This is a genomic window from Bradyrhizobium sp. USDA 3240 (genome assembly GCF_054063295.1).
On the sequence record NZ_JBSSGD010000002.1, the window covers coordinates 5,721,276 to 5,951,961 of the forward strand.

A 230,686-nucleotide genomic window follows, 5' to 3' on the forward strand; every position below is an offset into this window, starting at 1 on the left:
CACATTTTGACTGAAGCATAACCGGCGTTTGCGAAGCAGTTCGCGCATTCGCGAGGCTGGATGTCCTGAACGAGGTGACCGATTTGGCGCCAAGTGTCTTCGACGGTGCGCCTCTGAGCCTGCCGCATCCAGTGTTTGATCTTGGAGAAGGCCTGTTCGATCGGGTTGAGGTCGGGCGAGTATCGCGGCAGGTACCAGGGCCTGGCGCCAGCAGCCTGGATCATCTGCCTGACAGCTTTCGACTTGTGGCTTCCGAGCTTGTCGAGAATGACGATGTCGCCTTCGCGCAGGGTTGGCAGGAGAAGGTGCTTCACATAGGCGCAGAAGCATTCGCCGTTGACCGGGCCGTCGAAGACGCAGGGTGCCGTGAGTTGGTCATGGCGGAGCGCGCCGAGGAATGTGAGGGTACGCCAGTGACCGTGCGGGGCGAAGCCGCGCAGGCGTGCGCCCTTGGGGCCCTAGCCCCGCAAAGGGGCCATGTTGGTCTTGATCCAAGTCTCATCGATGAAGACGAGCCGGCCCGGATCAAGTCCGGCCTAGCTGTGAAGCACCACTTGATGGAAGAGCCGTCGATACGTCTGGCTCCTCGCAACGTCAGCTGGTCACTGATCTTTCCGAGAGCCGGCGTGTCCGGATCGGCCGTTCGGCGTAAGCGCTGCCGATCACGATAAAACGGAGTGCTCTCGACTCGGCGATCCCGGCAATGAATCTGGTAGTTGCATACGTTCATCTCTAATCGAAATGGACGGCGAGACAGAACCTCACGTGGCCCTTGTGCTCCTTAGGCTCGCGATGTTCGTCGCCCGAGATCGATAGGGGCCCCGCAGGATCATACTGGATTCCAGATCGCGAAACATAGTGTAATTTCCGCGGATCCACTGATGTAGTTCGGTAGACCAGTCCTTCTCGTTGCGCAGATACCCGGTGAATGAGAAGCTAAGTCGGTCGATATATCTCTTGAGAAACGGCGGCAGCGCGGCAATCCGAAGTACCCGCTCGCCATCCATCGCTCCAGGTAATTCTCCGCGGAGCACAAATTCATTGTGCACAGTGACTAGCGCCGGCGTCGGAATCCTTTGCCGCAGCATTTCATAACTTCGCATGGAGATGCGGTCAGTGCCAGCGACGAACAAGATGATAGGGGCGACATAGCAGCGCGCCGTCTCTTTGATGAAGCCAATCTCCTCGCACATCTTGAAGAACTCGTCGAAGGCATGAAAGCCGAGGTCGATCACCTTGGCTACCCGATCGTGGATGATCAGTGGGTCCATCAGCTGCATCTTGCCGTAAGTATCAATCACATCTGCGGTCTCCGTGATGTTGGGAAGGTAATCGAGCAATGACGGCTCCTTCAGATTGACATCAAACGACAACGCGGTGCCATGTTTCAGCAGCAAGAACTCGCTTACGAGGCGAGCGATGAGGGTTTTGCCGACCTGCGGGCTAGGAGAGCAGATGATGTAGAGTGGGGTCGCTAACATAGCCAGCAGATCAATGTTGTTTGGTACGTGGCTCAACCCGGAGCGCGCCGAGAATCGAATTACTTCTCGCCAGCCTGGGTGGCTGACCTGGCGCCGGCCAGCTCCGTCAAGTTGATACGGTCAAATTCCCTCCAGACATTTGCCAGCCAGTGCCGGACATAACCGCGCAGCACGAAGGAGTTGTTCGCTGGCTCATCGTTCCGCCCCTTGTTTGCGACGAAGTCCACGAATGGGACGGAAGCGACTTCGACCTGCTCATAGGCCATCTCGTTGAGTTTCGGTATGGTCAACTCGGTCGCATGCTTGATGCGGTGAAAATAGGAGTTGTAGGTCGATTGGTCCCACTGAAAGAACTGAGTGTCGTTGATGAAGTTCTTGACCAGATAGTACTTTGCGCCGCTCATGAAGGTCGCGGTCTCAGCGATCTCGTCCAGAGAAGCGATGGATGATCCCAAGATATGGAATACGGCAAAGGTGATCTGGCCGGACCGCGCCGAATCCAAAAAGCCGATGTCGCGCAAGGAGGCCAGTGCTGAGGACAATAAGCCGGCGCGAGCATCGATGACGGTGACGGATAGCCCTGCATTTAGGGTATCGAAAATCTTCATCTGGTCCGCGGTGGTCGTCATATCGACGATCTCGGTGATCTCGGGATAGAAGCGCTTCAGCGTTCCCCGCGGCGACTCCGTGTCGAATGCGCGTGTTTGCACCTTATTGACGCTGAAGTAGTCCAGAAGCGTTCGTGATACGGTCGTCTTTCCGACTCCTCCCTTGTCCGCACCCACCACGATCACAACTGGCTTCACCATGAAAATCTCCTGAGACACTCGCTGTTGCCGCGCGCGAAGTACGCGCTCGGCGAGCCTCTGCTTTGGACGCGAACATGGCAGAAAGAAGGGGCAATGGCATCTTTGATGCGGGAGCCGCGCAACTGATGAATATTCTGCAACAGCGAGCGGCAGAGGCCACTTGATTGCAGTGAGAATGTAGGTCGAGAACAGCAACTAATCACTCGTGATCGTACTCCACGAGAGGTTTGCGAGTAGCTGAAGGGAAGTTCTCGAGGAAACAACTGTGCGCGGGTGGTGATCATCGCGATTACCATTAGCTACTTGATGCTGCCGATTCTCGATCAGCATGAAATGACGGGAATCGCACGTGGCGTCAGATTCAAGCGTTGATCGAACTGATCGAGGCGGTGCTATGAGGTGGGCTTGCGTCGAGGCTGCGGAGCAGGACCGAACGCTGCCCAGAAAACTTTGATGAAAGTCGTCCTCTGTCTGCAGCTCGGCAGATTGGCAGTCGTTGCAAGGTGTGCCGTTCCGCAATTCGCAGGACTTCCCTAAGACGCGCCTTGTGGTTTTTCCTCATCCACCAAGTTGACAGGAACATGTCGCGATGCAGAGTAGGGCTAGGTCAGACGCATCCGCCGAACAGGCCGGCGCCGCCGCCTGCCGCAGCTTCAGCGATGACTGTTTCGGCGGATGTTATCCGGTCGGTGCCAGCCTTTCTTCGCGGGCCTGGACAGGAGGGCATCGGCCGAGCCACCTCAGCCGGGCTGGTCCGCAAGCCGCTGCTTGGGGGCTCGGCCCATTCCCCTGTGGGCTTCTCGGCCCAGTTGCCGTTCGTTAGCAGAGCTGGCGTCGCCGGCACGATGTGCGCAGCTCGACCCAGATGAATATTTGTCAGTGAGAGGCTTCATGGAGCTCAGCATCAAGCTGACTTTGGATTGTATGGTGTGCAGAGCCGCTCAGGCGGTGCGCGCCATCGAGTGGAGGGCACCAGGAGCGGCGCCTCGCACCTCGGTCGCCACGGAGCTCCATACTCAATGGCGATCGCCTTTCGTTACATCGGGGCCAAGTTCCGTCGCGCCAAGGAAGCCGACAAAGCGGGAGCCGCACACCGTTCGCAAGCAGCCGAGCAAAGCTGGACCGATTGCTCGACGGCTCTCGATGGGCGCACTGCGTGGTCAAGTGACTGCAAAACAAAACGCGGAGTTTACCTTCTTGGCAGCGCGCTCAACCGTGAGAACGTCACGAACACGACATTGCAGGTGAAATGGACGTGAACTCGGCAGCAACTGAGCAAGCATGGCGACTTGCGGCGCACGGCGGATCGCAGGGCAATGAGAGCGACGGTTTAGCTTTTCAGGCTCGCTGTGAGATTGATTTGGATGCGGATCTGTGCAAAGAGCCTATGAGGCTGCGCCGTCCAATAAAGCTGTCCGGCTCAGGCCGTCGTGCACGGCTGCTCGATTGCTGCGCGGTGCCATGGGTCGTGGCCGATGGCTCCATCCACCTCTCTCTACACCGCGATTGGCTTGGCAACGTTGCTCATCACAGCGAGACGGGAGCTGGCAAACATCGCTCTATCGTACACTCCGCCGAAATAATCCAGGACGAAGGTTCTAGAATGATTCAGATTGTCGGTAACGCGCCTGATGAGGTTGTCGAGAATTGCGGCGACTTCGCCAATGCGGTCGCTGTATGAGCGCGAATAACGTCAACGGCGTTCATTGAGTGAACCGCCTCGTCGGCAATCACTTTCTCTGAGCCAATAATGGAACGTGTCGTTTCCAAGTCCATCATAGAACGACTTTTCGGCAGCATAGGCGGGGCAAGTGCACATCTCATCAAATGCGATCATAACCATCAAGGAGAATTCGTCATTCAGGTGTGCACCGATCGGATCAAAATCATGCGATCGAGTGTCTCGATAGCGCGCGTAGCGCGTTTTCGGATCCGTTAGCGACAAGTTCAATGATGCGGATGAACCCATCGGTGTGACGTTCTTCGTCGGCGCCCAACTTGAAAAAACGCCTCAGCGTCATCTAATGTCCAGATTTCGGACCTGTAATTCTTGCCTCTGATGCGTGGCGTCATATTCTGTGTACAGATCAGGCCACAATTTGTTCCAACGTGCGCGTACAACCGATGGTTCGGCGGTGAGCATTGTAGACCATGGAACAATTCGTCTGGATTCCAGTTTCGGCGAACCGGCATGATCATCCGAGTGCTCCTGTCGTGGGCGGTGCGAGCGTCCCGGCGTACGCATGGTCTATAGTCCGAAAACCCGCAAAGCCTACTTACTACACGCAGAATGCGGGCGTCGCCTCCTTGTTCTGGCGGGGTGCAACGTCAGGCTGCGGATCTTCGCAACTTGAGCAGTGTGGAGGTGCCTTCAGTGAAGCGTCAGGCCGCGGCGTCAAATGGCATGCCGTTCCTGGTGTGGTTTGAACTCCATGCCGCCACCGGGTCCATTCCCGCGCGGGATGCTTGGTGTCAGTGATCAAAGAGTACCACGCGTTGTCGCCTTTGAAGAGCTCGCTCATGAGGCCTCCGGGCTCGGTTCGAAGAAGTCCAACGCTTTTGTTGCCCAGCTGATAGCTGAAATATCGCGCCTGTTCCGATCCGGCTTTCCTGCCGAAGCGAAACGCGATATCCGCCGTGCGTTGGGCTTTTTGGGAGATTGGATCTGAGTACCGCTGCGGATGCGTAGCGATATGCCCGATATCGTCCCGTACTTTCTCGGTTCCGAGCCCCGGTGGTTGAGATCTCAAAGTCCACCTTCGAGAACGAGCTAGTTAGAGGAGTTTTATGGCGACCAGGCAGCATCGGCGCTTCGCTGCTGTTCGCCAACTCATCTCGAGCGGGCCAACGCCTGCCGGCCGTCCGTTAGCGGCCGTGGGTCTGTGTTCCCGCTCTCCGTCTTGCTTTCAAGTGCGAGCGAGATTTTGAGGTTGTTACGCAACATCGCATTTGCGGGAGCTGTTTCAAGAGCTTGGCGGTATAGCGCTTGTGCCTCGCGATGGCGGCCCTCGTGGTCGAGCACAACACCCTTGGCATTCAGCGCGCGCAGGTCGCCAGGTACGACCAGTAAGAGCGCGTCGAGCACCTCAAGCGCATCATCTGGGGATCTGCGTCCCAGCAGGGCCCGAGCAAGAGGAATCGCCGCATCGACGTTGTCCGGTTGTTGCCTCAACGTGTCGCGTAAAGTCTGCTCGTCAGCATTCCGATCGATGGCGCGAACAATGCGCTCACGCATGGCAGGATCAATCTCCACGGCGCCTGCTGGATCTGATGTGGATGTCTGCTGCGGGGAGAGCGCCGACCGCTCCGAGCCGGCACAAGCTGATAGCAGCAATATGGCGAGAAGAGCTGGGCACGAGCCCGGACCAAAGGAGCACAAGCGCCGCCCGACGCTGATCGCATATGGAGTCATGGGCCATCTCGGGATAAGCGGCTGCGTTCTGTTAAGTCGGCGCGGTAAGAAGCCCGCCACGCTCCGAGCAAGCGGCCTTATCCTTGGCAGCCGGAAGCTTGACGGACCCAATCGGCTGGACGGTGAAATCTGAAGCGAGGTCCTGATAGGACAGAACGGGCAAATCGATTCCGTTGCGGGTGAGAAAGCCTCGTACAAAACGACGGATATCCATCGAACCGAGAATAATGGGTTGGCTCTGACTTCGAGCGATGGTCGAATGGATCTGACGGAATTGTGCAAGCAGCTTCTCGCTCTGCCAATCGTCCAAAACGAGGTATGGACCGACAGCGGTTTCGCGCACCGCGCCGCGGACAATATCCTCGGTCTCGCGCTCGATGATAAAGGCGGCCACAACCCGATGGGCATTGGCATAGCGAAAACAGATCTGCCGTTTCAAGGTGGCACGAACATATTCGGTGAGCAGGACCGCATTTTGCTCGCGTTCACTCCATTCTGCCAGGGCTTCCAGCAGTAGGCGGGTGTTGCGAATTGGAATGCCCTCATCGAGTAGGCGGCGCAGGACCTCGGCGATCCGAGGAACGGTGGTCGTACGCAGCACTTCCTTGACCAGATCAGCGTATTCCTGCTCCATTCGGCCAAGCAATTGGCGGGTTTCTTGAATGCCTACCAAGCGCTGTGCATAGCGTGTCAATGTGAAGTGGAGACGCAAGGCAAGAATTTCGCTCGGACGATGATATCCGATTCCCGCGGCTTTGAGGGCGGCCGCATGACCTTCTTCGATCCAGACCCGATTCGTCTCCGGCTCTTGTCGAAAGGGGATGCCGCTCAATTCGATGTTCGCCACATCGTCGTTGAGCGCGAGTTGCGTCGGATCGATTACATCCCGTTCCACCGGCACGCTGTCGACATCTACCCTGAACTGCGACTTGGACAGATGCTGATCGACCTGAGCCGGGATACGCGGGACCGTTATGCCAAGATCCGCCGATACCAGCGTCGAAACGCGCGCGATGCACTGTTCCAGCTCGTTCTTGTCGATTAAATACGTCAGGTCCGGCGCGAGGAATAGCGCGATCGGAAGTGCCTCCGCATGAACAGCTTGTTCCTGGGTCTGTGCTAGAGCCCGAGCGGAAGCGGCGGCATCTGCACTTGTCTTACCTGCCGTCTTGTCGCTTTTCGCCCCAACCCTGACATAGCTCGCTGCAGCGAAGAGCCCAGCTAGAATGACGAACGGCGGCAAAGGGAAGCCGGGAACGAGTCCCATCAAGAGCAAGACGCAAGCGGCTAAGCGAAGGGCTTGTGTGCTTGCCGTGAGTTGGTTGACAATATCGGCACCAAGTCTGAGCTTGGAAGGCCCGTTCACACGCGTGACGATGGTTGCGGCCGTGATCGACAGCAGCAGCGCCGGGATCTGCGAGATGAGCGCATCCCCTATTGTCAGCAGCGTATATTGGTGCAGCGCCTCATCGAGCGACATACCCTTGGACAGCAGGCCGATACTGATCCCACCCAGCATGTTGATGCAGATGACGATCAGGCCAGCGATCGCGTCGCCCTTGACAAACTTCATGGCACCATCCATGGCGCCATGAAGTTGGCTCTCTTGCTCCAGTGCCGCGCGCCGGCGACGCGCTTCGTGTTGATCGATATGGTTATTGCGCAGCTCCGCGTCTATCGCCATCTGTTTGCCCGGCAGCGCGTCGAGCGTGAAGCGCGCAGAAACCTCTGCGACGCGCTCGGCGCCTTTCGCAAGAACCATGAACTGCACCATGGTCACGATCAGGAATATGACGACTCCGACAGCGATATTCCCTGATATTACGAAGTCGCCAAAGGTGTGGATAATGCTGCCTGCGTCACCCTCCGCAAGAATAAGCCGCGTGGTTGCGATGGTCAGCGAGAGACGAAATACCGTCGAGATAAGGATGACGCCCGGCAACGAGGAAAAATCAAGCGCTGTGCTGAGATAGAGGGCAACCATCAGCAGCAATATGGCAAAGCCAAGATTGAAGCCGATCAGCATGTCAATCACGATGATCGGGATCGGCATGATCATCATGCCGATCGCCAGGAGCAGCATCAACGCGACCATAAAATCCGGATGAGCCGGCGCGCGCAGGATGAATTTACGCAAGGCGTTGGCCATGAAGGTCCCTATTTCTGTTTGATGAGAGCGGTGCTGCCGCGCAATGACACATAGCGTCGGAAGACATCGCGGGCCTCGGTCATGCGGCCTGCCTCCCGCAGCGCTTGACTGCGCAGGAGCGTCAAAGGCACGCGTGAAGACGGGTGAGCATCAACGGCGTCCAGCTGATCGAGCACCTCAAGTGCTTCGTCACCAAGGCCCTCCGAGATGAGGGTGTAGGCCAGAATTCGGAGCAGATCGACATCCTGGGAATGTTCGCGGGCTGCGATTCGTAGCAGGGCCAGACTTTGTGCGCTCTGCCCGCACGCGAGGTGGACATAGGAGAGGGCGCAGAGCAGGTCACGCTCCGGCCCGGAGATCAGCAGGATATCGCCGGACTTGGAAACGTCCGGGGCCGAGGTGCGCGCATCCTGCACTCGATCCGATTCGATCATGGCTAGCCCTTGATCAAGCTGTTCTGATTTTGCCGGAGCAGAAGGAACCGCCGCAGTTCTTGCTGCAGGATCGCCAAGCATTCGCCGGCCGTCTTGTCGTCTGGCGTTGATTCCAGCGTTTGCGTTAAGCGCTCCAGAAGAGCACCATGCCTGTCTGCGCGCAGCACGTCCGGATGACGCAGGCGTGGAATGACGAAGGAGAGCAGGCCTTGTGACAGATTGTGGCCATAAAGTGACGCAAGTACAGCGCGGGGGTCGATTTCATTTGCGCCAGCAGCCCTCTCGAAGAGAGTGACGCGCGAGATTGCATCGATCGGGCCGACCTCGAGCGCGGCTTCGCTCGCAGGATCAATTGTCAGATCCTGAGCGGATGCGTCTCGCCACGACGCCTGTTTCGTGGCGCCATCTGCATGAGCGCCCTCGACTTCGATGTGGTCGGCTTTCGGGGGGGGCGGGCCGTTGACCGATGCATGCTCCCCCGCGTCATACCCCTGCGACAAGGGGCCGGACCCTACAGGGTGCTGGGGCAGTCGGGCCATAGGCTTCTCCTTTCTTCCTGCAGGGCGAAAACATTAATAGGGAAGTGCAGCGAAGCGGCCGTTCCGACTGAGCAGCACTCGTCCATCCTCGATTCGATCGACGGTCCATCCATTGCTCAGCAGCGCTCCCACGAAATACTTCTGGCCGCCGATAAGAAGATAACGTTCGCTTCCGCGCCAAACCGCTTGGACCGAGATTGAGGGCGGCGCCTTTTCGTCCTTGACGGTGACCGCGTTCACAAGGGCAGGAGTTCCGTTGGTTTGATGATCAAACCATTGCTGGATTTCCTGCCATTTTGCGCCAAGGGCTGGGGTCACGGTTCCTTCCGCGGTCACGACGCCGTGCCCCGAACCGACCTTGATATTAAGAAGGCCTCCTCGTTCAACCTCCTGCCGCAGCAATTCGGCAGTTGCATCAGCGGCCCTTCGCATCCAGACGATTGATGGCTGGTTTGGCGGCAATGTCGGCCACAGGCGATGCGTCTGTGCTCGGCGGCACTGCGTTATCGTCAGGGGCGAATATGGGCGAGACGGCGCCGATCGCCATGGAGCTGAGCAAGACGAGGCTGAGCACTACGATCCAGATAAAAGAGCGGCTGCTTGAGCCACCTTGCGGCAAATCTTGCGTCGACCAGCGAATGGACATGGCGCCGACATGAACGACGGCAGGAAGAGGAACACTAACGCGCTCGCCTGGGGGCATATTCTCGCGGCCGTCCAGTCTGATATTGGCTGCAAGGGCCTCGATCTCGATCGAATTGGTATGCGGGGTGATGCGAAGGTGGCGCGGTTCGAGCCCTTGTTCAAAGAAGATCAGATCGGCATCGAGGCCGCTGCCGATGAGGCTGGCCCCAATAGCGGTTTTGCCCCTAAGCCCGGCATAGAGTCCCGATAAGACCTCAAACTCGAGAGAAATCGATTCGCTCACGGATCATCTCCTGAATAACGAGACAAGCCGTACGGCAGTTCGCCGTACGGCTCTTGCAGAGTTCGTCATTCACTGCGCGGACACGGTAGCGACTCGGTGAGCCAACCGCCTTGCAGATTTACTGGACGCGTTCGTCGGCGACCTTCTTCTCGGAAGAGAGCTCGGTCGTAATTCTGCGCATCGCCACGGCCTGGGCCTGAACTTTTTGGCTAACACGCTCGAACTCAGCCATCTGGTTCTGGAAACCGGCATCCTGGGTCTGCTGAGTAGCAGGAGCGGCACCGTTACCGCCAACACTATTAACCGCCATGTCTATTCACCTTTCTTTGTCGTGTGTCGTAGTTGTGGCCTGCTACGTCGGGCGGGCCGACGATACGATGGCAGGAATAGAAAGAAAGACGTGCTCGCCCCCCAGACTGCTCAGGCCCAGCTCTGCGTTCTTGCCGAGACCATCGGTCTTGGGCTGTACGTTGCTCGTTTCAGCGTTCTTGTTGTCGGCAGCTTTGTCGGGGTGACTATCTTCGGACCCCAGCTTGTGGATCACCTTTCCAAAGGCGTGATCAAGGGCCCCGCCCACGGCGGAACCAATCGCAGCTCCGGCAGGTCCGCCCAACCGTCCGCCGGCAGCGCTTCCGATCATTTCTCCAATCATCGACTTCTCCTATGCTCGTCTTGTTACGCTCAATAGGCGACTCCTCGCCTACAGTTCAGCGGCCTCATGCTAGGAGCGCTACCTTTCGAGAAGCTGACGAGTCTCGCGTTCCAGAACATTGGGGCGGCACTTTGCAGAAGCTCATCACCTGCTGACAGCTTGCAAGCTTCATTTGCCTCCCTGGCCGCGCGTATGATCAGCCTGACGCCGAGCCGATATCGGCGCGGCGAACGTCCCTGCGCGTCAGGCGCAATTCGTTGGTCTGGTGAAGCTTGCAGCGAAGCTCTGACGGGTGTGCGTGGTCCGGCGATCAGGCCCGGTCGCTGGGCCTACGGCCGGGTTGTTGCGTTTGTCGGTGAGAGCTGCTGCGGAGACTGGTGGTGTGATCGCCGGCACTTAGAGATTGCATCGATAGCGCCCAACGGGGGGGGGGGGGGGGGGGGGGGGGCTGGTCCGACGGGGCGACTGGCGGCTTCGCGGTGAGACCTCGTCGCTTATTGAGGCCTCGCAAGGAGCAGGGCCTACTCAGTGTAGCTGACATCGGACAGTCGATCGTCGGGTGCGAGACTGCATGTTACCGGTGATCGGCGAGCGTGGATATTCCCTAAAGGTGGTCTGTCGTGGAAGGCGGCTGCGAGCAATCATGCGATCCCCAGCCCGTGTCTGCTGACGAGGGCTGTGATGTTCAGTCGATGGTTTGTTGTCGTCAGCTTTTCGACAGGTACTGCTGGTACAGTCTTGGAACTTGGATGCGTGCGACATGCTCGTGCCAAACCGACGAGAGGAGGGGGGGGGCTCATCAGGGTTGCCGGCGCCGGCAGCGAGAAGCATCCATTCGCTCCCCATCGGGCAGGAGTGCGTTCTAAAATGGTTCCTAGTTGATTGAGCGCAACGCTCGCAATTTTACCGCTTTCTTCGATGCAACAGGAGTGAACTAAATGGCGTATCTTCCCGTGGCCGGTCTCCCCGTGGTCGGCGCACTCGATTCGACGGTGAATGGAGTGGGGTCTGACGGGGTGGTTGCCAGCCCCGCTTTCGGCGCGCTGTTGGGGCAGTATGCCCCAACAGGTGCCTACCAGTACCTGCCGGCAGGTGCTGCCGTCGTTGTCGCTCCGGTGGTCGTCACTCCAGTTGTGGCTGCTCCCATGTACATGATGGCGCCGCCGCCTCCTCCTTCCATGCTGTTGAGCCAGCAAAGTTCGGGTTTAGAGCCTTCCGTCGATCCGGTATGGACGCATGAGGTCAAGGATGGTAAGGCCACGATCAACCTCGGCGACAAATATACGATCACGGCCGATGAGAAGGATGGCACCTGGACCGTTCGCAACAACCAGACAGGCCATGTCACGAAGATCCATGGAGATCCCCATGTTGACGCGGACGGGGATGGCAAGGATGACTTCGACTTCAAGAAAGATATGACCTTCCAGCTCGACGATGGGACCAAGATTACCGTCAATAATGTCGACTACGGTAATGGTGAGACCATCTCCTCAAAGTTGACCATTACGAATGGTCACAACGCGATGGTTGTGGAGGGGCTCGGCGACGACAAGGATGGCAAAAACAATCTGAGGGTGACCCAGTCCAATGCCGGCATGACTCTTGATGAGCTGACACCCGATGGTGCCCAGGCGATCCATGAGAGCGGCCAAGGCTGGGTCGATGGCGCCGGCGGCGTGGTGAATCAGGCGAGTATCGATGCCGGCGAACAGGGTCGCGCGCCGGGCAGCTACCAGTCTGCAAGCGCAGCGCCTGCCACTGCAACACCCGTGTTCTTCGTTCCTCCTCCACCGCCACCTCTTGCGATGGTTCCGCTTGCCGTCGCTCAGGCGCCAGCGCCGTCATCTCAGCCAGCGCCGTCATCTCAGCCAGCGCCAGTGTGGTCGCACGAGGTCAAGGACGGCAAGGCGACGATCAACCTTGGTGATAAGTATACGATCACAGCCGATGAGAAGGACGGCACCTGGACCGTTAGAAACAACCAGACCGGCCATGTCTCGAGGATCCACGGCGATCCTCACGTCGATGCTAATGGCGACGGCAAGGACGATTTCGACTTCAAGAAAGGTATGACCTTCCAGCTCGACGACGGCACGAAGATCACGGTGGACACGGTCGATTATGGCAAAGGAAAAACCATCTCCTCGAAGCTCACCATCACCAACGGCGACAATGCCATGGTTGTGGAGGGGCTCGGTGACGACAAGGATGGGAAGAACAATCTGAAGGTCACGCAGTCTAATGCTGGGCGGACGCTTGATCAGCTGACGTCCGATGGCGCTCAGACAATCCATGAGACAACTCAGGGGTGGGTTGACAACTCCGGACGCAAGGTGACGCAGGCGGTGATCAACCACAATGAGAACCCGGATGCGCCACCGGATTTCAAGACGATGATGCGCGAGAGCATGTTCCAGCGCATTTTCCATCGCCATGCACAGCCGGCATGAGGCCCGATCCCGGGGCGTGTCGGAAACTCGTGGAAGCGGGCGCTAGCGCCCGCCTTTCATTTTCGCCAAACGGCCGCGAGAAGGGCAGCTTGGCGATCTATCGATTCAGGATCGACGGTAACAGTCAGATTGTCTCGGCAATCGCAGCCTTCGCCCCGACAAACGGGCGGAGGGCCTCCAGGCCCGGCTACGCGGCCAGAATTGCTGTGGCGCGTTCCCGCCCGTTGTCGGCGATGGAGGCGCTGCACAGGAACGGTGCTCTCAGGTTTGTCTGCATGTCAAAGTCATGCCGACGCAAGCGTCGCAGTGAAAATCCCGTCAAGATCGCAAATTGGATTGAGGGCTGCCTCGACGGCGCGATCTACCGTCGGCTCAAAAGCACAAGCCCTGCCTCGCGTTGAGCTCTGCCTGTCTTTAGCCTCCGAAGCCGGGCGTGAACCCTTGCGCCCCCCGAACATCCATCAGCTTCTCAGGAAGCCGGAGGCGCTATGGGCTTTGAGCATCGCCATTCCCGTCAAAGTAAGCTGCTAGGGACGTTAAAAGGAAATCGCAGCAGCCCGCCGCCAAAAAGATCCCGGTGCATTCGGATTCGCGGGACCCGCTCGCAGCTCGGATCTGAGATCATTGAATGCGCATCTAACTGGTGGCACGTGCCAAGTTTCACTTGGTACGTCTTCGATTCGATCACTACGCGTGATCTGCTGCCGGTTTGATGGACACCCGGTTAAGCTAATCCCACCTTGCGCTCGAACTTAAGCGGGCTGAGATCGCCGATGGTCGAGTGCCTGCGGGTCGTGTTGTAAAATCGTTCGATGTAGTCGAACACATCGGCGCGTGCCTCATCTCTGGTTCGATAAATCTTGTTGGCCGTACGCTCGGTCTTGAGCGAGGAGAAGAAGCTCTCCAGCTCATGCTGCAAACGATGCCGTGGTCGGCCATCAGGCGCTGGAACTGCTCGCTGGTGTACTGGCTGCCCTGGTCGGAGTGATGCAACAGTGCATCCGGCTTGCCGCGCCGCCAGACGGCCATCAACAATGCGTCCGTCACGAGCTGTGCCGTCATGGCGGCACTCATCGACCAGCCCACCACGCGGCGTGAGAACAGGTCGATCACCGCTGCGACATAGAGCCAGCCTTCGGCCGTCCAGAGATAGGTGAAGTCGGCGATCCACTTCTGGTTCGGCCGCTCGGCGGCGAACTGCCGGTCAAGGAGGTTCGCCGGTACGGTCTCGAGCTGTCGATCGCCGCTGTCCTTCGGCAAGCGCCGACGTCGCGGCCGCGCCCGCAAGCCTTGCAGGCGCATCAGCCGCTCAATCCGGTGCAGGCCCCAATCCGCCCCGTCGGCGAGCAGGTCACGCCACACCCGGCGTGCGTCATAGGTGCGGTCGCTGGCGGCGAAGCTGGCCTTGACCTTGCCGCCGAGCTCCTCGTCGCTGCGGGATCTGGTGCTGGGAGAGCGATTCAGCCAGGCATGGAAGCCCGACCGCGACACTCCCAGCGCATCGCATAGCCATGCCACCGGCCAGATCGTCCGGTGCTTCGCGACGAAGGCGAACTTCATGTCGCTTCCTTCGCGAAGTAGGCTGCGGCCTTTTTTAGGATATCCCACTCGGCCTTCAGCTTGGCGACCTCACGGCGCAGCCGCTCGATCTCCTGCTGCTCCGGCTTCATCTGCCCGTAGCCGGGAAAGGCTTGCGCCGGGTCGGAGCCCAACTCCTTCACCCATTTGCGGAGAACATTCTCATGAACATCCAGGTCACGGCCGGCTTGCGCCACCGACACCCCACGGTCCCGCACCAGCTTGACCGCCTCGACCTTGAACTCGCGGCTGAACTTCCGTCTTTTCATCGCCACCTCCGGCTTCATGAAACACCTAATCTCGGTGTCCATCAAACCGGCAGCAGCTCAGCGGGCTGTATCTCTATGTGGCGCCGAGCATCGGCTCACCCATCATCAAGCTCGCTCATGGCCTCATCCATATCCGACTGGGAATCGCTTATGACTTGCGTGGCGACGGAAACGAGAGCCTTTTCGAATGCTCGGCGCAGTAGCGCTGCACGCGTGTCATCGCCGCCGCTCTCGGCGGTGTCGGAGGGGGCGCCAACCTGCGGCGCTGTTGCATTAATATCGGCTGCGTTCATGTCGTAACACCCGGATAGCGGCGTCGCCGCGAGATGACCTATCCGCTTCATGCTAGCAGGGACAGCTTGCGAAAAGCTGACTAAGATCGAGCCTCCTTGGCGGCTTCATCCATGACCACGCAAGTGAGGACAACCGTTGTGCCGGCACGGTCATTACTGCGATCGGAGCTCTGGTAAATCATGGCGCCAAAACACTTGGCCACGTCAGCAAGCGCGACGGCGACTGTTGCGCGTTGAAGGCTCAGTGGTACCACAAGCATTTGTGGAGCTATCGCGCTCGATCTGGCGCGCGCGGCAAGCCACCGAGATCGCACGATCATGGCAGGGACGCACCTCACGCCAGTTCCACAAGAAGAGCAACACCTTGCTGGCGCAGCTCGATCGCATTCTCGACCGCTTTGAATTGCAAGCCAAACGTCGCGCGTCACGAGATTATCCCTCGCCAGCATCGCCCAGAACCTTCGCCGAACGGATTCCTATCCAACGCGGACTCGCATAGGCACCCGTCATCGCGACGGAGCATCGAAATCAAAATGCTGCCACTCTTTTCACGGAATGGGCCGAAGCAGGGGGGGCATTTGCTCGAACACAGCGTTGCGGGCCCGGACCCGGAGCGGACGTGGCGTCCTGCGTCTCGACTCCCCTGCCACAAGCCTTGACGAATCTCGACGCGCGGCGTCTGTATGTAGATCTGCCACGGTCTTCCATTCTGCATCTAGTAGGGTGGAAGCTAAGAGAGAACCCGGTGCGCCGGTAACGGCTATTCCGGGGCTGCCCCCGCAACTGTAAGCGGCGAGCGGTTGTCATAATGGTCACTGGCCGCGACAGCACCGGGAAGGCCGACAGCCGCAGCGACCCGCGAGCCAGGAGACCTGCCGCGACAGAATAGAACGTCCTCGGGCGGGGTGCCCCGTGCGTCGCTTGCAGCCTGGGACGTTTGACCCGTCTCCTCGCAAGTCGTGCGCGTGGCTTCACCCCCTAACATCGCGGGGTTGCCGATGTCGCCGTCTTACGATTTCAATCAGCATGGTCATCTAATTGAGTGGCCGAGTGTGCGGCCGTGGCCGGCGCGGCCAAAGTCTGCCGCGCCTCAGCGGTGTGTTGTGCCGCCGCCGTCATCGCCTCCGCTGCCGCGGCCTCTCGCGCCATTGCCAAAGCCGTCCGATCTCACGCTCGATCGATCGCGCGACGGCCTGCTGACCGCGTTCGGCAAGCTAACGCTGACCGATCGTTATCTGCTCGTCGGCGAAAGCGTCCAGGACATGTTCGCGCGGGTGTCCTGTGCCTTCGCGGACGATGTTGCGCACGCCCAACGTCTCTATGACGCGATGTCTCGGCTGTGGTTCATGCCAGCCACGCCGGTGCTGTCCAATGGCGGCACCACGCGCGGCCTGCAAATCTCGTGCTTCCTTAACTCGGTGTCGGACGCGCTCGAAGGCATCGTTGGCACCTGGGACGAAAACGTGTGGCTTGCCTCCAACGGGGGCGGTATCGGTACGTACTGGGGCAATGTTCGCTCGATCGGAGAGAAGGTGAAGGGCGGCGTCAGCTCAGGCGTCATCCCGTTCATCCACGTCATGGACGGCCTGACGCTGGCGATCAAGCCAGGGCTCGTTGCGGCGCGGCTCGGCGGCGGTCTATCTCGATATCCAGCATCCCGAGATCGAGGAGTTTCTCGAGATCCGCAAGGCGTCCGGCGACTTCAACCGCAAGAGCCTCAACCTGCATCACGGCATCAACCTCACCGACGAGTTCATGCGTGCCGTGGGCGCCGGCACCGCGTTCGCTCTGCGCAGCCCGAAGACGAACGAGGTCGTCCGCGAGATCGACGCGCGACAGCTATGGCAACGCATTCTTGAGAACCGGTTGCAGACAGGCGAGCCTTATCTCTTGTTCATCGACACTGTGAATCGCGCGTTTCCCAAGCACCAGCGCGAGCTCGGTCTCAAGGTCTCGACCTCCAACCTGTGCAGCGAGAGACCGGCATCGACCATCGCGGCGAGGAGCGCACCGCGGTGTGCTGTCTGTCATCGCTCAACCTCGAGACTTGGGACCAATGGAATGAGGAACCCGGCTTCATCGAGGACGTCATGCGCTTCCTCGACAACGTGCTCACCCACTTCATCACGACGGCGCCGGAGGGTATGAAGCGGGCCCGCTACGCCGCCCTGCGCGAGCGGTCGGTCGGACTTGGCGTCATGGGCTTCCACTCGTTCCTCCAGGCGAATGGCATTCCAATGGTGAGTGGCTTGGCGAAATCATTCAATCTAAAGATGTTTCGGAAGATCCGGGGTGATGCCGACGCGGCATCCGTCGCCCTTGCTCGCGAGCGTGGCCCGTGCCCGGACGCCCTGGAACGTGGCGTGATGGAGCGCTTCAGCCAGAAGATCGCGATCGCGCCGACTGCTTCGATCAGCATCATCTGCGGCGGCACCAGCGCATGCATCGAGCCGATCCCGGCCAACATCTACACCCACAAGACGTTGTCTGGTGCCATCTCGGTACGTAATCCTCATCTGACCAGGGTACTGATCGCCAAGGGCGCCGACACCCCGGTGACCTGGCAGTCGATCATTGCGCAGGAGGGTTCGGTCGCCCATCTCGACATTCTGTCGGAACACGAGAAAGCGGTGTTTCGCACCGCCTTCGAGGTCGACCAGCGCTGGATCGTCGAGCTTGCAGGCGACCGGGCCGCATTCATCTGCCAGAGTCAGTCAATCAACCTCTATCTGCCGGCCGAGGTCGATAAGTGGGATCTCCACATGCTGCACTGGACGGCGTGGAAGCGTGGGGTGAAGAGCCTTTAGTACTGCCGTTCAAAATCGATCTCGCGCGCGGCGTTCGCCGGCAAGATCGTCGACGATGACGAGGCCGCGCCGCGGCAGCCGCCTGCGCAGCGCACCGATTATGAGGAGTGCCTCGCATGTCAATGATCGATCTCTCGTCTGTCGATCCGCGCACGCTGATCGGCAAGGGACGCGTTGGTCTCCTTGACTCGATGGGCAGCTATGACGTTGATCGCTACGCTTGGGCCTACGAGTTCTGGAAGCGTCAGCAGCAGACGCATTGGATGGCCGAGGAGGTGCCGCTCGGCAACGACCTCAAGGACTGGGCGTCGTACCGCGTCACCGCCAGCGAGCGCGCGCTGCTCACCCAGATCTTTCGCTTCTTTACTCAGTCGGACATCGAGGTCGGTGACAATTATCTCAAGCGATACATCCCGATTTTCCAGCCGCTCACCGTCCAGATGATGATGGCGGCCTTCACGAACATGGAGACGGTCCACATCGACGCCTATGCGCTGCTGCTCAAGACGCTCGGCTTGCCCAAGACCGAGTTCGAGGCATTTCGCAGCTATGCGCAAATGCGCGCCAAGGCGGACTACATGCACGAGTTCGGCGTTGACACCGTGGCCGATGTCGCGCGCACCCTGGCTATGTTCGGCGCCTTTACCGAAGGCATGGCGTTGTTCGCGAGCTTCGCTATGCTGCTCAATTTTCCGCGCCACAACAAGATGAACGGCATGGGACAGATCGTAAGCTGGTCGGTGCGCGACGAGAGTCTCCACTGCGAGGGCGTCATCAAGCTGTTTCACGAATGGCACCGCGAGACCGGCGCCGTGACGCGCTCGGTCCGTGACGACATCGTCGATGTCGCCAGAACGATGGTAAAGCTGGAGGAGAACTTCGTCGATCTCGCCTTTGGCCTGGGCAAGATCGAGGGCATGCGCCCTGAGCAGATCCACGCCTACGTCCGTTTTGTCGCCGACTGGCGACTGACCCAACTCCGGATTGCCCCGGTTTTCGGCTTCTTCAAGGCCGAGGAGGATGGGTTCACGCAGCTCAAACCGCATCCGCTGCCTTGGCTCGTCGAGATTCTCAATGGCGTCGAGCACGCCAATTTCTTCGAGCAGCGCGCCACGGAGTACTCCAAGGCGGCGAGCCGAGGCAGCTGGGACGGCGAGGACGGGGTGTGGGCGGCTTTCGGCCGTATGTAGGCAGCCGGAACAGCATGCGTCCGTTCATACATCTTGGAGGTTCGCGGAAGTCCTCTGCTGCGGCTTCCGGCGGCACAGCGGACCTCAAGCGGCATCATCCACGCCGCTCGAAAATCATAATGGGGAACACCCGCCCACGGGGCTGATGTACGAAAGTGAAGTCTGATCTTGTGCTGAGTTGCTTCGGTGCGGCAGACTTCGAAAAGGCGATCACAATCGTTGCAATTTGCAGATTGGCGAGACGTCCGTCCCGCATACGGAACTCGGAAAGGTCTGGCGGTACAACTTCGGAAGGCCCAGCCTGAGATGGTCCGGCGTGCGAAGGCCGGATGCGCCTCGATCGCCTGAGCGATCGTCTGCTGCGAGAGGTGATGCGGGGACGGTTCTGGTGCTGGATCTGCACCGAGCGCAGCCGGCGCATGCGAATCATCCTCCAAACGCAAGCCTGGCGAATAGGGTTGCGCTATATCCAGGTATGGCGAATAAGGGTGCCGAGCATCCAAGTACGGCGAATAGTGACGGCCTGCGTCCAGATATGGCGAATAGGGCTCCCCCGGCAGCGCGGGCGAGGCGGTACGATGTGGCGCAGCACCACCCTGAGCGCCGTTGAGCTGCTGCTCAAAGCCGGTAGCGTCCGTGGGCGGTAGCGGTGAATTGGTGTCCGGGCTCGTGTTCGATGGTTCGAATTCGTTGAAATCCATCTGTCATTCCCGCATGATGGAGCAGCTCGAGCAATGCGAAGGCTCCTGTCCTGCGAGACCGAAGCAGCTGTTTCGGAGGTTCGCGTTGATCTTCAAGCTCTCCTGGATGCACACGTCTGGCGCGGTCGATGCGAGGCGCCGCCATCCAGACAGGCTCATCCTGGGTAAGGCGGCTTTCGAAAAGCTGACGATCAGAGGATTTAAGCGAATGCAGTTCGGATCCTCGGCTCGAGCTCTCTCGTATTGTTAAGTCACTTCTGGCCTGCAGCTTCGCGCGCGATGCCGTCCTGATGCTGCGCTTCTGAGGAATAGTGGCTTTCAGGTCGTCCGTCGCGAATGACCGTGCTCGAGGAGCCACGAAACAACATCAAAACCGACCCCAGTGGCGGCTTTTCGGCAGCGGTTGGATTCCGCCGCGCCTGCGCCTCCGCCACAAGGCCCTTGAGCGTTTGGTCCACGAGCGCGATGAAGCGTGGCGGGCCCGAAGCCAGGACGAGGCCATCTCCTGGAGCCGGCTTCACGATATAGCGCTCATCGGAGATGTTGAGCACATCGAGCGCGGTCCTGAACGCATCGAAGCTGATCGGGTTCAACACAATGAGACGGCTTTGCGCCTCTTGAGCCGCGGATATGTAAAGCACGAGACCGTCGTAATACCATTGAAGATTGTACAGATTGGTCAAGCGCTCGAGGAACTCTCGCGGTGGCTGGTCCGGCATTCGCCCACGAATCCGGCCCTTTACCTCGGCGCTGACATTGACCCTGATATTGTGATTGTTGCCGAACTCCTGCAGCGCGGCGGAAAGGTCCTGATCCAGAACCGTGTAGCTGTAAGGAGCCGACGGCAGTGAGAGGGATGCGCCGAGCGCGCTTACCGATCCCAGATAGACAAAAACTCCGACATGGAGAACTCTCCTCAAAATGTTAACCGTTGTGGATCGGATGAGCATTCCCGAAGGCCTTCCGCCTGAAAAAAAACCTAGAATTTCATTCCAACGTGAAGGCCAAACGTGATCTTTAGATGACGTAACCAGCGGCATCTTCGTCAGGTTTTCGTCAGCTCGCCAATCTACGCTCATGATCCGTTCGTCGTTCAACCATGCCTGATCTCATCACACGAGCACAATGACTCCTTATATTATGATGGTAGGCGCGACGCCGATCTCTCCCCATTCAGCTGACTGTGTTTCCAGTGCCTGCTCGCCGGCCGCCACTGGCGAGCAGGCCCACTTTGAGCAGTCCCTTGCGCAAGCGTCTTCCAATGAGGTCGTTGCCTCGTCAGTCTCAGCTAGGGCGGCAGTCGCTCCGCCGGTATCAGAGGTTCAGCGTGCGAGTGCGCTCGCAAGTCCGCCGGGCGATCGCGTCCTTCATGCGCTTTCCACTATGTACCGGAGTTGTGCCGTTTCTCCCGCAGTCAGCGGCACGCCTGCTCCGAGTGGCGTGCAAGGGGGGTCGGCTGCGCAGCTGCTTGTGCAGGTGGATGATGTCGGCGCACATGCGGCGGTTAAGCCGATAGGTTCGGATTTCGATTCGATGATGGTTGGTCTGCGCGATGTCTACAGAGACGTCGTTCAGGTTTCACTTGTCTCCAAGAGCACCAGCGCCGTCAGTTCGTCGCTGAACAAGCTGCTATCGGCCGGCTGAGCGAGGATGATGACTGACGTGGTCCAGAGGCGTGGCGGTGGCGGCCATCGATCGTGGCGGCGGCTTCGCATTTGTCTTGCCCTGCCGCTCCTTCTTGCTTTGATTGGCTGTAAGACCGATCTCTATACCAAGATTCAGGAGCGTGAGGCTAATGAGATGCTCGCGCTTCTTCTTGGTAAGGGTGTCGATGCGGTCCGTGTTGTCGCCAAGGATGGAACCAGCGCAATCCAGGTCGAGGAAAAGCAGCTTGCGTATTCGATTGACTTGCTGAATGTCGAGGGGTTGCCTCGCCAATCCTTTAAGAATCTTGGCGAGGTGTTCAAGGGGGCGGGACTGGTTGCCTCACCGATCGAGGAGCGCGCTCGTTACATCTATGCGCTAAGCGAAGAATTATCCCGCACGATCAGTAACATCGATGGTGTCCTTTCAGCGCGTGTTCATGTCGTTCTGCCGAAGAACGATCTGTTGCGGCAGGATGCGACCCCATCCTCGGCGTCGGTCTTCATTCGACATGGCTCTAACGCGAAGCTCTCGGCGCTCTTACCGCAGATCAAGATGTTGGTCGCCAACAGCATCGAGGGGCTCTCCTACGACAAGGTGGCGGTCGTCTTTGTGCCGGTTGAGCGGGCGCCGCTTGAGTCGTCACGGGCAGCCAGTTCCCCTCAACCAGCAAAATTTGCTTCAACGCCGTTGCTTGCGCTCGGGGTGGGCGGTGCCGGCGCCGCATTCGGCATCGCCTCTTACGTGTTGTTGGGCGCGCGTATTCGTCAATTCGGGCAATCGTCGCGTAAGCTGACCATGTTTGGCGGAGGTTCGAGCGTGCCGGCCGTCCGGGCTGCTGACAAGAAGACCACTTCTGATGCGACGTAGTCAGGACGCTTATGTCGGCATCGATGTCATTCACCGAATCCAATCGTTCGTCCATGTTGGCTTCCGATCGGCTGCACGAGCTTGTTGCCTCCATTCATCCGAGCCACTTTGCTGCGCGCCTTGATCCGCTGCTGTCGCCTCCCACGTTGCTGCGGCTACAGCAGAGTTCCAGACTGCAGCCAAAACTGGCCGGGCTGCTGCTTGGCAGCGAAGTCGAGGTGAGCGGAGCCAACTGGAACGAAGACCTGCTGCTCGGGCATGATCCGCGTCGAGCTGCCCTGCTCGCAGGTAGTATCTGGCATGCGCGCTCGGTCCTGAAGCTGGTTTCAAGGCACGATCTATCAATTTTGGTCGAACTGATCGGTGCCGAAGCGCATGCTTTTGGGATCCGGCATTTATCAAGCGCGGTCGCAACGACGCCCATTGCCGACCCGGAGCAACTATCGCGACAGATTGAACACGATGGGCACGTCTGTCTCGGCACCTGGCTCGACGAGGCTCCAGCGCTTGAGCGTATCCGCGTGCTTCTACGCTTGCCCGTTGGGACCGCCGCGGACAATCCGGCCGCCGACTACCGTGGTGCCGCAGGCCCGCTGCTTTCCTTGGTCATGGCTCATTTGAGGACGGAGGTTGCCAGGGGATGACCGCCGATGTCCCAGCATTGCCGGTGGCGCCGCGGATTCGCCCGCTCGGGCCCCTGATACGGGCAGCCGAACTCAAGGTTTGGCACGATGCCGTGCAAGCGCTCGCCGCTGCCGAGCGACATCTGCAGCGCGTTCGTAGCTGGGGACGCAAAGCTTTTGAGCTGGAACGGATGCGCGGCCATGCCGAGGGCAAAAAGACGGGAGCGGAGGAAATGACACGGCTGATCGCGCAGGCTGTTTGCGAACTGGCGCAGCGAAAGGCCGCTCTGGATCAGGAATTGCCGCAGTTGGTCATTGAGATCGTGAGCAATTTGCTGGGTGCCTTTGAGCCGAGCGAGATGCTGGTGCGGGCCGTTCGTCACGCCATCGAGCAAAAGTATAAGAACACGGAAGTGTGCCTTCACGTATCGCCCCTGAAAGCCGATCTGCTGGCCAGTGAGTTCGCGGCCTACGATGGACTTGACGACCGACCTAAGGTCAGGATTGAGCCGGATCCTGCGCTGACGGCGGACCAGTGCGTTTTGTGGAGCGAGTTTGGCAATGTCGACCTTGGACTTGCCGCGCAGGTCCGCGCGCTTCGTCTTGGCCTTGGTTTGTCCTCGCAGGAGAGCGAGCCGTGACCATGCAACGACCAGCCCATGAGGCTGCGGCAGGGGAAGGGAATGTTCACGCCGCGCTCTCGTCCTTAAGATCTTCCGCAAAGCATATCGACACCCGCGCCGTTCGTGGTCGGGTCACGCGGGCAATAGGCACGCTGCTCCACGCCGTTCTGCCGGAGGCCCGTGTTGGGGAACTGTGCCTCCTGCAAGATCCTCGCAGCGGGTGGTCACTAGAGGCCGAGGTGATCGGTCTATTGCCGGACGGGGTGTTACTCACCCCGATCGGCGACATGGTCGGATTGTCCAGCCGTGCAGAAGTGGTCACGACCGGGCGAATGCAGGAAGTGCCAGTCGGTCCCAATTTGCTCGGCCGCGTAATCGACAGCTTCGGCCGTCCACTCGATGGCGGGGGCCCGATAAAGACTGGCGAAGTTCGTCCGCTGCGCGGCAGGGCGCCCAACCCCATGAAGCGACGCGGCATCGAACAGCCTTTTCCGCTTGGCGTTCGCGTCCTGGACGGGCTTCTGACATGTGGAGAAGGCCAGCGGATCGGAATCTATGGTGACGCTGGTTGCGGCAAGTCGACGCTGATGTCGCAGATCGTCAAAGGCGCGGCCGCCGATGTCACCATCGTCGCGCTGATCGGCGAACGTGGCCGGGAGGTGCGTGAATTCATCGAGCGCCATCTTTGCGAGGCCATGCACCGTTCGGTCGTCGTCGTTGAAACCTCCGACAGTTCGGCCATGGAGCGGGCGCAATGCGCCCATATGGCAACCGCGCTGGCCGAATATTTTCGTGATCAAGGATTGCGCGTCGTTCTGATGATGGATTCATTGACGCGCTTTAGCCGCGCCATGCGTGAAATCGGCCTTGCCGCAGGAGAGCCTCCGACTCGACGCGGATTTCCGCCCTCGGTTTTCGCGCTGTTGCCAGGCCTATTGGAGCGTGCTGGCATGGGCGAGCACGGTTCAATCACGGCTTTCTACACCGTGCTCGTCGAAGGTGACGGCACGGGCGATCCCATCGCCGAAGAATCGCGCGGCATTCTTGACGGCCATATCATTCTCTCACGCGCGCTTGCCTCGCGAGAGCAGTTTCCGGCCATCGACGTGTTGTCGAGCCGAAGCCGCGTCATGGACGCAATCGTGTCTGTGCCGCATCGCAAGTCGGCATCCTTCTTCCGTGATCTGCTCTCGCGTTACGCCGAGGCGGAGTTTTTGATCAAGGTCGGCGAATACAAGCAAGGCTCCGATCCGTTGACGGACCGGGCGATCGCCTCGATTGATGAGTTGCGGGCATTTTTGCGCCAGGGTCAGGACCAGGCATGCAGTTTTGAGGAGACGGTGGCATGGATGTCACGTCTGACCGCCTGAATGGCGTTCATGCGTCTAAACTGCGGCTCGTCAAGGACATGAGGGAGCGAAGCGCCCTTCGTGAACTGTCCAACATGGAAACCAGGCGCCACATCGCGGTTGATGCCGTCGAACAGGCTTCCACGCATCTTGCAAATGCCGAACGACGCCGCGCAAGGGTTGAAGCCGAGCTTTATCGGGAAATGTTGTCGGCCGATGCGATATCGGTCGCCGACCTCGAGCGGCGCCACCATCTCATCATTGGGCGGCTCACAGAGGAGATCGCAGCGACGCAACGGGCGTTTGATGAGGCACGTTCCGCTCAAGACCAGGCCGAGGCTGCCGTTCTTGAGGCGCGGACCCTCTGGGCCAAACGTTCAACGGCGAGCCAAAAATGGCAAGAGATCGAGCGCGACGTTCAGCGCATGACCGACGCGCATTGCGAAGCTGCGGCCGAAATTGAAGCCGATGATGAGGTCGTGCTTCGGTACCGGAGGGGATCAGATCGCCAAGTGGGAGGCGAGCCGACCTGATGGCCACTTCTCCAACGCCAGGACGCCCTGATGTGGAAGGGAGGGTTGCGTCGCGATCGTCGGGGGAACCCGCACCGTTCAGACCAGCGCTGATCCTCTCTCATGCTGTGGTCTCATGGCTCAATGAAATCGCAGCGTTCCGCGTCGCTCTGCAAAGCCATCTAGGAGATAAACCGCTGTCGCTGGATCATAACCGGCTGGTCTGGCAGGCCGAGCCGGCTGCGGCATCGATGCTTGACTGCGTCTTTGACGCCGGCGGCGAAACGGTCGTCTTGTCCTTGCCTGGTTCGCTTGTGGAAGCGTTGATTGCGAACGTGCAGAGTGGTTTAACCTTACCTTCCGAGCCAAGTCGTTCGCTGATCCTTGAACTCGCGCTTGAACAATTGCTCGCTCCACTGGAGAGATTGATCCGACGGCCGTTGCAGCTTATCCGCACCCATAAAGCAGTGATGTCGGGTCCATATATTGAGTTCGACGTCTCCTATGGTCCGCTTACAGCGAAGGCTCGCCTGCTTCTATTCCCGTCTCTCGACGGTCCCGTTCCACCTGCGTTCAGCGCCCTCGGCGAACTGCTTGGCCGATTGCCGCGACAGCGGCCCAAGCTTCGTTCTGAGCTGCCTGTCATCGTTGCAGGCCAGATTGGCTCGCTCCGCGTCACGATTGGGCTTGTTCGTCAAGCACAGCAAGGTGACGCGCTGCTGCCGGACGCAATTCCCCTCGCTTGCGGCCAGATCATCCTTGCCGCTGACCAATTATGGGCTCCTGCCGAGATTGCCCACGACAGGCTGGTCCTGCGGGGGCCATTCCGCTTGCAATCCCACCCCCTGAAGAGTGGACATATGACGACACAACCAGAAGCGCAGCAGCTTCCCTCTGAAGCCGACATCGACAGCCTTGAGATCACACTTGTATTTGAATGCGGCCGCTGGCCGCTGCCGCTGGGAACCTTGCGAACTATCAACGAAGGTCATGTGTTCGAACTTGGCCGGCCGCTTGATGGTCCGGTCGATATCCTTGCCAACGGCCAACGCATTGGACGCGGCGACCTCGTGCGGATTGGCGAGAAACTTGCCGTCAGGTTACGCGGCAGGTTGGCGGTCAATGACTGAGATTCAACCCAGCATCCTCGCGCTTCTGGCGGTGACAGTCGGCCTCGGCCTGCTCGCGTTCGCCGTCGTCACAACCACCGCCTTCATAAAGGTCTCCGTTGTTCTCTTCCTGGTTCGCAATGCGCTCGGGACCCAATCGATACCGCCGAACATTGTCCTGTACGGCGCGGCACTGATTCTGACCGTCTTCATCAGCGCTCCGGTCTTTGAGCAGACCTACAACCGATTGACTGATCCCCAACTTCGCTACCAAACCTTCGATGACTGGATGACCGCCGCCAAGGAAGGACAGGAGCCGCTGCGCGCCCATCTGAAGAAATTCACCAATGAAGAGCAGCGCCGGTTTTTCTTGTCCTCGACTGAACATGTCTGGTCGGAAGAGATGCGCGGCAGCGCTACGGCCGATGATTTTGTGATTCTGGTTCCGTCCTTCCTGATCTCCGAACTCAAGCGTGGTTTCGAGATCGGGTTTCTTCTTTATCTTCCCTTTATTACCATCGACCTGATCGTCACGACGATTCTGATGGCCATGGGCATGTCGATGGTGTCCCCGACGGTGATATCTGTTCCCTTCAAGCTCTTTCTGTTCGTCACCATCGATGGCTGGTCACGTCTCATGCACGGGCTGGTATTGAGCTACACAACGCCGGGAGGCGGACAATGAATGAAGCCGGTATCCTTACGCATCTGAGCGAATCGCTCGTCCTGTTCATGATCTGGGTTCTGCCACCGCTCCTCGCAGCCTTGGTCTCCGGATTGATTATCGGCCTCATCCAGGCGGCGACGCAGCTCCAGGATCAAACCTTGCCCCTGACGGTGAAGCTTCTGGTCGTCGTCGCCGTCCTCGCTGGGTTTTCTCCGGTGCTCAGCGCTCCCCTCATCGAGCAGGCCGAGCGCATCTTCAGCGACTTTCCCGCACTCACCGGCAGATACTAGCAGAGCCTGGATGGCTGGACTGTCCCCCACAGATGCGCAAGCTCTGGTCCAGGGCGCGATCGAACTTGTCGCCGCAACGGGTCTTAGCGCGGCCCGTGCCTTGGGAATCATGCTGGTCCTTCCCGTCTTTACGAGGCCACGTATAAGTGGCTTGGTTCGAGGAAGCATGACGATTGCGATCGGACTGCCGTGTCTGGCGCAGATCAAGCTCGGCTTGGAGGCGCTGGATCCAAACACGCGACTGGTCAGCGTCACCATGCTCGGTCTGAAAGAGGTGTTCGTCGGCCTTCTGCTCGGAATCCTGCTCAGTATCCCATTATGGAGTATCCAGGCGGTCGGCGACATCATCGATACTCAACGGGGAATTTCGAGCCAGGTGGCGGCGGAGGATCCCGCAACGCATAGCCAAGCGTCGGGAACCGGGCTTTTTCTCGGCATCACGGCGGTCACGATTTTCGTTCTGGTGGGCGGCCTGCAGACCATGGTGAGAAGCCTTTATGGCAGCTACCGGATCTGGCCCGTGTATCAGCTTCTGCCCGCGGTGACGGCGCAAGGGGCAATGCAATGTCTGAGCCTACTCGATCACATTATGCTGACGACGCTTCTGGTCGCCGGGCCGGTGCTGGTCCTGCTGCTGCTGATCGATATATCGGTCATGATGCTGGGGCGCTTTGCATCGCAGCTCAAGTTGAACGATCTCTCTCCGACGATCAAGAATGTCGCCTTCGGTCTCATCATGGTCAGCTACACCGTCTATCTTCTTGAATACGCGGGAGCTGAGATCCTCACGTCGGACAACGTGCTGGAATATCTGAAGAAGCTCTTGAAATGAGCGGCTCGAGCGAGGAGAAAAAGCTACCTCCAACTCCCAAGAAGCTGCGCGATGCGCGCAAGAAGGGGCAGAGCGCGCGCAGCTCCGATTTGGTGAGCGGTGTCAGCGCATGCGCCGGTTTCGGCTGTCTGTGGTGGAGAGCCGGGCCGATCGAAGACAAGTGGCACGAAACGGTCCGGCTGATCGACAAAGTGCAGGAGCAGCCGTTCACGAGCGCGGTCCCGCAAGCGCTCAGTGGCTTGCTGGAGCTTTCGCTGGCAGCCGTCGCGCCATTGCTCGCCTGTGCCGTGGCAGCGGCCCTGTTGGCGAATATCCTGGCCAATGGCGGCTTTATGTTTGCCTCGGAGCCGCTCAAGCCGAAGCTGGAGAAATTGGATCCCGTCAAGGGCCTGAAGCGGATCGCATCGAAACGTTCGTTGATCGAACTTGGCAAGACGCTGGTCAAGGTGGTGGTCCTCGGGACGAGTTTGTTCCTCACCGTGATGGCAAGCTGGAAGACGCTGGTGTACCTGCCGGTCTGCGGCATGGGCTGTCTTGGCTTCGTCTTCACCGAGGTCAAACTGCTAACCGGAATTGCCGCTGCGGCTTTTCTGGTCGGCGGATTGGCCGACCTTCTGATCCAGCGCTGGTTGTTTCTGCAGGACATGCGCATGACGGAAACCGAGGCCAAGCGCGAGAACAAGGAACAGCAAGGCAATCCGCAGATAAAGCGTGAGCACCGCCGTCTGCGGCAGGAGGCGGCGAACGAGGCTCCGCTCGGCGTCCATCGCGCCACTTTGATATTGAGGGGAGCGGCAACCTTGATTGGGTTGCGCTATGTTCGCGGCGAAACCGGCGTGCCGATCCTGGTCTGCCGTGGCGAAGGCGACGCTGCGTCACAGCTGCTTCATGAGGCGCGCGCGCTCTGCCTCCGTATTGTAGATGACGACATCCTGGCGCACCAGCTCCTCGGCAAAGCAAGGCTGGGCAATCCGGTTCCTACAGAGTATTTCGAGCCGGTCGCAAAAGCGCTTTACGCTGCCGGACTGGTCTAGATCGTTTTGACCGGGGGCTGCGATTGCGAAAGGCCGTCATCGAGGCGGCTGTATGTCCCTCGTTCCGCCCGCTGGGGCTTCCGGCGCTGCCCTGTTGGCTCCATCGTCGCCATTGCTCTTGTTGCGCGCGGTAAATGTCCCGTAGTTCGCAACGGGACCGGCGGCACGATCGCCATTGCTTGGCATAACCGATCGATTGTCCAGCAAGTCGAGCGGATCGTTGACCATGGCTGCCAGATTGCTTCTGGTCGAGCAGCCGAGCGTCGGGTCAAACGAATTATCGTCAACTGCAGGCCCGACGATGGAAAGCGACGGACAGACAGGAGGATGGACTTGATAGGTGATTGCCTCGATCCTCACCCCGAAACGGGCAGGCAGATCGAGCGGGGAGGCCGACAGGCGGATGTTGTAAGGGGCAACGCCCATGGCACGGGCTTCGTGCGTCACCTGGGCGATGAGACGGGGCGAGCCGGTGACCTCGATATGAAGTGCATCCCGCCGGCCGCCACTCGCAGCTGCAATGAAACTGTGCAGCCGGCGCCTTTCGGAGCCGCGAAGGCTCTGCAGGACCAACACGCTGTTCTTCTGCTCCACCTCAATCGCTTGTTGAGCCGATCCAGAATGGGTCGAAGCATTGTTTGCGCATCCGCCTAATGCTGCCGCAACAGCGATCAAATGGCACAAATGTCGTAGGGGCATTTGACGATCCTCACTCGATGATAAAGCCGGCACTGCCAGTCAACCCTGGTGCGCTCGTGCGGTGCCCATCGCGATCTCGGGACGGCCGTGCCAGCGTGTTCGTCAGAACGCGGCCCGCATCTGAGGGCGGCGCGATGCGATCGTTCGGCGCACTCATCCGAGTCGGGTTCGATCCCGGCCGAACGATGTAGGGTGTGACGACAATGACGAGCTCGGTTTCGCGCTTTTGAAACGATGAGGAGCGAAAAAGCGCGCCAAGAATCGGCACGTCGCCGAGCCAAGGAAACTCGCCGATGTCAGTGTTGAAGTTGCGCCGGATGAGCCCCCCGATTGCAAAGCTCTGACCGCTGGCGAGCTCGACAACGGTGCTAGCACGCCGCGTCGAGAGGGCGGGCACGGCCATGCCATTGATTTTGACTTCACCTTCTGTGGACAATTCACTGACTTCGGGCTTCACGCGTACGTTGATCTGGTTGTTGCTGAGGACCGTGGGGACAAACTCCAGGCTCACGCCGAACTGGCGGAATTGGACCGAAACCTGCCGGTTATCCTGCATGACCGGAATGGGAAATTCGCCGCCGGCCAGGAAGCTCGCAGCTTCCCCGGACATCGCCGTCAAGTTGGGCTCAGCCAGGATTGAAGCGAGGTGCTCGCTGGCGAGCGCGTCGAGAACAGCGCTCAGGTTGATACTGCCGGCGCTAAATCCGATACCGACCGTGCCGCCGCCGCCCGCAGCGCCGGAACCTGCACTTTTTCCGGTGACAATGAAGGCGCCATTTTGGCCCGAGGCGGAGAGGTTGATATTGAGATCCTTGACGGCGCTGCGGGAGACTTCCGCCACGCGGACGCTGAGATTCACCTGCAAAGAGCCGGCGACCTGGATCTTGTTAACGACCAGCGCACCCGCACCGAGAAACTGCTCGGTCACCTTCTTGGCGGTCTCGACGACGTCTGCATTGGGCGCGGTCCCGCCAAGGATCGCTCCGCGCGGGGTATAGCTGACCTGAATCGGATAGTCGCCGACCTCGGCTCTCAGCGTGGCACGCAGATCCTCAATCGGCTGCGTGACCACAACACGCATCTCGGCGAGGGCCTCGCCGGCGTCGTTCAAGGCAAACAGGCTGGTCCGCCCAGGCTTTTTACCAAACACGAAGATCGTCGTGTTTGAGGGGGCCTGATAATCGGCGATCGCCGGATCTGCAACAAAGATGCTGGCCGCAGGAGCGGTCAGATGAACTGTCTTGCCCTGTGAGGAGGACAGGTTGAGGGTGCCGGTCGCGCTGCCAGGCGCAGCTCGCGGTGGTTCTCCTTTGCCGTCCCGCTTTGTCTGAGCCGCGGCAGCAAATGGAAATAGCACTGCGAGCGCGCAGAGGGCGTAGCAGAGAAGCGGCAGACCGGCAAAGAGCGGCGCCGTGGAAACCATCGGCGACTTGTCAGCGCCGGCAGCATTGTTAATGACCTTCAAGGGATTGTGCTTTCAAGTTCGATCGATTAGGCGGCCGATGCCGCACTAACGAGCTCAAGGGTGTAACCAACGCCGCGCGCGGTCTTGATTCTTAAGGTTGCACCCGCCTGGCTCAAATGCGCGCGCAAGCGATAGATCCCAACTTCCAGCGCGTTGGTGGAGACCTCGTCGTCGAAGGCATACAGGCTATCCTCCAGTGACGACCGAGGCACGGTGCGGCCGGCGCGGCTCAGCAGATGCTCAAGAATGCACACTTCCCGGCGCGCAATCCTCAGTACTCGGCCGCTGACGGAGACTTGTCTTCCGATCGGGTCGAAATGCAGGTTGCCGAATGTCACGACCGGCGCCGTCATCTGCGTTGACCGTCGCAGTATAGCGCGCATGCGAGCGATGAGTTCGTCGATTGAGACGGGCTTGGCCAGGAAATCATCCGCACCCGCATTAAAGATCGCGATCCGCCGGGCGAGATCGTTCAAGTTGCTCATCATCATCGTAGGCATTGAACATCCGTCGCGCCGCAATTGCTTCAGCCAGTTCAAGCCGTCTCCATCCGGTAAAGCCGATTCGAGCAAGAGAATGTGGTAGCTGGCGCAATCCAGCGCTGCCGCCGCTTCATCCAGGGTGCGTGTCACGTCAACCGCGAACCCGCAACCGAGGAGCGCTTCCTTCACAGCGCGGGCAAAGTCCGCGTGATGATCAACCAAGAGAATTCGCATGTCATCGCCTCTCGTTCATCCACGCCGAGACCTGCGTACGTTACGGGTGACCAAGAGCGTCGGCCAAACTCACAGAGGCGCACTTTGAAAAAGCCCGAAAGCGACGAAGCAGATCGTGGCGGCGCGCGAGCAAGTCGAGCCATTCACTTGTCACCGAACACAAAAAAGCGGCGGTCTGCCGTGGACTGGGAAGATCTCCAAAATCATTCACGAGGCCCAAAATAGAAGCAGCAGGCGGATGCCTAGGTGCGCTGATCGCGGCCAGGCGTGCACGCGCTGGGCCGCCTCGTTCGATATCGTTAGCGCCAGACGGCGCGATCGATACGCAAGCGCAGGAGACAGCTGGATCTGAACCGTCTAGCAAAATCGACATTTGGAAACTCCGCCACCTTGCTCAAGTCCTGCGGTCGGCACTGCTATGCTTGCGCCTATGGCGTCGCCAGGTCATGACAAAGCACGCTTTTCCGCTTGAAGAAGTTTACGCCCCGCAACCGACCGATGCTTCAGAAGCCGCGGCGCGTAACGATGCTATCGATGCTCCTACCGGCTAGCGACAGAGCCGTTCGGTAGCCGGTGATAGACATGCAGACGCCAGCGATCCCGACTTTGAATCGCGTCCGATGTCCCGGACGCGGCATCCCCTCGACAGCAGTGCACGAGGCCGAAAAGGCGCGGCACGCGCAACGAGGCATCATCGGATTGAAGTCGTTACGCCAGCTGTCTCTCATCGCTTGGGATGAACGACGGCTGAATGACCGATGCCCGACCTTAAAGTGCCTTTGTGTCGGCACGGAGCGAGATAAGCGGGGGCCGCATTCTACGCGCCTGCTACAGTCGGCTCCGGCTAAGGCTGTGCTGATTCGTCCGTCCTGCAGGTAGGCGGCGTTGAAAAGTCGCCTTCGAAAGGAGTGGTCGACCCGCGTGACGGGGCGGAGTGGGGCTGCATTAAGCTTTAAAGATGTTCGCAATTCTTGCTACCTATCAGGAAGTGTTCGCCCGAGTGGGGTTCTTTGTGGTGAGGCTGTCGGAAATCCTACAATCTCACGTACGGTGCGATTCAAGTGTCTTTAACGTTTGGTTTAGCGGAGTCCCGTCAAATGTGCGGGCGCCCTGGAGCGGCGTCGACACAGACGCGGCCATCTACATGCGAATCATGGTCGCTTTCACCTTCTTCAAGGTCGTATGCATTACCTTATGATGTCCAGCGTGAGCCGTAGCCGATGGCAGTGTGTTATGAGGCAGTCGTTCTCACTACGCGTCACCGCTGTCCACAGCGTCTGACCGGGCGGCTGGCTGATCGCCTCAGATGTGGCAATCAGCCAGACAAACTATGGCTAGTCGTGGGATGCTTGGACCTGCCGCGTCATTTACATCCTGGGTGCAAACGCGCGATTGCCCAAGTCGAGTTGACCGGCAGGGGACTGAGAAAGATTGTCACACTACGTTGTAGAATGCGGCCTCCCAAGATTGCTCCGCCGACTATGGGGTCTTCGCGTAAGATCGGCAAAATCGATTGTTTCGATGGAACGCATTCAGAAGACGAATGGACTCTGTCGCGATGCACCGCATGCGCGGTTGATGCCGCTTTACTGCGCTTGGTGGTGCGATCGGTCTGACCGTCCCTTGATCGAACGCGCGTCCAGAATCAGGCTGAGACGGCCGTGAACAGAAGCCGGGCTTTCAGCGCTTCACGTCACCGGGCTCGATGACGAATGTGACCGCTAGCCATCGGATCGATGCGGGGATGCCAGATGCGCTTGGGGCGCCGCGCCAAGAACGCGTTAAAGAGCCATTCGGGCGGCTCCAGATGCCTGACCCGTTCGCAGGGCCCGCTCGAAGGCCGCATGCGGAGGCTGCTCGATACGTTGTTTGTAAAGCCTGCGCTCATGGCACATCCTCCGTTTCTTCCTTGGGGGACGTGCCTAGCGTTTCAGCATGAAGGCACTTACCGCCAAAGGGCGCGCAGGAGGCCGTCTAATCATTGCCATCGCGCTTGTACGGATTTGGGTCGCCGGGTACGGTAGTCGTCGAGATTGCCGCCCGGAAAAAGGCGCTCGGTCTCTGGGGTTGGCGTTCTGCCCAGCGCGCACATGAAGTGCACATCCGCATCGATGTTGTGCTGATCCTCAACATTCATTCCGAGCCCAATGCTGCTCAGCACGTCGTCGGGCGTCCGGACCGCGGACCTCGGTACGGTGTAGGTGTGCAGCGCGTTCGTACTTTGGGCGATCGCTCGTGCCCAGTGATCGCGCGAATCGACGAGTTTGGATGGATCCTCAACCAGCGACACGAAGGGGAATGCTGTTCGACCGCGCATATGCCATCCGGCTTGGCGCGCCCGGTCCATGGGATATCGCTCCAGAGGATCTCCCATGGAAGAATGATCCCGCGCCGTGTTGCGCACATGCGATATTGCGCTCGTGTTGTCTTCCACGCGCGGCCTGCAATCGCTGTCCTGGTGCTGGAAGCGCCGCAGCGTGACATATGACGATCCTACCACGTCATCGAAAACGCGCTCCCGATCGACACCGCCGTCGAAAGCGGCGGTCGATGGCGACCACCGTGCCAATTGCTGCACAGCCAATTCGATCTCATTTCTGAGCGCATCAAGGGGGGCGCCTGTCAGCGTTGCGGCAAGCTGAGCGCGCGCGCCCACAAATGATGCGGCTGGATAGCGAACGGTTTGCCGGGCCTCGTTCGGCCCAGTCGAGGACGTGGAAGTTGCGGAATTTGTTGCGGTAGGAACTGAATCCGACGTTGGGGGAGTCGGATGCAGGGCTCCAGATGCTGCTCGAAGCTTGCTTGATCAGCGGACGGTTCTGCCCTTGAGCTGGTCTGTGCGTTCGACTCATCGAGCTGCCGGGGCACCCGGTGCGGCTGCGGGAGGACATCGTGAACGCCAACCGGAGTTTCTGCAGCATTCCGCGGATCAATATTTATTGGATGCCTTTCAAGTACTGCTCGTTCGTGTACATTTTCGTAGATGTAGCATTCAGGAAGCTGACGGACGGGGAAATAAGCGATATCCGCTGAGGGTTGCCGGATGGATGAATTCAGTCCAGTAAGGCGAGCGGCCAGCCGAACGGAAGCCGCGCAAAGCGGTGGAGCAAAGTCGGCGCTGTTTTTCGCCGTCTGGCATTCCTGTTTGTTAAGGCCGAGATCAGACGCCCTGACTGGGCAAGGCTTATTCACGCCGCTGCGTTGGGCGCTTGTCGTCGTCGTCATTGTGGACGTATTGTTTAGGTGGCAGAGAGCCATGCAGGTATCACCGTAGACAACCTGGCAAGTTGCGCCCTGGTCGAACTGTTGACCGGAAACCGCGCGCTTACACACATGTAAAAGCTCATCCGCTCAATCATGTCGACCTCCGTCGGAGGAGCTTTGCCGCTCGTGATTTCCAAGTGGCCGCGTCTTTGATGAAGTCGGTCCGGCGATGTCGCCCGAGGAGAAGCGACTTCAGCAAACCTGACCTACGAGGTTGTGACGTCGGAATAGCCGCCACAACCACTTACGCCTGTTTACTACAGGTTGGTTTGTCGCAAAGCGCAACCGCGCGTGATGCTCGAACTCGCCAAACGGCCTTGCGAGCACGAGATCCTGCAACGTTGCGCTTCTGCGATCTGTGGTTCTCACCGAGGAAAAACCTATGAAGTTTATTGGCAAAGGCCTGTCGATCCCACTGTCCTTGCTTTCGATCGCCTGCGTGAGCGCGATGGCCCGGGCCGATGAGCCCTCGCCGAAATACGTCGAGGTGCCGCCTTGCAGACGGGCGAGAGTGTGAAGCTTATACTGGATATGAGCCGCTGTACCGCCGCCGAGGGTGGAAAGGCCGGGTCGGCGACGCAGGCCGGTTTGGTCATCAATGCCTTCAGGGTGACCACCCGGAACGGCATCAGCTTCGCCAATGCGGACCAAACCGTGGACAGCTCCGGGCATGCCGTGACCGAATACATTCGTCATAGCCTCAGCCGCGAAGGTAAACTCACGGCGCGGGCCTCGCCTATCATCGGGACGACCGAACTCGTGAACCAGGGCGAGTTTGTCTGCGAACTGCCTGATGGCGCGAAGTTCATCTGGTGATCGAAGCGGCGACTGCGCCGCGGCGGGGAAGCGGCGTGGCTACCTTATTCTACGGAGGTTCTTCGTATCCTGACACGATAGCTCCGTGCCGACGGCCAGAATCAGTTCTGGCCGTCTTTTGCTCCCCTCTGGCCGAGTTGCACGAATTTGCGTCAGTTCGCCCAAGCCATCGTAACGGGGGGGCGCCGGTGTTCAGCAGACCTCAATAATTCGGGCGCGAAAGGCGACGCTTCGCTCCTGTCATTTCGTCGCTTACAACTCATGGCGTTGGCATTTGCTGGCCTGCTCCTCAAAAGGCGTGACCGGCACCGGTCATGCCTCCCGACGATTGCGGCTTGGCATATTCACATCTCCTGCAAAGCAGAAAGCCGTCCATTCCGTTCATGCGATCGATGATTTCGCGAAATATCGGTGTTTCGAAGAGATCCTCGGATTCGTCTCGCAGAAAATTGCCCAGGACATGATGCCGCTCAAAATCCATGCCGCACAGACTAATGTCGCCGTTCGGGAGGAGGACATTTCGATTTTGCCGTTCGCCAATGCAAGTTGGAGTGCCGACGAGAGGCCGCCGTGGTTTGATGATACTCGGATCAGTACGTCCTCGCCTGCTCGTCAGCGGCCGTAAGCGGGTTAACTGTTTGGCGGGAATGATGTCGGCGAGTTTGGGATGGACTTTGCCAAGAACGATGTATCGAATTGAGGGAATGTTCGCCTCGACCAGTCTCCGCAGGACATTGAGATAGGTCTTTCCGACAAGGCGGCTGTTCATGTAAGTGCCGTCATCGAGGACGTGCACGACGAAGCTCTTGAACTGCAGCATTTGCAAGCGTCGAATGTCACTCCTATTCATTCCGACAAGGGTCGTGAAAATGCGGATGCCATGGCCGCGTTTGTAAGCATACTCAACCATCGTCGTGCACTCCGGATGGAGCCAAGGCTCCGAGTAACCCGCAAAGCCGATATCGATAGCCGCTGGTAGGCGTGCCAGACATCGCTTGAGATCCTGAAGACCAAGGTGCTTCGCTTGGGACACGGGGCGTTGGCGTTCTGCGAACTTATCCTCGGACAATAGGAACATCGGACGTTGCACCCTGCCGTCGTCGTAATCTGTAGTTCCCGGCGGCTGGGATTTAGCAGGTTGTTGAAGAAGTCTTTGAACGGCGCGCGATGAATGGAATGTTGTCGCCGTTGAGGAGGCAGATCTCCCCTTCGAGAGAGCCGTCCTCCTGCAGTTCGGCCCAGCCGTCGCCCTCGGCTGGCTCCATTTCGTCGTTTCCCTGCCAGCCGAACTCGACGGCATCGCCGTTGCAGGCTCCAGGAATGGAGCCCGTAAGGGAAGGCGAATTCGCCGCCGACCTCATTGAACAGGATGTAGGCGCTCGCCAAGGCCATGTCGTAGCCCGGTCTCTCGACGATCCGTCACCTATAACGCGACAATCAGGATGGGAGCGGCGCGTCAATCAAGATGAGACGAGGCGGCCGAGTCAGGCGATAATTGACGCTGGCCGCCGTCGAGTTCGTTGGGGGTAGTGTGAACAGGCGGCCGGCCTGGACCGCGTCTGCGATCGAGGGCAACTTTTCGACGGTAACTTTCGACGTTCATCTCGAGGATCATGGCGTGGTGGACCAAACGATCGATGGCAGCCAACGTCATTGCCTGGTCCGGGAAGATGCGCCCCCATTCGCCAAATGGCTGATTGGCCGTGATCAGCAGCGAGCGTCGTTCGTAGCGGGCGGCGATCAACTCGAACAGCACACTGGTTTCCGGCTGATCCTTGCTCACATATGTGATGTCGTCGAGGATCAGGAGGTCATAGCGATCGAGTTTGGCGATCGCGGACTCCAGCGCCAGCTCGCGCCGCGCGAGCTGCAGCCGTTGCACCAGATCGGTGGTGCGCGCGAAGAGAACGCGCCAACCATTCTCGACGAGAGCCAGGCCGATCGCCGTGCCGAGATGGGTCTTGCCGCCGCCAGGCGGGCCAGCGTCATAATGCCGGGTGTCTGGGATCTGAGGTTGAGATCCTCTACCCATTTCATCCGCGATGTGGAGCGTTAGTCGTCGTTGTCGCCCGCAAGCGGCTCGGGAGTGAGACGCATTTTGTTATCAGACAACCTGATGCGACGTTAACGCTTCTGCCGGCATGGATGACGGCCCCCGCCGCCGCTTCCTTCCGACTGACGGCTGATCCGCGGCTTCCGGTGGATCGTCTGCTGGAGGCGCGCGTTCTTGCCGACGCGGTCTTAGCCTCCTCTCCCAGGGAATCGTCCCAATCGCGAGGAGGCGGTCATGGCGGACGCATCACGTCGTCAGGGGGATCTTTTCGGGAGCCCTCCAAAATACAGCAGCATTCCAATCGAAGCCCACCAGCAAATGTTGGAGCTGTTGAAGGAGCTTCTGACCGAAGCACTCACCGACAGCGCGGTCGACGCAAACGACGTGAACCGGGAGGACAGCGGTGAGCAAGATCACGCCTGAGCACCTTGCTCGCCAGGCCGTCGTGTACGTTCGTCAGTCGACGGCCGACCAGGTTATCAACAACCGAGAGAGCCAGCGCCGCCAGTACGGCTTGGCCGACCGTGCGCGGCAGCTGGGCTGGAGCGAGGTGGTCGTGATCGACGATGATCTCGGTCGCTCTGGTGGCGGCACCACGCGTCCCGGGTTCGAGAAGCTGCTTGCCGCCATTTGCGAAGGGCGAGTTGGCGCTGTGGTCTCGATTGAGGCCTCTCGGCTGGCCCGCAACGGCAGGGATTGGCATACGCTCCTGGAGTTCTGCGGGCTCGTCGGAACACTGATCGCCGATGAGGACGGCGTCTATGATCCGCGCCACCCCAATGATCGCCTTCTGCTCGGCATGAAGGGCACAATGAGCGAGAAGGAGCTGTCTATCTTTCGGCAGCGCTCGCTTGAAGCCTTGAAGCAGAAGGCCCGCAGGGGGGAGCTCTTCCTCAACGTTGCAATCGGTTATCTCAAAGTCTCCCACGATCGGATCGAGAAGGACCCTGATCGGCGCATTCAGGAGGCGCTCGCACTCGTGTTCACCAGGTTTGCTGAGATGCAGACACTTCGCCAGGTCCACCTGTGGTTACGGCAAGAACGAATCACTTTGCCCGCGGTCAGCCATGGCCCCGAGGGTCGCCACGTCGAGTGGAAGTTACCAGTCTACAATACGATCTATCACATCCTTACCAATCCCATCTATGCTGGCGCCTACGCCTTCGGGCGCTCGGGCAGTCGGGTGACGATCGAGGCCGGCCGCAAGAGGATCGTGCGGGGCTTCCGGCGGGAGCGCAGCGACTGGGAAGTTTTGATCAAGGATCACCATGAGGGCTACATTACGTGGGCGGAGTTCGAGAGGAATCAGCGCTTGATCACCGATAACGCCAATGGGAAGAGCTTCATGAGTCGTGGCTCGGTCCGCTGCGGCGAGGCCCTTCTTGCAGGGCTCCTTCGTTGCGGTCACTGCGGTCGCAAACTTCACGTTGCCTACAGTGGCACGCACGGCACTGTTGGGCGTTATCATTGCCGCGGTAGCCAGATCAACCATGGCGGAGATCCGTGCATCTCATTCGGCGGCCTGCGCGTGGATCGCGCAATCAGCGCGGAAGTCATCGCACGTTTGCAGCCGCTCGGTGTCAAGGCTGCGCTGGCTGCCATGGAGGCTCGCGGCCGTGAGCACGCCGAGAAGCTGCGCCAACTTGAACTGGCTCTGGAGCAAGCGCGCTATGAGGCCACTCGTGCTCGTCGGCACTATGAGGCCGTCGATCCCGACCATCGCTTGGTAGCTGGCGAGTTGGAGCGGCGTTGGAATGAACGCCTGCTGGCTGTCCGCGCGCTCGAGGATGAGCGCGGGGCGTTTTTAGCCAAGCCGGAGACGACTCTGAGCGAGGCGGATCGCGAGCGGTTACTCGCGCTTGGCTCCGATTTGGAGTGAGCCTGGAACAGCCCTGGGGCGACGCCTGCGACGCGCAAGCGGATCATCCGAACTGTGATCCGCGAGATCGTTGTGCGCGTCCACGATGAGGCGATCGAGCTTGTCATCCACTGGCAGGGCGGCGATCATACAGCACTGAAGACCAGGAAGAACCGTACGGGTCAACACCGCTGGAGGACGTCCGCGGATGCCATCGATCTCGTGCGTGTTCTGGCACGGCAGATGCCCGACAACACGATCGCGGCAGTCCTCAACCGGGCCGGCAAGTCGACGGGGCGGGGTAACAATTGGACCCGCGCCCGCGTTTGCCACTTGCGCAACCAGCAGGCTATCGCGCCCTACCGAGAGGGCGAACGCAAGGAGAGAGGAGAAATCACTCTGGATGAAGCCGCCGCAGCCTTGCAGGTCAGCCCATCGACGGTTCACCGTCTGATCGCGGAGCAGAGCTTACCTGCGCACCAGCTGTGCAAAGGCGCACCTTGGGTGATCAAAGCGCTTGATCTGGAGCAACCCGAGGTCAAGAAGGCCGCGCAGGCGCGACGCTTCCGGCGGCCGCCGTCCGACGATCTGCGCCAAAGAGAGCTTGAACTATAACGGCATAGCGAGGTGAGCAGTATGAATCGGACTCGGGTGGACCGAACAAGAGCAAATTGGCGCCGGCCTTCAACCAGGCGTCGCCAGCGGCGAGCGCCATCGCCTGTGCCTTTGATAGCATCGGCACGCTTTCGAAGTCGAAGGTGGCGAGCGTCTTGCCGGCGGGCAAACGCGCTTCCACCATGTGTCGCTCGATCCGACGGCGGGTGCGATCGGCCGCCTCGTGCTCGGCAAGGGCGGCGAGGAAGCGGGCGGCAGGCCACCCTTCCTTGTCCGACTGTGCGGCGAGCTTCGGCCAGATCGCCTTGACGCCCGGCAGGCGGAGCTCATTGAGAAGCAGCTCGACACGGGCGGCATCGACGGAGGTAGCGATACCGGTCATGCTGCCTCTCCCAGGTTCGAGCGGCCCAACATGACGCTGACGGAGGCGAGTTCACCGTAGACGTCGAGCGGCACCAGCTGGACGGCGACACGGCGACACGTGGGATCGAGGCCGCCTCGGGTCGGAAGCGGCCGCGCAGCGCGGCAAGATCGCGTCCAGATCCATCGCGATCACCTCGGCGAGTTCTGCTTCGCAGGCGCGCTCGTGAGCCAGCGCCAGAAGCTCGACCGTCACCTTGCAGGCGCGCCGGTCATCACCATGCTCCCGCAAGGTCTCGAACAGACGTTTGTAAGCTGCACGCGGGAAGAGTTGGTCGCGATAAACGAGATTGAGGAGCGCCATCGGCTTGCGCCGCAGGGCATGGATGACGTGCCGGTAATCCACGACATGACCGCCCTGGCTCTCGGACATAGGCCGACCGCGCCGCTGCGTCACGACCGGCGTGACGCCAAGGAAGCATTCGAGCCGGTCGTCGAAGATGCGCACGCGCAGGCGATGGCCGATCAATCTTGAAGGCACGGTGTAGAACACGCGCCGCAGGATGAAGCCGCCTGACTACGTCACCGGGATGACAGGCATCGCCTTGACAGGCTCGATCCACTGCAACTCGCGGACGTGCATAGGGCTATCGGTTACCGATGATCGGCAGGCGGTAAAGCCGGCTCTGATCGTTGTCCTGGCGCGAACAAGCGCAATTTCCGTCCGACACGTACAAAGCCTCGAGGCTGTTCATCATCATGCTTAGCTGCGACTAGCTCGTCGGGGGCGTCGATCAACTTGGCTCAACCCCGACGTTCCAGCGAAATAGACATCTGCTGACAGTTCGTAGTCAGCGGCAAACCGCAGTTCCGAAGTGGCCGGACGCACCGGATCGCTTCTTGATACAAATCGTGCGTTTTGTACGCAGCGAGATCCATCTCGCTGTCGAACTCACCGTACACCACGACGTCGACTTCATTGCCGAGTTGATCGCTCTTGCGGTTGCGCGCAATCCCGAGCCGGCGTGCATACGGGATTGCGGTGAGAACTGACAGACCTTCGACGATCTGGTCGATACCGGCTTGATCGTTGGCTGTGAAGAAGGCGATGTGACGAATCACGGTGGCCGCAATCGTGACGCTGCAACGTGGCGTTCTTATATCGGCATCAAGCCCAACGCAATGCTGTACGGAAGCTGGCAGCACTCGGCGCGAATTTCTGGAAACCGATCCAGGTTGGCCTCGAAGCGGGACCGACGCTGTGCGTGTCGCCCGCCTTTGCCGTCTTCCATCCGGTCGCATCGTGCCCGAGCGTTATCGCCTGCAAGCGGGCGACCCCATATTCGCCGGAGATTGACGAGGTTCGCATCGACCCGGAACCGCCCGACGTCACGGCGACCAACATGGGCATCTCTAGAATCCATTTGTGCGCCGGTCCATCTTGGCCCCGGGGGCGCGTCGCAAGTCTCGCGCGGCTCATGCCAGCGTAAGGCGCCGACAAACCTTGGTATAGGTTTGGCAACCCATTCTATATCGCGCGCTTGCCTTTGTAGAGTTGAGTCACTCGTCGAGTTGTTTGTACTTTCGACGTCGCCGCTGGATCATTCGATAGTGGCGTGGAAGCCGTTAGTGCCGACTGATCCGCTTGCTGCAAGGCGTTGCTTGAGGCGTGAGGATGAAGCGGAATGGAAATGCGTGAGCCCGCTTCCGTATTCTGAGTCGGACCTCGGGCCGATTGCGCACAGAATGACATGGGTCTTTATCCTGAAGAGGTGTGTCCATACTTGCGATCAGCGATGAAAAGGGCAAAGATTCATCCAAGGAATGGTGATGAAGAAGTGGAGGATCGAATCCTCTGCCAAGGAACTAGCTAGCCGTTAGAGCAGCCGATTCCGCTTCCTTCTCGGGTCTTTGCCACTGTCAGCCGCGCTGATGACCGTAGCTGGAGCGCGACTTGCCAGTGCCAGCGAATTTGCGTCACCCTCCTGAATGCGAGAGCCTCGATGGCATTTGCCGATCTTTTCCTCAAACGTCCCGTGTTATCAGTCGTCATCAGTCTGCTGATCCTATTGATCGGCCTTCGCGCGGCGGCCGTTCTGCCGATCCGGCAGTATCCGAAGCTGTCAAACACGGTCGTCAATATCACAACCTCCTACCCGGGTGCCTCCGCCGACATGATCCAGGGGTTCATCACGGCCCCCCTGGAGCAGGCAGTGGCGTCCGCCGAGGGCGTCGACTACATCACGTCCTCATCGGTGCTCGGTAGCTCGACGATCCAAGTCTACATCAAGCTCAATTTCGATCCCAACGAGGCGCTTACCGAAGTGCTCTCCAAGGTCAACTCGGTCAAGTCTCAAATTCCGAAGGAATCAAACGATCCGGTCGTCACCAAGTCAGCCGGTCAGAGCACGGCTGTCATGTATATCGCTTTCTCCAGCGAGGAACTGACGGCCAGCGCGATCTCCGACTATCTTTCACGCGTGGTGCAGCCGGTTATGTCGACTGTAGAGGGGGTCGCAGCGGCGGACATCCTGGGCGGCCAGAGTTTTGCGATGCGGCTATGGCTCGATCCTGTGAAAATGACGGGGCATGGCGTGTCGCCGGCGGACGCTTCGGCTGCAATTGCCGCCAACAACTTCCAGGCCGCGGCCGGTCAGGTCAAGGGCTATCTCACCATCTCCGACATCACGGCCAACACTGATCTGCGCGGTGTCGATGACTTCAAGCGCATGATCGTCAAGGCCAATGACGGCGGATTTGTGCGCATGGAGGACATTGCGACGGTCGAGCTTGCCGCGCAGACCGCAGACGCCAGTGTCTCCATGAACGGCGAGCACGCGGTCTTCATCGGCGTGCAGGCGAGCCCTCAAGGCAATCCACTGAACATCGTACGAGGCGTACGGACGCTATTTCCAGACATGGAGCGCAACTTGCCGCCTTCGCTGAAGATGAAAGTGGCCTACGACTCCACGAAGTTCATTCAATCATCGATCGATGAGGTGGGGAAGACGCTGGTCGAGGCCGTCTTGATCGTGGTGGTCGTGATCTTCCTGTTTCTGGCTTCGTTTCGGTCGGTCATCATTCCCGTAGTTACCATTCCGCTGTCGCTTGTTGGCGTCTGCAGCATGATGCTGGCGCTGGGGTTTTCATTCAATCTTCTGACCCTTCTCGCGATGGTGCTTGCGATTGGTCTCGTGGTCGACGATGCAATCGTCGTCGTGGAGAATATTCATCGCCATCTGGAACAAGGCGCGCCGCCCGCGCTGGCCGCGACCCAGGGGGCGCGCGAAATCGTCGGTCCCGTCGTCTCCATGACGATCACGCTGGCCGCCGTGTACGCGCCAATCGCCTTTATCGGCGGCCTCACTGGCGCGCTGTTCCGCGAATTTGCGTTCACGCTGGCGGGCTCGGTCATCGTTTCGGGCGCAATTGCGTTGACGCTGTCGCCGATGATGTGTTCGGTCTTCCTGAAGAACTCTGAGGAGGGGCGGTTTGCAAGGGTTGTGAACCGCGCGTTCGGCGCCACGACCCGCTGGTACGGTCGCAACCTCGACCGCTCGCTCGACTATGGTCCGATTACCGGGCTGTTTGCGCTGACCATGCTGGGCCTTGCGGGCTTCCTCTACATGCATACGTCCAAGGAACTTGCACCTGAGGAGGATCAGGGCATCATATTCGCGCTGACTAAAGCGCCGAAATACGCCAATATCGATTACTTCGATTATTACGGCGCCAAGCTCGACAAAGCGTTCCAGAAGTTTCCCGAGACCGATTTGCGCTTCGTGCTCAACGGCAGCAGCGGGCCGCAGGGCGGCATGGCCGGCATGTTGCTGAAGCCTTGGGACGAGCGTAAGAGATCATCGATCGCGCTCAAGTGGTCCGTTCAGGCCGAGCTGTCCAAAATCGAAGGCATCAACGCATTTGCCTTTGGTTTGCCGCCTCTTCCGGGCGGTTCGGGCGGCCTGCCGGTGCAAATGGTGATCAGTTCCACCCTAGGTTTCCAGTCCGTCTATGAGCAGATGTCGAAGCTGAAGGATGCCGCTCGCAAGAGCGGTCTGTTCGCGGTCAGTGACTCTGACCTTGAGTTCAATCAGCCCGTGGTGCAAATCAAGGTGGATCGATCCAAGGCAAGCGATCTCGGCATCACCATGGAGAACGTCGGTGGCGCGCTTGCGACCCTGCTCGGCGGCAACTACGTGAACCGCTTCAACTTGCAGGGGCGCTCCTACCAGGTGATCCCGCAACTGGCGCGCGAAAACCGCCTGACGCCGGAATCACTTGGAAGCTATTATGTGAAGACTGCGAGAGGCTCGATGCTGCCGCTGTCGACCGTGGTTTCCATCGAGACTGCGACCGATCCGAACACGCTCACCCACTACAACCAGCTCAACTCCGCGACCTTCCAGGCTGTACCGATGCCTGGTGTCACGATCGGTCAGGCTGTGGACTACCTGGACGAGGAGGCAAAGATGCTGCCCGCAGGCTTTAGCCACGACTTCCTTGCCGACGCTCGCCAATATGTGCGCGAGGGTAATCAACTCGCCATCACCTTTGCGTTTGCACTCATCATCATTTTTCTGGTGCTTGCGGCGCAGTTCGAAAGCCTGCGCGATCCCCTCATCGTCATGATCAGCGTTCCGATGGCGGTCGTCGGGGCCTTGATCCCGCTATTCTTTGGCTTGTCGACGATGAACATCTACACTCAGGTTGGGCTGTTGACACTGGTCGGGCTGATTTCCAAGCACGGTATCTTAATGGTTGAGTTTGCCAATGAGCTGCAGCTCAAGGAGAGGCTCGACCGCCGCTCGGCTATCGAGATGGCGGCGCGCGTTCGACTTCGTCCGATCTTGATGACCACGGCGGCGATGGTCACTGGTCTCTTACCTTTGTTGACCGCAACGGGCGCTGGCGCCGCGAGCCGCTTCTCGATTGGGCTCGTGCTCGTCGCGGGCATGTCCATCGGAACGTTGTTCACGCTCTTCGTGCTACCGGCGCTCTATGTCGCGATTGCGTCCGATCACCGCGCCGGTGCGAATGCTGTCCACGTCAAGAACACCGCTGAGTTGGAACACGCCGGGGCTGTTGATGCCCACTTGGCCAAGTGATGACGCTCACAATCAATTGAGCTTCGCTGAATTGGTGCTAAAGCAGGGGGCGCTGATCGCCGACCGCGGTGACTTGATCGCGCTGGTTGGCTACAATTGGTGGCGCGGTCCGCGTCATTCTCTGCTCCGACAGGCTCGGTATTGTTGCCGACCGATCAGAAAGGGGCGGTAGCTATTGGCCTCTGCCAGGGTGAATTGCCGGACATCCACGGCAGCGCAACTCGCATGCTTGCCTGTCTGGGAGAATTCATGCACTCCCGATGACGAACAGTGGTGGTGCCGCCTTGTTTCATCGGCTCTGGAAGGGAGTGATTTGCTCGGGCTTGTCTTGCCGGCAGAACAGACGAGCGCTGGTTTGCTGCAGTCTGCGTCCCGTAGGCGAGCGGGTCGGAACTGGCTGGGCGTCTGAAGCCTATCTCATTAACATAGCTATGGATTCGATACTGGTCGGGCACAGGCAGCCTATTCTGGCTAGCAAGGGGCCTCTAGCGCTGCGCAGCAAGAAACCCGCCGTGTTGCAGCGATCATCACGCGGATTGCCCATCGCTTGTTCCAATGCCGATGACCATCCAGTAGGAAAAAGCGAAAAACTCGAAAGCCTACCCGACCCCAACAAGAAGGCGCGGCCCCAACACCGGCCCCTCCTGCAAAAATCGAATGGTTCATCAAGACAATTCCTATCTCTCGGGCCGATCTACTTTCTTCCCCAAAGATTTGACGGGGAGCGCGATATGAGCGGAAGGGACCCGTGATCACGTTGTCCAGCGCTACGACGGGCTTCGCTTATGCGCAGCGCTCTGAATTCTCGGCGGTGCCGTCTCGGGCATCATCAGCATGGCACAGAATCCGGCCGCGCTAGCGACAAGCATGTACCAGGCGGGAGCCAGTGCGTTCCCGGTAACGTGGATCAACCAGGTGACGATGAGTTGAGCTGTGCCACCGAAGATCGCTATCGCAAAAGCGTAAATCGTCGCGAAGGCGCCGCCGCGGATGTTCTTGGGTAAACCTTCGGCCATGCTCACATAGAAGGCGCTATACGGGACCGTTCCGATGAAGGTGAGCGCGCCGAGGCCTCCGAGAAGTGCGATGGCACTGCGGCTCTCTACGATCCACCAGAATACCGGATAGGTCATCAGCAGCGCGGTGACCTGCGGCCATATCATGATGTGCCGGCGTCCGGCACGATCCGCAAGCCAACCGCCCAGCAGTGCGGCGCCAATTCCTACTGCATTGCTGACGAGCGTGGTGGCGAAGGCGAGAGGCGCAGAAACTTGCAAGGTATTCAGCGCATAGGTGGTCATATATTCCGTGATGTAGGTAAAAATTGTGCAACTGGCCAAAATGACGAGTCCCAAGCTCACCATACGGCGGACGGCACGCAATCTCTTCGCACTCTCGACGACGGGAGCCGAAGCTTCCGGGCGGTGTAATGTCTCCGGCAGGGCGCTCCGCAGCCAAAGTCCGAACGGCAGCGTGCCGGCGCCGAGCAAGAACGCGATCCGCCAACCGTACGCGTCCAGTGCCTCACTTGTCATCGCGAGGGAGAGTATTTCTCCAACCAGCGCTCCGGCGGTTGCAGCTATCTGTTGGCTGGCAGGCTGAAACGAGACAGCAAGACCGCGGGCCCCGGCCGGGGCCGCTTCCATCAAATAGGCAGTAGTCGGACCGACCTCACCTCCCAGAGCGAAGCCCTGCACCAAACGTGCGAAAATGGCCAGCAACGGAGCGCCAATTCCTATCGTCTCGTACGATGGCGTAACAGCTAACGCGAGGATCGCGGCGCTCATCATGGCAAAGCTGGCAGTCATCGCGGGCCGGCGCCCGACCCGATCCGAGTACGAGCCGAGCGCGATGGCCCCTATCGGTCTGGTTACAAAACCCGCGCCAAACGTCCCGAGCGACAGCATGAGGCTGGCAAACGGGTCGCTCGCCGGGAAGAACGCCTGACCTATCTGGATTGCGAAAAAGGTATAGGTCCCGAAGTCGTAAAATTCGAGAATATTGCCGATCGTTGCGCCCAACACGACGCTGCCGGTCAGGCTTTCGTCCGGCGCAACGAGAATCGGCTTTCGATGCTCCGGAGCGAATTGACTGGCCATCCCCGATCCATCTCGGTCGCGATCTGTCCGAAGGCTTCGGCCAGCCAGGTTGCGCGCGCTGCTCTCCATCTAACCTACACGCCGTCTATCTTGAGGCGGCCGGGTCGCGCGCCGATTCCCCAGATGTGGATGTAGCATGTCACGACGAAGCCCATCGTAACGCCTGCAATAAAGATGCCTGCTTCGTGCAGCCCGATTCAAGCCTTGCATTGATCGCGGCAATCGCCCGCAAAAATGAATAAAGGAAACCGGTGCAGCCATCGGGCGCGGGCAGTCGTTGTGGTCCTGCGCGATGGCGAGTTTGCGACAACATTGGCAGCCACCGAACAGGAGGCCTGCTTTCACACAGAAGGGCCGCCATGCGTGCATGCTGCGTTCAGCTGGCTGCGCGTGCGCGGAAGTGTCAGGCGATTGGCCCGGCTCTTTGCTCCACCACGTGGTAGTTGCGCGAAACTGCATGCTTTGTCGAGATTGTTCCCTGCAGAATAAGATCTTCGTGCGATCAAACGTAATGGGAGCTTGCATTGTTGATGGCACCTTGAAAACGGCCGACATCGCGCCGGCCGCCGCAGGCATCAGGCGGTGATATCCGGTCATGGCGAGCTGCAGCTCAGCTGGCCGCAAATGACAAGCGTGATGCGCCAGAATTGAGCCCCGAAAAGTGGAGTCAAAGGCATCAGCGATGGCGACGCGCCTCTGTGGGTGGATTGGATTCATCAATGTCGTCCTAGGATTATAGCCTTCCTTTCATATTGCGACGCTGCCGTCAGGTTATGGCCGCAAAGGCGTGCGGCCTCTGTAACCAATAGCGGTCGCGTTCCGCTCACGCATCTGCGTGCGCACGCTCGAAGCTCGATGGCAAAGCACGCCTGCAATCAAAAGTCGGTTCGCTGAAATGGACCCCGATTTTTGGACCAGAGGTTAGTTGGAAAAGGGCCGCTCCGTTTGATAGACGGAGGGCATGATGACGACGAAGACGAGACGCAAGATCGACGCGGCACTGAAGGCAAAGATTGCGCTGGAAGCCGTGCGGGAGCAGGCGACGGTGGCCGATCTGGCCCAGCGCTATGGGGTTCACCCGAACCAGATCTATGCCTGGAAGAAGCAACCGCTGGACCAGGCGGCGCGGGCCTTTGATGTGGGTGCCGGGCGCGAGAGCGAGGAAACGCGCGAACGCGAGATCGAGAAGCTGCACGCCAAGATTGGACAACTGACGGTCGAGCGCGATTTTTTAGCGCGGAGGTCCGGAAGATGAGCACGCCGGACCGTCGAGGAATGCTCGATCGCGCGGACAAGGCGCTGTCGATCCGTTGGCAATGCCTGTTGCTTGGCATCGCGCGCTCCGGGGTCTACCGGCCGCCCCGGCCGGCCAACGACAACGACCTTGCCCTGATGCGGCGGATCGACGAGCTGTTCATCGCCTGGCCGTTCCTGGGCTCGCGGCGAATGACCGCAATGCTGAAGGCTGAGGGGCTTCAGGTCAATCGCAAGCGCGTGCAGCGGTTGATGCGCAAGATGGGCATCGCGGCGCTGGGACCGAAGCCGAACACGACGAAGCCGGCGCCGAGCCACAAGATCTATCCTTATCTGTTGCGCAACATGACGATCGACCGGCCGAACCAGGTGTGGGCCGCCGACATCACGTATCTGCCCATCGGCCGTGGCTTTTCTTTATCTCGTCGCCATCATCGACTGGGCGAGCCGTGCGGTTCTGGCGTGGCGATTATCGAACACGATCGACGTCTCGTTCTGCGTGGCGGCTCTGGAAGGGGCGCTGGCGAAGTACGGCAGGCCGGAGATTTTCAATACCGACCAAGGCAGCCAGTTCACCAGCGCGGCCTTCACCGGCGCGTTGGCGGGCGCAGGGATCAAGATCTCCATGGATGGCCGCGGTCGTTGGATGGACAACGTCTTCATCGAGCGGCTGTGGCGGTCGCTCAAGCATAAGGACATCTATCTCAAGGGCTATGCCGACGGCCGCGAGGCCAAGGCAGGGATCGCGAGTTGATCGCCTTCTACAACGATCGTCGCCTTCATCAGGCGCTCGGCTATCGCACGTCGATGGCGGTCTGGCGCGAACGGATGCAGGCCGCGAAGGCTGTGGAATGGTGGACAACACCGACGCGTTGACCACATGCCCACAGCAGCAACAGCAGCCGACAGTGTCTCTGGCAGCGTGATAGGAAGTAATCAGGAGCGGTCAGTTTCCAACTAACAAACCGGCTCAAGCGGCCCCGCTCCGCGGGTCCATTTCAATCGGTCACGCCGACCGGGCCAAGCCATTGCGGGATTACCGTCAAGGCCTGATGCTGCCGTGCGAGCGCAAGAGCGTGGAGCCGATGGCTGCGGTGACGGCACCAGAGCGAACGGCGGCGCAGCACCGGTCTCTGTTGCATTTTGTCGGTGAGGGGCGCTGGTCGGACGAGCGGGTGCTGGCCAAAGTTCGCCAGATGGTTCTGCCGGCGATCGAGCGGCATGGGCCGATCGAGGCCTGGATCATCGACGACACGGGCTTTCCCAAGAAGGGCACGCATTCGGTGGGCGTGGCCCGGCAGTATTGCGGCCAGCTCGGCAAGTAGGACAATTGCCAGGTCGCGGTGTCGCTGTCGCTGGCCAATGCTCATGCGAGCCTGCCGGTGGCCTATCGCTTGTATTTGCCGGAGAGCTGGGCCTCTGACACTGCCCGCCGCCAGAAGGCAGGCGTGCCCGAGAAGATCGGCTTTCAGACCAAGCCGGAGATCGCGCTCGATCAGATCCGCGCGGCCTGTGCGGCGGGCTTGCCGCGCGCGTCGTGCTGATGGATGCGGGCTATGGCGCGCACATCGATCTGCGCACAGCCGTCACGGCGCTGGGGCTGCCCTACGTCGCTGGCATCCTGTCGAACACCACCGTGTGGGCGCCCGGCACCGGGCCTTTGCCGCCCAAACCTTGCGTCCGGGGCCGCGGCCAGCCGACCAAACAGCTACGCCGTGATGCCAAGCACCAACCGGTCAAGGTCAAGGATTTTGCCTTAGCCTTCCGGCCAAGGCGTGGCGGACGATCACTTGGCACAAGGGAAGCAATGTGCTCCTCAAGTCGCGTTTTGCGCGGCTGCGCATTCGCATTGCCCATCGCGACTTTAACCGCAGCGAACCTTGGCCGGAAGAATGGCTGTTGATCGAATGGCCGAAGGGAGAACAGGAGCCGACAAAATACTGGCTCTCAACTCTGCCGGAGAATATTGGCTTCGCCCGTCTTGTCGATCTGGCCAAACTGCGCTGGCGCATCGAGCGCGATTATCAGGAGCTGAAGCAGGAGGTCGGGCTCGGGCACTTTGAGGGGCGCGGCTGGCGCGGCCTCCATCATCACGCAACGCTCTGCATCGCAGCCTACGGATTCCTGATCTCCGAACGAGAGACGATTCCCCCCTCAGCACCTCGCTGCACCGCTCTCTTCTCGCAACTTGCCGTTCCCGACGGTTACAGACCCAGAGGATCCGCCATTGCGGCCTGAGCGTCACATTCCAAATTCGATCGCAACCATGCGCAGGCGGCTGGCCGACGCAATCATCAAGACCTTGCAACGATGCCCGTGTTGTCGACGCCGACAGCAAAACGTCAATCGTCGCCTGCGCTTATGACGCAGTAAGACTAGGTGGTGTGGACTCTAGGGATTCCCTTTTAGGCGCAAATCAGATTCCAGGCTGCTTTTGGGGAGGCAGTCTTGGGTGTGATGGACCGTTTGGCATTGAGCGACGCTGCTTGGGAACTGGCGCCGCTGATTATAGGTCGCCCCGACCAGAAGGGCTCCGCTGGGCGCGACAATGCGTAGTAGTCCAGGACAGTTGAGCCGGCCTTGACGAGCTGATCGATCAAGTCTTGCGCCTTAGACGAGTTCCGACATTGCATAGCCGCATTGCGGCAAGCATCAAGTTCCTTAAGCAGGCTATCCGTTCGCTCTGCTGCATTGACATCGTCGCCACTCGAGGAAATGGGGACTGCGCCACCCGAAGTTCGCGGTTGGCCGGCGAGCGGCGCCGTTCTATCTTGAGGCCCGGAGCGCATACGCTCGACGACGGAGTCGAACGATTGGCCACCTTCCCCTGGGGCGAGATCGTACTGCGAGCGCGAACCGCTCGATCTCCACGTGCTGTCCGCTCCTGTAGGCCCAACGGGCGATTTATCTGGTCGGCCAATGCCGGTCATATTCCATCTCCGATCAGTGAGAATGTGCAGCCTACTAGATGAGCCGCCTGGCCGACGAAAAGCGTTCTCTCGGATTCACAAGGAAATCCAAATCGACAGGTGCGGGATAGTCAACTGCATCATGACCGCGGCCGCCATAACGATATGCTTGCAGCCCGCGCCGGCATCCGCCGTGACGGCAATCCTTGAGAACCGGCAGCTATGCAGGCGCCTTTATCTGCGGAAGGCCACAACATTCCCCGCCGCGGGTACATGGAAACCTCTCGCGCTGCGATCGCTATTCACCGCTGACGCACCTCTGAACATTCAACAGAGATGGTAACGTTCGATAGGATAAGCTTCCGCCCACGCGCATCAAGTGTGGAACTTTGGAAAGCTGTTGCCTGCCATCAAAGCCGGCGGGAAGATCAAAGCCATCATCGATGATATGAAGCGGCTCGAGGCCAGACAAGCGAAGTCGAGGGAGAACCTCGCGAACGCGGCAGAGCCGCCGCCTCTCCTACATCCGATATGACGGATATCAGCGTCAGTGCCTAGGTGCGGCAGGCCACAGCATGCGAGTTGACATAGCTGCTTTCCTGGCAGCTCGTCAGCTTCTGGACAGCCGACTCTCCTACGATAGCAATCGGGTCTCTCGCCGAAGGAACTGCTGACGCTGAGCTATCCATTGGGCGGACCTGCAAGAGACCATGTTCCCAAAGGCAACAAGGAGAGCAGCATGGACTTCAACCGAATCGGCGGTGCCGGGCCGTCAAGGTCCCCAGAGGAGTACGCCTGGAATCAAGAGGATGAAGATTACCTTCGTCAGTTCCTGGATGAAGCAAGGACGAACGAGGCGGGGCCATCATCGGCTGCCCCTGAGGAAACATATGATGTCTCATGGGCGGTTCCCGAGAGATTTTCCCATGGTTCTCAACCCGCCCCGCAACGAATGATCGAGAGACTGTCCCACCACGGTCTTTTGCCGGACGCGGACCAGCCGACGATGTCCTACGAGATCCGGGGTCACCGCTATACGGCCACGCAGGACCCGACCAGCGGCACTCGTCTCATCCACAATCCTCCGGAGGACCAGAGGATGGGCGAGGGGCCGCAGGGCGTACCAGATTTCGGAGCATTCTTCCGGGAGACCTGCCGTCGCAACGTCCCGCTGCCGGAGCAGTGGGCCCCGCTGGCCCTGATCGAGAAGCTGCGCGAGGCGGGTTATATGCCTACCCCTAACCACCCAACAACCATCGCGCTCGACGGCAAGCTGCACAAAGCCGAATTAATCGAAGGAGGGTTCGTCAGACTTACGCGGCAAGGGTGAGACTGCAGACGATGACTGAACCAGCCCGTGGCTAGCGTCCTGCCTGTTACATGGTCGCCAGAGCTAAGCAACCGGGTTAGAGCGGCAATTCTTGTTGCAGGCTGCTTTGAGAATGCGAGGGTCTGAGGCTTTGAGCCTCAGAACCTCGCAATTCCGCTTTCCAAACGCCCTTCGCGGATGAAGCATGTCTCCCTATCCACGTCCGAGGAGGGATGCGCCGAAGATGTACCCAACGATGGGATCAGGCGATCTGTTCTGGGCCAGGCTGGACCGGATCAGCAAAGCGCGAATTGGTTCTGCTCGCCGGCCAGATCGATGGGATTGGATCGACAGCGAGTCGTGCCGCTTATCGCGAGAATGTTGGCCGGATTTCGCGACGCACTTCATGATCGGGCTGCTGTTGCTCAAGCGCACTTGCGGGCTCTCCCGGCAACGGCGGAACAGCTTTTTTAGTCGATCCGGAGCCCACCCGCGCGAGCAAATATGGAGGCGCCAATAGCCGACACGGCGGCTCCAGTGGGCGATCGTCTTTATGCGCAGCGAAGCCCAGCGGTAAGCGGCAAACTGAGGCCGTTCAGGCGGCGTGGTTCCATGGCATAAGTGTCTTGACCTGCTCCCCGATTTGCCCTCGTTTATAAGGAGAGTCTGTTCTGGGTTTGGCCCCTGTTGGGGCGGGTTGCAAACTCGGTCGTGGTTGATCCCGTAGCGCTTGGCGAGTGCTCTCAGGCTCTCTTGACTATTTTGTATTGCTCGACGGACTGCCTCCGTCGTGGTGGCGCAGCCGTGTAAAACTTGTCCCATAGCGCATCCTTCGAACCGTGCGACAAGAATGCACCATCAAAGCCCGGGACTGAACACCTAGTGCGTATCCGCAGACGAGCAGGATACCGCCGAGGGATATCAGCAGGAACATCGGCAGGAGCGCTGTCAGATGCCCGCCTTTCCAAACTGCTTTGAGGCAATCAACTCCGCGATTATCGAAAGCGCTTCTCCAAGCAAAAGCGCTCCCACCGCTGCAATCTTCAATATTGAGCTCATCGTCTAACGTATCGAAGACGCTCCTTAAAGGCGCCGGCATCGCAAAGGGCTTGGCCAGGCACCAGTGCTCACGGAGCTCCGTGCCCATGAGCAGCTCCTTGGTACCGATCGACGCCGATTAGGTACCAATGGAGCAGCGAGACTGGCCAAAAAGAACGCAACCGTGATGCGGGTGTCAGCTCCCAATCCAGAGCATCACGGCCTAAGCTGCGATCCGCACGGGAAGCACGGAATAACCGTGCACAAAATTTGACGCAATCCGCTCGGGCTCGCCGACAACCTTGACCTCTAGCCCCGCATTCAACATTTCTTCCCACAGGATTCTCAGCTGCAGTTCCGCAAGATGTCGACCAACGCAACGATGGATGCCGAAACCGAACGAAAGATGCTGCCGCACGTTCTTGCGGTCGATCACGAAGCTACTCGCATTCTCGATGACCTCTTCGTCGCGGTTACCAGAGATGTACCACATGACGACCTTGTCCCCTTGCCTGATTCGTTTCCCACCCACGATGGTATCGACCACGGCGTTCCGGCGCATATGTGCGATGGGTGTCTGATATCGAATAATCTCGGACACAGCGCTCGACACCAGCTTGGGATTATTGCGTAGTTTTCGCAACTCGGAGGGAAACCGGTTCATGAACAGGAGCCCCCCGGTGATCGAATTGCGCGTAGTGTCATTGCCTCCCACGATCAGCAGAATCAGATTCCCGAGAAACTCCATCGGATCCATATGGCGCGTCGCAGGAGAATGTGCCATCATGGAAATCAAGTCGAGGCGAGGCTCGGCATTGATGCGCTCATTCCAAAGACGGGTAAAATAGTCCAGGCACTCGAACAGGATTTTGCTTCGCTTGTCCCAGCTATCGACAGCATGACCTTTTTTCGGAATTGTAGCACCTATGTCCGACCAATAGGTCAAGAGCCGTCGATCCTCGAATGGAAAGTCGAATAGTGTGGCGAGCATCTGCGTCGTCAACTCAATGGAGACCATGTCCACCCAATTGAACGCATCATTGCGCGGCAAGCCGTCCAGAATCGTCCTGACCCGACAGCGAATTAAGCCTTCGAGTTTTGTCAGATTTTCCGGTGCAACTATCGGACTTACTGTATCGCGCTGCTCGCGATGTTTGGGAGGACCTATCTTGATGAAACTCTGAGTCCAGTGTTCATCAGGCACATCGATAATCGTGACTCCTCGCTCTGACGAAAATACCTTATGATTTGCATCTACCGCCAGGATATCTCGGTATTTCGTTAGGGACCAATAGGGACCATAAGGACTGTCTTGGCAGTAATGAACGGGATCCTCCCTTCGCAGCCGCTCGAAGCAGCTCCATATCCTATTATCTTGAAAACGCTTTGCTTCGCTTACGTCCAGATTGCTCAGCGGGATGTTGTAAGCATCGTCGGCTCCAACGTCTGCCAATCGAGTTTCCATGACCGTCTCCGCAGATCTTGCTCGCTCGAGAGCTCACGGATCCATTTAGCGATTTCAGGTTTCGAGCTGCCGTAGCGTCTTGTTGGGGGTTGTCGTTCGACACGGTATCGCAAAGTTTACGCAACCACCCCCTACCATTATTGGGGGTCAGGATCGCATTGACTCTCTGAATCAATCTGTTCCAGTGGATCGATGAGAAACTATCACTGGTAGACAGGCGTCGCGTCATGGCAGCCGCATTACTGCTCGAGCTATCGAAAAGGACGCAATGTGATCCTTCTTTGAAAACGGCTAACCCCGCCATCTTCGGCGGCTCGGGACCGCCCCCTCAATTCACTACTGAAATGGACCCCGATTTTGGGACCAGAGGTTAAAAGGGCCGCTCCGTTTGATAGACGGAGGGCATGAAGAGCTGGCTCCGCAAATTCGGACAGTAGCTTGAGTGGATTTTCTGCCTGAGAGCGGCGAGGCTTCTTGCCGCGAAACAGGAGCGAAGATGACGAAGAGGAGTCGCCGGACGCATTCTCCGGCATTCAAGGCAAAGGTGGCTTTGGTGGCCGTGAAGGGGGAGAAGGCGTTGGCCGAGCTGGCGCAACTGTTTGATGTCCATCCGAACCAGATCACGACCTGGAAGTCCCAACTCCTGGAAGGCGCCGCCGGAGTGTTTGGGCAGGACAACGGACCGGCCGAGGCGCCGGTCGATTTGAAGCGTTACATGGCAAGATCGGCGAGCTTGCGTTGGAGAACGATTTTTTGTCCGGCGCGCTCACCAAGGCGGGCCTGCTGTGTCATTCGGCCCTTTAATTGCGGTTTGTTGTCAAGCTTACATTTCTGAACTCGCCTCTCGGTGGTAGCGCTCGCGCCGTCGCAGCTGGTCAGGGTTGCGGAGACGGCGCGAGCGCGGCTGATAAGTACTTTGCCGGCCAGTATTTGATCGCCCGGACTGATGTCTTCGCTGGGGTCATGGTCCTTTCCGAGGTCGCGCAGCGCCTCATGATGATGTCCGGGTCGGACGCCTCAACGTTTGCAGCGGAGTACGGTCGAGCCGTCACCAGCCGAATGAACGAGGTCGCCTCAACACCGTCCCAGCGGGACATCGCCAGTCCGGCAGACCGGACCAGGAACTTGCGAGCAAATATCAGACTGGCTGCGGCTGCCCCCAGTCGAAGGAAGTGCCATCGACCCAGATGCAGTGAAGGATGACTGCGATCTTTCGGGCGATAGCGACCTTTGCTTTCCTCATGCCGATCCGCTTGGCGAGCTTCATGCCCCAGGCCTTGAGGGACGACCATTTCTTAGTCCGATAAAGAAGTACGGTAGCGGCCTCAAACAAGTAGGTTCGGAGGAGCCGGTCGCCCCATCGAGATATCTTGCCATTGATGTCAGTTTCGCCGGATTGGTTGCGCCGAGGTGTAAGGCCGAGGTAGGCACCGACTGTCAACGCCGATCGGAAGCGCGAGGGGTCATCGATCGTGTGGCGGAACGTTAGGGCCGTCACGACGCCGACACCTGGGACCGTCATCAGGCGACGCGTCGTCTCGTCCAGCTTTGCCAACCGGCGGACCTCGTTGTCGAACTTACCCTGTTGTTGACAGACATTCTCATGGATCGAGAGCAGCGGCGATATCACGCCGAAGAGTGGATGATTATTGCCCAATAGCTCGCTGACCTGGTTGCGGAACGGCTGGCCGATTGCGCGTGGGAACAGCAAGCCATATTCTTTGATCATACTCCGGACCTGGTTCTCGATGTCTCGGCGCATCGACACGAGCCGGGATCTCGCGACGAGTATCGCGCGGATCTTTTGACTTTCCTCGCTCTTGACCTTGACCTCCCGATACCAGCCAACCCGCACCAGTTCAGCAAGCCCCCGCGCATCATTCTGATCGCTCTTGTTCATGCGTACGGATAAAGCCGCGTGGGCATGCCGCGCGTCGATGCAAACCACCGGCAGATTGACCCTACGAAGTTCGTGCCATAGCCAGCTCGCCATCGCCCCAGTCTCAAATCCGATGCGCTCCGCTTGTGGCGCCCGCTTACGAAGCAATGCTGCGAGTGCCCCTGGATCGGACTTTGCCTTTCCTTCGAACAAGACCTGCCCCACTTCGTCGACCACACATACTGAAGTTTCCTTTTGCGAGACATCCAGCCCAACATATTGCTTCATGGCCCCTCCGATTCGTGAGATTGCGGGAAGGCCTGAAGATAGCGGACCTTCTTGAGCCGCGGGCGCCGACCGCAATTACGTCATCGTCTGCAATATTGACCCCCTAAGCCGGGGGATCGGCGTCCAAAATTGACCCCCCGCATTGCCTCATCCAGAATGTTACTGGACAACTTCTCGCCGATGACTGGGTCGGCGCCACCGAATCGGTTCGGTGGCCTCTATGGCGGGAAAGATCAGCATGGGCGCGCGGCGCGAAGTGGTGTCGGCGGTGATGGAGCGTTACCGATCGGCCGGACGGGCGGAGAAGGGACGCATCCTCGACGCGCTATGCGCGACGACAGGCTGGCATCGCAAGCATGCGGTGCGTGCACTTCGGCCACGCGCGGCGGTCGGGCCGCGCAAGGTCGAGGCGCCGCGAGAGCGCAAGCGTAGATATGGCGCGACGGTCAAGGACGCGATGACGGCGCTGTGGGAGGCGTCGGATCGGGTGTGCGGCAAGCGGCTCAAGGTGATGATCCCGACCTTGCTGCCAGCTCTCGAGCAACATGGCCGATTGCAGCTTGGGCAGGCGGACCGTGATCGTGTTCTGGCGATCAGTGCCGCTACCATTGACCGCCTGCTCGTCGATGTGAAGCTCGTGGCGAGCGGCGGCAGGCGGCGCCGTGCCGGATTCTATTCGGCAATCCGGCGCGAGGTCCCGATCCGCACGTTCAATGACTGGAACAGCCCGGTGCCCGGCTTCTGCGAGGTCGACATGGTCGCCCATGGCGGCACGTCGGTGGCTGGCTCGTTCATCCAAACCCTGACGATGGTCGATTTCGCCACCGGCTGGACGGAGTGCCTGCCGCTGCTGACGCGGGAAGGTTCGCTGGTCGTCGAGGCGATCAACAGCGCACAGAGCCTGTTCCCGTGGCTGTTGCGCGGCGTGGACTTCGACAACGACAGCGGCTTCATGAACGATGTCGTCGTGCCATGGTGTCGCGAACAGAAGCTCGAAGTCACTCGCTCGCGCGCCTACAAGAAGAACGATCAGGCGTTCGTCGAACAGAAGAATGGTGCCGTCGTCCGCCGCCTCATGGGCTATGGCCGCTTCGATGGCGTCGAGACGGCGCGTGTGATGGGCCGCCTCTATGCGGCGGCACGGCTCTACGTCAACTTCTTCCAGCCGTCGTTCAAGCTGAAGGAGAAGCGTCGCGAAGGGGCTAAAGTGATCAAACGCTATCATCCCCCGTCGACGCCCTATGAGCGTGCATTGGCGCATCCCAAGGTGACCGCGGCCGTGAAGAAACGGCTACGCGATCAGTATCGCTCGCTCGATCCGGTCGCGCTGTTGGCGGAGATTCGCGTAACCCAAGAGGAACTCGGCAATCGCGTCGATCGTCGTGCCGGACAGGCGCGCGGCCTGCAACCCGCTCACACTAGCACCCTGCCAGCGACCGCGGCGACGTTCGCGAAGACGCTCGGCAAGACGGTGACGGTCGGCGAGCCGCGTGCCACGCACCGGCGAACTCGTCGGCCCTATAAGACCAGAGTTCGCATGCCGTCCAAGCTCGACCCGCATATTGCTGCGATCGAAGGTTGGCTCGCAGAGCAGCCGCAGCTGACGGCGCTCGCAATTGTCGGCCGGCTGAGCGAGAAATACCCCGAGGAGTTCGGGAAGAGACAGCATTCGATTGTGCAGCGTCTGCTGAGGGCGCTCAGACGGAGGGCTGCCGAACAGTTGGTCGCCCAGGGTCCGTTCGGCGACGCCACGACCGCTGCCCCATTGCCCGGGGTTGTGGACGGCTCGGGCTATTTAGGGCCCGACCCGCCCACAGCCCCTCTCGTCGAGCAAGCCGGGAAAGTCACCTGGCGCGGCCGATCAATCGACATCGGATCGTCATCGGCAATGGCGCCATCAGGGTAACGTTCGCAGATGCGGCAATACGAGGGGTCAAATTTGAACGCCGATTGACACTCGACCAATTGCCGCCATTTGCCTCAGCACCGCGCGTCAAACTCGTCGTCTTTCCAGGCGGTCACATGTTCTATTCACGAGATGGCTCGCGCCACGCGTTTCGTGCAGAGGCCGAAGCGATTATGAAGTAACCATGACCACCGCGAACTAGGTCACAAGCATGCTCGCGTTCGCACGAGCATAGTTATGATCTCTCAACGAGATCCGGGCACCGGCTTCAATCGGCGCGAGACTCGGCTACGATCATCGTGAATCAAGCAATTGGGTGGGAATTTATGTGTCGACTAAGCTTGGACTCGATTCTGGTCTGCCAGACCTTCCCGCTCTACCTGTCGCGCGGCGGTTTCGGTCAGGATTTGAGGATTGGCCTCAGGCTGCCGCCGATCGGCATCTTTTTCTATGTCGTCGCCGGCCGTACGCACCTCGTGCCGTGGATGATGGGACAGACAGGCGAAGCCGTCGACGGCAGGGGCATGGCTGGTAGGTCCATGGTATCCGTAAATCCACGGTCGCGATCCAGCTGCTGACGATGGTTCTCCCGCGTTCCTGGCAGCGCTGCGCCTCCTGCGCCAGACGAATTCGAAAAGCGAGCCAATCGCGCCTGCCGTTCTCACGCACGCGCTCGCTCAAATGGCGCGGGTCGGTCGCCGCATTTTTGATGTTGCCTTCGCTGAGATTGCCTGCCGCTAACTCTTTGATGAGCGCCTCGTCCGCCGCGCCGACCCCGCGCGTCCGGCCGGCTGCCTCGCGTAATGAATGCGAAGCTTCGTTGAAGAAACCTCTGACTGCCCCGCGTCTCGCGAGGGTTTTTTACTCCTGCTCCCGCCAAGGGCTTTGCCGCCCCCGATCTGATGCGTGACCACAGTCCGCGTATTTTTCCGCTCTTGGCGTGAACCGCAGCGTCTGAGTCCGGCAAGCTGTAGCGTTCGCTGCTGAACGGGTCATCCCGCAAACTGGACTGCGGCGCTAGGGCGAAGCTTCAAGCTGAAAGCGGGGAATGTCCACGCTCGCCCGCCCACCGCCGAGCGCGCCGCCTCTAGAACCAAGGTGTGGCGGCATCCGCATCGAACCGCCGATATCGCCTCGGCTGATCCGTCCACGGCCCTCTGCGACAGCCCGATCCGGCGAAGGCGAGCTTGCGGGGGTCCCCTCCGTCGAATCAACCTGCAAATCCTCCATCCGCCGCTCAAAGTTGCTTTGCTGGCTTGCGTTGCCTGCTCGCGCCTGTTGCGCGGCGTACGCCTCGATTCAAGCGCCCGAATTGAAGAAGGGGTCGGTTGGATCCATCCGTTCTCCTTGCGATGGTACAGGGCTTGCGTAATCCGCACGCCTTACAAGGCCGCAAGCGGCAGCCGTTCGGCGGCCGTTGGATTCTGGAGAATACGGGATTCAGCTTTCGAAAGCTGACAAGAATTAGGAATTCGCAGCCGGCAATGTCGATCGCTTTGCTTTCCTTCTTAAAGGAGGCAACAAGAATCTGGCGCGTTACGATGGCCGCCCCTGCCCGAATGCGAGTTGCTGTGGACGAGCCGCCCGAGCGCAACGAGGCTCGGGTCAAAGGGTTTGAAAACCCTCCACTTCCCGAGCGTTCGTCTAATTTTTATCTTGAAGGTTCGCTGGACAGCCAATCTGTCGCGCCCCCGAAGAACGCTTTCAGCGACCATTTCGCGGCTTCGCTGTCAGTCAATTGATGAGAATGAGGCTCGCGGCCTGCGGGATTAGCCCCGATGCTGGAGGATTTGTATTCGGCATAGTAGGCCGTCTTGAACGTATCCGTCTTGCCGGGGGCCCATTCGCGCCAGCCTTCCGCAATGACCGGCGCATCGATCTTCGTCGACAGGAAGATCACTGTGGCATAGGGGCGCCAAGCGCGGCCAAGCGCAACATAGCGCGCACCAGGCTCGGCAGTCAGCCTGCACTGATCGAACACAAAGGCACTGTCCTCGCCCGGCGCTCTTTTGCTCTGCGCCGTATACACAACCGCTTGATTTGCGATGCCGTGCAACTCACAGCGCCTGAAATAGGCCTTCGCATTGCCAAAAACGAAGTCGACATGCCCCTCGATGTAGCAATCAGAGAAGTACTGCCGCGACATTCGACCGTTAGGGCCCTTACCGGCGAACAATGTATCCTGGGCGCCAAGCAGGCGAACATGGATGATTGCGTCCCGGTCGCCGGTCACCGATAGAGCCACGGCCTGCGAAGCTGGATTGTCCCCCTTGAGGGAATAGTCGTTTTGGACCGTCAGATTGTCGAGCCGGAAGTCATCGCCCGAGGCGTTGAGCGTCGCAGAACGGGCCGTCCCTCCCGCGTTGATTGCGCCATCGCCGTACACGATGATCGTATCATCCGGCTTTTTGCCGGTACCTTTGAGATGAACACCAGGTTTGAGGACTTTGACCTTTTCGCGATAGATGCCAGGCTCGATCTGGATATCCCCGCCTTGCGGTGGCAGTGCGTCAATGGCTGCCTGCACGGAGTGATAGGCCGTCTCTCCGGCGTGCGACACAAAAAGCAACTGAGTATCGGCTGCCGAGATAGAGCAACATTCCGCGAGAGCCGCAGCGGATAGCGCGATCATTCGCATGTGACCTTCTCCATCCGATCCGCTGCGGGCTCGATGATCGATACAAACAGCCGCAGCGCAACAGCAGCCGAACCTTGCCAACGCAGCGAGTATGCCGCCGGGCGCGATTTCCAGAGCGGCTGACCGCGACAAGGCTTGTCGGAAAGCTTGGCAAGAACGTGAGCGCTATGAAACGACCCGGGGCGCAACGCCACTCAATCTCAACCGCATTGACACGAACCTGACCCGCCGGACACGAGTTTGTTGTGGTTACGCATTAACTAGTTCCGGAAGGCCTTTGCACATTGCTCCCACCCGCCCGGCCCCCTCTCTCCAGCCCAGCCGGGCAGCGGCGGCGACACTTCAGAATGATCGGCGGTTACATTGGCGTTTTCCAGCCGCCAAGTCGCAGACTCGGCAAACCGAACATCCTCCAGCGTCACGTCAAGTGCATGCTTGCCGTCTACACCGCGCATCAGCAGCGTACCGTTGTCGCCGCGCACATGGCGGAGAGCGATCTGGCGATAGACTGGAATGCTGAAGCCTTGTGCGTGTGGATTGTACTTTGTATCGAAGGCGATCGGCCATCGGTTGCCGCGCAGACACACGTTCTCATAAGTCACTCGCTCCACCAAGCCGCCTCGACTGACATCGCTCTTGATGCGCAGGCCGGATGTCGTGCCATCCAGCGTCAGGTCGCGCACCAATATGTCGCTGGCGCCGGAGTTCACTTCGCTGCCGATCGACATTCCATGTCCCCAGCCGAAGTAATTGTCGATGATGGAGATATGACGGCTTGGGCCATTGTCGCCGGCTTTAATGGCCACGTTATCGTCTCCAGTGCGGATAAAGCTGCGGGTGATGGTCACATCCTGGCTGGCGCCAGGGTCGATGCCGTCGGTGTTGCGGGCCTCGGCCGGCGCATCGATCGTGAGCCCCCAAAAGGTGGCACCTTCGACCCTGTTCATCACGACGTGGAAATTGGGCGCATTGCGTAGCGTGACACCATAGAACGTGATGTCCTGCGCCTGATCGATCTGGATCAAACGCGGGGCGTTCTGATTGCCGCTCTCAGTCTGGGCGCGGCGGGCCAACTGCCACCAAGTTTCGGTGCTGCCGGCCATGGCTGCTCCACCCTGGCCATCGATGGTGCCGTCGCCATAAATGCCGCCGCCACGCGTCTCGGAAAAGCTGATGAACGGACGGCAACCATCGCCCTTGCCTGCGATCCGTCCACAATGGCGCCGGCCTTTGTCATAGAGAGCTGGTTCGGCTATGGCGACAAGCGTGGCGCCACGTCCGATCCATAAGGTGACGCCTGATTTCATCCCGAGCGGGCCCGAGAAGTACTGGCCGCGGCCCAGATAGACCGCCGCGCCGGCGGGGCAATGGTCGATGGCGTCTTGCAACCTGGCCGTATCGTTTGTGCCAGACGGCACCGGGCGGTCGCAGACCGTGTGAGGTGCAACAGGTTCGGCAACAATGCGGCGGTCCTGCGCCTTGGCCACAGGGCAGAAAGCCATGAAAGCAACGAAGGACAATAAGCCCCAGTTGCGGAAACGCTTTATCATCGACTACCTCGAGCTTTGCCGCCCGCATCCTTGCAGCATGCTTTGTGTGAAGCTGAGCGCTGGCTGGATCGGCCGTAGCGCGGCTCACTGGCATGGGCAAGATGACATTTATAAGACGCAGAGGAGGCGTGAACCTTGCAACCCGGCGACAGCACCTTGCTTGTGAGCGAACAAAGATGAGCCGGTCAAAACGGCTGATCCCAACACTTGTCACGCGCGTGAGCGTTCGTGGCTTGGCTTCTCGCCACTTGCACTTGTGCGCGAATTCTTGCGCTCTACACCGCTCAGCCATTGCACCAAGCCAAGCCCCTGTTGCGAAGACCCGGTTGGCAGCCTACTTCCAGCTGTCGCTCGGTTGGACGCTGCCCCCAGCATCCGCTCGCAGGTTAGCGGGATCCAAGACAGGCTCCAATTGACGTGGTCGCACGTTATGCTCTCCGACCTCCTGCGCACGTGCGCTGAAGTGTCGCAGGGCAGATCGATGAGCCGTCTTCACGCTTCGGCGTTTGCTCGAGCTCTGTCAATTCTGCTTGGTACCTGGCCACATCCGATCGCGCGCGAAGGAGCTTGACTTTGATCTCGTCTCGTCGCCTCGATTCCTCTTCAAGCCGCCAATTATCCTCGATCGGCTCAATGGTCATTTACGTACGGTCTCCGATCTGCAGATGACTACAATCCTCAAAGCCTCGGACTGTCGATCTCCGGCGCAGGTGGACCTTTGCCAGAACGACTTGAGGCACTGTTCACAGCAAGTTGCTCGAATTGTGCGTAGCAGGTTCTATTGTCAGCTTGAGACCACTGTCAGGAAGTTGACACGACACACTCTTAGAAACTTCGCTGCAAAATATCGGCACGCGGTTCGGCCAGAGGCCGCGTGACAAGTTAAAGCTGCGCCGCGTCATGCTCTACGTCGATTAGACCCGCCTTTCCCGCGGCGACGCCGCGACCTTTGACGGTGACTATGGGGAGGAATAAGTGATTTTGCTGCATCCATGACCGGTTGCGCGGTGACTTCGCTTGATGGGGGATCGATGGTTGATCGAGGCCGCTCGCTCTGATCGGCGACGGCCTTTTCGAGCGCGGAGAGGAATTGCCGGCCCTCTTCCGTGATTTCCCAGCCAAGAGTATCGCGAAAGACAAACCCGGCCGAGAAGATATTCAGGTCAGGTGCGCGTTCGGCCAGCCGCTTCATGCGATCGGTCCAGTCACGGCCGCTGCTCATCAGGATTTCAACGGCGTGCCTTATGTCGGCAACGGAGGCCAGCCCGGCAGATTGGCCGGCCAGCACTTTCAGGACGGTCAGCTGGAAGGACACTTCCACCTCTCCGGTGGGCCGGGTGTGCAGTTTCCGGTGCAATGGATCAAGCATAGGGGCGCAACGTCAATATCATAGCGCGGTTAACCTCAACTATATTGACTAACCGCGAGCGCGACGGCCCAGATTTACCTCGCCGCGGGGCGTCAAGGTCAACGCGCGAGCCCGTTTGCCTCAAGACGTGAAAGGCCTCGGGCGTCAGCGTAGCTGATATTGCTCTCCGGCCGCAACGCCGCGGGCCAGTATGGGCCTACCTGGCGGACCCAAGCTGTGCGCGCCCCTTCATCAGCCACAGCATCACTATCGATTGGCAGCACAGCCGACGGCATCGCTGCCTGCGCCGATCTTTGCGCGGTGTGCACCTTGACCTGCGGGGTACGATGAGCGCCCAGTTCAGACCGTTCTTAGCTCACTGACAAAGGAGTATCTCGCCATGCCCACAACACACCTCGCCGGAAAAGCCTCAATTTCCTGCGGCGCGGGTCGAGCGGCGGTTTTACGAGACTGGACTAAGCTGTTAGTATAGCCTGCTACACATCGTGACGCTCCAAAGGAGAAAGTGGCAGGCAAAAGCTCCGCGCGCTCGCGACAGGCAAACCGAATGCATGCGCAATCGCGAAACGGAATATGCAGATCGCCGATTCCGAGAGCCGGATGGGGAGACGGACGTTGATGACCTCGCCACGGGGCTTCGCCTGCTCGATCCCGACTTCGAGAATCCAGGATATCGACATGGACGGCGTCGTTCGGATTGAACGGCCGGGCGTCGCCCCCAACATCAACCAAGCGTCCGCGCCATACCCGTGAGCCGCCCCGCCCAAACGGCAGGTTATCGTTCCCGCGCCATCGCGATGGATGCGAGCGTGATGGCGGCCAATGCCAGCCGCAATCACGGCAAAGCGCATCGACGTGCGACCGCACCACCTTTGGCGGCACCGTCGATCTACGCAGTCAGCGCTCGTCCTCAACGAGGTTGCCGCGATTCTCAGCCTCTGAACCGGGGTTGGGTGAACATTCCAGCAAGTGGCGCCTAGAATGCGCAATTTGCGGCGCGATCACGCCGTACCAAAAGAGGTAGGTATGACATGTTGGAGGGTGTGGTACCTTCTGAAGGTTGATGATCGGAACCGAGCAGCGAACAACTCAGGTGTTACAAATCCTCTTTTAGGCCAGGAGACGTCGAATGAACGCGAATACAACCGAAGACGAGAAACGCGAACGGCGGCCACGTCCAGAGCCCGGACTGACCCAACTGACCGGCGCCGCAGCCGATGGCGCTGGAGAACCTGCAGCAGCGGCATCACGCATTCCGTCAATTTTTCCGGAATGGCAAAAATCGATCGAATCGACAAGGCACCTGTACGCCGCGGCATTAAAGGATGGATTAAGTTTGGCTGCTTCCTCTCTGCACGAACAAGCAAGCTTTCTGAGAAATCTTGCCGACTCTAAAACTCCCACAGAGCTACTGAAGTGCCATCTGGACCTCGCGGAGAAATTCTGGTCGAAGTCGTTCAGCGAAGGCTCGAAAATATTGGATCATCTCAAACCATCGCCATCCTCTGCGGTAAGGCAAGGAACCCACTAAGCTTGAGAAATGAGGCCCCGACCGCACTCTGCTTTATCCGCAGCTGGGGCTGCACGTCCCCGACCGGCGACGTTATGGATACTGCATCTCGGCGCGTCCTGAGAAAACCTCCTTCCGCCACCTGGTCGATTTGGAGCTCAGGTGGCACATCGAACGCGAGTGTCAAGCAGACTATCGGTGCCAGCATTATGTGCGGGCACGATTGTTGCGGCTTCCATTACCAGCCATGTTATGAATTGCGGCCCGAGAACAGTTCCGCCTTCGCGTGTGTCGCCTTCGACACTCGACGAAGGGCTTGCCCCTTGCAATTCGCACTCGTACGGGCCGTGGAGAACGAGCTCTCCAGCTGCAACAAGGCAGGCGAACGCACAAAGCCCTCACTGAGCAGTCTTGCCGGGTTCGGTAGCGCCGATATTCTTCAGCATTAGGTCGCGCAAGAGCGCCGGACCGGGAATTCGGATTTCCTTGCCGTCGCGCAGTCTGCCGATTGCCGCAAGCAGCTTGCGGATATCATAGGTCGAATTGAACACCTCTGGCACACCACGTTCGACGTTGAGGAGCGTGTAGACGGCCTCCATCGCCGTGCGCACTGAGTATTCGGTCGTGAAGACGCAATCGCGCTCCGCCGACTCAGCAAATTGGCCGATGAAGGCAAAATTGATAGCGCCTTTGGGCACAACATTTGGTCGATCACCCGCCTGCCGCGGCATGAAGAGAGAGGTGACGTAGGGCATCATCACCGGCACAGTTTTTGCGGCCATCGCGGCGAGTCCCGGTATGTCCTCGACCGGCACGCCGAGGTGATGCAACCATTCCTGCGTGATTTCCTCGCCCGTGCAATCTTGCATCGGCTTGTTCACGTAGTCGCCAGGCTCGTCGACGAAAAGTGAGTAGACCCAGACGACGATCTGATTACTGGGCTGGTACTTGAAATGCGGTTGACGGTTTACAGTCCAACTGAGCAGCCAGTTCGAATCCTTCGCCGTGACGATCCCTCCCGTGACGACCTTGCCGCTGAACGGATCGCGTTTGGCGATCTTGCGGATATAGGCTGGAATGCGCGCATCTAGAGTCGTGATCGTCGCCGATTGCCATTTGGTTGCAGGAATATTGCCGCCGAAGACATCCGGGCGGCCGAACGCCGCGTCCTTGGCCGCAATACGCCGCCACAGATCCCAAGCAGGCGCCGGGCCTTCGTCGAGCCTGGAGGGCGTGTGATGGTCTGCCTTGTCCGAGTTTTCGGTAAGCGACCCGATCGTCATGAATACAAGATCGTCGGCGCCAAGGCCGATGCCGCCGGCGACGCCGCCCTCCAGACAGTGGATAGCCGTGGCCTGCTTGCATCCCGCCTTTATGTCGAAATCGACATCAGTGACAGACGTCGTAGCGGAAGTTGACGCCCTGCTCCAACAGCCATTTGCACAACGGTAGAACCAGCGCTTCATACTGATTGTACCTGGTAAACTTCAGCGCGCTGAAATCCGGCAGGCCCCCGATATGATGGATGAACCGATCCAGATAAAGCTTCATCTTCAGGGCAGAATGCCACTCCGTAAAGGCGAACATCGTCCACCAATAGAGCCAAAAATTGCTGCTGAAAAACTCTTTCCCGAACACTTCGTCGATACGACTGTTCTCCATCTCCTCACGGGAGGCAAGAAAGACGGCGATCAATTCCTTTTCCGCCTTTTCGCTCAGAGTGAAAAGGCCGTCGGTGTGCGCGTCCTGTCCCTGGTTCACCGTCGCCCGTTGCAGCGAGTAGTTCGGATCATCCTTGCTCAACCAGTAGAATTCGTCGAGCACGCTGGCACCTTCAGTTTCCAGCGAAGGGATCGACCGGAACAAGTCCCATAGGCACTCGAAATGATCCTCCATCTCGCGGCCTCCCCGGACCACGAAGCCCCTTCCTAGGTCTTGGTTACCGTCGAGAGCCCCACCCGGTATCTTCAGCCGTTCGAGGATGGTGATCCGGTCGCCACGCATATGGCCATCGCGGATCAGGAAGGCCGCACCGGAAAGCGCCGCCAACCCGCACCGACGAACCACGCAGTCTTGTTGTCCACACCTTCGGGTTTGCGAGGGCGGGCAAAGGCTTCGTAATTTCCGCTACCGAACATCGCAACATTCTATCCGACTAGATTGGACATTCAGTCAGGTTAATCAAAAGAGGTTCTCGGGCGCCAGGCATTTGCGCGGGACGCCGACCGTCAGACCTCCATCGATGACGACCTCCGAACCGGTAAGGTAGCTGGACTCGTCGCTGAGGAGGAACAAGACGACCTGCGATACTTCCTGCGGCTCGGCTGCCCGCCCGAGTGGAACGGGAAAAAGGGAGGACTCGAAGCTCTCGGTCATCGGGGTGGCAATGAAGCCGGGATGGATCGAGTTGATGCGGACTCCCGAGGCCGCGGCTTCCAGTGCAGCGGACTTGGTTATGCCCCGCACGCCGAACTTCGAAGCGACATAGGCGTGGAGTCCGGCACTGCCCCGCAGTCCCTCGACGGACGAGACGTTGACGATCGAACCTCCGCCCGCGCGCCGGATGGCCGGTAGGGCTGCCTGCATTCCGAGGAATACGCCGGTTAGATTGACGGCAAGGGTCTTGTTCCACTGATCGAGCGAGAACTGCTCAATAGGGGCTATGTTGGCGATCGCGGCGTTGTTGACCAGCCCGTGGAGCGCGCCGAAGCGCCCTTCGGCGCTTGCGACCGCCTCGGCCCACTGCTTCGGCTGGGTAACGTCCTGAGGCATATAGATGGTCGAATTGCCAAGTTGAGCCGCGAGAGCCTCTCCTTCTGTATGAAGAATATCAGTGATCACGACCCTGGCCCCCTCAGCCACCAGCAGGCGCGCATTAGCTGCCCCCATTCCGCGAGCCCCGCCGGTCACCAGAATGACCTTGTCGTTCACACGTCCCATAGTCGTCGACCCGTTCCGTTGATCAATGGCGGTGCAGCGTCTTCCAGACGTCGAAGAGGAACGCGAGGGTCATCCGTTATGACGCGCGAGGTGTCGAGAATGTGCGGAATGCTCTGTGCGAATCGCGGGTGCCTTCTTATCGACACGTCCATGCTAAGCGGACCAACCATTGAGGCGCTGTTGGCGGCGGACAGAAGTTAGCGGCGACGTGACGCAGGTGCCCGCGTGAGTCATGCACAGGCACTGTCCCTCGTCGATATCACGCGCCGCTAACCTCAAGTGGCCAGCCACGGCCTCAAGCTGCGATGGTGGCCATGTCCAGGGGAGGGCGCCCCTGGGCATATCCAAGGTCTGCATTCTTCGTGCCAAAAAATGGTCCAGAGTTCGCATTGTTTTGTGTGGGTTTTGTTCTCTTTCCGACTTGCGAACGTCGTGATGTTTGCACCCGGCCCTATTTACAGCGGCTTCATGTCGATCGTGACGCCCCCGCAAGCATCGGCAGCGCAGGCACGTTTTGCTGCCAGTTTCGACACGATGAAAGACCTGGATTAACCGTCATCGGCGCTGCGTGGCCCCGTTGCATCCCTGCACGTCTGAGCTCGCTCAGCTATGTCCGGTCGATGACATGCATGTGGGGAACTGCAATCGAGGCGCAAAGCGCAGCGTTTTGTCTCTGTTCAAGCGGAATGCCGGTACGATGGTTTGGCACGCTGGTTGCTGACGCATGTATGGCTCGGCTGCTCATATGCTCGCGCAACCTCCATGGGACAGCAAAGCCTCTTCGAAGCGTAAACTAGCGCGGGTGGCCCTTCCACCCGCCCGCGCGCTTTTCCGCAGGCCGCCCGTGGAGAGTATGCTATGAAAAGGCTTTGGAGAACGCCCTAGAGGCGCTGAGGAGATGGTCTGAAGGCTAACTCGCAACCGGCACCGTACTTGCCACGCTGGCAAAGCTTGAAGCGAGTAGGGCAACACCGCGGCTGCATCCAGAACGGAAGCTCTCCGCCATCACGCGGATGCGCGCGTCTAAGCTACGCCCAGCAATCTCGGTCGACGGTCCCGCTGTCAATTTCCGGAAATCAAGCGGTCGAAGTGTTAGAAGAGCGCGAGATCACCGCATATCGCGAGGCGGCGCACGCGGTGATTGCTCGCGCACTCGACACCGCGCCGCTCCCGGCGCCCCTAGCGATCGATGATCCCGGTAAGGATGGCTTTGACGCGCACGGAGACGGCCATGCAATTTTGTGCGGCTTTGATGGACTTGAGCCTTCCCGGATCATTCTGTGCGATGTTGGGATCAGATAGGAGGCGCTGCAGCCGGACGCGGCGCCATGCCTGCACATGGCGGAGGCGCGGCAGGATCGCAGGCCGTGCGAAAGCGTCGATCCGCTCAAAGCTGGTCGCCACGGCCTGTTCCCTCCAGGTCGCAGACTAGCGCAATCCGCCGCACGGATGGAAGAGGAGCCTGTGATTTTACGGACTGACCGCTCCGGTCGCCGCCAATTGCAACCTTCCGTTGTTGGGAGGTCACATCAGGCAAGGGACGTGAAGTCCGCCTGTCGTGAATTCGGACAAACTGATGGCGGCAGGACGGATACTTTGGCGTCGTCTAAGACGACAGCGGGCTTCGATATGTGACCTACGCGGTCGCGAGGGCCGATACGGCCGAAGCCGTAAAGGCTTCGTCGGCAGCCGGCGCAGGCGAAGCAGCGACCTCGAATCTCGAACTCCGCGAAGCCGACTGGAAGCGGCCTTGGCCATGGCGAGCTTGTGGCGATAGAGCGATGATCGGAATATTCCGCTGGCGCACCGAACAGGCAGGTTCAATACAGGTGGTGTCGGGGACTCTCGGCCGCGAACGTGTTCACCTTGAAGCGCCGGCTGCCAAGCGGCTTCAGACCGAGATAAAGGCGTTTCTGGACTGGTTCAACACCGAGCAAGGCCAGGCCCCTGTTATCACGGCTGCACTTGCGCATCTGCGGTTTGTGACCATCCATTCCTTCGAGGACGGCACCGGACGAATAGGGCGTGCGATCGCCGATTTGGCACTCGTGCGTTCCGAACAAAGCACGCGGCGCTTCTACAGCATGTCCAGGCAAATCCGGAAGGAGCGCAAGCCTACTACGACATCCTTGAGCGAACCCGACGTGGCACGCTCGACATCATCATTTGGCTCGACTGGTTTCTCGGTTGCCTGGGTCGGGCTTTCGACGGCGCTGAGATGATCATCGGTAGCGTCTTGCAGAAGGCAGCGTTCTGGGAAAAGCATGCCACGAGCGACCTCAGCGATCGCCAGCAACGGATGCTAAATCGGCTGCTCGACGGACTTCCAGGGAAAGCTCACTTCGTCGAAGTAGGAAAAATTGCCAAGCTCTCGCAGCCGACCGCAACGCGCGACATTAATGACTTAATCAAGCGGCATTCAAAAGACGCCGCAGGCGGTCGCAGCACCAGTTACTCCCTTGGACTTAGCGATGCAGATCAAACTGATCAGCCTACCTAGCCGCGCCTGGGTCGCGGCCAATCACCCCCTCATCGCCGGCATCGATCACGTCGAGCATTCTTCAAGATTGATGCACGATCGAGGCTTACCTAAGCTGTAAGAACAGCCTTGGTATCGAAGGGGATTTTCATGTGATACATTTCGCGTGCAAGCTCAGTCTTCAAGGAAGTGCCCGGGCCGCTAGGAAATATAGGCAATGCCATCAAGGTCGGATGGCTTCTCCACCGTCGACTTCATAAGCGCAGCCACATTGGCTGCCCCAAACTTCCCGATAACGAAGCCGAGTTCGAACACGACATTCTGCCGCGCCCGCGATCGAAGGCCTGCTTCCGTATCCACAATACCGCCCGCGACCAACGATCCAAGGCCTGTTTGACAGTATACAGTTGCGGCTACCCATCTGACGCTCTGCTAGAATCCCCCGCAAGGGACGTATGCAAAAGGAAAGCGCCCCGCCCTTTCGGACGGGGCGCTACGGCGGCGCGGACTTGGGGTCAAGGCCAGATCTGGCCGCCGAATCGTTGCTCCGGATATCATATCGTAGCCAGGCTCCCGGCGGGCGCGAGATGTTATTTTGATGCTGATTAGGCGATGCTGAACAGATTTTCGCGGTGGCCGCATCTGGGGGCCATAGCCCACCCAAGTTCATCGGCCGGATCAAGATCTACCTCTTGGACAACGGATCTGGCCCTAATCAACACGTCGTTCGCCGAGCGTCAGAACCTTACCAAGCGCATATTCACCCCGCCTAATGCGTCCCTAAGAAGTTGAAAACCATTGTCACGCATTCTGGCCATTTTTGTTCTAAAATTTTTTGCCAAACTGATAAGACGCTTGTCGCTACCGCGGCGAAGGCTTCTGGCTTGGCTGGGAGGATGTGCTGACGCGGATCGACAAGCGGACCGTCCGGGGTTGCGCCGCGTGTGCAAGAAGCAGGTAGGAAGCCAGACAATCTCAAACTGAGGCACTGGCGCTTGCCGAATTTTCCCGGAATCAGCCTTGGCGACGCCTCGACCAATACGGCGCTAGTTTTCATCCAGAGATAATTTTCAGCTTTGGTGCACCTCTTCGACAACTGGCGCTGCAAACAACAAACTTGTCCAGCCGACCAGACGTTTGGATTAAATGCCAGGGAGTGAATAGCCGACTAAGGAGCCAGACATCGCCTGCTCGAGCGACCGGCTATCAAGACTTCTCGGAGAAAAGCACCACGGATAAGGCGCTGGTTGATTACGGCAATCTGAGTCCTGACCTATGGCCCCGAGAGCCAGACGCTGAAATCATTGCCATACCAGCCACGCTGCGGCATAATCGCGAGGGTACCGTCGAGCGCCGCACCTCCGTTCACCACGAGGCGGCTGGACGCACCAGTATCGTTCACCGCGAGCTGCAAGCGCCCGGTGGACGTTTGCAGATAGCCCCCATTCACCGTTATGTTGTTGTCACGACCATCGATGAGCGGCGCGACAGCCCCGCTATTGGTGAAGCGGCCATCGGTATTGAGCAGATAACTGCCGTTACCGGACAGGGTTGCGTGTTACGCGACAGTTGCGTCGTACACTTCGTGATTGCCAGTAAACAACGCGACGCCCGCCGGACAACTGCAGCGACAGGTTGTTGCGTCCAATGATGTTACCTTCATAGCGGGTCGCAAAGCTTGCGTCGGGCTGTCCCGTTGTGTGACCATGTGTCAGGCGTCATACCGAGCGTCAATTTGGTCAGGCGCGGCGAACCCTTCTCGTCAAGTTGGGCGTAATCAGACAGGATGTCCCCTGACAGCGTTGCGCCACGCATCACGTTGATCTCGCCCACATAACCACTGTTCGACATGTACATCGCGGCGTAACTGCCAGCCAGGCGCCCGGTCAGATCGAATGTGTTGACGAGCGGACCGTCGATTTCGTTCAGCATCGGGGCCGCGCTATTGCCAATCGTGCGAATATACGAGCCACGATATTCACGGTGATTGCCCATCGCATTGTTGCCAAAGTCGAAGCTTGCTGCGATGCCATGCTCGCCGAGCGCCTGCACGTCGCCACGCTGAGTAAGCGAGTGACCCTTGCCATAGGCGAACATCGCCGTCCGCATGGACGCGGGTCCCCGGCGGGATTGTTATCCGATTGGCTTCGCCATCGACGCGGATGCCAGCGCTCCCCGTTCCTTCCGAAAGCAGGCCGGCGCGCTGGACCACAGTGTTGTCGCGGCCATAGACATGCAGCCCCAGTCCGAGCATCGCCGTGTTGTATGTATTTGGGAGATACGCGGTTCCTTCAGTGTTGCGAGCGAAGAAGGGGTTATCGCTAATCAGACTCTGACCGTTGCTGTAGATGGAGTAACCGAACAACTTGCGCCGATCGATGGTATAGCCGATATCCTGCAACGCGGCCAAACTCCGCCTCCATGAAGGGTGTGTAATTCCGGTATCGCTGGTGGCTCATTAAGCTGTTCTTGAGCTCGCTATGCGAGACGAAGGCTGCATCCGGCGACGCGTCCTCATGCATCGCCTGCACCGGAATACCGGGCATGGCGCCGGCCAGCACTTCACTCATATGCTTCCCGGCGAAATAGCCCGCGGCGCAGGTCGAAAACGTTGTCAGCTCGCAGGTTGGCGCAGCCGGAGCAATAGATCGCTTGTCCCGGCTTGGCTTGTTTGCCATTGTCATCGTGCAAATGGTCCGTCCAGCCGTTTATCGCTTCGGGCGAAATGCGGCGATGCTTCGTGGCCGTCAATAGTACTGACGATTCCCATCTGATGGGCGATCTCATGAATCATAACGGGTGCGAGACCTATCTTTCGCGTCATCGGCAATTGCGAAGGGATGTATGCTTCGGCTGAAAACCCCATCTGTCCGATCGCAACCATGCCAAGCGCCCCGTAGGTCAGCGAGCCGCCTCGTGAGTGCCGCCTGCACCTTGTTGCCGCTATCGGGTGACGATTGGATAGAGGCCCATGCGTTGTCAATGGCAATCCCGGCGACGTTGACGATGGCCGGCGATTGACCCGGTATGACCTTAATGATTTCAGCCCAATACTGAATCGCAGCCAGTGAATGATCTATTTCCCATTGCGGCAAATTCCGCAGTGCGCGCTGCTCGTCACTTGGGCCACAACAAAAAGGGCCATCTCTGACACCGAATATCCGCGCCCGTATGAATGGCATGCCGTTCGAATCGGTGACATCGTAGGTTTCAACGGCCGCGCTGGGCGATGAAATGGACCCGCGGAGCGGGGCCGCTTGAGCCGGTTTGTTAGTTGGAAACTGACCGCTCCTGATTACTTCCTATCACGCTGCCAGAGACACTGTCTGCTGCTGTTGCTGCTGTGGGCATGTGGTCAACGCGTCAGCGTTGTCCACCATGTCCACAGCCTTCGCGGCCTGCATCCGTTCGCGCCAGACCGCCATCGGCGTGCGATACGTCCTCGATTGTAGAACGCCAGATATTTGGAAATCGATGCTCGCGCCTCGAGCACGCTGTCGTAAGCACGCAGATAGACTTCCTCGTATTTGACAGTGCGCCACAGCCGCTCGACGAACACGTTGTCGCGCCAGGCACCCTTGCCGTCCATGCTGATGGCGATGTTCGCGTCCAGCAGCACGCCGGTGAAGTCGAGGCTGGTGAACTGGCTACCCTGATCCGTGTTGAAGAAGATCTCGGGCCTGCTGTGCTTCGCCAACGCCTCCTGGAGCGCTTCGACGCAGAATATCGTCTCCATCGTGATCGATACGCGATGGACCAATACCCTTCGGCTGAACACATCGACGGCCGCCGCGAGGTAAACGAATCCACGTCGCATCGGAATGTAGCTGATGTCCATTGCCCAGACCTGGTTCGGCCGCTCGATCTTCAATCCGCGCAATAGGTACGGGTAGATCTTGTGGCCCGGTGCGGGCTTGCTCGTGTTCGGACGGCGATAGATCGCCTCGATCCCCATGCGCTTCATCAGCGTCGCGAGCGTCGCGACGTGGCGGCGACCAACCTGCATGCCCTCACGCAGCAACAGCGATCGCAGCATGCGCCCCCCTGCGAAGGGATAATCGAGGTGCAGCTCATCGAGCCGGCGCATCAAGACAAGTCCTCGGCCGAAACCGGCCGAGGTTCATAGTAAACCGTACTGCGGGCAAGGTTCAGGACCTTCGCCTGGCGCACGACAGACAGATCATGGTCGCGGTCGATCATCGCTTTGCGCTCAGTCATGCTTTTCGAGCCAGCGGCGGACCACCAGCGCGAGCGCGTTGACGTCGCCGTCAACGGAAAAGAGCCGCTTGCGCACATCATCGCCGGTCCCCACGAAACGGCTATAGCTTGTGCCCACGGGGTCGAGAAACACCAAATCGGTGAAATCTAGCCAAGTCTCCGCGTTTGGCCTCACCTCCGGAAAAGTGGATGGCGTGACCTCGTCAGCATTGATCGGTAGCCGCCACGGTCCGGCATTGCCAAGCTGCAGCCAGGCCGATGATGAGCCCGGTCCGCCGTTGAAGAAGAACGTTACCGGGCGCGTGCCGCGATCGGCGCCGTCAAGCTGATAGGACGTATAGGCGATGTCGGCCTCCGGTTCACCCTTCTCGTCGAACAGGCGGATGGAGCCGCCCGTCGCGATGAAAGAGAGCGTCCGCCCAGGGAGATCAAGCGTTTGCCTGGTGCTGGAGTCCGGCGGCAGGCGATGCTGCTCGGCCGCCGACGGCGTACTTCGGCGCTTGGCCGGCGTGTTCGCCGGGGCCGCCCTTCTGGCCGGCCGGCGTCGTGGCATTAGCGCGCCGTGGCAGATCGTCTGCCCGCACGCTCCCCATGATCCCGCAAGCAAACAGGATCAACGCAAGAGAGGTGCTGCGCAGTGCGGTCGACGACATAGAGGTTCTCCTGTGCAAGGCTTGCTCTGTTGGTGCGCGAGGCGTGTCTGTCAAAAACGGTCTAGTCACTAGCTCATGCGTGGGAACAACAAACCTACCAGAGTCAGCAGTTGCCACCGTCGGCGGGTGCAGATCGTATGCCCGACCATCGCCAATCGCCCGGTTGGCGGTTCGACCCCTGATCGGCTCAACGCGCTCGGCCTTCACGGCATGGCCAACGCCCTTCGTCGACATCGCCAAGCTGCGGCAGCAGGCCGCCGTCGAGGACATCGACTATCGCACTCCGCGCGGTCTGGACCGCAGCCTTCTGGCAATGCTGGTCGAAGGCGGCTGGACCGCCCACCACGCCAACCTGCCGATCTGCGGCCCCCCGGCGTCGAGAGCCTGCGGCGAACCCGCAAGCCCGGCCGAAAGGCCTGAGCGAGGGGCTCCGTGGACATGCCGCCGCGCGTGGACAACGCGAAGGGCGTTGCCCACCTGCCCACAGCAGGAGCAGCAAAAAACCAAATCCTTCGAGCCGCGATTCTAGATTGACCTCGCGGCTTCGCCGATACCCGGGCGATGGGCGAGATCATCTCGGAATCCTGGGCGAGATCAAATCGGTACAGCCAGGCGAAATCATCGGAATTGCAATCGAGAAGCTTGCTGTCGCATGCTCCATGAAAAGGTAGGAGCAAAACGAGGCTTGCGATGATCTAGAAGAATATCAACGTAGACACCAATAAGTCGAGGGCGTGCTCCGTTTGGGGCGTGTGTGTGATGCTCGTCGGGTTATGGATGTATGACAGGCCGATGCTCGCATATATTCCGGGCGCGAGATACGCAGTGTATGTTCCCGTGATTGCTGTTGTATCGCGATGCACGAGCTCGCCCTTGGCCAAAGCAGCATCCACCGCAAACTTGCTCCAGACGGTGTTGGTGGCAACGAGAGCCATCAGATCACTGGGCCGACTATCAAAGGGTCCCTTCGCATAAAGGCGAAGCTCGTAGTACTGGCTGATTCTGTTGAGGTCGGGCGGTGCTCCCATGAGAGAGAATCCGCCATAGATACCACGAGATGGTGCCCCCTGGACGTCACTCTGCCAGAGCTGCCGGTCCGCGGCGATGTAGTGAAAACTATTGCCGCTATGCCTTTGCCGGTCCGGGTCCGCTACATTCTTGTAGCGGCTGTTGCTGAAACCAGCGCCTGCCCGCAACCACGTGTCAGGCACGCCGGGAGCGGCCTTACTCTTGTAGCCAATCTCGTCGATGAAAAGAATGCCCGCGTTTGCTGTGCTCCAGTTCACGCCGCTGGGATTCTCGGTTACATGCGCATAGGGTCCATCTGGACTGATTGAGCGCTGCACGGAGATTTTGTCGTACCAGCGATCATCGAAATTGTACTTCAGGTTGAGGGCGGGGGTCGGCGCCGCGTTGGTGCTCATCCCTGCTTGGAAAAGGGCGAACATGTTTGATCCTGAAATTCCTCCGAACAATGTGCCGGTGAATTCGTTCTGATTTCTAAGATAGCCAAACTTGAGTTCGAGTGTCCTGTCGAGGAAAGTTTGGTAGTAAGCGAGCGTGTTGAGTCCTACTCGATCAGGCCCCGGGCGCTTCCATGTCCAGTATTGCTGCTCGGCCCCCACGGCAATTTGACCATCAGCAATACCGAAGCGGCTGAGATCGTAGGTGACGATCATGAAGTTCGCCGTGGCAAATGTCGGATTCTGTCCCATATAGAGCTGGTTTGCGAAGCTGCTTCTGGCTGCATTCGGCAGCTGGTTGTCTGCAAAGCTGTTGTGCGTCCAGCCGATATACCCGATGCCGATGTCCGCCAGCGCCGATCTGGCGCCGCCCTTGTCCTGATCTATCGTATCGGAAGGCCCAGGTATGGCGAGCCACAACCCCTTTTCTCGTAGATGTTCGAAACGCGCGAAAGGGTCGATCGCCGCTTGTGCTCTCGTCTGGGTAGCCCGATCGGCACTGCCGCTCTTTTTGAGAGGCATGCTGGGACCATTTGCCGGCGCCGCGGCACGGGGTCCGGATGCCTTACTGATCAAGCGGATGGAGAGCCTTGTCTTCCGATCGGGAGCGGTGCTGCGGCTTCTTTTGGTGACCTGATCTGCAGTATCTCTGTTGAGATCAAGATCGTTAGCGGCTTTTGCCAGAACTGAATTGCCGACCAGACAAGCCGCCAGCGGAAGTGCGACAACCCGGCCCCGTCGCTTCGAGCTGTATGCAAGTGCCGCCGTAGCCGAAGATGTTCGAGACGTTATCGCCGAAACAATGCGATCGCGCATAATGTACTTCGCGTCCCTATCTGCGAGCCGTGAATGGATCGAGCTTCGGCCTGATTGCCCGAGAAGCGGACTTCCCAGCCTTTGGAGTCTGAAGGCTATAGTGACCTCTAAAAGCAAAAGGTGTCGTATGTCCCCAGCGGGACCGGCTTTAATCGTCCCGAACCTCGTCACCCGGGGAGGGCGAGGCTGATCTGGCCTGCACGTAGCTTGTGCATCATGCGTGGCGCGAGCGCTAGCGGCGTGCTGGCTCGATGAGGTGATGATGACGAACGAGCTTCAGCTGTCCTTGCCAGCAAGACATCGCGAGCGACCGTGCTCCGTGATGCCGCAGAAGAGTCTTATGGTGCCGAACATCGTGTTTGATGGCGTCATTCTCGACGAAATGGTAGTCACCGAAAAGCAACCCCGCCGGTGACGAGGGCAGGCATCATGAAGCTTTGTTGGCAGCTCGGTCACCGAAAGACGAGGCAATCGACGGGCGCGAGGTCTGGAAAATGTTGCCGTCTGAGCCCCCGGCGATCGTGGCAGAGTGTTCTGCGAGCTGGCGCAGGAGAACGGAGAAAATAGCATTCGAGCAGCTTTGATCGCTGCCGCAGGGCAGTTGGCGAATCCGTCAGCTCCATTAGCGCGGCCAGATCTATGGTGCATTCCGAGTTCCTTGACAAATGACCCGTGGGGCGTTCGATGGCCACGCTTGCCAGCTGTCCATCGTCTCGATCAACCTGCCGAGATTGGTAGTTGCAATGGCTGCCGGTCCAATGGCATGGTGCCCAGTGCTGAGGTGGCTAGCTGGCAGGGCTGAGTTTCCGTCACAACGCACTCCGGCGAGTTGGCGCGGTTCGTATTCGGCCGCAGCAGGGTGAGAAAATCTGCAAGGATCTTGTGAATCGTGAGAAAATGGTGCCCCGTTGCTCGCAAAGACGCGAAGCAGTACGCCGCTGCCGACGGTAGGATGTAGGAGATCCCCGCTAGGGGGGGGGGCTTTTGCGCTGAAAAAGAGCCCACATTGGAGCCGAAGGGCAGACAATCAGAGGTTGCGGAGAATGATGGTGCCCGGGGGGCGCGGGCGGCTGCAGCCCGTCAGCATCGCAGGCTATTGCAGCAACGAGCTGCCTATTGGGTCGGGGAAGTCGCGCGTGGAACCATGGAGATGACAGATCAAGCTGCCGCCTCGGACTTGCGGCCGCTCTTGCACAGCTCGTTAGGGCGCATTCGCTGGGGTTTGATGTTTCTTGTTGTCTTCGTCGGCCTGGGTGCGGCGGCAGCCCATTTTGCATCGAGCCTCGCAGAGTTCGTCGAAACGCCTGCCGCTGGGCAAGTCGGTTCAACGATGGTTCTGTCACCGGAGGACAGGGCATCCCTGACCGAGACACAGGGGGCGCAGCAGAAGCTGAGCGATGACATTGCAGGGCTCACCCGCCACATCAATGCCCAGCGGGGCGACCTCCAAGCGATCTTGGATCAGCTCACCACACTGACTTCGCGAATCGACATCTTGCAGATTCCGGCGCCTGGTCCATCTGCTCCTTCCGCTGCTACTTTGCCGCCAGACAAAGCGGTCTTGAGCTCCGTCAAGAAACGCATCGGACGCTCAAAACCACAGGGTCCTGTTTCGGGCGGAGGCGCGCCTTTGATCGCAGGATCGATCGGCGAGCGCTGACACCACAGACCGGTCGCCTCCGTATCGCTGTCTCACCGCCTCGCCACCGCCGGGGCGGCGCCCGCGCCGAGCGCCGCGTCAAGCTGGCTCGCGCCGCCTCGACCCAAACCGGATATGGATTGGCCCCGTCCATCACATGTCTCGTCAGTGCAGCCGGATCTTCGCGATCACAGCGAGAAGATCCGCTACGGACGGCCTCCGCCGTAAGTCCGAACCGAAACGCCTGTCGATCTGAATGATGGGCCCGAGCAACGCCGAACCTGGACTATCCTAGTGGCTCTGCACAGTGATTTTGACTGGTTAGCACCGCGGGGTCCAACGGACTTTCAGCGGAAGCTAAGAGCGCTAAGGATGCCGGGGTCATCTAACGGGCCAGGCAACTCGCAGGGCAGCCCGTCGCCGGCCGGGGCGCGGACGCGTCTCCCGCGGGCTCGCGTGAATCTTCCGTATAGAGAGTCCGCGTTGCACGACGATCCTGGCCTTGCGTGCGACCCATCGCAGCACAGCCTGTCGGTGGAGGTCACCGCTGCGTCTGGGTCCAAAGGTTGGCATCGACGCCGGGTAGCCGCATGGCTTTGCGGGCCGCGTATAAGCGTCGCGCTGAGCGTCGGAAATGGAAGAGATCCAACGCGCCACGCTGAGACCATGGCGTTTAAGTTGAAGTCCTGCTCCCAGTTCATGGCTCATAGAAGGGATTGTTGCCGGGCAGTAGGTAGTTCGAGCGAGCAATCGTCGCGTTACGACCAACATTGCCTACGATGTCAAGCCGCTATCCCTGGACGGAGCGGCCGTCGCGAGTCCATCGGGAGCCATTGTCCGTTGCAAGAAGGTTCTACGATTAAATTCTTCAGACAATTGAAGCGTCTCCGCACTGAGCGCGATCGTGACAGCGGTGATCGCTCACCATCCCCCGCGTAGCGCTCATGGCTCATCAAGACGTCGAGGGGAGCCTCAGAGGGCTGGTAGGTCAAATTTGGCTTGAAGCTGACGTAAGGTCATATTGTAGCGTCGCCAGCGAAACATGACCAAAGCAGGCTCGATCCGATAATGCAATTTAGATTTACAGACTTCGACGACGTGCGCGCCGCAAACAGAGCATATAGCAAGGCTTCGGGAGTAGGTTATCATCGCAGTAGACTGCGCGGGACACCACATCTCGAGCAGCAGGCAGCTTCAGCTCTTGACATATGGACTTGGTGTCTATCGCCTCAAGAGAGGATCAATTACATCCGAAAACATCGTTCCCAATTCCGGTTTGACAGCTACGGCCAGATGATCGGTGTCGTCCGCGGTCGTTGCTTCAATGGTTACGCATCCGAGCTCATCAAATGGCGAAATCGATTCAGGGCCAACACGTGGCGTGCTGCTGTGTTGTTTTGCGCTGGGACTTGGGCAATCCTCATTTATGCTGTCCTCCGAGTGCTAGATATCGTTCGCAATTGACTGGAGTTCCCATAGTAAGGCCGTTCACCGCCGCGTGAATTGAAAGTCTTTAGTATGCGTGTGAACGGTTGCAAGCTGACTCGTGTCTGCAGCCGTAGCTCGGACTCGTCCCATCTTCGGCGCGTTACGGATTTGGTTCACGTGCCATCGGATAGTCATGAGATTGCCGCCCACGAACAGGGCCCGGTCTCGGTTGGTCGTCGGATGATCCAATCTTGGTCCGAAACCCCTGCCGGGGTTAATCTGACCGCCGGACCCAACTTATCAAAATCACTGTGCAGAGCCACTAGGCGAGCGTGATATCCGGCTTCGCTGTCACCGCCTCCAGAATCAATTGCGAATGCGCTTCGATTTGCGGTCACCGCCCTGGCGTTTAGGAACGATGTCGCCAACTTCCTTGAGGCGACCGCGCCGGCGGATCGCGCTGACACCAAAGCGCTCGGCAGCCTGTCGACAGGACATGCCACCGTCAATCGCTGCTACCACCCTTTGGCGAAGATCAACCGAAAACGCCCTAACCATACATGCTGGCCTCCCTCGCCAGCATGTGGCTTGAATCTGACTCGCGCCGTTTTGGGAATCCCCACCCGATTCGTTCCGGTCGGAAAATGCTCTAGTATGACCGTACGGGCCGCGGCCCGCGACCTCATTTGATGCTTCAAGAACTGTGCGCATATGGGTGGTCTTCGTTAATATGGTGCGCGGTCGAGATAAGCGTCGAATGCCGCAGCAACGGCGCGGATGACAAAACGGTGCTCCTGCTTGACGCGGAGGATACCCTTTTCGATCTCCACTATCCCGTCCTCGGTGAGGATCTCCAAGCGATCAGCTGAATCAAGAAAAGCTACCGGATCAAATCCGTGGTTGGCGCAGATTGCTGGAACATCGGCCTGTAAGTCGCACATCACGCGTTCGATGATTTCGGCCCGAAGCCGGTCTTCCTCGGTGAGACGGTGGCCCTTTGAAGTCGGGAAGCAGCCAGCTTTGATATGCTGATGATAGGAAGCGGTTGCGAGCTCATTCTGGACGTGGCCGTCAGGAAGGCGGCCAATGGCGGACGGACCGAAGCCGATCACGGTTTGACAGGTATCAGCCGAATAACCCAGGGAGTTGCGGCAAAGGCGACCGGCCTTCTGCGCCAGCGCGAGCTCGTCGGATGGCAAGGCGAAATGGTCGAGCCCAATTTGTCGGTAGCCCGCCGCGACCAGAGTTTCAGCCACCGCCGCGGCTTGCTCGGCGCGAGCGACATTGTCTGGCAGCGCCGCCTCATCGATCTGGCGCTGACGTTTCATATAGGAGGGAACATGGGCGTAGCCGAAAACCGCAAGCCGGTCCGGCCGCATAGCAACCGCGATTCTGGCGGAGTCAACGCAGGACTGCACCGACTGGTGTGGCAATCCGAACAGGAGGTCGAAGTTGATGCGGCTTATTCCATGCTGGCGCAGACTTTCGACGGCAAGAGCTATCTGTGTCTCGCTCTGGACGCGGTTCACTGCCCGCTGCACCAGGGGATCAAAACTTTGCGCGCCAATGCTGGCGCGGCTGACGCCGGCTGAGCCTAATGTTTCGGCCATCTCGGTCGTGAACGCTCTGGGATCGATCTCGACGGCAACGGTGGTCGACTTGCTGAATGTGAAGCGGTCGCGCAGGAGCTCCATCAGGCCCAAGAAGTCGGCAGGCGAGATGGTGGTCGGCGTTCCGCCGCCGAAATGCACGTCGCTGACGGACAAGGCGCGGGGCGCCTGCGCTGCGACCAAATCAATCTCCTCGCGGAGCACCCCGAGATATTTGCGGATCGGTCGCTCGCTGTGAGTGAGGCTTGTCGGGAAGCCGCAATACCAGCAAATCGAGCGACAGAACGGAACGTGGAGATAGATGGATACCGGTTCATCGCGCAGCAGCCGCCTCAACCATCTCCCATAAGTGTTGGCGCCCACCATCGCGGAGAAATCAGGTACGGTCGGATAAATAGTGTACCAAGGCAGGCGGGAATCGCAATACTTGTTCAGCAACGAGGTCTGCACGTCTTATCTATCCATGCTCACACAACATGAAGTTGACCGATCTCCTCTTCGGTGTCTTTGCTTCATGTCAATGTGCCCGCTTTGGTCTCGATCTTTGTCTGGACGTAGTGGCAATCCGTCCTCCGAAGGTGTGTCGCTTCTGGCTCTCACACGTTTATGAAGTAGCAATGATCTCAAACCATCAGCTCGCGGCGGATGTGGTAAAGCGCGCCGACGGCTGGCGGGATCAAATTCGCTCTGGCAGTCTGGCAGCATACGATCAATAGGGCAGGAGGGTTCATGAACTGATCGTCATACGTTCAAATCCGGTCCCGCAACGACCGATGTTTGCGATAGCAAGCCATCCAGAGCCCAGGCCTCCGAGAGGAAGTCGGGGTTCTTCTTGTCCGCCGCAAATCGCAGGATCGCGGCCAAGTCACCGCGCAGCACGATGGCGAGCTGTTCCCCGTCGAGCACGAGCGTGACCTGATCGATCAACGTACGGAACCGCCGCCTCGGCTTTCTCCTCTTCGCACTGCAGGCTTTCATACAGTGCAGAGATGCGCTGCCGATAGACTCCGCATGTTCGGGTGCAAGAGCGGCGGGGGCCTCAGCGCTCGCGAGCAGATCGGTCAACTTCGACTTGCAAGCTTCGAGCGCATCCATCTCAGCCTTCATCGACGGTTCATACATGCCATCTTGATCGCAGTGATAATGCCTCGAATCTGCTTTTTGACTCTTTCCAGCTCGCTTTGCCAAGCATCCTGATCGGTTCGACGTTCGATCCGCATTCGGTTCACTTCTTGGGTGAATTCCTCGCAAAACTGCTTGAACAATTCGGGCTTTGTTAAGTGCGTCCGGAGGCCGTTCAATACGGATGGCGCCAGCGCATCGTGCCGGATGTTCACGCGATTATTGCACGTCACCTTGTTCCCGCGCCGCCGCGCAGGTCCTTCGAGATCATCGCGTACCCACCGCCGACGCCGGCGGCCCAGGCATCTCTTCGCCGGCCGAGTGAGCGGTTGTTGCGTGGCGGTCGAGCTTGTCGCGGGCGTAGATGGCCTCCTGGCGGTAAAGCGGCTCGCCATCGGCATATTTGGCAACGGCAATCTGGGCCAGAAGCGCTTCCGTCGTCAAAGCAAGTGCCGGGAACGAGAGACGCGGAAGCCAACCCCAGCGTCGCCGACCGCCTCGCAGTGTTCCAGTTCAACGTCCTCTCGGCCTAATCCTCCGTAGAAATCACCCGGCCTCGGCGAGCCGAGGGGCATCAGCAGCTATCGGATTGCACGTCTCTCCACCATACTGTGTATGTGAAGGACAGGACTTGGCGGCAATCAAATACCTGAACGTGACCGCTGACGATTTTCACTGAGAAGAAGGACGATGTGTCATCCTCGTAGCCGATGCATATCTCCGAGGTCCCAGGGCTCAATATCCAACGCGATTTCGCCCCGTGGTGACATAGGTTCGGTAACAAACCGCTGACGTGGCATTCACTGTCGTAGTCGTATCCGTCCACTTGTTTTCCGCATACGGCGACACTAATCTCGTTGCGCTTTCTGGTTTCGCGTTCGTACACGCTGAGGACTTCGCAGCGGCGATGGTAAGCGAACGCGACCGCAGCTGACGCCACCCGGACATGCTGTTTCATATCACCTACCTAATGCCGGACGGACGAAGGGCGGGATGCGCCGAGTGCGCCCCCGTGTCGTCAATGGCCGGCAACGATCGCCGAGGGTAAGGGAGTTCAAATAAAAGACGCCGCTCCTCTTCGTCCTAACTCCCCACCGCGGGTTCTTTCTTTAGGCCCGCAAGGGTGACGACCCGGATTCTGATCGCCGAATCACTGCGCTTTAGCTCACTCGCGATCTCTTGCGCAGCTCGCGCGGCTTCCCGCAGTTCGAATACCCGCTGGTCGTCCAGCTTAGTCCATCGGGTAAATCGCTTACCTAGCAACCCCGCCTAAAAGCAGTCATTTATCTGGGTTCTCCCCGACTAAATTCGTGTCCTACCGCTGTGCGACGTCAGTGCTTGCCTGACAAGCTCGCGAACTCTTACGCGATAAGGTCTCGTCTGAGAAGGCTAACCCGTTTGTTCAGTGCTCGGCGCAACGCATTGCCCTCATCTGTCGTCATCCTGCCAGCGGACCGCTCGGACACACAATCCATCATGACCCGTTGAATCTGGACCAGTTTCATACTTTCGATCTGGGCAATGCGCTTCTTAACTTCGGCGTGCAAGCAGGCAGTCTTTCTAGACATCGTCAGATCCTGATGCTCCACGGAGTCCAGCCCGAAAGGCTAACCACGTTTGACGGTACAGCATCAACATTGGATCGGGCTCCTACCTTTTCTGGGGGGCCCGTCGCTTCCTGGCCACTCATCCTCTATTCATCCTCGGGGCGGCCCGGGCTAAAGAAGGGCACGGCCCGTCGTCACCCAGCGCTCAATCTAGCGGATTGCGGTCGAGGCGCCGAGACCGAGCACCCGCGCCGTTTCCGTCTGCTCTCGCCGTCTTCGACTAGCGCGACCGCCCGCGCCCTGAGATCCTTCGAGTACCCCTTCGCCATCGCGACCTCGCCATTGCTTGTCAAAGCAACCCGAATCTGATTAGCGCGCCTCAGGGACCGCCTTTATTTGTTCCGATTCACATCAACCGAAAACCGCTCTAGCCTGAAGGAGATCGAGCTTAGCGCGCCCGTACATCTGCCGTTTGACCAGCTTGAGTTTCCTGAGCTTCCACTTGGCCATTGGACCATGGTTGCGTGTGAACTTCCTCCGAATGAGTGTACACCTGTAGTAGGCTCAATGAGCCCGGAGGTGTCGAATGTAACCTCAACGTCGGTCGTTTACCGAGGATTACAAGCGCCAGGCGGTCGAACTGGTGGTGTCGAGCGGTCGCTCGATCGGGTCGGTTTCCAAAGAGCTGGGTCTGCGCAACTCGGTGCTGCGGCGCTGGGTAGATAAGCTCCGGCAGGAGCCGGCATCGGCGGCGTGGCGCCCCACCACGCAGGCGACGCCGATGTCGGCGACCAGGCTTCGATCGCGATCTTTGCCGGAACCCGGACATGAGCTTTCGCTTCATCGAGGACCACCGCGAGACCTATCCGATACGCTTGATGTGTGCCGTGCTCGAGGTCTCGCCGGCGGGCTATTACGCATGGCGCGAGCGCCCGGTGAGCGCGCGTGCGGGCTCCAATTCCACGCTCCTGGCCGAGATCCGGCAGGTCCATCACGACAGCGGTCAGCGCTATGGCAGCCCGCGGGTCTATGCCGCTCTGCGGACCCAGGGACGGGGCGCCAGCCGCGGCCGGGTCGAACGGCTGATGCGTCGATATGGCATTCGAGCGCTCATGGCGCGACCCCGTCGGGTTCGCACCACCGACAGTCGTCACGATCTGCCGATCGCGCCGAACCTGATCGCGCGTGACTTTACCGCCGCAGCGCCAAACCGGGTCTGGCTCGCCGATATCAGCTACATCCCGACCGCGGAGGGCTGGTTGTACCTGGCGGCCGTCATGGACATGTTCAGCCGAAAGATCGTCGGGTGGGCGATGCGGGATCACATGCAGGTCGAACTGCCATCCGCGGCTCTGGCAATGGCCATCAAGCAGCAACGCCCGCAGCACGGGTTGATCCACCACTCCGATCGCGGTGTGCAGTATGCCTCACGCCCATCGCGACGCTTTCACGGGCGCCGGCATCACCGCATCGATGAGCCGCAAGGCCGATTGCTACGACAACGCCCCGATGGAGAGCTTCTTTCATACGTTGAAAACCGAGCTCGTCCATCATCGCGACTACAACACCCGCGCCGAAGCCCAGCGCGATATCTTCGCCTTCATCGAGGGCTTCTACAACCGCACCAGGCTCCACTCCGCCATCGGATATATCGCCCCGATCAAAACGGAGCTAAAAGCCGCTTAAACCCGTCCACTTTTTCGGGGGAAGATCAGTGTTAGCCGTGCACCGCGCCCTTATCTTTGGCGATGCCATTCGCGAACGAGCCAATGAGGCTCCGCTTGGATTCATCTATCCAAGGTTCGAACTCGATCTCGCCCCTCTTTCTGATCATCGCGTGGAAGCGGCCAACGAGAGCGTGGGCATCGGCCAGCATAGGAACGCTTTGTTCAATACCGGCATCCGTTACGGTCTCGGCCTTGCTTAGGTGGTCGCGCTTCGTCGTCAACAACTGCGCGATCGTCCTGGCGGCGGGGACCTCGTGCAATTGTTGACGGCTGATAGTCTCGGCGCGTCGCCGTCGCGTGGCCCATTCCGCCACCGCGCGCAGTGATCCCTTAAAGCCTTGCCCTCTCAAACGGCGCTAGAGTTCGGCACCGTTGCGACAGCCGCCTGGTTCCTAGAGGGGCTACGAGAGACCGTTAACTATGGCAATCACGAGTTTCGGCAGAGAGTGGCTGATGATCTGCGGCAGGCGGCGGCCAATCCGAGATTGCGCGAGCAGTTTTTTACACAGGCTTCCGAGGCCAACGCGAGCTGCGAGGATCGAGTTACCTTGCACTGGAACGGTATGCAGACCGCGCGCCTCAACGCTGATGTCGAGGCGCGGCGTCTATGACGATCGTCTTGGCGAACTGATCCAGCGCGGCCGTGTTGCGTTCCGCTTGGAGGCGCTTGACGAGATCGCGCGCGACAGGGTCAACTCGCTCCTCAGCCTCGACCCAGACATAGACGACGTGGAAGTCTACTTGGCCTATCAACATCGGCTGCGCGAGCCGCTGGAGCTCAGTCACGTCGCCCCTGACATGCGCTTCCTGGCGGTCTCTCGCGTAAGCGAGGATGATGCGACGGAGGCGCTGGACCTGGTCCGGGAGAGGGAAGCGAACCAATTCACCGACTATATGGCCACCCGCTGGCAACCTTGGGAGACGGTGCTGAGGCGCATCGCACCGGACGAACATGCAGCGATGCAGGACCGGCTTGTCGAAGCCATGGGCGAAGAGTTTCAAAGCCGTCTGGATCAGCGACTGGCCGAACATGGTCTGGTAGGCGACGTCGATGCCGAGCGGGTGCTCGGAGCCCAAGTCCGAAACCAAATCGCAGCCGAGATAAAAGGCGAGGTCATGCACCGGCTGCTCGCAGAGCGTGGCCTAGAACTGTGAGACTTCCCTCTTGGAAGCCGACATGAAGCTTTGCCACGCCGAGCTGGCCGAAGAGAATCAGCTCCGTTTTCTGGTCCTGGCATCGACAGGCGTGAGCCTGTCAGAGGCATTAGAAATCAACAAAGAATTCGAAGAACGAACTTGTAGGTACACCTTTGTTGGAATGAAGTCCTTGACCTCCAAAAGGCGCACTCCTTTCCGAAAGTCCTGCGTCTCCGCTGTGTTTCGGCATGGAATAAGGACCCCGTTTCGGGGTGATCGGCATCCAATCGGGACCCCGGGATAAGGGTCCACAGTGGCTTCCATCGAGTCATGGAAGCCGAGGTTGGGATGCTGGTGGTGGAGACGATTGGTAAGATCCGTCGCGCCTACTTTGTTGATGGTCGTCCGATCAAGGCGATCTGCCGAGAACTTGGCGTATCGCGGAAGGTGGTTCGCAAGGTCATTCGTTCTCAAGCGACGGAGTTCCGGTACGAGCGCGAGACGCAGCCGCTCCCGAAGATGGGTGCCTGGAGTGCCGAGCTTGATCGGTTGCTGGCAGGGAATGAGAGCAAGGCGGCGCGGGAACGGCTGACGCTGATCCGGCTATTCGAGGAACTCCGCGGCCTGGGTTATGCCGGCGGCTATGATGCGGTTCGTCGATACGCCCGACGGTGGACCAAGGAACGCGGCACCTCGACAGCGTCGGCTTATGTGCCGCTGAGCTTTGCACCAGGCGAAGCCTACCAGTTCGACTGGAGCCACGAGGTGGTCCTGCTGAGCGGCACCACGGTGATGGTGAAGGCTGCTCATGTTCGGCTCTGTCACAGTCGCATGCTGTTCGTGCGGGCCTATCCGCGGGAGACGCAGGAGATGGTGTTCGACGCCCACGACCGGGCATTCGCCCTGTTCAAAGGCACCTGCACCCGCGGCATCTACGACAACATGAAGACCGCGGTGGAGACGATCTTTGTCGGTAAAGGCCGTCTCTACAATCGCCGCTTCCTGCAGATGTGCAGCCACTATCTGGTCGATCCGGTCGCCTGTACGCCAGCGTCGGGCTGGGAGAAGGGGCAGGTCGAGAACCAGGTCGGGCTGGTCCGGGAGCGCTTCTTCACGCCGCGGCTGCGGTTCAAAAACCTCGACGAGTTAAACGCCTGGCTGCTCGACAAGTGCATCGCCTACGCCAAGGCTCATCGCCATCCGGAGCTGGTCGATCAGACGATCTGGGACGTGTTCGAAGCCGAACGCCCCAAACTCGTTCCCTATGCCGGCCGCTTCGACGGCTTCCATGCGGTGACAGCATCGGTCTCGAAGACCTGCCTGGTGCGCTTCGACAACAACAAGTACTCGGTCGCAGCCAGTGCAGTCGGACGACCGGTCGAGGTTCAAGCCTATGCCGATCGCATCGTGATCCGTCAGGATGGACGTATCGTTGCCGAGCACCCGCGATCCTTTGGCCGCGGCGATACCGTCTACGACCCCTGGCATTATGTGCCGGTGCTCGCCCGCAAACCCGGCGCCTTGCGCAACGGTGCTCCCTTCAAAGACTGGGTGCTGCCGGCCGCGATCGAGCGGATCCGGCGCAAGCTGGCCAGCACCGACGATGGCAATCGGCAGATGGTCGACATCCTCACCGCGGTGCTGACTGACGGTCTGTCCGCGGTGGAAGCGGCTTGTGCCGAAGCGCTCAGTCACAGCGTCCATTCCGCCGATGTCGTTCTCAATATCCTGGCCCGTCAACGTGAACCCGCCCCACCGGCCAACATCATGACGCCGGCCGCACTGACGCTCCGTCATGCACCGATCGCCGATTGTGCCCGCTACGACAACCTCCGGAGGACCATCTGATGGAACGAACCCAAATCTTCGACCTCATGGGCGAACTTAAGCTCTACGGCATGAAGGCTGCCTTCGACGAGATCATGGCAACTGCCGTCAAGCGCCAGCACGAGCCTCAACGCATTGTCGGCGACCTGCTCAACGCCGAGATCAACGAGAAGCAAGCCAGGTCGATCAAATACCAGCTCACCATTGCAAAGCTGCCGCTCGCCAAGGACATCGCCGACTTCCAGTTCGACGGCACGCCGATCAATCAGACTCTCGTCAATGATCTCGCTGGCGGCGGCTTCATCGCCCAACAACGCAACGTCGTGCTGGTTGGCGGCACCGGTACAGGCAAAACCCACCTGGCGATTGCCATCGCCAGAAGTTGCATCCGCGATGGCGCCAGAGGACGCTTCTACAACGTCGTCGACCTCGTCAACCGGCTCGAGACCGAGACCCGCAACGGTCGGCAGGGACGGCTCGCCGAGCATCTGACCCGCATGGACTTCATCGTTCTCGACGAGCTGGGCTATCTGCCGTTCGCGCAATCCGGCGGTCAGCTCCTGTTCCATCTCATCAGCCGGCTCTACGAGCGCACCTCCATCATTGTCACCACCAATCTTGCGTTCGGCGAATGGCCCAGTGTGTTCGGTGATGCCAAAATGACCACCGCGCTACTCGACCGATTGACCCATCACTGCGACATCGTCGAGACCGGCAACGACAGCTGGCGATTCAAAAGCCGCGACGATGTTCAAACAACCCGCGCTCGCGCCGTCTCCGCAACCCCGACCAGCTCCGACGACCCGAGCGCTACCAGCAGAGCACGCCGATCAAAGGGGTCCCTTTTGGATGCCGATAGGGGGTCCCAGTCGAACGCCGATTGACATCTCCGCCAGCCGAAACAAATACGACGGAACCTATTGACAGGTCGCATCCCGGAGGCGTTGAAGAGGCTGAACAGGTTTCTGGACAATTGCTGAATCGATGATTCGATAAGGTCATCCAAGTGGATCGACCGGATGGGCTATGGGCGAAAGTTGGTGACAGCATGAAGAGGTAAGGCGGCGTATCGTGGTGGTGTTCGAAGCCTCCAGTTTCTATCGAAGGAAGATACGCCGTGACCGACACTAACGGTTTTCAATTTTCCCAGCCAGGAAGTTTCGCGGACCCGCTTACCGAGGTTTTTCGCAACGGCGCGCGAGCGCTGCTGATGGAGGCCGTGGAGGCCGAAGTGGCGGCTTGGCTCGGCAGGCACGCCGCAGGTTACCGATGATGGCCGCCAACGGCTGGTGCGCCACGGCCATCTGCCCGAGCGAGAGATCATAACTGGCATCGGCTCGGTAGCGGTGCGCTGCTCGCGGATATCTGTAGTACTCACAGTTACGCAGGAGAGTGACCGTCGACGCGTGGTCGATGAAGGCTCCGCACGTCCAGCTCAAATTGTCTTCAGGTCTTTCACTCCGTGGTTGACGCTTGCTCTTCAGGAGCGATTCGATGCGCCTCATGCGGCGGCACCGGCCGAAATCAAGTCGAAGTGTCCTGCAAACCTACAACTCAATAGGGTCCGAGTTCAGGACGGTGATGCGTCTGGGCAACTGTTGTCGACTAACTCAAAAATGTCACGCCAAGTCGGCGCGCATCACGCCAAACTACCTGGCATATCGTATCGACGTCCGCGCTTAGAACGCGCAGCCCAAAGGTTGCGGGCATGAAACGCGCGTCAGGCGTCTGAACGATTGCGGAGGATGCCGTGAGGTGGCGGACCTTGCAGCGCATTGGACTGCCATCAACCAAGATCTGTCCTGCGCAGACAATGCTTTTCCGCTCATTCGACATATTTCGCCTTTCCCAATATAGCACCTGCACTTTTGACCGGCGACTTCCGCCTCAAATAAGGCCAGACCATGGTGTCACGCTACTCTCGGCGTCTCTTTTTCAATCCCAGCCAACTTTGCCAACCTCGCATCGTGTGTCCACAATTCTCCACCCGGCGTGCTTCGTGTCGCCGCTGCTGTTCCAAGCTGCAACCTACTCGACCATGACGCGCTCCACATTCCGTAAACCGCGCAGCGCGCCCTCATCATGCCGCTCTTCGCCCCGCCAGTAGCAGATTTGCAGCGTCTTGGACAACGGCCCGCCTCCCTTCTTCTCGCAGCCCTCCAAGCTCCAAACAGCGCGCTTCCGCCTTGCGGGCTACACCCATAGAAGCTTCGACGCTCGGCGCGGCTTGGACTCTTGACAACCGTTTCTGCCGCGGCCCGGCGTGGCGAGCGCAAGGTCCGGCAAAGCCGGCCGGGCCAATCGGCCGTGAAACCGTTGGAGCACAGTATCTTGGCACACCCGGGGACGTTGATCTGCTTACAAGGATGCCGCGGAACTGGATCGACGAGGCGTTGAAGTCGCCGTGACGGCGTCACGACTGCCGCTTTCACATGTCGATTGGACCGCTTATCAACTGAGGTGTATTCCCCTTCGATGACTCTGCGCGATCTCGATTGAACAGGCTTTCTTGTGCTGCTCGAACGAAAGGCTCTCCACACCCGCCTCGATCAACCCCTGCTCACCCTAGCACCCACTTTTCGTGGAACGAGAGTCGTGATTCAAGCGAGATAATACCCGAAGCAAGAGAAGTGCGCTTTTCGAGGAAAGATCGCAAGTGCCTGAAACCTGTTGCCCCTCACCGGTGACATTGCAGCGTGATTTGAAGCGAGCGCGGATACTTCTGTTGGCGGCGGCCGGACGCGGCCCCCGGTCGATCGCCAAGGAAGTTGGGGTCTAGCCGCGGATTGTCAGCCTTTGGCGGCATCGCTATGCTGAGCAACGTCTTGAAGGGCTGCAAGACAAGCCGCGGCCCGGCAAGCTGCGATCTATACGAAGACGACCGACATGCGGATTCTCAAGCTGCTGGATAAGGCGCCCCGCGCAAGGGTTTGCGCGCTGGACCACCCGCCCTCTGCTGGCCGAGGCGCCGGGCGATGTTGATGTCCAATATGTCTGGCGGCCCCTGCACAACCACAAGATTGACCTCGCGGCTCGCCAGTCTGGTGGAAGAGCAATGACCCGAACGTTGCGGCCAAAGCCGCCGATGTAGTCGGCCTTTACGTCGCCCCGCCAGCGAAGGCGCTATGCGTGGACGAGAAGCGCTCAGATCCACGCCTTGGAGCATCCGAAGTTGCTCAACGGCCGCGCCTTGCCCGGCTAGAGCCACGATTAGAAGCGGCATAGTTGCGCCTGAGCTCAGTCCCTGGCCGGCTCGCGCCAAATATTCCAATCCTTTAGTGTCCGTGTCGTACATGGCCGCCTGGGGCGCGGTCCCTTCGCCTGGCACAATGCTTGCTGTGGATCATTCACTGGCTGGGACGAGGAAGCGACGACCAGACGTGGGAGATATGTCACGATGAGTGCAACACCTTTGATCGATGATGTCATTCCGCGCGGCAACGTTGTGAAACGGGCAGCGCGCATCGGCGCCGAAATCAAAGATCTGAGGCTCACGGGCGATTTGCCGACCCAGATCATCGCTGCGATCAGTGGTCTGTTACTCGAGCACAAGGTGATCTTCTTCCGTAACCAGAGCCATCTTGATGATGCTGGGCAGGAGCGCTTTGCAGCTCGGTTCGGAAAGCTGGTACCGCACCCGATGCTCAGTGCTGCCAACGGAACTGCGTCGCTCCTTGAGCTCGACTCCACCCGCGGCGGAGGTCGCGCTGACATATGGCACGCAGACGGGACCTTTGCCGACGCATATCCGAAGATTCTGGTTCTACGAGCCGTTGTAATCCCATCGTTCGGCGGCGATACGCTGTGGTCGAATACAGCAGCCGCGTATCTCGATCTGCCGCCTCCGCTACAACGGCTTGCCGACGGCCTCTGGGCCGTTCACAGCAACCTCTTCGATTACGCCGGAATGGCCCGTGTCCGCGAAGTCGACAAGAAGCATTTTGACGATGTCTTCACCAGAACCATCTTTGAGACCGAGCATCCTCTCGTCCGCGTCCACCCCGAGACCAGTGAACGCACGCTATTGCTCGGCGCGTTGGTACAGCGTTTTGTCGACATTCCCAAATATGACGGTCAGAAACTGTTCGACTTATTCCAATATCATATCACTGCAGCCGAGAACACCGTGCGTTGGAACTGGACGGAGGGCGACGTCGCGATATGGGACAACTGCGCAACGTTGCACTACGCGGTCAACGATTATGGCGATCAGCATCGCGTCATGCGCCGGGCCACGATCGATGGCGACGTGCCCGTAAGCGTCGACGGCAGGCGCAGCATAACGCGGCTCAAGATCACCAAGCAGCCGCCCTCGATACCGCCCATCATGCTCCAAGCTGGACAATCGAGCGAGCCTGGCTGAACGGAGCTGTTCCCGCTGAGTCCCACTGGTTGACTGCTCCCGCTGAAATCGTCTGAGGTCCAGCGCACGCGCCCCATACGTCGTTGTTCCCAGAGTAGTCACGTGAAAAGTTGCCGTATGGATCGCTCGAGCTCCAAATCGGAGCCTTTGCCGGTACAGTTGGAGCAGATGATGACCCGACTTACACCATTGCGTCGATGACGCAACGTGTTGTGCCGGCGACCTTTGCAGCTGGCCCGCTTGCGCGCGTCAGCTCAATTTTCGCTTTCATCTCCGCATGGTTTGTTCTGGTGGCGCTCACGGCCTGCTTGAATAGAGTTTTGTCCCCCTCTCTGCCGGCGTACTCCGTTGGAATTCCTGGAGAGCCAGCACCGCTTATCCAACTGAAGACCATAAAGCTCTCGCCGGTAGCCTATTTGCGGAGCGGACATCCCAGATTCGCGACGTTCGGTTATAGGCAGCATCGACCTCTTGAGCCGAGGTTCGAATGGTAAGAAGGTTCGCTTTCGAGGAGCTGACGAACTGGAACAGAATGGCCGATCGAACAGCCGGAAACGTGCGGTTGGTGATGCCGATCGCCGATACGCTCGGGCCCGCGGGCTTGCAAGGGGCTGTGCATCCTGACAAGGATCCGAGGTCAAGCCGACATCACGAACCATTGGAGCAGCATGGAGCTTACGCTAGGTGCTTTGCGGAAGTCTAGCGGAAGTATGGCTCGCTTGCATCACCGACGATCGAAGCCCGCAATGCAGCATCTTCTTCGATTCCGAGAATGCCTGAACCGATCGCGCACGAGAGCGCGAGATATGGGTTCATGTCCGCGCCTATTGGACAGGCTGGAGCCCAGCAGCCGGGCACCAACCGCTTGTAGCTATTGAAGTTCGGTGCGGCGAGCACACAGTAAACACTCATGTATTTCAGCTGTCTGCCAATGAATTGACTCATCTGTTTTGAGATACTGCGGAACCTGTCGCGGTCGTGGAACGCATTGTCACCGTCGGACGCAACTGAGATGTGAATATGTCCGGACCGGCCGGGCCATTTCTCAAAAACCTTGGCCATGAAAGTGGCCATCATTCCCCGCGTTTGCGCCCACGCCTTTATCATCGATTTGAATGCGATGCTCGATCCGCGGCCTCCAGCAACACAATAATGAAGTGACGCTTCAATGACGCCAGGCCCCGTTTCAAAGTGCAGCGCGATAAGAGGTATTCTGGCCTTGTCACAAAGCACCAAGATCTCACCGAACAGCTCCTGGTGTGCGACAGAGCGCGCAATCGAGTAACCGAATGGACCACGCGTTAACGGAACCCATTTGTCAAAGGGCTTCTCTTCTATCGTGTCTGCGTTCTCCTTGAACAGCATAAATTCAAACTCGAACCCGGCAGCGCAGCTGTATACACGACCTGCCTGATCGATCGCACGCCTGCAGCGCCCAGGGCGTCAGCCAAACGCGCTTTGTCACGTTGTCGCGATCGCCGCTCCAACAGGCTTCCGGCGGAAAATTGTACGGAGCATTTGGGGCAATACAAAGTCGGCCTTGCTGCAAAAGGTCGTTTCACTCCCGGCATCCCGGTCAGCGGGGTGCACCCTCCTGTCGCTCGCGGCGCACCAAAGCTTCGACCTGCTGGTGATGGGCGGATCCGGCACCTTCGTCCACGGCCGATTTCGGCTCTCCGCCTTAGGATGACCTGGCCAATAATCCTTCTCCAGCCACCGGCCGGCCGCCGCTGTGACAACGCGCATATTGGCGGCTCCCCTCATCAGTTACGCCAGGTCCACCTGGACGACGAGCTTGGTATGATCGGATACGCGCGCACGCGTGAGCCCGAGAACTTGGCTCGGGTGACATATTGATCCGGCTCAACGGCTGGCCTTGCCGCTCTCCGGTGATTTTGGTGGCAAGACTGTCCGTGAGCAGCTCCTCCGGCAGCTCGATCGATATCGACCTGCCACATTCTAAGGCATTGCGCTTCCGCCTAGCCGCACCTTTTCACGAGATCAGCCGACATCCGACTAGCGTCTTGCGCAGGCAGCCGCAGGGTTGTGGTCCGTTTGGTATGATTGCGGCACCGATGCGGTTCACTCGCAACAGCGAGATCTACGGCGAGGATGAGGCAGCTGAATACCTGTATCAGGTGGTGTCAGGTGCTGTGCGAACCTACAAGATTCTGGAGGACGGACGCCGTCAGATTGGTGCATTTTATCTGCCCGGTGACATCTTCGGCTTCGAGGCCAGAGAAAGCCATATCTCTTCGGCCGAGGCGATCTGTGAGACGCATCTGCTCATGGTGAAGCGCTCCGCCGTCATTGTTCGCGCCAGTCACGAGAGGGAGCTCACGCGACAGCTGTGGGACGGTATGGCGCGGGAGCTCTGCCTCTTTCAAGCAACATTCAATGCTCCTGATCGGCAGCGCAGAAGATCGGGTGATGGCCTTTCTGCTCGATATGTCTCGCCGCGCTACCAAGAACGCTGCGATCGAACTTCCCATGTCACGGCAGGATGTTGCCGATTACCTTGGTTGACCATCGAGACGGTGTCGTACGCCTTTACCCAACTTGAGCAGAATGGCGTTATTGCCCTACCGACCTCACGCCGAGTCGAGTTGCGTGACTTCAGATCATCCAGCCGCTATGCGCAGAACTTGGGTTAAGTCGCAAGCCGCGGCGAAAATGCGAATTCTGCAAGAACAGCGCGAACAATTGCGGCGCCGTGAAGGACACTGACCCTTAGCTCGAGCGACCTGCTACCTTGTTCCTCCATGGAGCCTACAATGACCATCGATCTGTTGCTTCGAGAGCATCGCACAACCTCCGATGCGCTAAGAGCGCATATCCTAGAATTGGAGCAAGAAGCTGAAGCCGAACGGAGTTCGGTCGCTCTTTCCTCCGGAATGGCCGGCAGCCCGCTACATGGCCTCACGAGGGACGGCTAGTATCCTTCGGGAGAGGAATACTTTCTCCCTTCGCTCATGCAATTGGATCAAAACGAGAACTGGCTTGCATGCCGCCCAATGCTGCGGCATCACCGCTCATCGCGATCCAGGGACGATATACGCCGTGGGCATGCCCTACCAATCTGGCTTCAGACTCGCCACTGCCATCAGCCACCATTAAACTGACGCAGCGCAAAAACCTATCCGGCGTAAACCTATCCGGCGTATCTGCGATTTGGACCCAGAGAAGAAGAATGCGACCCGACTTGGCAAAATCCTACGGGCAGCACTCCCTGCCACGCTACACCAGCTATCCGACGGCTCCCCATTTCTCGGCGTCAGTTAGCGAATCCGACTATCAAGCGTGGCTCAAGTCGTTAGGCGGCCAGCAGTCCGCCTCGATTTACGTGCACGTGCCATTTTGCCAAAGCATGTGCTGGTACTGCGGCTGCCACACATCTGTCATGAAACGCCAGGAGCCGCTCGCGACCTATGCAACCGCACTGCGAACTGAAGCCTACCTCATTGGAGAAACCATCGGTCGACGACAACCGGTCTCCCATGTCCACTTCGGCGGCGGCACGCCGACGATCATGACACCTGAAACGTTTGCTGATCTGGTCGCCTCGTTGCGCTATTCGTTCGCAATTTTGCCTGATGCCGAGATCGCCGTAGAGATCGATCCACGCATATTGACCGAGCCGATGGCCGAGGCGCTAGGCTATTGCGGGGTCAACAGGGCGAGCCTAGGTGTCCAAAGCCTCGATCCGGTTGTTCAACGGGCCATTGGCCGTCTGCAGAGCTTCGAACAGACCGCAGTATCGGTCGATCTTCTACACCGCGCCGGCATCGGCCGGATTAATTTCGACCTGCTCTATGGGCTGCCCCAGCAGACCGTCGTTTCCTGCCTCGACACTCTCTCCAAATGCCTCGCACTGCATCCGGATCGGTTCTCGGTGTTTGGCTACGCGCACGTTCCTTTCTTTAAGAAGCATCAACGCAAGATCGATGGATCCACTCTGCCCGACAGCGTCGAGCGACACCTCCAATCGGAAACGATCGCGCAAGCTTTGGTCGACGCTGGATATGTACGCATCGGCATCGATCACTTCGCCCTGCCGGACGACAATCTCGCCCTGGCACGGCAGGAAGGCAGGTTGAGGCGCAACTTTCAAGGTTATACGGATGATTCGGCGGACACCCTCCTTGGACTCGGCGCCAGCGCCATTGGCCAGATGCAACAAGGGTTCGTCGCGAACGCTGTGTCGATAAAGGACTACCTTGCTCGCATCGCCGAGGAACGGCTGGCCACCATGAAGGGCTATTTGCTGGCCGACGACGATCGCTTCCGCGCCGAAATCATCGAGCGACTCATGTGCGGCATGGCAGTCGATCTTTGCGAGACATGCCGTCGTTACGGCAAGGATCCGAGCCTGGCCGTCGTCGATCGTTCTCGACTCGCCAACCTGATCGCAGATGGAGTTGCCGTACTGGACGACGGTCGACTTTCCGTGGTCGATGGCGCAGAGTTTCTCGTCCGGAGCGTCGCATCTTCGTTCGACGCGCACCTCCCTGGGTCGAGGGCTACGCACAGTCGGGCGGTTTGAACCGAAGCCAACCCGATCCGGTTCCGATCGGAGATCAACATCACCAAATCGGCTTCTGGTTAGGAGTATCGCGGGGCTGATAGCACGCCGATTTGGCATCCGGTCCCGAGCTATCTACAAGCGTCGTCACACCCACTACGTCGAGCCGTACGTAGATTTCAAACACTCGTTGGAACCGAGGATTCCAATCGGGCGACAACGGTTTGACCAACGACCGACCGAATCTGGCCTAACTCAAGCTGCTCATTTCATTGGTGATGATGAGGTCCTTGCGAGCGCGATTTTGATATGTCTCGGTGATTGAGCGTATTGTTTGCGGGCAGGAGAGCGCACCACGTTTTGCGGCTCGTTGCCTTCCATGGCGATCGCTCCACATCATCGCCCACCCATGCTCGACTCAGCGAGTCGTTGAGACAGTCCTCATCAGCAACAACCTTGGTGTAGTCTTCTAATCCTTGGCTATATTGGGCGCATACCAGGGCATAATTGAGTTACGATCATCCTGTGCCTTAACTGGGACTTAGATTTTCGGCGAATGTCCTCGCCGAGATCGAGCCGTCGGCCGTGCTCCCTCTGCCGATGGAAGTGGCCGCCATGCCTAACAGCGTCGCTCCTCCCAGACTCGACTTCCGCCCGGCCGCTAAACGCGGCCGGGCCTTTTGTATTCACCAAGGCTCTCCCGGGACTATCGAGATCTCCTTAAGCCGATCAGCTCGACGAAAGACCTGACCAAGGATCAATGGCCTATTGGAGCGGATGCAGCGCGCAGTTCGCGGGCCGCAGCGACCATGTTGACAAGTGCCGGGCGAACCTCCTCCCATTTGCGTGTCTTCAAGCCACAATCCGGATTGACCCAGAGCTGCGACCGCTGCAGCCGCTTCAGAGCCAAGGCCATGAGCTCCTTCATCTCGCCGGTCTCGGGAACGCGTGGGGAATGAATGTCGTACACGCCTGGCCCAATTTGGTTCGGATAGTTGTAGTTCCTGAACGCGTCGAGCAGTTCCATCTTCGATCGCGAAGTCTCAATCGAGATGACATCTGCGTCCATGGCAGCAATCGCATGGATGATGTCGTTGAATTCTGAGTAACACACGTGGGTATGAATCTGAGTTTGTTCGGCGACGCCCGATGAGCAGATGCGGAAGCAATCTCCAGCCCACTCGAGGTAAACGGTCCACTGCGCACGACGCAATGGCAAGCCTTCGCGTAGTGCAGCCTCATCGATCTGGATCACGGAAGCACCCGCATTCTCGAGATCTCTAACTTCATCTCGAATTGCGAGCGCAATCTGACGGCAGACTTCGCTTCGGGGAATATCCCCGCGAACAAACGACCAGTTCAAGATCGTTACTGGTCCGGTCAACATCGCCTTCATCGGCCTTTTGGTTAGTGACTGCGCATAGCGCCACCAGTCCACCGTGATCGGCTTCGGCCGCGAGACATCTCCAAACGGGATCGGCGGCCGGACACAGCGCGAGCCATAGGATTGCACCCAACCGTTTTTGGTAAATGCGAAGCCGGAGAGTTGCTCGCCGAAGTACTGCACCATGTCATTGCGCTCAAACTCGCCATGGACGAGCACGTCCAGACCGATGTCTTCCTGCCAACGTACGGCGCGCGCCGTCTCTTCCTTGAGGAACTTGTCGTATTGCTCGTCGCTCATCGCGCCTCGCGCATGCGCCGCCCGGGTATTACGGACCTCTGAGGTCTGAGGAAACGATCCGATGGTCGTGGTCGAGAACGCTGGAAGCCCGAAGCGCTTGCGTTGGATCTCGGCCCGACTGGCAAATGGGCTGGGCCGCCGGCGCATGGCCTGGTTGATCGCACTCAGCCGGACAACGACATTGGCATCTCGGATCTTCGGCGACGTCCCGCGGACGGCTGCGGCACACTCCGATTCCACAAGAGCTTTCGCAACATTCTGGTCGCCTGCGAGTGCCCGCGCCAAGGTCGCAAGCTCACGCATCTTCTGAACCGAGAAAGCAAGCCAGCTCTTGACGTCGGAGGCGAGCCCGGTCTCGAGTTCAACATCGACCGGCACATGAAGCAGCGAGCAGGATGGGGCGATCTGTACGCGGTCCTTACCAAGCTTCGCAATCGCGGAGGCCAGTCGCTGGCGGAACGCCGACAAATTCGATCGCCAAACATTCCGACCGTCTATGACGCCGAGCGACATGACGAGGTCACTCGCCACTCGCAATGATCTGGCTCAATAACTCTGGCGCGCGAACCAGATCGACGTGCAGCCCGGCAACAGGCAGGCGCAGGGCAGCGTCCAGATTGTCGCAGAGGCCACCGAAATAGCTTGCAACCATGATCTTGATGGCCGGCCCTTCCTGCGAGCCGGTCATAAGCATGTACCAAGGATTTTCGCGAACTCTCATCCAGATCAAGGACTAGGCAAGGTTCGTCGAATTGACCCCAATTTGCCCCGCGTTTGGCCAATTCCTTCAAAAGCTCAATATAGACCGGTATCAGGTCATCTAGCAGTGACAGTGGCTGGAACGCAGGATCGGCACTCTTGCCAAGCTTCAAGAATGTAACCGGCCCTTATCAGGACAGGGCGCGTCTGAAAGCCAAGGGCCTTGGCTTCCTCGTACTCCTCGATTGGTTTGCGAGAGGATAGTCTGAAAGTCTGCCCCGGGTGAAATTCCGGGACCATGTAATGGTAGTTGGTGTCGAACCATTTGGTCATCTCCTGCGCGGGTGCGCCATATCCACGCGACGGGTGACCGCAACTCCCATCCTGACCGTCGCATTGTGCCCCGCGTGCCATGGCGAAGTATGTCTTGAGCGAAATGGATCCGGCATTCGGCTCGTAGGCTTCTGGCATGGCACCAACCATGACACTGGTGTCGAGCACCTGGTCGTACAGTGAGAAATCGTTCGATGGGATCACGGTGACACCGAGAGACCTCTGGCGAGCCCAATTTGCGGCACGTAGGCCAGCTGCATCCTCGAGCAACTGCTGTTCGGCGATTTTTCCGGCCCAGTAAATTTCGAGCGCAACCTTGAGCTCTCGCCTTGGACCGATGCGTGGCGTTCCGAGTGTGGCAACCGGAAGAGAGAGAAGAGACATAGCGTTAACCCCATATTGGTGGCAAAGGCCATGGCGGACGCAGGCAGAAGAAGCCGCGCGAGCGACCGCTGCTTGGCGCACCACCGGGACACCCGCCGGTGGACGAAGATAGTGGCGGGGCAGGGCTCCTGGCTCGCGGCTCAGCGCTGCTATCCGGTCTTCCCGAAACCGTCAGGCTTCAGTGCCTTCGTTGGACAGCTCGCCACTCACAGTTGCGGGGACAGCGCCGGAATTGACACCGGCTTCCCTCTTAGCTCCGGCCTAATGAGACCGGAGAACCTCGACACCTTCAATTATCGGCAAAAGGGATATTCCGTCAACCTCGCGTCATGTTGCGATCTGCTAATGTGCCTAGCGGCATGCCCCCCGTTCATACTCGATGCAGAAGTCGCTCTACAATCACGGACATCGGATGACATCCCGAAAGTCCCTCCGCGTGGGCAGCGACAAATCCGAATACGCCGCCTTTGCACCGAGGACCACTTGGTCGAACAGACGGCTTTCATGCAAGCTGGCCCCGGTTCATCGCGCACGGCGCGCTGCGCTGCCTTCTCCAAGCAATCAACGATCCACCGAATAAGATAGCATACGCGGCGCGAGGTGGTTCTGTGATGCCAGCCATTTCTGGTAGGCGTCACTCGGACATTTTTTGGCGATACTGCCCAGGCAAGCATATCAACCAAACCAAGGAGACCGGCTCGCAATGAAAATGGCTGTTTGGAGTGCCCTCGGTGTCTTTGCTGTTGCCGTCTCGGCGGTCGGCCTGTTCGGGTTGATGGTAAGACCGCTCTTGAGTAACACCGCTCGACAGTTTCTCTCGAAACTATTGATCGGCTCAAGCCGAGGCTAGCACGGCTCGGCGCCTCTACCTGCTTGCGGAGGACAGGACTTGCGTCGAGGCCGCATCTTCCGGTCGATTGAAGAGCACGATATGCGCCGGCCGACACGAGCGATCGCGCATGCCAGCGAGTAAATGCCCGCCTGCTTAAAGCGTGCACTTCGGCGGCGTCTGTTCCAAACGCCCGGCGCTGATGGGCGGTTTCGTATCGTTGTGGGCCTTTGAGTGCCAAGCACATCTGCCTGGCGCTGCAACTAGAGCATTTCATTGCTTAACTGAATCGGAGGGAATTCCGGTTTTTGGCGGTTTATGATTCAAGATGCTGACTGGATTGGAGGCCAGCATCGCATGACCCGACCTCTTTCCCTGGATCTTCGCGAGCGTGTGGTGGCGTCGGTTTTAGCGGGCGAGAGCTGCCGATCTGTGGCGGAACGGTTTGGTGTTGCGGTCTCGTCGGTTGTGAAGTGGTCACAGCGGCAGCGGGCGACCGGCTCGGTTGCGCCTGGCAAGATGGGCGGTCACCGCAAGCCCGTGCTTGATCTGGATGGCGCGGACACATCCCGACCTCCCTTGGTGTCGGTATGCCGACGACGGACTGGTGCACTGCCGGACCGAGCAAGAAGCAGAGGCCATTAGGGCGGAGCTTCAGGCGAGGTTGGAGGTGTGCGGACTTCAGATGCACCCGACAAAGACGCAGATCGTCTATTGCATGGACAACAGGCGTCGGCGAACGTATCAGAGGGTCAAGTTTGACTTTCTCGGATATCAGTTCAGGCCGCGGCAGGTGGCAACGTCACAGCGGAAGGAATTCTTTTGTGGATACACCCCGGCGGTCAGTCCGACAGCTTTGAAGGCCATGCGAGCAACGATCCGAAGCGTGCACATTCCCCGGCAAACGCCGGGGACGCTGGCTGAGATTGCCCAACAGATCAATCCACTCCTCCGGGGGTGGATAGGTTATTATGGTCGGTTCAGCCGTTCAGCGCTGTTCTCTCTGGTCGACTACGTCAATCAGAAGCTGAAGGCGTGGATCATGCGAAAGTACAAGCGCTTCCGGCTCCACAAAACCGGTGCTTCGCTGTTCTTGCGAAAGCTGGCTCGGAATAACGCGGAGCTGTTCGTGCACTGGCAGTTCTTCGGAACGACCACGTTCACCTGACGGGAGCGGTGTGAACCGAGAGGTTCACGCACCGTTCTGCGAGAGGCCGGGGGTGAAAATCCCCCGGCCTACTCACCCTTGGATCAAGACCAACATGGCCCCTTTGCGGGGCTGGCGCCGCAAGGGCGCACGCCTGCGCGGCTTCGCCCCGCACGGTCACTGGCGTACCCTCACATTCCTCGACGCGCTCCGCCATGACCAACTCACGGCACCCTGCGTCTTCGGCGGCCCCGTCAACGGCGAATGCTTCTGCGCTTATGTGAAGCACCTTCTCCTGCCAACCCTGCGCGAAGGCGACATCGTCATTCTCGACAACCTCGGAAGCCACAAGTCGAAAGCTGTCAGGCAGATGATCCAGGCTGCTGGCGCCAGGCCCTGGTACCTGCCGCGATACTCGCCCGACCTCAACCCGATCGAACAGGCCTTCTCCAAGATCAAACACTGGATGCGGCAGGCTCAGAGGCGCACCGTCGAAGACACTTGGCGCCAAATCGGTCACCTCGTTCAGGACATCCAGCCTCGCGAATGCCAAACTACTTCGCAAACGTCGGTTATGCTTCAGTCAAAATGTGAAACGCTCTAGGGTGTTGTGGCGATGGGACAATGTTATGGCCAGCTCAGCCTTGAAGAGCGCGTTGAGATTTACCGCCTGGCTGCAGGCGGTAAATCTCGAAACGATATTGCGTCTGCGCTTGACCGCGCGACGTCGACGATAAGTCGGGAGCTGAAGCGCAACTCGCGGCCTACCAAGGTCTGGAGGGGCGGTTACGAACCTGTCCGGGCTCAACAATTGGCCGAACGTCGGCGACGGCAGGATGGCCGCTTCAAGCTGGCGCGCCAGCCGGCCCTGCGGGACTGCGTCGGCAAAAGCCTTGCGATGGGACATTCGCCGGAGCAGATCGCTGGTCGACTGGCGCGAGAGCATGGTCGCGTCATGATCAGCCACGAGTCAATCTATCGTTTCATCTATCATCGTACGGCCCAGAAGGATTACTGGCACCGCCTGCTGCCGCGCCATAAACTCAGACGAGGGCGCCGGCGACGCCCAGGCGGCAGCCCTGCCAGCTTCATTAAACAACGGCGCTCGATCGATGAACGACCCTCCGAGGTCGAAGGCCGCGGGACGCCGGGTCATTGGGAAGCCGACTTCATGCTGTTCGCGCGATATGGCCAAGGATTGCTGGTTCTCCACCGGCGACAAGCCCGCTTCAGCATCGTGCTGCATCCACGCGATCGGAAAGCTGTCCTCACCCCTCGGACCATCGCCCGTCAACTTGGCAAGCTTCCACAGGCGATCCGCAAAACCATCAGCTTCGACAACGGAACCGAGTTCGCCAAGCATCACAGGCTTCACAACGCCCTCGGCGTCCAAACCTTCTTCTGCGATCCCCATAGTCCCTGGCAAAAAGGCGGCGTGGAAAACTCCATCGGGCGCTTACGACGCTCTCTACCACGCAAAACCGACCTCAGGTACATTACGGCAGCCGCCCTCAGGCGGCTCGATACCCCACGCGAATGCCTGGACTTCAAGACACCCGCCGAGGCATTCTCCAAACTCAAATCAATCGTTGCACTTCACACGTGACTCCATCCCCGCGCCCAATGCCAGCGAGGCGCTCAAGCATATCGCCGAGTTCTACGCCATCGAAAGGGACATCCGTGGCCGCGGCGCCGAGGAGCGCCGTCTCGTTCGGCAGCAGACAATCCGGGCGCTGGCGGAAGCCTTCGAGCGATGGCTCCGCGCAAAGCTCGCGTTGATCAGCCAAAAGGGCAAGTTGGCCGACGCCATCCGCTATGCGCTCACACGCTGGGATGGCCTGACGCGCTTCATCGATGATGGCCGTATCGAGCTTGACAACAACGTCGTCGAGCGCTTGATCCGTCCGATCACGCTGAACCGGAAAAATGCGCTGTTCGCAGGCTCCGACGGCGGCGCCGAGCACTGGGCCGCCATCGCCTCCCTGGTCGAAACCTGTAAGCTGAACGACGTCGATCCGCTCGCTTACCTGACCGACGCCCTCACCAGGATCGTCAACGGCCATCCAAACAGCGACATCGATCAACTGCTTCCGTGGGCCTTTGCCGTCAAGACCTCAAAGCTGTGGCCTGAGAACGACGCTCTGATGTCCGCTGTCAAGGATTAGAACGCAGAGCACCGCCCCGATCGTCGTCGATCGGCTATTCATAGAGATGGTCGTGCATAGGTGGAGGCGGAACCGAAGGACGTCGGTGATCAAGCTCTGATGCGCGGGTTGGCTACCGCATTCCCGATTGTGCGTCCGAGGTCTGCTCCTATCTTACTGCGGGCGTCGGCGCTCTTGCCGGCCACAAAGCGTCTGACGGGCATTCCCTCTGCCGTGGTCCCGCCTCCGCCCATGCACGATGATAAGGGCGCTCGATCAGGCTGTCTGCACTTGCCTGGCAACCGCCCACATGAACCCCACCAGTTCACGGGCGATAGCGGTGCAGACCACCGTCGTTCGTTTGCCGCGCGCCGCCAGCTTCCGGTACCGGGCCGTCAAGCGGCTCTGCGCCTTCCAAGCAATCTCTCGCACTGCTGGCGACGTCTGTTCGAGCCGGTATAGTTTTGTCTTGCCGATCTTCGGCGGGTGTCGATATGTCCAGGCGCTTTCGACCAACATGTGGCGAACACGGCCGTTGCCGGCCTTGGTGATGCCGCCACGTCTGACAGCCTCTCCCGTCGATCGCTCGCTTGGCACCAGACCGAGGTAACCCATAAGTTGACGTGGGCCCTCAAAACGGCTCACGTCACCGACCTCGGTTGCGAATGTCACTGCGACGACCAGATCGACGCCGCGCAATGTTTGAAGCGCCCGCACGAGCGGCTCCAGAGACCAGGTCGAGACGAACTCTTCGATCGTGCGCTCGAGCCGGTCGACCCGGTCCCTGGCGACGCGAACTGCTTCGACCATTTCTTGTAGCGCGATCTGATGTGCGGGGTGGTCGAACTGTTGTTCCTGGAGCCAACGCAAATAGCGCATCGTCCAGCCCTTTTTGCGGGGATAGGTGCGGCCATGCTTGAGCATGAAGGCGCTCACCTGCTGCCGGTGGATGCGCAGCGTCTCAACCGCTGCCGATCGAGCGCGAACGAGGTCGCGCATCGCTTCGTGACCTTCATCGGGAACCCATACCGCCGTCAGCTCGCCGGCGCGTAGCAGCCGCGCGAGAGAAACGGCGTCCCGGCGGTTCGTCTTCACACGATCACCCGGCTTCCTTGGGATCAGCGACGGCGCCACCACCGTGCATTGGTGGCCGAGCGACCGGATCAGGCGATAAAGACCATAGCCAGTCGGGCCGGCTTCGTAACAGAAGTGGACGCGGTCAAACCGGTTGGCGATCCGCCCTAAGACGCGGCGCATGTTGGTGGCCGAAGCATCAACCTCGCCGAAGAACCGAACCTCCCCCTCCCGGCCTGCATCCGCAATCGCGACGGCATTTCTCAGCTTGGCCACATCGATTCCGACGAATGCTTCCCTATAATCTGCCACGGCTCGTCCTCCTGTGATGAGGATCGGCTCGGTTCGCCCGAGCAACCCTCGGACGCGCAGTGTAGGGCGAGCCACCTCATCGGTAGAGGCGGACATACGGTCTTACGCATGAAGAGGATCTGCGCCGTCGTGCAGGAGGCCTACGTGCAGGGCGTCTCGACCCGTTCGGTAGACGACCTAGTGCAGGCAATGGGGATGAGCGGCATCTCCAAGAGCCAAGTGAGCCGGCTGTGCGGCGAGATCGACGACAAAGTGAAGGCGTTCCTCGCCCGCCCGATCGAGGGCGACTGGCCGTATCTGTGGATCGACGCCACCTACGTGAAGGTGCGCCAGAATGGCCGCATGTGTCGGTCGCGGTGATTGTCGCGGTCGGCGTCAACAGTGACGGCCACCGCGAGGTTCTCGGCATGGATATTGGCCCTTCCGAAGCCGAGACATTCTGGACGGAGTTCTTGCGCAAGCTCGCCTGCCGCGGCTTGCGCTGCGTCAAGCCGGTTGTGTCCGACGCGCACGAGGGCATCAAGGCCGCCATCAGCAAGGTGCTCAACGCCACTCGGCAGCGCTGCCGCGTGCACTTCATGCGCAACGCGTTGGTCGCATGCCGGCAAGAGCGGACCGCGCGTCGTCTCCGCCTTCATCGCCACCGCCTTTGCCCAGGACGATGCCGAGACCGCCCAAGCGCAGTGGGCGGAAGGTCGCCGACCCCAAGCTGCTCAAGCTTGCTGGCTTCCTCGACGAGGCCGAGACCGATGTGCTCGCCTACATGACGTTCCTGCCCCAGCATCGAACCAACCTGCACTCGACCAACCCGATCGAGCGCCTCAACGCGCCACACCACGCCCGTGGACCCGATCCGGCGCACTCTGGATCAATTCCGGCCCGATCGGCGCTGGCGTTTTTCATCCTCTTCTAACGTGTTCGGCTTGTACGGGGCTTAGATCCATAATGCGAGCAAGATAATGCCCCGACACATGTCACAACACCAACAATACTTGTCCGGAATATACCGGGCTTGATCGGAAGCCGACATCTCAGAAAACGACTAGGCTGTTCGCTTGAGATCTGCAAATGGTGGACGACCCCGACCGCCATGGTCGTGTTGAAGCTGCGACTAGCACGAGCGAAGTTTGATCGCCTGAAACAACGCCTTGCACCGTTAGCGGACCTCAAGCGGTACCGCTAGAGACGCTTGTACTGCGTTGTTAGCTTCACTCGCTCCGAGATCAATTCCAATTGATTGACATTACGACGCTCGGTCATCCGAACTTCAACAAGCATCTATATGATGTCCATTATGGCGCCGAGCGTAGCTCGATGCGCGAGCAAGATCGCAAACCGATTTGAGCGCTGGCCACATGCTCTCGGTTTCGTTTGGGGCAAACTGATTTGTCTTTGAAGGGCGTTGCAGTGGAGTTTGAGATGGATCACGACTTATCCCAGCAGGTCCAGGCGCCAGAGGCTCTCGTGAGTGTGGCGTTTGATAAGGCGTGGCGCTTTGTCGAGAGTGATCCGATCCTAGCGCACAATCTGAAGTCCGTCCTTCATCGCCGATTGCGCGATTTACTGGCGAGCTCGGTAAGGAACGGCGAACGCAATGCACTCCATCTTGCAAACGAGGCGATACGCAATTTGCGCGCCGAGCTTGCGCATGCGACCACGCAATAGGCTTCCTCGCACATCCACTGGCAAGAGAGATCCGGTTCGCCGGGTTTGCCCCGTCATTCAGCCAAGAACGAACGCCGACGCCGATGGTGACCGATCTGACCTTCCTCCACTCATATCGTTCGCCGCGCTGAAGGCGCCGCAACGCCGCGCGCGTTGTGATCGCACGTGCCCTGCGATCGGGTGATCCTCAACGGCTTGATAAAGCGCGGCCCGCCTGAGAGCACTCGCCAAGCAGCTCATCACGCACCGGCAGGACTTACGCAGCTCGGCTCTCGCGCTGGTTCTTGACGGGGAGCTTACACCCCATATCACGGCGCACCGCGATGCGAAACCGCAGTCCCAAGGAGCACGCTGCACCATAATGCCTCACGTCTTCCAACGTTTGACTGATCCGAATTTCCATTGGCGTATTTTGCGTGTGAGCTCCAGCCAGATTCGGCCATTTCGCTGACGGGTGCGCGTGACGTCCTTGCACGCTCCACAATCTGACGCTGCGTGCGGTTCGACGCATTTCTCCCGAAGGATTGTTGTCCTGCAGTTACAGCAATCGGCGTCGATGTTGTTAAGACGCACAGCGCCGGGGGGCACCGAAAGGAACGACACTCGAAATGAAGAGTTTTCTGATTCTGACTGTAAGCATTGTCGCGCTCAGTGCAGCGGCACCGGCGCTTGGCGCGGACTTCGCCGTGCAGCCCGTCAATATAAAGGCGCCGCCGATGCCCATCGCGGCCCCGATCACTGACTGGACCGGCTACTATATCGGTATCAATGGCGGCTGGGGGGCTGGCCATAATTGCTGGAACTTCAATGGCGTCACTCCCGAGGGCTGTCATAATTCGACAGGTGGTTCGATCGGCGGCCAGATTGGCTATCGTTGGCAGATCTTCAATATGGTTTACGGCATCGAGGGCCAGGGCAATTGGGCCGACTTCAGCGGCTCCAATGTTGGCACCGCCTTCCCGGCCGACACCCTCCGCACCAAGACGGATGCGTTCGGGTTGCTTGCTGGCCAGATTGGCTACGCATTCAATGCCGTGCTGCTTTACGCCAAGGGCGGTGCCGCCGTGACCAGCAACACCTACCACATCGACTCAGTGGCGACTGGTACGGAGATTGCCAAAAGCAGCAATGTGCGTTGGGGTGGCGCGCTGGGCGCCGGTGTCGAAGTCAGTCTTACGCCGAGCTGGTCCGCCGGCGTCGAGTATGACCGTTTGTTCATGCAGGGCACCAATGTAGCCTTCCCAGGTGCCGGCGTGGATCGCGTCCACCAGGACGTCGATCTGATCACAGCGCGGCTCAATTACAAGCTCAGCCCAGTGCTTGGCAAATAATGATCTCTACGCACTAGCGCGGTGAAACGAGAGCCTCGACCTGGGTCGGGGCTCTTTCTTCAGGAGGCGCTCTCTGCAGCGGCCCCGCCGCGGCCGAATTTTCCTGAATCCCGAGCTCGGTCTCTCGACGGACTGCGCGACGTCACTCAAATGGCAGCTAACATCAAATGGTGTACGTGGCGCCACCAAATTTATGAGCAAGATGCCGGGATGATCACCGGTCTTCGCCGACTGAGCGCAAGCAGCTCCAGACGACGTAGGCCACTGGCGCGGCCACCTTGCCCTAGGTGTTTAGTCCCGGGCTTTGATTGGGCATTCTTGTCGCACGGTTCGAAGGATGCGCTATGGGACAAGTTTTACACGGCTGCGCCACCACGACGGAGGCAGTCCGTCGAGCAATACAAAATAGTCAAGAGAGCCTGAGAGCACTCGCCAAGCGCTACGGGATCAACCAGAAGACTGTCGCGAAGTGGAAGCAGCGCGAGACCGTCGCCGATCGTTCGACAGGCCCCAAGGAAGCCAACTCGACAGTCCTTTCCATCGAGGAGGAGGCGGTCATCGTCGCTTTCCGGCGGCATACACTGCTGCCGCTCGACGGTTGCCTCTATGCCCTGCAGCCGACCATCCCGCATCTGACGCGGTCGTCCCTGCATCGCTGCCTCCAACGCCACGGCATCAGCCGATTGCCGTAGGTTGAAGGCGGCAAGCCTTCGAAGAAAAAGTTCAAGGCTTATCCGATCGGCTATTTCCACATCGACATCGCTGAGCTCCAGACCGCCGAAGGCAAGCTCTACCTCTACGTCGCAATCGGTCGCACCAGCAAGTTCGCCTTCGTACAACTGGCTAGTCTTACTGAGTCAGAAAGTCGCGGACGTTTTTGACGACGAATCGGCTACCCGAGGGACTCACGCGAGGGGGAGCTGGAATGGGTAGCCGAAGCGGTAACCAGGGTGAATCGCGATTTACGGCCTATGTCGAGGGTTTGGCGAGCGTGATCGGGCACGCGGATCGGACGAGACCGCTGAGGGACTACTGTGTTGGCCTGATGCTGCCCGGGGATCGCAAAAGCGTCGAGCCGATGGCGGCGATAACAGCCCCGGAGCGAACGGCGGCCCAGCATCAACATTATTGCATTTCGTCGGCGCGGGCGGATGGTCGGACGAGAAGGTCTTGAGCAAGGTGCGAGAGATGGTCCAGCCCAAGATCGAGCGACACGGTCCGATCGAGGCCTGGATCATCGATGATACTGGCTTTCCCAAGAAAGGGCGGCATTCGGTTAGCGTGGCACGGCAATACTGCGGTCAGCTTGGCAAGCAGGACAATTGCCAAGTGGCGGTCTCGCTATCGATTGCCAATCATCATGCGAGTTTGCCGATCGCCTACCGTTTGTACCTGCCGGAAAGTTGGGCCGAGGATGAGGATCGCCGAGAGAAGGCGGGCGTACCAAAGGATGTCACCTTCAAGACCAAGCCTGAGATCGCGCTGGAGCAGATCCGGTCGGCGTGTGCAGCGGGCATTGCACGCGGTGTTGTGCTGATGGATGCGGGATATGGGGCCGATACCGCGCTGCGCGGGGAAGTGACGGCACTGGGGTTGCGCTATGTTGCCGGTATCTTGCCGCACACCTCTGTCTGGCCACCAGGCACGAGACCGCTGCCACCAAAGCGATGGTCTGGGAATGGGCGGCCGCCAAAGCTGATCCGGCGCGACGACAAAAATAAGCCCTGCTCAGTCAAGGCGCTCGCGCTGCCGAGAACGGCCTGGCGCAATGTCAGATGGCGCGAAGGCAGTGCTGATTGGCTGACCTCGCGCTTTGCACGCGTTCGGGTCCGTCCCGCTAATCGCGATTACTGGCTGAGCGAGCCCCGTGCGGAGGAATGGCTGTTGATCGAATGGCCTGACGGCGAGGCGGAGCCGACCAAATACTGGTTCTCGACACTGCCTGAAAACATCTCCTTCCGCGCCCTGGTCAACTTCGCCAAGCTCAGATGGCGCATCGAACGCGACTACCAAGAGCTCAAGCAGGAGGTCGGCCTGGGGCATTATGAAGGGCGTGGTTGGCGCGGCTTCCATCACCACGCCACGTTATGCATCGCCGCCTACGGCTTCCTGATCTCCGAAAGGGAGACGATTCCCCCCTCACGACCTCGTCGGCCCGCGTTCGTCAAAGAATTTGCGCTTCCCAAAAATCAAAAGCCGCGGGGCGCTACCGCTCAGAACCGAGCGTCATATTCCGAATTCGATCGCTACCATGCGGCGGCGCCTTACCAGCGCATTGGTTAGCCGGCTACGTAGATGTCCGTGCTGCGCAGTCCAAATCCAGGTCGATGCGCCGTCATGATTTGTGACGCAGTAAGACTAGGAAGACGGGAAGGACCTCCGCCTCGGCCTTCCTCGAAGCTCTGATCGCGGCTGTCCCCTACAAGATCCATACGGTTCTCACCGACAATGGGATCCAGTTCACCTTCTTGCCGCGCTACGCGGACGGCCCGACAGCAAGATACGTGACACATATGTTCGATATGCGCTGCCAAGAGAACGGCATCGAACATCGGCTGACCAAGATCAAGCATCCCTGGACCAATGGGCAGGTCGAGCGCATGAACCGCACGATCAAGGAAGTGACCGTCCAACGCTACCATTATGATCGACACGATCAGCTCGAAGCTCACCTTGCCGACTTCATCACCGCCTACAACTACGCTCGGCGGCTGAAGACCCTGAAGGGCCTCACACCCTACCAATACATCTGCAAATGCTGAACTTCCCAGCCAGAACGATTCAAACTCAATCCGCTCCAGCAAATGCCGGGACTAAAAACCTAGGCGATCTCATTTGAGTGATGCATCGAGCGACACGTTGTTGTTGGGGGCGTCGGCATCACGACCAATACGATGCGGCGATGTCTCAAAGGCGGAGCGTTGGACGAGCCGCTTCTGTACTCGCCCCGCGGGTCTGGGGATCTCATCAGTTCCGCACGCATACCTTTTCAAGGGCCTTTTCATCCGACATATTGGCAACGTAGCGGATCCGAAGTTGACGCGGCGTCAGATTTCAATGCGCTTTTTCCCGATCGATCGTTGCGCGGCAGTTTCGGTGGCAAGCTCCATATTGAAAGTTGTGAAACAGCCGGCGTTTGCTCTCAGCCGGTATCAAAGGACATTGAGTCGAACGGCCATGATGGCGGCCTGGATCCGACTCGTCGCGCCCAGCTTTCGCATCACATTCTTAATATGAAAGTTCACAGTGTTCTCGCTGATTTGCAAGATCATTCCGATTTCCCACGACGATTTACCCTCGGCCACCCATCGTATGCAGCTGGTTTCCCGCTGTGACAGCGCAACTTTCTTGTCGCAGTCAGCATCCGCGCGGCGCGCGATTTCACCATAGGCAGTGTGAAATTGCCAAGCCAGAGCATTGAGGTGACTGATGCAATGCTGAGGATCAATATTCTCTGATGGAGACGCAAACGAGGCGACAGATACCCGGCCCAGCGGACCAAACAATGGCACGCTCATACCATGCTTCAGACCTGCCTCTCTAGCCTCGTCAAGCACCCGTCTTTCGTCCGGCTGAAGTTGATATTGTTGGCCGAGCTGATCCCATAGATAAGGCCGCGAAAGCAGCGGAGTGCGCCGGACCACCGGATCGATGGTATGGTACTTGCGTTTAAAATAGCGGTCGCACCAGTCTATTGGCCATTTCACGGCTACGGTCGGGGGTGGGTAGTCCGCCAGCCGAAGTGGCTCGACGAAGTTGAGAGATCCATAGGAAACTTCAGTAAAGCCCTCCTGGCTCGCACAGCTTACAAGAAGGTCGAACAGGGCTCTGAGAGAATGTGTCCGGTTTGCACATTCAGTGAAGCTAAAAAGATCCAAAGGCGCCTCAGGACGCCCATCACCATCGGTGTTGGTGTGTTCGATTGCGCTTGTTTCAGGCGGAGCCAAGTTTCATTCCATGACCTGAACTCTTGGGTTGCTCTTCGTCAAGGCCGGAGCGCTCGGATGCTGCGCCAGATCTGCCATTGCCGAACTTGTCACCCTCCCGTCCGCTGTGGTCGCGTGACGCATCCTTCAAACATTGCGAGGTGCCGCCGCTATTCTTGATCAAAGGTTGAACCGCATGCGGCAACCGCCGCGCCGATGCCCCCTCAATATGTTCTGTCCGGCTCATCTGATGAAGCATGGGCACATTCACGATTGCCCAGCTCGCCCTAGGTTGAGGGGGCAGGCCCGCGGCTAAAACGTCGGCTCTGCTCAGACTGGGCCGTATGAAACCGATGTCCTGCCGAATGAAGCTTCGCCGCGCGATCCAGGCGAGATAGAGCACACCGATCGGTTTGGCGGTGCCAGGATCGAACGTCGCGGTGTTGCCATCGATCTTCTGCGTGCCAGTGACAACGACAGCAACCTTATTCTTTCTCCCAATCCAGCGAACTGGCGCCGTTAGCCCGTGACTGGTCCTCTCCTTTCGACGGCCTCGAAGAGGTGATCGATGAGCTTTACGGGGTACTACCCGAGGCAGAAGGTAGCCGCCTAGTATCAGTGCCCCGTGCCGGACGGGGAAGGTCGGGCAGGTCCTGCGCGAAGGGGTTGTGCCCGCAAATGTTGGCCGCGACGGCGGCGCAACTTTACATGCGCGGAGGCGCGAGGCTCGCTTGATGCAGACGACACTTTGCATACAGATCTCCAGAAAGGAGAGGACGTGGCATCTGAACAGCAAACGTCGGACCAATTGCCGGCAACGCGAAACCATCCGTCTAATCAATGGCTTGAAAGACGGACGACGCGTTAGCGCGCCTTAGGCACATTGAAGCGATCGCGACATCGGGAGGAAACGCGACAATGGCGCAGCACGAATCAATCGAGATCAGTCAGCCCAATTGCAGCTCTCTGCGCTGGAGCGAGCTGCTCGCGCTGCTGCTCACGCATTATACGCTTGAACGGCCTCCATCGCATCCAGCATCCGCGAGGAACACCACCCGCTTGTCTTGAAGGGCGCGAAACTCATGCGCGATTGGCTCGAAGGTCCTCATTGTACCTATGCAGAGCCATCGATCTGCTCGAGTTTGGCGAAATCGATCCTGTCGATAGTTCAAAGTGATCGGGGGCACGGCGACAGCTCGCAATTCGCGCCGCAACATAGAGGGACTCGACAGATCATTCTGCCCGAATTCGGCGAGGGCGAGACGCCGTCGAACCAAGGCGCCCCGACGCACTTTGCCGGGGTTGGAAGTGCGCCGGGTCCGCCCCAACATCATCAGTACATCCGTGATGATGCTTGTGGCAATGAGACAAGCAGCGTGGCGGAATTGAGGCTCGTCGATTGCTTTGACCTCCAGTCCGAATTGTTTTCATGCGCGCTCGCAGAAACTTGTATCGGGTTGTACAATTCTCTATTGGGGTCTTCGTCGCACAAGCAGCTTCTTGTTCATGGCTCGCCAGACGTCGAACGAAACGCATGCTGGGCATCTTGAGGAGAGATGCCGAGCATGGTGAGCATAAGCGGCGCCTCGCCAAGTTGCACTTCCAGATTCCCGCCGCTGGCTACCGCGTGGACATTGTGGTTAAAAAGATATACGTTCAGCCCTTCTCTCTAGGAGGAGCTCCTATTCGGCACTCCCAAAAGCCCAGATTGGCTTGCCGGCCGGCAGCTCGCTCATCGACACATTCAGACTAGATGGCGTGGACACTTGTCGCATCCATAGAACGATGGCTGCGAGAGTGACGACGGCAAGCTAATTTCGGGCGGTCTTTTCGAAGCGGGTTGCGACGCGACGGAACTGCTTGAGTTTGCTGAAGCAGCATTCCACGAGGTGGCGCTGGGCATAGAGATGCTTGTCGAGCGGATGTTAGAGTGCCCGCGACGGGTTGTTGGGGATGACGGCGAGTGCCCCTTTGGCTGCGATGGCTTGGCGCAAATGATCGGCGGCCGTATCAGCTATGACGACCTCGGCAGGCAATCCTTCGATCAGTTCGGCAGCTTGCGGCGCGTCGCCTTTCTGGCCTGCGGTCAGCGTGAATCGCACCGGGCATCCCAGGCCTCGGGTGGCCAGAGTATCTTGGTGCTCAGGCCGCCGCGCGAGCGTCCGAGCGCTTGATCTTCAGACCCCTTTTTTCGCTCCGGCGGCGTGCTGATGCGCTCGGACGACGGTGGAGTCGACGATCAGATATTCGAAGTCCGGATCGTCCGACATCGCCTCGAAAATCCGTGCCCAAACTCGCTTGATGCTCCACCGGCTAAAGCGCCGGAACACGCTGTTCCAGTCGCCGAACGCCTCCGGAAGGTCACGCCAGGGAGAGCCTGTGCGCACGATCCAAAGTACGCCCTCCACAAACATCCGGTTGTCGCGTCCCGTTGAGCCCTTCTGGTCAAGCCGACCGATGATTAGCGGCGCCATCCGCTCCCACGCCGCATCGCTCAAAACCAACCACTGCATCACACCAAAGATTGCCTCCCAAAAGCAGCTTTGAATCTGATTTGCTCCTTAAAAGGAATCCCTAGAGTCCACACCGCCTAGGGTTGCACGTTCAAAAACAAGACGCGATGAAAACATCGTGCGGCACCTTTCCGCGCGATGAAGTCTTAGCGGTTCCGACGCTTGTCATCGAATTCCATCACCGCTCAGGAAGAGTATCCCTTGCAGATATCGGGAATGAACTCTTCCGCGCGGAAGCCCGGAGTTTCGCTGAACTGACGCTTGGGGCCGGCTTTCCGGATCGACATCACCGGATCGGGTGACTTCGCTTGACCCGCCGCAAAACACCACCAGCATTTGCATGCTGAAGCCGCGGCAGCGGAGCCGCATTCGCACCGGCATCTCCACGCGCCGCTTCGCCACAAGCATTCGCACTATCCAGATTTGCATTATCGACATCAACACTGTTGCGACTACGCTCTCCGCAGATAACGGCTGCTTCGCGACGGCTCGGGTCCGAATCGGACGAAGGCGATACATCGCATCACCTTCGCAGATAGCGGCTGAACCGAAAACGCTGCGTGTTGCCGCTGGGGGTAACAATGATCGTGCCGCTTGGAATCGACCAGGTCGAACTCGGGTCCGAGCGCGGAGGCGCGGCAGCGCAATGGGACGCAGAAAATTAGGTCCACGCCTTCCGGGATCGCAGATCTCGTCAGCTTCTCGAAAGTTTGCCCGATTAGGCTGTTTAGCCGGTCCTATTCGTGAGAGTGCGTTTTTTTGGGTCCGCTTGATGTGGCCACACATCTGCTCTGACGAGGCGCGCGGGATTGCCTTCGGCCTTTCACCGCCTGACGACCGGCACTTTGCAACGCGCTTGAGGTGTAGGTTGGGCGAACGGGGGCGGACGCCTCGCCGGTCAAGGACCGAGCGGCAGCAGCGCGCCTGGCAAGCCGCGGATCAGGTCGGCTTCGGGACATGCCGCGGCAAACGCGGCTCGTGGTCTCGACGACACGGGCAGCGAGTTTCAAGAGACGAAGACGCAGCGTCGCGAACTCGGCTGTGGCCAATTCCCGGGCTTTGGGAATCGCGTCGCGCACGGTCAGCATCAGCCAATAAGCGGCGGTGTCGAGAACGAGGCGGACTTGATTGGCGAGCGCCGAACGGCAGCTGGTGCGATCGGAGGCGAGCTGCGTCTTATGCAGCTTGATCAGATTCTCGGCTTGGCCGCGCGCGCAATACAGGCTGTCGTAGATCCACTCGGCCGAGCCGACATCGAGGCTGGTGACGACGAAACGGATGTCGAGGCCGAGCATCGTCGCCTCAATACGGGCGACGGTACGTCGTTCGCGATCCCAGGACTTTGCCTTGTGGCGCGTCTCGGTATAGCCACGCAGAACCGGCAGGTTCTCGATGGCGCGTCGCGTGCGGATGCCGTCGGCGGCCTCGTCGACTTTTCTGGCGAGCGGCTTGGTGCCGGAGAGACCGAAGATGTAGTCGATGCCGTTGGTCTCGCACCACGCCATTGCCTCCGGCCGGGCATAGCGCCCGTCGCCACGGAACGTAATTCGCGTGTTGTGCCACCGCGTCCGGATATGCCGTATCAGGCGGCGCAGATGGGCACGCACCTCGACGCCGCCCGGCGTCTTGCCGGGCCGCAGCACGACCGCCACGGGCCGGCTCTTCTCCGTGTCGTAGACGTGGATCGGCAGGAAGCAGCGTTCGTCATAATGAGCGTTGAACAGCGAGAGCTGCTGATGGCCGTGGACGACATCGCAGGTATCATCGATGTCGAGCGTGACGGATGCCGGCTCGCGCGGGTAGCTATCCATCCATGCGTCGAAGGCGCGGAGCATTCTCCAGCCGCGACAGCGTCGGTTGGGAACACAGATCGCGACCCGTGTCCGGCAGCCGTCCGCAGGCCAGCTTGAATGCGGGATCGGACCGCAGATGATCGAGGTCGTCGGCGTCCTCGTAGCCGCAGCAGATCGCGAACATGCGCGCGCGGAACATATCGACAAGGCTGTGCACGACCCGCGTCGGATCGCGCCGATCCGGGAACACGCGGGCCAAATTGTCGGCCAAGCCGAGGCGCCGCTCGGCCATCGCCAGAAGCATCACGCCCCCGTTCGAGGTCAGCCGACCGCCATCGAAGGCAGCTGTGACTTTCTTGGCGTGAACGGCTGGAAACGAGAAGGGCAGGATCGTATCATCGGTCATGGCGGCCGTGCTGTTCGCGGCTGAAGGTGATGGGGTTGGCTTTGCAACCGAATCCTACGCCGCTTCAGCGCTTTACACCACGCTCGCCAGCCTCTCAGGCCGCCCTCTGACGAATAAGACGGGCTTTAGAGGCCTTGACCGCGAGGGCCGGCCGTCAAGCAGTCGACGCGAGTGATCCTTCCAGCGAAGCCATCACCGAACGCGTACAGAACGTCCGCGACATTTCATCAGAGGCTGGTGCGGCGGGAATGTGTCCATTACGGCCGCGAGCGAGACGGTAAGCGCAAGCTAGGCCGTCAGCCAGCGTGGCTCATTGGCATAAGCGCAGCTCACCTTGCCGCCCGCACACGGATCTTCACTTCGAGGTCACAGACCAGTTGTTGAAATTGAAGTTCTTTCCCCCCGGGGACGAGGTAATCTCGACGCCGTATTGGACGCTACCGACGTTTATGTCGCCAAAGTACCCCTTCGATTTGATCCACTGCAGGATACTCTTGATGTCCACTGTCCCGCTGTTGGTCTTCGAAGTGCGCAGCAATGAGATGACCTTGTGACCGTCGGGGCCTTCACCTTGAAAAACGTTCCAAGTCGCTCCGCCTACATTGACATTGCTGTAGACCGGAATCGCCGCACCGGAAGGGGCATAATGATATGAAATGGGCTTAACGTTGCCGCTCCCGTCCGAGTTTCCGGTGTAGTTTGTCCAGAGCATTACCTCATGCTGGTTTGAGCTGTCCCAGATATCGTAGGCAACATCCCAGGCGCCGCCAGTAGGAACCTCCTGATTGAAGCTCGAGCTCAGAGTGTTGATTGAACTGAGCGGTTTCCCGATACTAAAAGCCTCGTGCGGATAGCTCTTGATGCCCGGCGTATTAGGCTGGTTCGACCATACGCTCCACCGGTTGACGCCACTCACCGAAATCGTCTGAGGCCCAGGGCGCGGACCCCATACGTCGTTGTTCCAAGAGTAGCCATCGCGTGAAAAGCTTCCGTATGGAGCGCTCGAACTCCAAATCGGAGCCTGCGCCGATACAAGCGCGGCAGATGATAATGACCCGGCTTCATTCGCGGCCTGCCTAAATAGATCATGATGCTCCTGTGTCCGGACGTGCCCCGGTGGGGACCCTTGCGCGCCGCCACCGCTTATCCGATTGGAATCCATAAAGCTCTCCTTTCGATTATAATAACAAAGTCTCCTGCAGATCCGCCCAGCGGGGACCCTAGTTCAGCATAGGCGGCATTGGCATCTTGAGACCGGGTGCGAATGCTAGGAAGGTTGGCTTTCGAGAAGCTGACGAGCTCAAGGAGAAAGGCGGAGCCACGCCCGGGTTTGCCGTCTTTCGGATGACAACAGCCTGCTGAGACAGTGGCAACGATCCACTGGATGACGAACCTAGTTCGAACATACTTAGAGCGAACGTCCAACAAAGAGTGTGGTGCTCTCGTTCGACTTACCGAAGTTCGCAAATTTATGGGTAATGCCGTGACTCCTTCTAAAGGTCGGATTCGCCTGGTTCGTTCATGGGGGGACTCTTATATCTCATAGCCAGACGGTCTAACCAGCGCTGGCGCGCAGTCAGTTGTTCGTCCGTGGCGGGCGACGGCTTTCGTCCACGCTGCCTCTACCCTGAATGCGAACTGACCGAAAGTACGCGGCAAGGTGAGGCCGTCAGGCGGCCGCGTTCCATGGCATAAGCGCATCGATTTCGCTGCTCGGCCAGCCGTTTGGCAAGCGCACGGTCGAACGGATCTGAGCCGGCACCGCGCACAAGCGCAACAAGGCCATTGATACCCTTGCGGAAGTCGACTGGATGGCTGGCGAGGAACACCTTCACACCAGAGGGGATCATGCCGAACGGGCCGCGCGGATCACCCGCTGCAAGTACGCTTCGTCGATATCCACGCCGGCACGCACGACTACCTCGCCTTTGGCAATCTCGATCACTGCGCCTTCCACAGACGCCACCACAACCTCGCAACTCGAGTGCCGCGAGCGATAATGCCGCTCGGCCCGAGCGTCAAACGCGCCAGGTGTCCGCGACAATCTGCGCCTTCAAATCATCTGGCCACTGTTTCCGGCCGCCGCCGGCGTACACTTCTATGCGCGGTGACAACGGTCGTCCTATGTCGTCCGAATTGTCGTCCATTGTGAGCACCCTTGCAGAAGATGACTCTTCTAACGGCGCTCACAGGTCTACGCACAAACAATCTGATGGGGCCTCGCAGCCCCGCTTACTGCGTATCTCTTGCCCTAGGTAGGAGCTATCGCTGAAAGTTGGTGACGGCGGGAATCGGGAAGGCGGCATATCGTGGGGGTGCTTGACGCCTCCACTTCTCCACCGAAGGAGCGATATGCCGTGTCCAAAGATAACATCATCAAGTTGATTCAGCCAGGAAACGTCGACGATCAACTCACCGAAATCTTGCGCAATGGGGCGCGTGCTCTGTTGGCCCAGGCGGTCGAGGCCGAGGTCGCGGACTTTCTCGGCAAGCATGCCGATTTGAGGACTGCGGACGGCCACCAGCGCTCGTGCGCCACGGTCACCTGCCGGAACGCGAGGTGATGACCGGTATCGGTCCGGTCGGCGTCCGCCAGCCGCGTGTACGCGATCGCGAGGCGGAGGCTACCGATCCCGACCGCATCCGGTTCTCTCCGTCGATCCTGCCGCCCTACATGCGCCGCTCGAAATCGATCGAGACGCTGCTGCCGATCCTTTACCTGAAGGGTATCTCCACCGGCGACTTCTCCGAGGCTCTGGCGGCGCTGCTCGGCAAGGATGCTGCCGGGTTGTCGGCATCCGCCATCGGCCGTCTGAAGGACGGTTGGCTTGACGAACACACCGCGTGGCAGAGGCGCGATCTGTCGGCGAAGCGCTACGTCTACATCTGGGCCGATGGCATCCATCTCCAAGCACGCCTCGAAGACGAAAAGCAGTGCATCCTGGTGCTGATCGGCGCGACGCCGGAAGGCCGCAAGGAACTGGTCGGCTTCACCGATGGCGCCCGCGAGAGCGCGCAGGACTGGCGCGATCTGCTGCTCGACCTGAAGCGGCGCGGGCTCGGCGTGCCGCCGCGGCTCACCATCGCCGACGGCGCGCTCGGGTTCTGGAAGGCCGCCGGCGAGGTCTGGCCGAAAACGCACGAGCAGCGCTGCTGGGTACACAAGACCGCCAACGTGATCGCCAAGTTGCCGAAGAGCCAGCAGCCTAAAGCCAAACGCGCGTTGCAGGAGAGCTGGATGGCCGAAACCAAGGCCGCCGCCGAGCTGGCGTTCGACGCCTTCATCGAGAGCTATACGCCCAAATACGAGAAGGCGGCCGACTGCCTGAGCAAGGATCGGGACACGCTACTGGCGTTCTACGACTTCCCGGCCGAACACTGGAAACACCTGCGGACCACCAATCCCATTGAAAGCACCTTCGCTACCGTGCGCCACCGCACGATCCGATCGAAGGGCTGCCTGTCCAACAGAACGGCGCTCGCGATGGTCTTCAAACTGCTTGAGGCCGCGCAGAAAAGCCGGCGTCGTCTCGATGGCCACAACCAGTTGCCAAAACTCGTTCTCGGTGTGACATTCAACGACGGGATCGAGCTCATCGCCAAACCGACTGACCGTCAGCCCATAACCGCCGCCGCCTGACCGGCCGCGCCGTCACCAAAATTTGGCGATAGCTCCTAACGGTTCAAACAAACCGCAGACTCGCAGATCGCCCGTGGTCCGGAAGGTGGCCGCTGAACGGCGCTTACGGTGGGCGTCTGCGAGACCGTTTTTTTCTCTTGCGAAACCATCCGGGCCGGGAGTCGGTATTTTCGCGGCGACTTGTCAGCATCTGTCGTTGCCGGCGCCGAGCTGCACTGACCGAACAATTTGATCACGGTTAAGCTTTCGGTGATCGTGCGGTGGCCGCGGTCATGCCCCGATCTCGTGAGGCATTGGGAGGCTTTTGCATGAGTCTAAAGTGCGGCCGCAGCCTAATGACGAGTCAACCGACGGAGGAGGCCATCGTAGTCCCGACGCAGGGATCGAACAGGACTTGTGACCGCGGGCCAGGAAAGGCGGCGAGGAGCGCCCAAGGCAGGGCTGCTTAATCCATTGACAAATGATGCACTCGACTGCGCAGGCAAAGCTGTCATCGCGCGTGTCCCTGTCACGCGCGGCGCGGTCCCGCAACGTGCGTGCCACTTCATTTGACGCAAGAGCGGGGGCAATCGAGTTGGCGTCAGTACCGGGCGTCCGTTCCCCTGCGCATGCCATGATCGAAAGGGGCCGTCCATGTCTCGAAGAGCGCAATTGTTTCTACCTCTCATTGGACCAGCCACCAATAAGGTGCAGACAAGTGTGCTTTGAATCTCGCGGGTTGAGCTTGGGGTGTTTGAAACATTCGCAGTTCTGGGGATTTGGCGGGAAACGCTCGGATTGTTCGAAACAGTCTTCACTCGTCTAGGATCGTGCAATCTGACGCTACGTGCGATTCAAGCCCTGTCGTCTGAATACATCTTGGGATCTACAGGGTCCGTCAGAAGGACGAGTGTGCTCCGGCGAAACCTCGCGCTGAGTGTTTGTAAACCGCGGCGTCTCTATGACCACGCTCAGGGCAAGTATGAGTTTGCGCGCACCGTTGGTGTCTACTCGCTGATAACCCAGGGCCACAAGCGTCACTGCTACGTAATTGTACGGAGCGGCCACTGTCACATTTGTTTGATCTGCAAATTGCATGTTCATCTCTATGAATCCGAAGAGTAAACTCTACGATCCCGACCTTTGGCGCGGCCGTGCGGAAGCAACGCGAGAGAAAGCGGAAGCGCTGGCGTACGGCAAAGCCAGAGATAGGCTTCTCAAGATAGCCAAGGAATACGACGAGCTCGCTCGGCGCGCCCTAGAGTGGCAGACGCACAAGTGAAATGGACCCGCGGAGCGGGGCCGCTTGAGCCGGTTTGTTAGTTGGAAACTGACCGCTCCTGATTACTTCCTATCACGCTGCCAGAGACACTGTCTGCTGCTGTTGCTGTGGGCATGTGGTCAACGCGTCGGCGTTGTCCACCATTCCACAGCCTTCGCTGCCTGCATCCGTTCGCGCCAGACCGCCATCGGCGTGCGATAGCCGAGCGCCTGATGAAGGCGACGATCGTTGTAGAAGGCGATCAGCTCGCGATCCCTGCCTTGGCCTCGCGGCCGTCGGCATAGCCCTTGAGATAGATGTCCTCATGCATTTAGCGACCGCCACAGCCGCTCGATGAAGACGTTGTCCATCCAACGACCGCGGCCATCCATGGAGATCTTGATCCCTGCGCCCGCCAACGCGCCGGTGAAGGCCGCGCTGGTGAACTGGCTGCCTTGGTCGGTATTGAAAATCTCCGGCCTGCCGTACTTCGCCTGCGCCCCTTCCGGAGCCGCCACGCAGAACGAGACGTCGATCGTGTTCGATAATCGCCACGCCAGAACCGCACGGCTCGCCCAGTCGATGATGGCGACGAGATAAAGAAAAGCCACGGCCGATGGGCAGATACGTGATGTCGGCGGCCCACACCTGGTTCGGCCGGTCGATCGCATGTTGCGCAGCAGATAAGGATAGATCTTGTGGCCCGGCGCCGGCTTCGTCGTGTTCGGCTTCGGTCCCCGCGCCGCGATGCCCATCTTGCGCATCAACCGCTGCACGCGCTTGCGATTGACCTGAAGCCCCTCAGCCTTCAGCATTGCGGTCATTCGCCGCGAGCCCAGGAACGGCCAGGCGATGAAGAGCTCGTCGATCCGCCGCATCAGGGCAAGGTCGTTGTCGTTGGCCGGCCGGGGCGGCCGGTAGACCCCGGAGCGCGCGATGCCAAGCAACAGGCATTGCCAACGGATCGACAGCGCCTTGTCCGCGCGATCGAGCATTCCTCGACGGTCCGGCGTGCTCATCTTCCGGACCTCCGCGCTAAAAAATCGCGCTCGACCGTCAGTTGTCCAATCTTGGCGTGCAGCTTCTCGATCTCGCGTTCGCGCGTTTCCTCGCTCTCGCGCCCGACACCCGCATCAAAGGCCCGCGCCGCATGGTCCAGCAGTTGCTTCTTCCAGGCATAGATCTGGTTCGGGTGAACCTCATAGCGCTGGGCCAGATCGGCCACCGTCGCCTGCTCCCGCACGGCTTCCAGCGCAATCTTTGCCTTCAGTGCCGCGTCGATCTTGCGTCTCGTCTTCGTCGTCATCATGCCCTCCGTCTATCAAACGGAGCGGCCCTTTTCCAACTAACCTCTGGTCCCAAAATCGGGGTCCATTTCACAAGAACGAGCGGGGCACTTGGTCCGGCCAAGAGTCGTAGCGTCTCGCGTGTCGATGGAACCTCCATCGGCAGATCGCCACGAATGCCAACGGCGAGCAACAATCTGGCTCGGTACTCGGGTGGGCGATTCATTGCAGAGGCTGCCGTGCCGAGAATCTCCAGACGGTCCTCTCTCGCACAAAGCGTTCCAATCGAATCCCAGTCAGCATGCCGCCTCAGCGCAGCGAGCCGCTTTAACGACCTACAAGGGATTGTATAGGCGCAAGCGTACTCTTTTCGTCAGCTTCTCGAAAGCTAATCCGCCTACTATCGAGCCGGCGCGCCGATCTTAGTCCCGCTCTTGCGCGAGAAACGTAAAGCACTTGTCGGGCGTAGTGCCGAATACCGGATGGGAAAATAGCTGCCGTCAGGTCAAGTCAAGCTTGCAGGCATATAAGTCCGATAATCCGCGATATCCAACACTTCTTCACCTGCCTGTCTGACCTCGGAGGTTTTCATATCTAGCCACTCAACAATTGCAAGACCGCGGCCGCGGTATACGACGGCATCGAAAAGCCCTCCTATACCAGCACCCATCCACTGAGATCTCCTCTGGCTCATCGTTTCGCTCATAAGGACGCTGCGATGATCCAACATATACTGGCCCAAAGCAGCGCATGAAGGAGAAGCCCGGCCAGCGGCGACAGGTTCCATCTCCTCTGCGTCTGCCAAGAGCGGCGGTCAGCAGCGTAATGCTTCACCATGGACTGCTTTGGTGCGCGCCAGTGCGTCATTCCTCGCATGCTCCACTGGTCCAGGGAAAAAGGTTAGCGTCCGGACGCCTCGTGTTATCCATCAGTTGGTCTTCCAAAGCTCGGAGTGTCAGAATTCGGCTTGTTGCACGTGAGGTATGCGGCCTGTCGACTTGGTCGCGTATTATCGATCAGGGAGATGCCGTGCAAGTCCGAAACGTGCTTTGGCAATGCATAAGTCAAAACCAAACACCAAACAACGAGTCCAATGCAAATTGATGTCGGGATAGCGTGTCCTTCCTGTTTCGACACTACAGCAATCAGTATGCCAGTAATCGAGAAGTGCCCGCACCGCTCGACAAGGGTTAGATGCGTGCCTCTAGAGTGCGGCGCTGTGGACCGATCGACGATTGTTGGAGCTGCGACCATCGATGTCCGAAAGCCGACGCCAGCAATGTGAGGCAAGCGTGAATGTTTGCTGACGTCATACCTGCAACGATGCGCCAGTTGTTGCATTGTATCGACGCGCCTGAAGATCCGCGGATGGTCGCAGTGATGGTCTGTCCAAAGGACTAACTCGTCATGTCGGATCATCCTCGCGAGGAGCCGTAGGATGCTATCAACTCGATCCGAAACACATTGTGCCAAGCATTCACGAGCTAGACGCGCCCGTTCGAATTTTTGGTCCGACAAGTTCTTCATGGTCACATAGATGACGTATTGGCATTGTTTTAGGCTCCGCTAGCGGCGAGAGCTGCGAATGATTCAAGTGCTGCCGCGTCACAAGGCCGCATCGGGCCAAAGCCGATATTGCTTTTGCGTCGCGTCAGTCCGTGCGGCGTGACGTCGTTTCGGCGAGCCATAATCGAGTGCACAAACGGATATCGGATGCGACATCAGAACAGGAGGGATGAAGTGATACGCGTCGATTGACAAATTTCATATTGCCGAGATGCATCCTCGAGACTTGAACGGAAAGGCTAATGAACACTCGTTTTGCAAGTGCGGGAAATCGAGCGCGGATCTTACCTTGCTGAAGCGCACTCTGTCCGGCGCCGGGTGATCAGCGCCCGCGGGCATGGGTAAGTAAGATGTGTCGCCAAAAGCGCGCTTCGTGACCGAGTTGTCTGGCGGGGCTGGTTACCCCATCGGGTGTTTGTGAGTGTGGAGGTCAATTCCGCGGATGAATCGGATTGAGCACTTCGTGCATTGCCGGCCTTTCATGCGATCGGGGAGTGCAGTGAAGGCGTTCGTCGGGTGCTTGAAGAGGATGTGAGCTGCCGAGAACTAAGTAATGGGAGAACAAGTGATGATGGACATCTGCGGCTTTCTCAGCAGATGGTTCGCTGGAGAGTGGTGCTCGACCGCTACGCTGCTGACGGAGCTTGCGCTGGCTCATGAGTTGCCAAACAACGTCATCTACGTCGACTTCAAAGCGATCCGTAAAGCAAAGGAGGGTGCGTGCGAGCGCAGATCATAGAGAAGCTGGAAGCCGGCCGCGTACGATCCGGCAAGTTCGCCAGCGTACCAGGATCAGGCCCCGGTGGGCTGTTCTTGGTGCAGGGCCCTTGCGGGAGTGAACTGAAAATCAGTGGCTTTGTCCGTCCGGGCTGGGAGCAGGTCGCCGTTTCGACGCCGCGGCGTTGTCCGAACTGGCAAGAGATGTGCTTTGTCAAAGACTTGTTCTGGGATGAGGAGGAATGCGTCATGCAATTGCATCCGCCGCATTCGCAGTATGTCAATAACAGCCGGTACTGCCTTCACCTCTGGAGACCCACTGATCGGCACATCCCAAGGCCGCCGCCGAGCTTTGTAGGTATTGTTGGGCTAGGACCATCCGAAGCGGCAATGTTGTCTGCTAAGATTCGCGCGACGGTATGATGGTTTAGAGGACGAGGCAGAGCGGGTGCAGAAAGATCGGTTCGGCGTCGCCGGAAGGCCGTGCAACCAGCTCACGTCGCAAGTGTTCTTCTGTGTGCGACGGACGGGAGGTCACCCCGGGATCACTGCCGCCAAGCGAGAGGCGGCAGTGGAGAGGATGTCTCACGGCTGGCCTCAGGGGGAGCTTCGACGACTTCTTGGCGATAATTCGCGCCGTCGGAGTGATTATCAGGTCCGCAAGTCGGTCATCGCGCATCTCTCGTAGTCAGCCTGACCACCCGCCTTCGCGGGGCAAGCGCATCATGATCTATTCGCAAACGATATCGCGCGGCGAGCGGCCGCATTAGTGCTTCAGCCCTTGGTTCAGCACTTTGAGACCGATTCTGTGCCCGCGGCAGCCGACTTCAGCTTCCCAAGCGGAAGCTGAGAGCGGAGCTTTGGCTAACCCGTCCTATTCGTGAGAGTGCGTTTTTTTGGGTCCGCTTGATGTGGCCACACATCTGCTCTGACGAGGCGCGCGGGATTGCCTTCGGCCTTTCACCGCCTGACGACCGGCACTTTGCAACGCGCTTGAGGTGTAGGTTGGGCGAACGGGGGCGGACGCCTCGCCGGTCAAGGACCGAGCGGCAGCAGCGCGCCTGGCAAGCCGCGGATCAGGTCGGCTTCGGGACATGCCGCGGCAAACGCGGCTCGTGGTCTCGACGACACGGGCAGCGAGTTTCAAGAGACGAAGACGCAGCGTCGCGAACTCGGCTGTGGCCAATTCCCGGGCTTTGGGAATCGCGTCGCGCACGGTCAGCATCAGCCAATAAGCGGCGGTGTCGAGAACGAGGCGGACTTGATTGGCGAGCGCCGAACGGCAGCTGGTGCGATCGGAGGCGAGCTGCGTCTTATGCAGCTTGATCAGATTCTCGGCTTGGCCGCGCGCGCAATACAGGCTGTCGTAGATCCACTCGGCCGAGCCGACATCGAGGCTGGTGACGACGAAACGGATGTCGAGGCCGAGCATCGTCGCCTCAATACGGGCGACGGTACGTCGTTCGCGATCCCAGGACTTTGCCTTGTGGCGCGTCTCGGTATAGCCACGCAGAACCGGCAGGTTCTCGATGGCGCGTCGCGTGCGGATGCCGTCGGCGGCCTCGTCGACTTTTCTGGCGAGCGGCTTGGTGCCGGAGAGACCGAAGATGTAGTCGATGCCGTTGGTCTCGCACCACGCCATTGCCTCCGGCCGGGCATAGCGCCCGTCGCCACGGAACGTAATTCGCGTGTTGTGCCACCGCGTCCGGATATGCCGTATCAGGCGGCGCAGATGGGCACGCACCTCGACGCCGCCCGGCGTCTTGCCGGGCCGCAGCACGACCGCCACGGGCCGGCTCTTCTCCGTGTCGTAGACGTGGATCGGCAGGAAGCAGCGTTCGTCATAATGAGCGTTGAACAGCGAGAGCTGCTGATGGCCGTGGACGACATCGCAGGTATCATCGATGTCGAGCGTGACGGATGCCGGCTCGCGCGGGTAGCTATCCATCCATGCGTCGAAGGCGCGGAGCATTCTCCAGCCGCGACAGCGTCGGTTGGGAACACAGATCGCGACCCGTGTCCGGCAGCCGTCCGCAGGCCAGCTTGAATGCGGGATCGGACCGCAGATGATCGAGGTCGTCGGCGTCCTCGTAGCCGCAGCAGATCGCGAACATGCGCGCGCGGAACATATCGACAAGGCTGTGCACGACCCGCGTCGGATCGCGCCGATCCGGGAACACGCGGGCCAAATTGTCGGCCAAGCCGAGGCGCCGCTCGGCCATCGCCAGAAGCATCACGCCCCCGTTCGAGGTCAGCCGACCGCCATCGAAGGCAGCTGTGACTTTCTTGGCGTGAACGGCTGGAAACGAGAAGGGCAGGATCGTATCATCGGTCATGGCGGCCGTGCTGTTCGCGGCTGAAGGTGATGGGGTTGGCTTTGCAACCGAATCCTACGCCGCTTCAGCGCTTTACACCACGCTCGCCAGCCTCTCAGGCGCCCTCTGACGAATAAGACGGGCTAAGCGCGTTTGTTTCTTTGCCCCACTTCGTTCATTTGCTTGCACGTGATGACGGGCATGTCCGAAAGCTGATACTGATTGACCGCGAGAAGCCTCCGGGCGCTGTGAAAGCACATCGTTTTCCCTCGAACATCCAATGACCGTCTGGCACGCAAGTTGCTGAGATATCGACGGCTTGGGTGCTTCTACGTTAGTGACGCTTACGAGACAATCAAGCCCTTTCGTAGCGCCAACTCGCACGGGCGGCGATCCACCCCACCGTCCGTGCGTCTTTACTGTTGATCGGTCTCAGCCATCCATCACAGGGGATCATGCCGTGACCCGCGAAGAGGCTCTGACAAAGGCGATAGCGGCGCTTAAAGAATGGTCGGAGGGGAATATCTCGATTAGCGACGTGCTCGACGCGATTGTAGAGCTTCACAAGACTGTTCAGCCACCCGAGCCCCCAAAGCCACCAAAACAGAAAGGCCTTTCATAGCATTCCGCTCTCTATTGCCTGCGTGCGTACAAGGGCGAGATGCAGCCGTGATGGCGCGCTCGTGCGTGCGGTTGTCGAAGAGCTATTCCATTGAACCTGAACTCGCGACGTCCATCGTTATTTTGAGGATAGCCAAAGTACGTGGTCTTGAATGCCGTGATCGAGAACAGCGCAAGCGTTGCTCGAGTAGCCTCTTCCCAGAGCACAACGCAGCCGTGGCATGTCATTTGCTTAGATCACAACGAAGGCTCAAACGCCCAGCCCCCTCTGCGTGCTGGATAGGACTCGCCTTCGCAAGCTTAGCAAACCAACAGGAGGAAAATATGGGTCTTTACCTTATCGAGTACAAACAAGACCGAAACTTCGTGCTCGGCGTGAAGGATCAGCAAGACGGTGCGGCGGTCGTGCTACGGAAGAAAGATACGCCTCTCCGTTACGTTCTCTGGGACCTCAACTTCGATACTGGAGCGATTACACTGAACTCGAGCGGGGGCAATCTCGCGGTCGGCACCGATCGCGTCGCGCCGGAGGCTCTCCTCTCGCTCAAAGTGTATAACCCAGCCATCCAAAGTCAGCGGTGGGAATTTCTCAAGAGCCCCGGCTTCATCCTTAGCCTCCCGGATAACAGTCTGTGTATCGATAATAAGACCCGTGGCACGAGTGACGGCAACCCGGTTTGGCTGTTCAAGTTCAACGGCTCGCCCGCGCAGCAATGGAACTTCGTTCCCTTGATGAACCTGCGGGCCTTGGAAGTTGCGGAGAATGCGGCCTGACGCCGTTCGGCCGCTCGGCTCCTCAATGGCGACGGGTAGCGGTACGCGACAATGCGGCGGCGAGCATTCCGGTTGTGAATATTCGCCGCCACAGAACCGGACGTTGCGCAGCGGTGCAACAGGTGGAATAGCATTGATCGGAGATCTGCGCACTCGATGGTGTGTGCTTGGTAAGTCCGCCCAGACCACTTGCAGTATGAGCCATTTCAGCCCAGTGATCGAAGACGTCGGTTGTCCGAAGCCCGACGTCGGTATCCAGACAGCGCGCCGAGAGGTGCCGCGATTCGTCAAAAACGGCGGTCGGCGTCACTGGCACGTCGGTTGCTCGATGTGCCGAGCGTCCGCTGCGGCGACTATTGCGATCTCGCGGCACCTGATCTGTGAGTCAGATGAAACTTGCTCGTTCATTTCAAGCGGTCAGCGAGCTGCATCGGAGACGCAGCCTCGCCTGGCAAGCTCTCTATCTTCCGGTGCGGCTTCGGTCCTGCGCCGAGGATGAGATTGCTCTGTACGGTCGACGAATGGTGATCCTAAACGTGCTACGCACAATTCGAGCAACTTGCTGTGAACAGTGCCTCAAGTCGTTCTGGCAAAGATCCACCTGCGCCGGAGATCGACAGTCCGAGGCTTTGAGGATTGTAGTCATCTGCAGATCGGAGACCGTACGTAAATGACCATTGAGCCGATCGAGGATAATTGGCGGCTTGAAGAGGAATCGAGGCGACGAGACGAGATCAAAGTCAAGCTCCTTCGCGCGCGATCGGATGTGGCCAGGCACCAAGCAGAATTGACAGAGCTCGAGCAAACGCCGAAGCGTGAAGACGGCTCATCGATCTGCTCTGCGACACTTCAGCGCACGTGCGCAGGAGGTCGGAGAGCATAACGTGCGACCACGTCAATTGGAGCCTGTCTTGGATCCCGCTAACCTGCGAGCGGATGCTGGGGGCAGCGTCCAACCGAGCGACAGCTGGAAGTAGGCTGCCAACCGGGTCTTCGCAACAGGGGCTTGGCTTGGTGCAATGGCTGAGCGGTGTAGAGCGCAAGAATTCGCGCACAAGTGCAAGTGGCGAGAAGCCAAGCCACGAACGCTCACGCGCGTGACAAGTGTTGGGATCAGCCGTTTTGACCGGCTCATCTTTGTTCGCTCACAAGCAAGGTGCTGTCGCCGGGTTGCAAGGTTCACGTCTCGCGCCGCCGCGATCAGACTGAGAGCGGCAATCAGAACGCCCCGCGTTTGATCCAGATCGATCAGGCGCAGAACATCACGTTCTATGGTGTCACGCTACGCAATGCGCCCAATTTCCACGTCGCGATGAACAGGGTCGGAGGTGCGAGGTGCCACCTTTTGGGGGCTCACGATCGGTGCGCCGGCCGAGGCCCGCAACACCGACGGCATCGACCCTGGCGCAGGCCCATAGGCGCTAAAATAGGATTGCGTGTTGAATTTGTATGTGATTCCAAGAAGGGATGAGACACGAATCGCTTGTGAACGAAGACTGGGCGCGTGTTGTTGCTCGGCTTGGTGGGGCTGAGGCTCTAGGTGGTTTGGACTCTAGGGATTTCCTTTTAGGCGCAAATCAGATTCAAGACTGCTTTTGGGGAGGCAGTCTTGGGTGTGATGGACCGTTTGGTATTGAGCGACGCGGCTTGGGAGCGGATGGCACCGCTGATTATAGGTCGCCCCGACCAGAAGGGCTCCACTGGGCGCGACAATCGGATGTTCGTAAGCGCTGTTCAGGGGCCACCTACCAGATGAGGGGGTGATCTGCGAGTCTGCGGTCGGTTTGGACCGTTAGGCTTAGAATGGACACAGTGCATAATGCTATCACCGAGCCGGCGCGGCGGCTGGAGGTCTTCACCGGAGCCGGTCGTCGGCGGAAGTGGAGCGACGAGGACAAGGCACGGATTGTTGCAGAGATCGTGACGAGTGGCGACTCGGTCTGCTCGGTAGCGCGACGGCATGGATTGTCGCCGCAGCAATTGTTTGGCTGGCGACGCCAGTTGAGAGAAGCCGTGGGCGGTCAATCCGGGACAGAAGAAGTACAGTTTGTGCCGGCGGTGGTGGATGCCGTGGTGCCGACACCTGACTTTAGCCGAGAGCGCAAGGTGGTGCGCTGTAAGCCCAAGGCGGATTCCGGGATCATCGAGATCGAAGTTGACGGCATAACGATCCGAGCCGGTCGTGGCGCGGACGCGACTATGATTGCGTCGATCGTGCAGTCGCTGAAGGCAAACCGGTGATCGGCCCATCGGGTGCTGTCCGGGTGATGGTGGCGACCAAACCGGTAGACTTCCGCAAGGGGATGGAAGGGCTTGCGACCCTGGTGCGTGAGAGCATGCGGGCTGACCCCTTCTCGGGTGCGGTCTATGTGTTCCGGGCCAAGCGAGCGGATCGCATCAAGCTGGTGTTCTGGGACGGAACGGGTCTGTGTCTGTTCGCTAAGAGGCTCGAGGAAGGGATCTTCCGCTGGCCGAAGATCGAGGACGGCGTGATGCGTCTGTCGGCGGCGCAGTTGTCGGCGCTGCTGGAAGGGCTCGACTGGCGGCTTGTGCATGAGGCACGGGAGACGTCGGCGCCAACGCAAGCGGGATAGTTGTTGGCAGCGCTGCGGCGAAGTGAATCAGGAGCGTCGGACGCGTCGCCAGATGGCGATGAATATGCTCTGAATTGGGTGTGAGCGACGCCCTGCCTGACGATCCCGAGATGCTGAAAGCGATGCTGCTTGCCGAGCGGTGCGAGAGCGAACGGCTGCGCCAGATCATCAAGGAATTGCAGCGGCATCGGTTTGGCCCGCGAGCCGAGACGCTGCCTGAAGATCAGATGCTGCTGGGCCTGGAAGACGTCGAGCAGGTGGCCGCGTACGGCAAGACGGCGCAGGACGTCAGCGCACCTGAAGGCCGTGAGGTGCGGGTTCGTAAGCGCCGCGGCAACCGTGGTGCCTTGCCGGCGCACCTGCCCCGGATTGAGGTCGTCGTCGACATCGAGGATAGGACCTGTCCCTGCTGCCAGGGTGAGTTACATCGGATCGGCGAAGATAGAACTGAGCGGCTGGACCTGGTCCCGGCGCAGTTCCGGATCCTTGTAACCCGGCGACCCAAATACGCCTGCCGGACTTGCGAGGACGGCATCATGCAGGCGCCGGCCCCAGCGCGGCTGATCGAGAGCGGATTGCCGACCGAGGCCACCGTCGCCCAGGTGCTGGTGTCCAAATATGCCGATCACCTGCCGCTCTATCGGCAGGCACAGATTTACGCCCGCCAAGGCATTGAGCTCGACCGTTCGACGCTGGCGGACTGGGTCGGGCAGGCAGCCTTCCATTTGCGTCCGTTGCATGAGCGCCTCCTTGGCAAACTTAAGCAACGGGCAAAGCTGTTCGCTGACGAGACGACGATGCCGGTGCTCGATCCCGGCCGGGGGCGCACCAAGACCGGTCAGCTCTGGGCCTATGCGGCGGACGACCGGCCATGGGGCGGTGCCGATCCGCCGGGCGTCGCCTATGTCTATGCCCCCGACCGCAAGGCCGACCGACCGATCGCCCATCTGGCAGGCTTCAGTGGGATCCTGCAGGTCGATGGCTATGCCGGCTATGGCAAGCTGGCCGAACGTGGCGACGTTCAGCTTGCATTCTGCTGGTCGCATATGCGGCGTAACTTCTACGAACTTGCCGCTCCTGGCCCCGCGCCCATTGCGAGCGAGGCGCTTCAGCATATCGCCGAGTTTTATGCCATCGAGAAGGACATCCGTGGCCGCAGCGCCGAGGAACGCTGTCTCGTTCGGCGGCAGAAAGGCCGCCCGCTGGCGGAATCCTTCGAGCGGTGGCTCCGCGCAAAGCTCGCGTTGATCAGCCAAAAGGGCAAGTTGGCCGACGCCATCCGCTATGCGCTCTCACGCTGGGAGGGCCTGACGCGCTTCATCAATGATGGCCGTATCGAGCTCGACAACAACATCGTCGAGCGCTCGATCCGCCCGATCACGCTGAACCGGAAAAATGCGCTGTTCGCAGGCTCCGACGGCGGTGCTCAGCACTGGGCCGTCATCGCCTCGTTGATCGAAACCTGTAAGCTGAATCGCATTGACCCGCTGACCTATATCACCGATGTCCTCACCAGAATCGTCAATGGTCACCCGAACCGCCAGCTCGACAGTTTGTTGCCATGGAACTACGGAAGCGGCTAGAATCCGGCCTAAGCGAAGAAAATCGACGAACCAACATTCTTGAGGCGCGCCGGTGAGCGACAAGAACATCTTGTGGCAACAGGACGGGGTCGATCCCGGTTGGTTTACAGCCGATCATATCGGGTCGATTAGGAACAGCACGAGTTACCGCCCGGGTGGTTGGTGGTTCTTGCCTGCTTGGCTACCCGACACGCAAGAACACGACGTTGGTCCATTTAAAACCAAGGCAGCAGCACTAGCTGAGGCGGAACGGCTGGCAGCCCTCCACAAACGAAAAACGTAGAGATCAGCTAACGTCTCGAAGCTGTGTGTTCGGAACAGCGCTTACGGATGTTCGTGGAAGGTGTACTTTGGATTGTTCGCACGGGCTCTCCCTGGCGTGATCTCCCGGAGGCGTTCGGGGGATTGGAACAGCGTGTTCCGGCGCTTCAGTCGATGGAGCATCAAGGGCGTCTGGTGGCGGATCTTCGAGGCGATGTCCGATGATCCGGACTTCGAATATCTGATCGTCGATTCGACCATCGTCCGGGCGCATCAGCACGCCGCCGGCGCCAAAAAAGGGGGGCTGAAGATCAGGCGATCGGCCGCTCGCGCGGGGGGCTGAGCACCAAGATACATATGGCCGTTCGTGGCTTGGGATGTCCCGTACGGTTCGCGCTGACCGCAGGCCAGAAGGGCGATGCACCGCAAGCTGCCGCATTGATCGAGGGACTACCTGCCGAGGTCGTCATGGCCGATACGGCCTATGACGCCGATCATTTGCGCCAAGCCATCGCCGCCAAGGGCGCGCTCGCCGTCATCCCCAACAACCCGTCACGCGCACTCAAATACCCGCTGGACAAGCACCTCTATGCCCAGCGTCACCTCGTCGAATGCTGCTTCTCAAAGCTCAAGCAGTTCCGCCGCGTCGCAACCCGCTTCGAAAAGACCGCCCGAAATTACCTAGCCGTCGTCACTCTCGCAGCCATCGTTCTTTGGATGCGGTAAGTGTCCACACGACCTAGAGGTTGGCGCGCGCGAGACGAAGGCGTTTGTTCGTCCGCGCGAGATCACCAATGGGGTTGATTTGCTGCGGCTGATACTTGCGTATTGTCTGGGCACGCGGGGTCTGCGGCTGACGGCGGCGTGGGCGACGTCGGTGGGCCTTGTCGGCATCTCCAACGTGGCTTTGTTGTATCGCTTGCGTCAGTCCGGAGATTGGCTGGCGCAACTGATAGGTCAGGCACTTGCGAGTGGTGCGCCGAAGGCAAGCCGCGGTCGGCTGATCCGCATCGTTGATGCCACGACGGTCCCCAAAGCGGGACCGAGGGCGGGCAAAACAACGCAGTGTGGCGTATCCACAGTGCGTCGATGCCGGCGCGGACTTCGTGATCCGCGCGGGCTGGAAGAGCGCGCGTTGGCTGGATCGCAACGGCAACCTTGTCGGTCTCATCGCAGAGCTGCGCAAGGCCTTGGCAGGCGGCATGATCGATCGACCGATCTGGATAGAGCGCAAGTCCGGCGCGCAACCGCTTGCTGTGCGCTTGGTCGCGGTCAAAAAGCCGGCGCATGCGGCCGCGGAGGCGCGACGCAAGGCACGCAAGACAGCCCAGAAGGGAGGCCATCAACTCTCCAGGCAAACGCTTGAGGCCGCTGATTGGGTAATCCTGGCGACCTCGCTCAAGGGCTAGGACTTCACGGCTGCTGACGTCATTGCCCTCTACCGGTTGCGATGGCGGATTGAGCGACATCAGCCCCCGAGTCGGTTCTGCAGCGCCTGCCGATTGGCAACGAGGCTGCTGAGGTTCAGCAGGTGTGGTGCTCGTCCTTGCTCCAATTGCCTAACCAGCGCCCGCGTGCCGTCGACCACGAAGACGCCGCAATCGTAAGTGTTCAGCTGCTGGGTCATGCCGCGTGACTCCAGGCGGGCGCCCAGCCTTGCTGCGAGCTCTGCTGCGGGCGTGTTGTTGTATTCCCCCATGGAGTCGTAGCGATAGGCAACCGGCCTTTCGCGGTCGCGGCGATCAACAAACAGCAACGACCAATGGGTGCCGGGGAGATTCGTAGCACGGGCATTGTTCACTGGCAGGAACAGGAAGTCGGCTGTGTCGTCACCATTCTGATCATGGACGATGCGCTGGAATGCGCGTAGCATTTCGCTCTCGGTGCCCAAGCGCAGGCTAACAAGGGTTATGAGAGGATCCACGAACCGCGTCCGGGCGGCGAGATTCGGATTGTCCCCCCCCAACTCTTGCGCCAGGAGCTGGTAATCTCTCAGGACATGCTCGTCGCCCAGCCATTCCGTGTCCTCGAGCACCAGCCCGCGGCCGTGAGACGAGGCTGTCGGACCTAAAGCCCCGATCTGAGCATCGTAGGAGGTGCTCGGAAACGCCGGCACAGAATTAACATCGTCGCGTGATTCAGACGGCGTGGCCGCAGTCAGATCAACCAACGGAGGACCGCCGTAGGTGCTTGAGCGAGCCCTGGCAGCCTGCGCTGGCTCAAAGTGAGCATCGTCGCGCAACTCGGACGGTGTCGGCGCATTCAGAGCAAGAAATGGCTCAAGACCAGCGTAGATGTCTGAGGGAGCCCTGGTAGAGTGCGCTGGCGATGCTTCCAGCATCGGCCACATACTCCAATCAAAGTTGAGCGGCATCTGCGGCGACCAGGTTGAGGCGGACCAGGCAGGTTCCTGCTGTCCAGCTTGGACTATGTCCTGCGCCTGCTCCGGGGGAACCCCGGGCCACGGTGGGCCGTCTTCCACCATCAAACGCAGATCCTGATCATAACCTTCCGGGAGGACCAATGGCCGACTGACAGCTCGCTGCAGCGCCGTGGCATCTTGGTACCCACTCCCCTGCATCGTCGGCTGCGCCTGCCATGGCGATGCACCCAGTTGATGGGTGGGGGCCGACGTCAGCAGGCGACCGCCTGAAGCGACGATCTCGCTCAGTTGCCGCTCAATGGCAACGCCGTGCAGATTGTCTAGGGTCCTCGGCCTCTTCGCTGGCCTCAATTCAGCTGTGTCATGCTCATCGTTGATGAGGACCTCCTTGCTTGGCAGGAGGTTGCTCTTGGCAAGTGCACCGATCGGCTCGTCCGGGAACTGCTGGCGGTCGGAGCCCCAATTCAAGGGACGAATGGACTCTCCGGGATCCGATGACTGGTCATGGCGCGCGGCTGGCTCAAGAAGAGATGACGACGGGCCGGGTTCGTCCATCAGCTCCCAAAGCAAATCCTGATCGTAGCCTTCTACAGGAAGCAGCTCCTTTGGCCAACTGCCCGCGTCCTGCGACGCGCTGTGCTGCGCAGCGGCGCCGCCGACGGGCATCGGCTCCATCAGTGCCGCGTCTTCGGGATCAGGAACGGGGGAAATATGGCGCTCGCGCTCCATCGCTTTAGCGCCAGCCTGCGATTTTCGGAGATCAGCCAGTGCGGCACCGATATTCCGATTACCCCCGGCGTCCTTCCTATAGCTCTCGACATCTCCATCCAACGCCTTGCCGGAAAGCCGAGCAGCAATGCCCTTCTTGTTGTTTTCACGCAGGTAGTCACTGAAACTGTTAAGAACAACTGCATAGGTACGTACGGTACCTGTCGCAGCTTTGTTTTTGTACTCTTTGATGAGAGCCACGTCCTGGGGATAAGGATTCAGCTTAGCGCGGCCTGCGATCGGCACGATCCCGCCCGTCGACTGCGAGGTCCGGAGATGATCTATTGCCGCAAGGAGTTTCGCGGGATCACCCTTTCCGATGAACTCGCGCGCATCAATGGTCAACGACTCGTCGTCGAGCCGAGCAGCAATGCCCTTTTTGTCATTTTCGAAGAGCCAGCGGCCAAACCTGCGAAGAGAACCTGCATAATCCTTGGTGGTGGCTTCAGCGGCCCCGCCCTTGATGAGGGCCTCCTCAAGCTCCGAAATAAGGGGAGCGTCCTCGGAATAAAGAGGCTGCTTCCTGCGAACCCCAGTTGATCGAGCCGGCTGCAGCGCCGAGGACGGCGGGCCGGGTTCGTCCATCAGCCCCCAAAGCAAATCCTGATCGTGGGCTTCCGCAGGAAGCAGCTCCTCTGGCCAACTGCCAGCTTCCTGCGACGCGCGGTGCTCCGCAGCGGCGTCGCCGACCCGCCTCGGCTCCGTCAGGGCCGCGTCTTCGGGATCAGGAAAGGGGGAAATATGGCGCTCGAGCTCCATCGCCTTAGCGCCGGCCGACGATTTTCGGAGATGGGTCAGTGCGGCACCGATATTCCGATTACCCCCGGCGGCGTCTTTCCTATAGCTCTCGACATCTCCATCCAACGCCTTGCCGGAAAGCCGAGCAGCAATGCCCTTCTTGTTGTTTTCACGCAGGTAGTCACTGAAACTGTTAAGAACAACTGCATAGGTACTGGCGGTACCTGTCGTTGCTTCGTTTTTGTACTCTTTGATGAGAGCCGCGTCCTTGGGATACGGATTCAGCTTAGCGCGGTCTGCGATCGGCACGATTCCGCCCGTCGACTGCGAGGTCCGGAGATGATCTATTGCCTTAAGGAGTCTCGTGGGATTACCCTTTCCGAAGAACTCGCGCGCATCAATGGTCAACGACTCGTCGTCGAGCCGAGCAGCAATGGACTCTTTGTTATTTGCGACAAGCCAGCGGCCAAAGCTGCGAAGAGAATATACATTGGCCTTGGCGCTGATTTCGGTGGCCCCGCTCTTGATGAGGGCCTTCTCAAGCCCCGAAATAAGGGGACCATCCTCGGAATAAAGTGGCTGCTTCCTCTGCCTTCTCAAAACTCCAGTTGACTGAGCCGGCTGCAGCGCCGAGTGCGACGGACCGGGTTCGTCCATCAGCCCCAAAACCAAATCCTGATCGTAGCCTTCTGCAGGAAGCTTCTCTGGCCAACTGCCAGCTTCCTGCGACGCGCGGTGCTCCGCAGCGGCGTCGCTGACCCGCCTCGGCTCCATCAGGGCCGCGCGTTCGGGATCAGGACCGGGAGAAATATGGCGCTCGAGCTCCATCGCTTTAGCGCCGGCCCGCGATTTTCGGAGATGAGCCAGTGCGGCACCGATCCGCCTATTACCACCGACGTCCTTCTTATAGTCTCCGACATCTCCATCCAACGCCTTGCCGGAAAGCCGAGCAGCAATGCCCTTCTTGTTGTTTTTACGCAGGTAGTCACTGAAACTGCTAAGGGTAAATGCATAGGTACTGACGGTACCTGTCGTTGCTTCGTTTTTGTACTCTTCGATGAGAGCCGCGTCCTGGGGATAAGGATTCAGCTTAGCGCGGTCTGCGATCGGCACGATTCCGCCCGTCGACTGCGAGGTCCGGAGATGACCTATTGCCGTAAGGAGTCTCGTGGGATTACCCTTTCCGAAGAACTCGCACGCATCAACGGTCAACGACTCGTCGTCGAGCCGAGCAGCAATGGCCTGCTTTTTGTTTTCAAAGAGCCAGCGGCCCAATCTAAGAAGATGACCTACATTCTCCTTGGCAGTGCGTTTGACAGCCCCCCCTTTGATGAGGGCCTCCTCAAGCCCCAAAATAAGGTCAGCATCTTGGGAATAAAGAGGACGCCTGCGGGTACCGTAAACCTCTGCTGACTGGCCAGGCTGCAGCGCCGAGGCGCCTGGCATTGGCCCGCCGCCTCCATCCTGCGACGCTGGAGGGCATTCGTGCCCGCTCGCCTGCATGATGGGCTGCGCCTCCGATGGCGATGCGGCGACTTGATGGGGGGGGGCCTGCATCAGCACACCATCACCTGGACGGGTGATCTCGCTTAGCTGCCGCTCAAAGGCCGCCGCGTCTGTCGACGGGGACACCGGTGCAGTCTCTTGCTGGGCGGCGCTGTTCGATTGTTGCTGCAGTCGGCTAGTTGAGGTGAAATCCATCCGTTCTCACTTTCGAAGATGTAGGCGAATCAGAGCTCGGTTTGGATCTCATGCGCGGGGCAATCGAGACGGCAGCGCGGCGACCAAATCCGCGGCACAGAATGAGCTCTCAACGTTGGATCCAGCAACAAACCACCGTGGGTCCGAACCGTCCGCGCCGCAGGCAGTCGGCCACTCGGATGTTCTTCCCCACAATTTTTGCTATGAGAGGAAGCTGTCGAGTACCTGACGAGCGCTGTCGGGCGACGTAAAAATTGGCTCTGACTCACTTTTGTTGCAGTCTGAACCGCCCCGGGTTTGCCGGAGGCTCCAACTCCCGAGAGGATGGAGCCATGACGAGCAAGACGACGAACAAGTTTTCACCCGAGGTTCGGGCCCGTGCGGTTCGGATGGTTCCGGATCACGCCAGCGAGCACCCTTCGCGGTGGGCGGCGGTGAGATCGATTGCCGCCAAGATTGGCTGCACACCGCAGACGCTACATGACTGGGTCAAGAAGGTCGAGATCGACAGCGGACAGCGGAGGGCGTTCCGACGGAGATGGCCGAGAAGCTGAAGGCCCTGGAACGGGAGAACCGTGAGCTTCGACAGGCCAACGAGATCCTGCGCAAGGCGAGCGCTTATTTTGCGATGGCGGAGCTCGACCGCCGGTCCAAGCCATGATCGCCTTCATTGACGATCATCGTGGGGCGCATGGGGTCGAGCCGATCTGTCGGGTGTTGCCTGATCGCCCCCTCGACCTACCACGCCCATGGGGCCAAACGGCGCGATCCCGCCAGGCTGTCGACGTGCGCCAAGCCGGACGCCGCACTGAAGATCGAGGTTCGGCGCGCCTTCGATCAAAACTTTTCCCTCTACGGCGTGCGCAAGGTCTGGTGCCAGCTCAAGCGCGAAGGCTTCGATGTTGCCCGTTGCACGGTGTCGCGACTTATGCGGAACATGGGTTTGCAAGGGTGATCCACGGCAAACCCATCAAGACCACGATCAGCGACAAGGCTGCGCCATGCCTGCTGGATCACGTCAATCGCCCGTTCAAGGCGCCAAGGCCGAACGTTCTCTGGCTCTCCGACTTCACGTATGTCGCGACCTGGACGGGTTTTGTCTACGTCGCCTTTGTCATCGACGCCTATGCCCGCAGGATTGTGGTTGCGGAGACGGCGCGGGCGCGGCTGATACATGCTCTACTGGCACGAGATCTCCACGACAAGCGCTATCGCCGAATCTCGAACCTTAGCCACGAGCCGGGATCTCGCGACAGTATCGCGCGGATCCTCTGACTTTCCTCGCTCTTGACTTTGACCTCTCGATACCAGCCAACCCGCACCAGCTCGGCCAGACCTCGAGCATCATTCTGATCGCTCTTGTTCATGCGTACCGACAAAGCCGCGTGGGCATGCCGAGCGTCGATGCAAACCACCGGAAGATCGACCCTGCGAAGTTCATGCCACAGCCAACTCGCCATTGCGCCGGTCTCAAAGCCGATGCGCTCCGCCTGTGGCGCCCGCTTGCGAAGCAGTGCCGTGAGCGCCCCCGGGTCGGGCTTGGCTTTCCCCTCGAACAAGACCTCGCCCGCTTCATTGACCACGCATACTGAAGTTTCTTTTTGCGAGACATCGAGTCCGACATATTGCTTCATGACAGCTTCTCCGAATCGGTTGATTGCGAGAGCTCGATTCTAATGGAGCTTTCGTGTCACGAGCGCTGACCGCAATTACGTCATCGTCTGCAATATTGACCCCCGTATTGCCGCATCTGCGAATGTTACCCTGATGGCGCCATTGCCGATGACGATCCGATGTCGATTAATCGGTCGCGCCAGATGGCTTTCCCGGTTTGCTCGACGAGAGGGGCTGTGGGCGGGTCGGGCCCTACATAGCCCGAGCCGTCCAGAACCCCGGGCAATGGGGCAGCGGTTGTGGCGTCGTCGAGCGGGCCCTGGGCGACCAACCGTTCGGCAGCCCTCCGTCTGAGCGCCCTCAGCAGACGTTGCACAATCGAATGCTGTCTCTTTCCGAACTCCTCAGGGTATTTCTCGCGCAGCTGGCCGACAATTGCGAGCGCCGTCGGCTGCGGCTGCTCTGCGAGCCACGCTTCGATCGCGGCAATATGCGGGTCTAGCTTGGACGGCATTCGAACTCTGGTCTTATAGGGCCGACGAGTTCGCCGGTGCCTGGCACGCGGCTCGCCGACCGTCGCGGTCTTGCCGAGCGTCTTCGCGAACGTCGCCGCGGTCGCCGGCAGGATGCTAGTGTGAGCGGGTTGCAAGCCGCGCGCCTGTCCGGCACGACGATCGACACGAATGCCTAATTCCTCTTGGGTTGCGCGAATCTCCGCCAACAGCGCGACCGGATCGAGCGAGCGATACTGATCGCGTAGCCGTTTCTTCACGGCCGCGGTCACCTTGGGATGCGCCAAGGCACGCTCATAGGGCGTCGATGGGAGATGATAGCGCTTAATCACTTTAGCCCCTTCGCGACGCTTCTTCTTCAGCTTGAACGACGGCTGGAAGAAGTTGACGTAGAGCCGTGCCGCCGCATAGAGGCGGCCCATCATACGCGCCGTCTCGACGCCATCGAAGCGGCCATAGCCCATGAGGCGGCGGACGACGGCACCATTCGTCTGCTCGACAAACGCCTGATCGTTCATCTTATAGGCGCGCGAGCGAGTGACTTCGAGCTTCGCGACACCATGGCACGACGACATCGTTCATGAAGGCGCTGTCGTTGTCGAAGTCCACGCCGCGCAACAGCCAGGGGAACAGGCTCTGTGCGCGGTTGATCGCCTCGACGACGAGCGAACCTTCCCGCGTCAGCAACGGCAGGCACTCTGTCCAGCCGGTGGCGACATCGACCATCGTGAGAGTTTGGATGAACGAACCTGCCACCGACGTGCCGCCATGGGCGACCATGTCAACCTCGCAGAAGCCGGGCACCGGGCTGTTCCAGTCATTGAACGTGCGGATCAGGACTTCGCGCCGGATTGCCGAATAGAATCCGGCACGGCGCCGCCTGCCGCGGCTCGCCGCGATCTTCACATCGACGACCAGGCGATCGATGGTTGCGGGGCTGATCGAGAGAACACAGTCACGATCCGCCTGGCCAAGCTGCAATCGACCATGTTGCTCGAGGGCCGGCAGCAAGGTCGGGATCATCACTTTGAGCCGCTTGCCGCACACCCGATCCGACGCCTCCCACAGCGCCGTCAGCGCGTCCTTGATCGTCGCGCCATATCTGCGTCTTCGCTTTCTTGTTGCCTCGACCTGGCCCGGTCCAACCGTCTCGCGTCGCCGGAGCGCCCGCACCTCATACTTGCGATGCCAGCCCGTCGTCGCGCACAATGTGTTTTCAACGAGAAGCCTTAAGTACCATGAGTGAGGCTACCGTGGCGCCGTCCTCTCCCCGCCGGGACGCAAGCTGAGGCGCTCAGCGTTTTCTTCGAGCGGGCTTTCGGACGCCAAGCGTTCGCTGAGGAGAGCGAGCGTGAATCGGGACGTTCACAATGCCAGCAGTTATAAGACGGGCCTCCTCGCTCCCCTTGTTAGCTACGGGATCAGACATACTGCTCCAGCTTGAGGTAATCGCTCGTGAGGACAGGTGAGCGGATAGAAGAAGCTGCGTCTTGAAGGAAGGTATCCAGTGTCCGACTAGCGCGAACGCGGCCTTCGAAAGATAGCCGTGCCGGTGCGCGAGTACGGAGAGTTGCTAGTTCGGAACCAACAAGGTCAGCCGCGGCAGCGGCGCAATCTGAGGCGGAGAAGCAACCAGCAGACATGACTGCTTGTGCAAGTCCTAATGTGGTGAGCCAACCGGCATAGATGAGCACGGTACCATCTGTCTCATTGAGCCCAGAGAGTTCCTCAATTGCAGCAGCATGGACCGGCGCCGCACCAAGAGACAGAAAAAGATCGGCTATCTCATCACGCGTGGCCCTAGAGAGAAGGCAGCGGCCGAGATGTGATAGGAGCGTCTCTGTCGGACCTTCGAAGATGCGGAGAATGCGAGCGTCTCGATAGATTTTAGCTACAGGCGTTCCCTCATCGTAACCACGGCCCCCCAACAGCTGGAGGCATTGATCAGCGACGAGGCCGCACCACTCCGACGACAAAACCTTCGTTGCCGACGCAAGGTGGACATTGGGCGCGCCCTTCGCTGAGATAAGTCGGCAGGATGCAGCTAGCATTGCCTTCACTACTTCCCGCCGGAGCACCATTTGCCCGAATAGCTGCTCGATATAGCTGTTCTCAATCATGCGCAGCTTACCTAGTCGACGATGTCTTGCATATGAGGCTGCGACCTGGATAGCGCGCTCAAGGGCTCCAAGGCCCATCGCAGCCACACCGATGCGCCCGCGGTTCATACTGGATGCTGCTGTTCCCCAGCCGTCTTGATCGCGAGAAAGAACGTAAGCGCTCGGCACCTCGACATCCTTGAACTCCAAAGTATTCTGGATAATGCCACGTAGACCGAGTGTGCGATGCTCGTGTGTGACCATTAAGCCCGGAGCCTGCCTATCAACTAGTACACCAACGAGCCGACCTTTCACGTCGGGACCAGAGGCTCGTGCAAAGCAAACGATCCAGCGAGCCCAGTCAGCGAGGCCAATCCAAATTTTGCGGCCAGAGATGCGAACTCTATCCTCGTGCATGAAAGCCGAAGTCTCTATGTGCCGCGGGGCAGAGCCAGCCCCAGGCTCTGTCAAAGCGAAAGCGCAAAGGTCTCCGCGTGTTGCACCCCACATGACATGCCTTTGTTCAGGGATGCGCGGTGCTGCTTCGATGCAGGGCAAGGCCAGAAAGTTATGGATAACGAGGGTAGAGGCGGCCGAGATATCGAAGGATGCAGTGGCAGAGATGAGGTCGATGGCCTCTTGCAAGGGAAGAGCTAGTCCGCCGTGCTCTGTTCGTGTAGTGAGCCCGAACAGTCCGTGCCTTGCTAATATGCTGTGTAGGGTCGGAGGAAATGCCCGACGGTCATCCGCATCAGCGAAATTCAGCTGACTCAGGTCATCGATCAAACTGGTATATAGGGTAGGTACAGCACCTTCAGCTGTGCGTTCCTGCGCCTCCCCGAATGGAGAGTAAACTTGAGAGTACATAGCCATTAGTGCATAATGGATGAGCCCGCGCTTCGTGACAATCATCCCCGGGGCTAGCTCGATCACACAATGGTATATGTGGGTGGGAGCGTAGCATGAGCAGGCTGCTCTAGCAGGCTGTTGAAAAAGGTGCTCGCCGCCGACCAGCGACCGTGATTCATTGGCTCCGACGAGATTCGGAGATGGTGCGTGCGCGGCGGCGACAATCGAACGGGCGAGCTGTTCAGCTACGTTGATCTGGAGGCGGGTGCGGCGTGACCATCCGCTGCGAGCGATCCGGACGATCGCGAACGAGGCGCTGTCGACGCTGGAGCGCGAGTTTGCCGCGCTCTCTTCGCCGATTTGGCGGCCGTCAATCCAGCCGGAGAAGTTGCTGCGGGCGATGCTGTTGCAAGCGATCCGCTCGGAGCGGCTTTTGATCGAACGGCTGGAATACGACCTGCTGTTCCGCTGGTTCGTCGGAATTGGCGTCGACGACGGAGCCTGGGACCATTCGGTGTTCTCGAAAAACCGCGACCGGTTGCCGGAAGGCGACATCGCGGCCAAGTTCCTCGCGGCGGTGCTGGCGCAGCCCAAGGTGAAGAAGCTGCTGTCGAGCGATCACTTCTCGGTCGATGGCACGCTGATCGAGGCCTGGGCCTCGATGAAGAGCGTGAAGCCGAAGGATGGCTCTGGCGCGCCGCCGGCGCAAGGCGGCGGGCGCAACGCCGAAGCGGACTTCCATGGCCAGAAGCGCTCGAACGGCACCCATGCTTCGACCACCGATCGGGATGCCTGGCTTTACCGCAAGGGAAAGGGCAACGAAACGAAGCTGTGCTTCATCGGGCATGGGCTGATGGAGAACCGCCACGGCCTGCTGGTCGACGCCTGCCTGACGCGGGCCGACGGGCATGCCGAACGGGTGGCCGCGCTGCACCTGATCGAGCCGCGTCCCGGGGCGGAATGCAAACTCACGGCAAGGAAGAAGCCTTGCTGGTGGCGACAGCCTGCGCCAGTCCCCCAAAGGGCCGTGCCCGCTGGACGCTAAAGCTGCTGGCGGCTGCGATGGTCAAGCTCACCGAACACAAGAGCCTGTCGCACGAGACGGTTCGGCGGCGCCTGGCCGAGAATGGCCTCAAGCCCTGGCGCAAAGACATGTGGTGCATTCCGCAGGTCGGCGGCGAATACGTCGCCCGCATGGAGGATGTGCTCGACCTCTATGCCGAGGTGCCCGACTCCAGACGGCCAGTGGTGTGCTTCGACGAAAGCCCGGTGCAACTCATCGGCGAGGTGCGTCAGCCCATTCCGGCCAAGCCCGGCCACCTCGAACGTTACGATTATGAGTATCGTCGCAATGGCACGGTCAATCTCTTCGTTCTCTTCGACGTGCATCGCCCCTGGCGCAAGGTCAAGGTCACCGAGCGGCACGAGATTACGCCCAATGCATGCGTGATCTCGTCGACATCCATTATCCCGACGCCGAGATCATCCGGGTCGTCCAGGACAATTTATCGACCCACTCCGCCGGCGCCCTCTATCAGGCGTTCCCGCCCGCCGAAGCCAGGCGGATTTTGCGACGGCTCGAGTTCCACTACACCCCAAAGCACGCAAGTTGGCTCAACATGGTCGAGATCGAAATCGGCGTCCTGCGAGGCCAGTGCCTGGATCGCAGGATTGACGACCCCAAGCGACTGCGCCGCGAAATCACCGCCTGGGAACGACAACGAAATGCCGCCCGCTCCCGCATCAAATGGGTGTTCACAACAGACAAGGCTCGCGCCAAAATGGCAGGCGCCTATCCCGCCACTTCCAAAGAGTCATAATCACTGTGACGAGGTACTAGACGCAGATCTCACGCGGGCCCACGCCAAGCGCAGCGCGTGCCGCAACACGCAGTGCCCATCGAGACGACACGGAGTCGTCGTCAATATTCCGGCGGCACCACCGGCGGACGATCCTGATGGTCTAGGAGCCCAACCTGTTCCAGCACCGAGTGAATAAAATGCGGGGCGCCCGCCTCATGGGGAGACAGCCCATAGAATTCCTGCGCCGCCATCGAGACAAACTGCTCCTGCTGTTCCCGCGGAATCTGCTCTAGGGCTTCCCTCGCTTTTGCGGCGAACTCGGCCGACACTACCTGAGTTTCCAAAAAGCGATCATGTTGGGTGGGATTTCGGCGCAAATGCTCCAGCCAATTCGCTGTGTGTTCGTCTTCGTCCGGGTGGACGAGAGGTATCAGTTGTTCGACGCGATCTTTCAACCACAGGGCGCCGTCCTTGTCGGTACTCAGGTCCTCTCTCTCCACCTGGACGTGCGCCCACGCGCTGTCTTTCAGCCGCACCGCCGGGCCGTTCGACCAGCCGTCCTGCACGATGGTCGTCTCTCCATCGCGTTCGTTGCCGCGGCGTAGCTCGTTCCATGCGTGTCCAGTTCGCGTGGCCGAGATGGTGTGATCGGCGTTCAGTTCCATAATTTCCACCTCGCCGCCTGCATTCACGACCGATTCACCATCGCGCAAATGCGGCGCGTGCGAGACTGCAGCGAGGCGCGCGAATTGATCGCAAAAGCCTGCGCCCAGCGCGCCCGCCAATGCCATCTGGTTGTTGCGATCGAGTCCGCGGTAGGCCAGACGTGAGGCTACGACGTTGTGCCCGTGGGACGGCTCGCCATCCGCATGAACGTTGCCGCGTCCGTGCCTGAGCAGCAGGCGAACGTCGTGCACTGTCTGACCGGCCGCGGTGATCCGAGCGGGGCTTCTGACCGGATCGCCAGTCATCATGGCCGCAATGAGGTAGGCGAGTTGCTGCATCTCATGTCGCTGTAGTGCCACACCGCGTCGTTGTTGCAACGTGTTCGGCGACGTTCCCAGAGCGACTCGGGGAGCCATCGGGGCCGGTCCCGATGCAGTCGAAATTAGCGCGGACCATTGGCGATCGCTGGCGCTGCGGGCCGTTGAGTGCGATGCGCCGTCGGCGCTCGAACTATCATAAGGCGAGGCCACTACTGAAGGCTTTGAACAACAAATTCCCACAAGCAATCTCCTTTATGCTGATGAAATTTCACTGCACCAATGCTCCTACAGAGGAGCTCAGGCGGCACCGTTAAGCCAACGGATTGGAGCGGCTGGGATATCCCCTTCGCGCCCGGCACGCGGAAAACGGAACATGATAGCCTTCATGCACATTCCCGTTAGTCTATCTAGACTCTCATTCCGCCGGTCCTCCGCGGAAATTGAGCGCCCGCGCCACGTACCAAGAAAGATCATCGTCGGACGACTCTGACTCGACACATCCTTCGTCTTCGTCGCTACTTCGTTCAGCGGGATCCTCGCTCTCGGCTTGAAGATACAGCCGGGGCTTGTCTGCCCGCTGCCATTCACCCTGGTTGTTCATCGTCCACTTATCGGACCGTCGAGGGTCAAGCACGAACTGGTTCTACCCCACGTCAACAAAGCCCATCTGCTCCAGACGGGGCTTCGCCGCATCGTTGTGGGTTGGCTGGATGAACATGTGATTCTGCTATCCACGCGATTCGCTCTTATCGACTGATCTGCGCTGTAGTCAATATCGGTCTTCTTAGGACTTGCTAGCAGGGTAAGCGAGCAATCTGACAACAAGCTGACGCACAGAAGAGTGCAGAGCCGGCCCCGGAATTCTGCACAGGGCGATAAGTGGAGTTTCTGCCTGACAGCGGGCACGCTGTGCCTGCGAATCAGGAGCGACAATGAGCAGAAGAACACGCCGGAACCACACACCGGCCTTCAAGGCGAAGGTGGCGCTCGCCGCCGTGAAGGGCGATCGAACGCTGGCTCAGCTTGCCGAGCAGTTCGACGTCCACCCCAATCAGATCACGGCGTGGAAGGCTCAGCTTGAAAGCAAGGCCGCCGATGCGTTCGGTCCCGGCGGCGGCTCCGGAGCGGAACAAGCAGCCATCGATGTGAAGTCGCTGCACGCCAAGATCGGCGAACTGACGCTGGAGAACGATTCCTAAGAAACGGCAGCATCTACTTTTCGGCTCCAAGGGATGGAGAACAAAGCCGAATGGCTTGGACGCCGATGCAAATTGTTGACCACTCGCGTCCGGTAACGCGTCTCGTAGGACGAGGCTTTGGGATCGACATAGTCCATTCCTTATCGCACAGCATTGTAGAACAGAACTGCGATCTTCCGGGCCGTGGCGGTCACGGCCTTGGCCTTGCCGATGCGCACTGAGAGCCGTCTATAAAAGGCGCCGAGCGCAGTGTCTGTACGCCCCACGGTCACGGCAGCAAGGCGCAGAAGTGCCGCCGCTCGGCCGCCGGATCGGCGCGTTCGGGACGAGAGCATTTTGCCGCCGGAGACCTTGTTGCTCGGCGCCAGTCCCAGCCAGGAGGTAAAAGGGATGTTCGCTGTTATCCATCACATCATCCCGGTACGTCGATGTGGGCAACTGAGCCATTCGTACACGAAAGCTGCCGGCAACGGAAAAGCATCCCAATTGCCAGTCAGCGCCAGGGAAAGGTCGGGGCTTCCACAACATAGCCCGCCTTGGTCGTCACCCGCATGAGTTCGGCATAGCCCATTTCGGCCATTCTGAGCGGCGGATTCTTCCTCGGATCCTGCTCGGCCTCAACAACGAACCAGCCCTCATAGCCATAGCCAGCGAGCTTCTGCACGATTGCGCCGAAATCCAGCGAGCCGTCGCCGGGAACAGTGAAGGCGCCCAGCGCGACGGCGTCGAGGAAAGATTGCGTCCTCCAATCGAGCGCTTTGATGACGGGGCCGCGGATATCCTTCACATGCACGTGGTTGATGCGCTTGTGGTGGTTGTCGATGACGCGCAGCACGTCGCCGCCCGCGAAGGCCAAGTGGCCAGCGTCGAACAGCAACGGGATGCCTTCTCCCGAACACTTCATAAAGGTATCAAGTTCGTGCTCGAACTGCACAACCGCGGCCATGTGATGATGGTAGGAGAGCGGCATGCCCTGCCCAGCGCACCATTCACCAAACTCGGTCATCCTCCTGGCATAGGCCTTCATGTCGGCGTCGCTCAGCACTGGCTTGGTCGCTAGAGGCCTTGAGCGATCGCTCTGGATCGAATGGCCAACTTCACCATAGACGATGCAGGGTGCGTTCACGGCCTTGAACAGATCAATCATTGGCTGGATGCGATGCTTGTTGGTCGCGATGTCTTCGTTGACGAGCGTGCCAGAGAACCAGCCGCCGCACAGCGCAACGTTAACCATCTTTAGAATCGACGACATGACCGTCGGATCGTCGGGGAAGCGGCGGCCCTTCTCGATGCCGGTGAAGCCGGCCGAGCGAGATTGGCGTAAACATTCTTCAAGCGAAACATCGTCGCTCAATTCGGGAAGATCGTCATTCCACCACGCGATGGGGGATATGCCCAGTTTGGCCTTCACGTGATACTCCTATCAGCCTAGGAGAGCCCTGAGCCAATTCTCATCTCTGCGTCGCAGTTCGCTGGTTCTCGGCTTGCCGAAGGGCGGGACTGTCCGGCGGACCAGCGGCGATGCTTCTGCAACCCGCGACATCGTCGAGCGATGGATGGATGGGAATTCGCGCAAAGGTGCATTGCCACTTCTAATTCCCGACGCGTTGTTGCTTCACTGCTTGCTCATAGGCCTTGCGCGCTTCCTGCACCTGCTCGCGCGAGCTGACTTCCGGAACCACGACATCCCACCAGTGTCCGCCAGCCTCGGTCGTGACGAGAGGATCCGTATCGATCACGATGACGGTGGTGCGGTCGTTCACTTTCGATTTCTCCAGAGCTGCTTCCAGCTCGGCGATCGATGCTACATGTTCCGAGAATGCGCCCATGCTCGCGGCATGTGCAGCAAAGTCAATCTTCGGCAGCGTATCGTGCTGGCTGTCCTTCAACAGATTATTAAAGTTAGCGCCGCCGGTTGCCATCTGGAGCCGGTTGATGCAGCTGAACCCGCCGTTGTCGAGTACGACGATGGTGAGCTTCAGGCCCAGCATGACGGAGGTGGCGATCTCAGAATTCAGCATCAGATACGAACCGTCGCCGACCGGGATTACGATCTGCTCGTTGGGCCGCGCCAGCTTGACGCCAAGGCCCGCCGCGATCTCATAACCCATAGTCGAGAAGCCATAATCGACGTGATAGGAGCCGGGACGGCTCGCCTTCCACAATTTGTGCAACTCGCCGGGGAGACTGCCTGCAGCCTGCACCAGCACGACGTACGATCCAAAAACGCGATCGAGTGCGCCAATGACCTGTGCGTCAGACGGAAACTGTGCATTCGTGCTGGCTCGCGCGGTGTCTGCTTCCACCTGCCAAGTGGTCTTGCCCTTCTCCGCCTTGCCGGTCCAGCGCACGGGTGCTTTGTAGCCCTTCAACGCGGCCAGAAGCTCGTCCAGTCCTCCGCGCGCATCCGTCACGAGTGGCAGCGCGCGATGCTTGTGGGCGTCGAACGGTTGTACGTTGAGGCCGACGATGGTTTTCCCGTCGTTCTTGAACAATGCCCACGACCCCGTGGTGAAATCCTGCAGGCGCGTACCGACCGCCAGGATCAGGTCGGCCTCCTCGGCAAGGCGGTTGGACGCCGATGTACCGGTGACGCCGATGGCGCCCATGTTCAAGGGATGGTCATCCGGCAACGACGACTTGCCGGCTTGGGTTTCGCAGACAGGAATTCCCGTTGCCTCGGCGAAGTTTGTCAGCGCGGCGGACGCCTCGGAATAGAGCACGCCCCCGCCGGCGATGATCAACGGCTTCTCCGCAGCCATCAGCGCCTCGGCTGCTACTGTGAGCTCGCCCAAATCGGCGCGCGGACGTCTTGGCATCCACATCCGCTCCTCGAAAAAGCTCTCGGGGTAGTCGTAGGCTTCCGCCTGCACGTCCTGGCACAATGCCAGCGTCACCGGCCCGCATTCGGCCGGGTCGGTCAACACCTGCATAGCCCGGTTCAACGCCGGAATGATCTGTTCAGGTCGAACGATACGGTCAAAATAGCGAGACACCGGCCTGAAGCAGTCGTTCACGGTCGCCGTGCCGTCGGTGAAATTCTCGGCTTGCTGCAAAACCGGGTCCGGGATGCGGTTAGCGAAGGCGTCGCCGGGCAACAGCAGGACAGGCAAGCGGTTGACGTATGCCATGCCTGCGGCGGTCAACAGATTGAGTGCGCCTGGTCCGATCGAGGTCGTCACTGCCATGAAACGGCGGCGGAAATTCGCCTTGCCGTAGGCGATCGCCGCATGCGCCATCGCTTGTTCATTGTGAGCACGGAAAGTCGGCTGTTTGTAACGCACGGCATAAAGTGCTTCGCCCAGACCGGCGACGTTGCCGTGACCGAAGATCGCCCAGACGCCGCCGAAGATCGGTACCACCCTGCCATCAATTGTGGTCCGCTGGCACGTCATGAAACGTATGAGGGCTTGTGCCATCGTCAAGCGGGTCGTCTTGGGCATGATATTGCTCCAGCAGAAGTTTATGCCGCCTTGCGCTCGCGGGAGGCTAGCCATGCTTGGCTCAGTCGCTCGAAACGAGCGGCCATGTTGGCGATCGCCTCCTCATCTGACATCTTGCCCGCCAACCACTCTTCGGCGGCATGGGCGATGATCGTGCGCCCGACGGCGAAGCCCTTGATGATCGGAACGTGCGCCGTCGCCACAAACGCTGCCTCGAGCTGGTCCTGCGGTGCTTCCAGTCCGAGCAGCATAACGCCCCTGCACCAAGAGGCGTGCTTGACGATGGTCGCTTCGATCCGTACCCAGGCGGTGGCGGAAACCTGCGGTTCAAGCTTCCACCACTCCGGCTTGATGCCCAGCGCGTAGAGTTCGTCGAGTGCGCGCGGGATCGTGTCGTCCTGCAGCGTGCCGTGCTTGCCGGCGATAATCTCGATGAGGAACTCGCGGCCGACCTTGTGCGATGCGTCGAAGAGCGCGCGAAGCTTTTCCTGCTGTTCCTTCTTCAGTGGCGCGGGATCGTCGGCATGACAGAAGCACAAGCACTTGATGCAGTGATCGAGCGGCCAGCCGATCAACTGAGATCCGATGTCCTGTGAGAACTCGAAACGCAGCGGCCGCGAACCTGGCAGCTCGACCGGCCGGCCGAGCCAGGAGAACGGATGGCGCGCGAATTCGAACAACGCTTCGCGGCCGAAGCGCTCGTCGATCAGCATACCGTAGTCGTCGCGTCCGGCAGCCACTCGGACTGCTGCCTTTACCGCCAACACCTTGAAGGCATTGATGCGCGAGGGCTCTGCGTCCACCCTCACGGCGACCTCCTCGAGCTGGCTGCGGTGATCGCACGCCAGCGCCATGACCGAGGGGATCTCGCGCCGTCGCGTCGTGGCCCAATGGATGTGGTTGATCGTCTCGTCCTTGCGCAGCGCGGTGAACGGGCTGCCGTGCTCGAGGAAATATCGTAGCTCCTCGAACGTTGGATACTCGGGCGCGCATAGCAGCCGCGACACGGCAAATGCGCCGCAGGCATTCGCCCAGGTCGCTGCCGTGGCGAGGCTTTCACCGCCCAGCCAGCCGCGCAGGAAGCCCGACATGAAGGCGTCGCCGGAGCCGAGCACGCTGAAGACTTCGATAGGGAAGCCCTCGCCGAAAATGCCATCCTCGAGATTGTCGCTGATGTTGCCATCATAGACGACACAGCCCATGGCGCCCCGCTTCAGCACGATGGTCGCATCGGAAAGCGCCCGTATCGCCTTCAAAGAGCCAACAACGTCATCCTCTCCGGTGGCTATTCGAATTTCCTCCTCGGTCCCAACGATTAGGTCGCAGTCGGCGAGCACGGCACGAAGCTTGTTGGAAACGGCATCCGATTTCACATAGCGTTCGGCCGCATACCCGGCAAGGCCCCACAGGTTCGGCCGGCAATCGATGTCAAACACCACCTTGCCACCCGACGCCTTGATCGCCTTGAGCTGGGCGGCTTCCGGAGCGGAGAAGTGCGTACCGGTCACCACGATTGATCGCGCGGAGGCAATGAAGCTCCGATCGACGTCCTCAGGCGAGAGCGCCATGTCGGCGCGATCCGGGCGGACGAAAATCATCGGCGAAACGCCTTCGTCCTCGACGGCGAGCAGGACCAGCGCACTCAGTCGGTCCGGATCGCTCTTCAGCGCCTCGACATTCACACCCTGACGTATCAGTTGCTCGCGGATGAAGGATCCCATTTGCTCGCCGCCGACGCGGCTCAGCAGCGCCGAAGGCAGGCCGAGCTGCGCCGTGCCGACCGCTATGTTAGCCGGACACCCGCCAACCGATTTGGCAAAGGAGGCGACGTCTTCGAGCCGCGAGCCAATCTGCAGGCCGTAAAGGTCCACAGAAGCCCGACCGATGGTGACAACATCGAGCTGCCTAGCTCTGGCGATCTCAACCAAAGCGACCTCCTAGCTATGAAATGGCCCTTTCGTATTTGAAACACTGGTCTTTTTTGGTCAAGATGAAATGTTTATAGCATAAATGTCGGGCCCTACTTTTGATGACGGATCTCCGCGACGCGAATAGCCAGCGCGGCCACCAGGGACGTGCTGGCAGCCAGGGAGGGCAATCCTCCAAAATCTGACTCCGCCACCTCGAACCGCACATTCGAAAGGTCCGAAAGCGGTGAGAATGCACTGTCGCTGATCCCGACTGTGGGGACTCCCCGAACTGCAAGAGTGGCGGCGTAGGATGGTCTCCTGGGGGTGAAAAACTTATGGCTATGGCGGCGGCGTGCGGCGTTGCGAAAGAAATGGTCTCGGGATCAAGTCCCGACGATGAATCGATCAGAACATTCCTGGCCTTTAGTAGCTTCCCCAATATGTAGGCAAGATAGCTTGCGACGGGGAACGATCATCGTTTGGCAAGTACATATATTACATTAGCACCAGATAGAATTTTTGTTGCCTGGTCAAAGCGGTCTCTCTCAATCGAATCGGCAAGCGTATCTATCGATTGTATCGATGCATGCATCAGGCCTTTCAGGACGTGGACGCCTTCACCTTCTGCTCCAATCATTTTCAGCGAGGTAAGGCGCTAATCACAGGAGATGTTACGGTCGCGAAGCCGTTCGCGGTATACCGATTGAAGCTTGGTGACTCCCTCAAATCCAAAGTGTTTCGCGAAACGAACCAAGGTCGATGCCTGAACGCCGGCTGAAGCGGCAATGCTGGCGGCGGTACCGAGGGCGACGTCGTTTGGATTGTCCAACGAATATGCGGCGACCTGCCTGATCCATTTGGCATTCTTGTGCGTTGGTCGAGGATACGCTGCCGCAGCTCTTCAAAACCCGCTGGCGGCCCACGGCGGGTTTCGTCTGTCAAATTCACGTTCACCTACACACCAGATATTCCATTTCGGCTGTAACACGGCACCAGTGCCATGGGCATGTGGTCAACGCGTCAGCGTTGTCCACCATGTTAGCGTCGATTGGTCGTCCGGCTCGGTCGTCGGCTTCTCGGCGATGGTGGCCGCGAGCTTAGCTCAGCCTCGACGTGGGGCAAAGTCGTTTATCCCGACCTCACGCACCTGCCGGCGGTCGTCCCGGTCCTGATCGGTATGGGCTGTTTGCCGGTGCCATCAACGGCGCGCTCATTGTCTACACCAAGATCCCGCCGTTCATTGCCACGCTTGGTATTATGGTGTCTGCCCGCGGATTGGCGAAGTGGTATACTAAGGGGCAGCCGATTTCGGGTCTGATGGCTTCACCTTCTTTGGTAGTGGCATAGCACCAGTTATCATCTTCCTGGTGATCGCGGTGATCTTCCAGGTTGTCTTCGCTATTGGGCTGGCAAGTTCACCTACGCCATAGACGCGAATGCGCAGGCGGCCCGTGTGTCCGGCATCAACATCGAGCGTCATTTGATCAAGGCGCCATCGCCGGCACGTTGGCCGGTCTGGCGGGTATCGTGACCGCAGCCCGCGCCCAGACGGCACAGGCAGGCATGGGCACGATGAACGAACTGGACGCGATCCCGGCAGCAGTTATCGGCGGCACCCTAGCTCACAGGCGGCTCCGGAAGGATCGCCGGAACGATCATCCTCGGCACGATGATGTCTGGCTCCACGTTCCTGTATGTCAACATATTGCCAGGCGATCATCAAAGGCGTTATCATCGTCGCCGCATGTCGTGACCGACACGTACCATCAGCGCAACAGGAAGCGCCGACACTTTAGCGACCATTTCCGGCACAAGTAAGGGTGGACGTGTCGGGGACGCGTCCACCCTTCAGCTTGAAAGAGGAAGGAATGACAGTTCGCTTCGGGTTGCTTGGTGCAGGGCGCATTGGGAGAGTTCATGCCCAAGGGGTCGCTGCAACCCGCAAAGCTAAACTAGTGGCTGTGGCTGACTCGTACCAAAATGCCGCGCAAGATATTTCGTCTGCCTATGGCGCCGAGGTCCGGAGCGTTGAGGAGATCGAAATCTCGCACGACATCGACGCTGTCATCATCTGTACACCGACCGACACGCATGCCGTTTTGATCGAACGGTTCGCGATGGCCGGTAAGGCGATCTTCTGCGAGAAGCCGATTGATCTCAGTATCGAGCGCGTCGAACGATGTCTCGCCTTAGTCGAGAAAACCGGCCAGGCACTGATGCTGGGTTTCAATCGCCGCTTCGACCCGCACTTCGTTGCGGTACGGAAGGCGATCGACGAAGGGGCCATTGGTGATGTCGAGATGGTCACGATCGTGTCGCGCGATCCCGGCCCGCCGCCGCTTAGCTATATCAAGCGTTCGGGCGGAATCTTCCGCGATATGACTATCCATGATTTCGACATGGCGCGCTTCCTGCTCGGCGAAGAGCCGGTCAGCGTTAGCGCCGAAGCGTCCGTGCTCGTCGACAAAATGATCGGAGAAGCCGGTGATTACGATTCAGTGAGCGTTATCCTGAAAACCGCCTCCGGCAAGCACTGTACTATCTCAAATTCGCGTCGTGCCACCTATGGCTACGACCAGCGTATCGAGGTGTTGGGATCAAGAGGGATGGTGGCGGCCGAAAACCAGAGGCCGGTATCGATCGAACTTGCGAGCGGCTCCGGCTACACCCGCCCGCCGCTGCACGACTTCTTCATGAATCGCTATGTCGACGCCTATGCCAACGAGATCTCCGCCTTCATCGCCGCCATAGTCGAAAATCGCGCTATGTCGCCGAGTGGCGCCGATGGTCTCGCGGCGCTTCGGCTGGCCGGCGCTGCGCTCAAATCGGCAGAGACCGGCCGGGTCGTACGGCTCGAGACGTAATTGTTTGGCGCATGAACAACAGCATGGCGGCGCGCCGCTGCCCCATGACGTCGGAGAACGCGATGATTGAGCCATCTTTTGCCATCAATCATATTCTGGCGCCATCGCTGCGGCAGGATGCCTTTTTTGAGCTGTGCCGCAGAGTTGGCGCGTCCGGAGCTGAAATCCGCAACGACCTCGACGGGAACGCGATTCTGGACGGAACGCCGGCTGAGGAGGTGAAAGCTGCGGCCGAAGCAGCGGGTATCCGCATCCTCACCATCAATAGCTTGCAGCGCTTCAACCAGTGGAATGCGGCCCGGGAAGCCGAAGCGATAGAGCTTGCCGACTATGCGCAGGCGGTCGGTGCAGGAGCCATCGCGCTGGTGCCGCTCAACGACGGCAGCGGTCGGGAAGGCGGGGTACGCCAGCGCAATCTTGTCGCCGCGCTCAGGGCTCTCAGGCCGATCCTCGCCGATCGGGGCCTTCGCGGCTATCTCGAACCGCTCGGCTTCGAGATATGCTCTCTGCGCCTGAAGAGCGAGGCGGTTGATGCGGTCCGCGAAATCGATGGGGTTGACACATTCCGTTTAGTTCACGACACCTTCCATCACCATCTCGCCGGCGAAACGAAGCTCTTTCCCGAAGTGACCGGGATCGTCCATGTTTCTGGGGTTACGGATCCGAAACTCGCGATCTCCGGCATGCGCGATGAGCATCGCGTGTTGGTGGATGCGGACGATCGGCTCGGGAACATGGCGCAATTGCGCACATTGCTGGCCGTTGGGCTTGACATGCCGCTTTCGTTCGAGCCGTTTTCTCCGGAGGTTCAGACGCTCGCCGATCCGGCAGGGCCGCTGTCTACCAGCATTGCATTTGTTCGATCGAGCCTTTAAATGAGAGCCATATGTCTGCCTTTCGCGGTGAGATGGTTCGCCTCCCGGAAAATCCCATCAGTAGCGTTCCTAAGACCAGTGATGTAGTCGTCGGTTAAGAAGCCGATTTGAGTGGTGTGCGGTGGCTGGTGACTGAGAAGAAGGCAGCCAGGAAGAGGTACCAAAGAGCCCTTAGCCAAGCGAGGATGCGGCGGAAGTTGTAACCGACGGCGGAGAGGATGACGTTGGCGGCATCGTCGGCGCGGCCTTTGAGGTAGCAGCGGCCGAGGTGTCCTTCAGCCTTCAAATGGCCGATCACGGGCTCGATAGCGGAGCGGCGCCGCAGCTGGCGCTTGATAGTGCCGAAGACGCCGCGCTTCTGGCCGGAGATGAAGACGCGGCGCGGGTTCTGTGCGTCATGGCCGCGGTATCCCTTGTCGACAAAGGCGCGCTCGATCGCGCAGCCGGTGAGTGTCTCGGTTCGGTCGATGACGTCCCGCAGGGTGTGACCGTCGTATCCGCTTGATGGGCGCGGACCTGCATGAGCACGGGAGAGGACGGGACAGCGACCTCGCTCAGCTGCCTGTGAAAGGCCGCCGCCTCTGCCGACGAGTCGGCCGGAGAGGCATCTTGCGCGTCCACGCTATCCGTTTGTTGACGCACGCGATTCATTAAGACGAAGTTCATCTGTACTCACTTTCGAAGATGAAGGGCCAGGAGCGCTGATCGTATGCGTCTGGACTTGAGCGCCGGCATTTGACGGTTCAGCCGCCAAGCGAAAGGAAGTCCGTGGTCACGACGCTCCCGATCGAATTTCAATCGGACCCCGCTGTCGATCTGTTCGAGGAGTTCGTGCCGACTTCGAGCTCATCGAGGATTTCCTCTCGGTGATAACGGCCACTTGATCGTGTCACCACAGCGGCGCTCCGGCGCGAGACAAACCACCTGTCTACATCCCCAGGCGCGCCATCTGGGTCGACATGTGCTCCGTCTCGGGAAGGGGATACCACGGATGGCCACCAACTGCGGTGCTCATCAAGGACCTACAGAACGCCGGCGTGAGCTTCCCGCGGTGGATCACGACGTTCTCGCGCCCCGTCGCAGCTCGAGCGCTCTGCCAGTCCTGATTGTAGCCGCGTTGGTCATTGGACTTCACGTGGCAAGCGGCGAACTCGGCATCGCTCAGCGTTGCCAACTGCCTGGCATGTACCGGCCGATTGGTATGGATGTGCACCCACATCGGGCTCGGCATCGCGCCATTGCGCAGGGCCTTGGGCTGCAGCTTGATCTCGAACAGTGTCCCCGGATCATCCTTCAAGGCGCGCGGTGGATTCACAGACGCCAGCTCCCCGGCCGCCCGCAACTGTTCAAGATACTTCTGGGACGGAAACGCGTAGGTCTTCATGCAATCGATCGTGATCGCCGCCTTTCGCGCCTTCAAAGAGTTCGCCTGTCCCTGCACCTCGGACAACATCGCCTTGAGCCGGGTTATTTTGTCATGCACTTCCGGCACTTGCGCAGGCGTGAGTAGGACACGTCGGCGAGGCTCCTCCAGCGCGACTACACTGGCCTCAATCTCGGAGGCCTGCGTCTGCAGTCGCTTAACGACGAGATCCACGACGTGATCGGCGTCCTCGGGCTTCATCTGGCGCGCTTGCGAGACGGTGCTTTGCTGAGCGGGCAGATCGAACTGCAAAAGTTCGTCCAATCGCTCGATTAATCCGGTCAGTGCTTTCCTGGAGGGCGGAGCCTGCAATATCTCCAGGTGCCCAGTCGCCGACGATGACACCCTCGCGTCTGCCTCCTCCGCGCTCGCGAGTTTCTTTGTACCCAAATCCGAGAGTACGATCACCTTGCCTGTTGGGGCCGTGGCAGCGTCGGGCGTGGCGAGCTGCGGCTCGCGCAGCCCGGCCGCCGAACTTCGCTCGCCTGCGGCCGGGGCGCGCTTGCCTTTCCCCTTCCTCCGCGCCGCGCCCCCTTCAACCACTACGGCAGTCCGGGCCAGCGGCTCAATCATGGCGGGCGTCTTTGGCTGCACGACCAAAAGACGCGTGACGTCGTCCGCGGTGACCCATGCACCTTCCGCGATCTGGCCCAACAGTTCCAACGGAAGGTCGGCATCCGTTCCGGCGCCCCTTAGTCGGGTAACGATGCCGTGCACCCCTGAGGCAAATTCCGAAAGCCGTTCCATGACTCCTTCCAGAACGGTGCAGTGGTCTGCGTCGAGCGCCGCTCCCTCCAGAACGGCGTGGGAAGTCGAGTTGAATGCCGGAAAAAAATCCCGCGATAAAGGTCCCAAGCAGTCGCACCCGCCCATCCTCACCCATGAGGGCGTCGTTCACGGCTGGGCCGAACGTGGCCGCCTTCGACTCGATCAAGAGTCGCGCGAGAGCGATGCGCGATTCCAGGTACATGCACTTCGTATACAGTGCCCAGCCGGTATGCTGGCGTAGCGCGGCCTCTTCTTCCTCCCGCATCTTGGACGTGGTGCTGGGCAAGTTGGCGGTGTCCGTATAAACGGACCGCATCCGCTCCGAACGCAACACCTTCTTTCCCCACCAATCCAAGCAGGCTTCGTAATGCTTCGCCACGCTGGATACCGCCCGGCCCAGCTGGTCGGACGGAGCGCCGGCATCTCGCATCCGCTCGAACACGGCTGCTGCTTTGCTCCTGTTCTTATCCAGCTTGTCGCCAATCTGGATGGCCACAGCGTTGCCGTTGTTCCCCGAGGCGAGAGTCTCGTCGCGGAGTTGACGAACCTGACTGTCGGAAAGAAGCCTGCGCGCCATGTCCGAGGGGAGGCTCGCGTAATACTCCAGAACTTCCGAGCCCGCCTTGACGCCTTGATCAATCAGGTCTTGCGTCTCCGATAGGCTCCGAGCTTGCATAACCGCAGCTTGGGCAGCAATAAAGTTCCCAAGCAGACTGCGCATTTTTTTCTGCGCTGATTTTCCGTCGCCACTTGAGGAACTCGGGATTGGCGCACCCGAAGCTGGTGGTAGGCCTGCGAGCGGCGCCGTTCCATCCTGAGGCCCGAGGCGCATCCCCACCACGACGGAGTCGAAAGCTTGCCTGCCTTCGCCGAGGGCGGCCCCGGGCTCCGGGCTCGAACTGCTCGATCCCCATGTGCTGCGGGCTTCCGCAGGCCCAATGTGCGAATTGCCAGTTCGGCCAATGCCCGTCATATCTCCCCCATCAAGTCGAGAATGCGCAGCCTGTCCGGTAGACCAGCTGGCTGACGAGTAGCTGACGCAGGGCGTTTTTCCGAGGTGCACGGTAACGCCCGGATCGCCGCGGGCATCAATTCCCGGAAGCTGGCGTGCTGCTGGAGGCAGCGGGTAACCTCCGCGACCTCTGCGCACGAGTCCACACTGGTCGTTATCGGCCACAGCCGGTGCGACGAGTCTACATCCCCAAAGCCGACGGCGGTAAGCGGCCTCTCGGTGTGCCGGCGCTAGAGGACAAGATTGTCCAAAGCGCGGTAGCCGAGGTGCTGAGCGCCGTCTACGAGGCCGACTTCCTCGGGTTCTCCTACGGCTTTCGGCCGGGGCGGAATCCTCATTATGGCGCTTGACGCCTTGCACACGGCGATCATGAGCCAGCGGCGTCAACTGGGTGCTCGATGCCGACATACGCAGCTTCTTCGACTCGGTCGACCACGAGTGGCTGTTGCGGATGGTGGCGCACAGGATCACCGATCCTCGCATCTTACGGCTCATCGAGCTGTGGCTGCGAACTGGCGTTCTTGAGAGCGGCGAGAAGCAAGATACAGACAGGGGTACGCCGCAAGGCGGCGGGCATTAGCCCGCTCCTTGCCAACATCTTCCTGCACTACATCCTCGATTTCTGGTCCACCAATGGCGTCGTCGCCATGCACGCGGTCGCGTCGTGACTGTGCGTTATGCGGACGACTTCGTCATGGGCTTCGAGAACAAGGCAGATGCGCAGGAAATGCTCTTTGCCCTCAAGACGCGGCTGACCGGCTTCGGCCTAACGCTCCATGAGGACAAGACGCGGCTGATCGAGTTTGGCCGGTTCGCGGCCCTCTCGCGTCAGCGGCGCGGCGAGCGGCGGCCAGAAACCTTCGCCTCCTCGGCTTCACCCACTACTGCGGGCGGACCAGGGACGGCGGGTTTATCGTGAAGCACAAGACGGAAGGGAAACGCCTGACGCGCAAGCTGACGGCGTTGCGCCAGGAGGCCTGGCGGCTCATGCACGCGCCACTGCCTCGCAGCACGAGTGGTTCGCCGCTGTGCTGCGTGGACACTACGGCTACTACGGCAGGCCGCACAATTATCCAGCGCTCAACGGCTTCTACCGCGAAGTGCGTCGGACCTGGATGCGCTGTCTGAGACGGCGCAGCCAGAAAAGTCGGCGCATGGGCTGGTCCGAGTTCGAGACCCTGACGGCACGCTTCCGTCTGCCCGTTCCACGCATCACTCGCACTTGGGCACAGGCGCGGATATGACGCGGGTTACCCTCGGGAAGAGCCGGGTGCGGGAAAGCCGCCTGCCCGGATCTGTGAGGGCAAAGCCAAATGGCCGAGCTACTCGACCACGACCGTGCGCCGCCGCCCCCAGAAGGGTTCGAGTGAAGTTCGTCGTCAGCAAATAAGGGGATATTGCCGCAACAACGGCCTAACCACTATACACGAAACGAAGGTTAGGCCGAGTTGGCAGTCATTGTGAGTGTCTCGTACCCGGGCGGCCTGTGCCTTCTCGTTATCCGGCTTCCGCACGGCGGTAGCAGAGCCATGAGGTCCCGAAGCAAGAGCAAAAGTTGAACTAAGGGGCGAAATCAAACTGGGTTGTTGCAGTGCAAATGCGTGATTGTCCGACGTACCCGACCCGACCGCGATAGCTAACGAATCAGTCGCAGACGGCGTAATGGAGGCGGCGCCCGCATGCCAGGTTAGCTCGTTGGATGCTGCGCTTCGCTATGATACTCTGTTCGTACCATCGCAGCCGGCGTTGTTCGGCCAGGAAAAGCGCTCTCCACATCAAACCGTCAACGAAATCTCACTCCGCGGCACGCGAGAAAATGAGTTTCGCGATCTTCATCCGGTTGGCCGGAGTTCGTAGGTTTGCCGGCAAGGCATCGACGGCTTGATCGAACAGGCGTCCCAAAACGAGAAGGTCTTCCGGGTAATAAGCGCCGCGGTCCCCGGACATGTGCGTGGTGCGAGCGCCGCCGTCATGATTGCTTGTTCTTGTCTCGCCGAGCTGGCCGAGCTCCAGCTCCGCCGTGATCATTTCATTTGTGAGTGCGTTGAGCAGTCGGATCGCGTCAAGCGCGTCACCATCCTCGCCTACGAGAGTGGCGAGGATGGTCAGTTGCAGGTCGATCCGATCCTTAAGATTCTGTACGCGGGAATTGGAGGGGGCAAGTTCCACGATGTGCTCCTGGTGGTGAAGTGAATGTAAAGTACCTGATGGTTTGTGTTGCGTTTCGCGGTCCGCGAGAGCCCGCAGGTGCGGCGCGACAAGGAATGTCTCCGTCCCAGCTGCGTGTTCATTGAGGCGATCGTCGCGCTCGCTCGACGCCGTACAATGGCAGGGCCTGCGGGCCATGACTGCGACTGACGACTGAAGCCGAGCAGCCCGCGGATGTGTGTGAGACGCCGCCCGGCATAGCCGCCGAGAGCCAATTGGGGCTCATCGGGGATTGCAGAGCGATCTTCCGCCACAATCGTCTGGGCTGCCACGCTCAGATCGTTAAATGCTCGGCACAGTGAGCGTGCGGCCAGGCGGGGAAAAGGAGCCCGCGAACAGATGGGAGCTCGGCAGCTCGCCCAGCTGCGCCAATTGCTTAGATGATGGTGTGATGCTTGCCGGAAACTCAAAGAGCGCTCGCCCCCGTCGAAAGTTGATCGACAACAGCGGATAAAGCCGGATGAGCATCGTGCAGGTTTGTAGAGCGTAGATCTGGCCTTCGCCGACCGAGCTGGGCTCAGCAAGCGAGCGCAGTGAGGATTTGCGGTCACACGACGTTGCAGAGTGGACGGCAAGTTGGCGAAGTTGATCTGTCCATGTCGTCGCAGATCGGGTCCTCGTCCGGGCCGTCGGACACGTATCTTGCAATCGGGGCAGGTACAGACCTGCCAGCACGGCCTCGCTTGCAGCCGCCAGATTGACGGCGCTGCCGACCTGGTCAGGGCGAAAAGTCCAAGCTCCGGCGAGGAGGACGGTTCACCTGGCCGAATCCTAAACGACGTATGCATTTACCGAGGCCACTGGAAGTGCGCTAACGCCGATCGTCTGAAACGCCTTTGGGGGAATGGCCATGGTATCAGCGAGGACGCGGTTGATGACTACGCGCCGCACGCGGCGATCAGGGGACAGACTAAAAATGGTCCGCACGTGCGTCGATTTGGACGAATCGAACGTATCTTTGTGGATCCAGGTCGGGGTGGCTTGTACTGACCTGCGACTGTGCTGAAGGCAAAAGGGATCCATGGCCACACGACATTCGTGAAAGGTGCTTTCCGGAAATCGCGATCGACTTATGGGGTATTTGGCTAAATCCGGTAAAATCGAAAGTTTTGATGGGATCCATCCAGTTCGCGGATAGCCCGGGCGAGGAGTCATTGACCTTTCTGGATGGCGCTGGATTCTCGCGCGGTCCACGAGCCGATGAGACGGGGCGCGGGGCTGACCCGGTGCTGCTCCAGGTGCTCGAGCATGCTCTATTGGTCCGGGGCAAGGCAGCGAGCGTGATCGCAGGCGGATATCGGCGTTGTCGGCAGGGCGGTCGATCATGGCACATAGCGTTGCGGCGCTGAACGCAGGTAGCAAAATCGGATCGAACGTTTCAGCCAAAGCCAGGCATGATCTCGGATTGGATTGTGGTTGCTGTGTACAGCGAAACCTCCAACGGAAGGTTCCCGAATGCAAGCTGGCATAGTAGATATTAGTTGGCGCCCGCCTCCTCGCTCTGGTTAAGGAGGAGCTGTCGCATGGAAGCTGGCGTTCCGACAACGCACAGTTCGCTTCAAGCGCTGCATCGAAGGTCAGCTGCAAGTCAGGCGGTGTCGGAGTGGCACTCAGTTCGTGAGGGAATCTAAAGCTCCTTAGCCATCGTTGATAAGCGGCTTCCGCGGCCGCGCGGGCATCTTTGTCAGACTGCGCAACTACGACCATGCGCAGCAAGCCGAGAAATGGCATCCGATCGTCCGCGGCGGTCTTATGCGCCAGATGAGAGCGGAACGCATCTGTCATGTTTCGGACAGCAGAGGAGTGGCCTGCGCACGCCAGATTGGCGCCGTTTGCAGCAGCCCACGCCGCTGGCTCCGGGCGATTGCTCGCGATCCAGGTTTGATGTGGGCGCTGATGAGGCCTCTGTTCACAGTGTCCCTTTTTGATTTTGCCTCTCTGGCGCGCGAGGCGCCTGACACCAAGCGGCCGGGAGATGGTCGCTTCGCTACTTTGAAAGCAGTTCGCGAAGCTCCGCGACATCGAGCATGTGCTTGACCAGAAGCATCTTTAGCATCGCGTTCTCCTGCTCCAAGACCTTCAATCGCTTGGCCGCAGGAACGTCCATGCCGCCAAACCTGGCGTTCCAATTCTGGATGGCCGCTTCTGAGGTCCCGTGTTTGCGAGCCAGGTCAGTTGCCTTCGCCCCAGCCTGATGCTCCCTCAAGATCGCGACGATCTGCTCTTCCGTGAATCGTGGCCGCTTCATTTGACAGCCCCTGTTAGGGGGGAGCTTGCATTCCAGCCGGAGGAAGCGCGGAATAATTGGTCATCTGCCGAGCGCGGGTTGGAGGGGGCCGCAGACGATCCGACTGGGGCCAAATGGGCTTCATCGATCTGCCCTAGCCCGTCTTATTCATCAGCGGCTTGTTGAGAGGCTGGCGAGCGTGGCGTAAGCCGCTGAGGTGGCGTAGGATTCGGTTGCTGACACCCACCCTCCGCGCATCCGGGCCGCCACACTCGCCATGACCGACGATACGAGTCTGCCGTTCTCATTTCCAGCCGTTTCCCGCAAGAAGATCACAGCCTCGTTCGACGGCGGCAAGCTGACGTCGGATGGCGGCGTCATGCTTCTGGCCATGGCGGACCGGCGCCTCGGCTTGGCCGCGAAGTTGTCCTGCGTATTCCCCGAGCGGCGCGATCCGGGACGCATCGTGCACAGCCTTGCGGATATGATCCGCGCCCGCATCTTTGCCATCGCGTGTGGCTACGAGGATGGCAATGATCTCGATCGTTTACGCGGCGATCCGGCGTTCAAGCTGGCTTGCGGCCGACTGCCGGACACTGGCCGGGATCTGTGTTCGCAGCCGACCCTATCGCGCCTGGAGAATGCACCACACCTGCGCGAGGTGATCCGGCTGAGCTCTGTGCTGGTTGACCTATGGATGGACAGCTACGCGCGAGCGCCGAGCGCAATCACGCTCGACATCGACGACACGGTCGACGTGGTGCATGGCCGTCAGCAACTCTCGCTGTTCAACGCCCATTATGATGAACACTGCTTCCTGCCGATCCACGTCTACGACACCGAGCACAGCCGGCCTGTTGCGGTCATCCTGCGCCCCGGCAAGACGCCGAGCGGCCGCGAGGTGCGGGCACACCTGCGCCGCCTGGTTCGGCGCATTCGCCGGCGCTGGCCCGATACGCGTATCACCTTCCGCGGCGACAGCCATTACGCCGGCCCCGAGGCGATGACTTTTTGCGAGCAAAACGGCGTCGATTACATCTTCGCGCTAGCCGGCACGAAGCCGCTCGCCAGAAAGGTCGACGAGGTCTGTGATGCAGTTCGAACCGAACGTGCGATCGAGAACAAGATCGTGGTTCGCGGCTACACCGAGACCCGCCACGCGGCCGGCTCCTGGCATCGTGAGCGCCGCGTCGTCGCCCGCATCGAGGCAACCCAACAAGGGCTCGACGTCCGCTACGTCGTCACCAGCCTGGATATCGGCTCGGCTGAGTGGATCTATGACAGCCTCTATTGCGCTCGCGGACAGGCCGAGAACCTGATCAAGCTGCACAAGACCCAGCTCGCCTCCGATCGCACCAGTTGCCGCTCGGCGCTCGCCAACCAGGTCCGCCTCGTCTTCCACACCGCCGCCTATTGGCTCATCCTCGCCGTGCGCGATGCCATCCCAAAGCCGCGCGATCTGGCAACGGCCGAGTTCAACACGATCAGGCTCAGGCTTCTCAAGATCGCAGCCCGCGTCATCGAGACCGCCACCCGCGTCCGTCTCGCCTTCGCTGCGGCGTGCCCCAACGCCGACCTGTTCCGCGGCTTGGCAAACGCTCTGGTCCCGCAAGCACCCTGACGCGCGGGGCATGAGCCCCGGTCACCCCGCTGCCGTCCTCCAACGCGTTCACGAAGTCGGGTCGAAAAGCGGCGAAAAAGCCGAAGCGTTCGCGCGCGCCTTCACCCCGACCGGAAATGTTCCAGCTGCCCCGCCCGGCAATCATGAATAAGACGGGCTAGAGGCCCGTTAGGCGAACCCTTGTCGTCGATAGCTGAAGGATGCGTCAGGACCCCGTCGCCGACGTTGAAGGTATTCCGGATCTTGCCAAAGCACTCGATTGGCGCGTCAACATGCTCGGCTTGATGAGTGCGTGCCACATGGTGAAGTCTTGGTCTGTATGTGTGCCTTGCGATTTGAGCGCAGCGCTGGGTGAGTTGTGCGTTGCGGCGCTCGGCAGCGAGAAGGGGTTTCCATTGACGTCGAAGTTGTAATTCGCGCAGAAAACTGTCTGGCGGAAGGGCATAACGAGAAACTTGCGCAGCTCGAATTAGCGCGAGAGGACGTAAACGACGCAGCGTCTGGCGCCCTGGAAGCTGTGCAGGTCAGGGGCACTTGTCAGCACGGGAACTCCATAGGCTGGAATGTTGCCGAAAATCGATTTTCGCGGCTACGCCGGTTGAAAGGATAGCGGCCAGCACCTCCCGACAGCGCCAATCAAATGCTGCAGGGTGAATGGAGGGCTCATATGGCCAACAAGCCCATCGATCAGGGTAGCCAACCATTAAGCGATCAGGCCGTTGCTTAAAAGACTCGCAAACAATGAGGGTTGGCACGGTACTACTTGTCTATCATCGGACGTAGCTCGTTATCGAGCGTGTCGACATCGGGGAGCTCTGCGAGCGCTGCAGCAAACGCAAGAAGTGCTCCGAGAGCCGCCAGTACAAGGGCGGACGCAACTATTGCAGCTGCCAGGTCTTGAGAACGTCTCATGTCATTCGCTGTTTAGGGAAACGATGCGTTCGCGCCGGTCAGTTCTGCTCGACGGCTTCAACACACCCGTCGCGTAGCGATAGACCAGAAGGGCGGGAGCCGCGTTGTTGCCATCGAACCGGAGCGGCCCGATCAGGTTATCGATCGCCCCTGAACGAAGTGCCACGACAACTCGCGAGGCGTTGAAGGAACCGGCCCGCCCCACCGCCTGTCCGCTTCGGCTTGGACTTCGGAGCCTGGGATCGACGAGAGGGAACAAAAGTGGCCGACGACTGACTGGACTCGGTCCATTGTGAGCCTATTGGCAACTGCGGCCGCTTGCTTCGGATCGCTGGCGTCGTCTGCGACGCTCAACATCACTTTGGTATCTGGCATTGGGCCCGAGGCGTTCAATGCCTCGACGGAGGCCGCCGCACCATCGCGCATTTGCGCGCCAAAACGCAGCGCTGTTCCCGCTCATCGGGCCAGCCACGGCAATATTGACGTCGGAAGCGTGCGCAGTCGAGGCGATGGCGCAGAAGACGAGCGCTGCTCTTGCAGCCGAAGCGTAGCGCCCATTTAGCATTGTAGAACTCCCAATCTCAAATGAAGTGAACGGCCAGCGCCGCGGTCAGCCAGCTGCAGCCCGATGCGGTTGCTTCCGGCAAGCGAATCCATGCGCGGCAGTTCGCCAGACCTCAATCTCGCTAGAGCCTACAATTTGACGTTACGTGCGGTTCAAGCCCCATTCGGGGTTCATGCCGCCAGTTGCAGCAAGTGGCCGTGCGTTAGTGAGGCCGCAGAACGGCAGGCACGAATCAGAACCAGCAGATCAACCGGCGCTTCAACGCGCTTTGATGTGGACCGGGCCGTCCGACAATCCGCCCGTCGGCGCCGCAATCAGTACGGCTGATCTTCCAATCCAGCAAGGGCGAGATCGAGATACTGCATGAGGTGGGGATCCCAACCTGCCAGAGTGCGAGGTGCGCTTAACCGTGTAAGCACCTTCAGGATCGTCGAAACGCGCGAATCGGCGCCGGCTATTTCGCCGATCAGCGAGCGTGCTGCGATCGCGACGGCCTTTGCCCGCTCGCCGCAGGGATGCTCAGCCCTATCCATGCATTCGCGCAGCTCATCGCGGATCCGCCGCCACCGCTCCTCGTGATCTGCAGCCAGCTTGCAAGTGCATCGGGAGGGCTGGCTACGCGTCACGACCCGCGACATGGCATCCAAGGTGGCGGGTAGCTCATCAACACTTACCTGGATTTCACTGTCCGTCGTCATGTTGCGTAAGCGATCTCGCAACAGGGTTGCACGAGCGACTTGAAGCTCTATCCGCTCCAAATGCTTGCGCATGAGGTCCGTAAGTGAAGTCGTACGCTCCATAGCCTTACCGATCTCGAAAAGGGAGAAACCAAGCTCACGCAGCGCTCGAATCTGATGAACCCGTTGAACGCTTTCGCGGTCGTACATCCTGTGGCCGCCGTCGGTGCGTTCGGAGGCAGCTAAGAGCCCCGTGTGTTCATAGTGATGCAGCGTGCGTACCGTCACTCCGGTCGCCTCTGCAAGTTCGCCAATGCGCCATCGACGCCTTCGTGGTGTAGCTTTGCTCATGTTGTTCAATTTCAAAGCCTACAACCTGACGTCACGTATGATTCAAGCTATTTCAAAGCTCTAGCTGGATCGTCTTCCATTCCAGCGCAAGAGATGGTGACTATCCTTAGAATGGCGGGCAATCAACCCTGAGGGGAAATGGTAACCAGTAAGTTCATCAGGTATGCCAGTCGAGCCTCGCTCGCTGCTGTCCGCTCCAAAATGAGTTTTGCGATCGCCGTTCGATTATCGGCAGTTCGCATCGATGGCGGCGACGCGGTGATTGCACTATCAAAAAGACTTCCCAAGCTGGAAAGTTCTTCCGGATCAAATACGCCGCTGTATTGCTCCACGCTCAGCTCCTGTTTGTCATCGCGCTAGGGTCGCGCACGTCGTCGAGACGTTTGGCCGCGGTAGGGCCAAAAGAAGTCGGACCGGCGGCGCGGAGCGACGAAGATGCGATGCGCTTGAAGGTGATGCGATACGGCAACAGGGCTGCGCGATACTGCGTCGAAATTGCGGGGATGTACCTCATCTGCACAATCGATCAGCACAGCGCTCACTGTGGGTGATGATGTGACGCCGGCTAATCCGAATCGAGCTCGCGCCTGGGAGCTACTGATTCTGAGAGTGGACGGCGCGTGGTCCGAAGCTGATTCCAAGTTGTGCATCGAGCCTGGTGCGCCAAAGAGAGAGGCCGGGTGCAGCGTAAGACCCCAGCTGGAGCGGCGGCGGGCGCGTCGTGCTTCGTCTTGGAGGGGTAAGTTGCAAACAACGCAATCGACCGCGTTGCGTCGCAGTTCGCGCGCCGGTCGGATGATAGAATGCGAGCGGCACAGCGGCTGAAGCCATCGGCCGAAACTGACCGAAGTTTATCTGCCAATAACCGGTGTCATTGGAACAAGCGTGAATTGGCCGCGTCGAGACATGCGTCCGGATAGAGGTTACGCACTGCGGACGTCCTTACGACAACGGCGAGCCAGACTCTGCGAAGTCTGCGCCAGTGTCCGCTTGGTCCGAAGCGTTGATGATGAAGCGCTCTTCACGTGTAGATGCCATGCGGGCCGCCTCCTGCAGCAGTATTTCTCGCATCCAGACGCTTTCCGGATCGCTGTTGTGACGGACAGTCCATTGGACCGCCTCGGTAAAAGTGGGGAATGGCTGCGGGGATTCGGCAATCCGAAGGGGTATCATTCTTTGGAAGTGCTTAACGAGCCTTGATGGCATGGTCCCTATGCGAGTCGTGCCTGCCAGCAGGGGCGGAATCATGCTGAAGCTCTGCACGAGAATGTCGATGCGCCGGTTGAGGCCAAGGTCGAGTAAAAAGCATTCCTCGGTGGGGGTCTTGCGCGCACCTCCGAGTTTTACCGAAACGTGCCCCATGGACATATATCGATCAAATGTTAGCCGTCGGAGCAACTGGCTGTTCGTGCCGCAGCCTACGCAAACGAGGCTCTCCTCAAACAGGCTCATCTTAGGATGCGCGCACGACATGAATAATTCCGGCAAGATGATGAAATCGGCCTCACCGCGCCGGAGAATCTCATCGTGATCATCAGCAAGCGCCGCCAGTTCGAAGCTGACGGCGGGAGCTTCTCGCGCAACGCGCTCTACGACGTTTCGCAGGAATACGACTGTTATGAAATCGGAAAGGCCGATCCTGAATCGGCGCTTTGATTGAGCGGGATCGAACACGTTCCGAGCGATAATGGAGAGCTGAATGTGCGTCAGCGCCTCGCGAACGGGAGCTACCAGCGCTTCGGCGCGTGAGGTCGGGACAAGTTCCCGGCCTCTCATTGCAAACAGATCATCGTGGAAATAGGAGCGGCGCCGGGCAATGGCCGCGCTCATGGCTGGCTGACTAAGGTTGTACGCATCCGGCGGGCGCCGTCTTGTCTGACACGCTGTAATTCGCCAAGCGTGTGACCTTAAGTCCAGCTTTAAGGTCATCAGGCGATGCGGGTCGAGATTTTGGGCGGGCTGGAGCGTCGGCGGCGTTGGTCGCAGGATGACAAGGCACGGATTGTCGAGGAGACGTTGGCGCCGGGCGCAAAGGTGACAGCGGTTGCACGTCGCAACAGAGTAGCGGCCAGCCTTGTGTTCACCTGGCGTCGTCAAGCGCGGACATCCGAGCAGGTCGCACCGTCTTTTGCGCCGGTGCAGATCGCCGCCACGGAGGCGGAGGAAACTCCGAAGCTCTTACCTGCGGGTGATAGCCGAGGGCGGTCTGTAGTGGCCGCGCGTATTGGATTGATCGAGATCGACCTCGGTAACCGGCGACGGATCCGAGTGGATTCGCACGTCGATCCAGAAGCGCTGGCGCGGGTCCTCAAGGTACTTGAGCGCCGATGATTGCCATATCAGGTAATGTGCAGGTGTGGCTTGCGACCGGCCACACCGATATGCGCCGCGGCTTCCCGAGCCTCGCGCGTCTGGTCCAGGAGAGTTTGAAGCGTGATCCGCATGCCGGTGATCTCTATGTTTTTAGAGGCCGCCGCGGCGACCTGATCAAGATCATCTGGCATGGTGTGCTGCGGAGCAAGAAGGAGGTGAATAACCGAATTTAATGCGTACAGCTTTATGAGAGATGGAGGATGGCCCTCCTGCATCGGCGTTTCAGGCGCAGATGCAAAACCACGACACTGTGGCTTCGCTTAAAAGGCGCGGTCATGAGCAAGTGTTGCAAAAGTCCCGGGTTTACGGGGCAGGTAAGTATCCAGAAGGCGAGCGAAAGCGAATCTTCCGATGACGCGTCGAAAATTATTTAGACGTCGCCAAAATCAGGGGCGCGTGCCATCCCTGAGATCAATCCGTGAGACGCCTGGATTACTGCGCGGATGGCGACCGGCGTTTAGGGGACGCGATCTGGATATAGGCTCTTGTAGAGAACTGCAGGAACCAGTCGTTGTGATGCCAAGGGAGAAGTTCAAGCGGCGCACACCGCGAGACGAGAGTACCGAAGCACAACACTGGGGCGGATCGGCTCGTAGTAGTGATGAAGGTGCTGTAGTGGAACTGGAGCGAAGGGGCCGAAACAAGTGGGTTGCGCCCATATGCAACTGTGATGAGCAGGAGGACATGTGAGTGTAACCGGACGCAAGCAGTACGATATCGACAAGCAGGCAGTGATGAAGGCCTACAAACTGGTCAAAGCCAATGCGGGCGCGGCCGGCGTGGATAAGGTGTCGCTCGAAGCGTTTGAGAAGGGCTTGAAGGGCAACCTTTACAAGGTCTGGAAACGAATGTCTTCTGGCAGCTACTTTCCACCTGCCGTTCGGGCTGTCCTCATTCCCAAGAAGGACGGCGGACAACGCATTCTAGGTGTGCCGACAGTAGCAGATCGCGTGGCGCAGACGGTCGTCAAGCTGCAGATTGAACAAGCACTCGAGGAAATCTTCCTTCCCGATTCCTACGGCTACCGGCCCGGAAAACCCGCGCTGGACGCCGTCGGCGTCACCCGGCAACGGTGCTGGAAGATGAACTGGGTGCTGGAGTTCGACATCAAAGGCCTGTTCGACAATATCAGCCACAAGTTGCTTATGAAGGCCGTCAGGAAGCATGTGCAAGACGAATGGGCTCTGCTCTACATCGAACGCTGGCTAACAGCGCCGATGCAAGACAGAGACGGAGCGATCACCGCTCGCGACCGGGGCACACCCCATGGCGGCGTGATCAGTCCCGTCCTTGCCAATTAGTTCTTGCATTATGCGTTCGATACATGGATGGCGCGGAACTTCCCGCAGTCGCCGTGGTGTCGATACGCGGACGACGGGCTCGTTCATTGCCGAACCAAGGCTGAAGCGGAAGCCATCAAGGCGGCGCTGCAAGCAAGGTTTAAGGAATGCGAACTCGAAATGCATTCCGACAAGACCAAGATCGTCTACTGCAAAGACAGCAATCGCCCGGGTAGCCATGCCAGTCAGTCATTTGACTTTCTGGGATTTACCTTTCGACCGCGCAGGGCAAGAAACCATCAGAAGAAAGAAAACTTCTGTACGTTCTCGCCAGCGGTCAGCAGGGGCGGCGGTGAAGGCTATGCGTATGACGATCCGGCAGCTCCGGCTCAGGCTTCGCTCGCAGACGGAAGTCGACGCAATTGCCTTGGAACTGAATCCCGTCCTTCGTGGATGGATGCAGTACTACGGCAGATATGGGCGGTCAGAAATGCACAACCTGTATCGATACGTCGATGAATCTCTTAACCGCTGGGCGCGACGCAAATACAAAGGGCTGAAGAATGGAAAAGTCAGAGCCTCCACATGGCTCAGATTGATCCGCTGCCGCAGGCCGAAGCTGTTCGCTCATTGGGCGATGTTGAGTTCTGCTTCGTTACTTGTTGAGAGCCGTATGACGTGATCAACAAGTTCCTGCTGCACCAGCCGTTGAACCGACAGAGCAAGACCTATGCCCGCGAAGGGATCGAGATCGACGTCTCGACCCTGGCGGATCGGATCGGCGCCTGCGTGGTGGCACTCGATCCCATCATTGAGGCGATCCGGATCCACGTCATGAGCGCGGAACGCATCCACGCCGACGATACGACGGTGCCGGTGCTGGCCAAGCTCAAGACGGTTACCGGCCGGATCTGGACCTACGTTCGCGATGACCGGCCGTTTGGCGGCACGGATCCGCCGGCGGCCCTGTTCTACTACTCACGCAACCAGGCTGGAGAACACCCGCAAAGCCATCTTGCCGGCTATGTCGGCCTCATGCAGGCTGATGCCTTCGATGGGTATAACCAGCTCTACAAGGCCCAAAGGAAGCCAGCTCCGATCCTTGAAGCGGCCTGTTGGAGCCACGGCCGCAGAAAGTTCTTCGACCTGGCGAAATCTGGAGAGGCGCCGATTGCCAGCGAGGCCGTGCGACGCATCGATATCCTGTTCGAGATCGAGCGCACCATCAACGGCAAAACGCCGGAACAGCGGCTTGCGGTACGTCGTGATAAGTCGAGGCCGATCGTCGCCGATCTCGAAATCTGGATGCGTCAGCAGCGAACCTTGCTCTCATCAGGCAACGATACTGCAAAGGCGATCAACTACCTGCTCAACCGTTGGGCGGCGTTCACCCGCTTCCTGGACGATGGTCGCGTCTGCCTCTCGAACAACGCTGCCGAATGAGCCTTACGCGGTGTGGCTGTCGGAAGACGAAATTGGACCTTCGCCGGTTCAGATGCCGGCGGCCATCGCGCCGCCGCCGTCTATACCCTGATCGAAACCTGCAAGATGAACGACGTTGATCCGCAAGCTTGGCTCGCGGATGTGTTGGCCAGGTTTAGAGATCACCCCGTCAACAAAGTCGCCGACCTGCTCCCGTGGAATTGGAAGGCGACCCAACAGTCCAGAGCGGCTGCCGCCTGAGCGCCACGGCTGACCGGCGCGCCTGCCCGGGGTGCTGACCGGATGCGTACCTAAGGTTGATCCTGCGTGCTGCTGCAGTGAGGTTGCGCTCAGTCATCAGAGCGTCAAGCGCGACGAGAAGATTTAGATCCAAGCCCTTGAAGCGCATATCGTCTTATCCTGCGCGAGTGTCGTTGCGGTATATTAGAGTAGCGAAAGCGGCTCTGAAGCGCTCTCATCGGATCGCCTGAAACGAATCCGTTCCCATCCTGCGATCGCGAAAGAAGCTCGCGGAAGCCATCGTAAGAAGGGCGCGGAGGGCGGTCGGCGAACGACCGGCGACTGGAGTGTATCGGGAGCCGCGGAGCTGATCGATTTCGACACTCCGGCAACCCCGCAACACGACCTGGTCAATTTACGGCTGGCGCTGGCCCTGGTGCTATGGCCAGAGCCGTAAGTTCGCCGATGCCCCTGTCGATGGCCGCGCAACGCGTCCCAGCAGCGTGCCTACAACCTGACGCGGCGTGGGGTTCAAGAGATTGATTGGACGAATCAAACATTATTGAGAAGTTGCCGCGATGGTGAGCGCTGTGCTTTCACGCAAGCTCGCCGAGTCACGTTTTGCGGCATCTACGGTCAGCGCCTGCCAGGCGTTTGCGACTGACCGACGGCTTGAGTGGCCTCTTAAGGAGGGCGCCGCCCGACACGGCGAAATGAGAAAGCGGCCGAATACGACCAAAGGCCGAACACGGTATTTGCAGCGTGCGGAGAGCGGCTCGTGGCCCCGACCTAGCAGCGCCTGCGAGCTGGGCTCTTCTGATTCGCAGACGTCATGTGGGATCCCTCCTCCAACAGTATCCGCCGCATCCAAATGCTTGCCGGGTCCGTGTTGTGGAAGGCTGGCCACTGAACGGCCTCGGTGAACTGGGGCAGCGGCAGCGGTGGCTCGACGATCCGCAGAGGCGTCCGCTTTTCGAAGTGTCTGGCGAGCCGTAAGGGCATTGTCCCTATGCGGCTCGTGTCGAACAGTATAGGCGGAATGAGGCTGAAGCCCTGCACAACGACCTCAATGCGTCTCTTAAGGCCGTGCTCAAGCAAAAACCATTCCTCGAGGTTGGGCCTTAGCGCCCGCCCGAACTTGGCCGCAACATGTCCCATCGAATTGTATTTATCAAACGTAAGCTGCCCTGACAGCTGCGTGTTCGAGCGGCATCCCACGCATACGAGAGTCTCTTCAAATAACGTCGCCTTCGGATGCGCGCTCGACATGAACAATTCCGGCAGAATGAGAAAATCGACCTCGCCGCGGCGGAGTAGCTCATCGGGCTCATCGGAATATGGTAGCAATTCGAAGCGTACTGCCGGAGCTTCCTGTGCGATGCGATCCACAATCCGCCGAAAAAAGACGATTGTCATGAAGTCGGAGAGAATGATCCTGAACCGTCGGTTCGACTGACTTGGGTCAAACGCGTCCCTTGAGATGATCGAGAGTTGAATATGCAGCAGGGCCTCGCGGACAGGGCTCGCAAGCGCCTCCGCGCCGGGCGTTGGGACGAGCTCGCGACCTCTCATCGTGAACAATTCATCGCGAAAATAGATGCGCAGCCGCGCGATCGCAGCACTCATCGCGGGCTGGCTCAGATTGATTTTCCGTGCCGCCGCAGTGAGGTTTCGCTCGGTCATCAGAGCATCGAGCGCAACCAGAAGGTTTAGATCAAGTCCCTTGAACCGCATGTTGTGAGTCTATCCATCGTGTGGATGAGTTCTATCGAAACAACGGAATGTTGGATAGCAAACATCAGTTTGGAAACTGATTAGGCGTACCACGATGGCTGCTTGCCATTACGCGAGTTCCGAAACGGACTGCTGGGGTGTGCGAGCACCTGCCGAATCCGTTTAGGGGCGGGTGTCGGCGCGCTATCCGAGCAACGTCTGTTCTTCTCGGTGCGACGAGCGGCCTGACACGGCGCTCGCTCGTACTGCCGATAAACGTTCGTATGTGTCTTCCATCCCTTTCCATATTTGTGGTTTACCCGCGTACACTAGAGATGGCTTACGCCTCACCCTAGTGTCGGAACCGAGAGGCAGGCGCACATTGCGGATGCCAAACGTCACCCGCGACCGGCCAAATAGTTGCTTGTCCATCACATTCAGAGTGTGTCGAAGATGCATATGACCCAAGTTGATCTGGGGCCGATCGGGAGCGCTTGCGGTGAGATCTCGTTCATCGATGGGGCGCCATCAGACCGCACAGCATCGATAGCAATCCTGGACCGGACCGAACCTCTTGATAATGCGGGTAGGTGCCGGACAATCCAAGCGCCACGTCGGCATGTCTGGCAGATCTCGGACATGACATTGACTGGGATGACCAGCGCCGACTGCACGATCGCCTCTTCTCTGGCCAAGGCGCCACTCCAAGGGGGCCGTTCTGCCGCGCCGCTGGCGAACTGAGCCGGGCGCCGGCGCCCCACGTCAGTGCATTCGAGTATTGATCAGCGATTCAGCCGATAGTGAGTTGTTCACGTGACCACCTCCGCTCTTAACGTCACTGGTGCAGGGAAGCCCGTCATGAATATTCCCGGATCTCGGTCGGCGGAAAGTCGTTCCGCGCGCCCTCAAGTGCAGTGGAGCCTGCATTGGGAAAGCGAGCTGCGGCTGGGCGACCATACCGAGCTCGCTGAGTTTTTCCGCGAAAGCTATGGGCCGACCGGTGCTTTTAATGCGCAGCCATTTGAGGGGAGTCGAAGTTGGGCCGGTGCAAGGCCGGAGGTCCGCGTAATTGGTTACGACGCGCACGGCGTAGCTGCTCACATCGGCGCCCTACGCCGCTTCATCAAGATTGACGGGGGCGATCTACTCGTGGCCGAACTGGGACTATATGCGGTGCGTCCGGATCTCGAGGGGCTTGGAATCAGCCACTCAATGCGCGTGATGTATCCTGCGCTGCAGGAGCTCGGGGTTCCGTTCGGCTTTGGTACGGTTCGGCCCGCGCTTGAGAGGCACCTTACCAGACTGATTGGAAGGCAGGGGCTGGCAACCCTCATGTCCGGCATTCGCGTCCGGTCCACCCACGCAGATGTGTATCCCAATTTGCTGCCGGTCCGGATCGAGGACGTTCTCGTGGTGGTGTTCCCGCTCGGACGCCCGATCAGCGAGTGGCCGGCCGGGACGATCATCGACCGGAACGGGCCTGAGCTGTGAAAGGGCTCGTCCCCCTGTCTGCGGTGCGTCGCGACTACGCCGACGTCAGCGCAAGTCGCTGTGTCTATTTGACCTTTGATGATGGGCCAAATCCATTTTGCACGCCCGACGTGCTCGATGTGCTGACGCAACATCGGGTGCCGGCGACGTTCTTCGTTATCGGCACGTACGTGACCGATCAGCCTGAACTCATTCGACGAATGATTGCGCAAGGACACGAGGTTGCAAACCACACGATGACGCATCCGGATCTCTCCAGATGTGAACCAGCGGTGGTTCACGATGAAGTGCTAACGACGAGCAAGGCGATCCGTTCGGCATGCCCGCAGGCTTCGCCCAGGCACATGCGAGCACCCTACGGCTTATGGACCCAAGCGGTCCTCGCTACGACAGCGAGCGCTGGCCTCACAGCTCTGCACTGGTCGGTCGATCCGAGAGATTGGTCGCGCCCAGGCGTCGATAGGATTGTGAATTCAGTGCTGGCGGCCGTTCGTCCAGGCGCAATTGTACTTCTGCACGACGGGTATCCTCCTGGTGAGGAAAGACTCTGCAGCGATGCCACTCTGCGTGATCAGACGGTGATGGCGCTGTCACATCTGATACCGGTTCTGCAACAGCGCGGGTTTGCAATCCGTCCGCTTCCTCAACTTCACTAAACAAAACTGGCCCCAAAATGGACCTGCTCGCTACAACCAGCGCTGTCGCCGTTTCGTCTTATGCGCTGCTCTCAACTGTCTACAAGAGCGCGCAAGCGCTCTATGCTCAGCCGGCGAATACCTCGTCGCTGCAGACCGATCTGGGCCAATCCGAGGTAGCTCTGCCCAGCGTGGACGTCATCGTGCCTTGCTTCAACGAGGACCCGAACACGCTCTCCAAATGTCTCGAGTCGATTGCAGGTCAAGACTACGGTGGAAGACTGCAGGTCTATGTGGTCGACGACGGATCTGCAAATCGCGATGTCGTGGGGCCTGTACACGACCTCTATGCGAACGATCCGAGATTCAGCATCATCCTGCTGGCCAAGAACGTTGGAAAGCGCAAGGCGCAGATCGCCGCTATACGTAGCTCGTCCGGGAACCTGGTGCTCAACGTCGACTCGGATACGATACTAGCCGCTGACGTGGTCAAGAAGCTTGCATTGAAGATGCAGGAGCCGGAAGTCGGCGCCGCCATGGGCCAGTTGATAGCGAGCAACCGCAGCCAAACCTGGCTAACCAAGCTAATCGATATGGAATACTGGCTAGCGTGCAACGAAGAGCGCGCGGCACAGGCTCGCTTCGGTGCAGTCATGTGCTGCTGCGGCCCCTGCGCGATGTATCGTCGCTCCGCCCTCGCTTTGCTGCTTGATCAATACGAAACGCAATTCTTTCGCGGAAAGCCGAGCGATTTTGGCGAGGATCGCCACCTAACTATCCTCATGCTCAAAGCGGGATTTCGAACCGAGTATGTCCCGGATGCCATCGCGGCAACAGTCGTACCCGACAGCCTTGGGCCGTATTTGCGTCAGCAACTCCGTTGGGCACGGAGTACCTTTAGGGACACGTTTCTTGCATTGCGCCTGCTGCCCGAACTCGATGGCTATCTCACGCTAGACGTTGTCGGACAAAATCTCGGCCCTTTACTCCTCGTATTGTCATCACTGGCTGCGCTTGCACAGCTCGCAATCGGCGGTTCGGTGCCCTGGTGGACGGGATTGACAATTGCTGCAATGACAATAATCCGGTGCAGTGTCGCGGCGTTTCGTGCCCGCGAATTGCGCTTTATCGGCTTCTCGCTCCATACGCCTATCAATATATTTATCCTACTTCCTTTGAAGGCTTATGCGCTTTGTACATTGAGCAATAGCGATTGGCTGTCGCGCAAGCTCGTCAATGTGCCGAGCGCAGGGGACAAGAAGGCCACTATCCCGGCTACTAACACTGGATCGAGCGCTGCAGCTACTGCAGAAATTGTTGAAGCAATTCGCAAGCGGAGGTCGCGCGGTTCCTCGGGCGAGCCGGCGACTGACAATATGTGCGGTGGCGATTGATCGAGCCAATAACAACAGGTTAATCAACCCATGAGACTGGACAAGAACTATCATCTGTTCGAGCGTGATCTTGCTGTTGGTGATCAGTGGCGCCTCGACAGTAACCCGTTGGAACAGGAGCGTTACGCGCAAATGTTTCGGATGTCGCGTTCCAATGGGGATGTTACGCGTGCCCTTGAAGTCGGAGGTGCAGCCTTCGCATTCACGGAAATGCTGGGACCCCACTGCCAGCGAATTACCGTGCAGGATGTCATGCCGCAGGATTAAGCGCGCACGGCAAAGAACGGAGAGGCGGTCATGGTGAGCATGCTTGCGCCAAATGGCGCTCTGGTCTTCGGATTCGCGCGTGATGCTTGTCGACGCTGGGGCCATGCTGCTGAGACGGCGATTGCTCTCTTGAATGAGAGTTTATCCGAATCGAGCGTCAGCACTGCCAGACTGGTTCGGTCGACCAAGATTGCCTGCTCGTTCTGTTCCGGAAGTCGAATAGCTCGTCGAAACAATCAAATTGCGGTCGTTGGGCCGAGGGGCGTATGCGCATCTGCGGCATCAAGTTGACACATGACGGGGCAATTGCTGTCGTCGAGGATGGGCGGCTTGTCTTTTGCACCGAGCAAGAGAAGCGCGGCAATAATCCTCGCTATCAATCCATCGATAATCTCGATGCAGTTGTACTTGCATTGGCGGAGCATGGCCTGGATCCGCGTGATATTGATCAGTTCGTCATCGACGGCGGGGATGGCGAGCGCGAGTCGCAATTCCTGGTCCTCAGTGGGGCCGTGCCGATCGCGCTGAAAGGGGCGCCATATGTCGAGCGCCGTGCTGAGGGCCTTCTTGATTGTGTCGACGGTTTTGGCTTGATCCTTGCCAGCAAGGTGTTTCCCTACAAGAGTTACCCGCACGTCACCGGCCACGTTGCCTCAGCATATAGCACCAGCCCCTTTGCCGTCTCGGGTAGACCCGCGTTCTGTCTGGTATGGGACGGCTGGATCTCTCCACGTCTTTACTATGTTGAACCACAGGGGGGGCGGCTCGTTGGATGCCTGTTTCCGATGATTGGCCACGCCTATGCTGTCGCCGGCCTTCACTTCGGGCCTTACAGTTGGCCGAATCGCACCAATTCGGACTTGGGCATCGCCGGCAAATTGATGGCCTACGTCGCGCTTGGTTCTGCCAACGAAAGCATTGTGGCGGTGTTTCAGGAGCTCTACGACAGGCGCTTCGCGGCGGACACGCAGCAGGCTCGTCGCTATCGCGCGGACATCAACAATGCCGAAGCGTCACTCGCAGCTATGCACGACTTTTTCGAGGCGAGCAGACTGCGCCTCATGGCCGAGCGAGCGGAGGACGTCCTTGCGTCGTTTCATGTGTTCCTGGAACGTCTCCTTATCCGGGAAATCGCAATGGTGTTGCTGCGGCATTCGTCGCTTCCGGGAGCGCGGAATCTATGTATAGCCGGCGGCTGCGGTCTTAACATCAAGTGGAATAGTGCGCTTCGCGCGACGGGACTGTTCGATGACGTCTGGGTGCCGCCATTTCCGAATGACAGCGGCTCGGCAATCGGTGCAGCTTGCAGTGCGCTGGCGGCGCAAGATGGGTTCGTGCCACTGGAGTGGTCAGTCTACAGTGGTCCTGCCCTGCAAGCCAGCGAGGTTCCGCCAGAATGGGAGGCCGCGCCGTGCAGTTTGCGCGATCTTGCGGCCATTCTCGCCGACAACGAGCCGGTGATCTTCCTTTCCGGGTGCGCGGAGCTTGGGCCGCGGGCGTTGGGCGGCAGAAGCATTCTTGCGGCCGCGACCTCGCCGGCAATGAAGGATCGTCTCAACGACATCAAGCGCCGCGAATACTTCCGACCGGTGGCGCCGATTTGCCTAGAGTGTGTTTCGGCATGGAATAAGGACCCCGTTTCGGGGTGATCGGCATCCAATCGGGACCCCGGGATAAGGGTCCACAGTGGCTTCCATCGAGTCATGGAAGCCGAGGTTGGGATGCTGGTGGTGGAGACGATTGGTAAGATCCGTCGCGCCTACTTTGTTGATGGTCGTCCGATCAAGGCGATCTGCCGAGAACTTGGCGTATCGCGGAAGGTGGTTCGCAAGGTCATTCGTTCTCAAGCGACGGAGTTCCGGTACGAGCGCGAGACGCAGCCGCTCCCGAAGATGGGTGCCTGGAGTGCCGAGCTTGATCGGTTGCTGGCAGGGAATGAGAGCAAGGCGGCGCGGGAACGGCTGACGCTGATCCGGCTATTCGAGGAACTCCGCGGCCTGGGTTATGCCGGCGGCTATGATGCGGTTCGTCGATACGCCCGACGGTGGACCAAGGAACGCGGCACCTCGACAGCGTCGGCTTATGTGCCGCTGAGCTTTGCACCAGGCGAAGCCTACCAGTTCGACTGGAGCCACGAGGTGGTCCTGCTGAGCGGCACCACGGTGATGGTGAAGGCTGCTCATGTTCGGCTCTGTCACAGTCGCATGCTGTTCGTGCGGGCCTATCCGCGGGAGACGCAGGAGATGGTGTTCGACGCCCACGACCGGGCATTCGCCCTGTTCAAAGGCACCTGCACCCGCGGCATCTACGACAACATGAAGACCGCGGTGGAGACGATCTTTGTCGGTAAAGGCCGTCTCTACAATCGCCGCTTCCTGCAGATGTGCAGCCACTATCTGGTCGATCCGGTCGCCTGTACGCCAGCGTCGGGCTGGGAGAAGGGGCAGGTCGAGAACCAGGTCGGGCTGGTCCGGGAGCGCTTCTTCACGCCGCGGCTGCGGTTCAAAAACCTCGACGAGTTAAACGCCTGGCTGCTCGACAAGTGCATCGCCTACGCCAAGGCTCATCGCCATCCGGAGCTGGTCGATCAGACGATCTGGGACGTGTTCGAAGCCGAACGCCCCAAACTCGTTCCCTATGCCGGCCGCTTCGACGGCTTCCATGCGGTGACAGCATCGGTCTCGAAGACCTGCCTGGTGCGCTTCGACAACAACAAGTACTCGGTCGCAGCCAGTGCAGTCGGACGACCGGTCGAGGTTCAAGCCTATGCCGATCGCATCGTGATCCGTCAGGATGGACGTATCGTTGCCGAGCACCCGCGATCCTTTGGCCGCGGCGATACCGTCTACGACCCCTGGCATTATGTGCCGGTGCTCGCCCGCAAACCCGGCGCCTTGCGCAACGGTGCTCCCTTCAAAGACTGGGTGCTGCCGGCCGCGATCGAGCGGATCCGGCGCAAGCTGGCCAGCACCGACGATGGCAATCGGCAGATGGTCGACATCCTCACCGCGGTGCTGACTGACGGTCTGTCCGCGGTGGAAGCGGCTTGTGCCGAAGCGCTCAGTCACAGCGTCCATTCCGCCGATGTCGTTCTCAATATCCTGGCCCGTCAACGTGAACCCGCCCCACCGGCCAACATCATGACGCCGGCCGCACTGACGCTCCGTCATGCACCGATCGCCGATTGTGCCCGCTACGACAACCTCCGGAGGACCATCTGATGGAACGAACCCAAATCTTCGACCTCATGGGCGAACTTAAGCTCTACGGCATGAAGGCTGCCTTCGACGAGATCATGGCAACTGCCGTCAAGCGCCAGCACGAGCCTCAACGCATTGTCGGCGACCTGCTCAACGCCGAGATCAACGAGAAGCAAGCCAGGTCGATCAAATACCAGCTCACCATTGCAAAGCTGCCGCTCGCCAAGGACATCGCCGACTTCCAGTTCGACGGCACGCCGATCAATCAGACTCTCGTCAATGATCTCGCTGGCGGCGGCTTCATCGCCCAACAACGCAACGTCGTGCTGGTTGGCGGCACCGGTACAGGCAAAACCCACCTGGCGATTGCCATCGCCAGAAGTTGCATCCGCGATGGCGCCAGAGGACGCTTCTACAACGTCGTCGACCTCGTCAACCGGCTCGAGACCGAGACCCGCAACGGTCGGCAGGGACGGCTCGCCGAGCATCTGACCCGCATGGACTTCATCGTTCTCGACGAGCTGGGCTATCTGCCGTTCGCGCAATCCGGCGGTCAGCTCCTGTTCCATCTCATCAGCCGGCTCTACGAGCGCACCTCCATCATTGTCACCACCAATCTTGCGTTCGGCGAATGGCCCAGTGTGTTCGGTGATGCCAAAATGACCACCGCGCTACTCGACCGATTGACCCATCACTGCGACATCGTCGAGACCGGCAACGACAGCTGGCGATTCAAAAGCCGCGACGATGTTCAAACAACCCGCGCTCGCGCCGTCTCCGCAACCCCGACCAGCTCCGACGACCCGAGCGCTACCAGCAGAGCACGCCGATCAAAGGGGTCCCTTTTGGATGCCGATAGGGGGTCCCAGTCGAACGCCGATTGACAACGCACCGGAGATTGCGCGATCGGTATAGCTGTCGACGACTGTCCAGCCTTGTTTCTCGGCGTGCAGAGCCGCAACTGATCCTCGATTGAAGCGTCTCGCTGATTGTCTGATGAGTAGCGGGCGCAGGCGCGACCTTCAGGAGGCGACTCCTTACATCGCAAGGCAGTCTCGTATCCCCCTATCTGTTTCGGCTCGAACGAAGTCCCGTGCGGCCTGTCGCGCCAGCAGTCGGACCAGATTGACGAGGCGCGGATTTGAAAATCCATGGCTTGCCTCGGGTACCGACGTGGTGGCGAGGCAGGGTCGAGCGTCGTCGCAGCAATAATTTTGTTGTGATCGCTCCTCTTGGAAGACGGGCGTCTCGTCATCGGCACACGTCCGATCGACGACGAGCTGGACGAGCGCACCGTCATTCAATGCGTCAATCGTGGCAAGCGAAGACGGAGAAGGGATCTGGCCGCGGCGGGGAACGCGGTGATCGGCAAACCTGACGCCTTCAAGTTCGTATGCCGCGGCAGTGTCTCGGCCCAACGTCGCGACCAGGTTCGATCGGCCGCCGTGAAACGGGGCGTCCCTACCGTGGTGATCTGGTCCGGCGCGGGTTCGAGGAGCATCTCCGGCTTCGGGCCGAATTTCTGCTGCGGCGCCTCGTCGACAGAGTTCCGTTCCCCGACAGTGAAGTCGACCTGCGCAATTTCGTCGATACGTTTCAGGACGTTGATGAGGGGCAGGCCGTTGCAATGTTCGCCCGGGCATTCGATGGCCCAGCGCTTCGGACGCCATTTCAGCAGGAGAGCAATCTCCACGCGTTCCAACAGGCCATCGACGACACTATCAGAGTGCTCAGCACAGGCATATCTCGCAACGCGAGAAGGTGTCGAAATCCACCGACTTCCCTCGTTACGCCACATCCGCGATGCGAGCATCCGCAGCGCTCTGGAGCTGACGGCCGTGAATTGGATCAGCTTCGCCGCCGATTGCGCTGCTGTCCTCCGGAGAAATCAGGCCCTGCGGCTGCGGCAATCCCACTTGCCCCACCTTCTTGCTTTCCGACGACCGTTCCTTCCTTCAATGTCGTCCTGGAATGACGCCGCCCAGCGCAAAGATAGCACGTCGTTTGGCGACCAGATAACAACCTCGCGGAGGCGATCGCGGAACAGATTGCCGAGCAGCGCCAGGCCGTCACGAAACAGGGAATACCGATGGTCGCCCGCTTCGCAGCTCACTGTGAGGCCCTCACTGACGGACAGCCGAACCCGATCGGTTAAAGGTCGGTAGTTGAAGCGTTGGCGGTATTGCCCGCTCACCGCCGCGAATGATTCCGGTGAGCGCACTCAGGAATTCGGCGCCAGCCTCACCGCTACTATCCTGGCAAACAGCGTTGCGGAGGAATTGTCCGTCCCCACGATAGCGCTGCTCAAGGCCACCTACCGGATATGCGCGGGAGGATCTAACACAGCGCTACGCCGCACCGTATCAGACATTGTCAGAACTTCGCCAAAGGAACGATTCTAAGCTGGACAACAGCTGCCCGTCAGCTTGGCTGGGTATCCTCGCAGCAGGGCCTAAGCATCCCGAATCGATCCGTGGAAACTAGCGCAGCACAGAAAGGTGAATCGTCATGTACGATCGAATCAGTAGCTCATCGACACGCACTAGCCAAGCTGACGAACTGAGTCAGTCGGTGGATAGCGGCAGCTTTACGGAAACACTAGCACATCTCTCGCCTCAGTGGAACTCACAACCGGGGGAGTTGCCCGACAAGAGGGGGGCCTGCTGCAGCAAGCCACATACCTCGGATGAAAACGACGTTCGAACTTCCAGTGCCTCCGACCCCAGTACATCCGCTCCAGAGAGTCCGGCCACCTCCTTGTTTGATTACAGAACGGCCGATCTGCGTGATGCGAATGTGGACGGCATCTGCGTTGGGCTGACTGCGGAGTGGTTCCGCAATCTTAACAACAGCCCACCAACCCGAATGCGTGCGCTCACACCTGGGTCGCAAACGCACGCCTCAGCGGCTGAACGGCAGCAGCAATATCAAAATCTCAAGGATCAGTTGCGAAGCAGGGGAGCAGACTCTTCTCACGCCGACCTTCGGGCACAGAATGCCATTTTGGAGGAAGCTGGCTTGGAACCGGCTGGAGAGGAGAAGAGATTCGCATTCGGCAAGTCTTCGAACGTCGAGCGCATGGTGAACGAAATCAACAAAGACCGATCGAACCATTTGCTCAGCTTGTATTTCGCCGAAGGCGGCGCACACACAGTGGCGACGTCGGCCTCCAATGGAACGACCACGCTTTTCGACCCTAACTTTGGAGAATTTACTGTTCGATCAGATCCGAACCAGATGGCTTCATTGTTACAAAGCCTCGCCGATCGTTACAGGAATCCCAACGGGCAACATTTGTCGACAATCACGACGCAAAGGATGCAGTGAGTTGGGACTGCAGGCCGGTGGTGATTGACGCCTTCTGTGAAGGCGCGGATGCGTCGGCCAGCGCGGCGTCGGGAGCCAGCTCTGCGGCAGATGGAGGAATTTCCTTCCAAGAGCTTGGCAGCGGTGAATGAGGCCGCAATGGCAATGATCGTCGCGTATAAGAGCGCCACGACGAGAACAGTCACCCAGTTGGATTGTGAACCTTGAGCAACGTGTCGCTCCGGCGAACTCTGACTTGACGATGTCGCAGCAGAAGGCCAATGCATTGATTTCATCGGGGCGATTAAGGCGTGATCGAAAGGCAGATTTATCTGTGCTCTTCCATAGCAAGCCTCAGACCTTGGGATGCGCTGCGCTTTTCCGCCTGAGATAAACGAGACCCGTCCCCGCGCCGAGACCAAGAGATCGTCCCCGCGCCTGCACTCCTGCGGCAAGCCAACCGAAGTGCCTCTCACCTCTTGCGGGACCGTGACAATGTCATGAAGGCCGTCCAAGAACGCCGGTTTTAGAGAATCGATTGTCGTCGAACGGACAACGAAGGCGAAGCCCGGCGCATCGTTCCGCGTTTCCTCGAGCCGCCCTTGCTGATTGGTGCCGAGCGGGCGCAAGTAATTCGTTCTGCCGCGCTCTATGAAACGGAGAAAATTCGTGTGATAAACAATCTGGCAGGGCGTCGATATCTTAAAGTAGACTCGCACCTGCATGTACCGCCGTCCGTCTCGAATTTCGCCGTCAAGAGAGACTGTCACAGCGCGGTTCCCCTTATTGCGCGTATAGGGACCAATTGTCTTGCACCGAGGGGGCTGGGCGAGCGCTAGAATCCTTTGCTTGGCTCCTCCTGACGCCGGCGGCATCGACGCGGTCGTCGATTGGAAGAGCGACGTGGCTCCGGATGCCTCGAGCACCCGCCACTACGGGCAGCAGATCGCCGGCTATAGAAGCAGAGCAACGCCAATCCACCGGTCAGGTCGGCGAACTCGCTTAGCAAGCAACGCTGCTGATGGTGAGGCGCTTCGAAGCGACGACAGAGCTTAGTCGCGGCTGAGACTTAATCTCGAAGCCAGCCTTAGCGCGGCGAAGCGCTCAAGCACCGCCGGATGAAGGACTGCCTAGCTCTGCACTTGACGTAACCCTTCGGTCCACTTGACTTGCCCCCGCAAGTGACCCGGGTTCGCGCTCGTCGTGCTACGGACCAAGCGGATCCGGATTCAGCTTCAGGACTCTATCGTCTACCTTGATGCCGGAGCCGTCGGGCGTCTTGCCGTCGGGAAGGTCTCGGCCGCATGCGCCATTCAACCCAGCGAGGGAGAGGCGGGCTTCGTTTTCCGGATAGCTACCGCCGACATCGGAGTGGCTTCCGGCGAACCACACCTGCTGCAGCCAATTCGAATGCTTAAATATCGCGCAAGGGCTGCCCCGCACATTCAGCGCGAGAGCAGGCCTTTGTCGGGCACTTGCCGCGCCGGTTGTCGGCATTGAGACTCAATGCCGACAACCTGACACTACGCGCCGCTACGAAGTGCCTGTTGAGCCTGCGAATTCAGTTCGGCACGCGATTTGCTCTGTTCGCGGCATCATCACCAATTGCAGTGCGATGGTCTTCGGGGCGGACACGGCGCGCGTCGCTGTTCGCGTCTGGTTCGTTCCGACGGTTTGCTGTGGCAATGACTTGGCGTTCGATTGCGGACCGAGAAAATGCAGGAAAGGGGAATGTTGGATGCGATCTAGAGTTCTTCTTTTTGGGAGCCACAACAATTGCGCTCGTCGCGAGAAGCGGCAGACCTTGAGCCAGGAGTCAAGCTTGCCGTCGGCGGTGTCGAACTGGGCCGGAGGCTATGTTGGCGGACACGTCGGTGGCGGGTGCGGTCGAGCCTCCTTCACCAATCCCTGCGGTCAGTCGATCTTTGGCGATGCGGACAGGTTCGATGTCACCCGGCGGGACAACCCGCGCCTGTCGGCCCGGGGGGGGCATTTCTGCCTGGGTGCTGCGCTGGTGCACCTGGAATTGCGATGCGCCTTCCCCGGGTTGTTCGTGCGGCTGGGGGATCTGCCGCTGACCGTCGCCGCGGAGGAGGTCGTCGACGTGCCATCTTACGTCATTCGCTGCCCGCAGCGCCTGCCGGTCACCTTCCGCCCTTCCATCGCTTAGAGAGTGAAGTGCCACCATGTCCGAACACCCCTTGCCGACGCTACCGATGTGGCGCGTCGATCACATCGAGCCCTCGCCCGAGATGTTGGCGCTACGCGCCAACGGTCCGATCCACCGCGTGCGCTTCCCGTCCGGGCACGAAGGCTGGTGGGTGACGGGCTACGACGAAGCCAAGGCGGTGTTGTCCGACACGGCGTTCCGGCCTGCGGGAATGCCGCCGGCGGCATTCACCCCGGATTCGGTGATTCTCGGTTCGCCGGGGTGGCTGGTCTCGCACGAGGGGGCCGAACATGCCCGGTTACGCACGATCGTGGCGCCGGCGTTCAGCGACCACAGGGTGAAGCTGCTCGCGCAGCGGGTAGAGGCGATCGCCGCGCAGTTGTTCGAGACGCTGGCGGCCCAGCCCCAGCCCGCTGACCTGCGGCGCCATCTCTCCTTTCCGCTTCCGGCTATGGTCATCAGCGCGCTGATGGGTGTGCTCTACGAGGATCACGCCTTTTTCGCCGAGCTGTCCGACGAGGTGATGACGCACCAGCATGAAAGCGGCCCGCGCACCGCGTCGCGCCTGGCCTGGGAAGAGCTGCGCGCCTACATTCGCGGCAAGATGCGGGACAAGCGCCAGGATCCGGGCGACAACCTGCTGACGGATCTGCTTGCGGCGGTCGACCTGGGCAAGGCGACCGAGGAAGAGGCGATGGGCCTGGCGGCGGGCATGCTGGTGGCCGGGCACGAGAGCACCGTCGCGCAGATCGAATTCGGCCTGCTGGCCATGCTCCGCCACCCGCAGCAGCGCGAACGCCTGGTCGGCGATCCATCCCTGGTGGACAAGGCGGTGGAGGAAATCCTGCGCATGTACCCGCCGGGCGCGGGGTGGGACGGCATCATGCGCTATCCGAGGACCGACGTGACCATCGCGGGCGTTCATATTCCCGCGGAGAGCAAGGTGTTGGTCGGCCTGCCGGCGACGTCGTTCGATCCGCGCCATTTCGACGAACCGGAAATCTTCGACGTCGGGCGCGACGGAAAGCCGCACATGGCGTTCTCCTTCGGGCCGCACTACTGCATTGGCGTGGCGCTGGCCAGGCTGGAACTCAAGGTGGTGTTCGGTTCGATCTTCCAGCGCTTTCCCGCGCTGCGCCTGGCCGTGGCGCCGGAAGAACTGAAGTTGCGCAAGGAGATCATCACTGGCGGGTTCGAGGAGTTCCCGGTGTTCTGGTGATGCGCGGACGCTGCCGGGGATCGCGATCTTCTCCGCAATTTGCCGGCGCGCCTCGCGCGCCGGTTAGATCAGGTAGCCAACAGGTAGCCAAGATGGACATGCAAGAAACCACGGCAGCATGCCGGGACGCCTTCGCCGAACTAGCGTCGGCGGCGTGCACCCACGACCCGTATCCGTTCATGCGGTGGTTGCGCGAGCACGATCCGGTGCATCGCGCGGCGTCGGGGCTCTTTCTGTTGAGCCGCCACGCCGACATCTATTGGGCGTTCAAGGCCACGGGCGATGCGTTTCGGGCGCCGGCGCCGGGCGAACTGGCGCGCTATTTCCCGCGTGTGGCGACCAGCCTATCGCTCAATCTGCTGGCGTCCACGCTAGCGATGAAGGATCCACCGACGCATACGCGTCTGCGCCGGCTGATCTCGCGCGATTTCACCATGCGCCAGATCGACAACCTGCGGCCGAGCATCGCACGCATCGTCGCTGCGCGCCTGGACGGCATGGCGCCCGCGCTGGAGCGCGGGGAGGCGGTGGACCTGCATCGGGAATTCGCGCTGGCCTTGCCCGTGTTGGTCTCCGCTGAACTGTTCGGCATGCCCCCGGACGACATGTTCGGGCTCGCCGCCGGCATCGGCGCCATTCTGGAAGGCCTGCGCCCGCACGCCAGCGATCCCCAGCTCGCCGCGGCGGACGCGGCCAGCGCCAGGGTGCTGGCCTACTTCGGCGACCTCATACCGCGCAAGCGCGCCGATCCCCGCCACGACATCGTGTCGATGCTGGTCGGCGCACAAGACGCCGATGCCGACACGCTATCGGATGCGGAGTTGATCAGCATGTTGTGGGGCATGCTGCTGGGCGGCTTCGCCACCACTGCTGCGGCCATCGACCATGCGGTCCTGGCGATGCTGGCGTATCCCAAACAGCGGCACTGGCTGCAGGGAGACGCCGTGGGGGTGAAAGCATTCGTCGAAGAAGTCCTGCGCTGCGACGCGCCCGTTATGTTCAGCTCCATTCCGCGTATCGCCCAGCGCGACATCGAACTGGGCGGCGCGGTGATCCCGAAGAACGCGGACGTGCGCGTGCTGGTCGCGGCCGGCAATCGCGACCCGGACGCCTTCGCCGATCCCGACCGCTTCGATCCCGCGCGGTTCTACGGCACCAGTCCTGGCATGTCGACCGACGGGAAGATCATGCTGAGCTTCGGCCACGGCATCCACTTCTGCCTCGGTGCGCAACTGGCCCGGGTGCAGTTGGCCGAGAGCCTGCCGCGGATCCAGGCGCGCTTCCCCACACTGGCATTGGCCGAGCAGCCGACCCGGGAGCCGTCCGCGTTCCTTAGGACGTTCCGCGCGCTGTCGGTGCGGCTGCAAGCGCGGGGGGGCTGAGATGCGCGTCGTGGTCGACCAGGATCTGTGCGGAACCACCGGGCAGTGCGTGCTGACGCTGCCGGGCACCTTTCGCCAGCGCGACCCGGACGGCGTGGCCGAAGTGTGCGTAGCGACGGTCCCGCAGGCGCTGCACGCCGCCGTGCGGCGCGCGGCCAGCCAGTGCCCGGTCGCCGCCATTCGGGTCATCGAAAGCGACGCTGGCGATGACCAGCGACCCTGCGCCGACCCTGCGCCTTCTCCGGCGGAGGCCGAGCGGCATGCCGCGAAAGACCAACGCAATCCAGGAGGACACGATGGGGCGGTTTGAAGGCAAGGTGGCCGTGGGCGGCAGAGTGGTGGTACCTGCCGCCGAAGCGGCGCCGCGCTGCTGATGGACATGCTGCTCAACCCGCTGGACCGTCGGCACCGGCTGCGGTACGATATCCCGGTCGTGCCGGGCGCTTTCCCCTTGGTCGGGCATCTTCCCGCCATCGTCTGCGACTTGCCGCGCCTGCTGCTGCGCGCGGAACGGACGCTGGGCAGCTGCTTCTGGCTGGATTTCGGCCCTGCCGGACACCAGATGACCTGCGTGGATCCGGATGCGTTCGCATTGCTCCGGCACAAGGACGTGTCCTCGGCGCTGATCGAAGAGATCGCGCCCGAATTGCTTGGCGGAACGTTGGTCGCCCAGGACGGCGGCGCGCACCGGCAGGCGCGCGATGCGATCAAAGCGGCGTTCCTGCCCAAGGGGCTGACCGAGGCCGGCATCGGCGACCTATTCGCGCCCGTCATCCGGGCGCGGGTGCAGGCGTGGCGCGACCGCGGCGACGTAACCATCCTGCGCGAAACCAGCGACCTGTCACTCAGGCTCATCTTCAGACTCATGGGAATCCCCGCGCAGGACCTGCCGGGATGGCATCGCAAGTACCGGCAACTGCTGCAGTTGATCGTCGCGCCCCGGGTCGACCTGCCCGGACTGCCCTTGCGGCGCGGCCGCGCCGCCCGCGACTGGATCGACGCGCAGCTGCGCCAGTTCGTCCGCGACGCCCGCGCGGATACCGCGCGCACCGGGTTGATCAACGACATGGTGAGCGCCTTCGATCGCAGCGACGATGCGCTCTCCGATGACGTGCTGGTCGCCAATATCCGCTTGCTGCTGCTTGGCGGTCACGACACCACCGCCTCGACGATGGCCTGGATGGTGATCGAGTTGGCGCGGCAGCCTGTGCTGTGGGATGCCCTGGTCGAGGAGGCGAAACGCGTGGGCGCGGTGCCGACCCGGCACGCGGACCTGGCGCAGTGTCCGGTCGCCGAGGCGCTGTTCCGCGAGACGCTGCGCGTGCATCCGGCGACCACGCTCCTGCCGCGTCGCGCGCTGCAGGAATTGCAACTCGGCCAACGGCGCATTCCCGCGGGCACCCATCTGTGCATCCCGCTGCTGCATTTCTCGACATCGGCGCTGCTGCACGAGGCGCCTGATCAGTTCCGCCTGGCGCGGTGGCTGCAACGCACGGAGCCGATCCGTCCGGTGGACATGCTGCAGTTCGGTACCGGCCCACACGTCTGCATCGGCTATCACTTGGTATGGCTGGAACTGGTGCAGTGCTGCATCGCCTTGGCGCTGACCATGCACAAGGCCGGGGTGCGGCCGCGGTTGCTGAGCGGCGTCGAAAAAGGCCGGCGCTATTACCCGACCGCACATCCGTCCATGACAATCCGCATCGGATTCTCATGAGCTGGGATCGCATGCCCCGTGTGGCGAGGCAGCGGCGCCGGCGACGCGCGGCATTGCTGCACTCGGTGCGACGCCGGCAACACCGCGGCGGCTCGGGGCTCGCCGTGGCCGTTTCAGGTACCAAGGAGATGAACAACATGCAGACTGGTTCCACGCTACACGACGACCGAACTGGCGTTTCCGCGCTCGGCGGATTGGGCGCGCATGCACCCGGCAGGCTGCTGCCGGAGATCTGGATGCAGGACGGCGCAAAGCGGGTCGAACAGGCGATGGCGCGTCTTCTCTGCGCCGAACACGACGGTGAGACCGAGCTGATGGCGGCGATGCGCTACGCCACCTTGCATGGCGGGAAGCGCACCCGGGCCTTGCTCTGTCTGGCTGCCGGCGCACTGGCCGATACGCCGGTGCACATGCTCGACGACGTCGGCGCCGCCATCGAAATGATGCACGCCTGTACCCTGGTCCACGACGACCTGCCCGCGATGGACGACGACGTGCTTCGCCGCGACCTTCCGACCGTGCACGTCAAGTTCGGCGAAGCCACTGCGATCCTGGTCGGCGATGCGCTGCAGGCGCACGCCTTCCTGACCCTGGCGAGCCTGGATGCGCCGGGCGACAACCGTATCGCGCTCGTACGCGAACTGGCGCAGGCGGTGTCCGCCGAGGGTGCCGCAGGCGGCCAGGCCATGGATCTGTCGCTGGTCGGAAAGCACGTCGAGCTGGACAGGATCGTGGCGATGCACCGGATGAAGAGCGGAGCGCTAGTGCGCGCGTCCGTTCGCATGGGCGCGCTATGCGCCATCGCGGAGGATGCCGCGCACGCTGCGCTGTACTGTGCGCTCGATCGCTACACCGCCTGTTTCGGCCTGGCGTTGCAGGTGGTCGACGACATTCTCGACGCGACAGCAGATACCGCGACGCTGGGCAAGACCCCCGGCAAGGACGCGGCGGCGCAGAAGCCGACCTGCGCGTCGATCATGGGGCTGCAGGCAGCTCGACACTTCGCGCTGGATTTGTTGCGCGACGCCGGGGAGGCCATCGCCCCGTTGGGGCCGCGTGCGGAACGGTTGGCGCAGATGCTGCAGCGGGCCAACGCGTATCTGTTCAAGCACGCGCCATGCGCGTGAGCGCGCCCGTCCGCATGGAGTCGCGCCTGTGCCGCTGCGATCGGCCGGCGGCTGCATGCTGCACTGTGTCCGAGTCCGCGGCGCCGATCGCAGCGGTTGCCCAGCACGCCGTGGCGCGCTGCGCGCAAGCCTATGCGGCGGACCGACATCGGGGCGCGTCGCCACGCCGGAGCAGGGCGGCCGTCCGGCGCTGCCCATGCGCCGGGCCTGCGGTGACGTGCGCGGCGTCTGCCCGATCCTGGTTCTCGTCAACCGTCTGCAGAAGGAACATCCCGCGTGAACTCGCTGTCCGAACAGATCCTTTCCGAATTGCGCCACCTGCTGAGCGAGATGAGCGACGGCGGCAGCGTCGGTCCGTCCGTTTACGACACGGCGCGAGCTCTGCAGTTCCACGGCAACGCCGCTGGTCGGCAGGACGCATACGCGTGGCTTATCGCACAGCAACAGGCCGATGGCGGATGGGGAAGCGCGGACTTCCCGCTGTTCCGCCATGCGCCCACGTGGGCGGCGTTGCTGGCATTGCAGCGTGCCGATCCTCTTCCCGGCGCTGCCGACGCAGTCCAGGCTGCAATCCGGTTCCTCGAGCGCCAGCCCGATCCCTACGCGCATGCGGTGCCGGAAGACGCGCCGATCGGCGCGGAGTTGATCCTGCCGCAATTGTGCGGCGAGGCCGCATCCTTGCTGGGCGGCGTGGCGTTTCCGCGCCACCCGGCGCTCTTGCCGTTGCGGCAAGCGTGCCTGGTCAAGCTGAGGGCGGTGGCGACGTTCCCGAGCGGCCATCCGTTGCTGCACTCTTGGGAAGCCTGGGGGACGTCGCCGACCACCGCATGCCCGGATGATGACGGCAGCATCGGCATCAGTCCGGCGGCCACCGCCGCGTGGCGTGCGCACGCCGTGACACAGGGGAGCACGCCGCAGGTCGGGCGTGCCGACGCGTATCTGCAGGCGGCATCGCGGGCGACGCGCAGCGGCATCGAAGGTGTCGTTCCCAACGTCTGGCCGATCAATGTGTTCGAGCTATGCTGGTCGCTGTACACCCTGCATCTGGCTGGACTGTTCGCGCATCCCGCGCTCGCCGAGGCGGTGCGCGTGATCGTCGCGCAGCTCGACGCTCGCCTGGGCGTGCGCGGTCTAGGCCCGGCCTTGCACTTCGCGGCAGATGCGGACGACACCGCCGTTGCGTTGTGCGTCCTGCGCCTTGCAGGCCGCGACCCGGCGGTCGATGCGTTGCGCCATTTCGAAATCGGCGAGCTGTTCGTCACCTTCCCCGACGAGCGCAATGCCTCGGTGTCGACCAACATCCACGCCCTGCATGCGTTGCGACTGTTGGGAAAGCCCGCCACCGGCACCAGCGCCTACGTCGAGGCCAATCGCAACGCGCACGGTTTATGGGACAACGAAAAATGGCACGTTTCGTGGCTGTATCCCACCGCGCATGCGGTCGCTGCGCTGGCGCAAGGCAAGCCCCAGTGGCGCGACGACCGCGCGCTGGCGGCGCTGCTGCAGGCGCAGCGCGACGACGGTGGCTGGGGCGCCGGTCGCGCGTCTACATTCGAGGAAACCGCCTATGCGCTGTTCGCGTTGTACGTGATGGACGGGAGCGAAGAGCCGACAGCGCGCAGGCGCATCGCGCAGGCGGTGGCGCATGCGCTGAAGTGGATGCTCGCCCGCCATGCGCATGCATTGCCGCAGACGCCGCTGTGGATCGGCAAGGAACTGTATTGCCCCACCCGGGTCGTGCGCGTGGCCGAACTCGCCGGGTTGTGGCTGGCGCTCCGTTGGGGGCGGCGCGTCCTGGCCGAGGGAGCAGGAGCGGCGCCATGATCCAGACCGAACGCGCGCTGCAGCAGGTGCTGGAGTGGGGGCATTCCCTGACCGGGTTCGCCGACGAGCATGCCGTGGAAGCGGTCAGGGGCGGCCAGTACATCCTGCAGCGCATCCACACGAGCCTGCGCGACACCAGCGCCCGCATCGGCCGCGATCCGCAGGACGAAACGCTGATCGTGGCGTTCTATCGCGAACTGGCGCTGCTGTTCTGGCTCGACGATTGCAACGACCTTGGCCTGATCGCGCCGGAACAGCTCGCCGCGGTGGAGCAGGCGCTGGGGCAGGGCGAGCCCTGCGCGCTCCCCGGATTCGAGGGCTGCGCTGTGCTGCGCGCTTCGCTGGCCGCGCTCGCCTACGATCGCCGCGACTATGCTCAGCTTCTCGACGATACCCGGTGCTACTGCGCGGCGCTGCGCGCCGGACACGCGCAGGCGGCAGGGGCGGAACGCTGGTCCTACGCCGAGTACCTGCACAACGGCATCAATTCAATCGCCTACACGAACGTATTCTGTTGCCTGTCGTTGCTGTGGGGGCTGGACATGGCGACCTTGCGTGCGCGTCCGGCGTTTCGCCAGGTCCTGCGGCTCATCTCCGCGATAGGGCGCCTGCAGAACGATCTGCATGGACGCGACAAGGACAGGTCGGCCGGCGAGGCCGACAACGCGGTAATCCTGCTGCTGCAGCGCTATCCGGCTATGCCTGTGGTGGAGTTCCTCAACGACGAGCTGACCGGCCATACGCGCATGCTGCATCGGGTGATGGCGGAAGAACGCTTTCCCGCGCCGTGGGGACCGTTGATCGAGACCATGGCGGCCATCCGCGCGCAGTACTACCAGACCTCGACCAGCCGCTACCGCAGCGACGCTGCGGGGGGGGGCCAGCGTGCGTCGGCCTGAACGCGCGGGAGGGCGGCGGCGTGCGCGCGCTGCCGTCGGTCCGATCCGACGCAACGCCGTCGCCCGATGCGACGGATGGAGCGAGCATGAGCGACGCCGCCCTGAGCCAGCGCAAGGACGACCATGTGGACATCGTGCTGGATCGGCGAACGGCGCCGGCCACGGTCGCCGCCGGCTGGGACTACATCCGTTTCGAACCTGCGCATTGCCCGGGTTGGACCTGACGCAGATCGACCTGCGCGCCTCGCTACTGGGCAAGACCATGCGCGCGCCGCTGCTGATCAGCTCCATGACCGGCGGCATGCCACGCGTCGAGGCCATCAACCGGCATCTGAGCGAGACAGCGCAAGCCTTGGGGATCGCCATGTGCGTCGGTTCGCAGCGCGTGAGCCTGCAATCCCGCAACTCCCAGGGGCTGACGCGCGCGCTGCGCCGCCTGGCCCCAGACGTTCCCCTTGCTGGCCAATATCGGCGCCGCGCAACTGCGCGAGGCCGACAGCCTGGACCTGGCGCGCCGGGCGGTGGATGCCGATGGACTCATCGTCCATCTCAATCCGCTGCAGGAAGCCGTACAGCCGGAGGGCGACCGCGACAGGCGCGGCGTCCTGGCGCAGATCGCTCGCGCAGCGTGGGCGTGCCGATCGTGGCCAAGGAAGTGGGGTCGGGCCTCTCCGCCTCGGTGGCCTGTGCGCTCGTCGAGGCGGGCGTGGCGGTGATCGATGTCGCCGGCGCCGGCGGCACCAGTTGGGCCGTGGTGGAGGGCCAGCGCGCCCGCGATGCCGCCGACGGTGGCGATGGCGTTCGCCGATTGGGGGATTCCGACCCCGGCCAGCGTGCAGGCGGTACGTCGGGCCAACGGTGAAGCTGATCGCGGGCGGGATCCGCGGCGGCGTCGACGTGGCCAAGGCCATCCGCCTGCGCGGACATCGCCGGGCAGGCGGCCGGCGTGCTGCGCGCGGCTAACGGTTTCCACTGAGGCGGTTGTCGCGCATTTCGAGATCGTCATCCGCCAGTTGGCCGTCGCCTGCTTCTGCACCGGCCGGCTGATCTGGCGCGTTGCGTCAGGCGCGCTTGTTGCCCGCGGTGCATCTGCCCGCCGGTTGATGCCGGCGTCGCCCGCACGTGGCGGCGGGCGCCTAGAGCATTTCATTGCTTAACTGAATCGGAGGGGATTCCGGTTTTGGCGGTTTATGATTCAAGGTGCTGACTGGATTGGAGGCCAGCATCGCATGACCCGACCTCTTTCCCTGGATCTTCGCGAGCGTGTGGTGGCGTCGGTTTTAGCGGGCGAGAGCTGCCGATCTGTGGCGGAACGGTTTGGTGTTGCGGTCTCGTCGGTTGTGAAGTGGTCACAGCGGCAGCGGGCGACCGGCTCGGTTGCGCCTGGCAAGATGGGCGGTCACCGCAAGCCCGTGCTTGATCCGCATCGTGCCTTCATTGTCGAGCGGATCACTCAGACGCCGCACCTGACGCTGCATGGTCTGAAGGCGGAACTGGCAGCTCGGGGGGGGCAAGGTCTCACACAACGCGGTCTGGCTGTTCCTGCGCCGGGAAGGACTGCGGTTCAAAAAAACACTGTTCGCCCTCGAACAAGCGCGCGCCGACGTCTCTCGTAGGCGCCAGCGTTGGCAATCCTGGCAGGCCGGACTTGATCCGGGCCGGCTGGAAGGCCATGCGAGCAACGATCCGAAGCTTGCACATTCCCCGGCAAACGCCGGGGACGCTGGCTGAGCTTCCCCAACAGATCAATCCGCTCCTCCGGGGTGGATAGGTTATTATGGTCGGTTCAGCCGTTCAGCGCTGTTCTCTCTGGTCGACTACGTCAATCAGAAGCTGAAGGCGTGGATCATGCGAAAGTACAAGCGCTTCCGGCTCCACAAAACCGGTGCTTCGCTGTTCTTGCGAAAGCTGGCTCGGAATCCTGAACACCTTTCTCAAGCAAATATTGAGTTTGAATATCGGCGAGTTCTTCATCGATAGTTACGCGCCCCATCTGCGTGTTGTCGGCGCGCCATCCGCAAAAATCACAGTTAGACGCACATCGGTTAGTAACCTCCACGGGGGACATCGTGACAACGGAGCGACCATATTTCCGCACTCTAATTTTGGAGGAACAGTCAAGGACCATCGCCTTAATCTTCTCAAAATCAGGCGTGTTGATCGTCCCAATGAACTCGCCAACTTCCCTAGGGGACAGAGGGCGATGTTGCGTTTCCTCGAGGATGTAAGCTGCGTCCTTGAGAGTTGCTCCGACAGCCGCCGCGGACGTTGCGCGTAATTCATCAACTGGCACTTGGTACATTTATCTGGCCCTAATCGTTGCAGAATCGAATTCGACGGCAACAGAGCTGGTCCCGGTTGTTTGGACAGCGCCTCGCGAAAATTAAGTGGATTCCTGCCGGGTTATGCTGAAGGCGGGGCTTTACGATCTTGCTGTGGCGTTTTGCGGAGCCAGCTCTAACCTTCAATTTTCTTTCAGCCGTCCACTGTTGGCCTCCCGGGACCAAGTTCCTTGGCCACCGATCTGATCGAGCGGCCACCCGATGCAACCAGATCAACCGCTCGCAAGTTGGCAGTCTTTTTAGACATCGTCAGATCTTGATGCTGCACGGAGTCCAGCCCGAAAGGCTAGCGACATTTGACGGTACAACATCAACATTGGATCGGGCTCCTACCTATTCTGGGCGCGACCGGATCAAGTCAGAGGGACAGGCGAGGGCTCTATCGCGCCGAGCAGGATGACAACCGACGCGACGGCTCACGCCGTTCGAGGAGCAATCTGTTGCGTGGTTTGAGCCTTGGCGATGTCGTCCGCCAACGTCGTCGCCCAGGCTCTCACGGCTGATCCTCGCCTCATTTTTTCTGGGACAGATCCAGAGTCCGGCCGGGGGTCCTTCGTCTCCCGCGCTTATGTGAAGCACCTTCTCCTGCCAACCCTGCGCGAAGGCGACATCGTCATTCTCGACAACCTCGGAAGTCACAAGTCGAAAGCTGTCAGGCAGATGACCCAGGCTGCTGGCGCCAGGCTCTGGTGCCTGCCGCGATACTCGCCCGACCTCAACCCGATCGAATAGGCCTTCTCCAAGATCAAACACTGGATGCGGCAGGCTCAGAGGCGCACCGTCGAAGACACTTGGCGCCAAATCGGTCACCTCGTTCAGGACATCCAGCCTCGCGAATGCGCAAACTACTTCGCAAACGCCGGTTATGCTTCAGTCAAAATGTGAAACGCTCTAGTGACGGGCGAACCTGACGTATGAGGCTGGTTACGTCATGTTCTGTACAAGTTGATGCGGCCGTACATTGCAAAAGCGATCCTGACCGATAGTTGCTCGGACGAGAGACGCTGTCCATCCACTCGCTGGTCAGGCTACGAGCCAGCAAGGCGGGGCGTGCTTTACGCCCTGATCGCGTAGCGCGGGCGAGTGCGCGCGGCATTTTGTAGTTGATAAGCCGTCGCTGTCGCAATGCATACGCGCCTTGTCGCTAAGCCTCCAGCTGTTACGCGAGCGCGACATTAGGACGCAAAAGCGGGGCGCGTTTGCGTGCATAGCGATGGCCCAAATCCTGCTACGTGTCCGCCAACGGTGCTACAGGATGGGAGGCTGGCGTGGGTCTCGATCTGCCAAATGACGATATGGTCGGAGGTCTGTTGTCTGCAACACAGTCGGGTTGTCCCGTGCATGCCTGCCACGCCGGCGTCCACCGGGGAGAAAAGAAGGCGATGTTGCTGACCGGCGCCTCACGCGGGATCGGTCACGCCACTGCCAAGCTGTTTTCGCAGGCGGGCTGGCGGATCATTTCTTGCGCGCGCCAACCGTTCGATCGCGAGCGGTGCCCGTGGGAGTCAGGGAACGAGGATCATGTCCAAGTCGATCTTGGCAATCATCGAATGCTGCCGCGCGTGATCACCGAGGTCAAGAAACGGTTGGCGGGCGCACCGTTGCACGCGCTGGTAAACAATGCCGGCGTCTCGCCGAAATCCTCCAATGGTGGCCGGCTGACGTCGTTGACGACCTCATCCGAAACCTGGATGAGGGTGTTCCATCTCAATCTGGTGGCTCCGATAATGCTGGTGCAAGGGTTGTTTGAGGAGCTGAGAGCTGCGTCAGGATCGATCGTCAACGTGACGTCCATCGCGGGCTCGCGTGTGCACCCATTTGCCGGTAGTGCGTATGCGACGTCGAAAGCTGCGCTTGCAACTCTGACACGAGAAATGGCCCACGATTATGCGCCGCATGGCATTCGCGTGAATGCGATCGCACCCGGCGAAATACAGACGAGTATGTTGTCGCTCGACACGGAAGCGCGTCTCGTGCCAAGCATTCCGCTGCGCAGAGTGGGAACACCCGATGAAGTGGCCAAGGTCATCTTTTTCCTATGTTCGGATGCTGCAAGTTATGTCACCGGCGCCGAGGTGCCGATCAATGGTGGGCAACATCTTTGAAACGGCGAGGCCCAGCAAGGTAGCTGATTTGAACCGAAGTAGTGGAACTTGCGTTCACGCCGACGTTACGCACCCATTCCGCAAAAGCTGAGATCGAGGCCCTGTGAGTTACCCTCGTGCCATGAAAAGGTGTTACCCTTCTATGTCATCTCGTCAACACTTGGCGCTAGATCGAGCATGACATGCAAAGAAACGCTCGCAAACCCGAACAAGGTGCCAGGGGAGGCCGATCAGAACAACGGAGACCTCGTTATGCTGCATATCGCATCCACACGCGAAAGACCTAACTCACAGTCAGAGACGGAGCGCGAGGTCTCGGTCGAACCGCTGTGCGAGAGCGCCCTGACAGGCATCTTCGAAATATCAAGGGCGCTCACTGCACCTTGCCGGCTCGAAGTGACGTTGGCCAAAGTGGTCGATCTTCTGCAATCGTTTGTGCAGATGCGACACGGCATCGTTTCACTCTTCGACGATGAAGGGATGCCGGACATCGCCGTGGGGGCCGGCTGGAGCGAGGGTAGTGACGAGCGCTACCGGATGCACTTGCCGCGGAAGGCGATCGATCAGATCGTCGCGACGGACACACCCCTGATCGCCGAGAATGTGGCAGTCGAGCCGGCGTTCAGCGCTGCGGACCTGCAGGTGCTCGGCGCCACAGACAGTATGCTGGTGTCATTCATCGGGGTTCCAATTCGTATTGATCCGAAAGTCGTGGGTACGCTGACGGTTGATCGTATTCGGGACGACAGGTCGAGCCAACAACTTGACTACGACGCGCGGCTGCTCGGCATGATCGCCAACCTGGTCGGGCAGACAGTTAAGCTGCATCGCCTGTTCGCCTGTGACCGCGAACGACTGATGGTGGAGAAAGACCGGCTGCATAAGCAACTGTCAGAGCAGCCCGCAAGGGAGCGCAAGAAGGTGCCGATCCACGGGATCATCGGCGACAGCCCGGCGCTGCGCGGGCTGCTCGAGAAGATCGCGGTCGTCGCTAAATCGAACAGCACCGTTTTGCTTCGCGGTGAATCCGGTACTGGGAAGGAACTCGTAGCCAAGGCCATTCACGAGTTGTCGTTGCGTGCCAAGCGGCCCTTCATCAAGCTGAATTGCGCGGCGCTCCCTGAGACAGTTCTGGAGTCCGAATTGTTCGGTCACGAGAAGGGTGCCTTTACCGGCGCGTTCAGCGCGCGCAAAGGGCGCTTCGAGCTTGCCGACAAGGGCACGCTGTTTCTTGACGAGATCGGTGAAATTTCGGCCCCGTTCCAGGCGAAGTTGCTGCGCGTTCTGCAAGAGCAGGAGTTCGAGCGCGTCGGCAGTAACCAGACCATCAAGGTGGATGTTCGTGTCATAGCTGCGACCAATAGGAATCTTGAAGAGGCTGTGGCGAGGAGCGAGTTCCGCGCAGACCTGTATTATCGCATCAGCGTAGTTCCCTTGATGCTGCCAGCACTGCGCGAAAGGCGAAGTGATATTCCGTTGCTTGCCAGCGAGTTTCTGAAAAATTTCAACAGCGAGAACCGCCGTACGCTGAGCTTTGAGGCGAGTGCGATCGATGTGCTGATGAACTGCGGATTTCCAGGAAATGTCCGCGAACTCGAAAATTGCATCCAGCGAACAGCGACCCTGGCCGCCGGGCCCTCGATCATGAGAAATGACTTTGCATGTTGCCATGGCCAGTGCCTTTCCGCGATGCTCTGGAAAAGTACATCGGATGAGATGACAGTCCAGCCTGCACCAACCATGCCAATGCCGGCGAGTCCTGTCACACCCGTGACTAAGGCGGACGCGCCGCTGCCGCCTGTTGGCAGCGAGTTGGCCTCACTGGGACCTCCCGGCACAGTCCTCGTGAGCGGCGCGAAGATTGCCGATCGCGAACGAGTCATTGCCGCCATGGAAAAATCCGGTTGGGTTCAAGCAAAGGCAGCGCGCTTGCTCGGACTTACTCCGCGCCAGATCGGCTACGCGTTGAGGAAATACGGAATCGAGATCAAGCGATTTTGAGAAGGACACAGGAGCGGGAGCTGCGATCATCACATTGAGGCAAATAGCCGTGGCAGGTTAATCGTCGATGGTTTCGGGGGGGGGCTGGTCTACCCCTCCTCTGAGGACGGTCCTATCCACGGCAGGTTTTCATCATGGATAGAGACCCGGACCGGACTGGAGAGCTGTGAGCATGAGCTCGCTCGACCGGGATAGAGGTCGGCTTGCGCTCGACGTGCAGAACACCACCGAGCGTCGATACGTTCGGTCGTCGTGGCGAGCGGCTTGGTTGATCCATAGTTCAACCGAGATATCAAGCCAACGCCGGCTCGGACGAACTGTATCCGTATCTTGATCGTCTGGAGCAAAACCCACCTCGTTGAGGAGGAACTCTCCCGGGCCGGCTCAATTGCCGATCACGTCGCTCGAACAGCCCTGTCGCATTCGCGACGAGTGTCGACATTGCTTCGTCGGGAGCGTCGGGCGATATCGCCTGGCTCGCCTAAGCTTTTGTATTGTTGAGCTGATTCCGAAATCATGCGCGCTGGTACAACACTTGCTGTTCTTCTTCGCAGCTTGGCAATTTATGGAGCTGAACTGTGCACAATGTCGTCTGCATTAAACAAGTTCCCGATTCTGCACAGATCCGCGTGCACCCGGTCACCAATACGATCATGCGCCAGGGCGTGCCGACGATCATCAACCCATATGACCTTTTCGCGCTCGAGGCCGCACTGGAGCTGCGCGATCGGTTCGGCGGCAAAATAACCGTGCTTACAATGGGGCCGCCGTCGGCGGAAGACTCGCTCCGAAAAGCGCTGACCTTTGGCGCCGATCGCGCGGTACTGCTAACCGATCGTTGCTTTGCGGGCTCCGATACCCTGGCCACAACGTACGCACTGGCAACAGCCATTCGACAGATCGACAAGGAATATGGCCGGCCAGATCTTATCTTTACCGGCAAGCAAACCATCGACGGCGATACTGCGCAGGTCGGGCCCGGCATCGCAAAGCGGCTAGGCGTGCTTCAACTAACCTACGTCGCCAAGGTCAGGTCGCTTGATCTCGCCGCACGCACAATTGAGGCAGAGCGGCGCTCCGAAGGTGGGGTCCAGGTTCTGCACACCAGGCTGCCGTGCCTGATCACCATGCTGGAGGCGACCAACCAGATTCGTCGTGGCGCCATGGCGGATGCCTTGCGCGCTGCGCGCGCCCCGATCGTGAAATGGAGCGCCCAGGATGTCGGCGTCGAGGACGTCTCAAAATGCGGTCTTAGGGGCTCGCCGACTGTCGTCAAGCGGGTGTTCGCTCCGTCCGCCCGCGTTGAGAAGGCGGCACTGGTTGAAGCGGCCGAGCAACCAGCGCAAGCGCTGATCGACGCCATCTTCAAGCATCAACCGAAGCTAGAAGCCGAACTCGCGGCGTTAGCCCGCAATGCTTGATCTCAACTGCGTTACTGCCTTCGAGTGACGCGTCGAGTCTGCCGGGCGCATCGTCGCCGCCATCATCAAATGGACATGTTTCCATCGATGCGATCATCAATAGGACCGAGCTCGTCATGCCGCAGTCTGTTGCCGTGAAGGTGCCGGCCCAGGGGAGTTTCACATGCATGGTCAACGCCATCATAGACCGCCTTCCCAACGAAATCGTTGATCAGTTGCGTCACCTTAATAGCTAGAGATCAAATGACGTCTTTTCGCGCATCTGAATTTGCACTGGATCAGCCTCCTCAGATCTCGGTCCATGAGTATTTGACACAGAAAGCGCGGGCGTGTTCGGCCCCCATCCGTTCGCTGCGGCGATGTCAAAGGACCAGATTGTCAGCCTGATTCCTGAATACTTGGCGATGTCACAGGCATTCCCATATCTGCGGGCAGGGTCCCAAAAGGACCTTGTATTCGCTGCGATGCATACCAATCGCGACCTTCCGAGGCATGTTGAACTGACCAGCGTGGTCGCAAATTTCATCTGTTGGGATGAGACGGGTGGTCATAGCCGAGTTCTCCGGGCCGGCAACGCGGCGTTACCCGATATTCTGGCCACCGAACAGTTCCACTCGAACCTATTTAGAAAAGATGAATCGCGACTACTCGGTGGGGCAGTAAAACCAAACTATAGCTCCACAACAAAGCGATATCTGCATTCTCTGTATGCCGGGCTGTCATCGAAAGACCCGTGGTGCGTTGCGCCTACATGGTCGCATTCGAACTGCATGCTGCGGAGATGACCCCCTGCTATCGGCCACTGTGGTCGAGACCTTTGATGTGGAGGCAGACGATCTTGAGTACTTTCGGGTCCATGTCGGCGGCGAGGATCCAGCGGAAAAATATCACGCGGAGATGACAAGCCGCCTCATTGGCGAAATTGTCCCGGCTGACAGCAGTAGCCGTTTTTTCGATGAGTTTGATCGAGCCTATCGGCACAGCTTGGAGTGGTGCCGGGATCTGCTCGCAGGGTTTTCCCTCGAAGGCGATGGTGCCGAGATCCGCCACCATGGCCGCTGTCATTGTGGTTCTGTGAAATTCTGCGTTCGAGCGCCGCGAGTGCTTTCCGCAGTGCGATGCAACTGCTCAACTTGCCAAATGTCGAAATTTTTACATTTGCTCGTGCCTGGCGACAAAGTGGGCATTGAGTGCGGCTAAGAATTTCTCACTTCGTACCAGTTTAATAAGAACGTCGCTCGGCACACGTTTTGCCGGATCTGCGGCGTAAAGCCATTCTACAGGCCTCGATCCAGTCCTTCAGGATTCAGCGTAAATATTGTATGCTTGGATAAACGAACGATCGAAAGCGTATGAATAAAGGATTTTGATGGCGAGCGTTGGGAGCAGGCCATCCACTCGATGCAAGGCGATAGCGAAGGATCCTTAAGTCCGAACTTGGAGTAAACGCGAATGGCACGCGCAGTAAATGATAAATCCCGTCTGCTTGCAGAAGAGGCTCTCACAAAATACCGCATAGAGCTGTTGGTTAAGGGGACGGTCTTGATCGCCCCCCAGACCTTGTTCACCGATGATGACTTGGCAAGGGTCGATCAGCTGCAGACCGAGATTCCCGAAGAGGAGGTGCGGGAAGGGGATGCCGGCGATTCACACAGTGTCTTTGTGAAACGCGTCAGGGTAGATCTGCCCGGCCGCCCTCCTAGCAATGCGCATGGTACAGCTCCAGCTCAAATCATCGAGTTACTCGAAAGGAAACACCGTCGCCTCACGTTGAAAAAGATCTTAGGTGGATGGTCTGATTATGTGATTCGCCGCTGCCAAATACATCGTATGCCGACCGGATCCTTTGTTGGCATCCATTTGGATGCTGAGAGCGACCCTGATTTCGAGTACGCCGTGATTGTTCAACTCACTAGAGAATTTGAGGGGGGTGAGTTTGTGATATATCCTAGTGCGTACGAACAATACGTGTTTCGACCACCATTTGGAAGCGTACTTGTTACTACATGCAGGAACCGGCATGAGGTGAAGCCTGTGCACGCTGGGGAGCGTCGTTCACTGGTTTATTTCTGTTCAAAACGCAGCGGCGCGAACCGCCGGATCATCGAGAGCTCTACTAGTTAGCCGATGACAAGAGGTAGCTGGAGGGATCTGTGGATGCATTAAGTAACGGGCAGCTTGCCGGACGAGATCGGCAGAGCATCTCTTCGGGCAGATGTCCGTGAGCTCGTCATTGCTGTGCGCTACAGTGGCAGTGGCCAGATGGAGCCGGAAACCATGACGTTGGCGCCGTTCGCGAGTCGATACGCGTGGACTGAGAATCGTCCAATCGCCGGTCGGCCTAAATCAGGCTCAAGGCAATCGTGGTTCGGGACGAGCTCAATGGAACGGTCCTCGCTCACAGCGGCGCCCCGTGCGGTAGGCTGGAAAGCCGATAGCGCCGATGACATTCTCCGCTTGGATCCGCGAATATGGTCTTCACAACCAATCTCCCACCAGAAGCCGCGCGTCTTAAAGAGCTGTATCACCTCGTGGGGCGTCCTGAAGACCTAGCTAGGTGGTTTGGACTCTAGGGATTTCCTTTTAGGCGCAAATCAGATTCTAGGCTGCTTTTGGGGAGGCAGTCTTGGGTGTGATGGACCGCTTGGTATTGAGCGACGCGGCTTGGGAGCGAATGGCGCCGCTGATTATAGGTCGCCCCGACCAGAAGGGCTCCACTTGGCGCGACAATCGGATGTTCGTGGAAGGTGTACTTTGGATTGTTCGCACGGGCTCTCCCTGGCGTGATCTCCCGGAGGCGTTCGGGGATTGGAACAGCGTGTTCCGGCGCTTCAGTCGATGGAGCATCAAGGGCTGATCGTCGATTCAACCATCGTCCGGGCGCATCAGCACGCCGCCGGGGCCAAAAAAGGGGGTCTGAAGATCAGGCGATCGGCCGCTCGCGCGGGGGGGCTGAGCACCAAGATACATATGGCCGTTCGTGGCTTGGGATGTCCCGTACGGTTCGCGCTGACCGCAGGCCAGAAGGGCGATGCACCGCAAGCTGCCGCATTGATCGAGGGACTACCTGCCGAGGTCGTCATGGCCGACACGGCCTATGACGCCGATCATTTGCGCCAAGCCATCGCCGCCAAGGGCGCGCTCGCCGTCATCCCCAACAACCCGTCACGCGCACTCAAATACCCGCTGGACAAGCACCTCTTCGAATGCTGCTTCTCAAAGCTCAAGCAGTTCCGCCGCGTCGCAGCCCGCTTCGAAAAGACCGCCCGAAATTACCTAGCCGTCGTCACTCTCGCAGCCATCGTTCTTTGGATGCGGTAAGTGTCCACACGACCTAACCCGTCCTATTCGTGAGAGTGCGTTTTTTTTGGTCCGATTGATGTGGCCGCACATCTGCTCTGACGAGGCGCGCGGGATTGCCTTCGGCTTTTCATCGCCTGACGACCGGTACTTTGCAACGCGCTTGAGGTGTAGGTTGGGCGAACGGGGGCGGACGCCTCGCCGGTCAAGGACCGAGCGGCAGCAGCGCGCCTGGCAAGCCGCGGATCAGGTCGGCTTCGGGACATGCCGCGGCAAACGCGGCTCGTGGTCTCGACGACACGGGCAGCGAGTTTCAAGAGACGAAGACGCAGCGTCGCGAACTCGGCTGTGGCCAATTCCCGGGCTTTGGGAATCGCGTCGCGCACGGTCAGCATCAGCCAATAAGCGGCGGTGTCGAGAACGAGGCGGACTTGATTGGCGAGCGCCGAACGGCAGCTGGTGCGATCGGAGGCGAGCTGCGTCTTATGCAGCTTGATCAGATTCTCGGCTTGGCCGCGCGCGCAATACAGGCTGTCGTAGATCCACTCGGCCGAGCCGACATCGAGGCTGGTGACGACGAAACGGATGTCGAGGCCGAGCATCGTCGCCTCAATACGGGCGACGGTACGTCGTTCGCGATCCCAGGACTTTGCCTTGTGGCGCGTCTCGGTATAGCCACGCAGAACCGGCAGGTTCTCGATGGCGCGTCGCGTGCGGATGCCGTTGGCGGCCTCGTCGACTTTTCTGGCGAGCGGCTTGGTGCCGGACAGACCGAAGATGTAGTCGATGCCGTTGGTCTCGCACCACGCCATTGCCTCCGGCCGGGCATAGCGCCCGTCGCCACGGAACGTAATTCGCGTGTTGTGCCACCGCGTCCGGATATGCCGTATCAGGCGGCGCAGATGGGCACGCACCTCGACGCCGCCCGGCGTCTTGCCGGGCCGCAGCACGACCGCCACGGGCCGGCTCTTCTCCGTGTCGTAGACGTGGATCGGCAGGAAGCAGCGTTCGTCATAATGAGCGTTGAACAGCGAGAGCTGCTGATGGCCGTGGACGACATCGCAGGTATCATCGATGTCGGGCGTGACGGATGCCGGCTCGCGCGGGTAGCTATCCATCCATGCGTCGAAGGCGCGGAGCATTCTCCAGCTGCGACAGCGTCGGTTGGGAACACAGATCGCGACCCGTGTCCGGCAGCCGTCCGCAGGCCAGCTTGAATGCGGGATCGGACCGCAGATGATCGAGGCCGTCGGCGTCCTCGTAGCCGCAGCAGATCGCGAACATGCGCGCGCGGAACATATCGACAAGGCTGTGCACGACCCGCGTCGGATCGCGCAGCGACTCAAAAGCGTCCCCAATTGATCTTGAGTATCTCGGCGCAAGCTGCCGATCCAGTTCGAAGCCTCGCAAGGGCTGAGGATCATTGCAAGCCCGACCGAAGGCGCAAGAACCCCGGCATTGCTGCCAGGGTTCTGCCAGTCATGGCTGCCGAGAGAGGCTGGATCAGAAGTCCATGCCGCCCATGCCCCCGCCCGGGGGCATTGCGGGCCCGGCCGCAGCCTTCTTCGGCAGCTCGGCGACCATCGCTTCCGTGGTAATCAGGAGTGCAGCAACCGAGGCGGCGTTCTGAACTGCGATGCGCACGACCTTGGTCGGGTCGATGATGCCCTTGGAGACAAGATTGCTGTATTCGCCGGTCTGCGCATCGAAGCCGAAAGAATATTGATCCTTCTCAAGCACTTTGCCGACCACGACCGAGCCGTCTTCGCCAGCATTGATCGCGATCTGGCGGGCAGGCCAGGACAGCGCCTTGCGCACGATCTCGACGCCGGTCTTCTGGTCGTCGTTCTTGGTGCTCAGGCCCTTGAGTTGCCCGGACGCTCGGAGCAGGGCGACGCCCCCGCCAGGCAAAATACCTTCCTCGACGGCCGCACGGGTCGCATGCATCGCGTCATCAACGCGATCCTTGCGCTCCTTCACCTCGACCTCGGTCGCGCCGCCGACGCGGATCACCGCGACGCCGCCTGCGAGCTTGGCGAGACGCTCCTGCAGCTTCTCACGGTCGTAGTCCGAGGTGGTCTCCTCGATCTGCGCCTTGATCTGGGCAACGCGGGCGTCGATGTCGGCCTTCTTGCCGGCGCCGTTGACGATCGTGGTGTTTTCCTTGTCGATCATCATCTTCTTGGCGCGACCGAGCATCTGCAGCGTGACGTTCTCGAGCTTGATGCCGAGGTCTTCCGAGATGGCCTGGCCGCCGGTCAGGATCGCGATGTCCTGCAGCATGGCCTTGCGGCGATCGCCGAAGCCCGGAGCCTTGACGGCCGCGACCTTCAGGCCGCCACGCAGGCGGTTGACGACGAGGGTGGCGAGGGCTTCGCCTTCGACGTCTTCAGCGACGATCACCAGCGGCTTGCCGGTCTGCACCACGGCCTCGAGCAGCGGCAGCAGCTCGTTCAGCGAGGAGAGCTTCTTCTCGTTGATGAGGATGTAGGCGTCGTCCATCTCAACGCGCATCTTGTCGGCGTTGGTGACGAAGTAGGGCGAGATGTAGCCGCGATCAAACTGCATGCCCTCGACGACGTCGAGCTCGGTCTCGAGCGACTTGGCTTCCTCGACCGTGATCACGCCCTCGTTGCCGACCTTCTTCATGGCGTCGGCGAGGAACTTGCCGATCTCGGCATCGCCGTTGGCCGAAATGGTGCCGACCTGGGCGATCTCCTCGTTCGAGGTGACCTTCTTCGAGTTCTTCTGGAGGTCCGCAACGACGGCTTCGACCGCGAGGTCGATACCGCGCTTCAGGTCCATCGGGTTCATGCCGGCCGCAACCGACTTGGCGCCTTCTCGCACGATGGCAGCCGCAAGCACGGTCGCGGTCGTGGTGCCATCTCCGGCCGCGTCAGCGGCTTTGGCGGCGACCTCGCGCACCATCTGGGCGCCCATATTCTCGAACTTTTCCTCCAGCTCCACCTCCTTGACGACCGCGACCCCATCCTTGGTGATGCGCGGAGCGCCGAACGATTTGTCGAGCACCACGTTGCGGCCCTTCGGACCGAGCGTGACCTGAACGGCGTTCGCGAGGATATCGATACCCCGAAGCATGCGATCGCGCGCTTCTACGCCGAATTTGACCTCTTTGGCTGACATAATGATTCCTTCAGTTGTATTTCGACCTTCGGGGCGCCCGGCCGGCACTCTTCGGGGATAAGCAGTGTGAACGACGAACTAGGCGGCCTTCTTTCTTGAGAACACGTCGGTAAGAACGCCCATGACATCGCTTTCCTTCATGATCAATAGCTCTTGGCTGTCGATCTTGACCTCGGTGCCCGACCACTTGCCGAACAGCACGCGGTCGCCGACCTGCACGTCGATCGGGATCAGCTTGCCGGTCTCGTCACGGCCACCCGGGCCAACGGCGATAACTTCGCCTTGCGAGGGCTTTTCCTTGGCTGTGTCGGGAATGATGATACCGCCAGCGGTCTTCTCTTCTGCGTCGATGCGTTTGACCACGACGCGATCGTGAAGCGGACGGAAATTCATGCAGGCCTCCTGAGCATTTGAACGGGTTGGAGATAGGCACATTGCGAACAGCGCCGTTATAGCAAGAGGCAGGCCAAAGATGAGCTGATTGATCCTGCCTGCAGTTCTGCTAAATCGTACACTTGCGCGTATGTTCGTCCGGAAGCAAACGCGCTGGCGTACTCAGCCCGTCAAGCTGTCGTGAAAGTGACATTGCATCTCGTCAAAGCACCAGCATCGATCGTCACGCCTTGGCCTAAATCATGCAGGCTTGGGTCGCGGCAAGTCAGGCTGGTCAGAGGAGTCCGATGCATGCGGGCTCACGATTGGCAGTGCACTCGAGTGCCAACCCTCGTGATCCGCGGCTTCTCCGCGGCTCTGCGCTGTTGGGCTTTGGCATCGAAACCGCTTGGACGGATTTGGAAGGAGCAATCATGCAGTCCGCGTCAAAAGAGAACGGGTCTATCAAGATCGTCGGCCCTGCCGACCGTCCGAAGGTCATTGCCGTTCTGACGACAGCCTTTACGACCTGTGACCTGCTCCCCGATTTGCCCTCGTTTATAAGGAGAGTCTGTTCTGGGTTTGGCCCCTGTTGGGGCGGGTTGCAAACTCGGTCGGTGAGCCCGTTGAGGCTCGTGTGCGGTCGGTTGGTGTTGTAGTCGATCCTCCACTCTTCGATGATCCGGCGAGCCTCGTTGAGATTGGCAAACAGGTGCTCGCTCAGGCACTCGTCGCGCAGGCGGCCGTTGAAGCTTTCGACAAAGCCGTTCTGCATCGGCTTGCCGGGCGCAATGTAGTGCCACTCGATCCCGAGTTCTTCCTGCCAGGCCAGGATCGCATTTGAAGTGAACTCGGTGCCGTTGTCGCTCACGATCATGCGTGGGCAGCCCCGGCTTTCAATGATGTGGCCAAGCTCACGCACCACACGCAGGGCGGTGAGCGAGGTGTCGACGACCAGACCCGGGCATTCCCGGGTGAAGTCGTCGACCAGGGTCAGGACACGGAAGCGCCGGCCACTGACCAGCGTGTCCATCACGAAGTCGAGCGACCAGCGCAGGTTCTGATCCTGCGGGATCGTCATCGGCGCCCGGGTGCCCAGTGCCCGTTTGCGGCCACCACGCTTGCGCACGCTCAGCCGCTCCTCCTTGTAGAGCCGGTACAGCTTCTTCCGATTGATCCGGACCCCTTGCCGAGCCAATAGCAGCCCCAGGCGACGGTAGCCGAAGCGGCGACGTTGCGACGCCAATTCCTTCAGCCGGGCTCGCAACGGACCATCGTCCGGTCTCGTCGGGGCATAGCGATAGGTCTTCGGTTGCAGGCCAACCAGCCCGCAGGCCCGCCGCTGCGAGTAGCCCTTCTCATCGATCGCCCAGGTCACAGCGCGTCTCCGCAAGCTGGGCGTCAGAAGTTTTTTCCGAGCATCTCCTTCAGTGTCGATGCGTCTAGCATCGACTCCGCCAGCAGCTTCTTGAGCTTGCGGTTCTCCTCTTCCAGGGCCTTCAGCTTGCGGCCGTCGTCGATCTCCATCCCGCCATAGCGCGACCGCCACTTGTAGAAGGTCGCATCGCTGATGCCGTGCTTGCGGCACAGATCGCTCGCCGACATTCCGGCAGCGTGTTCCTTCAAGACCTTGATGATCTGCTCTTCCGTGAACCTGCCTTTACGCATCGTCTGTCTCCTCGGTGGAGAACAGAACCCTAACTCAAAACCGGGGGCGTTTCAGGGGAGCAGGTCAGCGGACCTCTCTTTGTCCAAGGAAGTGCCTCGATCGCCTGCGCGCCCGCCGGCAAGCCGACCGTAGCTGGCTGAGCAAGCTCGTCGCTCGAGAATCAACAAAGCGATCGGGCGTGCGAGCCGAGCTGGTCTGACGCCCTACCGCTCCCCGCTTGAACGATCTGATTACGTATTGGAAGGGCAGGGCTCAAGCGAGGGGCCGGGTTTGGTCGTGGAAAAACCTGCTCGCCCGTTGATCCCGCCAGAACCATGAAACTTGACAGAACGGATGCCCGCCTTCTTGACTTACTGCAAAGAAACAACCGTCTGAGCAGTGAAATACTCGGCGCGAAGGTCGGGTTGTCGGCCTCTGGCGTTCAGCGCCGACTGAAGCGCCTGCGAGCACTGCGCGGAATCGAAGCGGACGTCTCAATCATTTCTCCGAAAGCAATCGGACGAAACGTGACCCTGCTGGTTCTCGTGAGCTATCGCCAAATTTTGGTGACGGCGCGGCCGGTCAGGCGGCGGCGGTTATGAGCTGACGGTCAGTCGGTTTGGCGATGAGCTCGATCCCGTCGTTGAATGTCACACCGAGAACGAGTTTTGGCAACTGGTTGTGGCCATCGAGACGACGCCGGCTTTTCTGCGCGGCCTCAAGCAGTTTGAAGACCATCGCGAGCGCCGTTCTGTTGGACAGGCAGCCCTTCGATCGGATCGTGCGGTGGCGCACGGTAGCGAAGGTGCTTTCAATGGGATTGGTGGTCCGCAGGTGTTTCCAGTGTTCGGCCGGGAAGTCGTAGAACGCCAGTAGCGTGTCCCGATCCTTGCTCAGGCAGTCGGCCGCCTTCTCGTATTTGGGCGTATAGCTCTCGATGAAGGCGTCGAACGCCAGCTCGGCGGCGGCCTTGGTTTCGGCCATCCAGCTCTCCTGCAACGCGCGTTTGGCTTTAGGCTGCTGGCTCTTCGGCAACTTGGCGATCACGTTGGCGGTCTTGTGTACCCAGCAGCGCTGCTCGTGCGTTTTCGGCCAGACCTCGCCGGCGGCCTTCCAGAACCCGAGCGCGCCGTCGGCGATGGTGAGCCGCGGCGGCACGCCGAGCCCGCGCCGCTTCAGGTCGAGCAGCAGATCGCGCCAGTCCTGCGCGCTCTCGCGGGCGCCATCGGTGAAGCCGACCAGTTCCTTGCGGCCTTCCGGCGTCGCGCCGATCAGCACCAGGATGCACTGCTTTTCGTCTTCGAGGCGTGCTTGGAGATGGATGCCATCGGCCCAGATGTAGACGTAGCGCTTCGCCGACAGATCGCGCCTCTGCCACGCGGTGTGTTCGTCAAGCCAACCGTCCTTCAGACGGCCGATGGCGGATGCCGACAACCCGGCAGCATCCTTGCCGAGCAGCGCCGCCAGAGCCTCGGAGAAGTCGCCGGTGGAGATACCCTTCAGGTAAAGGATCGGCAGCAGCGTCTCGATCGATTTCGAGCGGCGCATGTAGGGCGGCAGGATCGACGGAGAGAACCGGATGCGGTCGGGATCGGTAGCCTCCGCCTCGCGATCGCGTACACGCGGCTGGCGGACGCCGACCGGACCGATACCGGTCATCACCTCGCGTTCCGGCAGGTGACCGTGGCGCACGAGCGCTGGTGGCCGTCCGCAGTCCTCAAATCGGCATGCTTGCCGAGAAAGTCCGCGACCTCGGCCTCGACCGCCTGGGCCAACAGAGCACGCGCCCCATTGCGCAAGATTTCGGTGAGTTGATCGTCGACGTTTCCTGGCTGAATCAACTTGATGATGTTATCTTTGGACACGGCATATCGCTCCTTCGGTGGAGAAGTGGAGGCGTCAAGCACCCCCACGATATGCCGCCTTCCCGATTCCCGCCGTCACCAACTTTCAGCGATAGCTCGGTTCTCGTCTCACTTCACCGGAATCGAGCCGACATCGTTGATCGCTTCAAGCGCACAATCTGCAAAATGACTGAGGTGATGAGCGGATTCTATGTCACCGGTCAGCCCCACTTCGTCCTGCTCGTTACCGCAGATAATCTGGAGGAGTACGAGAAATTTACCCGCCGCCTCTCTCATGAAGATCCGGACATAGAGCGCTTCGAAACCATGGTGGTTATGGATAGGGTCAAGGCAGGCTTTACCTTGCCAATTTTTCGATCGCATGCTGGTGATCGCCCGATACCGTTCGAACGGAGGCCGGCGCTCGTTCAGTTCATCACAATTATCATCTATGCGGAGTGAACGTCGATCAGTAGCCTTTCCTGGAGCGGGCGCAGTCGCCCGTGGCCGCTCCCGGTACCTGGTGCCCGAAGGTGGTACCAAGACTGGTGACAATCAGACCACAATCCGTTCGGCGCGGGTCTTTATCGCCTTGCGAAGCCAGATCGCGATGCAGTGGTCAAAGGGCCACTCGCAAATCACCTATGTTACCGCGAAGATCGCATTCCAGATGGCGCCCTCGAGAGCACGCCGCGGCCCGCTTCGCAAGACAAGCCGGCAGTGGCGGCAGCATCATCCCTCGCCACGCTCGAGCGAAAGAGAGCGCCATCCGCGACCGCTCGCGCGCCGGCATATGAATTATATACGTTGATATACGTTGTGCTGGGATGTCGGACGTGTGATTGCGCGTCTAGGACAAAGTGTCAACGGAGTTCCAATGGAAAAACAACCCGTGTCTTCTGTGGACGTACATCAGCATATTCTGTCACTTCTTGGGATGTCCAATCCAGTGATCTTGGATATCGGCTGCAATGACGGAACCGATACGGCACATTTTCTTACCCTGTGCCCACAAGCTCAGCTTTACTGCTTTGAGCCGGATCCCCGAGCGATCGCGCGTTTCAAGAAGAAGCTCGGTCCAAATCTCGATAAGGTGAAGCTGCTTGAAATTGCGATCAGCGAACGAAACGGGACGATCGACTTCCATCCAAGCAATGCAGATGGAGATGCAAAGGAATGGGACCTCTCTGGCTCAATACGCCGCCCGAAGAACCATCTTACCGAGTATGATTGGGTTCGCTTCGACGGTCCCGTCTCGGTTGAAACTCGACGGCTCGACGATTGGTGCAGCGAAGCTGGACTGAACACGGTCGATTTCATCTGGATGGACGTTCAAGGTGCCGAGGCCGATGTCATCGCCGGTGGCGTGCAGACGTTAAGCAACACGCGCTTCATCTACACGGAATATAGCGATCGCGAGCTCTACGAGGGGCAGCTGTCCCTGCAAGCCATTCTCGACCTATTACCATCATTCGAAGTGGCGGCTCATTATCCCCGCGAAGTGGAGGGTGACGTATTGCTGAAAAATACGCAATTCTAGCTGCCATATCCGGCAGCCCCGTTCGTCGGTGAAAGAGCTTGCCCCAGATTTATGTAGCACATTGTTGTGTAACAGCGATCGATCGGGCAAGCGGGCTCGTTGCCTCGCTCGCGGCATGTCCTTTGACGTTCTCGGTTGTTGCCGTTGCACGGGCTTAGGGACGGGAGATGCATAAGACTCCCGTGATAATTGCTGAGTTGCTGATAATCGCTATTTTGATATATCGGCGCGGTGAGTGACGTCCCGGATAGCCGCGCGAGCCGTTTCAGATGCTTGAATCAGCTCCATCAGCCGGCGCTCATACTGTTTAAGCGTCTGAACGGTTGCTGCATGCTCTGGGCCTCTAGGAAGCTGCTGCACTGATTCGAACAACTGCCAAAGCAGCTGCATCATGTCGCGTAGTTCCTTGAGCCTCGCCAGTTTTGTCACCCGGTCAACCTTGCTCTAATTGCTCCAACGCGAAGACGGGCTGAAGCATCGGCGTTCGATCCGATCAACACCGCAGATAGGAAGACGTGAGATCGGTAAAAAGGGTCGTTTTTCCCCGCCGGATGCAGTTGGTCGCACGATCGTCTCCGTTGGTTTTTTTCTTTCTCGCGGTTTTTCAGTCCTGCCGTCTCGCTCATGATCCTGGCGGGAACCATTCAGTCTTCTGTACAGAGGCAAATGTTGCGTGAGGGTTTTGCAACGACCGTGCCATCAGCTCGATCTAGCCTACGGATCTGAGAATACTAGGTTCGTGGTTGTTGCGGATCCGACATCGCCTCGGCGCCCGGCCTGTCAGTGTCCATACAGCATCAATGGATTCCAAGCACCGGCTTTGGCTCTGAGCGTTGTGTTGCGACGCGTGCAATACGCGCTGTGGTCCTTGGCGCCGGAAAGCTCGCTTACAGCTGCTCTAGCACTACTTTGGCAGAAAGTATTTTCGCCGCTGTTTTTCAAGGATTTGCTTTCGGCAATATGGGCACTGCTGGGGCGGCGGCCGAAGGATGAGATCGACGATAGCGTGACGTACGGCGGGCATAGTTGGTTGAGGGGGAAGCCCGTTGATTCTTTCTTTTCCGCCCCGCGTTTGCGAGGCGACGATGTTGCAGGAAGGCGTAGGCAATCATTGTCATAAGGGCGTGGCGATGAAGACCTTGCCATGATCGCCCTTCGAAGTGATCAAGTCCAAGCTCCTCCTTCAACTGTTGATGCGCCTGCTCACAAATCCACCGTGCCTTGATGGTGGCGGCCAGCGTGCGCAGATCCGTCGTCGCCGGAAGATTGGCAAGATAGTATTTCTTCTCCCCGGAGGCACGTTGCTCGCCAATGAGCCAGGCTTCGTCGCCTGGGAGATGCTGCTGACCTTTATCCCATATCCGCTGCGGAGGGCCGTCGGCGGTGCGGACACGAAGAGCAGCAAATCGGGCTTTGAGCCGACCTTTCGTCCCGCTACGCCAACTCACGGTTTTCCATTTGGCGCTGGCCAGCATTTGTTCTGCCGCAATAGATAAGATATCGGGCACGTGGTGCTTTCGTGGTTTGCCACGGGCTTTGGTGATCGGCCAAATGAGCTTTACATCGACCGGATACACTTTCTGGTGCCGAGGGATACCGACCGCCCAGGCCAGCCCGCGCTCTGTTAGCCCTTGTCGAAACGGTGCGCTGAGGCCGTATCCTGCATCCGCCAGCACACATCCAAAGCGTATGTTGGCTGCCATCGCGCGGTCAATCTCGGCCAAAGCGATCTCCGGCTTGGACCGTGGCGTTCGGTATTCGACTGGCACGCGAGCGCGCTTCAAACGAGATATGTCGCTTGTCCAGCTGTCAGGCAGAAAGAGACGTAACGCGACCATCACTGGCACTTCGCCGCGCGCAAGCGTTAAAGACACCAGTGTTTGGCAATTTGCAGTTTTACCGAGAGCCGACGCGTATTGAGCCGCAACACCGACAGATCGCCCCCCCTTTTTGGCAGTGAGGTGTCATCAATAACCAGCACCGCATCCCTACCGCGCCGACCACACCACCAAGCGCGCCGATTCCGAGCACGACGCTGACGATCCGGCTGTCGAACTCGAGATCCTTGGTCAGATGCAACAGAAAGGCTGCAGAATAAGCGCTATGGCAAAAGATGAACGTGGCGGTGGCTAAAGTGACCGCCCTCAAGATCGGATTGCCGAACACGCCCGCCAGCCCCTCAGCCACTTGGCAGAGTACCGCGCACGAGGCGGCTGTTGAGCGCCCAGCGGACCGCGTCGGCAACGGAATCGTCGCCAGTGTTGCCGCCACCGGCTCCGAGCCAAGCGCAAGAGCGGCCTCATCAAGTCGCCCGCCGCTGACGGCCCTCCGGTCGGCTCCGCCTCCCTCCGTCCCGTCAGCGGCGGAGCCAACCTTCAACCGAGATCATAATCCCGATGGTGGGGGCAGTTCTTTATGACGCAAAGGGGGCAGTTCCGGATGGCGACACATGGTGACGTTGGAGCCCAGCAGCGAAATGGTCTGGCCGACCAGCAGCGCAAGATAGCTGCGCGGCAACCCGCCAATCGCGGCGGAACAGTTCCGGCGACTCACGCGTCGCCAGACGGGCTTGCAAGCGGTAAATAGCGGAGGCGGACCAGCTCACTTCCGGCGATCTGCTCGAACAACGGGATCACTCTGCCAAGCGCATAGACGAACTGCTGGCTTGGGAGTGGCAGCCTCAAAGCATCGCTCAGGCCGCTTAAGCACGATCAACGGAGAATTTGTATCGATGGCATAGCGGATCGCCAGCGTCGAGAAAATTCTGCTGGGCTCGCTGGTGCGGAGGCTGAGCTCAAATCCCAGCGCGATCTTCCGCTCGAGCCAACTCTGTGAGCCAGGACGAACTAACGAGACATCCAGGTTGTCGGCCGGGCCAAGAATCTCTCTTGTTGCTGGCCGCGTGTCGCCAGAATAAGTACAAGGATTACAACGAGAATTAAGAGCCCGCGCATACCTGAGCTATCCGAAGCTGTACGAGAATTGTTGACGATATCCAGGGCACTTGCGGCGGCGGATGAATGAGCGAATGTCGTCCGAGGTCGCTGTTGAGCCAGTTAGGACGAGGCCGCCGCGCATGGCGGCCGCCATCCATTAGCTCAGCAGATCGACTCTGCCCGTATCAAGCCTGTAAAGGCCCCCGACAACCATCAGTCTGTTCTGCTCAACTGCCCGGTTTAGAACCGGTCCCGCCAATCTGAATTTATTGACGTTATCGATTACATTTTGCCGGGTCGCATTGGCGAACGTGTCGCCGCCTTGCTGCCGAGATTCCTTAACCACAGGTGCAAGTGCGGCGACGAGCGATGGAATATGTCCCAGCGGCGGCTTGTCGTCGTTGAGCGCCTTGATCGTGGCGTCTACTGCGCCGCAATGATCGTGACCAAGTACCACAATTAATGGCGTGTTCAGCACGGCCACGGCATACTCCATGCTGGCGAGCGTGTCCTCGTTGACGAAATTTCCTGCGAGTCGGCAGACGAACAGATCACCAAGTCCGCTGTCGAAGGCCAGTTCTGGCGCAATACGAGAATCAGCGCAGCCCAGAACCGCGGCATATGGATTTTGCCCACCGACCAAAACCCGGCGCTCGCGTTTGAAATCGTGGCCTTGGGAAGCGCCCTGGACGTAGCGATCATTACCTTCCATTAGCCGCTTCAGCGCAGCACCTGGAGAGAGCAGATTATCCGGCTTCGGCCGCAGTTTTGATTCCTTCGCCTCGACGATATGGTCGGCAAGCAGCATGCCGACAGCCGACATAGTGAACAGCAACAGAGAACGGCGCGAAGGTTCGATCGAATGGCTCATGCTCGAAGAATCTGCTTGCATGTGTGGTGGCACCCTATCGCGCGGCTTTACGCCATCCCAGGGCGGTCGCTTCCGATTCGCTGCAAAGCCAACGTTCACCTAAGTTCTTCGTCATATCGATTTGTTCGTAACTGTTTTGCCCGGGCAAGTGGTAAATGCGCTCGCCCTTACGGCCCACGGTGCCCTTTATCAGACACTCCTGTGAGGGCGGGTCGGTCAGCAAAGCGGATCCGAGCAGGAGTTCTTGAACGTCTGAGGGCACCGAGCTTGCGCCAATAATGATCGTCGACTGGTTGCGATGGCGCCAATCCCAAGGTGCAATGAACGCCCCGGACCAGATGCCCGCATAGGCATTGCTCGCAACAACCTCATAGATGGCATAGCTTGCTGCGGAGCGTGCCGATAATAGCGCCCATCCCGAGCGTACCATCCACGCGTTCACATCCTCGCCTGCGATGAAGCAGTTGCCAAGCGACCTCCTGTACACATCTACCCCTGTGGTATGGCAATCCCAGGTTCGCCCGTTCGAATGCTTGATGAGCTCATCGCGAGCAGCTATGCCACAAGCCCATTTCTGGCCATGGGCGTCGAGGCAGATCTGATCAGTCTCTGGCGCCTCGATGCCCGAGAGCCGGATTTTGGTCTGCTCGATTTCGATCGTGTTGCCGTCGAGAATGCGGGGAGCGCCGCTGAGTGTCGCCGCGCAAACCGGAGATGCGATGATAGCGAGCAATGCGGCCATCATCATGCGTTGTTTCATATCTGACAACCTTTCGTTCTTGGTCCATGGGCCCAGACACACGTACAATCGGTCACCGCTACATTCGACCGCTTGATCACACATCTTTGCCATCTGGCCTGTGCATCGTCCGAGGTTTGCTTTGTCGTTCGTGATTCTCACCCTACGTCCTGACGCAACGTGAGGTTCAAGCAATTTCGTCTGGTGTGGGCGTTGCTGCTCGTGACCTGGCTCACCCCGTCAAGCCTCGGCCGCAACGGTGATGCTCGGGCTTCAAACGTCTCGTTGGATATTCAACAGCTGATCCAGCCTCTGCTCAGGCCGATCAGATGAGCTGCCAAAATTGCAGCGGGAACAGCGGCTTCCTGCCGTGCGGCATACTGCCGATCGCGAATAGCGCCATTGCGGGGTCTGCGACTTAGTCCCGATTTGACCAGCGCGTTGGGAGGCCACTGGATAACCTCCAGTTCGAGCGGCGCGCTGCCTGGTTCATTCGAGCGCCGTTATCGATGCGAGCCAAAGGCGCTCGGTTGGGAGTCAGGAAAGCGCCCTGGAGTATTAATGCGATCTGGAGTTCGTTTTTTGGGAGCCACGGCAGTTGCGCTTGTCCCAATTGGTAAGACGATTCGGCAGAACTTGAGCCGGCGGTGCAGCGGTGCTGGTCTGGAGGGTGCATTGGCGAACACGTCGGCGGTAATTGCTGCGGACATGCTGAAACAATTCCTATAGTCCGTCGATCCGGCGACGCCGGCATATCCCTGTGTTCGCGGCGGTTTGCCACATCGGCTACTCATCACGGCAGGTCCGGCGTGTTGTCCTACTTTGTCACGGATGATTTCAGCGTCGGCGTACGCGGTCGCTATTGGCGATGCGGACCAAAAAGGACAGCGACTTGACACGCACAGGCCGTGGTGGCCGGGGAAGCAACGTTTTCGAAGCATGAGACCCTGGCGGGCGGTTAGAGCTGGCTCCACAAATTCGGACAGTAGCTTGAGTGGATTTTCTGCCTGAGAGCGGCGAGGCTTCTTGCCGCGAAACAGGAGCGAAGATGACGAAGAGGAGTCGCCGGACGCATTCTCCGGCATTCAAGGCAAAGGTGGCTTTGGCGGCCGTGAAGGGGGAGAAGACATTGGCCGAGCTGGCGCAACTGTTTGATGTCCATCCGAACCAGATCACGACCTGCAAGTCCCAACTCCTGGAAGGCGCCGCCGGAGTGTTTGGGCAGGACAACGGACCGGCCGAGGCGCCGGTCGATTTGAAGCGTTACATGGCAAGATCGGCGAGCTTGCGTTGGAGAACGATTTTTTGACCGGCGCGCTCACCAAGGCGGCCCTGCTGAGCGCAAAGCGATGATCGACCGCGACCATGATCTGTCTGTCGTGCGCCAGGCGAAGGTCCTGAACCTTGCCCGCAGTACGGTTTACTACGAACCTCGGCCGGTTTCGGCCGAGGACTCGTCTTGATGCGCCGGCTCGATGAGCTGTACCTCGATTATCCCTTCGCAGGGGGGCGCATGCTGCGATCGCTGTTGCAGCGTGAGGGCATGCAGGTTGGCCGCCGCCACGTCGCGACGCTGATGAAGCGCATGGGGATCGAGGCGATCTATCGCCGTCCGAACACGAGCAAGCCCGCACCGGGCCACAAGATCTACCCGTACCTATTGCGCGGATTGAAGATCGAGCGGCGGACATCAGCTACATTCCGATGCGACGTGGATTCGTTTACCTCGCCGCGGTCGTCGATGTGTTCAGCCGAAGGGTATTGGTCCATCGCGTATCGATCACGATGGAGACGATATTCTGCGTCGAAGCGCTCCAGGAGGCGTTGGCGAAGCACGGCAGGCCCGAGATCTTCTTCAACACGGATCAGGGTAGCCAGTTCACCAGCCTCGACTTCACCGGCGTGCTGCTGGACGCGAACATCGCCATCAGCATGGACGGCAAGGGTGCCTGGCGCGACAACGTGTTCGTCGAGCGGCTGTGGCGCACTGTCAAATACGAGGAAGTCTATCTGCGTGCTTACGACAGCGTGCTCGAGGCGCGAGCATCGATTTCCAAATATCTGGCGTTCTACAATCGAGGACGTCCTCACTCGAGCCTTGACGAACGCACGCCCGACGAGGCTTACTTCGGCGCGCAAACGATGGTGACGGCCGCATGATCGTCGCCAACGATTTTGCTGCGGCTCTGGTCGGGCTTGCGCCCTCCCGACGCCACAGCAAAATCGTAAAGCCCCGCGTTCAGCATAACCCGGCAGGAATCCACTTAATTTTCGCGGGGCCCTGTCCAAACAACCGAGACCAGCTCTAACCTCCACGATTCGAAATCCCTGTCCCATGTCTTCCTGAATGGCGTGACGATCATGAACTCGGCGTTTCTGGATGCCGATCTTGATCAATGTGAATTCGGCGATACCATCACGCTCGAACAGGTCTGCCTAGTAAGTGGCGCGCGTCCCACGCGGGTATTCGATCTCGTGCGCGCGATCGAAGTAGAATGCGCAAATTTCAGCGGTCGGTTGAAAAAAACTGCGACTCGAATTCATTTCCAACATTGTGCGTTTGATGGCATCGGAGCGAACCATAGCACCAAGCTCCCTTGTCTACATTGAGGGTGTTCTTTCAGCGCTGGGCTCAACGCTCCTCGAGGACGGTGACCCGCAGGCAATCCTTTCGGCTTTTATTACCGTGCGCAACGCCCTGTTCGACCGGGTGAACGAGATATTGCTGGCCAAGTCCAGCTCGGTCGGCGCCACCGAGAAGATTGTGCTTGATAAGGCGACAGACCAGCCATCTCAACCTTGCAATGTTCCGCTCGCCAATTCATGCAAGCTGCTACGGCGCTTACCTGTGGCCGGACACGCAGCAGAAATTGTCCGTTGGTGCCGGCGCCGCGTTCTTCAACCAACAGCGCGGAGTTTCACCTTGCCAGCCACTGCGGGCGAAGGTCCACGCCGCGCAGCCCGAATTGGCCCAGCACGCACCCTGGCAGTTCTCAGGAACGCTGTTCGGCGGCAGAGAGAAGCTGCTGATATCGGAGCCTAACCGGTCCTTCCCATACTCGATGGACTGGGCGAGGGCCGTAGCGCTAAGGAGAGCTAGCGCCAAAGCGACGAGGGGAGCTTTCATCTCATTAATCCTCCTAGCAGATCGCCATGATGGCGACATAAGCAATCGGTAGCCGCATATGCTCACTCTCCCTCATAGTCCGGGATATCTTGGATCTGGCCATTGTGGCGGTTCAGTCCCTGCCACGCGCCGCTAACTTCAGCGGTCGGTCTTAATGTCCTGCAAGCAAAACTGACCGGTTGGCTCCGGAAAGCCCGAGATAATGGAGAATTATATCTCGAAAGGTCTCACGCCCGCACCTACCAAGACTGGTTGGCTTCATGGACCCTGGACCAACGTCGCGTGGATCAGTCGCCTCAGCCTTGGCCGCAAAGCAGCTAGCCCTCGCAGGCCGAACGCGACCGGCGCGATCGGGCAGCTGCGCGGACGCGACTCGGCGCTGGGAAACATGCGAACCGCCGCTGTCCCTATCACGCGCAGTTAACTTCAGTGACCAGCTTTACTGTCATGAGTGTTGGCTGCTCTTTAAAAATTGGCATCGCTTTATTCGGGAGAAAGGCCAACCGTACGGAACGAGGGGATGTCCCGATCGGTGTTGAACTACGTCGGGCCGACGTTGCCAGAATGAATGTTACGCGGCCCTCGAGACGTGGGCAACGGGCTTGATCGTCATGCGATCGCGGTGAGCTTGAAGGGCCGCACGCAGAACCGACAATTGCTTATGCGCCTTCAATCGTCGGAAGCCCTTGTTGGCCTCGATCATGCCGGCCGCGACCCATCGCAAAGGCCATACCGGCATCGCGCCAGCGTTTGATGTTGCGCGTGACGCGGCGAATGGTGCCCATCATGTTCTCGGCGATCTTGGTCCAGGCGAGCGAGCGACCAAGCTCCTTCGGCAGCTTCAACCGGACGACAGTCAGGATTTCGTCGAGGCCTTCGAGGATGCTCGCCGCTACACCGGGCCATTGCTGGTCGAGTCGACGCGCGAGATTGCGGATCAATTTTTCAGCCTTGTCGGCGTCATCGAGCTGCCGGGCCTGGCGCAGCACCCGACGGGTGGCCGCATGATGCTCTTTCGGCAGGCGTTCCATGATGTTGCGTGCCTTGTGGATCTGGCAGCGCTGGATCGCAGCGGCCGAATCGAGGGTGCGGCGGATCGCCTTCGACAACGCCTTTCGTGCGGTCGGCGATGAACAGTCCTGGCACCGTCGGGTCGAGCCCGCGCGAGACCAGGTTGTCCAGCAGGGCCTGAACCGTTACGGCATTCTCGGTCGCCCCTTCCACCAGCGCCAGCGGATGCTTGCTGCCTTCGCCGTCAACTCCGATCGCGGCGACCAGCACGAGATCGTCGCCGAGATGCAGCCCGTCGATTTGGACCACCAGAAGGTCGAGCGTGGACAGATCGGCGGCCATGAAGTCAGCCAGCCGCGCCGCCGACAGCGCTACGAACCTCCGCGAGGCCGCCGACTTCGAAACCCCGATCCGGGCGGTGCCGGCACGTCACCCTCGGGCAGCCGGACGGCGCGGCCGAACCGGCGCGTCGACACATTGATCAGCATCAGGTTCATCGCCCCGCGACCGAGCCAATCCTCCTGCGCCACCGTTTCCCAGCTCGGGATCGTGACCTCGCCGCCATCCACGCCCCGGACCCGCGGGCGCTAACCTCGATCTTGCCGCCGTGGAAGCCGATCCGTCCCCGCGTTCGGCCCAAGGTGCGTCCGCCGCGCCGCCTGGCGCGGCCCGCCACAACATCCGCCTCCATCATCGTGCCGAGCGCCTCGATCCCTGCCGCAAGGCAGAACCGATCGAAGCTCGCCCGCACTTCTGCAAACGCTTCGTCCACCGCCCCGGTCGCCGGCCAACCAGCCGGTGTGATATCTCTTGTCATGGCGTTGCTCTTCTTTGTGGAATCAGCACCCCGAGCCTACCGGCTCAAGGTGGGCAACGCCGACCTCTTCAGAAATTCAACAGAACCCGGGACATCCCCCGGAACGACCCGAAAGCCGTTAATTCCAGAATGCCGGCGGGTTAACGTAGCCGTTAAGGGAACGTTGAGCGCGCCCGGCGTCCGCGAAGTGCTCGGCGCCGTCCATCGTCGGCGCGTGCGCGTGGGAACTGAGGCCGAAACCTTTCGGCCAAAGCGAAACCGCGCCGGCCGGATCACTGAAGCGGATAACGTGGGGCATTAGCGTCCCTTTCGCGTTGCGCACAATCGCGCGTGTTCAGAAATCGAGCGGCGACGAGCGAAAATGCCCAATTGCAACCCTTCTCCACTGTAGCAGGTGTTCTGACGCGTGATCGTTTATGATGGCGCAATCAACAGAGTTGTCGAACGGAACGTTCCGCCCATAAAAGGCGAGCCAAGGTGCTTGTTGCGGACAATTCATGTGTTGTGATCACCCTGTTCAAGAGCGCCCTGACAGCCTTTTGCGAAACCAAGCCGAAGTCG

Annotated in this window: 143 protein-coding genes, 63 pseudogenes, 2 riboswitches and 1 other annotated feature (1 of these 209 running past the window's edge); of the genes and pseudogenes, 111 read left to right on the top strand and 95 right to left on the bottom strand. The window is 59.9% G+C overall.

Features of this window, described 5'->3' with window-relative positions; all coding sequences use genetic code 11:
- From ACVIGA_RS27690 to ACVIGA_RS27700, 3 genes and pseudogenes are all read right to left on the bottom strand, one after another.
- Nucleotides 1-527, bottom strand: a pseudogene (locus tag ACVIGA_RS27690) (IS630 family transposase) (its annotated part extends 1 nt beyond the left edge of the window); the annotation flags it as partial.
- A gap of 234 nt (nucleotides 528-761) precedes the next feature.
- Nucleotides 762-1,481: a hypothetical protein gene (locus ACVIGA_RS27695; protein ID WP_166106206.1), complete on the bottom strand. Its 720-nt coding sequence runs from the start codon at nucleotides 1,479-1,481 to the stop codon at nucleotides 762-764.
- Between the two features lie 59 nt (nucleotides 1,482-1,540).
- Nucleotides 1,541-2,290 (bottom strand): P-loop NTPase family protein, encoded by a 750-nt coding sequence (locus ACVIGA_RS27700; protein WP_166104787.1) that lies wholly within the window; start codon nucleotides 2,288-2,290, stop codon nucleotides 1,541-1,543.
- Between the two features lie 1,019 nt (nucleotides 2,291-3,309).
- Between ACVIGA_RS27700 and ACVIGA_RS27705 the strand changes: the two genes are divergently transcribed.
- Nucleotides 3,310-3,549 (top strand): hypothetical protein, encoded by a 240-nt coding sequence (locus ACVIGA_RS27705; protein ID WP_456668664.1) that lies wholly within the window; start codon nucleotides 3,310-3,312, stop codon nucleotides 3,547-3,549.
- On the top strand, nucleotides 3,546-3,971 hold the full coding sequence (locus tag ACVIGA_RS27710) for a hypothetical protein (RefSeq protein WP_173643916.1): 426 nt from the start codon (nucleotides 3,546-3,548) through the stop codon (nucleotides 3,969-3,971). The genes ACVIGA_RS27705 and ACVIGA_RS27710 overlap by 4 nt, the downstream gene beginning before the upstream one ends.
- A 1,149-nt stretch (nucleotides 3,972-5,120) precedes the next feature.
- Here ACVIGA_RS27710 and ACVIGA_RS27715 read toward each other — a convergent pair.
- From ACVIGA_RS27715 to ACVIGA_RS27750, 8 genes are all read right to left on the bottom strand, one after another.
- Nucleotides 5,121-5,525 (bottom strand): tetratricopeptide repeat protein, encoded by a 405-nt coding sequence (locus tag ACVIGA_RS27715; RefSeq protein ID WP_231168601.1) that lies wholly within the window; start codon nucleotides 5,523-5,525, stop codon nucleotides 5,121-5,123.
- A 208-nt stretch (nucleotides 5,526-5,733) separates the two neighbouring features.
- The gene (gene sctV / locus ACVIGA_RS27720; RefSeq protein ID WP_456668665.1) at nucleotides 5,734-7,851 is read right to left on the bottom strand and encodes a type III secretion system export apparatus subunit SctV; all 2,118 of its coding nucleotides are present in this window, start codon (nucleotides 7,849-7,851) and stop codon (nucleotides 5,734-5,736) included.
- Between the two features lie 8 nt (nucleotides 7,852-7,859).
- Nucleotides 7,860-8,285: a type III secretion apparatus assembly chaperone SctY gene (gene sctY, locus ACVIGA_RS27725; RefSeq protein ID WP_173643918.1), complete on the bottom strand. Its 426-nt coding sequence runs from the start codon at nucleotides 8,283-8,285 to the stop codon at nucleotides 7,860-7,862.
- 2 nt (nucleotides 8,286-8,287) lie between these two features.
- Nucleotides 8,288-8,824, bottom strand: a complete 537-nt coding sequence (locus ACVIGA_RS27730) for a hypothetical protein (protein ID WP_176396263.1) — start codon at nucleotides 8,822-8,824, stop codon at nucleotides 8,288-8,290.
- Between the two features lie 33 nt (nucleotides 8,825-8,857).
- Entirely contained in the window at nucleotides 8,858-9,256 is a 399-nt protein-coding gene (locus ACVIGA_RS27735; protein WP_456668666.1) for a SctD/MshK family protein, read from the bottom strand.
- On the bottom strand, nucleotides 9,240-9,752 hold the full coding sequence (locus ACVIGA_RS27740) for a hypothetical protein (protein ID WP_456668667.1): 513 nt from the start codon (nucleotides 9,750-9,752) through the stop codon (nucleotides 9,240-9,242). The genes ACVIGA_RS27735 and ACVIGA_RS27740 overlap by 17 nt, the downstream gene beginning before the upstream one ends.
- A gap of 118 nt (nucleotides 9,753-9,870) precedes the next feature.
- Nucleotides 9,871-10,062: a hypothetical protein gene (locus ACVIGA_RS27745; RefSeq protein ID WP_014498042.1), complete on the bottom strand. Its 192-nt coding sequence runs from the start codon at nucleotides 10,060-10,062 to the stop codon at nucleotides 9,871-9,873.
- 42 nt (nucleotides 10,063-10,104) lie between these two features.
- Nucleotides 10,105-10,404 (bottom strand): hypothetical protein, encoded by a 300-nt coding sequence (locus ACVIGA_RS27750; RefSeq protein ID WP_173643919.1) that lies wholly within the window; start codon nucleotides 10,402-10,404, stop codon nucleotides 10,105-10,107.
- 938 nt (nucleotides 10,405-11,342) lie between these two features.
- Between ACVIGA_RS27750 and ACVIGA_RS27755 the strand changes: the two genes are divergently transcribed.
- Nucleotides 11,343-12,857: a DUF1521 domain-containing protein gene (locus ACVIGA_RS27755; RefSeq protein WP_456668668.1), complete on the top strand. Its 1,515-nt coding sequence runs from the start codon at nucleotides 11,343-11,345 to the stop codon at nucleotides 12,855-12,857.
- 724 nt (nucleotides 12,858-13,581) lie between these two features.
- Here the strand turns inward: ACVIGA_RS27755 and ACVIGA_RS27760 are convergent.
- A pseudogene (locus tag ACVIGA_RS27760) lies at nucleotides 13,582-14,704 on the bottom strand (IS3 family transposase).
- 95 nt (nucleotides 14,705-14,799) lie between these two features.
- Nucleotides 14,800-14,997 (bottom strand): hypothetical protein, encoded by a 198-nt coding sequence (locus ACVIGA_RS27765; protein ID WP_166071913.1) that lies wholly within the window; start codon nucleotides 14,995-14,997, stop codon nucleotides 14,800-14,802.
- A gap of 680 nt (nucleotides 14,998-15,677) precedes the next feature.
- Nucleotides 15,678-15,891: riboswitch (cobalamin riboswitch) on the top strand.
- 104 nt (nucleotides 15,892-15,995) lie between these two features.
- Between ACVIGA_RS27765 and ACVIGA_RS27770 the strand changes: the two are divergent.
- From ACVIGA_RS27770 to ACVIGA_RS27780, 3 genes and pseudogenes are all read left to right on the top strand, one after another.
- Nucleotides 15,996-16,586 (top strand): annotated as a pseudogene (locus tag ACVIGA_RS27770) (ribonucleotide reductase N-terminal alpha domain-containing protein); the annotation flags it as partial.
- A gap of 25 nt (nucleotides 16,587-16,611) precedes the next feature.
- A pseudogene (locus ACVIGA_RS27775) lies at nucleotides 16,612-17,804 on the top strand (ribonucleoside-diphosphate reductase subunit alpha).
- Nucleotides 17,805-17,920: 116 nt separating this feature from the next.
- Entirely contained in the window at nucleotides 17,921-18,994 is a 1,074-nt protein-coding gene (locus tag ACVIGA_RS27780; protein WP_456668669.1) for a ribonucleotide-diphosphate reductase subunit beta, read from the top strand.
- Nucleotides 18,995-19,946: 952 nt separating this feature from the next.
- Here ACVIGA_RS27780 and ACVIGA_RS27785 read toward each other — a convergent pair.
- Nucleotides 19,947-20,645, bottom strand: a complete 699-nt coding sequence (locus ACVIGA_RS27785; RefSeq protein WP_166071915.1) for a nodulation protein NolW — start codon at nucleotides 20,643-20,645, stop codon at nucleotides 19,947-19,949.
- Between the two features lie 193 nt (nucleotides 20,646-20,838).
- Here ACVIGA_RS27785 and ACVIGA_RS27790 point away from each other — a divergent pair, with 193 nt between their 5' ends.
- The 11 genes from ACVIGA_RS27790 to ACVIGA_RS27840 are packed head-to-tail and all read left to right on the top strand — an operon-like array spanning nucleotide 20,839 to nucleotide 29,248.
- On the top strand, nucleotides 20,839-21,339 hold the full coding sequence (locus ACVIGA_RS27790; protein WP_456670902.1) for a nodulation protein NolB: 501 nt from the start codon (nucleotides 20,839-20,841) through the stop codon (nucleotides 21,337-21,339).
- Nucleotides 21,340-21,348: 9 nt separating this feature from the next.
- A complete protein-coding gene (sctJ, locus tag ACVIGA_RS27795) occupies nucleotides 21,349-22,209 on the top strand; it encodes a type III secretion system inner membrane ring lipoprotein SctJ (protein ID WP_456668670.1) in 861 nt (286 codons plus the stop codon).
- Nucleotides 22,210-22,232: 23 nt separating this feature from the next.
- A complete protein-coding gene (locus ACVIGA_RS27800) occupies nucleotides 22,233-22,853 on the top strand; it encodes a nodulation protein NolU (protein ID WP_456668671.1) in 621 nt (206 codons plus the stop codon).
- Entirely contained in the window at nucleotides 22,850-23,473 is a 624-nt protein-coding gene (gene sctL / locus ACVIGA_RS27805) for a type III secretion system stator protein SctL (RefSeq protein ID WP_166071918.1), read from the top strand. The genes ACVIGA_RS27800 and sctL overlap by 4 nt, the downstream gene beginning before the upstream one ends.
- A 2-nt stretch (nucleotides 23,474-23,475) precedes the next feature.
- Nucleotides 23,476-24,825: a type III secretion system ATPase SctN gene (gene sctN / locus ACVIGA_RS27810; protein ID WP_173643973.1), complete on the top strand. Its 1,350-nt coding sequence runs from the start codon at nucleotides 23,476-23,478 to the stop codon at nucleotides 24,823-24,825.
- Nucleotides 24,801-25,337, top strand: a complete 537-nt coding sequence (locus ACVIGA_RS27815) for a hypothetical protein (RefSeq protein ID WP_166071920.1) — start codon at nucleotides 24,801-24,803, stop codon at nucleotides 25,335-25,337. The genes sctN and ACVIGA_RS27815 overlap by 25 nt, the downstream gene beginning before the upstream one ends.
- Nucleotides 25,337-26,446 carry a type III secretion system cytoplasmic ring protein SctQ gene (gene sctQ, locus ACVIGA_RS27820; RefSeq protein ID WP_456668672.1) on the top strand — a complete coding sequence of 370 codons (1,110 nt, stop codon included), beginning with the start codon at nucleotides 25,337-25,339 and terminating at the stop codon, nucleotides 26,444-26,446. Before ACVIGA_RS27815 ends, sctQ begins: the two co-directional genes overlap by 1 nt.
- Nucleotides 26,439-27,110, top strand: coding sequence for a type III secretion system export apparatus subunit SctR (sctR, locus tag ACVIGA_RS27825; RefSeq protein WP_166071922.1), 672 nt, complete (start codon nucleotides 26,439-26,441; stop codon nucleotides 27,108-27,110). Before sctQ ends, sctR begins: the two co-directional genes overlap by 8 nt.
- Nucleotides 27,107-27,382, top strand: coding sequence for an EscS/YscS/HrcS family type III secretion system export apparatus protein (locus ACVIGA_RS27830; protein ID WP_166071923.1), 276 nt, complete (start codon nucleotides 27,107-27,109; stop codon nucleotides 27,380-27,382). Before sctR ends, ACVIGA_RS27830 begins: the two co-directional genes overlap by 4 nt.
- A gap of 10 nt (nucleotides 27,383-27,392) precedes the next feature.
- The gene (sctT, locus tag ACVIGA_RS27835) at nucleotides 27,393-28,214 is read left to right on the top strand and encodes a type III secretion system export apparatus subunit SctT (protein WP_456668673.1); all 822 of its coding nucleotides are present in this window, start codon (nucleotides 27,393-27,395) and stop codon (nucleotides 28,212-28,214) included.
- Nucleotides 28,211-29,248, top strand: a complete 1,038-nt coding sequence (locus tag ACVIGA_RS27840) for an EscU/YscU/HrcU family type III secretion system export apparatus switch protein (RefSeq protein WP_456668674.1) — start codon at nucleotides 28,211-28,213, stop codon at nucleotides 29,246-29,248. Before sctT ends, ACVIGA_RS27840 begins: the two co-directional genes overlap by 4 nt.
- Nucleotides 29,249-29,284: 36 nt before the next feature.
- Here the strand turns inward: ACVIGA_RS27840 and ACVIGA_RS27845 are convergent, their stop codons facing one another.
- The 4 genes from ACVIGA_RS27845 to ACVIGA_RS27860 form a co-directional block, all read right to left on the bottom strand.
- A complete protein-coding gene (locus ACVIGA_RS27845) occupies nucleotides 29,285-29,947 on the bottom strand; it encodes a CpaD family pilus assembly lipoprotein (protein ID WP_166071926.1) in 663 nt (220 codons plus the stop codon).
- Nucleotides 29,948-29,957: 10 nt separating this feature from the next.
- On the bottom strand, nucleotides 29,958-31,412 hold the full coding sequence (locus ACVIGA_RS27850) for a type II and III secretion system protein family protein (RefSeq protein ID WP_166071927.1): 1,455 nt from the start codon (nucleotides 31,410-31,412) through the stop codon (nucleotides 29,958-29,960).
- 26 nt (nucleotides 31,413-31,438) lie between these two features.
- Nucleotides 31,439-32,128 (bottom strand): response regulator, encoded by a 690-nt coding sequence (locus tag ACVIGA_RS27855; protein WP_029083933.1) that lies wholly within the window; start codon nucleotides 32,126-32,128, stop codon nucleotides 31,439-31,441.
- A gap of 1,978 nt (nucleotides 32,129-34,106) precedes the next feature.
- Nucleotides 34,107-34,712 (bottom strand): hypothetical protein, encoded by a 606-nt coding sequence (locus ACVIGA_RS27860; protein ID WP_456668675.1) that lies wholly within the window; start codon nucleotides 34,710-34,712, stop codon nucleotides 34,107-34,109.
- A 1,175-nt stretch (nucleotides 34,713-35,887) separates the two neighbouring features.
- Here ACVIGA_RS27860 and ACVIGA_RS27865 point away from each other — a divergent pair.
- A complete protein-coding gene (locus tag ACVIGA_RS27865; protein WP_456668676.1) occupies nucleotides 35,888-36,208 on the top strand; it encodes a VirK family protein in 321 nt (106 codons plus the stop codon).
- 289 nt (nucleotides 36,209-36,497) lie between these two features.
- On the opposite strand, the gene ACVIGA_RS27870 is transcribed toward ACVIGA_RS27865, so the two are convergent.
- The 3 genes and pseudogenes from ACVIGA_RS27870 to ACVIGA_RS27880 all read right to left on the bottom strand — a co-directional run.
- The gene (locus tag ACVIGA_RS27870) at nucleotides 36,498-37,277 is read right to left on the bottom strand and encodes an SPASM domain-containing protein (RefSeq protein ID WP_456668677.1); all 780 of its coding nucleotides are present in this window, start codon (nucleotides 37,275-37,277) and stop codon (nucleotides 36,498-36,500) included.
- 61 nt (nucleotides 37,278-37,338) lie between these two features.
- Nucleotides 37,339-37,473 (bottom strand): hypothetical protein, encoded by a 135-nt coding sequence (locus ACVIGA_RS27875; protein WP_256508396.1) that lies wholly within the window; start codon nucleotides 37,471-37,473, stop codon nucleotides 37,339-37,341.
- A gap of 191 nt (nucleotides 37,474-37,664) precedes the next feature.
- Nucleotides 37,665-38,189 (bottom strand): annotated as a pseudogene (locus tag ACVIGA_RS27880) (ATP-binding protein); the annotation flags it as partial.
- Between the two features lie 306 nt (nucleotides 38,190-38,495).
- Here ACVIGA_RS27880 and ACVIGA_RS27885 point away from each other — a divergent pair.
- From ACVIGA_RS27885 to ACVIGA_RS27895, 3 genes are read left to right on the top strand one after another with little or no spacing between them, the layout of a single operon-like run.
- Nucleotides 38,496-38,684 carry a hypothetical protein gene (locus tag ACVIGA_RS27885; RefSeq protein WP_207835012.1) on the top strand — a complete coding sequence of 63 codons (189 nt, stop codon included), beginning with the start codon at nucleotides 38,496-38,498 and terminating at the stop codon, nucleotides 38,682-38,684.
- Nucleotides 38,665-40,140 (top strand): recombinase family protein, encoded by a 1,476-nt coding sequence (locus ACVIGA_RS27890; protein WP_456668678.1) that lies wholly within the window; start codon nucleotides 38,665-38,667, stop codon nucleotides 40,138-40,140. The genes ACVIGA_RS27885 and ACVIGA_RS27890 overlap by 20 nt, the downstream gene beginning before the upstream one ends.
- 54 nt (nucleotides 40,141-40,194) lie before the next feature.
- The gene (locus tag ACVIGA_RS27895) at nucleotides 40,195-40,734 is read left to right on the top strand and encodes a helix-turn-helix domain-containing protein (RefSeq protein WP_456668679.1); all 540 of its coding nucleotides are present in this window, start codon (nucleotides 40,195-40,197) and stop codon (nucleotides 40,732-40,734) included.
- Between the two features lie 34 nt (nucleotides 40,735-40,768).
- Here the strand turns inward: ACVIGA_RS27895 and ACVIGA_RS27900 are convergent.
- The 3 genes and pseudogenes from ACVIGA_RS27900 to ACVIGA_RS27910 form a co-directional block, all read right to left on the bottom strand.
- A pseudogene (locus ACVIGA_RS27900) lies at nucleotides 40,769-41,116 on the bottom strand (ATP-binding protein); the annotation flags it as partial.
- A 150-nt stretch (nucleotides 41,117-41,266) separates the two neighbouring features.
- Nucleotides 41,267-41,671 (bottom strand): annotated as a pseudogene (locus tag ACVIGA_RS27905) (IS21 family transposase); the annotation flags it as partial.
- Between the two features lie 227 nt (nucleotides 41,672-41,898).
- Nucleotides 41,899-42,300, bottom strand: coding sequence for a Dabb family protein (locus tag ACVIGA_RS27910; RefSeq protein WP_456668680.1), 402 nt, complete (start codon nucleotides 42,298-42,300; stop codon nucleotides 41,899-41,901).
- A gap of 797 nt (nucleotides 42,301-43,097) precedes the next feature.
- On the opposite strand from ACVIGA_RS27910, the gene ACVIGA_RS27915 reads away from it, so the two are divergent.
- The gene (locus ACVIGA_RS27915; protein ID WP_166071928.1) at nucleotides 43,098-46,199 is read left to right on the top strand and encodes an efflux RND transporter permease subunit; all 3,102 of its coding nucleotides are present in this window, start codon (nucleotides 43,098-43,100) and stop codon (nucleotides 46,197-46,199) included.
- Between the two features lie 767 nt (nucleotides 46,200-46,966).
- Here ACVIGA_RS27915 and ACVIGA_RS27920 read toward each other — a convergent pair.
- Complete coding sequence (locus ACVIGA_RS27920; RefSeq protein WP_456668681.1) at nucleotides 46,967-48,298, bottom strand: MFS transporter; 1,332 nt, start codon at nucleotides 48,296-48,298, stop codon at nucleotides 46,967-46,969.
- Nucleotides 48,299-49,262: 964 nt separating this feature from the next.
- Here ACVIGA_RS27920 and ACVIGA_RS27925 point away from each other — a divergent pair.
- The 4 genes and pseudogenes from ACVIGA_RS27925 to ACVIGA_RS27940 all read left to right on the top strand — a co-directional run bounded on the left by ACVIGA_RS27925 (nucleotide 49,263) and on the right by ACVIGA_RS27940 (nucleotide 53,791).
- Nucleotides 49,263-50,428: pseudogene (locus ACVIGA_RS27925) on the top strand (IS3 family transposase).
- 119 nt (nucleotides 50,429-50,547) lie between these two features.
- Nucleotides 50,548-51,790: pseudogene (locus ACVIGA_RS27930) on the top strand (IS701 family transposase).
- A gap of 219 nt (nucleotides 51,791-52,009) precedes the next feature.
- Nucleotides 52,010-52,102, top strand: a pseudogene (locus tag ACVIGA_RS27935) (IS5/IS1182 family transposase); the annotation flags it as partial.
- 1,098 nt (nucleotides 52,103-53,200) lie between these two features.
- The gene (locus ACVIGA_RS27940) at nucleotides 53,201-53,791 is read left to right on the top strand and encodes a hypothetical protein (protein ID WP_166071931.1); all 591 of its coding nucleotides are present in this window, start codon (nucleotides 53,201-53,203) and stop codon (nucleotides 53,789-53,791) included.
- Between the two features lie 693 nt (nucleotides 53,792-54,484).
- On the opposite strand, the pseudogene ACVIGA_RS27945 reads toward ACVIGA_RS27940, so the two are convergent.
- Nucleotides 54,485-54,592, bottom strand: a pseudogene (locus ACVIGA_RS27945) (IS481 family transposase); the annotation flags it as partial.
- A gap of 439 nt (nucleotides 54,593-55,031) precedes the next feature.
- Complete coding sequence (locus ACVIGA_RS27950; RefSeq protein ID WP_456668682.1) at nucleotides 55,032-56,273, bottom strand: cytochrome P450; 1,242 nt, start codon at nucleotides 56,271-56,273, stop codon at nucleotides 55,032-55,034.
- A 496-nt stretch (nucleotides 56,274-56,769) separates the two neighbouring features.
- Here ACVIGA_RS27950 and ACVIGA_RS27955 point away from each other — a divergent pair.
- Nucleotides 56,770-57,058: pseudogene (locus ACVIGA_RS27955) on the top strand (transposase); the annotation flags it as partial.
- Between the two features lie 353 nt (nucleotides 57,059-57,411).
- Here the strand turns inward: ACVIGA_RS27955 and ACVIGA_RS27960 are convergent.
- The gene (locus tag ACVIGA_RS27960; protein WP_456667040.1) at nucleotides 57,412-58,440 is read right to left on the bottom strand and encodes an IS110 family RNA-guided transposase; all 1,029 of its coding nucleotides are present in this window, start codon (nucleotides 58,438-58,440) and stop codon (nucleotides 57,412-57,414) included.
- Between the two features lie 220 nt (nucleotides 58,441-58,660).
- Here ACVIGA_RS27960 and ACVIGA_RS27965 point away from each other — a divergent pair, with 220 nt between their 5' ends.
- Nucleotides 58,661-60,346 carry a transposase gene (locus ACVIGA_RS27965; protein WP_456668683.1) on the top strand — a complete coding sequence of 562 codons (1,686 nt, stop codon included), beginning with the start codon at nucleotides 58,661-58,663 and terminating at the stop codon, nucleotides 60,344-60,346.
- A gap of 1,651 nt (nucleotides 60,347-61,997) precedes the next feature.
- Here ACVIGA_RS27965 and ACVIGA_RS27970 read toward each other — a convergent pair.
- From ACVIGA_RS27970 to ACVIGA_RS27980, 3 genes are all read right to left on the bottom strand, one after another.
- Nucleotides 61,998-62,984, bottom strand: a complete 987-nt coding sequence (locus ACVIGA_RS27970) for a pectinesterase family protein (protein ID WP_166071935.1) — start codon at nucleotides 62,982-62,984, stop codon at nucleotides 61,998-62,000.
- A gap of 260 nt (nucleotides 62,985-63,244) precedes the next feature.
- Nucleotides 63,245-64,534: a glycoside hydrolase family 28 protein gene (locus tag ACVIGA_RS27975; RefSeq protein WP_456668684.1), complete on the bottom strand. Its 1,290-nt coding sequence runs from the start codon at nucleotides 64,532-64,534 to the stop codon at nucleotides 63,245-63,247.
- A gap of 898 nt (nucleotides 64,535-65,432) precedes the next feature.
- A complete protein-coding gene (locus ACVIGA_RS27980) occupies nucleotides 65,433-65,849 on the bottom strand; it encodes a hypothetical protein (protein WP_173643993.1) in 417 nt (138 codons plus the stop codon).
- 627 nt (nucleotides 65,850-66,476) lie between these two features.
- Between ACVIGA_RS27980 and ACVIGA_RS27985 the strand changes: the two genes are divergently transcribed.
- Together ACVIGA_RS27985 and ACVIGA_RS27990 are read left to right on the top strand one after the other, a co-directional pair.
- Nucleotides 66,477-66,656 (top strand): hypothetical protein, encoded by a 180-nt coding sequence (locus tag ACVIGA_RS27985; RefSeq protein ID WP_456668685.1) that lies wholly within the window; start codon nucleotides 66,477-66,479, stop codon nucleotides 66,654-66,656.
- A 376-nt stretch (nucleotides 66,657-67,032) separates the two neighbouring features.
- The gene (locus ACVIGA_RS27990; RefSeq protein ID WP_456668686.1) at nucleotides 67,033-67,434 is read left to right on the top strand and encodes a hypothetical protein; all 402 of its coding nucleotides are present in this window, start codon (nucleotides 67,033-67,035) and stop codon (nucleotides 67,432-67,434) included.
- A 377-nt stretch (nucleotides 67,435-67,811) separates the two neighbouring features.
- Here ACVIGA_RS27990 and ACVIGA_RS27995 read toward each other — a convergent pair.
- From ACVIGA_RS27995 to ACVIGA_RS28005, 3 genes and pseudogenes are all read right to left on the bottom strand, one after another.
- Nucleotides 67,812-69,417, bottom strand: a pseudogene (locus ACVIGA_RS27995) (oleate hydratase).
- 177 nt (nucleotides 69,418-69,594) lie between these two features.
- Entirely contained in the window at nucleotides 69,595-70,353 is a 759-nt protein-coding gene (locus ACVIGA_RS28000; RefSeq protein ID WP_166071941.1) for a glucose 1-dehydrogenase, read from the bottom strand.
- Nucleotides 70,354-71,532: 1,179 nt separating this feature from the next.
- Nucleotides 71,533-71,757 carry a hypothetical protein gene (locus ACVIGA_RS28005; RefSeq protein WP_166071942.1) on the bottom strand — a complete coding sequence of 75 codons (225 nt, stop codon included), beginning with the start codon at nucleotides 71,755-71,757 and terminating at the stop codon, nucleotides 71,533-71,535.
- Nucleotides 71,758-71,984: 227 nt separating this feature from the next.
- Between ACVIGA_RS28005 and ACVIGA_RS28010 the strand changes: the two genes are divergently transcribed.
- Nucleotides 71,985-72,575, top strand: coding sequence for a Fic family protein (locus ACVIGA_RS28010; protein WP_456668687.1), 591 nt, complete (start codon nucleotides 71,985-71,987; stop codon nucleotides 72,573-72,575).
- Nucleotides 72,572-72,853: a Fic family protein gene (locus ACVIGA_RS28015; RefSeq protein WP_224580565.1), complete on the top strand. Its 282-nt coding sequence runs from the start codon at nucleotides 72,572-72,574 to the stop codon at nucleotides 72,851-72,853. Before ACVIGA_RS28010 ends, ACVIGA_RS28015 begins: the two co-directional genes overlap by 4 nt.
- Before the next feature lie 180 nt (nucleotides 72,854-73,033).
- On the opposite strand, the gene ACVIGA_RS28020 is transcribed toward ACVIGA_RS28015, so the two are convergent.
- Complete coding sequence (locus ACVIGA_RS28020) at nucleotides 73,034-73,192, bottom strand: TIR domain-containing protein (protein ID WP_224580566.1); 159 nt, start codon at nucleotides 73,190-73,192, stop codon at nucleotides 73,034-73,036.
- 796 nt (nucleotides 73,193-73,988) lie between these two features.
- Between ACVIGA_RS28020 and ACVIGA_RS28025 the strand changes: the two genes are divergently transcribed.
- Nucleotides 73,989-74,483 carry a hypothetical protein gene (locus tag ACVIGA_RS28025; protein WP_456668688.1) on the top strand — a complete coding sequence of 165 codons (495 nt, stop codon included), beginning with the start codon at nucleotides 73,989-73,991 and terminating at the stop codon, nucleotides 74,481-74,483.
- Nucleotides 74,484-74,491: 8 nt separating this feature from the next.
- Here the strand turns inward: ACVIGA_RS28025 and ACVIGA_RS28030 are convergent, their stop codons facing one another.
- From ACVIGA_RS28030 to ACVIGA_RS28055, 6 genes and pseudogenes are all read right to left on the bottom strand, one after another.
- Nucleotides 74,492-74,941: a hypothetical protein gene (locus ACVIGA_RS28030; protein WP_224580568.1), complete on the bottom strand. Its 450-nt coding sequence runs from the start codon at nucleotides 74,939-74,941 to the stop codon at nucleotides 74,492-74,494.
- A 212-nt stretch (nucleotides 74,942-75,153) separates the two neighbouring features.
- The gene (locus tag ACVIGA_RS28035; protein WP_456668689.1) at nucleotides 75,154-75,510 is read right to left on the bottom strand and encodes a hypothetical protein; all 357 of its coding nucleotides are present in this window, start codon (nucleotides 75,508-75,510) and stop codon (nucleotides 75,154-75,156) included.
- A 2-nt stretch (nucleotides 75,511-75,512) separates the two neighbouring features.
- Nucleotides 75,513-75,716: a hypothetical protein gene (locus ACVIGA_RS28040; protein WP_456668690.1), complete on the bottom strand. Its 204-nt coding sequence runs from the start codon at nucleotides 75,714-75,716 to the stop codon at nucleotides 75,513-75,515.
- A gap of 471 nt (nucleotides 75,717-76,187) precedes the next feature.
- Nucleotides 76,188-77,044, bottom strand: a pseudogene (locus ACVIGA_RS28045) (IS3 family transposase); the annotation flags it as partial.
- Nucleotides 77,043-77,603 (bottom strand): S10 family serine carboxypeptidase-like protein, encoded by a 561-nt coding sequence (locus tag ACVIGA_RS28050; protein WP_414643272.1) that lies wholly within the window; start codon nucleotides 77,601-77,603, stop codon nucleotides 77,043-77,045. The pseudogene ACVIGA_RS28045 and the gene ACVIGA_RS28050, both read right to left, overlap by 2 nt.
- Nucleotides 77,604-78,398: 795 nt before the next feature.
- Nucleotides 78,399-79,982, bottom strand: coding sequence for a carbohydrate porin (locus ACVIGA_RS28055; protein ID WP_166071944.1), 1,584 nt, complete (start codon nucleotides 79,980-79,982; stop codon nucleotides 78,399-78,401).
- A 1,144-nt stretch (nucleotides 79,983-81,126) separates the two neighbouring features.
- Here ACVIGA_RS28055 and ACVIGA_RS28060 point away from each other — a divergent pair.
- Nucleotides 81,127-81,642, top strand: coding sequence for a hypothetical protein (locus ACVIGA_RS28060; protein ID WP_456668691.1), 516 nt, complete (start codon nucleotides 81,127-81,129; stop codon nucleotides 81,640-81,642).
- Between the two features lie 541 nt (nucleotides 81,643-82,183).
- On the opposite strand, the pseudogene ACVIGA_RS28065 reads toward ACVIGA_RS28060, so the two are convergent.
- From ACVIGA_RS28065 to ACVIGA_RS28085, 5 genes and pseudogenes are all read right to left on the bottom strand, one after another.
- A pseudogene (locus ACVIGA_RS28065) lies at nucleotides 82,184-82,396 on the bottom strand (sarcosine oxidase subunit beta); the annotation flags it as partial.
- A gap of 1,028 nt (nucleotides 82,397-83,424) precedes the next feature.
- Nucleotides 83,425-83,607, bottom strand: a pseudogene (locus ACVIGA_RS28070) (IS630 family transposase); the annotation flags it as partial.
- Between the two features lie 167 nt (nucleotides 83,608-83,774).
- Complete coding sequence (hemN, locus tag ACVIGA_RS28075; protein ID WP_456668692.1) at nucleotides 83,775-85,109, bottom strand: oxygen-independent coproporphyrinogen III oxidase; 1,335 nt, start codon at nucleotides 85,107-85,109, stop codon at nucleotides 83,775-83,777.
- Nucleotides 85,110-85,400: 291 nt separating this feature from the next.
- Complete coding sequence (locus ACVIGA_RS28080) at nucleotides 85,401-85,754, bottom strand: hypothetical protein (RefSeq protein ID WP_166072002.1); 354 nt, start codon at nucleotides 85,752-85,754, stop codon at nucleotides 85,401-85,403.
- A gap of 369 nt (nucleotides 85,755-86,123) precedes the next feature.
- Nucleotides 86,124-86,225 (bottom strand): annotated as a pseudogene (locus tag ACVIGA_RS28085) (IS66 family transposase); the annotation flags it as partial.
- Between the two features lie 1,743 nt (nucleotides 86,226-87,968).
- On the opposite strand from ACVIGA_RS28085, the pseudogene ACVIGA_RS28090 reads away from it, so the two are divergent.
- Nucleotides 87,969-89,014 (top strand): annotated as a pseudogene (locus ACVIGA_RS28090) (IS3 family transposase).
- 37 nt (nucleotides 89,015-89,051) lie between these two features.
- On the opposite strand, the pseudogene ACVIGA_RS28095 reads toward ACVIGA_RS28090, so the two are convergent.
- Nucleotides 89,052-89,441, bottom strand: a pseudogene (locus tag ACVIGA_RS28095) (ISL3 family transposase); the annotation flags it as partial.
- On the opposite strand from ACVIGA_RS28095, the pseudogene ACVIGA_RS28100 reads away from it, so the two are divergent.
- From ACVIGA_RS28100 to ACVIGA_RS28125, 6 genes and pseudogenes are all read left to right on the top strand, one after another.
- Nucleotides 89,439-90,210, top strand: a pseudogene (locus tag ACVIGA_RS28100) (NEL-type E3 ubiquitin ligase domain-containing protein); the annotation flags it as partial. The pseudogenes ACVIGA_RS28095 and ACVIGA_RS28100 overlap by 3 nt on opposite strands.
- A 330-nt stretch (nucleotides 90,211-90,540) precedes the next feature.
- The gene (gene istA / locus ACVIGA_RS28105; protein ID WP_166309211.1) at nucleotides 90,541-92,040 is read left to right on the top strand and encodes an IS21 family transposase; all 1,500 of its coding nucleotides are present in this window, start codon (nucleotides 90,541-90,543) and stop codon (nucleotides 92,038-92,040) included.
- Nucleotides 92,040-92,903 carry an IS21-like element helper ATPase IstB gene (gene istB, locus ACVIGA_RS28110; protein ID WP_166107168.1) on the top strand — a complete coding sequence of 288 codons (864 nt, stop codon included), beginning with the start codon at nucleotides 92,040-92,042 and terminating at the stop codon, nucleotides 92,901-92,903. The genes istA (ACVIGA_RS28105) and istB (ACVIGA_RS28110) overlap by 1 nt, the downstream gene beginning before the upstream one ends.
- A 233-nt stretch (nucleotides 92,904-93,136) precedes the next feature.
- A pseudogene (locus ACVIGA_RS28115) lies at nucleotides 93,137-93,383 on the top strand (IS256 family transposase); the annotation flags it as partial.
- A gap of 1,245 nt (nucleotides 93,384-94,628) precedes the next feature.
- A pseudogene (locus ACVIGA_RS28120) lies at nucleotides 94,629-95,218 on the top strand (helix-turn-helix domain-containing protein); the annotation flags it as partial.
- Nucleotides 95,219-95,416: 198 nt separating this feature from the next.
- Nucleotides 95,417-96,382 (top strand): TauD/TfdA dioxygenase family protein, encoded by a 966-nt coding sequence (locus ACVIGA_RS28125; protein WP_456668693.1) that lies wholly within the window; start codon nucleotides 95,417-95,419, stop codon nucleotides 96,380-96,382.
- A gap of 699 nt (nucleotides 96,383-97,081) precedes the next feature.
- On the opposite strand, the gene ACVIGA_RS28130 is transcribed toward ACVIGA_RS28125, so the two are convergent.
- Nucleotides 97,082-97,801 (bottom strand): hypothetical protein, encoded by a 720-nt coding sequence (locus tag ACVIGA_RS28130; protein WP_456670903.1) that lies wholly within the window; start codon nucleotides 97,799-97,801, stop codon nucleotides 97,082-97,084.
- 434 nt (nucleotides 97,802-98,235) lie between these two features.
- Here ACVIGA_RS28130 and ACVIGA_RS28135 point away from each other — a divergent pair, with 434 nt between their 5' ends.
- From ACVIGA_RS28135 to hemN (ACVIGA_RS28145), 3 genes are all read left to right on the top strand, one after another.
- Nucleotides 98,236-99,036, top strand: a complete 801-nt coding sequence (locus ACVIGA_RS28135) for a cyclic nucleotide-binding domain-containing protein (RefSeq protein ID WP_456668694.1) — start codon at nucleotides 98,236-98,238, stop codon at nucleotides 99,034-99,036.
- A 120-nt stretch (nucleotides 99,037-99,156) separates the two neighbouring features.
- Nucleotides 99,157-99,318, top strand: a complete 162-nt coding sequence (locus tag ACVIGA_RS28140) for a hypothetical protein (RefSeq protein WP_456668695.1) — start codon at nucleotides 99,157-99,159, stop codon at nucleotides 99,316-99,318.
- Nucleotides 99,319-99,572: 254 nt separating this feature from the next.
- Nucleotides 99,573-100,925: an oxygen-independent coproporphyrinogen III oxidase gene (hemN, locus tag ACVIGA_RS28145; protein WP_166104083.1), complete on the top strand. Its 1,353-nt coding sequence runs from the start codon at nucleotides 99,573-99,575 to the stop codon at nucleotides 100,923-100,925.
- A 736-nt stretch (nucleotides 100,926-101,661) separates the two neighbouring features.
- Here the strand turns inward: hemN (ACVIGA_RS28145) and metE are convergent.
- Nucleotides 101,662-104,004 (bottom strand): annotated as a pseudogene (gene metE / locus ACVIGA_RS28150) (5-methyltetrahydropteroyltriglutamate--homocysteine S-methyltransferase).
- A 101-nt stretch (nucleotides 104,005-104,105) separates the two neighbouring features.
- Nucleotides 104,106-104,302: riboswitch (cobalamin riboswitch) on the bottom strand.
- Between the two features lie 888 nt (nucleotides 104,303-105,190).
- Between metE and ACVIGA_RS28155 the strand changes: the two are divergent.
- The 5 genes and pseudogenes from ACVIGA_RS28155 to ACVIGA_RS28175 all read left to right on the top strand — a co-directional run.
- A pseudogene (locus ACVIGA_RS28155) lies at nucleotides 105,191-105,382 on the top strand (helix-turn-helix domain-containing protein); the annotation flags it as partial.
- A gap of 4 nt (nucleotides 105,383-105,386) precedes the next feature.
- Nucleotides 105,387-106,001, top strand: coding sequence for a group II intron maturase-specific domain-containing protein (locus ACVIGA_RS28160; protein WP_456670904.1), 615 nt, complete (start codon nucleotides 105,387-105,389; stop codon nucleotides 105,999-106,001).
- 79 nt (nucleotides 106,002-106,080) lie between these two features.
- Nucleotides 106,081-106,574: pseudogene (locus ACVIGA_RS28165) on the top strand (IS630 family transposase); the annotation flags it as partial.
- A 22-nt stretch (nucleotides 106,575-106,596) separates the two neighbouring features.
- Nucleotides 106,597-107,586, top strand: a complete 990-nt coding sequence (locus ACVIGA_RS28170) for an IS30 family transposase (RefSeq protein ID WP_456668696.1) — start codon at nucleotides 106,597-106,599, stop codon at nucleotides 107,584-107,586.
- A 7-nt stretch (nucleotides 107,587-107,593) separates the two neighbouring features.
- Nucleotides 107,594-108,145: pseudogene (locus ACVIGA_RS28175) on the top strand (IS66 family transposase); the annotation flags it as partial.
- 255 nt (nucleotides 108,146-108,400) lie between these two features.
- Here the strand turns inward: ACVIGA_RS28175 and ACVIGA_RS28180 are convergent.
- On the bottom strand, nucleotides 108,401-109,510 hold the full coding sequence (locus tag ACVIGA_RS28180) for an IS110 family RNA-guided transposase (protein WP_173643979.1): 1,110 nt from the start codon (nucleotides 109,508-109,510) through the stop codon (nucleotides 108,401-108,403).
- Nucleotides 109,511-109,621: 111 nt separating this feature from the next.
- On the opposite strand from ACVIGA_RS28180, the pseudogene ACVIGA_RS28185 reads away from it, so the two are divergent.
- The 7 genes and pseudogenes from ACVIGA_RS28185 to ACVIGA_RS28215 form a co-directional block, all read left to right on the top strand.
- Nucleotides 109,622-110,336 (top strand): annotated as a pseudogene (locus ACVIGA_RS28185) (IS256 family transposase); the annotation flags it as partial.
- A gap of 593 nt (nucleotides 110,337-110,929) precedes the next feature.
- Nucleotides 110,930-111,175, top strand: a complete 246-nt coding sequence (locus ACVIGA_RS28190; protein ID WP_029085045.1) for a hypothetical protein — start codon at nucleotides 110,930-110,932, stop codon at nucleotides 111,173-111,175.
- A 608-nt stretch (nucleotides 111,176-111,783) separates the two neighbouring features.
- Nucleotides 111,784-112,506, top strand: coding sequence for an outer membrane protein (locus ACVIGA_RS28195; RefSeq protein ID WP_456668697.1), 723 nt, complete (start codon nucleotides 111,784-111,786; stop codon nucleotides 112,504-112,506).
- 344 nt (nucleotides 112,507-112,850) lie between these two features.
- Nucleotides 112,851-113,348: pseudogene (locus tag ACVIGA_RS28200) on the top strand (IS481 family transposase); the annotation flags it as partial.
- Between the two features lie 83 nt (nucleotides 113,349-113,431).
- Nucleotides 113,432-113,554 (top strand): annotated as a pseudogene (locus ACVIGA_RS28205) (hypothetical protein); the annotation flags it as partial.
- Nucleotides 113,539-114,789: an IS701 family transposase gene (locus tag ACVIGA_RS28210; RefSeq protein WP_456670905.1), complete on the top strand. Its 1,251-nt coding sequence runs from the start codon at nucleotides 113,539-113,541 to the stop codon at nucleotides 114,787-114,789. The pseudogene ACVIGA_RS28205 and the gene ACVIGA_RS28210, both read left to right, overlap by 16 nt.
- Before the next feature lie 80 nt (nucleotides 114,790-114,869).
- Nucleotides 114,870-115,331 (top strand): annotated as a pseudogene (locus tag ACVIGA_RS28215) (integrase core domain-containing protein); the annotation flags it as partial.
- Nucleotides 115,332-115,658: 327 nt separating this feature from the next.
- On the opposite strand, the gene ACVIGA_RS28220 reads toward ACVIGA_RS28215, so the two are convergent.
- From ACVIGA_RS28220 to ACVIGA_RS28240, 5 genes and pseudogenes are all read right to left on the bottom strand, one after another.
- Nucleotides 115,659-116,384 (bottom strand): LuxR family transcriptional regulator, encoded by a 726-nt coding sequence (locus ACVIGA_RS28220; protein ID WP_166106170.1) that lies wholly within the window; start codon nucleotides 116,382-116,384, stop codon nucleotides 115,659-115,661.
- A gap of 55 nt (nucleotides 116,385-116,439) precedes the next feature.
- Complete coding sequence (locus ACVIGA_RS28225; protein WP_456668698.1) at nucleotides 116,440-116,691, bottom strand: hypothetical protein; 252 nt, start codon at nucleotides 116,689-116,691, stop codon at nucleotides 116,440-116,442.
- Between the two features lie 1,552 nt (nucleotides 116,692-118,243).
- A pseudogene (locus ACVIGA_RS28230) lies at nucleotides 118,244-118,945 on the bottom strand (IS5 family transposase).
- 898 nt (nucleotides 118,946-119,843) lie between these two features.
- A pseudogene (locus ACVIGA_RS28235) lies at nucleotides 119,844-121,144 on the bottom strand (IS1380 family transposase).
- A 355-nt stretch (nucleotides 121,145-121,499) separates the two neighbouring features.
- Nucleotides 121,500-122,306 (bottom strand): glycoside hydrolase family 12 protein, encoded by an 807-nt coding sequence (locus ACVIGA_RS28240; protein ID WP_456668699.1) that lies wholly within the window; start codon nucleotides 122,304-122,306, stop codon nucleotides 121,500-121,502.
- 1,195 nt (nucleotides 122,307-123,501) lie between these two features.
- On the opposite strand from ACVIGA_RS28240, the pseudogene ACVIGA_RS28245 reads away from it, so the two are divergent.
- Nucleotides 123,502-124,784: pseudogene (locus ACVIGA_RS28245) on the top strand (IS256 family transposase).
- Nucleotides 124,785-126,347: 1,563 nt separating this feature from the next.
- Here ACVIGA_RS28245 and ACVIGA_RS28250 read toward each other — a convergent pair.
- Nucleotides 126,348-127,043: an IS3 family transposase gene (locus ACVIGA_RS28250; RefSeq protein WP_456668700.1), complete on the bottom strand. Its 696-nt coding sequence runs from the start codon at nucleotides 127,041-127,043 to the stop codon at nucleotides 126,348-126,350.
- A complete protein-coding gene (locus ACVIGA_RS28255; protein ID WP_456668701.1) occupies nucleotides 127,040-127,333 on the bottom strand; it encodes a transposase in 294 nt (97 codons plus the stop codon). The genes ACVIGA_RS28250 and ACVIGA_RS28255 overlap by 4 nt, the downstream gene beginning before the upstream one ends.
- A gap of 2,111 nt (nucleotides 127,334-129,444) precedes the next feature.
- Here ACVIGA_RS28255 and ACVIGA_RS28260 point away from each other — a divergent pair.
- Nucleotides 129,445-129,615, top strand: coding sequence for a hypothetical protein (locus ACVIGA_RS28260; protein WP_166072483.1), 171 nt, complete (start codon nucleotides 129,445-129,447; stop codon nucleotides 129,613-129,615).
- Between the two features lie 77 nt (nucleotides 129,616-129,692).
- Nucleotides 129,693-130,016, top strand: a complete 324-nt coding sequence (locus tag ACVIGA_RS28265; protein ID WP_420831882.1) for a DUF7694 domain-containing protein — start codon at nucleotides 129,693-129,695, stop codon at nucleotides 130,014-130,016.
- Between the two features lie 612 nt (nucleotides 130,017-130,628).
- On the opposite strand, the pseudogene ACVIGA_RS28270 reads toward ACVIGA_RS28265, so the two are convergent.
- Nucleotides 130,629-131,929 (bottom strand): annotated as a pseudogene (locus ACVIGA_RS28270) (IS1380 family transposase).
- 924 nt (nucleotides 131,930-132,853) lie between these two features.
- Here ACVIGA_RS28270 and ACVIGA_RS28275 point away from each other — a divergent pair.
- From ACVIGA_RS28275 to ACVIGA_RS28305, 7 genes and pseudogenes are all read left to right on the top strand, one after another.
- The gene (locus ACVIGA_RS28275; protein ID WP_166072413.1) at nucleotides 132,854-133,303 is read left to right on the top strand and encodes an RICIN domain-containing protein; all 450 of its coding nucleotides are present in this window, start codon (nucleotides 132,854-132,856) and stop codon (nucleotides 133,301-133,303) included.
- A gap of 1,618 nt (nucleotides 133,304-134,921) precedes the next feature.
- Nucleotides 134,922-135,038 (top strand): annotated as a pseudogene (locus tag ACVIGA_RS28280) (IS5/IS1182 family transposase); the annotation flags it as partial.
- A 68-nt stretch (nucleotides 135,039-135,106) separates the two neighbouring features.
- Nucleotides 135,107-135,544: an IS66-like element accessory protein TnpA gene (gene tnpA / locus ACVIGA_RS28285; RefSeq protein WP_224925010.1), complete on the top strand. Its 438-nt coding sequence runs from the start codon at nucleotides 135,107-135,109 to the stop codon at nucleotides 135,542-135,544.
- A complete protein-coding gene (gene tnpB, locus ACVIGA_RS28290) occupies nucleotides 135,541-135,897 on the top strand; it encodes an IS66 family insertion sequence element accessory protein TnpB (RefSeq protein WP_224925012.1) in 357 nt (118 codons plus the stop codon). Before tnpA (ACVIGA_RS28285) ends, tnpB (ACVIGA_RS28290) begins: the two co-directional genes overlap by 4 nt.
- Nucleotides 135,898-136,007: 110 nt before the next feature.
- Nucleotides 136,008-137,480 carry an IS66 family transposase gene (gene tnpC / locus ACVIGA_RS28295; protein ID WP_224925014.1) on the top strand — a complete coding sequence of 491 codons (1,473 nt, stop codon included), beginning with the start codon at nucleotides 136,008-136,010 and terminating at the stop codon, nucleotides 137,478-137,480.
- Between the two features lie 327 nt (nucleotides 137,481-137,807).
- Nucleotides 137,808-138,467, top strand: a pseudogene (locus ACVIGA_RS28300) (IS5 family transposase); the annotation flags it as partial.
- A 380-nt stretch (nucleotides 138,468-138,847) separates the two neighbouring features.
- The gene (locus ACVIGA_RS28305) at nucleotides 138,848-139,150 is read left to right on the top strand and encodes a hypothetical protein (RefSeq protein ID WP_173640789.1); all 303 of its coding nucleotides are present in this window, start codon (nucleotides 138,848-138,850) and stop codon (nucleotides 139,148-139,150) included.
- 59 nt (nucleotides 139,151-139,209) lie between these two features.
- Here ACVIGA_RS28305 and ACVIGA_RS28310 read toward each other — a convergent pair whose 3' ends face one another.
- Nucleotides 139,210-143,331 (bottom strand): Ulp1 family isopeptidase, encoded by a 4,122-nt coding sequence (locus tag ACVIGA_RS28310; RefSeq protein WP_207835097.1) that lies wholly within the window; start codon nucleotides 143,329-143,331, stop codon nucleotides 139,210-139,212.
- A 332-nt stretch (nucleotides 143,332-143,663) separates the two neighbouring features.
- Here ACVIGA_RS28310 and ACVIGA_RS28315 point away from each other — a divergent pair.
- A pseudogene (locus ACVIGA_RS28315) lies at nucleotides 143,664-144,567 on the top strand (IS3 family transposase); the annotation flags it as partial.
- Nucleotides 143,947-144,064: a sequence feature (AL1L pseudoknot), on the top strand. Its footprint overlaps the pseudogene before it by 118 nt.
- Here the strand turns inward: ACVIGA_RS28315 and ACVIGA_RS28320 are convergent.
- The 4 genes and pseudogenes from ACVIGA_RS28320 to ACVIGA_RS28335 all read right to left on the bottom strand — a co-directional run.
- Nucleotides 144,550-144,965 (bottom strand): annotated as a pseudogene (locus ACVIGA_RS28320) (IS110 family transposase); the annotation flags it as partial. The pseudogenes ACVIGA_RS28315 and ACVIGA_RS28320 overlap by 18 nt on opposite strands.
- Nucleotides 144,966-145,090: 125 nt before the next feature.
- Nucleotides 145,091-145,975, bottom strand: coding sequence for a hypothetical protein (locus tag ACVIGA_RS28325; protein WP_176533553.1), 885 nt, complete (start codon nucleotides 145,973-145,975; stop codon nucleotides 145,091-145,093).
- 1 nt (nucleotide 145,976) lies between these two features.
- On the bottom strand, nucleotides 145,977-146,504 hold the full coding sequence (locus tag ACVIGA_RS28330; RefSeq protein WP_176396266.1) for a hypothetical protein: 528 nt from the start codon (nucleotides 146,502-146,504) through the stop codon (nucleotides 145,977-145,979).
- A 374-nt stretch (nucleotides 146,505-146,878) separates the two neighbouring features.
- On the bottom strand, nucleotides 146,879-148,468 hold the full coding sequence (locus ACVIGA_RS28335; protein ID WP_176396267.1) for an acyl-CoA dehydrogenase family protein: 1,590 nt from the start codon (nucleotides 148,466-148,468) through the stop codon (nucleotides 146,879-146,881).
- 144 nt (nucleotides 148,469-148,612) lie between these two features.
- Here ACVIGA_RS28335 and ACVIGA_RS28340 point away from each other — a divergent pair.
- Nucleotides 148,613-149,360 (top strand): annotated as a pseudogene (locus ACVIGA_RS28340) (transposase); the annotation flags it as partial.
- Nucleotides 149,346-150,225 (top strand): annotated as a pseudogene (locus ACVIGA_RS28345) (IS630 family transposase); the annotation flags it as partial. The pseudogenes ACVIGA_RS28340 and ACVIGA_RS28345, both read left to right, overlap by 15 nt.
- A gap of 101 nt (nucleotides 150,226-150,326) precedes the next feature.
- On the opposite strand, the gene ACVIGA_RS28350 reads toward ACVIGA_RS28345, so the two are convergent.
- Nucleotides 150,327-151,211, bottom strand: coding sequence for a type III secretion protein (locus ACVIGA_RS28350; protein ID WP_173640794.1), 885 nt, complete (start codon nucleotides 151,209-151,211; stop codon nucleotides 150,327-150,329).
- A 914-nt stretch (nucleotides 151,212-152,125) separates the two neighbouring features.
- Between ACVIGA_RS28350 and ACVIGA_RS28355 the strand changes: the two are divergent.
- A pseudogene (locus tag ACVIGA_RS28355) lies at nucleotides 152,126-152,386 on the top strand (transposase); the annotation flags it as partial.
- A gap of 36 nt (nucleotides 152,387-152,422) precedes the next feature.
- Here the strand turns inward: ACVIGA_RS28355 and ACVIGA_RS28360 are convergent.
- The 5 genes and pseudogenes from ACVIGA_RS28360 to ACVIGA_RS28380 form a co-directional block, all read right to left on the bottom strand.
- Nucleotides 152,423-152,778, bottom strand: a pseudogene (locus ACVIGA_RS28360) (transposase); the annotation flags it as partial.
- A gap of 107 nt (nucleotides 152,779-152,885) precedes the next feature.
- The gene (iolE, locus tag ACVIGA_RS28365; protein ID WP_173640795.1) at nucleotides 152,886-153,803 is read right to left on the bottom strand and encodes a myo-inosose-2 dehydratase; all 918 of its coding nucleotides are present in this window, start codon (nucleotides 153,801-153,803) and stop codon (nucleotides 152,886-152,888) included.
- A gap of 181 nt (nucleotides 153,804-153,984) precedes the next feature.
- Complete coding sequence (gene iolD / locus ACVIGA_RS28370) at nucleotides 153,985-155,835, bottom strand: 3D-(3,5/4)-trihydroxycyclohexane-1,2-dione acylhydrolase (decyclizing) (protein ID WP_456668702.1); 1,851 nt, start codon at nucleotides 155,833-155,835, stop codon at nucleotides 153,985-153,987.
- 20 nt (nucleotides 155,836-155,855) lie between these two features.
- Nucleotides 155,856-157,763: a bifunctional 5-dehydro-2-deoxygluconokinase/5-dehydro-2-deoxyphosphogluconate aldolase gene (locus tag ACVIGA_RS28375; protein ID WP_207835099.1), complete on the bottom strand. Its 1,908-nt coding sequence runs from the start codon at nucleotides 157,761-157,763 to the stop codon at nucleotides 155,856-155,858.
- A gap of 637 nt (nucleotides 157,764-158,400) precedes the next feature.
- On the bottom strand, nucleotides 158,401-158,574 hold the full coding sequence (locus ACVIGA_RS28380) for a hypothetical protein (RefSeq protein WP_338025826.1): 174 nt from the start codon (nucleotides 158,572-158,574) through the stop codon (nucleotides 158,401-158,403).
- 214 nt (nucleotides 158,575-158,788) lie between these two features.
- Between ACVIGA_RS28380 and ACVIGA_RS28385 the strand changes: the two are divergent.
- The 3 genes and pseudogenes from ACVIGA_RS28385 to ACVIGA_RS28395 form a co-directional block, all read left to right on the top strand.
- A pseudogene (locus ACVIGA_RS28385) lies at nucleotides 158,789-159,563 on the top strand (ABC transporter permease); the annotation flags it as partial.
- Between the two features lie 50 nt (nucleotides 159,564-159,613).
- Complete coding sequence (gene iolG, locus ACVIGA_RS28390; RefSeq protein WP_173640797.1) at nucleotides 159,614-160,609, top strand: inositol 2-dehydrogenase; 996 nt, start codon at nucleotides 159,614-159,616, stop codon at nucleotides 160,607-160,609.
- Nucleotides 160,610-160,671: 62 nt separating this feature from the next.
- Entirely contained in the window at nucleotides 160,672-161,484 is an 813-nt protein-coding gene (locus ACVIGA_RS28395) for a TIM barrel protein (RefSeq protein ID WP_173642972.1), read from the top strand.
- Nucleotides 161,485-161,578: 94 nt separating this feature from the next.
- Here ACVIGA_RS28395 and ACVIGA_RS28400 read toward each other — a convergent pair.
- Nucleotides 161,579-162,007: pseudogene (locus tag ACVIGA_RS28400) on the bottom strand (IS5/IS1182 family transposase); the annotation flags it as partial.
- Between the two features lie 405 nt (nucleotides 162,008-162,412).
- A pseudogene (locus ACVIGA_RS28405) lies at nucleotides 162,413-164,648 on the bottom strand (hypothetical protein).
- A gap of 430 nt (nucleotides 164,649-165,078) precedes the next feature.
- Between ACVIGA_RS28405 and ACVIGA_RS28410 the strand changes: the two are divergent.
- A pseudogene (locus ACVIGA_RS28410) lies at nucleotides 165,079-165,606 on the top strand (reverse transcriptase domain-containing protein).
- Between the two features lie 875 nt (nucleotides 165,607-166,481).
- Here the strand turns inward: ACVIGA_RS28410 and ACVIGA_RS28415 are convergent.
- The 3 genes and pseudogenes from ACVIGA_RS28415 to ACVIGA_RS28425 all read right to left on the bottom strand — a co-directional run.
- Entirely contained in the window at nucleotides 166,482-166,856 is a 375-nt protein-coding gene (locus ACVIGA_RS28415; protein ID WP_338696173.1) for a NolY, read from the bottom strand.
- Nucleotides 166,857-168,273: 1,417 nt separating this feature from the next.
- Nucleotides 168,274-168,800, bottom strand: a pseudogene (locus ACVIGA_RS28420) (LLM class flavin-dependent oxidoreductase); the annotation flags it as partial.
- 85 nt (nucleotides 168,801-168,885) lie between these two features.
- A pseudogene (locus ACVIGA_RS28425) lies at nucleotides 168,886-169,143 on the bottom strand (transposase); the annotation flags it as partial.
- Between the two features lie 256 nt (nucleotides 169,144-169,399).
- Between ACVIGA_RS28425 and ACVIGA_RS28430 the strand changes: the two are divergent.
- Nucleotides 169,400-170,743 carry an IS1380 family transposase gene (locus ACVIGA_RS28430; RefSeq protein WP_456666193.1) on the top strand — a complete coding sequence of 448 codons (1,344 nt, stop codon included), beginning with the start codon at nucleotides 169,400-169,402 and terminating at the stop codon, nucleotides 170,741-170,743.
- 913 nt (nucleotides 170,744-171,656) lie between these two features.
- On the opposite strand, the gene ACVIGA_RS28435 is transcribed toward ACVIGA_RS28430, so the two are convergent.
- The 5 genes and pseudogenes from ACVIGA_RS28435 to ACVIGA_RS28455 all read right to left on the bottom strand — a co-directional run.
- The gene (locus ACVIGA_RS28435) at nucleotides 171,657-171,821 is read right to left on the bottom strand and encodes a hypothetical protein (protein WP_166051984.1); all 165 of its coding nucleotides are present in this window, start codon (nucleotides 171,819-171,821) and stop codon (nucleotides 171,657-171,659) included.
- Complete coding sequence (locus ACVIGA_RS28440) at nucleotides 171,788-172,081, bottom strand: ABC transporter substrate-binding protein (RefSeq protein WP_456668703.1); 294 nt, start codon at nucleotides 172,079-172,081, stop codon at nucleotides 171,788-171,790. The genes ACVIGA_RS28435 and ACVIGA_RS28440 overlap by 34 nt, the downstream gene beginning before the upstream one ends.
- A 453-nt stretch (nucleotides 172,082-172,534) precedes the next feature.
- Nucleotides 172,535-173,248 carry a MerR family transcriptional regulator gene (locus tag ACVIGA_RS28445; protein ID WP_456668704.1) on the bottom strand — a complete coding sequence of 238 codons (714 nt, stop codon included), beginning with the start codon at nucleotides 173,246-173,248 and terminating at the stop codon, nucleotides 172,535-172,537.
- A gap of 122 nt (nucleotides 173,249-173,370) precedes the next feature.
- Nucleotides 173,371-173,580, bottom strand: coding sequence for a hypothetical protein (locus ACVIGA_RS28450; protein ID WP_166104862.1), 210 nt, complete (start codon nucleotides 173,578-173,580; stop codon nucleotides 173,371-173,373).
- A gap of 610 nt (nucleotides 173,581-174,190) precedes the next feature.
- Nucleotides 174,191-175,096 (bottom strand): annotated as a pseudogene (locus tag ACVIGA_RS28455) (LysR substrate-binding domain-containing protein); the annotation flags it as partial.
- Nucleotides 175,097-175,183: 87 nt separating this feature from the next.
- Here ACVIGA_RS28455 and tnpA (ACVIGA_RS28460) point away from each other — a divergent pair.
- The 4 genes and pseudogenes from tnpA (ACVIGA_RS28460) to tnpC (ACVIGA_RS28475) form a co-directional block, all read left to right on the top strand.
- On the top strand, nucleotides 175,184-175,579 hold the full coding sequence (gene tnpA / locus ACVIGA_RS28460) for an IS66-like element accessory protein TnpA (protein WP_208068564.1): 396 nt from the start codon (nucleotides 175,184-175,186) through the stop codon (nucleotides 175,577-175,579).
- Entirely contained in the window at nucleotides 175,576-175,794 is a 219-nt protein-coding gene (gene tnpB, locus ACVIGA_RS28465) for an IS66 family insertion sequence element accessory protein TnpB (protein ID WP_456668705.1), read from the top strand. Before tnpA (ACVIGA_RS28460) ends, tnpB (ACVIGA_RS28465) begins: the two co-directional genes overlap by 4 nt.
- A 561-nt stretch (nucleotides 175,795-176,355) precedes the next feature.
- Nucleotides 176,356-177,583 (top strand): annotated as a pseudogene (gene ltrA / locus ACVIGA_RS28470) (group II intron reverse transcriptase/maturase).
- Nucleotides 177,580-178,584 (top strand): annotated as a pseudogene (gene tnpC, locus ACVIGA_RS28475) (IS66 family transposase); the annotation flags it as partial. The pseudogenes ltrA and tnpC (ACVIGA_RS28475), both read left to right, overlap by 4 nt.
- A 52-nt stretch (nucleotides 178,585-178,636) precedes the next feature.
- On the opposite strand, the pseudogene ACVIGA_RS28480 reads toward tnpC (ACVIGA_RS28475), so the two are convergent.
- Together ACVIGA_RS28480 and nodD1 are read right to left on the bottom strand one after the other, a co-directional pair.
- Nucleotides 178,637-178,732 (bottom strand): annotated as a pseudogene (locus tag ACVIGA_RS28480) (LysR family transcriptional regulator); the annotation flags it as partial.
- A gap of 620 nt (nucleotides 178,733-179,352) precedes the next feature.
- Nucleotides 179,353-180,297: a transcriptional regulator NodD1 gene (gene nodD1 / locus ACVIGA_RS28485; RefSeq protein WP_166104848.1), complete on the bottom strand. Its 945-nt coding sequence runs from the start codon at nucleotides 180,295-180,297 to the stop codon at nucleotides 179,353-179,355.
- 837 nt (nucleotides 180,298-181,134) lie between these two features.
- On the opposite strand from nodD1, the gene ACVIGA_RS28490 reads away from it, so the two are divergent.
- The 8 genes and pseudogenes from ACVIGA_RS28490 to istB (ACVIGA_RS28525) all read left to right on the top strand — a co-directional run bounded on the left by ACVIGA_RS28490 (nucleotide 181,135) and on the right by istB (ACVIGA_RS28525) (nucleotide 188,147).
- Nucleotides 181,135-181,767, top strand: coding sequence for a NodA family N-acyltransferase (locus ACVIGA_RS28490; RefSeq protein ID WP_166104846.1), 633 nt, complete (start codon nucleotides 181,135-181,137; stop codon nucleotides 181,765-181,767).
- Nucleotides 181,764-182,423 carry a chitooligosaccharide deacetylase NodB gene (nodB, locus tag ACVIGA_RS28495; RefSeq protein ID WP_166104841.1) on the top strand — a complete coding sequence of 220 codons (660 nt, stop codon included), beginning with the start codon at nucleotides 181,764-181,766 and terminating at the stop codon, nucleotides 182,421-182,423. The genes ACVIGA_RS28490 and nodB overlap by 4 nt, the downstream gene beginning before the upstream one ends.
- Nucleotides 182,424-182,440: 17 nt before the next feature.
- Nucleotides 182,441-183,796 carry a chitooligosaccharide synthase NodC gene (nodC, locus tag ACVIGA_RS28500; protein WP_173640803.1) on the top strand — a complete coding sequence of 452 codons (1,356 nt, stop codon included), beginning with the start codon at nucleotides 182,441-182,443 and terminating at the stop codon, nucleotides 183,794-183,796.
- 30 nt (nucleotides 183,797-183,826) lie between these two features.
- Nucleotides 183,827-184,063, top strand: a complete 237-nt coding sequence (locus ACVIGA_RS28505) for an SAM-dependent methyltransferase (protein ID WP_321576394.1) — start codon at nucleotides 183,827-183,829, stop codon at nucleotides 184,061-184,063.
- Nucleotides 184,064-184,102: 39 nt separating this feature from the next.
- Nucleotides 184,103-184,354 (top strand): SAM-dependent methyltransferase, encoded by a 252-nt coding sequence (locus tag ACVIGA_RS28510; protein WP_321576691.1) that lies wholly within the window; start codon nucleotides 184,103-184,105, stop codon nucleotides 184,352-184,354.
- Nucleotides 184,330-185,673 (top strand): annotated as a pseudogene (locus ACVIGA_RS28515) (carbamoyltransferase N-terminal domain-containing protein); the annotation flags it as partial. The gene ACVIGA_RS28510 and the pseudogene ACVIGA_RS28515, both read left to right, overlap by 25 nt.
- 111 nt (nucleotides 185,674-185,784) lie before the next feature.
- Entirely contained in the window at nucleotides 185,785-187,284 is a 1,500-nt protein-coding gene (istA, locus tag ACVIGA_RS28520) for an IS21 family transposase (RefSeq protein ID WP_166309211.1), read from the top strand.
- Nucleotides 187,284-188,147: an IS21-like element helper ATPase IstB gene (gene istB / locus ACVIGA_RS28525; RefSeq protein WP_166107168.1), complete on the top strand. Its 864-nt coding sequence runs from the start codon at nucleotides 187,284-187,286 to the stop codon at nucleotides 188,145-188,147. The genes istA (ACVIGA_RS28520) and istB (ACVIGA_RS28525) overlap by 1 nt, the downstream gene beginning before the upstream one ends.
- 416 nt (nucleotides 188,148-188,563) lie before the next feature.
- On the opposite strand, the gene ACVIGA_RS28530 is transcribed toward istB (ACVIGA_RS28525), so the two are convergent.
- Nucleotides 188,564-188,965 (bottom strand): hypothetical protein, encoded by a 402-nt coding sequence (locus ACVIGA_RS28530; protein WP_173640807.1) that lies wholly within the window; start codon nucleotides 188,963-188,965, stop codon nucleotides 188,564-188,566.
- Nucleotides 188,966-189,771: 806 nt separating this feature from the next.
- On the opposite strand from ACVIGA_RS28530, the gene ACVIGA_RS28535 reads away from it, so the two are divergent.
- On the top strand, nucleotides 189,772-190,590 hold the full coding sequence (locus ACVIGA_RS28535; protein WP_166104119.1) for a YopT-type cysteine protease domain-containing protein: 819 nt from the start codon (nucleotides 189,772-189,774) through the stop codon (nucleotides 190,588-190,590).
- A gap of 1,185 nt (nucleotides 190,591-191,775) precedes the next feature.
- Here ACVIGA_RS28535 and ACVIGA_RS28540 read toward each other — a convergent pair.
- Complete coding sequence (locus ACVIGA_RS28540) at nucleotides 191,776-192,066, bottom strand: phospholipase effector Tle1 domain-containing protein (RefSeq protein WP_231168575.1); 291 nt, start codon at nucleotides 192,064-192,066, stop codon at nucleotides 191,776-191,778.
- Nucleotides 192,067-192,391: 325 nt separating this feature from the next.
- Between ACVIGA_RS28540 and ACVIGA_RS28545 the strand changes: the two genes are divergently transcribed.
- The 16 genes and pseudogenes from ACVIGA_RS28545 to ACVIGA_RS28620 all read left to right on the top strand — a co-directional run bounded on the left by ACVIGA_RS28545 (nucleotide 192,392) and on the right by ACVIGA_RS28620 (nucleotide 208,776).
- The gene (locus ACVIGA_RS28545) at nucleotides 192,392-192,739 is read left to right on the top strand and encodes a cytochrome P450 (RefSeq protein WP_456668706.1); all 348 of its coding nucleotides are present in this window, start codon (nucleotides 192,392-192,394) and stop codon (nucleotides 192,737-192,739) included.
- Between the two features lie 16 nt (nucleotides 192,740-192,755).
- Complete coding sequence (locus tag ACVIGA_RS28550; protein WP_173640808.1) at nucleotides 192,756-193,958, top strand: cytochrome P450; 1,203 nt, start codon at nucleotides 192,756-192,758, stop codon at nucleotides 193,956-193,958.
- 92 nt (nucleotides 193,959-194,050) lie between these two features.
- Entirely contained in the window at nucleotides 194,051-195,340 is a 1,290-nt protein-coding gene (locus ACVIGA_RS28555) for a cytochrome P450 (protein WP_173640809.1), read from the top strand.
- A 1-nt stretch (nucleotide 195,341) separates the two neighbouring features.
- Nucleotides 195,342-195,650 carry a ferredoxin gene (locus ACVIGA_RS28560; protein WP_173640810.1) on the top strand — a complete coding sequence of 103 codons (309 nt, stop codon included), beginning with the start codon at nucleotides 195,342-195,344 and terminating at the stop codon, nucleotides 195,648-195,650.
- Between the two features lie 63 nt (nucleotides 195,651-195,713).
- Complete coding sequence (locus ACVIGA_RS28565; protein WP_166104107.1) at nucleotides 195,714-197,057, top strand: cytochrome P450; 1,344 nt, start codon at nucleotides 195,714-195,716, stop codon at nucleotides 197,055-197,057.
- A gap of 137 nt (nucleotides 197,058-197,194) precedes the next feature.
- Nucleotides 197,195-198,184, top strand: a complete 990-nt coding sequence (locus tag ACVIGA_RS28570) for a polyprenyl synthetase family protein (protein ID WP_166104103.1) — start codon at nucleotides 197,195-197,197, stop codon at nucleotides 198,182-198,184.
- 28 nt (nucleotides 198,185-198,212) lie between these two features.
- Complete coding sequence (locus tag ACVIGA_RS28575; RefSeq protein ID WP_173640811.1) at nucleotides 198,213-198,464, top strand: hypothetical protein; 252 nt, start codon at nucleotides 198,213-198,215, stop codon at nucleotides 198,462-198,464.
- Nucleotides 198,461-200,008 carry a hypothetical protein gene (locus ACVIGA_RS28580; RefSeq protein ID WP_173640812.1) on the top strand — a complete coding sequence of 516 codons (1,548 nt, stop codon included), beginning with the start codon at nucleotides 198,461-198,463 and terminating at the stop codon, nucleotides 200,006-200,008. Before ACVIGA_RS28575 ends, ACVIGA_RS28580 begins: the two co-directional genes overlap by 4 nt.
- Nucleotides 200,005-200,907 (top strand): terpene synthase family protein, encoded by a 903-nt coding sequence (locus tag ACVIGA_RS28585; protein ID WP_173640813.1) that lies wholly within the window; start codon nucleotides 200,005-200,007, stop codon nucleotides 200,905-200,907. The genes ACVIGA_RS28580 and ACVIGA_RS28585 overlap by 4 nt, the downstream gene beginning before the upstream one ends.
- Nucleotides 200,908-200,993: 86 nt before the next feature.
- Nucleotides 200,994-202,011, top strand: a pseudogene (gene fni / locus ACVIGA_RS28590) (type 2 isopentenyl-diphosphate Delta-isomerase).
- 125 nt (nucleotides 202,012-202,136) lie between these two features.
- Nucleotides 202,137-202,572 (top strand): annotated as a pseudogene (locus ACVIGA_RS28595) (IS630 family transposase); the annotation flags it as partial.
- A 144-nt stretch (nucleotides 202,573-202,716) separates the two neighbouring features.
- Entirely contained in the window at nucleotides 202,717-202,887 is a 171-nt protein-coding gene (locus ACVIGA_RS28600) for a hypothetical protein (protein ID WP_456670906.1), read from the top strand.
- Between the two features lie 824 nt (nucleotides 202,888-203,711).
- Nucleotides 203,712-204,134 (top strand): annotated as a pseudogene (locus ACVIGA_RS28605) (transposase).
- A 383-nt stretch (nucleotides 204,135-204,517) separates the two neighbouring features.
- The gene (locus ACVIGA_RS28610; protein WP_456668707.1) at nucleotides 204,518-205,354 is read left to right on the top strand and encodes an SDR family NAD(P)-dependent oxidoreductase; all 837 of its coding nucleotides are present in this window, start codon (nucleotides 204,518-204,520) and stop codon (nucleotides 205,352-205,354) included.
- Between the two features lie 252 nt (nucleotides 205,355-205,606).
- Nucleotides 205,607-207,355 carry a nif-specific transcriptional activator NifA gene (gene nifA / locus ACVIGA_RS28615; protein ID WP_456668708.1) on the top strand — a complete coding sequence of 583 codons (1,749 nt, stop codon included), beginning with the start codon at nucleotides 205,607-205,609 and terminating at the stop codon, nucleotides 207,353-207,355.
- A gap of 578 nt (nucleotides 207,356-207,933) precedes the next feature.
- Nucleotides 207,934-208,776, top strand: a complete 843-nt coding sequence (locus ACVIGA_RS28620) for an electron transfer flavoprotein subunit beta/FixA family protein (protein ID WP_166072773.1) — start codon at nucleotides 207,934-207,936, stop codon at nucleotides 208,774-208,776.
- A gap of 792 nt (nucleotides 208,777-209,568) precedes the next feature.
- Here ACVIGA_RS28620 and ACVIGA_RS28625 read toward each other — a convergent pair.
- On the bottom strand, nucleotides 209,569-209,829 hold the full coding sequence (locus ACVIGA_RS28625) for a hypothetical protein (protein WP_173640816.1): 261 nt from the start codon (nucleotides 209,827-209,829) through the stop codon (nucleotides 209,569-209,571).
- 399 nt (nucleotides 209,830-210,228) lie between these two features.
- Between ACVIGA_RS28625 and ACVIGA_RS28630 the strand changes: the two genes are divergently transcribed.
- The gene (locus ACVIGA_RS28630; protein WP_166072787.1) at nucleotides 210,229-210,900 is read left to right on the top strand and encodes a 2OG-Fe(II) oxygenase; all 672 of its coding nucleotides are present in this window, start codon (nucleotides 210,229-210,231) and stop codon (nucleotides 210,898-210,900) included.
- Nucleotides 210,901-211,402: 502 nt separating this feature from the next.
- Nucleotides 211,403-212,097 (top strand): annotated as a pseudogene (locus tag ACVIGA_RS28635) (IS5 family transposase).
- Nucleotides 212,098-212,281: 184 nt separating this feature from the next.
- Here the strand turns inward: ACVIGA_RS28635 and ACVIGA_RS28640 are convergent.
- From ACVIGA_RS28640 to ACVIGA_RS28655, 4 genes and pseudogenes are all read right to left on the bottom strand, one after another.
- A pseudogene (locus ACVIGA_RS28640) lies at nucleotides 212,282-213,417 on the bottom strand (IS1380 family transposase); the annotation flags it as partial.
- 162 nt (nucleotides 213,418-213,579) lie between these two features.
- A complete protein-coding gene (groL, locus tag ACVIGA_RS28645) occupies nucleotides 213,580-215,220 on the bottom strand; it encodes a chaperonin GroEL (protein ID WP_166072356.1) in 1,641 nt (546 codons plus the stop codon).
- A gap of 78 nt (nucleotides 215,221-215,298) precedes the next feature.
- On the bottom strand, nucleotides 215,299-215,613 hold the full coding sequence (locus tag ACVIGA_RS28650; RefSeq protein ID WP_166072319.1) for a co-chaperone GroES: 315 nt from the start codon (nucleotides 215,611-215,613) through the stop codon (nucleotides 215,299-215,301).
- 595 nt (nucleotides 215,614-216,208) lie between these two features.
- Nucleotides 216,209-217,260, bottom strand: a pseudogene (locus ACVIGA_RS28655) (IS3 family transposase); the annotation flags it as partial.
- Nucleotides 217,261-217,575: 315 nt separating this feature from the next.
- Here ACVIGA_RS28655 and ACVIGA_RS28660 point away from each other — a divergent pair.
- Nucleotides 217,576-217,842, top strand: coding sequence for an AsnC family transcriptional regulator (locus ACVIGA_RS28660; RefSeq protein WP_456668709.1), 267 nt, complete (start codon nucleotides 217,576-217,578; stop codon nucleotides 217,840-217,842).
- Here ACVIGA_RS28660 and ACVIGA_RS28665 read toward each other — a convergent pair.
- Nucleotides 217,823-219,105, bottom strand: a pseudogene (locus tag ACVIGA_RS28665) (IS256 family transposase). The gene ACVIGA_RS28660 and the pseudogene ACVIGA_RS28665 overlap by 20 nt on opposite strands.
- On the opposite strand from ACVIGA_RS28665, the gene ACVIGA_RS28670 reads away from it, so the two are divergent.
- Together ACVIGA_RS28670 and ACVIGA_RS28675 are read left to right on the top strand one after the other, a co-directional pair.
- Nucleotides 219,052-219,546, top strand: a complete 495-nt coding sequence (locus ACVIGA_RS28670; RefSeq protein WP_231168573.1) for an Lrp/AsnC ligand binding domain-containing protein — start codon at nucleotides 219,052-219,054, stop codon at nucleotides 219,544-219,546. The pseudogene ACVIGA_RS28665 and the gene ACVIGA_RS28670 overlap by 54 nt on opposite strands.
- Before the next feature lie 430 nt (nucleotides 219,547-219,976).
- On the top strand, nucleotides 219,977-220,624 hold the full coding sequence (locus ACVIGA_RS28675) for an FkbM family methyltransferase (protein ID WP_173642976.1): 648 nt from the start codon (nucleotides 219,977-219,979) through the stop codon (nucleotides 220,622-220,624).
- Between the two features lie 210 nt (nucleotides 220,625-220,834).
- Here ACVIGA_RS28675 and ACVIGA_RS28680 read toward each other — a convergent pair whose 3' ends face one another.
- From ACVIGA_RS28680 to ACVIGA_RS28695, 4 genes and pseudogenes are all read right to left on the bottom strand, one after another.
- Nucleotides 220,835-221,017, bottom strand: a complete 183-nt coding sequence (locus tag ACVIGA_RS28680) for a hypothetical protein (protein WP_166072233.1) — start codon at nucleotides 221,015-221,017, stop codon at nucleotides 220,835-220,837.
- A gap of 545 nt (nucleotides 221,018-221,562) precedes the next feature.
- Nucleotides 221,563-222,617 (bottom strand): annotated as a pseudogene (locus ACVIGA_RS28685) (IS701 family transposase); the annotation flags it as partial.
- A gap of 1,100 nt (nucleotides 222,618-223,717) precedes the next feature.
- Complete coding sequence (locus ACVIGA_RS28690) at nucleotides 223,718-224,431, bottom strand: carbonic anhydrase (protein ID WP_231168572.1); 714 nt, start codon at nucleotides 224,429-224,431, stop codon at nucleotides 223,718-223,720.
- A 34-nt stretch (nucleotides 224,432-224,465) separates the two neighbouring features.
- Nucleotides 224,466-225,191 carry a thermonuclease family protein gene (locus ACVIGA_RS28695; RefSeq protein WP_173640820.1) on the bottom strand — a complete coding sequence of 242 codons (726 nt, stop codon included), beginning with the start codon at nucleotides 225,189-225,191 and terminating at the stop codon, nucleotides 224,466-224,468.
- Between the two features lie 1,027 nt (nucleotides 225,192-226,218).
- On the opposite strand from ACVIGA_RS28695, the pseudogene ACVIGA_RS28700 reads away from it, so the two are divergent.
- Together ACVIGA_RS28700 and ACVIGA_RS28705 are read left to right on the top strand one after the other, a co-directional pair.
- A pseudogene (locus ACVIGA_RS28700) lies at nucleotides 226,219-227,330 on the top strand (IS3 family transposase).
- A gap of 201 nt (nucleotides 227,331-227,531) precedes the next feature.
- Entirely contained in the window at nucleotides 227,532-227,780 is a 249-nt protein-coding gene (locus ACVIGA_RS28705; RefSeq protein ID WP_173640821.1) for a hypothetical protein, read from the top strand.
- Nucleotides 227,781-228,012: 232 nt separating this feature from the next.
- Here the strand turns inward: ACVIGA_RS28705 and ACVIGA_RS28710 are convergent, their stop codons facing one another.
- Together ACVIGA_RS28710 and ACVIGA_RS28715 are read right to left on the bottom strand one after the other, a co-directional pair.
- Nucleotides 228,013-228,336 carry a PAN domain-containing protein gene (locus tag ACVIGA_RS28710; protein ID WP_456668710.1) on the bottom strand — a complete coding sequence of 108 codons (324 nt, stop codon included), beginning with the start codon at nucleotides 228,334-228,336 and terminating at the stop codon, nucleotides 228,013-228,015.
- 532 nt (nucleotides 228,337-228,868) lie between these two features.
- Nucleotides 228,869-230,125 (bottom strand): annotated as a pseudogene (locus tag ACVIGA_RS28715) (IS256 family transposase).
- Nucleotides 230,126-230,686 lie beyond the last annotated feature (561 nt).

Bases quoted from the DNA above. Each gene is read 5' to 3' on its own strand.
- ACVIGA_RS27695 (WP_166106206.1), bottom strand. From the start codon at position 1,481: ATGTTAGCGACCCCACTCTACATCATCTGCTCTCCTAGCCCGCAGGTC.
- ACVIGA_RS27700 (WP_166104787.1), bottom strand. From the start codon at position 2,290: ATGGTGAAGCCAGTTGTGATCGTGGTGGGTGCGGACAAGGGAGGAGTC.
- ACVIGA_RS27705 (WP_456668664.1), top strand. From the start codon at position 3,310: ATGGCGATCGCCTTTCGTTACATCGGGGCCAAGTTCCGTCGCGCCAAG.
- ACVIGA_RS27715 (WP_231168601.1), bottom strand. From the start codon at position 5,525: ATGCGTGAGCGCATTGTTCGCGCCATCGATCGGAATGCTGACGAGCAG.
- sctV (WP_456668665.1), bottom strand. From the start codon at position 7,851: ATGGCCAACGCCTTGCGTAAATTCATCCTGCGCGCGCCGGCTCATCCG.
- sctY (WP_173643918.1), bottom strand. From the start codon at position 8,285: ATGATCGAATCGGATCGAGTGCAGGATGCGCGCACCTCGGCCCCGGAC.
- ACVIGA_RS27730 (WP_176396263.1), bottom strand. From the start codon at position 8,824: ATGGCCCGACTGCCCCAGCACCCTGTAGGGTCCGGCCCCTTGTCGCAG.
- ACVIGA_RS27735 (WP_456668666.1), bottom strand. From the start codon at position 9,256: ATGCGAAGGGCCGCTGATGCAACTGCCGAATTGCTGCGGCAGGAGGTT.
- ACVIGA_RS27745 (WP_014498042.1), bottom strand. From the start codon at position 10,062: ATGGCGGTTAATAGTGTTGGCGGTAACGGTGCCGCTCCTGCTACTCAG.
- ACVIGA_RS27750 (WP_173643919.1), bottom strand. From the start codon at position 10,404: ATGATTGGAGAAATGATCGGAAGCGCTGCCGGCGGACGGTTGGGCGGA.
- ACVIGA_RS27755 (WP_456668668.1), top strand. From the start codon at position 11,343: ATGGCGTATCTTCCCGTGGCCGGTCTCCCCGTGGTCGGCGCACTCGAT.
- ACVIGA_RS27765 (WP_166071913.1), bottom strand. From the start codon at position 14,997: ATGAACGCAGCCGATATTAATGCAACAGCGCCGCAGGTTGGCGCCCCC.
- ACVIGA_RS27780 (WP_456668669.1), top strand. From the start codon at position 17,921: ATGTCAATGATCGATCTCTCGTCTGTCGATCCGCGCACGCTGATCGGC.
- ACVIGA_RS27785 (WP_166071915.1), bottom strand. From the start codon at position 20,645: ATGCTCATCCGATCCACAACGGTTAACATTTTGAGGAGAGTTCTCCAT.
- ACVIGA_RS27790 (WP_456670902.1), top strand. From the start codon at position 20,839: ATGGTAGGCGCGACGCCGATCTCTCCCCATTCAGCTGACTGTGTTTCC.
- sctJ (WP_456668670.1), top strand. From the start codon at position 21,349: ATGACTGACGTGGTCCAGAGGCGTGGCGGTGGCGGCCATCGATCGTGG.
- ACVIGA_RS27800 (WP_456668671.1), top strand. From the start codon at position 22,233: ATGTCATTCACCGAATCCAATCGTTCGTCCATGTTGGCTTCCGATCGG.
- sctL (WP_166071918.1), top strand. From the start codon at position 22,850: ATGACCGCCGATGTCCCAGCATTGCCGGTGGCGCCGCGGATTCGCCCG.
- sctN (WP_173643973.1), top strand. From the start codon at position 23,476: ATGCAACGACCAGCCCATGAGGCTGCGGCAGGGGAAGGGAATGTTCAC.
- ACVIGA_RS27815 (WP_166071920.1), top strand. From the start codon at position 24,801: ATGGATGTCACGTCTGACCGCCTGAATGGCGTTCATGCGTCTAAACTG.
- sctQ (WP_456668672.1), top strand. From the start codon at position 25,337: ATGGCCACTTCTCCAACGCCAGGACGCCCTGATGTGGAAGGGAGGGTT.
- sctR (WP_166071922.1), top strand. From the start codon at position 26,439: ATGACTGAGATTCAACCCAGCATCCTCGCGCTTCTGGCGGTGACAGTC.
- ACVIGA_RS27830 (WP_166071923.1), top strand. From the start codon at position 27,107: ATGAATGAAGCCGGTATCCTTACGCATCTGAGCGAATCGCTCGTCCTG.
- sctT (WP_456668673.1), top strand. From the start codon at position 27,393: ATGGCTGGACTGTCCCCCACAGATGCGCAAGCTCTGGTCCAGGGCGCG.
- ACVIGA_RS27840 (WP_456668674.1), top strand. From the start codon at position 28,211: ATGAGCGGCTCGAGCGAGGAGAAAAAGCTACCTCCAACTCCCAAGAAG.
- ACVIGA_RS27845 (WP_166071926.1), bottom strand. From the start codon at position 29,947: ATGCCCCTACGACATTTGTGCCATTTGATCGCTGTTGCGGCAGCATTA.
- ACVIGA_RS27855 (WP_029083933.1), bottom strand. From the start codon at position 32,128: ATGCGAATTCTCTTGGTTGATCATCACGCGGACTTTGCCCGCGCTGTG.
- ACVIGA_RS27875 (WP_256508396.1), bottom strand. From the start codon at position 37,473: ATGGAGCCAGCCGAGGGCGACGGCTGGGCCGAACTGCAGGAGGACGGC.
- ACVIGA_RS27885 (WP_207835012.1), top strand. From the start codon at position 38,496: ATGGCGGACGCATCACGTCGTCAGGGGGATCTTTTCGGGAGCCCTCCA.
- ACVIGA_RS27915 (WP_166071928.1), top strand. From the start codon at position 43,098: ATGGCATTTGCCGATCTTTTCCTCAAACGTCCCGTGTTATCAGTCGTC.
- ACVIGA_RS27920 (WP_456668681.1), bottom strand. From the start codon at position 48,298: ATGGCCAGTCAATTCGCTCCGGAGCATCGAAAGCCGATTCTCGTTGCG.
- ACVIGA_RS27940 (WP_166071931.1), top strand. From the start codon at position 53,201: ATGGACTTCAACCGAATCGGCGGTGCCGGGCCGTCAAGGTCCCCAGAG.
- ACVIGA_RS27950 (WP_456668682.1), bottom strand. From the start codon at position 56,273: ATGGAAACTCGATTGGCAGACGTTGGAGCCGACGATGCTTACAACATC.
- ACVIGA_RS27960 (WP_456667040.1), bottom strand. From the start codon at position 58,440: ATGAAGCAATATGTTGGGCTGGATGTCTCGCAAAAGGAAACTTCAGTA.
- ACVIGA_RS27965 (WP_456668683.1), top strand. From the start codon at position 58,661: ATGGCGGGAAAGATCAGCATGGGCGCGCGGCGCGAAGTGGTGTCGGCG.
- ACVIGA_RS27970 (WP_166071935.1), bottom strand. From the start codon at position 62,984: ATGCGAATGATCGCGCTATCCGCTGCGGCTCTCGCGGAATGTTGCTCT.
- ACVIGA_RS27975 (WP_456668684.1), bottom strand. From the start codon at position 64,534: ATGATAAAGCGTTTCCGCAACTGGGGCTTATTGTCCTTCGTTGCTTTC.
- ACVIGA_RS27985 (WP_456668685.1), top strand. From the start codon at position 66,477: ATGCAGATCGCCGATTCCGAGAGCCGGATGGGGAGACGGACGTTGATG.
- ACVIGA_RS27990 (WP_456668686.1), top strand. From the start codon at position 67,033: ATGAACGCGAATACAACCGAAGACGAGAAACGCGAACGGCGGCCACGT.
- ACVIGA_RS28000 (WP_166071941.1), bottom strand. From the start codon at position 70,353: ATGGGACGTGTGAACGACAAGGTCATTCTGGTGACCGGCGGGGCTCGC.
- ACVIGA_RS28015 (WP_224580565.1), top strand. From the start codon at position 72,572: ATGATCATCGGTAGCGTCTTGCAGAAGGCAGCGTTCTGGGAAAAGCAT.
- ACVIGA_RS28030 (WP_224580568.1), bottom strand. From the start codon at position 74,941: ATGCGGACGGCGATGTTCGCCTATGGCAAGGGTCACTCGCTTACTCAG.
- ACVIGA_RS28035 (WP_456668689.1), bottom strand. From the start codon at position 75,510: ATGGCAAACAAGCCAAGCCGGGACAAGCGATCTATTGCTCCGGCTGCG.
- ACVIGA_RS28040 (WP_456668690.1), bottom strand. From the start codon at position 75,716: ATGGTTGCGATCGGACAGATGGGGTTTTCAGCCGAAGCATACATCCCT.
- ACVIGA_RS28050 (WP_414643272.1), bottom strand. From the start codon at position 77,603: ATGCCACGACGCCGGCCGGCCAGAAGGGCGGCCCCGGCGAACACGCCG.
- ACVIGA_RS28055 (WP_166071944.1), bottom strand. From the start codon at position 79,982: ATGCGCGATCGCATTGTTTCGGCGATAACGTCTCGAACATCTTCGGCT.
- ACVIGA_RS28060 (WP_456668691.1), top strand. From the start codon at position 81,127: ATGGAGATGACAGATCAAGCTGCCGCCTCGGACTTGCGGCCGCTCTTG.
- ACVIGA_RS28080 (WP_166072002.1), bottom strand. From the start codon at position 85,754: ATGGATGCGCTCGAAGCTTGCAAGTCGAAGTTGACCGATCTGCTCGCG.
- istA (WP_166309211.1), top strand. From the start codon at position 90,541: ATGCTGGTGGTGGAGACGATTGGTAAGATCCGTCGCGCCTACTTTGTT.
- istB (WP_166107168.1), top strand. From the start codon at position 92,040: ATGGAACGAACCCAAATCTTCGACCTCATGGGCGAACTTAAGCTCTAC.
- ACVIGA_RS28125 (WP_456668693.1), top strand. From the start codon at position 95,417: ATGAGTGCAACACCTTTGATCGATGATGTCATTCCGCGCGGCAACGTT.
- ACVIGA_RS28140 (WP_456668695.1), top strand. From the start codon at position 99,157: ATGACCATCGATCTGTTGCTTCGAGAGCATCGCACAACCTCCGATGCG.
- hemN (WP_166104083.1), top strand. From the start codon at position 99,573: ATGCGACCCGACTTGGCAAAATCCTACGGGCAGCACTCCCTGCCACGC.
- ACVIGA_RS28160 (WP_456670904.1), top strand. From the start codon at position 105,387: ATGGCGCGGACACATCCCGACCTCCCTTGGTGTCGGTATGCCGACGAC.
- ACVIGA_RS28170 (WP_456668696.1), top strand. From the start codon at position 106,597: ATGGGACAATGTTATGGCCAGCTCAGCCTTGAAGAGCGCGTTGAGATT.
- ACVIGA_RS28190 (WP_029085045.1), top strand. From the start codon at position 110,930: ATGGATCACGACTTATCCCAGCAGGTCCAGGCGCCAGAGGCTCTCGTG.
- ACVIGA_RS28195 (WP_456668697.1), top strand. From the start codon at position 111,784: ATGAAGAGTTTTCTGATTCTGACTGTAAGCATTGTCGCGCTCAGTGCA.
- ACVIGA_RS28225 (WP_456668698.1), bottom strand. From the start codon at position 116,691: ATGCTTCATCAGATGAGCCGGACAGAACATATTGAGGGGGCATCGGCG.
- ACVIGA_RS28240 (WP_456668699.1), bottom strand. From the start codon at position 122,306: ATGGATTCCAATCGGATAAGCGGTGGCGGCGCGCAAGGGTCCCCACCG.
- ACVIGA_RS28250 (WP_456668700.1), bottom strand. From the start codon at position 127,043: ATGAGCACGCCGGACCGTCGAGGAATGCTCGATCGCGCGGACAAGGCG.
- ACVIGA_RS28255 (WP_456668701.1), bottom strand. From the start codon at position 127,333: ATGATGACGACGAAGACGAGACGCAAGATCGACGCGGCACTGAAGGCA.
- ACVIGA_RS28260 (WP_166072483.1), top strand. From the start codon at position 129,445: ATGATGGACATCTGCGGCTTTCTCAGCAGATGGTTCGCTGGAGAGTGG.
- ACVIGA_RS28275 (WP_166072413.1), top strand. From the start codon at position 132,854: ATGGGTCTTTACCTTATCGAGTACAAACAAGACCGAAACTTCGTGCTC.
- tnpA (WP_224925010.1), top strand. From the start codon at position 135,107: ATGGACACAGTGCATAATGCTATCACCGAGCCGGCGCGGCGGCTGGAG.
- tnpC (WP_224925014.1), top strand. From the start codon at position 136,008: ATGCTGAAAGCGATGCTGCTTGCCGAGCGGTGCGAGAGCGAACGGCTG.
- ACVIGA_RS28310 (WP_207835097.1), bottom strand. From the start codon at position 143,331: ATGGATTTCACCTCAACTAGCCGACTGCAGCAACAATCGAACAGCGCC.
- ACVIGA_RS28325 (WP_176533553.1), bottom strand. From the start codon at position 145,975: ATGAACGATCAGGCGTTTGTCGAGCAGACGAATGGTGCCGTCGTCCGC.
- ACVIGA_RS28335 (WP_176396267.1), bottom strand. From the start codon at position 148,468: ATGATTGTCACGAAGCGCGGGCTCATCCATTATGCACTAATGGCTATG.
- ACVIGA_RS28350 (WP_173640794.1), bottom strand. From the start codon at position 151,211: ATGCAGCAACTCGCCTACCTCATTGCGGCCATGATGACTGGCGATCCG.
- iolD (WP_456668702.1), bottom strand. From the start codon at position 155,835: ATGCCCAAGACGACCCGCTTGACGATGGCACAAGCCCTCATACGTTTC.
- iolG (WP_173640797.1), top strand. From the start codon at position 159,614: ATGACAGTTCGCTTCGGGTTGCTTGGTGCAGGGCGCATTGGGAGAGTT.
- ACVIGA_RS28395 (WP_173642972.1), top strand. From the start codon at position 160,672: ATGATTGAGCCATCTTTTGCCATCAATCATATTCTGGCGCCATCGCTG.
- ACVIGA_RS28430 (WP_456666193.1), top strand. From the start codon at position 169,400: ATGACCGACGATACGAGTCTGCCGTTCTCATTTCCAGCCGTTTCCCGC.
- ACVIGA_RS28440 (WP_456668703.1), bottom strand. From the start codon at position 172,081: ATGCGCGATGGTGCGGCGGCCTCCGTCGAGGCATTGAACGCCTCGGGC.
- ACVIGA_RS28445 (WP_456668704.1), bottom strand. From the start codon at position 173,248: ATGAGCAAAGCTACACCACGAAGGCGTCGATGGCGCATTGGCGAACTT.
- tnpA (WP_208068564.1), top strand. From the start codon at position 175,184: ATGCGGGTCGAGATTTTGGGCGGGCTGGAGCGTCGGCGGCGTTGGTCG.
- tnpB (WP_456668705.1), top strand. From the start codon at position 175,576: ATGATTGCCATATCAGGTAATGTGCAGGTGTGGCTTGCGACCGGCCAC.
- nodD1 (WP_166104848.1), bottom strand. From the start codon at position 180,297: ATGCGGTTCAAGGGACTTGATCTAAACCTTCTGGTTGCGCTCGATGCT.
- ACVIGA_RS28490 (WP_166104846.1), top strand. From the start codon at position 181,135: ATGAATATTCCCGGATCTCGGTCGGCGGAAAGTCGTTCCGCGCGCCCT.
- nodC (WP_173640803.1), top strand. From the start codon at position 182,441: ATGGACCTGCTCGCTACAACCAGCGCTGTCGCCGTTTCGTCTTATGCG.
- ACVIGA_RS28505 (WP_321576394.1), top strand. From the start codon at position 183,827: ATGAGACTGGACAAGAACTATCATCTGTTCGAGCGTGATCTTGCTGTT.
- ACVIGA_RS28510 (WP_321576691.1), top strand. From the start codon at position 184,103: ATGCTTGCGCCAAATGGCGCTCTGGTCTTCGGATTCGCGCGTGATGCT.
- istA (WP_166309211.1), top strand. From the start codon at position 185,785: ATGCTGGTGGTGGAGACGATTGGTAAGATCCGTCGCGCCTACTTTGTT.
- istB (WP_166107168.1), top strand. From the start codon at position 187,284: ATGGAACGAACCCAAATCTTCGACCTCATGGGCGAACTTAAGCTCTAC.
- ACVIGA_RS28535 (WP_166104119.1), top strand. From the start codon at position 189,772: ATGTACGATCGAATCAGTAGCTCATCGACACGCACTAGCCAAGCTGAC.
- ACVIGA_RS28540 (WP_231168575.1), bottom strand. From the start codon at position 192,066: ATGCCGACAACCGGCGCGGCAAGTGCCCGACAAAGGCCTGCTCTCGCG.
- ACVIGA_RS28550 (WP_173640808.1), top strand. From the start codon at position 192,756: ATGTCCGAACACCCCTTGCCGACGCTACCGATGTGGCGCGTCGATCAC.
- ACVIGA_RS28555 (WP_173640809.1), top strand. From the start codon at position 194,051: ATGGACATGCAAGAAACCACGGCAGCATGCCGGGACGCCTTCGCCGAA.
- ACVIGA_RS28560 (WP_173640810.1), top strand. From the start codon at position 195,342: ATGCGCGTCGTGGTCGACCAGGATCTGTGCGGAACCACCGGGCAGTGC.
- ACVIGA_RS28565 (WP_166104107.1), top strand. From the start codon at position 195,714: ATGGACATGCTGCTCAACCCGCTGGACCGTCGGCACCGGCTGCGGTAC.
- ACVIGA_RS28570 (WP_166104103.1), top strand. From the start codon at position 197,195: ATGCAGACTGGTTCCACGCTACACGACGACCGAACTGGCGTTTCCGCG.
- ACVIGA_RS28585 (WP_173640813.1), top strand. From the start codon at position 200,005: ATGATCCAGACCGAACGCGCGCTGCAGCAGGTGCTGGAGTGGGGGCAT.
- nifA (WP_456668708.1), top strand. From the start codon at position 205,607: ATGCTGCATATCGCATCCACACGCGAAAGACCTAACTCACAGTCAGAG.
- ACVIGA_RS28625 (WP_173640816.1), bottom strand. From the start codon at position 209,829: ATGGTGGCGGATCTCGGCACCATCGCCTTCGAGGGAAAACCCTGCGAG.
- ACVIGA_RS28630 (WP_166072787.1), top strand. From the start codon at position 210,229: ATGGCACGCGCAGTAAATGATAAATCCCGTCTGCTTGCAGAAGAGGCT.
- groL (WP_166072356.1), bottom strand. From the start codon at position 215,220: ATGTCAGCCAAAGAGGTCAAATTCGGCGTAGAAGCGCGCGATCGCATG.
- ACVIGA_RS28650 (WP_166072319.1), bottom strand. From the start codon at position 215,613: ATGAATTTCCGTCCGCTTCACGATCGCGTCGTGGTCAAACGCATCGAC.
- ACVIGA_RS28660 (WP_456668709.1), top strand. From the start codon at position 217,576: ATGAAACTTGACAGAACGGATGCCCGCCTTCTTGACTTACTGCAAAGA.
- ACVIGA_RS28680 (WP_166072233.1), bottom strand. From the start codon at position 221,017: ATGATGCAGCTGCTTTGGCAGTTGTTCGAATCAGTGCAGCAGCTTCCT.
- ACVIGA_RS28690 (WP_231168572.1), bottom strand. From the start codon at position 224,431: ATGAGCCATTCGATCGAACCTTCGCGCCGTTCTCTGTTGCTGTTCACT.
- ACVIGA_RS28695 (WP_173640820.1), bottom strand. From the start codon at position 225,191: ATGAAACAACGCATGATGATGGCCGCATTGCTCGCTATCATCGCATCT.
- ACVIGA_RS28705 (WP_173640821.1), top strand. From the start codon at position 227,532: ATGAACTCGGCGTTTCTGGATGCCGATCTTGATCAATGTGAATTCGGC.
- ACVIGA_RS28710 (WP_456668710.1), bottom strand. From the start codon at position 228,336: ATGTCGCCATCATGGCGATCTGCTAGGAGGATTAATGAGATGAAAGCT.